The sequence below is a fragment of the Methylorubrum subtropicum genome (assembly GCF_038442325.1).
Classification (GTDB): Bacteria; Pseudomonadota; Alphaproteobacteria; order Rhizobiales; family Beijerinckiaceae; genus Methylobacterium; species Methylobacterium subtropicum.
In genome coordinates this window covers 1-227271 of record NZ_JBBXMW010000003.1, presented here as the reverse complement: position 1 = coordinate 227271, position 227271 = coordinate 1, and the positions used below count along the sequence as shown (strand labels likewise).

Sequence of the window (227271 nt, the reverse complement as noted above, 5' to 3'; positions counted from 1 at the left end):
CGTGAGCAGCCGTTTACCTGAACACGCCTTCAGATTCGGCCGTTAACTTCTTCTGGGAAAGCCCTCCCGTAAGTTCATCTCACACAGGGACGAACACCGGCGACAACTGGCCGGGGAGGCATCGGATCATGACCAACACTGCTCTTCAGCTGTTCTGCGACCGGATCGTCGAGGCGGGCCGGATCGATGCGGCGGACGTCGCCGAACTCTCCCGCGACATCCTCGCCGACGGGATCATGGGCCGCCACGAGGCCGACCTGCTGCTCGCCCTCGACCGCGCCGTGGCCGACCAGCACGAGGGCTTTTCCGCCCTCCTCACCGTCTCGGTCGTCGACTTCGCCGTCTACGGCGAGCGCCCGACCGGCCGCATCACCCCTGAGACCGCCGCGTGGCTCTCCGCGTCGCTCGCCGGCCGCAAGGGCCCGACCCCGACCGGCGCCCGCATCGCCATGGAGATCGTGCGCGAGGCGACCGTCAGCGACGAGGCCCTGATCGCCTTCGCGCTCAAGGCCAAGAGCTGGAACCGCCAGCCCGTCGGCACCCGCACCGGCACCCTGCCGCTCGCTGCATGATGAATACACTGCCGACTTGGCCCTATGGGGTGGACGGCACAGCTTCCGCTCATCGCGCAACTGCTTTATCGGGATAAATTCCGCTCGCCTTCGGGAGGGGTGAGCCGGAACGGGCCCCCAAGAAGAAGCGACAGCGATGTTCGAGAAAATCCTGATTGCCAACCGGGGCGAGATCGCCTGCCGCGTCATCAAGACCGCCCGGCGGATGGGCATCAAGACGGTGGCGGTCTACTCGGACGCCGACCGCGACGCCGTCCACGTGGCGATGGCCGACGAGGCCGTGCATATCGGCCCGGCGCCTGCCGCGCAGTCCTACCTCGTCATCGAGAAGATCATCGAGGCCTGCAAGCAGACCGGCGCCCAGGCCGTGCATCCGGGCTACGGCTTCCTGTCCGAGCGCGAGGCCTTCCCGAAGGCGCTCGCCGAGCACGGCATCGTCTTCATCGGCCCCAATCCGGGCGCCATCGCCGCCATGGGCGACAAGATCGAATCGAAGAAGGCCGCGGCCGAGGCCAAGGTCTCGACGGTGCCGGGCTTCCTCGGCATCATCGAATCGCCCGAACACGCCGTGCAGATCGCCGACGAGATCGGCTATCCGGTGATGATCAAGGCGTCGGCGGGCGGCGGCGGCAAGGGCATGCGCATCGCCGAATCGGCCGGTGAGGTGAAGGAAGGGTTCGAGCGCGCGAAGTCCGAGGCCTCGTCCTCCTTCGGCGACGACCGCGTGTTCGTGGAAAAGTTCATCACCGATCCGCGCCACATCGAAATCCAGGTGATCGGCGACAAGCACGGCAACGTGATCTATCTCGGCGAGCGCGAGTGCTCGATCCAGCGCCGCAACCAGAAGGTCATCGAAGAGGCCCCGTCGCCGCTCCTCGACGAGGAGACCCGCCGCAAGATGGGCGAGCAGGCGGTCGCGCTGGCCAAGGCCGTGAACTACGATTCCGCCGGCACGGTCGAGTTCGTCGCGGGTCAGGACAAGTCGTTCTACTTCCTCGAAATGAACACCCGCCTGCAGGTGGAGCACCCGGTCACCGAGATGATCACCGGGCTCGACCTCGTCGAGCTGATGATCCGGGTCGCCGCCGGCGAGAAGCTGCCGCTGGAGCAGTCGGACGTGAAGCTCAACGGCTGGGCGGTGGAGAGCCGCGTCTACGCCGAGGACCCGACCCGCAACTTCCTGCCCTCGATCGGCCGGCTCACCACCTACCTGCCGCCGGAGGAGGGCCAGTTCGGCGCGGCGATCGTCCGCAACGACACCGGCGTGGAGGAGGGCGGCGAGATCGCGATCCACTACGATCCGATGATCGCCAAGCTCGTCACCTGGGCCCCGACGCGCCTCGCCGCGATCGAATCGCAGGCCCAGGCGCTCGACGCCTTCGCCATCGACGGCATCCGCCACAACATCCCGTTCCTCGCCACCCTGATGGCGCATCCGCGCTGGCGCGAGGGCGCGCTCTCGACCGGCTTCATCAAGGAGGAGTTCCCGGAAGGCTTCTCCGCGCCCGAGCCCGAAGGCCGGGTCGCCCTGCGGATGGCGGCGGTCGCGGCGGCGATCGACCACAAGCTCAACACGCGCAAGCGCGGCATCTCCGGCCAGATGCGCGACCCGAGCCTGCTCGTGTTCCAGCGCGAGCGCGTGGTGGTGCTCTCCGGCCAGCGCTTCGCCGTCACCGTGGACACCGTCGGCAACGACCTGCTCGTGACGGTCGAGGACGGCGCGGTGGTGCCGGTGCGCAGCGAGTGGCGCCCCGGCGAGCCGGTCTGGTCCGGCACGGTCGGCGAGGACAAGGTCGCGATCCAAGTGCGCCCGGTGCTCAACGGCGTGTTCCTGCAGCACCAGGGCGCGGCGGCCGACGCCCGCGTCTACACCCGCCGCGAGGCCGAACTCGCCGACCTGATGCCGGTCAAGGAGGACGCCAACTCGGGCAAGCAGCTGCTCTGCCCGATGCCCGGCCTCGTGAAGCAGATCATGGTCAGCGAGGGCCAGGAGGTGAAGAACGGTGAGGCGCTCGCCATCGTCGAGGCGATGAAGATGGAGAACGTCCTGCGCGCCGAGCGCGACGGCAAGGTCTCCAAGATCGCCGCCAAGGAAGGCGACAGCCTCGCGGTCGATGCCGTGATCATGGAGTTCGAGTGAGCGGGCCCCGCGGCCCGTGAGCAAGGAACCCCTGAATCAGATCCACAACGAGCAGACCAAGCTCCTGGCGACCGGCCTCAACAACGTGGCCGTCGCCTTCGTAGTGATCGGGGGCGTCACGCCGGTCACCGCCATGAGTTTCGGCGTCGCGAGCGCGCCCAGCGTCAGCGTCGGAACCGTCGCGTTCGCAGCGGTTTGGTTGTGTACGGGCCTTGTCGTACATTGGGCGGCACGAAAAGCCCTTCGGAGCTCCAAGCCGTGAGTTCGGGCGAGATCTTCGTCACCTTCGTAATCCCCGCCGTCGTGGTGGCGATGGCGTGGATCGCGGTCTATGCCAACGAGTGGGCGATCAAGCGCGACGAGGCGCGGGAAAAGCGCTCACCGGGCGAGTAACCGCACCGTCCGCATCGCCCTCATACAAAAGCATGCCCCTCTACTTCGCCTACGGCGCCAACATGGACGCCGCCGCCATGGCCCTGCGCTGCCCGGCCTCGCGGCTGATCGGGCGCGGGCGGCTGCCGCGGCATCGGTTCGTCATCATGCGCGAGGGCTGGGCCTCGGTAGTGCGCGCCCCGGCCGCCACCGTCTGGGGCGTGCTGTGGGAGTTGGCGCTCTCCGACGTGCCGGCGCTCGACCGCTACGAGGGCGTGGCGGGCGGGCTCTACGTTAAGGCGCATCAGCCGGTCGTGACCGACAACGGCATCAAGCGCGCCCTGATCTATCTCGGCCGCAGCCCGCCGCCGGGCGTGCCCCGGCCCGGCTATCTGGAGGCCGTGCTGGCGGCGGGGGAGGCGGCGCAACTGCCGGGGCCGTATCTCCAGGAAGTCGGCGGCTGGATGCGCCGCGGCCGGGCCTGACCCGCGGCCGAATCAACCCAGCTGGCACCGAACCTGCCTCGCGGCAAGACGAACCATCCTTCGCGAGGTGACACACGATGGACTTCGTCAAACCCGCCGACATGGCCAAGGCCATGAGCGATTCCGGCGTGATGCGCGCCGAGCTTCCCGTGCGCGACATGATCGTGCGGGGCATGATGGCCGGCGCCCTGCTCGGCATCGCCACCAGCCTCGCGCTGACCGCCGCGACCCAGACCGGCGTGCCGCTCGTCGGCGCGCTCGTCTTCCCCGTCGGCTTCGTGATGATCGTCTGCCTCGGGCTCGAACTCTGCACCGGCAATTTCGGCATCCTCACCCTGTCCTTCATGGAGGGGCGGATCGGCTTCGCGCCGATGATGCGCAACTTCGCCTGGGGCTTCCTCGGCAACCTGATCGGCAGCCTGCTCTACGCGCTGCTGCTCGTCATCGCGCTCACGAACTTCTGGCACACCGGCGCCGACGCCAACCCGGTCGCCCGGAAGATCGTCGAGATCGCGCAGACCAAGACCACCGCCTACGAGGCGCTGGGCACCGCCGGCATGATCACGTGCTTCGTCAAGGCGATGCTGTGCAACTGGATGGTCTGCCTCGGCGTGACCATGTCGATGATGTCGACCTCGACCCTCGGCAAGATCCTCGGGGGCTGGCTGCCGATCCTGCTGTTCTTCGCGCAGGGGTTCGAGCACGCGGTCGTCAACATGTTCATGATCCCGGCCGGCATGATGCTCGGCGCCCCGGTCTCGTTCGAGCAGTGGTGGGCCTGGAACCAGATCCCCGTGACGCTGGGGAATTTCGTCGGCGGCGTGCTCTTCATCTCGCTGGCGTGGTACCTGACCTACCGTCCGCAGGCCGTGCGGCGCCACGCCGAGGCGCCGTCCGCCGCCGTGGCCACCCGCTGAGCCGAAGCCTTCCGAAGGGCTCCCGGCTCGGCTTCGACCGGGAGCCCCTCGACTTGAGTTCAGACACGACGAAGACGATCCGCGCGGTAATCTCCGGCCGCGTGCAGGGCGTGTCCTACCGGGCCTGGACAAGGAAGCGCGCGCTGCATCACGGGGTCGCCGGCTGGGTCCGCAACCGGCCCGACCGTACGGTCGAGGCGCTGTTCTCCGGCCCCGAGGCCGCGGTCGATGCGCTGCTGGCCGAATGCCGCCGCGGTCCGCTCATGGCCCGTGTGGACGGCATCGCCGTCGCCGAGGCCGAGCCGTTCGCAGGGCAGGGTTTCGAGATCCTGTCCTGATCGGGGCTTGCCGCTCGGGCCCGCGGCCTGTAGCGGCGCAGTCATGGCTACGAACCGAACGGGCAGGACCGCGCGCTGAACCATGTGGGACATCCGCGCCTTCTCGCCCCTCGACCTCACCGCGCTCGTGTTCTTCGTCGCGGCCTGGGTCGGCTACAGCCTCGCGGTGCAGCGCCGCCGGGGCGACCGGTTGAGCCTCAGCCAGATCATGAACCGCCAGCGGCGCAACTGGGCGGTCCAGATGATCGCCCGCGACAACCGCGTGGTGGACACCACCATCAACGCCTCGCTCCAGAACGGCACCGCCTTCTTCGCCTCGACCTCGCTGATCGCGCTGGGCTCGGTGCTGACGCTGTCGCGCTCGGGCGACGACGTGCTCAACCTGTTCTCGGCGCTGCCCTTCGGCTCGGCGACGACGCGGGCGACCTGGGAGATCAAGGTCGCCGGGCTCGCGGTCGTGTTCGTCTACGCCTTCTTCAAGTTCGCCTGGGCCTACCGGCTGTTCAATTACGGCGCGATCCTGATCGGCGCGGTGCCGCCCAAGGGCTCGGGCGCCCCCGAGGACGTGATGCGCCGCGCCGCCGAGCGGGCCGGCGCCATGAACGTCGCGGCGGGCTCGCATTTCGCGAAAGGCCAGCGCGCCTTCCTGTTCGCGCTGGCCTATCTCGGCTGGTTCGTGAGCGCGCCGGTGCTGATGCTGGCCACCGGCGGCGTGGTCTGGGTGATGTGGCGGCGCCAGTTCGCCTCGCCCATCCGCGAGGCGCTGCTGGCCGAGGAAGATCACCATGGCCAGTGACGCCGAGATCGAAGAGACGATGCTGCGCCTCGTCGCCGAGCGCGGCGCGGACAAGACCTGCTGCCCGTCCGAGGTCGCCCGCGCGCTCGGCGGCCCGCATCCCGACGGCTGGGGCCCCCTGATGCAGCCGGTGCGGCGCGTGGCCGTGCGGCTGACCAAGGAGGGGCGGGTGCAGATCGTCCGCAAGGGCAAGCCCGTGGCCGACCCGGACGATTTTCGCGGGATCTACCGCCTGAGCGTGCCGCGCGGCTGAGCACCGGCTCGCCCCTTCATCCGACCCACCCCCTCATCCTGAGGTGCGCAGCGAAGCGGAGCCTCGAAGGAGGGCTCCAGGGATCGCGCGACTTCTGGAGCCCTCCTTCGAGGCTGCTTCGCAGCACCTCAGGATGAGGGATTTGGGTTGGATGGGGTCGGCCTGCCGAACGGACTCCGAACGATTACGGCGCCGGCAGCCACGTCTTCGTATAACCCGCGAACTTGTAGGCGATGAGACCGATCCATTCCTTCACGCCGATGTCGAACTCGGACAATCCGTCCGAGGCGAAGGTGGTGAGGCGGTAGGCGTCGCGGGGGCCGCTGGTGCGGTAATCGACCGGATAGGCGGTGACCGGGAACCCGGCCTCGCGGAAGCAGCCGATGGCGCGGGGCATGTGCCATGCGGAGGTGACGAGCAGCCAGCGCTCGCCGGGCTTGGGCAGCACCATGCGGGCGGAGAACACCGCGTTCTCGCGGGTGTTGCGGGATTGCTGCTCCAGGATCAGGCGGTTGCGCGGCACGCCGAGGCTGTCGGCGAAGCGGCTGACGATCTCGGCCTCGGAGATCGGGTGCTCGCGCATGGCGCCGCTGCCGCCGGAGAAGACGAGCCGGGCCTGCGGATAGCGCCGGGCGAGGTCGGCCAGCGCGATCTCCCGCTCGCCCGCATCGTTGACGGTGATCTGGTCGCGGGAAATCGAGGTGTCCGCCTCGACCGCGCCGCCGAGCACGACGATGCCGGTGACCGGCGCGCCGTCGTCGGCAAAGGCCGGAAACCGGTTCTCTAGCGGCATCAGCACCCAGGCCGAGAGCGGCCCGAGGCCGGCGATCAGCAGGCCGAGGAAGCCCGCGAGCGCCATCGCCCGCCCGAGATTGCGGCCGAACTCCGTGAACAGCAGCAGGCAGCCGAGAAGCCCGAGCAGGATCAGAAAGTTCGACGGCGTGATGACGAAGAAGATCAGCTTCGACAGCGGGAAGAACATCTTTGGTCCGGTCGGTCGGGGCGTGTCGGCCGTCATCGTCTGCCCTCCGCCCTATGGCTCAGGTCAGCGGCAGCGACAGAACGGACGAACTGGCCGAACGTTGCGCCAGCCGGTCGCGCCACGCGACGACGTTCGGGCGCTCCGCCTTCTCGAACGGCAGGATCAGCCAGCGATGCGCCGCGCAGCCCACCGCGATGTCGGCGATGGAGAAGGTCTCGCCCGCCACATACGGCGTACCCGCGAGGTGCCGGTCGAGCGTCTCGGCGCAGCGCTCGCCTGCCGCCTGCGAGGCTTCGATGATCGCGGCATTCCGCTTCTCGGGCGCGACCCGCACGAGCTGGAGGAAGGCGTCGCGCATGGCGGGGGTGAAGGCGGTGGCCTGCCAGTCGAGCCACTGGTCGATCAGGGCGCGGGCACGCGGTTCTTCGGGCAGCGCCAGCACGCCGCCATGGGCATGGGCGAGGTAGCGCAGGATCGCGTTCGATTCCCACAGGACGAAGCCGTCCTCCTCCAGCGTCGGCACGAGGCCGTTGGGGTTCATCGCCCGGTAGCGCGCCTCGCCGACGATGCCGTGGGCGCCGCCGGCCTCGATGGGCTCGTAGGGCAGGGCCAGCTCTTCGAGCGCCCAGATCGCCTTCTGGACGTTGGCCGAACTCGCCCGTCCCCACAGCCTGCGCGTCATCGGTCGTCCTTCGGTGGATAGGGATGCACCGTGCCCTGCGGATCGGTGACGCGCCAGCCCTCGGATGCCTCTTCGACATAGCCCGGCCCCACCGGCACCTTGCCGTGGCCGCCGGGGATATCGAGCACGTAGGTCGGCTGGGCGAGGCCTGAGAGCCGCCCACGCAATGTCCGCATCAGCGCCTGCCCCTCGGGGAGGCCGGTGCGCAGATGGCCGGTGCCCGGCGCGAGGTCGCCGTGATGCAGGTAGTAGGGCTTGATCCGGTTCTCGACGAAGCGGCGCATCAGCGCCTCCAGCGTGCCCGCGTCGTCGTTGACGCCGCGCAGCAGCACACTCTGGCTCACCATCGGGATGCCGGCATCGACCAGCCGGGCGCAAGCCGCGCGGGCGGATTCGGAGAACTCGCGCGGATGGTTGGCGTGCAGCGCCACGTAGACCGCGCCGGGAAATCGTTTCAGCGCCGCGACGAGGGCGTCGTCCACGCGGGCCGGCTCCACCACCGGCACGCGGGTGTGGAGCCGCAACACCTTCACGTGCGGGATCGCGCCGAGCGCAGCGGCGATGGCCGCGAGTCGCCGGACCGAGAGGGCGAAGGGATCGCCGCCGGTGAGCACGACCTCCCAGATTTCCTCGCGCGCGGCGATGTAGGCATAGGCGGCTTGAAGCTCCGCCTCGCTCAGCGTGCCGTGACCCTCGGGCCCGACCCGCTCGCGGCGGAAGCAGAAGCGGCAATAGACCGGGCAGATGTGGAGGGGTTTCAGCAGCACGCGATCGGGGTAGCGGTGGACGAGGCCGGGGAGGGGCGCGTGGGCGTCGTCGCCGATCGGGTCGGCGCGCTCGTCCGGGGTGGTCTTAATTTCTTCCGCGCGGGGGACGAACTGGCGGGCGATGGGGTCGGCCGGGTTGGTGGGGTCGATCAGTTCGGCAATGTCGGGGGTGAGCGAGACGGCGTAGCGGGCGGCGACGCGTTCGAGGGCGGGCAGGTTTTCCGCACCAACAAAGCCGGCTTCCGCCAAAGCACCGACAGTCTTGATCGCGCGCGCATCCCTCTCCCCCACGGAAATCGGGCTTGCCCGATTTCCGCATTCCTGAGTGTTCAAGTCGGGCAAGCCCGACTTGAGATGGGAGAGGGTGGCCCCCGAGGGGGGTCGGGTGAGGGGAGCGACGGTGCCGGAGGATTCACCGTCGGCGGCGGCCAAGCGGAGAGGTGGTTCCCCTCTCCCGTCTGCTCCGCAGACACCCTCCCCCGCAGAGGGGGGAGGGTTTTTGGCCGCGCGCTCGTACTTCAACGCGCTCACCGTCCCGTCCCCCGCGCCACCGGCGTCCACACGACATCGTCGATCCGCGGCGCGCCGGTCGCCAGCATCACCAGCCGGTCGAGCCCCAGCGCGATGCCGCTGGCCTCCGGCATGATCGCCAGCGCCTCCAGAAACTCCTCGTCGATGGGATAACGCTCGCCGTAGACCCGTGCCTTCTCGGCCATCTCGATCTCGAAGCGGCGGCGCTGCTCGGCTGGGTCGGTCAGCTCGCCGAAGGCGTTGGCGAGTTCGACGCCGCAGGCATAGAGCTCGAACCGCTCGGCCACCCGCAGATCGTAGGGCACGGGGCGGGCGAGCGCGGCCTCGCTGACGGGGTACTCGCACAGGATCGTCGGCCGGTCCTTGCCGAGATGCGGCTCAATCAGCCCGACGAGGACGCGGGAAAACAGGTCGGCCCAGGTGTCGTCGGGCGCGACCCGCAGGCCGCGGGTGACGACCTGCGCGGCCAGACCCTCGCGGTCGGTGGCGCCGTCGGCTGCGATGGTGGCGAGCAGATCGATCGCGGCATGGCGCTCGAAGGCTTCGGCCAGCGTCAACCGCTCGAACGGGGCGAACGGATCGCAGGTCCGCCCGCGAAAGCTCATGTGCCGCGTTCCCGCGGCCTCGGCGGCGAGCGCCAGCAGGGCGGCGCAATCGGCCATCAGCGTCTGGTAGGTCTCGCCCGCCCGGTACCATTCGAGCATGGTGAATTCGGGGTGATGCAGCACGCCGCGCTCGCGGTTGCGGAACACGCGGGCGAGGCTGAACAGCCGCGTCTCGCCTGCCGCCAGCAGCTTCTTGCAGGCGAATTCCGGCGAGGTGTGGAGGTAGAGCGGCGCGCGCGTCCCGTCCGGCAGCAGCGCCTCGGTGGCAAACGCCGAGAGATGCGCCTCGTTGCCCGGCGAGACCTGCAACGCGGCGGCCTCGACCTCAACGAAGTCGCCCGCCGCGAACCAGTTGCGCAGGCCCGCGACGATGCGGTTGCGGGTCATCAGCAGGGGCCGGCGGTCCGCGTGGACGGCCGGCTGCCACCAGGGCGAGGCCTCGGCGCTCACTGGAGAAAGCTCGCCGGCTGGCAACGGGAGCGCGGATAGGGTAGGGCCTCGCGGATGATTCCGCTCGCACGGCCGTCCGGCGTGTGGGGCAGTGCCGTTCTCGTCAAGCCTTAAGGTCCACGCTCGTGAAAGTGATCGCCAGTACCCTTCGCAAGGGCAACGTCGTCGAGAAGGACGGCAAGCTCTACGTCATCCTGACGGCGGAGAACATCCACCCCGGCAAGGGCACCCCGGTCACCCAGCTCGACATGCGCCGCATCACCGACGGCGTGAAGGTGTCCGAGCGCTACCGCACCACCGAGCAGGTCGAGCGCGCCTTCGTCGAGGACCGCGACCACACCTTCCTGTATCAGGACGGCGAGGGGTTCCACTTCATGAACCCCGAGAACTACGAGCAGATCGCGGTGCCCGAGGACGTGGTCGGCGACGCCGCCCCCTACCTGCAGGAGAGCATGACGGTCACGCTCTCGACCCACAACGGCGTGCCGCTGACGATCGAGCTGCCCCAGCGCGTGACGCTCGAAGTCGCCGAGACCGAGCCGGTGACGAAGGGCCAGACCGCCTCCTCGTCCTACAAGCCGGCGATCCTGTCGAACGGCGTGAAGACCAGCGTCCCGCCCCACATCTCCGCCGGCACCCGCGTCGTCATCATGACGGCCGACGGCTCGTACGTGGAGCGTGCGAAGGATTGATCGGTCGAAGCATCGTCCCGAAAGGTGGTTTCCGGCTCTCGGAAAAAGACGATGCGCCAGCCCGGCTCCGCCGGGCTCCCCTCCGCGCTCGAGGTCGGGCCTGCCCGACTTCGGTTCCGGCTTGGCCGATCCCGGGCAAGCCCGGATTCGGTCGGAAGGGGCCTGCATCGACCTTGTCGTCCGTGCAGGCGGTGAGGGGCGTGGCCGGACGAGGCTACCGCGGTCAGGTATCGGCCGCTTCGGCGAAGATGATCTCGGCGACGCGTCCCGGCGCCTCCTCATGCGCGAGATGGCCCAACCCTCGCACCAGCTCGATCCGGGCGGCGGGCAGCCGGTCGCGGAGCGCGAAGGCGGTGTCGGGGCGGATCGCCTTGTCCTCGCTGCCGACCACGAGGAGCGTGCGGGTGGCGAGCCGCCGCAGGTCGCGGTCGAGGGCGGCGAGGTCCCAGTTCGCCATCATGCCGAGCGCGCCGGAGACGTGGCCGGCGCGGGTGAAGAGGCGGCGGTAGAGATCGAGCCCCTGTTGATCGAGGCGTGAACCGGTGCCGTCGATGAGGCGTCGCACCGCCGCCTTGTCGGCGCTCCAGGCGAAGATCTTGGGCGTGATCGGATTGACGAACAGCATCCGGGCCATGCTGGGGAACAGGATGCTCGCCACCCCCGGAAACGGCGTCAGCGCGCCGTTGAGCGCGACCAGAAGGCTGGGCGCGATGCGCTTGTCGAGGCACATTCGGGCGAGCACCGCGGCCCCCGCCGAGTGGCCGATGGCGAGCTGAGGCGAAACCCCCAAGGAATCGGTCAGGGCGGCGATCGCCTCGGCCATGCCGGGCAGCGACAGGCGGCGGGCGGGCAGCGGATCGGTGAAGCCGTGGCCCGGCAGGTCGGGGGCCAGCACGCGGTAGCGCTCGGCGAGCAGCGGCGCGAGGCCGCGCCAGGAATGGGTCGCCGCCCCGGTGCCGTGCAGGAGCAGCAGGCCGGGTTTGTCCGGCTCGCCGAATTCCTGCACGTGCCAGCGCAAGCCCGCGGCTTCGACGAAGCGGCTGGCGGCGCGGTGGGGCCAGTCGCGGCCGTCGCGCTCCCAAGTGGGGCGGTCCTCGTCGAGAAGCGGCATGAAATACCCTGCGCTCACGCGGTGGCCGCGCGCACGGCGGCGCGCACGCTCCCGGAATCCGCCATCGGCAGCGGGCAGTAGCGCGCCTGCGCGGCCTCGGCGAGGGCCCGCGCCCCGTCCGGCCGCGCGCCGGTGTCGATGACGAGGGTGCGCAGGCCGTGATGGCGCAGCGCCCGGCCCGCGGCCAGCGCCTCTTCCGCTGCGAGCGCGCGTCCGCCCATGCCGGAGCGGGCGACGTTGGCGCGCCCGTCGGTCAGCAGCACCACCACCGGCGTGCCGCCGGCCCGGCGCACCGCGAGCCCGAGCGCCGCCGCGGCGTCGAGCCCGGCCGCCAGCGGCGTGCCGCCCCCGCCGGGCAGGCCGGCCAGCGCCCGCTTGGCCCGCACCAGCGAGCGCGTCGGCGGCAGCAGCACCTCGGCGCCCGCGCCGCGGAAGGCCACCAGCGCCACCCGATCGCGCCGGACGTAGGCCTCGGCCAGCAGCAGCTCGACCGCGCCCTTGGCCTCGGCCAGCCGCTCCAGCGCCGCCGAGCCCGAGGCATCGACGCAGAAGATCGCCGTGGTCTCGCTGCGCTGGCGGAAGCGGCGGATGCGGAAATCCTCGGGGGCGACGATGACGCGGCGCGTCACCCCTTCGCCCCGGCGCAGGCGCTGCCAGGGGGCGGCGGTGCGCAGCGTCGCGATCAGGTCGAGCCGCCCGCGGCGCGGATCGCCCGGCCGGCTCCCCACCGGCCGGCCCTTGTTCAGCGAGGCCGCCGCCGCGCCCTTGCGCCCGGCCTCGGCCCTGCGCAGCGACGGCCCGCCCGCGAGCAGCCGCGCCAGCAGGTCTTTCGGGATGGCCGCCTGGGCGGCTTCGAGGACGACCTCGTCGAGGTTCTTTTGGGGTTGGGCGGATTCCTCCGCCTCGTTATCGGGGGCCGACGACTCTTCCGGTTGAGACTGTGCTTCCGGCGGCGGCTCGGCCTGTTCCTCCGGCGCGCTCGCCTCCCCGTCCTGCGGTTCGGGCGCGGGAAGCCGCGTCGCCCGCGGGGCCAGGACGAGGCGTGCGGCCTCCATCAGCGCGGCGTCGTCCGGCGCGCCGCCCGCGGCGATGCGGGCGGCGCGCAGCGCCAGGAGCGGGGCGCGTAGCGAGGCGATCCCGAGCGCCGCTGCGGTGGTGCAGAGGATCGTGACGGGATCGTCCGCACTTTCCCTTCCCCACGGATCTCGGGCTTGCCCGAGATCCGCTTCTTCCATGCCCAGATCGGGCAAGCCCGATCTGGGTGGAGAGGGGTAGGGGTGGGGGTGGTGCCGGATGAGGCTCGGCGATCCATCCTGAACCACCCCCACCTCCGGCTCCTCCCCGCAAGGGGGAGGAGGGGCCTGCGCCTCCCGCAGGCTCACCCCGGTCAGATCGATCCGGAACGCCAGTCGGTCGGCGAGCGCGTCGGCCACCGCCTCGTCCTCGACGCCTTCGTCCAGCAGCACGAGCCCGATCCGGGCCGGCAGGCGGGCGGCGAGGCCGTCGCGTTCCAGCGCGATCACGCCGGTGTCGAGGGCGGCGCAGAGGCGGGCGACCGTGCCGGGCTCCAGCCGCTCGGCCATCGGCACCACCACGACGCCGCCATCGGCCTCCGCCAAGAGGCCGCTCTGCGCCACCGGGCGGCCGGCGCGGAGCGTCGCGGGCAGGTCGAGGCCGCCGATCAGGCGGTCGTCGCCGATGCCGGGGGGCAGGCGGCGGATGGGACCGGAGACATGCGTGCGCAACAGGTCGAGCCAGCGGTCGCGCACCGGGCCGGCGCCGGCGCGCAGCACGAGGCCGCCGAGGCCGTGCGGGTCGGCGGCAAACAGCGCGAGGGCGCGCACGGCGTCGTCCCAGGCCGGGTTCGGCGCGGGCTCGCCCAAGGCGTCAGCGCCGGAACAGCGGGTGCTCGACCCGGTCGCCGGCCCGGATGCCGAGCTTGGCCGCGGTGCCGGCATTGAGTTCGAGCACCGACAGCACCGGCTCGCCCGAGGGGATGATCTGCGTCGACAGCGGCTCGGTGTCGGCGGCGATGCGGGCGATCGAGCCGTCGGAGCGGATGAACACCATGTCGAGCGGCAGGTAGGTGTTCTTCATCCACATGTTGACCGGCATCGGCCGCTCGAAGTCGAACAGCATGCCGTGGTCGGCCGCCATGGTGCGGCGGTACATCAGGCCCTTGGCGCGCTGCGCGTCGTTGCGCATCACCTCGACCTTGAAGGCGCGGCGCCCGTCCTTGGTGACGATGGCGAGCGGCTCGGTCGGCGCCTGCTCGACGACGACCGAGGGTTCTTCCGCGCGGGCGGAAGAGAGCGGCACGGCGAGCGCCGCGAGGCAGGCGAGGACGATTTTCGAGGGGACGCGCACGAAAAACCTCGTCAGTGGGAGGCCGGAAGCGCCCCGTCGACGAGGCGGACTTCCGCCGCCATAGCACCCTTCGAGCCGTCGCCGTAGCGCACCAGCACCGTCTCGCCCGGTTTCAGCTCGGCGATGCCGTAGCGGCGCAGGGTCTCCATGTGGACGAAGATGTCCGGCGTGCCCTCGCCGCGGCTGACGAAGCCGAAGCCGCGCAGGCGGTTGAACCACTTCACCACCGCGGTCTCCAGCCCGCTCGTCGGTGTGACCGAGACGTGGGTGCGCGGCATCGGCAGTTCGGAGGGGTGGGTCGCGGTCGATTGATCGAGCGAGATCACCCGGAAAGTCTGCCAGCCGCGGGCGCGGCGCACGGCCTCGACCACGATCCGCGCGCCCTCGCTCGCGGCCTGGTGCCCGTCGCGGCGCAGGCAGGTGATGTGCAGCAGCACGTCCGGCGAGCCGTCGTCGGGCACGATGAACCCGAACCCCTTCGACACGTCGAACCACTTGATGCGGCCCGCGATCTCCACGAGGTCGAGTGGCGGCTCGGCCTCCGCCCCGTGGTCGAGGTCCCGTGCGGAGTCCTTCGACTCCGTGGACCGGGCGAGGCCCGGACCGGCTCCGTAATCGTTCGACATGTAAGCAACCCGTGCCGAATCGCGCCGTGCAATTCCGCTGCTACGTTAACAAAGTCCCGATTCCCTGAAAGCCCGTTTGACCGGCATTGAGACACCGGGCGGAAGCAATTTTGCCCGCCATGGCGGCGGTGCCTCACCTGATGTCGCGACCGGTGCCGAAGGATCGGGCAGGCGCGGACACGCCCGTCCTCGCCCCGGCCGGAGCGGGATGGTAGGGCCGCGCCATGTCGGTTCCTTCGCCTTCCGCCGCGCCGCGCGGTCGCCTCGATGCCCTCGACGTCGCCCGCGCCGCCGCGCTCGCCGCGATGGCGGGCTACCACACCCTATGGGACCTCGGTTTCCTTAGGCTGACGCCGGAGAACTACGCCCTGACCCCGCCGGGGCGGCTCGCGGCCCATGGCATCGCCGGATCGTTCCTGTTGCTGGTCGGCATCGGGCTGGTGCTGGCCAACCGAGCCGGGGTGCGGTTCGGACGCTTCGTCGGGCGCATCGCCCGGATCGGCGGGGCCGCCGCGCTCATCACGGTCGCGACGTATTTCGCGTTCCCCGACAGCTACATCTTCTTCGGCATCCTGCACTGCATCGCCGCCTCCAGCCTGCTCGGCCTGCCGTTCGTGTTCGCGCCGGTGTGGCTCACGGCGCTCACCGCCATGGCCGTGCTCTTGGCGCCCACGCTGATCGCGCATCCGTGGCTCGATGCGCCGGAGCTGTACTTCCTCGGCCTCGGACGGGGACGGCCGGACACCAACGATTGGGTGCCGCTGTTTCCCTGGTTCGGGATCGTGCTGGCCGGGATCGCACTCGCCCGGCTCGGCGGGCCGGCCGCGCTGACCGGGGCCCTCGCCCGCTGGCGTGCACACAGCCGACCGGCACGGGCGGCGGCTTTCGCCGGGCGGCACAGCCTCGCTTTCTATCTGGTGCACCAGCCGGTGCTGCTGGCCGTGCTGTACGCTGTGGTCAGCCTCACCGGGCCGCATCCGCGGGCCGGGGCGGCGAGCTTTCGCGCGACCTACGCGCAAAACTGCGTCCGCACCGGCGGCGGGGCGGAATCGTGCCGGGTCGCGGCGCGCTGCACCGAGCAGGCGCTGCGGCGGGAGGGCTTGTGGGGCTTGGGCGCGCCCTATTCGCCGGAGCAACGGCTGACGGCGCAGGGACTGTCGCAGGGCTGCTACGAGGCCGCCGAGGGGACGGCGCCGCCGCTTTGAGCCGCGGCCCCGGCGGTGACCACGCATCCCCGCATGCGGCGAGCGGGTCGCGACCGTGGCTGTCCGGCGGCGACGGCGAGGAGCACGGAAGGGGGCGGAGACCGAACCGTTCCATCGGGAGGCACGCCACACACCCCTTGCGCGCCTCGCGCCCCGGTGGTTAGTGTCAACTCATGTTGACACTCGCCGTCAAGCCGATGGACGTGAGCGACCCGGATCACCGGCCGCACGCGGTCGTGATCGGCTCCGGCTTCGGCGGGTTGGCAGCCGCCGTGCGGCTCGGGGCGCGGGGCTACCGCGTCACCGTGCTGGAGCGGCTGGAGCAGCCGGGGGGCCGCGCCCGCGTCCACCGGCAGGACGGCTTCACCTTTGATGCCGGCCCCACCATCGTCACCGCGCCGTTCCTGTTCGAGGAGCTGTGGCGCCTGTGCGGGCGCGACATGGCGCAGGACGTGGCGCTCGTGCCGATGCGCCCGTTCTACCGCATCCGCTTCGACGACGGATCGAGCTTCGCCTACAGCGACGACCGGGCGGCCATGCGCGCCGAGGTCGCCCGATTCTCGCCCGAGGACGTCGAGGGCTACGAGCGCTTCATGGCCCACAGCGCGGCCGTCTGCCGGGTCGGCTTCGAGGAACTCGGCCACGTGCCGTTCGACAAATTCGGGAGCATGCTGCGCATCGCGCCCGACCTCCTGCGTTTGTCGGGCCATCGCAGCGTCTACGACGTAGTCGCCCGCTTCCTGCGCGACGAGCGCCTGCGCACGATCTTCAGCTTCCACCCGCTGCTGATCGGCGGCAATCCGTTCCGGGCGAGCGGCATCTACTGCCTGATCGCCCATCTCGAACGGCAATGGGGCGTCCACTTCGCCATGGGCGGGACGGGGAGCCTCGTGGACGGCCTCGCCGGGCTGATCCGGGGGCAGGGCGGGACGATCCGCTGCGGCGCCGACGTGGCGCAGATCCGCCTCAACGGCGGGGCGGCGACCGGGGTGCAACTGGTGGGCGGCGAGACGATCCCCGCCGACATCGTCGTCTCGAACGCCGATTCGGCCACCACCTACCGCAAGCTGCTCGGCGGCACGACGCGGCGCTGGAGCAAGCGGAAGCTGGAGCGCGCCGCCTCCTCCATGGGGCTGTTCGTCTGGTACTTCGGCACGAACCGGAAATTCCCCGAGGTCGATCACCACACGATCCTGATGGGCCCGCGCTACCGCGAGCTTCTGGCCGACATCTTCGACCGCAAGCATCTGGCCGAGGATTTCAGCCTCTACCTGCATCGCCCGACCGCGACCGATCCGCTGCTGGCGCCCGAGGGGTGCGACGCCTTCTACGTGCTCTCGCCGGTGCCCAACCTCGCCGGCGGCCAGAACTGGACGGCGCTCGCCGAGCCGTACCGGCAGAAGATCGAACGATACCTCGAAGCGACCGTGATGCCGGGCCTGTCCGCATCGCTCGTCACCTCCAAGGTGACGACGCCCCAGGATTTCGCCGACGACTTCCTCAGCTTCCGCGGCTCCGGCTTCGGCCTGGAGCCGGTGCTGACGCAATCCGCATGGTTCCGGCCGCACAACCGGTCGGAAGACGTGGCCAACCTCTACCTCGTGGGCGCCGGGACGCATCCCGGCGCCGGCCTGCCGGGCGTGCTGTCCTCCGCACGCGTTCTCGATGCCGTGGTGCCGGATGCGCGTGTTTCCGCCTGAGCCGTCCTTCTCCGTCTCGGAGGCCGACCACGCCGCCTGCCGGGCGGCGATCCGTGCCGGCTCGAAGAGTTTTTACGCGGCCTCGATGCTGCTGCCGGGAAGAGTCCGGCGCCCGGCCTACGGGCTCTACGCCTTCTGCCGCCTCTCCGACGACGCGGTGGACGAGGCGGGCGGTGATCGCGCCGCCGCGCTCGCCCGGCTGGAGCGGCGCCTCGCCCTGGCCCAGGCCGGCCGTCCCGAGAACCACCCGGCCGACCGGGCGCTCGCCGACGTGCTGGCCGTCCACGCCATCCCCGAGGCGCTGCCCCGCGCCCTGCTCGAAGGCCTCGCCTGGGACATTGCGGGCCGCCGCTACGCCACGCTCTCCGAGCTGTCCGCCTACGGCGCCCGCGTCGCGGGTGCGGTCGGGGCGATGATGAGCCTCGTCATGGGCGTGCGCGACGCCGCCGCGCTCGCCCGCGCCTGCGACCTCGGCGTCGCCATGCAGTTCACCAACATCGCCCGCGACGTCGGCGAGGATGCCCGGGCCGGCCGTCTCTACCTGCCGCTCGACTGGCTCGACGAGGCCGGCATCGACCCGGCCGCCTTCCTGGCCGACCCGCAGGCGACGCCGGCCCTGCGTGCGATCGTGGCTCGGCTGCTGGCCTCGGCCGAAGCGCTCTACGCCCGCTCCGAGCCCGGCATCGCCATGCTGCCGGCGGGCTGCCGGCCTGCGATCCGCGCCGCACGCCTGATCTACGCCGAGATCGGCCGGGAGGTGGAAGCCAACGGCCTCGATTCGGTCAGCCGCCGCGCCCGCGTGCCGGGCGCCCGAAAGGCCGCGCTGCTCGCCCGCGCCGCGCTTCCCGTCGCCACCGCCGCCGATCCGCTGGCGGCGGCACTGCCCGAAACCGCCTATCTGGTCGAGGCGGTGCAGCGCCATCCTGCACCGCTCGCGGGCCGGCGCCTGCCGCCGTGGTGGGACTTCTCCGGTCAGGCGGTGCGCGTCCTCGATCTGATCGAGGCGCTGGAGGAGCGCGACGCCTTCCGCCGCTCCGCGCCCTCGTGAGCGACCACGGCTTCGCCGCCCTCGATATCGGCCTCGCCTTTGGGGTGATCCTCGGCATCGCCGTCTGGCAGCTCGTGCGGGTCAAGCGCTCGATCCGCCGCGACCGCGAGGAAGCCGCGCGCAAACTGCACGGCCCGTGATCGCCGCGCTCGCCCTCGAACTTTTGCTGATCGGCCTCGCCGTCTGGCAGCTCGTCGTGCTGCGCCGGAGCCAGCGCGCCGACCGTGAGCGGGAGAAGGACGAACCGTAGGTTTCCCGCCCTTTTGCGCCAGCAAGCGCCGGTTTTCGGGAAGAATCCGCCTCCGACCGCGGGCACGCTCGACGCGTCTTCGCGCCGCCCGGCCTTGCCTCGGAGGATCGTCGTGCCCACAGCATCGCTCAAGCGGGAATCCGTCTCCGCCGTCCTTCCCTTCCTCCTCCCGGCCGAGAGGCGCCCCTCCATGCCCCCACCCGATCCCGCGATCGATGCGCCGACCTATCGCGAGGCGATGGCGCGGATCGCGAGCGCGGTGCATCTCGTCACCACCGACGGCCCCGGCGGCCGGGCCGGCTTCACCGCGACCGCCGTGTGCAGCGTCAGCGATTCACCGCCGACCCTGCTGGTCTGCCTCAACCGCACGGCCTCGGCCTACCCGGCCTTCCAGGCCAACGATGCCTTGTGCGTCAACACCCTGTCGAGCGAGTTGCGCCCGGTGGCCGAAGCCTTCGGCGGCGCGCTGCCGCGCTCCGAGCGCTTCGGCGCCGCCCGTTGGGAGGAACTCGCGACCGGAGCGCCGACGCTGCCCGGCGCGCTCGCCGTGTTCGATTGCCGCATCACCGAGCGCTCCACGGTCGGCACGCACGACATCCTGCTCTGCGAGGTCGTGGCCCTGGCGTTGCGCCCGGAAGAAGCCGGCTCCGGCGCGAGTCTGCTCTACGCCGCACGGCGCTACCGCACCCTGCCGATGGACGAGGCCGCGTCCGATTGATCGCACGGGGTCTCACCCCGCGCCGTCATTGCGAGGCGAAACGGATCGAACGAAGCCCGTCGGGGGTTGAGCCCGGCGCCTGCTTTTCCCGTGGACGGCCGCGCCGTTCGGGGTTAATTTTTCGTTCGCTTCATCGCAGGACGCGAAAGGGGCCGGCGCGCCCCTTCCTTCCGCCAGCCCGAGGGCGTGTCCATGTCGAGCGGCCGCTTTTCGTTCTGCTTCGTTCTCGCCGCCTGCCTCGTCTCCGGGGCGGCCTGGGCCGAGGGGGAAGGCGAGGGGACGAGTTGGACCGATCCGCCCGCCCGCACCGCCCCGCAGGAGCCGGCCAAACCCGCCGAGGCGAAGCCGCCGGAGCCCGCCCGGACGGAGCGGGCCCCGGAGCCGGCGCCCCGCGAGCCGACGCAGGCCCGGCAGGAGCCGCCCGCGCCGACGCCATCCGCCCCGACACAGGCCGAGCAACGTCAGGAGCAGATCCGGCGCGCCGTCGCCCGCTCGACGGCGGAGCGCGAGGCCGAGGCCCGCGGCATCCGCACCCCGCGCCGCAGCGTGGTCGAGCGGCCGGCGCCGCGCTCGGTCGAGCGCCCGCGGCGCATGAGCGAACGCCTGCCGCCGTCCTACCTGCGGGAACGGCACGCGTTCCGGCCCCGCAGCCTCCGCCGTCCGGTCTACGGCTATGCCGATCCGATGCCGGCCTACGAGCGCTACGAGGCCGGCCCGCCGGCCTATGACGGGCCGGATTACCGGGCGCGCCGCCTCGCCCAGGCGCGGTCGGCGGGCTACCTCGTCATGCGCTCGCGCAGCTACGCCTATCCGGACGGTACCGTGGTCCGGCGGCTCACGCCGATCAGCGGCGACGATTTCTACGACTGAAACACACGAAAAAGGGCGCCGCACTTGTGGAATGCGGCGCCCTCGAAGGCTCGGTGACGGCTCGGCGTCCTAGCGGATGCGGCCGGGCCGGGTCGGCTCGAACACGATGCGGCGGTGATAGGCGCACCAGCTCTTGCCGTCGGCGACCGGCGCGCCGCAGCAGACCGCCTGATCGCTCGGCTCGCCGATGATGAACTTGCAGACGAAGGCGCCGGACTGCGCGAACGGCACCCGGAACTCGGCGGACGGCTCCGCGATCGGGTTGGCCTCACCGATCTGCGGCAGGCGGAAAAGCTGGTTCATCGGATCGACACTCGGTATTGTGAGACTCGCTGACGTCGGTGCGAGGGCGGGGCGATGCCCGCGGGGAGGGAGGTCACGGCCAACCCGACCTCTCCATCGCGCCGGAGCCCATGGGCGACGAGGCCGGGGCCGCGCGGTCGCGGAGACAAGTCGAATCAGGCAGGCCGTTGATCGGTCGTAAGTAAGCCGCTTTGCGCCACAGGCAAGCCCCGCATGGGTCGCAGGCGCCTTGCGTACAGAGCAAATGTCCGGGAGCCGGGGCGGCCCGCCCCGTCGGCGGCGGCGGCGGGCTTCCTTGCGGCTCCGGGACCGGGGTGGTATCCGGCCGCCCGTCAGGAGAGGTCATCGCCACGACATGCATGCGCTCGTCACCGGCTCGGCTGGCTTCATCGGCCACGCCCTCAGCCGCCGCCTGCTGACCGAAGGCCACAGCGTCACCGGGTTCGACGGCTTCTCCGATTATTACGACGTCGCGCTCAAGCGGGCCCGGCACGACGAGCTGAGCCGGTTCGAGACCTTCACGGCGGTCGAGGCGCGGCTGGAGACGCCCGGCGCCGTGCGCGACGCGATGGCGGCGGCCAAGCCCGACATCGTGTTCCATCTCGCCGCCCAGGCGGGCGTACGCTACAGCCTGATCAACCCGGATTCCTACGTCGCGTCCAACCTCGTCGGCACCGCCAACCTCTTGGAGGCGGTGCGGGCGCATCCGGTGCGCCACCTGATGATGGCCTCGACGAGTTCGGCCTATGGCGGCAACAAGCGGATGCCGTTCCGCGAGACCGACCGCTCGGTCACCCCGCTGACGCTCTACTCCGCCTCCAAGCTCGCCACCGAGGCGATGGCGCATTCCTACGCCCACCTGTTCTCGGTGCCGACGACGGCGTTCCGCTTCTTCACGGTCTACGGCCCCTGGGGCCGGCCCGACATGGCCCTGTTCCTGTTCACCCGAAAGATCCTGGCGGGCGAGCCGATCGAGGTGTTCGGCGAGGGCGCGGCCGAGCGCGACTTCACCTATATCGACGATCTGGTGGATGCGGTGCTGCGGCTGTCGGACCGGCCGCCGCCGCTGCCGTCGCAGGGCGGACCGGTCTGCCCTGCCGACAGCCTGAGCGACGTCGCGCCCTACCGTCTCGTCAACATCGGCGGCGGCCAGCCGGCGCGGCTCGACGCGATGATCGCGGCGCTGGAGGCGGCGCTCGGCCGCACGGCGCAGCGCATCCTCAAGCCACTGCCGCCGGGCGACGTGGTGCGTACCCATGCCAGCACGGAGTTGCTGGACGCGCTGATCGGGCGCGTGCCCGAGACGCCGCTGGAGACCGGCATCGCGGCCTTCGTGGCGTGGTACCGGGAGTATTACCGCGAGGCCTGATCCGCCGGGACGGCCGGCGCGCGACGCCACCGGTCGCGCCGGCCCCGGACACGTGAGCACCGGGCTCGAAGGACACGCCAGAAAGGGTTTTCGATGCGGATAGCGATGATTGGTTCGGGCTATGTCGGCCTGGTGTCGGGGGCGTGCTTCGCCGATTTCGGGCACGAGGTGGTCTGCGTCGATGTCGATCCGAGGAAGATCGAGGCGCTGGAGGCCGGCCGCATGCCGATCTACGAGCCCGGCCTCGAAACGCTGGTCGCCGACAACGTCCGGGCCAAGCGCCTGTCCTTCACCACCGATCTCAAGCCGGCGGTGGCCGGGGCGGATGCCGTGTTCATCGCGGTCGGCACGCCCTCGCGCCGCGGCGACGGCTTCGCCGACCTGTCCTACGTCTACGCCGCCGCCAAAGAGATCGCCCAGGCGGTGACCGGTTACACCGTGGTGGTGACCAAATCGACCGTGCCGGTCGGCACCGGCGACGAGGTCGAGCGCATCATCCGCGAGGCCAACCCGAACGCCGAGGTCGGCGTCGCCTCGAACCCCGAGTTCCTGCGCGAGGGCGCGGCCATCGGCGACTTCAAGCGCCCCGACCGCATCGTCATCGGCGCCGAGGACGAGCGCGCCGCGGACGTCATGCGCGAGGTCTACCGCCCGCTCTATCTCAACGCCGCGCCGATCCTCGTCACCGGGCGCCGCACGGCCGAGCTGACCAAGTACGCCGCCAACGCGTTCCTGGCGACCAAGATCACCTTCATCAACGAGATCGCGGATCTCTGCGAGAAGGTGGGGGCCAACGTGCAGGAGGTCGCCCGCGGCATCGGGCTCGACAACCGCATCGGTTCGAAGTTCCTGCATGCCGGCCCCGGCTACGGCGGCTCGTGCTTCCCCAAGGACACGCTGGCCTTGGTCAAGACGGCGCAGGACTACGCGACCCCGATCCGGATCGTCGAGACGGTGGTGTCGGTCAACGACCAGAGGAAGCGCGCGATGGCCCGCAAGGTGATCGCGGCGGCCGGGGGCTCGGTGCGGGGCAAGACGGTGGCTTTGCTCGGTCTGACGTTCAAGCCGGACACCGACGACATGCGCGACGCGCCCTCGCTGTCGATCATCTCCGGTCTTCAGGACGGCGGGGCGCGGGTGGTGGCGTTCGACCCCGAGGGGATCGAGCAGGCCAAGCCGCTGCTGGAGGGCGTGACTTACGCCGAGGACGCGTACGCCTGCGCCACGGGTGCGGACGTGGTGGTTCTGGTGACGGAATGGAGCGCGTTCCGGGCGCTCGACCTGCCGCGGCTGAAGGGCCTGATGGCGGCCCCGGTGATGGTCGATCTGCGCAACGTCTACTCGCCGCAGGAGGCCGCCAAGCACGGCTTCCGCTACACCGGCGTCGGCGTCGTCTGAGGCGGCGCCCGATCCCCGTTCCGCCCGCTTCAGCGGGCGGTGCGGCGGGCGAGCAGGCTGTAGAGCACCTGCGCGGCGACGACGCCCATCACGGCCGCCGTGCCCTTCACCGAGAAATCGAACAGCCGCCCGTGCCGACTCGCGGTGAGCCCCTGGGCCAGTTCGAGCAGGCCGGCCATGGCGACGCTCGCCACCACCGCCAGCCGCCAGCGGCGGGGATAGGACAGGGCGAGCAGGAAGCCGAACAGGGCGTAGGCCGCCGCCCGCTCCAGATGCGGCGAGGCGACGACCGGCCGTGCCTCGATCGGCGAGAGCGTCACGAAGACGAGGATCGCGGCAACGATCCAGGCCGCGAAGCGAACGAGGGTCAGCATCCCTCCCTCGTGGCGCAGCCGCCTCGGTACGGTCAAGCGACGAATCGGCAGCCCTGCCGCGCGGGTTTTTTGTTTCAGGGCCCGAGCCTTCGCTCCGGCAGCGAGAGTCCGCAGCGCAGCGCCGCACCGGCCTCTCTCGGCAATTCGCCTCGGGTTGCACCTGAAACCTCAGGTCGATTTTTTCCGGATATCCCCAATTTGGAGGATGCGACTCCCCCGAATCTCGATGCCTCCTGTTCCCGTCGATCACGCCGCCGCGGCGCGGGGCCTCTTCGGGCGACGAAGGGCAGACCGGTCCGGGCGGGCCTTCTGAGGGGGAGACAGAGATGATCCGGGAAAGCGAGGACGTGCCGCGCTGGCTTCAGCGCCGCGAGAGCCGCAAGGCCGGCCGCTACGACGGCAACAAGGTCGTGCGCTGGATCGCGCGAGGCAACCTGAAGGAGCGTGACGCCGGGGCCTCGGCGGAGACGCAGGCCGCGCCCGATTGGCCGCGCGTCGGCGGCTTCGGCATGCTGCGGCTGGTGACGGACAATCGGGCGGTGTGAGGTTTTTTGGGTTTTCAGCCGCCCGGCCGGATCGCCTCCGCGCCGGGCGGCGTCCGTTCGACCGGCCCGATCGCGCCCCATCCGGCGATGTCGCGCGCCGGATGGCTTCGGCTCCGCCTCGCCATGACGGAGGGAGACGGAGCCGAAGCGATGATTCCGAAAAGAATCAGCGCGAGAACTTCTTGTACTTCAGCTTCTTCGGGATGATCGAGTCGGTGCCCAGGCGCCGCTTCTTGTCGGCCTCGTAGTCCGAGAAGTTTCCTTCGAACCACTCGACGTGGCTGTCGCCCTCGAAGGCGAGGATGTGGGTCGCGATGCGGTTCAGGAACCAGCGATCGTGGCTGATGATCACGGCGCAGCCCGCGTAATCCTCCAGGCCCTCTTCGAGCGCCCGCAGGGTCTCCATGTCGAGGTCGTTGGTCGGCTCGTCGAGGAGCAGAACGTTGCCGCCCTTGCGCAAGGTCGCTGCGAGGTGGACGCGGTTGCGCTCGCCGCCCGAGAGCACGCCGACCTTCTTCTGCTGGTCGCCGCCCTTGAAGGCGAAGGCCGCGCAATAGGCGCGGGAATTGATCTCGCGCTTGTTGAAGTACAGGATGTCGTTGCCGCCCGAGATTTCCTGCCACACGGTCGAGTTCGGATCGAGCGCGTCGCGCGACTGATCGACGTAGCCGAGATGCACGCTCTCGCCGATGGCGATGGTGCCGGCATCGGGCTGCTCGTTGCCGGTGATCATCTTGAACAGGGTGGTCTTGCCGGCGCCGTTGGGGCCGATGACGCCGACGATGCCGCCCGGCGGCAGCTTGAACGACAGGTCCTCGATCAGCAGGCGGTCGCCGTAGGCCTTGTTGAGGTTCTTGAACTCGATGACGTTCTGGCCGAGCCGCTCGGTGATCGGGATGACGATCTGCGCGGTGGCGTCGACCTTCTGCTGCTGCTTGGCGACCAGCTCCTCGTAGCGGGTGATGCGCGCCTTGGACTTGGACTGGCGGGCCTTCGGCGAGGCCGCGATCCACTCCTGCTCGCGGGCGATGGAGCGCTGGCGGGCCATGTCCTCGCGGCCCTCCTGCGCCAGGCGCTTCTGCTTCTGCACCAGCCAGGACGAGTAGTTGCCCTCGTAGGGGATGCCCTTGCCGCGGTCGAGTTCGAGGATCCAGCTCGTGACGTTGTCGAGGAAGTAGCGGTCGTGGGTCACGATCAGGATCGCGCCGGGATACTGGCGCAGGTGGCCCTCCAGCCAGTTCACGGTCTCGGCGTCGAGGTGGTTGGTCGGCTCGTCCAGCAGCAGGAGTTCAGGCTCCCACAGCAGCAGGCGGCAGAGCGCGATGCGGCGGCGCTCGCCGCCCGACAGCGTGGCGACGGGCTGCTCGTCGCTGGGGCAGCCGAGCGCCTCTATGGCCTGATCGACCTTGGAATCCAGCTCCCAGAGGTTGCCCGCCTCGATCTTGTCCTGGAGCGCGGTCATCTCGTCCGCGGTCTCGTCGGAATAGTTCATGGCGAGTTCGTTGTAGCGGTCGAGCAGGGCCTGCTTCTCGGCCACGCCCTCCATCACGTTCTCGCGCACCGACTTCTCGGGATCGAGCTGCGGCTCCTGCGGCAGGTAGCCGACGCGCGCGCCCTGCGCGACCCAGCCGTCGCCGGTGAAGTCCTTGTCGATGCCGGCCATGATCTTGAGCAGCGTCGACTTGCCCGAGCCGTTGATGCCCAAGACGCCGATCTTGGCGTCGGGGTAGAACGACAGGTTGACGTTATCGAGGACCTTCTTGCCGCCCTGGTAGGTCTTGTTGAGACCCCGCATGTGGTAGATGAAATCGCGGGCCATGTGCGCTCGTCCTTGAGAGAGGAACCGTGCCGGCTCAGACCGGAGATCGGCGGATGCGCGCCGCCCTGCGCGGGGCTGGCCCTGGTTCAGGGCTGCCGCGCGGGCGCCGTCCGCTCACGGGTGAAGAATTTGGGTTTCCGAGTATCAGGGCCGCCCGGCAGGGGCAAGGACGGGGCTCAGGCGAAGGGGTTTCGGACCTCGGCCGCGGCCTCCGGCTCCTCGGCGACCTTTTCGGGCAAGTCCTCGCCTTCGAGCGCCGTCACGATGGCGTCGAGGGTCGCCCTCAGGTCGCGGGCGCGGCGCAGCCCCTCGCGGTCGCGGGTGAGGTCGAGGGAGCCGTGCAGCGCGATGCGCGCCGTGCCGTTCTCGATCGAAAAGTTTTCGAACGTGCGGACGGCCGCATCGTCGGCAAAGGGCTTGAAGGCGGGATCGGCCTTGCGGGTCATGGAGCTTCGACTCTCAAAAAATCGCCCGCATCAGCTCGCGCCACAGGCGCTTGAGCACGTCGTGGGCCAGTTGGCGGAAGAAGTCGCCCCAGGATTCGGCCCTGGCCTCCCCGCGGGAGAATTCCTGAGGTTCGGGCAGGTCCATGGCCCTGGCCTTGGCGGCGTCGGGGAGCGCCGGAAACACGTCGATCCCGGTGGTGTCGCGGAGAGCGGCGAGCGAGACCGCCTTCCACTCGGCCCCGGCCTCGTTGGCCGCGAGATAGGCGCCGGCCTCGCCGGAGCGGGGATCGTAGACCGCCTTGTAGAGCTGCGTCGGCACCAGCACCCGGCCCTTGATCGCGCCGACGTTGCGGCCGGAGAAGATCGGGCCGGTGACGACGAACAGCTCGCCGCGCTCGGAGGCGAGGCGCCGCACGCTTTCCTCGATGCCGGCCCACAGGCTGCGGTTCACGCTGCGGTTCTGCGGCACGATGTTGGCGAGCGTGAAGGACTGCGCCTGCGCCTCGGGGCTCGGCATGTCGCCCGCGGGGGCGAGATGGCCGCGGTCGAACCCGCTATGGACGTAGTCGGCCAGCGTCGCGCGGTCGTCGGCGGGCAGGCGGTCCTCGTCGTGGAAGGCGTCGTCGCGCTCGACCCGCCGGGCGGCGGAGACGCTGGCCCGCGTCAGCCGCTCGGCGGCATAGAGCGGTGTGCGCGAGACGCCGGAATGCAGTACCGCGAAGGCGTCGAAGCAGAGCGGGACCGTGCGCTCTTCGAGTTTCTTGTTGGACAGGACCGGCGCACGGCCGTCCGCAAACAGGGCCGGGCAGGCGGGGGCCGTGTCGGCGAGCGCGGTGCCGGGCGGGACCGCCAGCAGCGCGATTAGGACGACTCGAAAGAGAATCATGCGGCGGCGCTAGAAGCAGACCCGGACCCGGCGGGGTCCGGAGGGGGTGTAGCGCCAGCGGATGCCGCAGGGGCGGCCGAGCGCCCCGCGGGCGGTGCCCTCGAACGGGCGCACGTCGCGGTCCGGCGGCCCCGGCGGGCGGTGGCAGCGGACGGGCCACGCGCAGTCGCTTCGGCGCTCCGTTTTTTCCGCGCGGCCGGCATCCGCGGTCGCGGGCGCGGCGGTCGTGACCAGCGCCGCGAGCGCCAGGATCGGGAGGGTCGAAATCGGAATCATCGTGCCGAGGGCCACCTTCGCGGGGCGGCCCGATGTTGATCGGACCGCCCGAACTCCATACTTAAAGCCCTCACCAGCGCGAAACAGGCGGCTTCCTTAACTGTGAAGGCATGCGGGACACGCGAATCCTGCAAATGCTTGGGCGCTGTTGCACTCGGATCATGGCATCCTGTGACCGGATCGCGGTAAGGTGCATGTTCGAATGTCCGTCGAACGGGTGGGAAAGCCGCCGATTCGGGGGACGCACGGAATCAGCGGAGCGGTCCGCGACCGGGGTGAGACGCCGAAATTGCGCCGCCCCGTCCCGAGCCGCCCGAAGGCGGCCCGGGCCGCCGTCGAGAAATGGGTGAAGACTTTGGCACTTGCGGACACGACGATCCTCGAAGGTCTTGAGACGCCGGACCGGCTGCGGCTGCTGCCGGAGAGCAAGCTGCAGGAAGTGGCCGACGCCGTGCGCGCCGAGATGATCGACGCCGTCTCGATCACCGGCGGCCATCTCGGCTCGGGCCTCGGCGTGGTCGAACTCACCGTCGCGCTGCATCACGTGTTCGACACCCCCGACGACCGCATCGTCTGGGACGTCGGACACCAGTGCTACCCGCACAAGATCCTCACCGGACGCCGGGACCGCATCCGCACCCTGCGCCAGGGCGGCGGGCTGTCGGGCTTCACCAAGCGGTCCGAGAGCGAGTACGACCCGTTCGGCGCAGCCCATTCCTCGACCTCGATCTCGGCGGCGCTCGGCATGGCGGTGGGCCGCGATCTTGCCGAGGCCGACGCCAAGGCGAAGGGCACCGATCCGGGGCGTCGCCGCAACATGATCGCGGTGATCGGCGACGGCTCGATGTCGGCCGGCATGGCCTACGAGGCGATGAACAACGCCGGCGCGCTGCACTCGCGCCTCATCGTCATCCTCAACGACAACGACATGTCGATCGCGCCGCCGGTGGGCGCCATGTCCGCGTATCTGGCGCGGCTCGCGTCCGGCGGCACCTATCGCGGCCTGCGCGAGACGGCCAAGCAACTCGGCAAGCTCCTGCCCAAGGCCCTCTACGAGCGCGCCGTGCGCGCCGAGGAATATGCCCGCTCGCTCGTCGTCGGCGGCGGGACGATGTTCGAGGAGATGGGTTTTTACTACGTCGGCCCGGTCGACGGCCACAACCTCGACCACCTGCTCCCCGTCCTCAAGAACGTGCGCGACTCGGATCAGGGCCCGATCCTGCTCCACGTCGTCACGCAGAAAGGCAAGGGCTACGGCCCGGCCGAGGCCTCCGCCGACCGCTATCACGGCGTGGTCAAGTTCGACGTGCTGTCCGGCGTGCAGGCGAAGGCCAAGGCGAACGCGCCGGCCTATACCCGTGTGTTCGGCGAGAGCCTGATCAAGGCCGCCGACGCCGACCCGAAGGTTGTGGCGATCACCGCCGCCATGCCCGGCGGCACCGGCATCGACCTGTTCGGCAAGGCCCACCCCGACAAGACCTTCGATGTCGGCATCGCCGAGCAGCACGCCGTGACCTTCGCGGGCGGCCTCGCCACCGAGGGCTACAAGCCGTTCGTGGCGATCTACTCGACCTTCCTGCAACGGGCCTACGATCAGGTCGTGCACGACATCGCCCTGCAGAACCTGCCCGTCCGCTTCGCCCTGGACCGCGCCGGTCTGGTCGGTGCCGACGGCGCGACCCACGCGGGCGCGTTCGATCTGGCCTATCTCTGCTGCCTGCCGAACATGACGGTGATGGCGGCCGCCGACGAGGCCGAGCTGGTGCACATGGTGGCGACCGCGCATGCCCACGACACCGGCCCGATCGCGCTGCGCTATCCCCGCGGCGAGGGCGTCGGCGTCGAGCTGCCGGAGCACGGCGAGGTTCTGGCCATCGGCCGCGGTCGCGTGGTGCGCCGGCCCGAGGGGGCGCGGGTGGCGCTGCTGTCGCTCGGCACCCGCCTGTCGGAGGCGCTGAAGGCCGCCGACGCGCTGGAGGCCGAGGGCGTGGCGGTGACGGTCGCGGATGCGCGCTTCGCCAAGCCGCTCGACGCGGAGCTGGTGGTCGATCTGGCGAACAGCCACGAGGTTCTGGTGACGGTCGAGGAGGGCTCGGTCGGCGGGTTCGGGGCGATGGTTCTGCATCTGCTCGCCGAGCGCGGCGTGCTGGATGCGGGCCGGGTTCGGGTGCGGACGCTGACGCTGCCGGACCTGTATCAGGACCACGATAAGCCGGAAAAAATGTACGCCGAGGCCGGCCTCGACGCCGAGGGCATCCTCAAGGCGGTCCGCGCCGCGCTGCCCGAGCAGAAGAAGGGCAGCCGCACGGGGCGCCTGCGGTTGGCGTAAACCCCGCCGTCATTCCGGGGCCGCGCAGCGGAACCCGGAATCCACCCGAGATGCGCGGCTTCACGAGGCGTCGAGGCCAGTCGTGGATTCCGGGTTCGCCTTCGGCGCCCCGGAATGACGGTCGCGATTAACAAGGAGACTTCGAACTCACCTCAGCCGAGTTCGAAGACCCACCACGCGGGCGCGGCGCTTGCCGCGCTGCGTCATGAATGAGAGAAGCGCCGCACCGTTCCGAACCGCCGAATCGGCGGTTGGGGCGGGCGCGGCGTTTCCATTTGCCCGAACCTCCGCCGCTCGGCGGGCGCGGGCCTTCCGGTCGATCACGCGAGCATCATGACAGAGCCGACGACAAGCGGCCCATTCGAGGCAGGCGCGGTGCTGATCACCGGCGCCAGCGGCTTCCTCGGGGCCGCCCTGGTGGACGTGTTCCGCGCCGCCGGCTTTCGCGTGCGCATCTCCGTGCGCGCCTCCTCGCCGCGTACCAACCTGACCTGGCCCGATGTCGAGATCGTCGAGGCCGACATGCGCGACCGCGCGGCGGTGGCCGCCGCCATGCGGGGCCAGCGCTACCTCGTCCACGCCGCGGCGGACTACCGCCTGTGGGCGCCGGACATGGAGGAGATTGTCCGCACCAACCGCGACGGCACCCGCATCCTGATGGAGGAGGCGTTGAAGGCCGGCGTCGAGCGGATCGTCTACACGTCGAGCGTCGCCACCATCAAACCGCACGACGACGGCACCCCCGCCGACGAGACCCGCCCGCTGACGCCCGAGACCGCCATCGGCGCCTACAAGCGCAGCAAGGTCGTGGCCGAGCGCGTGGTCGAGGAGATGGTTTTTCGCGATAAGCTCCCGGCCGTCATCGTGAACCCCTCGACGCCGATCGGCCCGCGCGACGTGAAACCGACGCCGACCGGGCGCATCATCCTCGATGCGGCACAGGGAAAAATCCCGGCCTTCGTCGATACCGGCCTCAACCTCGCCCACGTGGACGACGTGGCCGCGGGCCATCTGCTGGCGCTCCGCAAGGGCCGCATCGGCGAGCGCTACATCCTCGGCGGCGAGGACGTGATGCTGGCGACCATGCTCGCCGACATCGCCGGCATCGTCGGGCGCAAGGCGCCGACGACCCGGCTACCCTACGCGGTGATCTACCCGATCGCGTTCATTTCCGAGCAGATCGCCCGCGTCACCGGCAAGGCGCCGCTCGCCACCATCGACGGCGTGCGCATGTCGAAATACCGGATGTTCTTCTCCGACGCGAAGGCGCGCTCGGAACTCGGCTACACCGCGCGGCCCTACCGCGAGGGGCTGTCGGACGCGATTTCCTGGTTCGGCCGAGCGGGGTACATGAAATGAGCGCCGGCCTTCAGACCGCCACCGACGCCCGCACCGGCAAGGGCCAGCACGACGAGAACTTCCCCGTCGCCTCGCATCTGATCCATCCGAAGAACCGCGGCGCGATCCTGGCCTTCTACAACTATGTCCGCGCGGGCGACGACGTCGCCGACCACACCGGGCTGTCGCCCGAGCGCAAGATCGAGCTCTTGGACGCGCTCGCCGACGCGCTGACCGGCAAGGGCGGCTCCGACCCCTCGGTCGAGCCGCTCAAGCGCGAGTTGGCCGCGCACGGCCTGCCGCCGACCCACGCGCTCGAACTCCTCGACGCCTTCCGCATGGATGCGCGCAAGGACCGCTACGCCGACTGGGACGAGCTGATCCATTATTGCCGCTACTCGGCGATGCCGGTGGGCCGCTTCGTCCTCGACGTGCACGGCGAGAACCCGGCCCGCGTCTACAAGACCTCCGACGCGATCTGCGCGGCGTTGCAGGTGCTCAACCACCTGCAGGATTGCGGCAAGGACTTTCGGAATCTCAACCGCGTCTACATCCCGCTCGACACCATGGCCAAGCACGGCGCCGACGTGTCGATGCTCGGGCGCGATAAGGCGCCCCCGGAACTGCTCGCCGTGATCCGCGAGCTGGCGCAGCGCACCCTCGACCTCTTGGAGGAGGGCAAGCCGCTGCCCGGTCTCATCGACGATCTGCGCCTGAGCCTGGAGATCGCCGCGATCCATCGCCTCGCCGTCGTGCTGACCAAGGGCCTGCTGACCCGCGATCCGCTCTCGGAAAAGGTCCATCACGGCAAGGCCGGCTTCGCGCTGACCGCGCTCGGCGGCATCGCGGCGACGCTGGTGCGCCGTCCCTTCCGGCCCCGCGCCGCCACAACGAGAGCCGGACGATGAGTGCCGCCGCGACCACGATGCAGGCCGAGACCGGCCCGGCGCTCCCGGCGGCGGGCTCGTCGTTCTACACCGCCATGCGGCTGCTCCCGAAGGAGCGGCGCGAGGCGATGTACGCCGTCTACGCCTTCTGCCGCTCGGTCGACGACGTCGCCGACGACGGCGGCCCGCGGGATCTGCGCGCGGCCGAACTCGACAGCTGGCGCGCCGACATCGATGCGCTCTATGCCGGCCATCCCACCCCGCGGGTGCGCCCGCTGGTCGAGCCGGTGCGCCGCTTCGGCCTCAAGCGCGACGACTTCATCGCCGTCATCGACGGCATGGCGATGGACGCGGCCGAGGACATCGTCGCGCCGACCGAGGCGACCCTCGACCTCTACTGCGACCGGGTCGCGAGCGCGGTCGGGCGGCTGTCGGTGCGCATCTTCGGCATGCCAGAGGAGGCGGGGGTCAAGCTCGCGTGGCACCAGGGCCGGGCGCTCCAGCTCACCAACATCCTGCGCGACATCGACGAGGACGCCGAGCGCGGCCGCCTCTACCTGCCGATGGAAAAATTCCACAAGATCGGCCTGATGAACCCGACGCCGGAGACGGCTTTGGCCCATCCGCGCCTCGGCGAGGTCTGCGAAGCCGTCGCGGCGGAAGCGCAGGAGCATTACCGCCAGACCTGGGCGATCATCGACAAAAGTCCGCGGCAGGCGACGAAGGCCGCCCGCCTGATGGCCGCGGCCTACAAGCTCTATCTCGACGCCGTGATCCGCCGCGGCTGGGCGCCCCCGCGCGAGCGGGTAAAACCCAAAAAACTGTCCCTTCTCCTCGTCGCGTTGCGCCACGGGATCGTGTGATGTCGGCCACCGTTCACGTCGTCGGCGCCGGGCTCGCCGGCCTGTCCGCGGCCGTCTCGCTCGCGGAGACCGGCGTCCATGTCGTGCTGCACGAGGCCGCCAAGCAGGCCGGGGGGCGCTGCCGCTCGTACTACGACCCCTCGCTCGGGCTCACCATCGACAACGGCAACCACCTGCTCCTGTCGGGCAACCGCTCGACCCTCGACTTCATGGCGAGGATCGGCGCGCCGGACGACGCGCTGACCGGCCCGGACGAGGCCGCCTTCCCGTTCGCGGATCTCCGCACCGGCGAGCGCTGGACACTCCGCCCCAACCCCGGCCGCCTGCCGTGGTGGGTGCTGCGCGCGGGCCGGCGCGTGCCGGGCACCCGCGCCCGCGACTACCTCGCCCCGCTCTCGCTGATGATGGCGGCCTCCGGCAGCGCGCCGGGGCGGAGTGGCACCATCGGCGAGAAGATGGCCTGCGAGGGCCCGCTCTACGACCGGCTGTGGCATCCGGTGCTGCTCGCCGCCCTCAACACCGATCCCCGCGAGAGCGATGTGGGGCTCGCTGCCACGATCCTGCGCGAGACGCTGGGCGCGGGCGGGCGCGCCTGCCGCCCGCTGGTGGCGGTCGAGGGCCTGTCCACCGCCTTCGTCGATCCGGCGATTCGCTTCCTGACGGAGCGCGGCGCGGAAATCCGCTACGGCCGCCGCCTGCGCGCGGTGCAGGTCGGCGCGGGTCGCGTCGAGCGCCTCGACTTCACCGACGAGCCGACCGTGATCGGCCCCGACGATTCGGTCGTGCTGGCCCTGCCGCCGTGGGTGATCGAGGATCTGCTGCCCGGTACGCCGACCCCGAAGGCGTTCCGATCCATCGTCAACGCGCATTTCGCGATTCGCCCGCCGGAGGGCGCGCCGCTGCTGCTCGGCGTCGTCGGCGGGCTGACCGAGTGGCTGTTCGCCTATCCGGACCGGTTCTCGGTCACCATAAGCGGGGCCGATCGCCTGCTCGATGCACCCCGCGAGGAACTGGCCCGCCAAATCTGGCTTGAGATCGCGGAACTCAATGGGGTAGCACGCGAATTGCCTAGCTGGCAGATCGTCAAGGAGAAGCGGGCGACCTTCGCGGCCACGCCCGCCGAGGCCGCGCGGCGCGCAAGTGCCGCGACGCGTACGCCTAATCTCGCTCTGGCGGGTGATTGGACGGAGACGGGCCTGCCCTCGACCATCGAGGGCGCGATCCGCTCCGGGACGAACGCCGCGCTCGCGCTGTCCCGCAACGGGATGTGCGGGCGGGCACAGGCACAGGGAGTCGCTTGAAGCATGACCACGGCGTCACGACAGTCCGGAGAGGCGACGGCGATGCGCGAGGCGGCAGGCAAGGTCGAGCAGTTGCACCGTCCGAAGACGCGCGACGTGTCCCTCGTCGATGTGGAGCGCGGCGTGCAGGACGCCACCCGCGCCCTCACCGCCATGACGCAGGCCGATGGCCACATCTGCTTCGAGCTGGAGGCAGATGCCACCATCCCCTCCGAATACATCCTGTTCCACCAGTTCCGCGGGACCGTGCCGCGCGACGGCCTGGAAGCCAAGATCGGCAACTACCTGCGGCGCACGCAGTCGAAGGCGCATGGCGGCTGGGCGCTCGTCCATGACGGCCCGTTCGACATCAGCGCGACGGTAAAGGCCTATTTCGCCCTCAAGATGATCGGCGACGACATCGAGGCCGCCCACATGCGCGCGGCCCGCAAGGCGATCCTCCAGCGCGGCGGCGCGGCCAACGCCAACGTCTTCACCCGCATCCTGCTGGCGCTCTACGGCGAGGTGCCGTGGCGCGCCGTGCCGGTGATGCCGGTGGAGGTGATGCACCTGCCGAAGTGGTTCCCGTTCCACCTCGACAAGGTGTCGTACTGGGCCCGCTGCACCATGGTGCCGCTCTTCGTCATCCAGGCGAAGAAGCCGCGGGCCAAGAACCCGCGCGGCATCGGCGTGTCCGAGTTGTTCGTCACCCCGCCCGAATCGGTGCGCACCTGGCCGGGCTCGCCGCACGCCACTTGGCCGTGGACGCCGATCTTCGGCGCGATCGACCGCGTGCTGCAGCGGACGCAGGACAAGTTCCCCAAGGGCATCCGCCAGCGCGCCATCGACAAGGCGGTGGCCTGGACCAGCGAGCGCCTGAACGGCGAGGACGGCCTGGGCGCCATCTTCCCGGCCATGGTCAACTCGGTGCTGATGTACGAGGTGCTGGGCTACCCGCCGGATCATCCGCAGGTGAAGATCGCGCTGGAGGCCATCGAAAAACTCGTCGCCGAGAAGGACGACGAGGCCTACGTCCAGCCCTGCCTCTCGCCGGTCTGGGATACGGCGCTCAACAGCCACGCGATGCTTGAGGCCGGCGGCGCCGAGGCCGAGGGGATGGCGCGCGCGGGCCTCGACTGGCTGAAGCCCCTTCAGGTGCTCGACATCAAGGGCGACTGGGCCGAGACCAAGCCGAACGTGCGCCCCGGCGGCTGGGCGTTCCAATACGCCAACCCGCACTATCCCGATCTCGACGACACCGCCGTCGTCGTGATGGCGATGGACCGCGCCATGCGCCAGCACGGGCTGGTCAGCGACATGCCGGACTATTCGCAGGCCATCGCCCGCGCCCGCGAATGGGTCGAGGGCCTGCAGAGCGCCGACGGCGGCTGGGCGGCCTTCGACGCCGATAACAACCACCACTACCTCAACCACATCCCGTTCTCGGACCACGGCGCGCTGCTCGACCCGCCGACCGCGGACGTCACCGCCCGCGTCGTCTCGATGCTGTCGCAGCTCGGCGAGACCCGCGCGACGAGCCGCGCGCTCGACCGCGGCGTCACCTACCTGCTCAACGATCAGGAGAAGGACGGCAGCTGGTACGGCCGCTGGGGCATGAACTTCATCTACGGCACGTGGTCAGTGCTCTGCGCGCTGAACGCCGCGGGCGTCGATCCGCAATCGCCGGAGATCCGCAAGGCCGTGGCGTGGCTGATCCGCATCCAGAACCCGGATGGCGGCTGGGGCGAGGACGCCTCGTCCTACAAGCTCAACCCCGAATTCGAGCCGGGCTACTCCACCGCCTCGCAGACCGCCTGGGCGCTGCTCGCCCTCATGGCGGCGGGCGAGGTGGACGATCCGGCCGTGGCGCGGGGCGTCAACTACCTGCTGCGCACGCAGGGCGGCGACGGCCTGTGGAAGGAAGAGCGCTACACCGCCACCGGCTTCCCGCGGGTGTTCTACCTCCGCTACCACGGCTACCCGAAGTTCTTCCCGCTCTGGGCGATGGCGCGCTTCCGCAACCTGAAGCGCGGGAATAGCCGGGAAGTTCAGTTTGGGATGTGACGACCTGTAACCCTCCCCCCTCTGCGGGGGATGGTGCCTGCGGAGCAGGCGGGAGAGGGGAGCGACGCTTCCGAAGAATCTCCATCAAGGGCGGCCAAGCGGCGCCGTCGCTCCCCTCTCCCGACCCCTGCTGACGCAGGGGCCACCCTCCCCCGCAGAGGGGGGAGGGTTCAGGTGGTGCGTTTCATGATCCCCTGGGAACACCTCGACACCGCCCCGATCCCCGGCGAGGCCGGCACGCTGCGGCTGATGCGGCGGGGGACCGAGTTCTCGATCCAGCTCGACCGCAACGAACTCATGAACAGCCGCCTCTTCGGCTCGGAGGAGGCGCTGGCCCAGCTCGCCGCCGAGCGTGTCGCGGGCGTGCCCGCGCCGCGGGTGCTGATCGGCGGCTACGGCATGGGTTTTACGTTACGCGCGGCGCTCAGCCATTTCCCGCAAGGCGCCGCGATCACCGTCGCCGAGATCGTGCCGGCGGTGCTGGCCTGGGCCCGCGGGCCGATGGCGGCGCTGACCGGCCCAAGCCTCGCCGATCCCCGCGTGACGATCCGCGAGGCCGACGTGGCGGCGGTGATCCGGGAGCGGGCCAACGCCTACGACGCCATCCTTCTCGACGTGGACAACGGCCCTGACGGCCTCACCCGCGCGGCCAACGACCGCCTCTACGACGCCACCGGCCTCGCATCAGCGCGCGCGGCCCTGCGCCCCCGCGGCGTGCTGGCGGTGTGGTCGGCCCATCCCGACGCGGCGTTCACGCGACGGCTCGGGCAGGCGGGATTTTCGGTCGAGGAAGTGGCCACGCGGGCCCGGGGCAAGCGCGGGGCGCGGCATGTGATCTGGCTGGCTGGGCGGCACTGAAGCTTAACAGACTTCTCGCCTTTCTAATTTCAATCGAAGAGCCGAATCGCTTTCACTCTTCAACAAACACGCGCTCAAGCGTTGTTTCACGATGCCAAATCCATGGATTTACTGCATCTGACTTCCAAAACTGGATAACAGTAACTTCAACGGAACTCATGCTGTTCCCCGGAAAACAGCATATGTTTGGCGGATCTCCAGCACAAATACCGAGTCCGCCCCTTAACGCATACTCGATCGTCTTGTCACCGTTTTTTCCATGGAACTCAAATCGTGTGAAAATCCCAACATGGAAGTTTGTATGGCAATTCTGACAACGAATATGTACGAGAGCGGCCTCTCTTGCGTAAACGTCTAAATCTTCTGGACGAAAGTCGTCATATCGAGGAACACCATTAGCCCACCAGCGAGGTGGTTCTTCGATTCTCCTCAAAATATCGTCGTATCGGATGTGCATGGCGAAGGGCTCACGCCCCCCGGCGCGCCATCAGCTGCTCGATCAGCGTCGCGCCGGTTTCCAGCGCCGCCAGTTCTTCCGCCACCGCCGCGACCGTCTCGGCGATCTGTTCCGGCGTGTGTTCGGAGGTCATGAAGAAGCGCAGGCGCGAGGAGCGCTCCGGCACCGCCGGGTGGATGATCGGCTGGACGTTGATGCCGCGCTTGAACAGGCGGTCGGAGAGCGTCACGGCTTTGAGCGAATCGCCGACGATCACCGGGATCACCGCGAGGCCCAGACTCGTGCCGGTGTTGAGGCCGTGCTTCTTGGCTGCCGTGAGGAAGAGCCCGCCGTTGCGGCGCAGGCGCTCGACGCGCTCGGGCTCGGCGTGCAGCACCGAGAGGGCGGCATCGGCGGCGGCTGCGAGCGGCGGGGACATGCCGACGCTGTAGAGGAAGCCGCCCGCGGTGCATTTCAGGTACTCGATCAGCACCCCCGGCCCGCAGACGTAGCCGCCGCAGGAGGAAAGCGTCTTCGAGAGCGTGCCCATCCAGATGTCGACGTCGGAGGCCGCGACGCCGCAATGCTCGTGCAGGCCGGCACCGGTGCGGCCCAGCACGCCGAGGCCGTGGGCGTCGTCCACCATCAGCCAGCAATCGTAGCGGCGCTTCAGCTCGACGAAGGCGGCCAGATCCGGCGCGTCGCCGTCCATGCTGTAGAGGCCCTCGATCACGATCAGCGCGCGGCGGTGCTCGTGGCGGGTCGCCTCCAGCACCTTCTCCAGGGCGGCCGGATCGTTGTGGGCGAAGGAGCGGCGCTGCGCGCCCGAGAGCTGGGCGCCCGTGACGACGCTGTTGTGGATCAGCGCGTCGTGGAAGATCACGTCCGCCGGCTCCAGCATGGCGCCGATGGCGGTGACGTTGGTGGCATGCCCGCTCACCATGATGACGCAGGCTTCGGTCTCGTAGTGGGAGGCCAGCGCGCGTTCGAGCTTGAGGTGGACCGGCCGCTCGCCCGCCACCAGCCGGCTGGCGGACGCCGAGGTGCCGAACGCCTCGATCGCCTTGCGCGCGGCCCCGCTCACCGCCGGGTGCCCGTTGAGGCCGAGATAGTCGTAGGACGAGTAGTTGGCGAAGGCCTTGCCGTCGATCCGCGTGGTCGCCGCCGCGCGGGTCTCGTGGACGCGGAAGAATGGGTTGTTGAGCCCGATCAGGTCGGCGGCTGAGCGCTGGAGCTTCAGCTCGCGATAGCCCGTCAGCTTCTCGAAGCTCTGGTGCTCGGAGCGCGTCGGCGCCTTGGCTTCCGCAGCAGCCTCGGGCCGGGCCGCGTTGGCGCGGCCGAGCCGGTTGGTGACGAAGCCGGCGAGCGCGGCGCGGCCATCCTGCGGGCGCGACGACTGGGTCATGGCAGGATCTCTTTGATGTCCGCGACGTTCTGTTCGACCAGCTCGTTGAACGGCACCAGCGTCGCCGCGTCCAGGTTGCTGACGTGCTTGGCGGAGAGGCTGAGCGTCACACCCGCCGCCTCATCCACCGGGGCGGCGACCGCCTGGATCAGCGTCTCGGTCAATTCGTTCACGGTCAGCCCGGACGAGATGCCCGCGGGCGGCGCGTCGAGGGCGAAGCGCTCCTGCAGGCTGGCGCCGAGTTCGACGCCCATCAGCGAATCGAGGCCGATCTCCGAGAGCTGGCGCACGCGGCTGATGTCGTCCTTGGGCAGGCGCAGGATGCGGGCGATGTCCTCGACGATGGCGTCGGCCACGGTCTTCCGAACCTCGTCGATGTCCGAGGCCCGCAGCAGCGCGCCGATGTTGATCGCCGTGACCGCGCCCGATTCCGCCTGCTGGTCGGTGCCGAGGCTGCCGTAGCTCGGCGAGCGGAGCGTCGCGAGGCGCTCGCGGGCCTTGCCCCAATGCATGGCGGCGATGGCGATCACGCCCTCGTCGGCGGCCGGACCCTGGCCCTCCAGCGCCTCGGCCATCAGGTCGAGGCAGCGGCGGGCCTCCATCGGCGTGACGCCAACGCGGGAGGCCAGCGTGTCCATCACGCCCTTGTTGCGGGCGAGCACGCCGACATCGCCGATGGCACCCCAGGCGACCGCAAGCGCGGGCAGGCCGAGCTTGCGCCGCTGGCGGGCCAGCCCCTCCATGAAGCCGTTGGCGGCGACATAGGAGCCCTGGCCCGGATTGCCGATGAAGGTCGTGGCCGAGGAGAACAGCACGAAGTAGTCGAGCGCCCGGCCGCGGGTGGCGGCGTCGAGATGGGTCGCGCCGATCACCTTGGGGGCGATCACCGCCTCCAGCGTCTCGGGCTCGATCGCCGCGATCAGGCCGTCCTGCAGCACCATCGCGCCGTGGATCACGCCCGCGAGCTTGTCGCCGCCGGCTTCGATGCCGGCAATCAGCGCATCGATGGCCTTGCGGCTGGTGATGTCGCAGGCCTTGGTCTCGACGCGGACGCCGCGCGCCGTCAGCTCGGCGATGACTTCGCGGCCCTCGTCGCTCGGCTTGCCCGAGCGGCCGACCAGCAGGATGCGGGTGGCGCCGCGGTCGGCGAGCCAGCGGGCCGCCTCGATGCCGAAGCCGCCGAGGCCCCCCGTGACGAGGTGGACGCCGCCCGGGCTCACCGTGAAGGCGTTGCGCTGGATGCGGGCGACGCTGCCGGGTGCCGGCGGCGTCACGACGATCTTACCGACATGCCCGGATTGCTGCATCAGCCGGAACGCGTCCGAGGTCTCCTCGGCGGCGAACGGCTGGTAGGGCAGCGGGCGCAGGCCCCCGTCGGCGAAGAGCGCCATCACCTCGCGGAACATCCGCGCGCCGTCCTCGCCCTGGTGCTGGAGCACCTGATCGAGATCGACGCCGAAATAGGAGAGGTTCCGGCGGAACGGGCGCAGACCGATATGGGTGTTGGCGACGTAGTCGCGCTTGCCCAGCTCCACGAAGCGGCCGAACGGGCGCAGGACGTTGAGGGATCGCTCCATCATCTCGCCGAACAGCGAGTTGAGGACCACGTCGACGCCGTCGCCGGTGATGCGGCGGACATCGTCCACGAAGGCGAGCGAGCGGGAATCGAGCACGTGCTCGGCGCCAAGCGCCTCGACGAGCGCCCGCTTCTCGCGCGAGCCGGCGGTGGCGATGACGCGGGCGCCCTTCCACTTCGCGATCTGGAGCGCGGCGAGCCCGACGCCGCCTGCGCCGCCATGGACCAGCAGCCACTCCCCCTTGCGCAGGCGGGCGCAGGTCACGAGCGCGTAGTAGGCGGTGAGGAAGGCGACCGGCACGGTGGCGGCGGCGGACGGATCGAGCCCTTCGGGCATCGGCGCCACGACCATCTCGGGCACGACCACGTGGGTGGCGAAGCCCGATTGCGCGAAGGCGACGACCGGGTCGCCTACGTGGAAATCGACCACGCCGGGGCCGACGGCGGTGACCTTGCCGGAGACTTCGAGGCCCAGCCGCGGCCCGGCGAAGCCGTCCTCCAGGATTTCCTCCGGGAGCATGGAGAGCGCCCAGAGCACGTCGCGGAAGTTGAGGCCGGTGGCGGCCACCGCGATCTCGACCTCGCCCGCGCCGGGGGCGGCGCGCTCGGCCGGGCCCCAGACCATCTCGTTGAGGCCGCCGGTGTTCGAGCGTTCCAGGCGCGCCGCCGGGGCGGCGTCGCCGCCGGCTTGCACGGAGCGGCCGGGATGGAAGCGGACCACGCGGGTGGCGTCGGCGTCGAGCACGATCTCGGTCTCGGGGGTGCCGGACAGGATCAGGGCGCGCAGGCGCTCGGCGGAGAGCTTCGAGGACAGCGACGGGTCGAGATCGACCCGGCGGATGTCGAGGTTGGCCGCCTCGTTGGCGAGCGTGCGGCTGAAGGCCCACACGCCGGCCTCGACGGCCGCGGTCTCGCCGCCCGCGTCGCGGGTCGCGCCGGGAGCGATCACCCAGAGCCGGGTCTGGCGGTTGCCGAGATGCTCGGCGCAGCGCTTGAGGCTGAGGCAGCGGTCGCGCAGGCGGGCCGAGGCCTCGCCTTCTTGCGCAAAGGCGCCGGCGAGGAAGACCACGGTGTCGGGGGTCTCGCGCTCCAGTTCGAGCAGCGACTGCTCGGAATCGAGGATGATCGAGACGTGGACGCCGCTGGCGATCAGCAGGGTGGCGAGCGAGGAGGCCGTCTCGGCGCCGATGGCGTCGTCGGAGCCGACGACGAAGGCGAAGCTTTGGCCATGGCCGACCATCGGCCGGGCCGGGGCCTCGGCGACGAGGAGTAGGTCGCCGCCGTTGGCGGAGACCGCCCGGTCGGCGGAGACGCGCACGAGGCCGGTGGCGCTCAGGGTCCGCTGCCAGCCGGTCACGTCGGGCAGGCGCGAGAGCGGCTGGTCGGGCACGATCTCGGTGAACCAGTCGGGCGTCAGGCCGAAGACGAGGTCGCGGAACAGCGAGGCGCCGGGCTCGACGGCGATCAGCAGGCCGCCGGTGGCGAGCGCCGCGCCGACGCGGGTCGGCAGGCCGGCTTCCGCCCGGTGCAGCACGTCGCTGGCGAGCACGAGATCGAACGAGTCGGCCGGCAACTCGTCGGCGGATTCGATGACGCCGACGCGGGCGTGGAGCGCAAGACGGGCGCGCTCGGCGAGGCGCCGGTCGGTCTCCAAGACGCTCAGGACGGCGCCGCTCTCACGGGCGAAGGCGGCGGCGAGCGCCGAGAGCGGGCCGAAGCCGACTTGCAGGATGCGCAGAGCCCGGTCGCGCGGCAGGCGCTCGCGGCTGCGCTCGACGATGTCGGCGACGGTGGCGGCGGAGGCGCGGGCGGTGGCGCTGCGCAGGTGGAACGCGTCGAGCGCCGCGGGCGGCAGGCTGGCCGAGGCGACCGGCTCACCGGCCAGTAGGCGGGCGACGAGGGCGGTGGTGTCGGCCAAGAGCACCAGCTCGGCGGACAGCTCCGGCTGGTCCGCCGCGATCCAGCGCATGGTCTCTTCCGGCGAGGGCAGGGTCACGTCCTGCCGGATGCGCCAGCGACCGCCGTCGCGCCCGCGGGGCTCGTGGGTGGCGAGCCCGCTGCTCTCCAGCGCGTAGAGGGCGTTGACGGCCCAGGGACGCAGAGAGGCGGGCAGGCGCGGATCGGCGAGATCGACCGCGCCGTTGCGGCTCAGGCCTTCCGCGAGGCGGTAGGCGAGCGCGGTGGCCCAGCCTTCGAGCAGGAGATGGCCGGGGCCGAGTTCGGCGTCGCTCGGAGCGGTCGCGCCGGCGAGCGACGGGCGCAGGCGCTCGGCCAGCGCCGGGCGGCGCTCCAGCGGCAGGGCGGTGGGTTCGGTGGCGAGTTCGCTGACCTGCGCGATGGCGAAGGCGTCGAGGTCGCTGCCAGACTTGGCGCGAAGCGCCTGGAACCGGCCCTCGCGGATCGTGGCGATGACCTCGCCGTCCGTGTCGAGGAGGGTGAAGTCGGCCAGGATCGAGCGCTCGTTGCAGCGGCGCGTGCGGATTTCCGCCCGCGCGATCACGGCGCCGGGGCGCAGCAGGCGGATCTCGCCGAAGCGGACCGGCACGTAGGCCTTGGTCGAGCCCTCGCCCATGAGTTCGGCGAAGAGCAGGATCAGGCCGTGGAAGCAGGAATCGAGGCGCGACGGCACGAGGCCGTAGCGGGCGTCGGTCTCCGCGGGCTTCAGCTCGGAGACGATGGTGGTCTCGTCGATGCGGGCCGAGGCCGCGACCTGACGGAAGCTCTCGCCGAAGCCGAGGCCGGAGGCGAATGCCCGGCGATACAGGTCCTCACCCGCGACCGCGTGGTCCGCCGGGAGGCCGACGTCGCGGCGGGCGGGGGCCGGGAAGTCGCCCTCGATGATCTTGGCCGAGGCGTGGAGCTGCCACGCGGCCTGGGTCAGGCGGGGACGGCTGAGGATCTGGATCTGGTGGCCGGACAGCCGCACCAGCACTTCGCGCAAGGATTCCTCGGCGAAGACCATGGGGGCCACGATCTCGACGTCGGCCAGAGTCGCCACGTCCGAGCGCAGGGACTCGCGGGCGACGTGCAGCGCCATCTCGACGAAGGCGGCGCCGGGCAGGATCACCTGACCGTCGATGCGGTGGTCTTCGAGATCGGGCACGAGGGCCGGATCGAGATGGCCGTGCCATTCGAGGGCGTCGTGGCCGGCGCGGGCGCCCACCAGCGGATGGTAGGGCCGCGGCACGGCCGCACCCACGACTTCCGCCGTCTCGCCGAGGCGGAAGGAGCGGCGCTGCCAGGGATAGAGCGGCAGGGCGACAGGGCCGGCCGGATCGTCGCCGAACAGCAGCGCCTCATCGACGCGCGCACCGGCCACGAGGGCGGCGGCGACGGCCTTGGCGATGGGGTCGGCGCCCGCCGGCTTGCGGTGGAGCACGCCGACCGAGGCGACCTCGATGCCGAGCGGTTCGACGGCGTCGCCGATATGCGGCAGCAGGGTCGCGCGCGGGCCGACCTCGACGAACACGCGGGCGCCCTGGCGGGTCGCCTCCTGCAGGGCGTCGCAGAAGCGCACGGGCTCGCGGATGTTGCGCCACCAGTAGCCCGCGCCGAAGCGGGCGCCGGGCAGCACCGTGCCGGTCACGGTCGAGACCATGGCGGTGTGGCCGGCCGACGCCTTGAGCCCGTCGAGGTCGCGCAGCAGCGGACGCTCGGTCGGGTCCATCAGCCGGCCGTGGAAGGGGTATTCGAGATCGAGCTTGCGCCCGCGGCGGCGCTTGCGCGTCAGCGCCTTCATCGCCGATTCGATGGCGGCCTCGGGGCCGGCGACCGTGATCGCCTTGGGGCTGTTGTAGGCGGCGACGTCCAGCGTCGGGTAGTCGGCGAGGAACGCCTCCATCTCCTCGACCGGCCCGAGCAGCACCGCCATGGTGCCGTAGCCGCGCGTCGTCTCCTGATGCTTGCTGCGGTAGAAGATGACCCGGACGGCCTGCTCCAGGCTAAGGATGCCGGCGGCTTCCGCCGCCGCGATCTCGCCGACGCTGTGGCCGAGCACGAAGTTCGGGGTCAGGCCCTTGGCGCGGAGCGCCGCGGTGGACGCGGTCTGGATCGCGAAGATGAGGGGCTGCGAGACCCGGGTCAGCGACAGGCGGCTGTCGAGGTCGTCGGCGAACATCGCCTCCTTGAGCGACCAGCCGGAGAGCGGGGCGAACAGCGCGTCGGCGCGGTCGAAGCGCTCGCGGAAGGTCGCGTTGCCGTCATAGGCCTCGCGGCCCATGCCGACCCACTGGCTGCCGTTGCCCGAATAGACGAAGGCGATGTCGGCGTTGCGCTCGACCGCCTGACCGACGACCGCCGCGTCGTCGTCCTCGCCCTCGGAGAGCGTGCGGAGCGCAGCGGCGAGATCGATGCCGGCCCCGAGCGGCGCGGCGAGCCGCACGGGCAGGCGCTCGCGGCGGTGGGCCGCGGCGGCGGCGATACGCGCGGCTTCTTCAGCGGACGCCGAATCGAGGCGGGCGGCGTAGTCGAGGGCGAGATCTTCGAGCGCGGCGCGGCTCTGGGCCGAGAGCAGCAGCATCTCCGGGGCGCGGCCGGACTCGGCCTTGGCCGCGGTCGCGACGGGGGCGGGGTCCGTCAGCACGACGTGGGCGTTGGTGCCGCCGAAGCCGAAGGAGTTGACGCCGGCGAAGCGCTCGGGCCCGCGGGCCAGCGCCAGCGGCGCGCGGTTGACCGCGAGGTTCAGCGCCTCGAACGGGATGTCGGGGTTCAGCTCGGCCGCGTGCAGTGAGGCCGGAAACACGTCGTTCTCGAGCGCAAGGCTCGCCTTGAGCAGGCCGGCGAGGCCGGAGACCGGCTCGGTATGGCCGATATTGGTCTTGATCGAGCCGATCGGCAGCGGGGCGCGGCGCGTCTTGCCGAGCTTGCTCCCGATGGCGCCGGCCTCGATCGGGTCGCCGACCGGGGTGCCGGTGCCGTGCGCCTCGACGAAGGCGATTCGGTTCGGATCAATGCCGGCCTGACGGTAGACCTGCTCCAGCAGGGCGGCCTGCGCGTTGCCGGAGGGCAGGGTGATGCCGGTGGTGCGCCCGTCCGAGTTGACGCCGCTCGCCGCGATCCGGCCCCTCACGGTGCGCCCGGAGTGGGCGGCGGCCTCGGCCGATTGCAGGATCAGGACGACGCCGCCCTCGGCGCGCACGTAGCCGTCGGCGTTCGCCGAGAAGGCTTGGCACAGGCCGGTGCGCGACAGCATCTGCGCGTTGGAGAACGAGATGAAGTTGAACGGGCTGACCAACAGGCTCGCGCCCGCCACCACGGCGGTGTCGACCTGCCCCGCCTCGATCGCCGTGATCGCGGCGTTGAGCGCGACCAGCGAGGACGAGCAGGCGGTGTCGAGGGTGAAGCTCGGGCCCTTCAGATCGAAGATGTAGGAGATGCGGTTCGAGATGATCGAGAGCGTGTTGCCGGTCGCGGCGTAGGCGTCGCTGGAGGCCGGATCGAGGACGCGCAGGTTGCCGTAATCGAGCGAGGAGGCGCCGACGAACACGCCGATGTCCGAGCCCGCCACCGAGGACGGGCGCAGGCCGGCGTCTTCGAGCGCTTCCCAGGTGAGTTCGAGCAGAAGCCGCTGCTGCGGGTCCATCTGCTCGGCCTCGCGGGGCGAGATGCCGAACACGCCGGGATCGAACGACCAGATGTCGTCGAGGATGCCCGCGGCCCAGGTGTAGCTCTTGCCGCGCTCCTGGGCGCGGGGATGGGCGTAGGCCGGCAGCGACCACCGGTCGTCGGGGATGCGCGAGACGGCGCAGCGGCCCTCGGTGAGGAGCTGCCACAGTCCCTCGACGCTGGAGGCGCCGGGCAGGCGGCAGGCGCGGCCGACGATCGCGATGTCTTTGCGGTTTGTCACGTCGATCCGTTACGCTCGTGATTCCGATGCGGGCACCGGCACCGGGCGCAACCGCAGAGTCGAAGCTCTAGTACGGTCCCCCGGCCGCTCCAACCCGCGCGGTCGCCTCATCCCCCCTTAATCCATGAGATGGGGAGAATGTGTGGCGCGTATTCATCAGTCGAGGCTTGGGCGTTTGCCGAAACGGCACGGGCCAGGACTGCCGAATGATAGGTTCGGGGGGCCATAGCCTGAGCGAGTTCGGCCACATTTTCGCCGCGAGCGCGACGAAACCCGATCGAAGACTTCGGACAATGTCGTCCGTCGGACTGCAAGCAGTGCGCGAAGGTGCGGCGGATCGCGGTCGCTTCGATCCCGCCCGAGCAAGATGTCACGGCGCGATCGCGAGAACAACCGCACTGCAACATCATCGCTGAAGCGTCGGCAACCGGCGGCGGGCCGATCCGGCCCGGCGCCGACCGCTCTCAGGATTAGACGACGCCGACGCCGGTGTAGCGGAAGCCGTGCTTGGCGGCCTCCTGCGGCGAGTAGACGTTGCGCAGATCGACCATCACCGGGGCCGCCATCAGGCCCTTCAGCCGCGGCAGGTCGAGCGCCCGGAACGCGCTCCATTCCGTCACCAGAACCACCACGTCCGCACCCGTGGCGCAGGCGTACGCGTCCTCGGCGTAGCTCACGCCCTCCAGCAGGGGCTTGGCCTGCTCGATCCCCTCGGGGTCGAACGCCACCACCCGCGCCCCGCCGTCCTGAAGACCGGAGATGATCGACAGCGAGGGCGCGTCGCGCATGTCGTCGGTGTCCGGCTTGAACGTCAGACCGAGCAAAGCCACCGTCTTGCCCCGCACCGAGCCCCCGGCCGCCGCGATCACCTTGCGGGCCATCGCGCGCTTCCTCTGGTCGTTGACCGAGACCACCGTCTCGACGATCCGGATCGGGGTCGCGTAGTCCTGCGCCGTCTTGACCAGCGCCAGCGTGTCCTTGGGGAAGCACGAGCCGCCGTAGCCGGGGCCGGCATGCAGGAACTTCGAACCGATGCGGTTGTCGAGCCCGATGCCGCGGGCGACCTCCTGCACGTTGGCGCCGACCCGCTCGCACAGGTCGGCGATCTCGTTGATGAAGGTGATCTTGGTCGCCAGGAACGCGTTGGCGGCGTACTTGGTCAGCTCCGCGGTGCGCCGCCCGGTGACGAGGATCGGTGCGGCGTTGAGGTAGAGCGGGCGGTAGACCTCGCGCATGACGTCCGCCGCGCGCTCGTCCTCGGCGCCGATGACGATGCGGTCGGGGCGCTTGAAGTCGCCGATGGCCGCGCCCTCGCGCAGGAACTCGGGGTTCGAGGCGACGCCGACCTCGGCGTTCGGGTTGGCCTCGCGGATGATGCGCTCGACCTCGTCGCCGGTGCCGACCGGGACGGTCGATTTGGTCACCACCACGGTGTAACCGGTCACCGCCTGGGCGATCTCTTTGGCGGCGGCGTAGACGTAGGACAGGTCGGCGAAGCCGTCGCCGCGGCGCGAGGGCGTGCCGACCGCGATGAACACGGCATCCGCCCCGGCGACGGCGGGTTTCAGGTCGGTGGTGAAGGACAGGCGCTTGGCGCGGACGTTGTCGGCGACCAGCGTTTCGAGGCCGGGCTCGTAGATCGGCATGCGGCCGGCCTCCAGCGCCTCGATCTTCCTCGGATCGACATCGACGCAGACCACCTCATGCCCGAAATCGGCGAAGCACGCCCCCGACACCAGGCCGACATAGCCCGAACCAATCATCGCTATCCGCATCGAAGCCTCCGCCGCCCCTTTTGGAGTGCCTCACAAAACTCCCGTTCGCTGCCGGCGGCCCGTGCGGGCTCGACGGCGCAGCGGGAGTTTTGCGAGAGACACTTGGTCACCGCAGGCCTGAGGCTGCGCGGCATCGTCCTAGTGCCGATGCCGCCCGCGTTGCAATCGCCCGGGCAGTCTCGAGGCCGCGCCGATGTGCCGGACGCATGCCTCCCGGTGGAACTACAACCGGAAATGCCCCGAGGCGCGGGAGAGGTTGGGGTTGTAATACGGATCGGAGCGCAGCTCCGCTCCCCAGCGCTCGCGCATCACCCGCGATTCCGCCTCGAACCGGGCGCGCTTCTCCGGCGTGTCCTCGGGCCCGCGGCTCTTCGATTCGTGGTGGATCAGCCGGGCGTAGGGCGTCCAGACGTTGCGGTAGCCGGCCCGGCGCAGGCGCAGGCACAGGTCCACGTCGTTGAAGGCGACCGCCAGCGCTTCGGCGTCGAACCCGCCGACCTCGGAGAAGATGTCCGCGCGGACCGCGAGGCAGGCGCCGGTCACGGCGGCGACCTCCTGCGTCAGTTGCATGCGGGCGAAGTAGCCCGGCGCGTCGCCCGCGATCCCGAGATGGCTGTGGCCGGCGATGCCGCCGACGCCGAGGACGATGCCGCCGTGCTGGAGCGTGCCGTCGGGATAGAGGAGCTTCGCCCCGACCGCGCCGATATCGGGCTCGCAGGCGATCGAGACGAGTTCGGCGAGCCAGCCCGGCTCCAGCACCTCGATGTCGTTGTTGAGGAACAGGAGCACGCCGCCCCGCGCCGCCGCCGCGCCTCGGTTCGACAGGTCGGAAAAGTTGAAGGGGCCCGGCACCGGCAGCACCCGCAGGCGCGGCTCGTCGGCGTGGCGGGCGAACAGGGCGCGCGTGGCTTCCTCGCGGCTGTCGTTGTCGACGACGATGACCTCGAGGTTCGGGTAGTCCGTGCCGCGGAAAAGCCCGTCGAGGGCGACCGCCAAAAGTTCGGCCCGGTCGCGGGTCGGGATCACTACGGAGACCAGGGGAGGGGGTTCGGGCAGAGGCCGCACCAGCCGGTTGAAGCCTTGCGGCCCGCGCTCGGCCCGCGCGCCGCGCCGCTCGGCGACCTCGGCGAGCGCCCGCAGCCGAGCGTCCTCGGCCCGCGCCAGCGCCCGGTCGGAGAAGGTGCCGGAGCCGGCGGCCGCGCGCCAATGGTAGAGCACCTTCGGGATGTGGCGGACGGCCTCGCGCGGCAGCGTCTCGGTCAGCCGCAGCAGCAGATCGTGGTCCTGGCTACCCTCGAAGCCCGGCCGCAGACCGCCGAGCGCCCGCAGGGCGTCGGTGCGGACGGCGCAGAGATGGTTCACGTAGTTCTGACCGGTGAGCAGTTCGCGGTCGAAATCCGACTTGAAATGCGGCTCGAAGCGGCGCCCGCGCGCGTCGATCTTGTCCTCGTCGCTGTAGACCAGCACGAGGCCGGAATCGTCCCGGAGCGCCTTGGCCACCTCGTAGAGGGCGGTATCGGCGAGCCGGTCGTCGTGATCGAGGAAGACGCAAGTTATGCCCGACGCCAGCGCCAGGGCGTCGTTGGTGGCCCGGGCGATGTGGCCGTTCTCGGGCCGCCGCACCGTGCGGATGCGGGCGTCCGCGGCGGCATGGCGGGCGATCAGGCGGGGGATCGCCGGATCGGTCGAGGCGTCGTCGCAGAGGCACAGCTCCCAGGCCGGATAGAGCTGATCCCGCACCGAGCGGATCGCCGCGTCGAACACCTTGGGATCGGGATCGTGCACCGGCATCAGCACGGAGACGAGGGGAGGGGCCTCCCAACCCGCGATCTCGGCGCGGATGCGGGCGCGCTCCTCCGGTCCGCGGCGGTCGAAGCGGGCGATCCAGGCGGCGTAGCCGGTCTCGGAGCGGTGGGCGAGCGCCTGGGCCAGCAACCCGCGGCCGCGCAGCTTGAGGCCGAGCAGGCGCCAGTACACCGCCCGCGCGGTCAGTTCCGGCTGGCGCCGGGCGGCGCGCAGGGTCAGAGCGAGGCGGGCGCGGCGCCGCAGGGTCAGCCCGTCGAGGGAAAAAGGCGCGCTGCGCGAGAGCGCGGTGAACCGCAACGCGACGGCGCCGTCCGGCAGCCGCCCGGTCCAGGCGAAGCCGTCGCCCGAAGTCGGCTCCTCGGCGAGCGCCGTCGTCGTCCCCTCCGCCGTCACGACGCTGACGAGGGCGCGCGGGCGCCCCCCGCTGCCGAGGTCGCGCCAGGCCAGCGTGATCCAGGCACCGCCGAGCCGGCTGTCGAGATCGACCCGGTGATCCAGCCCGTCCGATCCCGCCACCGGCAGCGTCCGGCGGCCGCGCCACGCCATCGCGTCAGTCCCGCCAGTTCTGCGAGACGGAGGCGTGGACCGCGTCGCTCAGCACCGTGTCGAACTCGACCCATTCGCGCACGAAGCGCAGGCCGCGCAGCCGCTCGGCGAGTTCGAGGGTCGTGTTGGCGATCGGCAGCGGCAGCGGCACCGGCGCGTCGATCTTGAGGCGGTCGAACACGGTGGCCATGAACGCCTCGAAGTAGTCGCGATGGCCGACGATGCCGACCCGCGACAGGATCTCGACGGCGATGATCGAGTTGGCCGGGATGATCCGGTCGTCGGGCTGCGTCGTGCTGAGCTGGCGGGTATAGGGGTTGTAGAGCAGGTGGTAGGCCGGCTCCGGCATCATCCGAAACAGCCGCTTGAGGCTCTTGACGTCGGTATAGTCGTAATCGACCGTGAAGGCGGCGGCCTCGGCGAGCTGGCCGAGGCGCCAGCGCTGGTTGGGATCGTTGGCGATGTCGGCCCGCTCGCGCAGCCACACGAGGCGGCTCGCCATCTCCACGTAGGGATCGTGCAGCATCAGCATCGTCAGGGCGTTGCCCTGGACGAAATGCCCCTCGTAGCGCGGCAGGATGATCGAGCCGGCCATGAAGCACGACAGCAGGATATCGGTGTCGAACATCGCCAGCAGGATCTCCTCCGGGAACCGGCCGATCCCGAAATAGCTCTGCTTGAAATGGGGAAAGAGGGCGGTCTGGATCACCGTCTCGGGGCGGATGTGCATGTTGATCAGCACCGCCTTCGGCTTGGCGAGCCCGGCCTTCGGCACGCGCCGATGGATCAGCACGTTGGTGTCGACGTCGTAGATCTCGAGCCGCTCGATCCCGGCGAGGCCGGGGATGTGGTCCTCGCGCACCTCGAAATGGCACTGGCCGGTGGAGTGCCAGCCGTACTCGATGAAGGTCGGGTCCTTGTGGATCGCCGAGACCTCGGCCACGCGCCGCCCCTCGACGGTGACGTAGACCCGGCTGATCGCCGTCGGATCGTCGGGGACGACCCAGCCGCGGATCAGCGCCCCGTCGTCGCCCTCGAGCAGAAACCGCATCCTCGATCGTCGTCCTTATCGGATCAGTCCGCGCCGGGAGACCTTCGTCCCCGGGCGCGCCGCTCTGGCGCATCGGCTTTTCCTGACAAGCCGGCGGCCACCTTTCGGGCCGATGCTCTAGCCGATTTTCCCGCGCCGCGCAGCGCCCCCGCCCGATCCGGCGCGTCCCGCACGAGGAGGCAAGAAAAGCGCGACGAGCCCGCTTGCGGAGCCACGGGGTCCAGGCTATAGCCCCGGCACCGCAGGAGCCAAGCGCTTCTGCCCGGGCGCGTAGCTCAGCGGGAGAGCACTACCTTGACATGGTAGGGGTCACAGGTTCGATCCCTGTCGCGCCCACCATCAGCCTCATGTCACACGGCCGATCGGTCCGTGAGCAGGCTGGTTCTCTCAGGTTCGGGGAACCTGAAAACACATCGAAGTCCGATCCATCCTGAGACCGATGCGTGTCGCACAGTCGATTGCACGCATCCGGGGATTTCCCGTTGCAGGGCCCTCCGCCTGTTCAGGCGTTGCGTAATGCTTACAGGCCCCACCTGACCTTGTGCGCGGACGCAACGGAACCGCGCGCGATCTCGATCACACCCGCCGGGTTTTGTCCGGCCGAGGCTCGAAGCCGCTCGACCACAGCCTGAAGTCGTGATCTGGATAGTTTCGGCGCGTGAGGCGTGTGCCTCGAGGGTCGGGGAAATGGTAACGTCGAAGGACGGGCGATGGACGCTGACCGTCGTGAACACCTTGAGTTATGAATCTGAGTGGGCGGACACTCCGTCCGGGCACGTTGAGATATATTTGTTAGACAATATTTCCAGCGACAAGACAATTTTATATGATTTTACTGGTGTCGATCGGGGCTGGGAATTTAAAACATTTTTTAGTCCCGACAGCAGATTCGCCATATATAGCGCCAAGGACCCGAATGACCCGAATATCACGAGTGCGGCGCCTGCATTGTATGTCATCGATACAATCACCAAAGAAATTACGGAGTTGAAGCCGTTAAACTCTTACTATCGCGACCTAAGATTGTCGGATGACGGCTCCAAGCTTTTGTGGCTCGGAAAGGTTCCCGGCGTCGGCAATGTAACAGAGATTTTTTATTTTCCCAATGTTCCGCAGTTTTCACCCCCCATTATCGAGAGCGAAAAGATCGGCAACAACGGCTCCGGCACGCTGATCGTTGGTGACAGCGCCTATATCACCCTTGAACTAAAGGGGGTTGCCAGGTCGACCGACCAAGAGAAGATCACGCTGACCCTGAACAGCGAGGGGACGGCCGTCTATGATGCGACCAAATCGCGCCCCGGCGAGACCTACGTATTCAAATACACGGTGAAGGCCGATCAAGTCGTGCGCGATCTCAGGATCAGCTCGATCAATTTGAATGGGGCGGAGGTGGTCGGTTCCGACGGCAAGAGCCTCATGATCGACAGCGATTTCTTCTCGTTCAGGGGACGTATCAAGATCGATGGTTTGACCGGCTCGAGCGGTGACGAGAATTTCCTGGGCACGGCTGGCGCCGACTCTTTCGTAGGAGGTGCCGGCAATGACACCTATCGCATCGACCACGTCGCCGATCGCGTCCGGGAACTCGTCGGTCAGGGCTACGATACCGTCGTCTCGACCATCGATTATGCTCTTGCGTCCGGCGTCCGCGTCGAGGTGTTGCGGGTCGCGCGTTCGGCGTGGACATCGAACATCGATCTGACCGGAAACGAGTTCGACCAGACCCTGGAAGGCAATATCGGCAACAACATCCTCGATGGCAGCGGCGGTGCCGACAGCATGCGCGGACTCCTCGGCGACGACACGTTCATCGTCGACAACAGGCGCGACCAAGTCATCGAGGGGATCGGGCGAGGCCACGACACCGTCATCGCTCGCACGAGCTACAAACTCGCGGCGGGCCAGGAAATCGAGGTCATGCGGGCCGACGCACGGACCGCCAACCCGAATATCGGCCTGACTGGGAACGAATTCGCGCAGGCGCTGATCGGCAACGCCGGCGACAACGTCCTCGACGGACGCGGCGGTGCCGACGTGATGACCGGCGGGGCCGGCAACGACACCTACATCGTCGATCAGGCCCGCGACGTGATCCGCGAGAACGCCGGCCAGGGCTACGATCGCATCGTCACCTCGCTGTCTTACACGCTCGGCGCGAACGTCGAGATGCTGACGCTCACCGGCACCGGGGCGGTCAACGCCACCGGCAACGGGCTCGCCAACCATCTCGTCGGCAACGGCGCGGCCAACGTCCTCGACGGCAAGGGCGGTGCCGACGTGATGGAGGGCGGCAGGGGCAACGACACCTACGTCGTCGATCAGGCCGGGGACCGCGTCGTCGAGGCGAAGGGCGGCGGCGCCGACACCGTCGTGGCGTCGGCGAGTTGGTCGCTCGCGGCGGGACAGGAGGTCGAAACGATCCGTCTCGTCTCCGGCTCGGCCAAGCTGAACCTCACCGGAAACGAGTTCGCCCAGACGCTGCGCGGCAATGCCGGCGCCAACGTGCTCGACGGCAAGGGCGGAGCGGATCGAATGGAGGGGGGCGCCGGGAACGACACCTACCTCGTCGAAAACGCCCGCGATCTCGTCGTCGAAGCCAGGGGCCACGGCACGGACACGGTGGTCACGACCGTGTCGTACGGTCTCGCCCTCGGGCAGGAGGTGGAGGCTGTGCGGCTCGCCGGATCGACCGGCCAGCGCAACCTCGATCTCACCGGCAACGAGTTCGGCCAGGCCCTGACCGGCAACGACGGCGCCAACGTGCTCGACGGCCGGGGCGGCGCCGACGTGCTGATCGGCGGGCGCGGCCCGGACGCGTTCGTGTTCTCGACCAAGCTCGGCGCGGGCAACGTCGATCGGATCACCGATTTCGCGCCGGTGGACGACACGATCCGGCTCGCCGAGGACGTGTTCTCCGCCCTCGCGCCCGGCCCGCTGGCGGCCAGCGCGTTCAAGAACATCAGCACCGGCAAGGTCGATGCGAACGACCGCATCCTCTATAAGCAGGCCAGCGGCGAGCTGTTCTACGATGCCGACGGCTCGGGGAAGGGCGCCGCGGTGAAGTTCGCGGTGCTCGACAACTACGCCAAACTCACCCACGACGACTTCTTCGTCGTCTGATCGGCCGAGGCCGCTCCTGCGGAGCAGGTCGCGCTTTCGGCAACGGCATGGCGCGCCCGGTGCGACAGAATGAGGGGGTGCCCCGCATAGGAACCGTCCGTCCGCGGCCCTGTTGGACAGGGGTATCGCAAGCGCGAAAGGATTTTCATGCGTAAGGCTCCTCTCGTTCTCTCCGCCGCCGCCCTGATCGGCCTCGGCTCGATGGCGGCCACGACGACGTCGGCGGAGGCCGGATGGCGCGGCGGCGGGTATGGCTACGGCGGCGGCTATCGCGGCGGGTACGGCGGCTACGGCTACCGCAACGTCGGCTATCGCGGGTACGGCTACCGGGGCGGTTACGGCTATCGCCGCGGCGGCATCGGTGCCGGCGCCGCCATCGGGCTCGGCATCGCCGGCCTCGCGGCGGGCGCCATCGCGGCCAATTCCTACCGCGGCTACGGGTACGGCTATGGCCGTCCGGTGGGCTACTACGGCGGCTACGGCTATGGCCGCCCGATCGGCTATTACGGCGGCTACGCGCCGGCCTACGGTTACGGCTACGGCTGGTAAGCCCTCACTCTCGTGACGTCGGACGGGGCCGCCTTCGGGCGGCCCTTTCCTTATGCGCCGTCCCCCTGGTTCAGGCGGGCCGCGAGCCCGTCGGCGAACTTCGCGGCTGCGACCGGCAGCAGGCGTCCGCGCAGTTGGGCCAGCACCACGCGCACCGGCTCGACGTCGCGGGGATCGATCGGGCGGTGGCACAGGCGCGGGTCGTCGGGAATGCCGCTCGGCACCTGGAAGCTCACGGCGTCCTCCCGCAGGACGGCGTTGCGCAGGAATTCGAGCGAGCCGGATTCGACCGCCGCCCGCAGCTCCACCCCGCGCCGGGCCACGGCCCGCTCGATGTGGTGGCGGATGGCGAGCGAACGGTCGGGCAGCGCCAGCGGATGAGCGAGGCAGTCGCGCAGGCGCAATGGCCCGTCCGATCCGGCCAGGGGATGGCCCGCCCGCACCAAGGCGCAGAGCGGCTGGCGGCCGTCATGGAGCGGGTGCAGCTCGGCCGCGGGCGGCGGCTCGATCACCAGGGCGAGGTCGGCTTCGAACGTCGTGAGCGCGGCGACCGCCTGGGCGTGGTCGCGCACCTGCACCGAGAAGGCGACCTGCGGGAACTGCGCCCGGTAGGCCTCGACCGCCTCCGGGATCACCCGCGTGACGAAAGCCTGGGCGCAGGCCAGCGCGACGTGGCCGCGGCGCACGCCCGAGAGGTCGGCGATCTGCGAGCGCACCCGGTCGAGGTCCGCCGCCCGGTCGCGGATGTGACGCACCAGCAATTCCCCGGCGGCGTTGAGGCGCATGCCCTGCGTCAGCCGCTCGAAGAGCGGCGTGCCGAGTTCGGTCTCGATGTCCTGGATCTGGCGGGTCAGCGCCGAGGGCGTGAGGGCGAGGCGTTCGGCCGCCCGCCGGATCGAGCCGCAGCGGGCGACCTCGGCGACGGCGTTGAGGCTGCGCAGATGCTTCATGATTCCGCTCCGGCGAGGGGCAACCGTTGCCTGATCCGCAACGGCATGGTCACGAAAAAGCACTCGCCGGCAACGGCACCGATTTCTAAGGTCGGGGGGCAACCCTGCGAGACCGGACCGTGCCGCCTTTCCCCACGATCGCTGCCCTGCATGCCGCCTATGCCGAGGGCGTCGCCCCGCGAAAAATCCTGGCCGAGACCTATCGGCGGCTGGCCGAGATCGACGATCCGGGCATCTTCCTCGCCCTCGTGCCGGAAGCCGAGGCTCTTGAGGCCGCGGACGCGCTCGGAGCCTTCGATCCGGCGGAAAAACCGCTGTGGGGCGTGCCCTTCGCCGTGAAGGACAACCTCGACGTCGCCGGCCTGCCGACCACCGCGTCCTGCCCGGACTTTTCCTATGTCCCGAGCGAGACCGCGCCCGCGGTGGCGCGCCTGCTCGCGGCGGGGGCGATCCTGATCGGCAAGACCAATCTCGACCAGTTCGCCACCGGCTTGGTGGGGATGCGCACGCCCTATCCGGCCCCGCGCAACGCCCTGAACCCGGCCTGGGTGCCCGGCGGGTCGAGCAGCGGCTCGGGCGTCGCCGTCGCGCACGGCCTCGTCGCCTTCGCGCTCGGCACCGACACCGCCGGCTCCGGCCGGGTGCCGGCGGGGCTCAACAACGTGGTGGGGCTCAAACCCTCGCTCGGCGCGGTGTCCAGCCGGGGCCTGCTGCCGGCCTGCCGGACGCTCGACACGATCTCGGTCTTCGCCGGCACCGTGGCGGATGCCGACCGCGTGTTCCGCATCATGGCTGGGTTCGACGCCGCCGATCCCTATTCCCGCGACCTGCCGCTCCCCGCCCAGCCCGCCGGCCTGCCGCCGGGCCTGCGGATCGGCGTGCCGGCGGGCGAAAGCCGCCGGTTCGGCGGCGATCCGCTGTCGGAAGCCGCGTTCGACGCAGGACTCGCCGACCTCGCCGGGCTGACCGGCCAAGCGGAGGCGATCGATCTCGCGCCGATGTTCGCGACCGCGGCGCTGCTCTACGACGGCCCCTGGGTCGCCGAGCGCTATCAGGCGATCCGCCCGCTGATCGAATCGAACCCGGACGCCCTCCACCCGACCACCCGCGCGGTGATCGGCCGGGCCGCGGGCTTCGACGCGGCGGACGCCTTCGCCGGCCTCTACCGGCTGGCCGAGCTACGCCGGACGGCCGACGCCTTGTGGACCCGCATCGACGTGCTGGCGGTGCCGACCTATCCGCGGCCCGTCACCCGCGCCGAGTTGGAGGCCGACCCGATCGGGCCGAACAGCCTGCTCGGCACCTACACCAACTTCGTCAACCTGCTCGATCTCTGCGCGCTCGCCGTACCCAGCCGGTTCCGCTCGGACGGAACGCCGTCCGGCCTCACCCTGATCGCGCCCCGCGGTCGCGACGGGCTGCTCGCCGCACTCGGCGCCCGCCTGCACGCGGCGGCCGGTGTTCCGATCGGCGCGAGCCGCGCGGCCGTGCCGGCCCCGGAGCCCGGCCCGGATTCGGCAGGACCGGGCGAGATCGAACTCGCGGTGATCGGCGCGCATCTCTCCGGGTTGCCGCTCAACGGCGAGCTGACCGGGCTCGGCGCGCGCTTCCTGCGGGCAGGGACAACGCAGGCCGATTACCGGCTCTACGCGCTCCCCGGCGGCCCGCCCCGACGGCCGGGCCTGCTGCGCGTCGCGGACGGCACGGGTGCAGCCATCGCCACCGAGGTCTGGGCGCTGGAGCCCGCCGCCTTCGGCCGGTTCGTCGCCGCGATTCCCGCACCCCTCGGCATCGGCACCCTGCGGCTTGCCGACGGCACCACGCCGAAGGGGTTTCTGGTGGAAGCCGAGGGCATCGGCGGCGGCACCGACATCACCGGATACGGTGGCTGGCGGCGCTACCTCGCGGAAGGGGCGGGGACGTAGACCCGGTTTCTCCCACCCAACCCCCTCATCCTGAGCTGCCCGCGCAAGCGGGCCTCGAAGGAGGGCTCCAGCGTATCGCTAAGACTTCTGGAGCCCTCCTTCGAGGCTACGCTTCGCTCCGCACCTCAGGATGAGGGGGGTGAGTTGGAAGAAGACTCGGCCCACCGCCGCCCGGCACTTCTCGATCCGGGTCACTGGCATCGGATATCCGCGACGCGACGCCCGCGCCGGCCGAGAGGCGACCGCCGCCCGCCGTGCCTCTCGATCGAACAGGCCCTGTGCAGACCAAACGGGAGAGAGGTAGGAAGCGAACGGATCCGAGGACATCCGCGGCCGGTCGGCGGCGCGTCCCTCGGACGGTTTCGGGTGGAGTGCATCGTTCCGGCGATGCCGCTTGCGGCGAAACGGCCTCGGACGCGGGATTTCATGTTGTGAACGACCATTGCGACGGCATGAATTTCAAAGAAACAGCCGAGGAAGCCGACATCGCCGTCACGCTCGGCCTCGGCGGCACGGTGCGGATCGGCGGCGACGCGCTCGCCGTGTCCGACCTGACGGTGATGTTCGAGGCGATCGGCCGGACCGGCTCGGTCCAGGGTTTCGCCGATGCGCTCGGCCTGTCCTACCGGGCGGCCTGGGCGCGGCTTCAGGCCTACGAGGCGGCGCTCGGCCGGCCGCTGGTGCGCAAGACCCGCGGCCACGGCACCGCGCTCACCGAATTCGGCGCGGCGCTCGCCGAGGCGTTCTCGGCCGCAGCCTTCGGCCTGGAAGCCGGCTTCGTGCGCGAGACCCGCGCCGTCGAGCAGCGCCTGCGCCGTCTCCTGACCGGGCGGGCCGGGGCGCTGACGCTCGCCGCGAGCCACGACCCGCTGGTGGTCGAGGTGCTGAGCGAGGGCGGCGGCATCGACCTGTCGGTGATGGGCAGCAGCGCCGCGGTCGAGCGCCTGCTCGACGGCAGCGCCGACGCGGCGGGCTTCCATTGCGGCGCGCGGGCGCCCGCGGAGGCCGGCCCGCCGTTCTCGGCGATCGGGGCGGGGGCGGGGCTCGCCCTGCATCCGCTGTTCGAGCGCGAGCAGGGGCTGCTGCTCGCCCCCGGCAACCCGCGCGGCATCCGGGGCATCGCCGATCTGACCCGGGACGGCGTGCGCTACGTCAACCGCCAGAGGGGGTCGGGCACGCGCGACTGGTTCGACCGGATGCTGGCGCAGGCCGGGTTGGAGCCCGGCGCGATCCGGGGCTACGCGGTCGAGGAATTCACCCATCAGGCGGTGGCGGCGGTGATCGCCTGCGGCGCGGCCGATGCGGGCCTGGGCGTGCGGGCGGCGGCCGAGCGGCTCGGCCTCGATTTCGTGACGCTCGGCTGGGAGACCTACTACCTCGCCGCCAGCCGCGCGCTGGACGCGCCGGTCCTCGACGGGTTGATCGCCGCGATCCGCGAGCGCGCCGGGCGCAGTTCGGGCTACCGCGCCGCGGCGCAGGCTTGAGGCCGCCCCGCGGCCCGCTCCGGGTGCAAGCCAGGGCGTGGAAGGATCGATGAGACCGACGATCACCGTCTTGCAGGCCGGACGCGCCGTCGCCGCGATGGCCGTTCTGCTGCACCATTCCGCGGTCGCGACGCAGGATTTCGTCGGACCCGTGCCGCTCTGGCTGGCGGCCGTGCTCGAGAACGGCTTTCGCGGCGTGGATTTCTTCTTCGTCCTCAGCGGCTTCATCATCCTGCACGCCCATGGCGGCGATGCGCGCGACGGGGCCGCCGCCCGCCTCTACGCCGGAAAGCGCGTGCGGCGCATCTACGTCCCGTACCTTCCGATCTCGGTGGGGCTGGTCGTCCTCTACACGCTGCTGCCGGGGCTGTCGGCCAGCACCCGCGAGTGGAGCCTGATCACGTCCCTGACCCTGTTTCCGACGACGGCGCCGCCGGCCTTGTCCGTGGCCTGGACGCTGATGCACGAGATGCTGTTCTACACGGTCTTTCTGGCCTTCTATTTCACCCGATTCTTCGCGGCCCTCATCGTCGTCTGGGCGGTGCTGATCGTGCTGGTCGGATGGATCATGGGCGCGGGGGGAATCGTCTTCGCGCCGATCAATCTAGAATTCATCGCCGGGATGCTGGCCGCCCTCGCGGCCCGGTCGCTGCCGTCGAGGGGGGTCTTGGCGCTCCTGGCCGTCGGCACGCTGGGCGGCGTCGCCTCCCTGGTCTGGCTGGGGAGCGAGGGCAACGCGCGCGTCTGGTTCGGCCTGTCCCTCGCGCTCGTGGTGCCGGGCCTCGTCCGGCTGGAGGCACGCGGGCGCGTCACGGTCCCCGGATGGCTGATGCTGCTCGGAAACAGCTCCTACGCCATTTATCTCGTCCACAACCCCCTGGCCTCGCTCGGCGCGCGGATCGCCGCCCGGATCGAGCCGCTGAACGCGTGGCCCGTCAGCCTCGCCCTGTGCGCCGCGCTCGGAACGGGGATCGGCGTGCTCTATCACCTGGCCTTCGAGAAGCCGGCGCTGCGATGGTTCGGGAAACGGGAGGCCCCGCCGACGCCCCATCGCCCGTGAGCGTTCGATCGACGCCGCGACCGGCTCAGCCCTCGTCCGGATCGGGCACGCCCTCGCGCGTCAGCAGGGCGCGCTTGCGGGCGACGCCCCAGCGATAGCCCGACAGCGCGCCGTCCGAGCGCACCACCCGGTGGCAGGGGATCGCCACCGCGAGCCGGTTGGCGCCGCAGGCCATGGCGACGGCGCGCATCGCCGTGGGAGCGCCGATGGCGCGGGCGATGTCGGCATAGGTCGCGGTCGTGCCGAGCGGAATCGCCCTGAGCGCCGCCCAGACCCGCTGCTGGAAGGCGGTGCCGCCGATGTCGAGGGGCAGGTCGAGGCCGCGGCCCGGCGCCTCGATCAGGCCGACCACCTGCGCGACCCATCCGGCAAAAGCCTCGTCGCCCGGCGAGAGGTCGGCGCCGGGGAAGCGCTGGCGGAGTTCCCGCGTCAGCCCCTCGGAATCGTCGCCGAGCAGGATCGCGCAGACGCCCCGCTCGCTCGCCGCCACCAGCACCCGGCCCAGCGCACAGGGCGCCACCGCGAAGCGGATGCGGGCGCCGAGCCCGCCCTTGCGATAGGCCGTGGGTGTCATGCCGAGCCGTTCCGTCGCGCCGGCATAGAACCGGCTGGGAGCGTTGTAGCCGGCCTCGTAGACCGCCTGCGTCACCGAATCCGCCGCGCGCAGGCCCACCGCGACGCGCTCGGCCCGGCGCGCGGCGGCGTAGGCCTTGGGCGTGATGCCGGTGACGTCGCGAAACACCCGGTGGAAATGGAACGGGCTCAGCCCGACCGCCCCGGCGAGAGCGTCGAGGGACGGCGTCGTCTCGCTCTCCTCGATCAGGCGGCAGGCGCGGGCCACGGCTTCCGCCTGCTGCTCGGCCCGCGACGGCCCGTTCGGGCGGCAGCGCAGGCACGGGCGAAACCCGGCCGCCTCGGCCTCGGTGCAGGAGGCGTGGAAGCTGACGTTCGCGCGGTTGGGCCTCCGCGCCGAACAGCTCGGGCGGCAATACACTCCGGTGGTCCGCACCGCGTAGACGAACCGCCCATCGGCGCGTGGGTCGCGCACGGTGAGGGCGGTCCAGCGGGCGTCCTCGTCCAACGCGGTCTCGGCGGTCTGCATGGCGGTCCCCCTAGGCCTGGGCATCGTCCGGTTCTCGCACCGCCTCGGCCTTCGCCGAAACCCGGCCGTACCGTTCGGGCCGAGACTGTCGCCCGCGGCAGCATTTCCGTCGCCCTCTTGTGCGCTTCGGAAAGCGGGTCCGCATCCCGCTTCTTGCTCGACAATCGCCGATCTATTCGTCCGCCCCCAAAAGCGCTCGCTCGGCTACTCCGGCAGAAAGGTGCAGGGTTCACGGCCGGACGGGGCGGTCACCCTGCAAAACCAGAGCTGACATGCATGAAAGTGCCGTCTCATAGCTTAATGGCCGCTTGCTATGCATCACAAGCATATGACGAATGTGGCGTGTGGCATACCAGATACAGCCGCTCAGTGGCATTGACGCTGCAACGCAGCACATCAACCCAACGGATGCCCCCAATGATCGCTCTCCTCGTCGTCACCGCCGCCGCCGCCAACATCGCGCTCGTCATCGCCATGGCCGACCGCCTGACCCCGGCGAACGACGCGACCCTCGCCGGCGGTCGCTTCGACCCGGCCGAAAGCGGCGCCTCCTTCGCCGCCAAGCTCGCCGCCTAAAACCAACGAAAAAGGCCCCGCCGTCTACGGCGGGGCCTTCTTTTCAGCGGTGGGCCGGTTTTCAGGCCGTGGCGAGCGCCGGGGCGCGGGCCAGCTTGGCCTCGTTGGCGGCGTGGTGCTGCTTCAGCATCGGCCGCAGGACGGCGATGGCGAGGAAGGCCGCGATCAGGTCCATGATCGCCACGGTGTAGAGCACGGTCGCCCAGGTGCCGGTGGCCTGCATCAGGATGTTGCCGACCGGGACGAAGAGCGCAGCGAGGCCCTTGGCGCAGTAGAGCACACCGTAGATCTTGCCGATGTGCTTCGAGCCGAAGGTGTCCGCGGCGGTGGCCGAGAAGAGCGAGTACACCTCACCCCAGGCCAGGAACACGATGCCCGACAGGATCACGAACGCCCAGGGGTTCGAGCCGAAGTAGCCGAGCGCCACGATGCCGATGCCTTCCATCGAGAAGGCGATGAACATCGTCTTCTCACGGCCGATCCGGTCGGAGATGAAGCCGAACAGCGGACGCGAGATGCCGTTCATGACGCGGTCGAGCATCAGGGCGAAGGGCAGGGCGGCCATGGCGAAGAAGTACAGGTTCACCTGGAAGTTCTTCACGCCCAGATCCTGCGCGATCACGCCGAGCTGCGCCACCGCCATCAGGCCGCCGGTCACCGTGCAGGTGAACATGACGAGCATGACCCAGAACACCGGCGTCGAGAGGGCCTCGCCGAGGGTGTAGTCGCGGCGGCTCTGCAGCACCTTGCTGGAGAACTTGACCTCTTCCTTCTGCGGGCCGCGCATGAAGATCGAGGCGGCCATGATGATCGCGCCCTGGATCAGGCCGAACATGAAGAACGCCTGGGCGTAGTTGCCCGCGTCGATCATCTTGGCGATCGGCAGGATGGTCAGGGCCGAGCCGGCGCCGTAGCCGCCCGCCGTGAGGCCGACCGCCAGACCGCGCTTGTCCGGGAACCACTTGAGGGCGTTGTTGATGCAGGTGGCGTAGACGCAGCCAACGCCGATGCCGCCGAGGATCGAGCCGACATAGAAGCCGGTGAGCGAGGTGGCGTAGGAGTTCACGACCCAGGCGAGACCGGTCATGAAGCCGCCGAACATGACGACGCGGCTCGGGCCGTACTTGTCGATGAAATATCCTTCGATCGGCGTCAGCCAGGTCTGGACGACGACGAAGATGGTGAACGCGACCTGGATCGCGGCGCGATCCCAGCCGAAGGTCTTCTGGATCTCGGGGACGAACAGCGTCCAGGCGTATTGGATGTTGGCCGCAGCCACCATGCAGGCGACGCCGAGGACGATCTGCAACCAGCGATTCGATGATGTGACGGGTCTATCTGGGGCGATAGAGGACGTTGCCATGGGCGCTCTCCCTCGATCAGGCTTCGACAGTTTCGGCCTGACTCGTTTGACGTGATGAACTTTCGCCGCACTTGGTTCGGCTGCCAAGGTCCAGGTCCCGCGAGGGATGCCCCCATGACCGCCGTGGCATGCATTATTTGGTATACCAGAAGGGCGGGCAAGCGAAATAATTCTGACCGCCACGTGAATTTGTGCGGATTAAAGAGCAGGCGTCGTTCGTATGAAGCAGCCTCGGAGGCTGCCCGATCCCTTGCTTCCCTAGGGAAACGCGGTGATTGGCCATATGGGCCGTCTGGATGGATGATGCAAAATAATCTGCCCTCGCCGCTGAGGCGGCAAATTTAATTAGGCGCCGTATCAAGAATTTTCCTGCTCATTTCCTCGTGGGCTGCGCGACTTCCCTGCGAGGCAATGCGGCGGATGCATCCTTTGCGAGCAGGCTTACGGGCTGGATGCGTCCCTGGGCCCGGTGTCAATCGGTTGCGAATCGAGCCGAATGCGTGCTGACGCGGCATACATCGGCCGGCCGTGGAAACGGGCGGTCGCGCGGCGGCACGATAATGCCGCAGGGGCGCGCGTACGGTCGGACGGAATCGTCGGGATTAGATCGCCCGGTGGCGCGTTTGTCTGATTGTTCCGTTTCGGACGGGACGAATCTCCAAACTCCAGCCCGCTCCGGTGCAAGCCGCGGCGGGCTTTTCTCGTTCCGGCCGCCGCGCATGAGGTCCGTTGCAATATCGCCGTGATGGGCGGAGCGATGGATCGGCCGCCTGTTCCGGTTTTCGGATGATGTCTGTGGGCACCACTCCACCCCGTCATTGCGAGGCGAAGCCGAAGCAATCCAGTGCTCCGTAAGGTCCGAAGGGTCGGGCGGGGGCCGTTTCGTCGGCTCAGTCGCGCCCTCTTCCGGAGAACGCGCGCCCTGGATCGCTTCGGCTCCGCCTCGCGATGACGGAGCGGCACGGTATCGACGCGATCAATCAGTAACGGACCGGCGTACGGTATCATGATACCTTTATACGCAAACAACTCGATTTGCTGCGCTTTTCGGTGATCTGCCCCTCGCAACGCATCTTGACGCAGCGAAAAAACCTCCGTATCCACCCTCCCGCACGCCGCTGCGTCGTTCCCGACGCGGCGGCGCCTCGTTTTCAACGTCACCGGCACGGGAATCGGCCATGAAGACCACTTCGCTGAAGCCCGCCGACGTCGACAAGAAGTGGGTCGTGATCGACGCGGAGGGCCTCGTGGTGGGCCGTCTTGCTTCGATCGTGGCGATGCGCCTGCGCGGCAAGCACAAGGCCGCCTACACGCCCCACGTCGATTGCGGCGACAACGTCATCGTCATCAACGCGGACAAGGTGAAGTTCACCGGCCGCAAGTACGACCAGAAGGTCTACTACCACCACACCGGCTACCCGGGCGGCATCAAGGAGCGCTCGGCGAAGTTCATCCTCGAAGGCCGCTTCCCCGAGCGCGTCGTCGAGAAGGCCGTGGAGCGCATGCTCCCGCGCGGCCCGCTCTTCCGCCAGATCCTCGGCAACCTGCGCGTCTACAAGGGCGACGCGCACCCGCACGAGGCCCAGCAGCCGCAGGCGCTCGACGTCGGCTCCCTCAACCGCAAGAACGTGAGCGCTTGATCATGGCGACCCTTCAGTCCCTCGCCGATCTCAATCGGGCGAACACCCAGACGAGCAACCCGGAGAACGAGGCGCCCGTCCACGTCCAGAAGCTGGACGCGCAAGGGCGCGCCTACGCCACCGGCAAGCGCAAGGACGCGGTCGCCCGCGTCTGGATCAAGCCCGGCAATGGCACCGTCGTGGTCAACGGCCGCGCGGTCGAGACCTACTTCGCCCGTCCGGTGCTGCGCATGATCCTGCGCCAGCCGCTGGAGATCGCTGGCCGCGTCGATCAGTACGACATCACCGTCACGGTGAAGGGCGGCGGCCTCTCCGGTCAGGCCGGCGCCGTGCGCCACGGCCTGTCCAAGGCCCTGACCTACTACGAGCCGGAGCTGCGCTCGCCGCTCAAGCGCGAGGGCTTCCTCACCCGCGACCCGCGCGTGGTCGAGCGCAAGAAGTACGGCCGCAAGAAGGCCCGCCGCAGCTTCCAGTTCTCGAAGCGCTAAGCGTTACGAGTTGCTACCACAGAGGGGCGGGGCCGAAAGGCTCCGCCCTTTTCGTTTCGGGGGCAGGAGTTCCGCATGAGCCAGCGCATCCCCCTCGGCGACCGCCGTGCCGCCGTGGCTGCGGCCCTGGAACGGCTCGTCCCGCGCCTTCCCGAGTTCGAGGCCGAGAGCGTGCTCGACCGGGCGATGCGCAGTCCCGGCCTGCGCGGGGCCGCGCCGGAGACCGCGGCGTGGCTGGCGCTCACGGCGTTTACCCGCCACGCCTTCACCGATTACGACGACCTGCTCGCCGAGGGCTACGACCGCGACAGCGCCCGCCACTTCGTCCTCGACGACATGAACGCGACGCTCACCGAATGGGGCAGCCGCCGTCTCGTCTCCGAAGAGGAGGACGAGGCCTCCGCCGACCTGTGAGAACGGCTGCGCATCGGCTTGCCCCGCCGGGCCGGCTCGGGCAGGGAGGCCGCATCCCAACCCCCGAGACAACGGAACTCCGATGAAGCTCAGCGCGCGCAACGTCCTCAAGGGCAAGGTCGTGTCGGTCGAGAAGGGCACGACCACCGCCCATGTGAAGATCCAGATCGCCGACGGCCAGACCGTCACCTCGTCGATCACCAACGAATCGGTCGATGCCCTCGGCCTGACGGTCGGGGCCGAAGCCTACGCCGTCATCAAGAGCTCCGACGTCATCATCGCCGTCGATTGAGGCGTATAGACTTAGCTTCTCCCACCCTCGCCCTCATCCTGAGGTGGCGGCGCGAGAGCGTCGCCCTCGAAGGAGGGCTCCGGAAGTCGCGTGATCCCTGGAGCCCTCCTTCGAGGCCGCTGCGCGGCACCTCAGGATGAGGGGGTTGGATGGGGGAGGCCGGTGGAAGGGTCTTCCTCAGCCTTCCAGGCTCAGGACGATCCCGTGCCCGGCGCTGGCGCCGGGTGCGAGCAGGCGCTGCGAATCGCGCTCCGCCAGCTCTCCGTCGAAGCCGGCCCAGTCGGCATGGCCGGTCCAGGCTTCGAGTGAGACGAACGGCGCCGTGGGCCGCGTCCACACGGCGAGATGCGGGAAATCCTCCACCCGCATCGTGATCGCTTCGCCGCCCGGCGCGACGAAGCGGAGTACGCGGCTCCTGGCGTTCAGGAACACCAGCGCCTCGGTGAAGAGTGCCGGATCGAGATCGAGCCGCGCGCCGTCGAGCGGCAGTTCGCGCTCCGAGCGCACCAGCAGCCCACCCGCGCCGACCTCCGGCACGAACGGCCGCTCCGCCGCCTCGAACTCCACGGCATAGCCGCCGCCGGCCCGCCGCTCGCCCCCGGTGAAGGGCCAGGGAAAGGCCGGATGGAAGCCGAGCCCATAGGGCAGGGGCGTGTCGCCGGGATTGGTCACGGTGAGATCGAAGGCGAGGCTGCGGGCCGAGACCCGCGCCGTCACGTCGAGACGGAACGCGAAGGGGTAATGTGCCCGCGTGCCGGCATCGTCCTCGAGCCGCAGCGTCACGGAATCGTCCGCGCGCGCCACCACGGTAAACGGCAGGTCGCGGGCGAAACCGTGCTGGGCCATCGGATAGGCCTCGCCATCGACCCGCACGTGGCCGCCGGCCGAGGCGCCGACGACGGGAAAGAGCCAGGGGGCGTGCCGGTTCCAGTGCTCGGGATCGCCGCTCCAGAGGTAGTCGCGGCCCCCGACCCGCCAGGAGACCGGCTCGGCGCCGACAAGCGCGATGCGCGCCGTGGTGCCGTCTCCGGCCCGGATCTCGATGGTCTCGCTCATAGCCGCTCCCCGCTTCGCTCGCCTGATCGATAGCGGGGCCGTAGCCGCTCGGCCAGCCGCCTCAGCCGCTCGGTGCGGCGCCGGCTTCCTCCAGGCTCGGGATCACCTGTGCGGGCGGGCCCGCGGCGGTGATGCGGCCGGCTTCCAGCACGTAGACCGTGTCGGCCCGGCGGAGCGACGACAGGCGGTGGGCGATCATGATGATGGTGCGGGTGCCCGACAGCGCGCCGAGCGCGCCCATCACCGCGGCTTCCGTCTCGCCGTCCAGCGCGCTGGTGGCCTCGTCGAACACGATCACGTCGGGGTCGTGGTAGAGCGCGCGGGCGATGCCGATGCGCTGGCGCTGACCGCCGCTGAGCCGCGCGCCCCGCTCGCCGACGCCAGTGTCGTAGCCCTCGGGCAGGCCCGCGACCGTCTCGTGGATGCCGGCGAGCCGGGCCGCGCGCTCGACCGCCGCCCGGTCGATCCGCTCAGGGTTCAGGCCGAGCGCGATGTTCTCGGCGACGGTCCCGTCGATCAGGAAGACGTCCTGCGGCACGTAGCCGATGCGGTTCTGCCACGCCGGCAGGGTGTCGGGGGTCAGCGCCGCGCCGTCGATCAGGATGCGCCCGCGCGTCGGCGTCAGGATGCCGAGGATCAGGCCGACGAGGGTCGACTTGCCCGAGCCGGTGCGGCCGACGAGGCCGATGGTGCTGTGGGCGGGAATCGTCAGGTCGATGCCGTGCAGCGTCGGGCGGCCGGGCTCGTAATCGAAGGCGACGCCCTCCACCCGGATGTCTCGTCCGAAGGGCAGGCGCTCCGCGGTGCGGGGGACCGGCGGGCGCTCGCCGTCGAGGGCTTCGACGATGAGGCGCACCCCGGCGAGGTGGAAGCGCAGCTGCGAGACCGAGGTGAAGATGTTCTGGAAGGCCGGCAGCATGCGGTAGCCCGCGAACGCGAACAGGCCGAGCAGCGGCAGCATGCCGGCGGTGTCGAGCCCTTGCGTCAGCGCGAACAGCACCACGGCGATGACTCCGCCGAAGGCCAGGGCCTCGATGACGAAGCGGGGAAGCTGGCCGGTGAGCAGGGCCTCGGCCAGCGCGCGGGCATAGCCGCGGGCCGGGGCGTCGAAGCCGGCGGAGAAGGTCTCGGCCCGGCCGTAGAGCTTGAGTTCGGTCAGCGCCCCGAACGTCTCCTGCACCACGCGGTAGCGGCCCTCGTTGCCGGCCACCGCCCGCGCGCCGATCCGGGCGAGGCGGGCCCGGACCACGAGGTAGATGCCGACGTAGAGGCTGCCGAAGCCGCCGCCGAGGATCAGCGCCAGCCGCGGCTGGTAGGCGATCAGGAAGACGATGACGGCGAGCGCCGAGGTCGCCCGCGAGGCGATCACCAGGGCCGGGGTCAGCACGCCGACGACGAGGCGGTCGGTCTCGGACAGGACGTTCTTGGCCAGTTCCGCGCTGTTGGCGCGGGCGAAGAACAGCCGCTCGCGATCGACGTAGCGGGCGAGCAGCCGCCTCGCGAAATCGTAGCCGACGAGGTGGGCGAACAGCAGCTGCCCGAAGGCGAGCCCGGCATTGACCGCGCTGGTGATCAGGATGGCACCGAGCGCCGCGAAGCCCGTGACGAGGAGGAACGCGCGCTCCTCGGTGAGCCCCAGCGCCTCCCGGACGGCGGCCAAGGCCGGCACCCGCGCGGCGGCGGAGGGATCGCCGACCAGCGTCAGGAACGGGATGACCGAGGCGATGCCGACGACTTCGAGGAGCGCCGCGATCCCGAGGCCGAGGCCGAGCCACGCGAGGCGGCGGCGGTCGCGCGGACGCATCACCCGCAGGAGATCGAGGAGGGTCCGCAAGGAGGCACCGGGCTGGGGGAGGGCCGCCAGCCCGCCCCGGACAAAATTTTTTTGTTACAGGCGCTTAGGCTCGAACCGGCCGGCTTCTACCATCGCCCTGCAACGGAGTCGACCGAAGGGGCCGCGACGACGCGCGGTGCGGGCTTGCGTGAACCCGCGGCGCCTGCGCCTGTTCGCCTTCAGAGAGACCCCGCATCGAAGACCCGGCCATGATCCCTTTCGACAACAGCTACGCCCGGCTGCCCGACCGCTTCCATGCCCGCCTCGCGCCGACGCCGGTCGGGGCCCCGCGGCTGATCCGGGTCAACCGGGCGCTGGCCGAGGAGCTGCGGATCGATCCCGACTGGCTCGCCGGGCCCGACGGGATGGCGATGCTGGCCGGCAACGCCGTAGCCGAGGGCGCGCAGCCGCTGGCGGCGGCCTATGCCGGGCACCAGTTCGGCAACTTCGTGCCCCAGCTCGGCGACGGGCGGGCGATCCTGCTCGGCGAGGTGATCGACCGGCACGGGCGCCGCCGCGACATCCAGCTGAAAGGCTCGGGGCCCACCCCATTCTCGCGCATGGGCGACGGCCGGGCCGCGATGGGGCCGGTGCTGCGCGAATACCTCATCAGCGAGGCGATGGCCGCGCTCGGCATCCCGACCACGCGGGCGCTCGCCGCGGTCGCCACCGGCGAGGCGGTGATCCGCGAAACGGTGCTGCCTGGCGCCATCGTCACTCGGGTCGCCGCGAGCCATATCCGCGTCGGCACGTTCCAGTTCTTCGCCACCCGCGGCGACACCGACGCCCTGATCACGCTGGCCGACCACGTGATCGCCCGCCACTATCCCGAGTTGGAGGGGCGGGAGGACCGCGCCCGCGCCCTGATCGAGGCGGTGGCGGCACGCCAGGCCGAGCTGGTGGCGCGCTGGCTCCATGTCGGCTTCGTCCACGGGGTGATGAACACCGACAATATGTCGGTGGCGGGCGAGACCATCGATTATGGCCCCTGCGCCTTCCTCGACGCCTACGACCCCCGCACGGTGTTCAGCTCGATCGACCGCAACGGCCGCTACGCCTACGGCCAGCAGCCGCGCATTGCGCTATGGAACCTCACCCGCTTCGCCGAGACCCTGCTGCCGCTCCTCGATTCCGACGAGGACGCCGCCGTGAAGCAGGCGGAAGCCGCGCTCGCCACCTTCGGCCCCCGCTTCGATGACGCCTATCGCGGCGGGCTCGCGCGCAAGCTCGGGTTGTCGGAGTTGCGCGAGGGGGACGCCGAACTCGCCGGCGACCTGCTGCGCGGGATGGCCGAGAACCAGGCCGATTTCACGCTCACCTTCCGCCGCCTCTGCGATGCCGCCGAATCACCGGACGGCGACGGCCCGGTGCGCGACGGCTTCGTCGATCCGGTCGCATACGACGCCTGGGCCGCGCGCTGGCGCCAGCGTCTCGCCGAAGACCCGCAGAGCGGGCCTGAGCGCGCGGCGGCGATGCGGGCGGTCAACCCGGCCTTCATCCCGCGCAACCACCGGGTCGAGGAGATGATCGCGGCGGCGATCGAGCGGGACGATTTTTCGCCGTTCGAGACGATGTTGTGCGTGCTGGCGCGCCCCTACGACGACCAAATAGAGCACGCCCGCCTCGCCGAGGCGCCGGAGAACGGGGGCGTGGGGTACCGGACGTTCTGTGGGACGTGAACGGCGACGCCTGCTCGAATGCGCATCCCACCCATCCCCCTCATCCTGAGGTGCGGAGCCGAAGGCGGAGCCTCGAAGGAGGGCTCCAGCGTAGCGCGCGGCTGGCTGGAGCCCTCCTTCGAGGCCGCTTCGCGGCACCTCAGGATGAGGTGGTTTGGGGGAGCGGTCGGCTCACCCCTGCATCAACCCCCGCGCCTCGGCGAGGCGGGCGGCGTAGCGGGCGATGAGGTCGACTTCGAGGTTGACCCGGTCGCCGGCCCGGCGGTCCTCCCAGGTCGTCACCGAGAGGCTGTGCGGGATCAGCAGCACGGAGAAATCGGTGCCGTCCACCGTGTTGACGGTGAGGGAGGTGCCGTCGAGGCAGACCGAGCCCTTCTCGGCGATGAAGCCGGCGAGCGCCGCCGGCGCCCGCAGGGTGAAGCGTTCGCTGGCGCCCCACGGGTTGTCCTCGCCGGTCACGGTCTCGCGGGTGACGATCTCGGCGACGCCGTCGACATGGCCGGTGACGAGGTGGCCGCCCATCTCGTCGCCGAGCTTGAGCGAGCGCTCGAGGTTGACCCGCGTGCCCTCGCGCCATGCGCCGACGGTGGTGCGCGCCAGCGTCTCGGCGGCGGCGTCCACCGCGAAGCGGCAGCCGGTGCCGTGCGGCGTGATCTCGACCGCGGTGAGGCAGGGGCCCGAGCAGGCGATGGAGGCGCCGAGCGCGATTGTCCCGGGATCGTAGGCGCTCTCGATGACGATGCGGACGAGGCGGTCGCCGCCCTGGATCGAGACGACGCGGCCGACATCGGTGACGAGCCCGGTGAACATCTCAAACCCTCTCGTAGGTGATCGCCGCGTCCGGTCCGAGATCGTGCGCCTCGACCGCGCGGAGCGTGCCGTCGGACAAGCGGCGGGCGAGGTTTTTGCCGACCGCCGGCAGACCGCCCGCGGGCCCGAGTTCGACCGGGCCGGTGATCAGCGTGCAAGCATCGATCAGATCGTGGCGGGCGAGCGCGTCCGCAAGCGCCGGCCCGCCCTCGCTACAGATGCGGGTCAGGCCGCGCTCGGCGAGTGCGCTCATCGCCGCGGGGAGGTCGATGCGCCCGGACGCATCGGTGGCGACGGGCAGAAGCTCGACGCCGAAGGAGGTCAGCATCCGCCGGGCATGGGCCGGGGTGTGGTTTCCGGTGACGACGAGCGTCGGGATGTCGCGCGCGCCCCGCACCAGATGGGTCGAAGGCGTGAGCCGCAAGGTCGAGTCGAGGACGATCCGCAGCGGCGAGCGGTCGGAGAGGCCCGGCAGGCGCACGGTGAGCGAGGGATCGTCGGCCCGCGCGGTGCCGATGCCGACCATGATGGCGTCGGCATGCGCCCGCCACAGATGCACCACGCCGTCGGCGACCGCGCCGGTGATCTTCAGCCGCTCACCGCCGGACGGCGCGGCGAAGCCGTCGCGGGTGCGGGCGAGCTTGAGATGCAGGCTCGGGCGCCCGAGGGTGACGCGGGAGACGTGGCCGCGATGGTCGCGCCGGGCCTCCTCGCGCATCAGCCCGGTCTCGACCGCGATGCCGGCCTCCCGCAGCAGCGCATGGCCGCGGCCCGCGACGCGGGGGTCGGGGTCCTCCATCGCGGTGACGACGCGGGTGACGCCGGACGCGATGGTGGCGTCGGTGCAGGGCGGGGTGCGGCCGTGATGCGAGCACGGCTCCAGGCTGACGTAGAGCGTGGCGCCGCGCGCCGCCGCACCGGCCATGGCCAGCGCCAGCGGCTCCGCATGGGGGCGCCCGCCGGGCGCGGTCGCGGCCTGACCGACGATGCGGCCGTCGGCGACGACCACGGCGCCGACGCTCGGGTTCGGCCATGTGCGGCCGAGATTGCGCCGCCCGAGCGCGAGGGCGAAGCGCATGGCGCGATGGTCGAGGGCGGTCCACGCGGTCACGGGCGGCTCCCTCAGCTTCGCGAGCGCGCCGGACGGCGGCGCGGCGGGGCAGGGGGCTCGGTCTCCTCGACGGGCTCGGACGCCGTTTCCCCGTCCTCGGCGAGCCGCCCACCGAGCGTGCCGAGCAAATCCTGAAAATCCTGGGCTTCCCGAAAATTCTTGTAGACGGAGGCGAAGCGGACATAGGCGACGTCGTCGAGGCCCTTGAGGCCTTCCATCACCGCCTCGCCGATCGCCTCGCTGGTGACCTCGCCGTCACCCGTGCTTTCCAGGCGGCGGACCACGCCGGAGACGAGGCGTTCGATCCGCTCGGGGTCCACCGGGCGCTTGCGGAGCGCCACGTCGATCGAGCGCTGGAGCTTGTCGCGATCGAACGGCATGCGCTTGCCGGAGCGCTTGAGCACGGTGAGTTCGCGCAGCTGCACCCGCTCGAAGGTGGTGAAGCGCCCGCCGCAATCCGGGCAGACGCGGCGGCGCCGGATCGCCGCGGAATCCTCGCTCGGCCGCGAATCCTTCACCTGCGTGTCGGGACCCCCGCAGAACGGACACCGCATCGCGCGCTTCGATACCCTTGCTCTCCCGGTCGGGCCGGGACGCCTCTGTGCCCCAGCGGGCACCGGAATGCCAGGATAAGCGCGCAGACCTGAACGGCGCACCACAAACGGCCGCGGCCGCGGATCTCTCGATCCGCGGCCGGGCCCCGCCCCCCCCCCCCCCCCCCCCCCGCGCCGGCACCCGTGAGGGTGATCTTACTGGTAGATCGGGAAGCGGTCGGTCAGGGCGTGGACCTTCCGCTTGGCCTCGGCCTCGACCGCGGCATCGCCGCCCTCGCCCTTGGCGGCCAGCCCGTCGAGCACTTCGACGATCAGCGAGCCGACCTGCTTGAACTCGGCGACGCCGAAGCCGCGGGTGGTGCTGGCCGGGGTGCCCAGGCGGATGCCCGAGGTGACGGTCGGCTTCTGCGGGTCGAACGGCACGCCGTTCTTGTTGCAGGTGATGTCGGCCCGCGACAGGGCGGCCTCGGCGGCCTTGCCGGTCAGGCCCTTCCGCTGGAGATCGACCAGCATCAGGTGGTTGTCGGTGCCGCCCGAGGTGATGTCGTAGCCCCCCGACATGATGGTGTCGGCCAGCGCCTTGGCGTTGTCGATGACCTGCTTAGCGTAGAGCTTGAACTCGGGCTTGAGCGCCTCGCCGAAGGCGACCGCCTTGCCGGCGATGACGTGCATCAGCGGGCCGCCCTGGAGGCCGGGGAAGATCGCCGAGTTGAACTTCTTGGCCAGCGCCTCGTCGTTCGTCAGGATCATGCCGCCGCGGGGGCCGCGGAGCGTCTTGTGCGTCGTCGTGGTGGCGACGTGCGCGTGCGGGAACGGCGACGGGTGCAGGCCCGCGGCGACGAGGCCGGCGAAGTGGGCCATGTCGACCATGAAGTAGGCGCCGACCGAATCGGCGATCTCACGGAACTTGGCGAAGTCCCACTGGCGCGGATAGCCCGAGCCACCGGCGATGATCACCTTCGGCTTGTGCTCGGCGGCGAGCGCGGCGACCTGCTCCATGTCGATGCGCTGGTCGTCGCGGCGCACGGTGTAGGAGACCGGCTTGAACCACTTGCCCGACACGTTCGGCGGGGCGCCGTGGGTCAGGTGGCCGCCGGCCGCGAGGTCGAGGCCGAGGAAGGTGTCGCCCGGCTGCATGAGGGCGAGGAAGACGCCCTGATTGGCCTGCGAGCCCGAGTTCGGCTGCACGTTGGCGAAGCCGCAATCGAACAGGCGCTTGGCGCGGTCGATCGCCAGCTCCTCGGCGATGTCCACGAACTGGCAGCCGCCGTAGTAGCGCCGGCCCGGATAGCCCTCGGCGTACTTGTTCGTCAGCACCGAGCCCTGCGCTTCCAGCACGGCGCGCGAGACGATGTTCTCGGAGGCGATCAGCTCGATCTCGTGCTGCTGGCGGCCGAGTTCCTGGGCGACCGCCTTGGCGATCTCGGGATCGGTCTGCTCGAGGTGCGCGGAAAAGAACGTGTCGAGGGTGGTGTTGTCGGTGGCGGTACCGGCGCTCATGAGCGAAGCCTCTTCTGATGTTTCCTGATTAAAACCCGCCCGTTTGTCATTGGCATGCACGGGGGTGCTTTTCGCATTCATTTCTACACGCCGGAGCACGACAGGCCAAGCGCAGCTGATTTTGCCCCCGCCGTCAAAAATTTTAACGGGAGCGTCATCGGTTGCAGCACTGCACAGCTTCTTGCGCATAGCAAAGCGCCCGGCACGGGGCCGGGCGTTTGCCGAAAAACGGGTCTCTGGAAGGTGGATCAGGCCGAGAGGCGCGTCTTTACGTCGCCGAGGCTGGAGCGGAGCAGGTCCTGGGCGGCGGCGCCCTGAAGGCGCTCCTTCAGGATCGTCTCCGAGACCTTCACCGCAGCGTCGGCGGCGGCGGCGCGGACCTGGGCGGCGGCCTGGGCCTCGGCCTGGGCGATCTTGGTCTCAGCCGCCTTGGTGCGGCGGGCGACGAACTCGTTGAGGCGGGCATGGCCCTCTTCATTGAGGCGCTCGGCCTCCTCGCGGGCGCTCGCCACGATCGCCTCGGCATCCTTCTCGGCCTGGGCGCGGCGGCGCTTGTAGTCGTCGAGGACGGCGGCGGCCTCCTCGCGCAGGCGGCGGGCCTCGTCGAGTTCGTGGCGCACGCGCTTGGCGCGGCTGTCGAGACCGCCGGTCATCATGTCGAAGCCGCCGACCTTCCACACGATGGCCAGGAACGCCACGAAGGCGACGAGGACCCAGAATTCCGCGGTCAACAGCATGTCGGTCTCAAACCCTTGGTCGGCCTGTCCCGGCGCGGCGGCGCGGGTCCGGTTCGAAGAGCGGGGCCGGCTTAGGCGCCGACCCGCGGGATCAGTTCAGCGCCGGGGTGGCGGAGAGCGCGCGGTCCAGGGTGGCCTGGTCGGGGGCCTTGCCGGTCAGGCGCTCGACGATCGCGGACGCGGTCTCGCCGGCGATGGAGCGGACGTTGCCCATGGCCTCGGCGGTCCGGGCGCGGATCGTCGCCTCGGAGGCGGCGAGGCGCTGGTTCAGCTCGGCCTCAAGGGTCTTGCGCTTGGCGTCGGCTTCCGCCGAGAGGGCGTTGCGGGTGTCCTGGGCGATGGCCTGGGCCTTGGCCTGGGCCTGACGCAGGGAGGTCTCGTAGGCGGCGCCCGCGGCGTCGGCCTCGGACTTCATCCGCTGGGCCTCGTCGAGATCGGCCGACAGGCGCCGGGCGCGATCACCGAGGATGCCCTCGATGCGGGGCAGCGCGATCTTGGACATCAGGTAGTAGAGCAGGCCGAAGGCCAGCGCGAGCCAGATCAGCTGCGAGAGGAAGGTGTGGCTCTCGAAGGGCGGGAAGGCGGCATGATGCCCGCCGGACGCCTGCTCGGTATGGGCCTGAGGGCTTCCAGGCGGAACGATCTTCGTGTCCGCGTTCGGGGAGGGAGTCGTGAGGGGATTCTTCTCGGCCATGGCCCTGTCCGGTGACGTCGGAAGGCCGGCTCCGCGGGCGGAGCGGCCGGATCGTTAAGCGGGGGAGGGGAGAGCGGCCGCGCGGACCGCCTCCCGCTCCCCCGAGGGTCGAAGCGTCAGACGGCGAACAGGAGCAGCAGGGCGACGAGCAGCGAGAAGATGCCGAGCGCCTCGGTGAGCGCGAAGCCCAGGAGGAGGTTGGTGCGCTGGCTATCGGCGGCCGACGGGTTGCGCAGGGCGCCCGCGTAGAACTGACCGAACAGGTTGCCGAGGCCGATGCTGGCGCCCGCCATGCCGAGGCAGGCGAGGCCGGCGCCGATGTACTTCGCAGCGACGGGATCCATGAAACACTCCTGAGGTTCGAACGATGGTCTCGAGGGGAAGGTCCGGCCGATGAGGATCAGTGGCCGGGGTGAAGGGCGTCGGCGAGGTAGACCGCCGTCAGCGTCGCGAAGACGTAGGCCTGGAGGGCCGCGACGAGGAATTCGAGGGCCGTCAGCGCCACGGTGAGCGCGAGCGGCAGGGGCGAGAGCACGCCCCAGGCGCCGGCCACCAAGAGCTGCACCACGAAGAAGGCGAAGATCTTCAGCGCGATGTGGCCGGCCAGGATGTTGGCGAAGAGACGGACCGAGAGGCTGATCGGACGCGACAGGAACGACACGATCTCGATCGGCACCATGATGAGCAGCAGGGGCTTGGGCACGCCCGAGGGCACGAACACGCCGAGGAAGTGGGTGCCGTGCTTGGCGACGCCGTAGATCACCACGGTGAGGATCACGACCAGCGCGAGGCCGAAGGTGACGATGAGATGGCTCGTCACCGCGAAGGCGTAGGGGATCATCCCGAACAGGTTCAGGACGAGCACGAACATGAACAGCGAGAACACGAGCGGCAGGAAGCGCTTGCCGTCGGCGCCGGTGGCTTGGTGCACCGTGTCGGCGATGAACTCGTAGAGCGTCTCGGCCAGCGCCTGGAGCCGGCCCGGCACGACGGCGCGGCCGGAGGTGGCCGCGATGGTCAGGAGCGCGATGACGCCCACCGCCGCGAACATGTAGAGAGCCGATTGCGTGAACGCGATCTGCTGGTTGCCGATATGCCCCAGCGAGACGAGCGGCTGCAGCTCGAACTGGTGGATCGGGTCGACACTGACCGCCATTGGCTCGCTTCCGCCCTTCTTCGTGTCGCGCCGGGTGCCTGGCGGCTCCCATGTCGCGCGTCGCCCTTACACGATGCCGGGCGAGTCTCAAGACCCATCCCGACGTTCTTTCTCAGCTTTCTGGCCGCTGAAGCCGCTGACCCGCATGACGTTGTAGATGCCGGTCACGAAGCCCAGCATCAGCAACACCATCATCCCCCACGGCTTGGTGCCGAGGAGATGGTCGAACAGGTATCCGAGGATTCCCCCGGCGATCACGCCCGCGATGAACTCGGTCGAGAGGCGCATGGCCTGCCCGAGCTGGGCCGACCCGCCGGGCGTGCCGGCGCGCGCAGGCCCGGTGGGGGCGGCTTTGGGCCGCTTGCCCTCGAGCTGCGTCTCGAGACGTCTGAGCCTCGCGGAGAGATCGCTTTCGTCGGGAGGCCCGCCCGGCCCACTCCCGCTACCTGAAGGGCTGCCGCTCACGGGCGACCCCACACGTCGTCGGGAGCGGAAGGGTAGGGCCTGCCCCCTCGGCGCGGCGCACCATAGTTTCGCCATCCTGGCGAGTCAAGGCGCGCAACGTCGAGCTTAAGCCGTTGACGCTGCTTCATAATCCACTTCTTTCAACGGCTCGTTCGCGGGATCGGCTCACGCGCCCAGGATCGGCTTGATGATCTTCTCCATCTCCTCGATCGACAGCGCGCCGCTGTACTTGGTGCCGTTGATGAAGAAGGTCGGGGTCGATTCGACCTTGAAGGTCTCCAGGCCGCGGGTCTTGACCGCGTTGATGGCGGCGTAGGTCTTCTGGTCCTTGAGGCAGGTCTCGAACTTCTCCTTCGAGAAGCCCGCCTGCCGCACGATCTGCTCCAGGGCATCGACCGGCGATTGCGGCTTGCGCACGAAGGCCCAGTTCTGCTGCTGGTCGAACAGCAGGTCGGAGATCGGGTAGTACTTGTCGTTGCCGTCGCAGCGCGACAGCATGAAGGCTGCCGTCGAGAGCGGGTCGAGCGGGAACTCGCGCAGGGTGAAGCGCACCTTGCCGGTGTCGATGTAGCGCTCCTTCAGGACCGGATAGGTGTCCTTATGGAAGTGGGCGCAGTGCGAGCAGGTCAGCGAGGCGTACTCGATGATCGTCACCTTGGCGTCCGCCGGGCCGAGCCAGACGTCGCCGAGCGGGCCGGGCTGAAGCAGCGCCGCCGTGTCGGCCGACTGCGCGAGCGCGTCGGCGACGAGGCGGGGCATCAGGAGGGCCGCGCCGAGGGCGAGGCCGGTGGTCTTGAGGGCGTCGCGCCGGGTGATCATGGCTTAAGACGGGCTCCGTTGAGGCCGCGAGGGGCCAGAGGCGTCGAGGTATAGGCGGATCGGGCTCGCGCGGACCGCGCACACGTCGCCGCACGGGTTCGGCGCCCCTTATCACGGGTGGCCGCGCGAGGCAGCCCTATCGATGGGGCTCGCCAGCCACCACGGCGATGCCGAGCCGGTCGAGGGCGTCGCGTAAGGGATCGTCCTCGATGCGCGAGACCGCCAGCGCCACCTCGCCGCGCCGCACCGGATCGAGCGGCGGGGCGGGTTTGCGCCGGGGCGCCCGGTGCAGCCGGTCCTGGCGCAGCACCAGCTTGCCGACGCAGGCCCAACCGTAATGCGCGTTAACCCGCTCGATCACGACGGGGGCGAGATGCTGGAGTTCGAGCGCGAAGGCGCCTTCGACCCGCACCACCAGGGTGCCGGGCTCGGGCCGCCCCTCGGCGTCGCGTCGGGCGCGGCGGGGCCATTCGAGCTTCACCGGCTGGCAGGCGTTCGCCAGCCGCGCCCCGACGATGCCGGGCCAGACCGCGATGATGTCGGCGGACGCAAAACCCTGCGCCGCGAAGGCCGGGCCGACGCAGGCACCGATCAGGTCGGCCAGAGGTTTCGCGCGCGCCATGGGCTGTCCGAGGAAGGGCTGTCGCGGTCATCATCCACGACTGAGCCGACTAGGACGCTCTCCTCCCCCTTGCGGGGAGGAGGGAGGAGGTGGGGGTGGTTCAGGAGGAACCGCCTCGGTGCCTTCTGCACGACCCCCACCCCTACCCCTCCCCGCAAGGGGGAGGGGACACGCGCCCGACCCAGTAGCCGTTGAGACGATGAACCCGATAGCCCGCAGATGAAGGATCCGAGTGTAGCGGAGGACCGCTCACGCCGGGAGTCGTGACGCTACCGGCGTTTCCTTTCCCGATCACATCGCGAAAGCGCGGCTCTGTGGTCTCGGGGCGGCTTTTGCCGTCCGCCCGGCCCCGCTATGGACTGGCTCATGCCCGCCGCCACGGCCGCCGACCTTCTGACATGGTACGACCGGCACCGCCGGGCGCTGCCCTGGCGCGCGCTGCCCGGCGTGCGGCCCGATCCCTACCGGGTCTGGCTCTCCGAGGTGATGCTGCAGCAGACCACCGTCACGGCGGTGAAGCCGTATTTCGAAAAATTCCTGACACTGTTTCCGAACGTCCAGGCACTGGCAAACGCGCCGGAAGAGGCGGTGATGTCGGCCTGGGCCGGGCTCGGCTACTATTCCCGCGCGCGCAACCTCCATGCCTGCGCCAAGGCGGTCGCCGCCGCCGGGCGCTTCCCCGACACGGAAGAGGGATTACGAAAACTCCCCGGCATCGGCGCCTACACCGCGGGCGCCATCGCGGCCATCGCCTTCGACCGGCCCGCGGCGGCGGTGGACGGCAATGTCGAGCGGGTGATGACCCGCCTCCACGCCATCGAGACCCCGCTGCCCGCCGCCCGCGCTCAGATCCGCCTGCTGACGCAAGCGCTGGTGCCGCACGACCGGCCCGGCGACTTCGCGCAAGCCGTGATGGACCTCGGCGCCACGCTCTGCACCCCGAAGCGCCCGGCCTGCGCCCTTTGCCCCTGGATGCACCCCTGCCGCGCCCGCTCCGAGGGCTTGCAGGACACGTTTCCGCGCAAGGTGAAGAAGGAGAAGGGGACGCTGCGCAAGGGCGCGGCCTTCGTGGCTCTGCGCGCCGGCGACGAGGCGATTCTTCTGCGCACCCGTCCGCCGGAGGGGCTGCTCGGCTCCATGGCCGAGCCGCCGGGAAGCCCGTGGCTGCCCGATTACGATCCGGCCAAGGGCCTGCTCGACGCGCCGCTCGACGCCCGCTGGAAGCGCCTGCCCGGCGTGGTGAAGCACGGCTTCACCCATTTTCCGCTGGAGCTGACGGTGTTCTTCGCCCGCGTCGCTTCAGGGACGGCCGCGCCCGAGGGCATGCGCTTCACCCCGCGCGAAAAACTCGACGAGGAACCGATTCCCGGCGCGATGAAGAAGGTGCTGGCCCACGCACTCGCCGGCCCAGTGCCGGTCGCCGTTGCAGCGCCGCCGCCCGTGCGGGAGCCCGATCTGGCCACCCCGCCGGAGCCCGAGCCGGTCAAGCGGCGCGGGCCGATTCCGAAGCCGCCTTCGCTGCGGCCGTCAGACTTGGCGCGGGTCGTGAAGAGGCCGCCGAAGGCCCGGTGAAACCAAGCGCAGGGCTCTGCCCTGCACCCGCGAAAGGACTTGTCCTTTCGAAACCTAGTCTTTCGACTGCGCCCGCATCTGACTACGAAAATCGTCGATGCAGACGAGTTTGCCGCCGCGCTCGGCGTGCCAGAAGGTCCAGCCGTTGCAGGCGGGCAGGCCCTGGACCAGGGCGCCGACCTTGTGGATGGAGCCCATCGCCGGGCCGATGCCGAGCTGACCGTCGGGGCGCACCGTCGCCTTGAAGCGGCGGCGCTCGTCGGTCAGCGTCTCGCCGGGGCGCACCAGCCCCGCCTCGACCACGCTGAGGAACGGCACCCGCGGCTCGGCGCGCTTCGGTGTCGCAAGAGCGAGCGAGGCTGAGGACAGAGTCTCGACCGCGTCGATCCTGGCCTGCGCCGCCGCGGCGTAGGTCTGGTCGCGCTCGCAGCCGATGAAGTGACGGCCGAGCCGCTTGGCGACCGCCCCGGTCGTGCCGGAGCCGAAGAAGGGATCGAGCACCACGTCGCCGGGATTGGTGGCGGCCAAGAGCGTGCGGGCGACGAGCGCCTCGGGCTTCTGGGTCGGATGGACCTTGCGGCCGGCTCCGTCCTTCAGCCGTTCCTCGCCGGTGCAGAGCGGCAGGAACCAGTCCGAGCGCATCTGAAGGTCTTCGTTGCCGGCCTTCAGGGCATCGTAGTGGAAGGTGTATTTCGCTTGGGGCGAGCGCGAGGCCCAGATCAATGTCTCGTGGGCGTTGGTGAAGCGCTTACCCCGAAAATTCGGCATCGGGTTGGCCTTGCGCCACACGATGTCGTTCAGGATCCAGTAACCGAGATCCTGCAACGCGCTCCCGACCCGGAAGATGTTGTGGTACGAACCGATCACCCAGAGGGTCGCGTTCGGCTTCATCACCCGGCGTGCGGCCTTCAGCCAGGCACGGGTGAAGTCGTCGTAGGCCTCGAAGCTGGAGAACTTGTCCCAGTCGTCATCGACCGCATCGACCACGCTGTGGTCGGGGCGCGTGAGACCGGCTTCTCCGAGCTGGAGATTGTAGGGCGGGTCGGCGAAGACGCAGTCGACGCTTTCCGCCGACAGACGCTCCATGGCGGCGATGCAGTCGCCGATCAGGATTTCGTCGAGGGGTAGCTTGGGGAGACGCTGGACGGAGGGTGCGAGACCCATCCGCGGCGCCGACGCGATCCGCCCGGTATGCGAGACCTGTTTCCGGGCGGTGGCGCCGGCAACCGCGGTACGCGGGGAAGCCATGGCAAACACCGGTTACGCGACTGACAACCGGACCATGCCGCGGTCACGGTAAAGGCCGCGTTTGCCGTTTCCGGAAAGTCGCGTCTCACTATGGGGCGGCAGTTTTTGCCGGGTTTCGCCATGCGGCGAACGCGGGGCTGATCCGCCGCGAGCGGCCGGCCGCCTGAGCGCTCACCCAGGCTCTCGCCGCGTCTCCGCACCGCCCGCCGAATGCTTTCGCGGCAAGCAACGATGATTTGGCGCGCTCGCTCGCCCATGCATCGGCAAATAATCAATTCTTACCCCGAGATCCCGCCCGGAAAACCCCTGGCTGTAGTCACATTCGGGGCGTTTGTGCGACGCAACATCCCTGTCTTATTTTGGCCGGGTTCGGGCTCATTTTCCGCACCGCTCGCAACGAACGGCAACAACAAGGGAATGCGATCGAAGATGAAGGTCACCAGCTGGACCGCCGCCGCCTGCCTCGCCACCGTCCTCGGCACCGCTGCGGCGCTGCCCGCCCAGGCCCAGGGGGGCCGGGCCTCGTGGTACGGAAGCGGGCACCGCACGGCGAACGGCGAGCGGTTCAACCCCAACGGACTCACCGCCGCCCATCGCAGCCTGCCCTTCGGCACCCGCGTCCGCGTCACCAACCGCTCCAACGGACGCTCGGTCGTCGTGCGCATCAACGACCGCGGGCCCTTCGTCGGCGGTCGCGTGATCGATCTGGCCCGCGGCTCGGCCCGCGCCATCGGCCTCGGCGGCGTCAGCTACGTCTCGCTCGCCGTGGTGCCCTGAGGCGCCGACGGGTTCAGCTCCCCGAGTGGAGCCCCCTCGGCAACCCCGTTTGCGGCCGCAAGGCCCGGTCGGCGTTGCCGAGGGGACGGCCTCTTCCCATAATCCGGCGACACGTATCCGGCGTTGAGGAGGAGAAGTCGCGATGGCCAAGCCGATGGTGGTCGAGATTCCGCACGAACTCGGCCGCGAGGAAGCCCGCCGCCGCATCGCGGAGGGCACCGCCAAGGCGCGCGACGCGCTGGGCAAGAGCGGCGTCGCCATCAATACCCTCGACTGGACCGGGGACCGCCTCGATTATTCCGTCACGGCCATGCATCAGACGGTGACCGGCCAGATCGATGTCGGACAGGACAGCGTTCGGGTCGAGGTGCGCCTGCCGCTGCTGCTCTCGGTCTTCGCGTCCAAGCTCCAGAAGATCGTCGGCCGCGAGGGCAACAACCTCCTCATCACGAAGAAGTAGCGGAACTCGCGCGGAGCCGGGGCTGTTGGCCCCGGTCGCGGTCCGATCCGGGCCGCCGAACCTTAAAGCGTGCCGCTCATGTCGAATCCCGGACCGATCCCGGAAGCCCCGCAGCCGACGACGCCCGACCCCGCCCCGCCGGTCGAGCCGCCCCAGGCGCCTCCGCCCGGCCCGGGGCCGGAGATTCCCGGCAACGCGCCGGCCGAGGCGCCGGGCGGCACCCCCACCGAAATTCCCGTCGAGGCGCCGGGCGTGCCGGATTCGACGCCCACCGGCCCGGCCAACCCGGTCGCCTGACCGGCGCGCGGGCGGCATCCCCGAATCGGGTTTGTTCCGCGCTGCGGCTGCTGCCATAAGCCCGGCATGGCCGCCCCCCCGCTCCTCACCCTGCAAGACGTCGCGCTCACCTTCGGCGGCACCCCGCTGATCGAGCGCGCCGAGCTGACTATCGCGCCGGGCGAACGCGCCTGCCTCGTCGGCCGCAACGGCTCGGGCAAGTCGACCCTGATGCGCATCGCCGCCGGGCTCGCCGAGCCGGATCGGGGCGAGCGCTTCCTCCAGCCGGGCACGACGGTCCGCTACCTCGCGCAGGAGCCGGACTTTTCCGGGTTCGCTTCGACCCTCGACTTCGTCGGGGCCGGCCTCGCGCCGGGCGACGACCCCTATCGCGGCCGCTACCTGCTGGAGAGCCTGGGACTGACCGGCGAGGAGGACCCGTCCCGGCTGTCGGGCGGCGAAGCGCGCCGCGCCGCGCTCGCCCAGGCGCTGGCGCCCGAGCCCGACATCCTGCTCCTCGACGAGCCCACCAACCATCTCGACCTGCCCGCGATCGAGTGGCTGGAGACCGAGCTGAAGCGCGCGCGCTCGGCCCTCATCCTCATCAGCCACGACCGGCGCTTCCTCACGGCGCTGTCGCGCGCCACGATCTGGCTCGACCGCGGCGTGACCCGCCGGATCGAGCAGGGGTTCGGCAGCTTCGAGGCGTGGCGCGACGCCTTCTTCGAGGAGGAGGAGCGCGACAAGCACAAGCTCGACCGCAAGATCGCCGCGGAGGAGGACTGGCTGCGCTACGGCGTCACCGCCCGGCGCAAGCGCAACGTCCGCCGCCTGTCCGACCTGCACTCCCTGCGCAAGCAGAGCCGCGACCACCGCCGCCCCGTGGGCCAGGCGGTGATGACGGCGACCGAGGGCGAATCCTCCGGCACGCTCATCGCCGAGGCCAAGCGCGTGTCGAAATCCTACGGCGACCGCAGAATCGTCGACGACCTCAGCTTGCGCGTCGTGCGCGGCGACCGCCTCGGCATCGTCGGCCCCAACGGCGCGGGCAAGACCACACTGATCAACCTGCTGACCGGCGCGCTCGCGCCCGATTCGGGCGAAATCCGCCTCGGCACCGGCCTCAACATGGTCCATCTCGACCAGCGCCGGGCCTCGCTCGATCCGAACGCCACGGTGGCCGAGGTGCTGACGGGCGGGCGCGGCGACACCGTCGATGTCGGCGGCAAGAGCCGCCACGTCGTCGGCTACCTCAAGGACTTCCTGTTCGCCCCCGAGCAGGCCCGCACGCCGGTGAGCGTGCTGTCCGGCGGCGAGCGCAACCGCCTGCTGATCGCCCGCACGCTGGCCCAGGCCTCGAACCTCCTCGTCCTCGACGAGCCGACCAACGACCTCGATCTCGAGACCCTCGACCTCTTGCAGGAGATGCTCGGCGACTATGCCGGCACGCTGATCCTGGTGAGCCACGACCGCGACTTCCTCGACCGCGTCGCCGGCAGCGTGCTGGTGAGCGAGGGCGAGGGGCGCTGGGTCGAGTATGCCGGTGGCTACACCGACATGCTGGCCCAGCGCGGACGCGGCGTGGAGGCGCGCGAGGTCAAGGAGAAGGCGCGCGAGCGGGCGCCGAAGGCCGATTCACTGAAAGAGACGCCGAAGGAGTCGAAGACCAAGCTCGGCTTCAAAGAGCAGCACGAACTCAAGACCCTGCCGAAGCGCATCGCCGAGCTGGAAGCGGGCATCGCCAAGCTGCGCGAGGTGCTGTCGGATGCCGGCCTCTACGCCCGCGATCCCGAGCGGTTCCGCAAGGCGACCGCGATGCTCGGCGCCGCCGAGACCGAGCTGGCCGCCGCCGAGGACCGCTGGCTCACCCTGGAGATGCTGCGCGATTCGTGACGGCGCCGGGGGGATTCGCTGTGTCCGGTGATGCCCGGATGCAACGTCAAGCCGGTCGGTTAGACAGCAAACTTCTCCTGTAACTTCCGTGTTTTGGGGAAAAGCCGGTCGTTGAGCCGGCCAATACGTTGCGAGTCTGCAACAGCCCCCGACGAAGCCGGTCGAGGAGGCCTTTAGGGCGCTCGACGCGGTTGCCCGTACGGCCCCGCTCGCTCATGGTGCCTCGGCGCACGGGAGAACCCCGGCGCGAGCTTGGTCGATGTCCCGGCGGGGAGGGCCAAGCACCAAGGGAAATAAGGACGGGACGGGTGTGGTTCGCCATCGGGCGGGCGCCCCGAAATAAGTCCGATCCCGTGGGTCTCGAAACTTCTGGAGGTTTCACTATGAAGCTCGTCAAGAGCCTTCTCCTGGGGACGGCGGCGGGGCTGACCGTCGTGGGCGGGGCTCAGGCCGCCGACCTGCCGGTGAAGAAGGCGGTTCCGATCGAGTACGTCCGCGTCTGCACCGCCTACGGTGCCGGCTTCTTCTACATCCCGGGCACCGACACCTGCCTTCGCGTCTCGGGCCGCGCCCGCGCCGAGTACGGCTACATCGGCTCCGACAGCCGCAACGTTCCGGGCGGCGGCGACCTCTCGGGCTTCACCGGCCTCGCGCGCTTCAACATCGACGCCCGCACCCAGACCGGCTACGGCACGCTCCGCGCCTTCCTGCGCCTCGACGCCGCCAGCCGCACCGGCCACACCAAGTTCTCCTCGGGCACCAACGAGCGCATCGGCTACGCCTTCTCCGGCACCGGCCAGGACCAGCGCGGCCGCGTGCAGAACTTCATCAACGTCGACAAGGCGTTCGTGCAGTTCGCCGGCCTGACCGCCGGTCGCGCCTCCTCGTTCTTCGACTTCTACGCCGCCGACTACGAGATCATCGGCTCGTCGCTCGGTTCCAACCTCGCCTCCACGAACCTGCTCGCCTGGACGCAGAAGTTCGAGGGCGGCTGGTCGGCCACGATCTCGATGGAAGACCCGAACTACCGCAAGAACCCGCTCTTCTCCGACGCCTTCGCGGCGACGGCGCAGCCGGGCGCGGGCGGCATCTCCGGCGTGAACAACGTGTTCACCACGGCGCCGACCCCGATCATCCTCGCCACCAACGCCGCCGGCAACGCCACCGCGGTCTACTTCGTCGACGCCGTGCAGCGCTCGCGCATGCCCGACTTCGTCGGTAGCCTGCGCTACGACGCTCCGTGGGGCTCGGCTCAGCTCTCGGCCGCCGTCAAGGACGTGAACATCGGCGGCCCGATCGCCAACTCTGGAATCACGAACTCGGCCGCCCTCGGCGCGCCGGTGAGCGCGGACACGGGTCTGGTGACGGGCAATGCCGGCCTCACCGCCGGTCAGGTCGCCGCCCTCCGCGCCGCCCGCGGCATCAACGCCGGCTCGCAGACCGAGTACGGCTGGGCCGTGCAGGCAGGTGCGAAGTTCAACCTGCCCTTCATCGCCCCGGGCGACGGCCTGTACCTCCAGGGCGCCTACGGCGAGGGCGCTTCGCTCTACACCGGCATCAACCGCTTCACCGCCGGCTACCTGAGCAACGCCGCCGTCTACACCGGCAACCCGTTCAACCAGTTCTTCTCGGACGCGATCGTCAACCCGCTCTCGGGCCGGATCGAACTGTCGAACAGCTTCACCGCGGTGGCCTCGTTCCTGCACTACTGGTCGCCGACCTGGCGCTCGGCCTTCTACGCCAGCTACGGCGAGATCTGGTTCTCGCGCGGCGCCCGTCAGGCCGTCAGCCTGACCAGCACCCTCGTCAACCAGAGCGCGGCGAACTCGCCTCCGTCCTACCTGACCAACCCGTTCGGCTACGCCAACAGCGCCGCCCTCCGCGACACCTACCAGATCGTCACCGGCGCGAGCCTGATCTGGTCGCCGGTCAAGGATCTCGATATCGGCGTGGAAGGTCAGTACATCAAGACGGGCGTCAAGAACGGCCGCGTCTTCGACACGAACCGCGGCGGCAACCCGTTCACGGTCTCCTCCGAGGACGTCTACCAAGCCCGCTTCCGCGTCCAGCGCGACTTCTAAGCGGAACTTCGGACAACTCTCCCGTCCGCGCGGACGGGAGAGCCTTCGATGGCAAACCTCCGAACCCCGGCCTCGCGGCCGGGTTTTTTGCGTTTTCCACCCTCGGAGGCCAATCAGCGGCTTTCCCATGAGGATAGCGACGGGAAGCGGGACGCGCGGCCTTTAAGTCGCCCCGATGGCCCGTATCCTCCGCGCATCCGTGCAGTTCCAGGCGTTCGCGCCGGCACGCGAGGTCGGCTCCCTTGTCCCTGCCTTCTCCGCTCACGCTTCTCCGCACCCGCCTCGGCTGGCTCGCCGGGTTGCCCGCGCTTGCTCTGATCGGGGTCGGCACGGCCTATCTCGCGGTGCCGAGCATCGAGGATCAGATCGCCCGCGCGGCGGCCGAGGTCGCCCGCACCACGGGGGAGGGGCAGCCCGAGCCGTGGCTGCGGGTCCGGGTCGAGGGCCGCGACCTCGTCGCCGCGGGCGAGGCGCCGCAGGCCCCCGAGCGCGAGGCCGTGATCGGCCGGCTCGCGGGCATCGAGGGCGCGCGCCGCCTGATCGACCGCACCGGGATCATCGAGGAGGCCTCGCCCTTTGTCTGGACGGTGGAGCGCCCCGCGGCCGACCGGCTCGAATCGGCCGGCAGCCGCCCGGCGGAGATCGGCGCCTTCGAACTGGCGCAGCGCCTCAAACCCGTCCTGCCCCGAGAGGCGACCCTGGAGGACCGGACACGGGCCGCCCGCGGCGCCCCGCCGGACTTCCCCGACGCGGCGGCCTACGCGGTCGAGCGCATGGGCGACCTCACCACCGGCTCGGTCGCCACCGTCAACGACACCGTGATCTCGATTCGCGGCGCCGCCGCGAGTCTGGCCGGCTACGATGCGCTGCGCGCGGCGCTGACCCGCCCGCCCGAGGGTTTCAGCCTTGGCGCCATCGAGATCCTGCCGCCGGTCGTGGCCGACATCCGCCTGACCGTGGAGCGCCGGCCCGACGGCAGCCTCGAACTCGGTGGCCACGTCGCCTCGCCCGAGGCCCGCGAGGCGATTCGCGCGGCCGCTGAGGAGGCCGCCGAGGGGGCGGCCATCGACGACCGGATGCAGGACGCCCGCGGCCTCGGGCTCGACGCCCCGACGCTCGCGACCGCGCTCCTCAAGCTCGCCGCCCTGCTGCACGAGGGCCGCGTCGCCTACGAGGGCGGCCTCGTCTCGGTCTCCGGCAACGCGCTGGATGCCGGCGCGGTCGGTGAGATCGAGGCGCTGATGCGCGACGGGCTCCCCGCCGGCGTCAAAGCCGGATCGGTCGCGCTCACGTCGAAGCCGATCAGCCCTTACGTCCTGCGCGTCCGCCGCGGCGCGGAGCGGGTCAGCGTCAGCGGCCACCTGCCCGACGAGGCCGCCCGCGAGACCCTGCTGGCCCGCCTTCGCGCCCGCCTGTTCCGCGAGCCGGTGCAGGACAAGTCGCGCCTCGCCCCAGGTGCGCCGGACGGCTTCGCGACCGCGACCGGAGCCGGGCTCGACGCGCTGACGACCCTGTCGGGCGGCGAACTCACCATCTCCGGCACGCGGCTCACCCTGTCCGGCACCAGCCTCTACCCGGAGGCTGCCGCGCGCCTGTCGCGCACGCTGCCCGCCGCGATGCCCGCGGGCTGGAGCGCCACCGTCTCGGTCTCAGGGAGCGAGCCGACGACGCGGCTCGATGCCGGGGAATGCGGGCGCCGCCTCTCCGAGCGCGTGGCCGCCCACCCCTTGCGCTTCGCCCCCGGAAGCACGGCGCTCGCCGCCGACTTCTACCCCGTCCTCGACGCGGTGGCGGCGCTCGCCCGCGACTGCCCGTCCGAGCGCATCGAGATCGTCGGCCATCTCGACCCGCCGAACGCCAAGCCGGCCGAGTCCGATCCGGTCGCCGCCGACGCCGCCCGCGAATCGGCCCCCAAACCCAAGCCCGCGCCGCCCAAGAAGACCGACAACAAGGCGGGCAAGGACGACAAGAAGGGGCCCAAGACCGAGAAGGCCGAGGCAAAGCCGCCCGCATCGGAAAAACCCGAGCCGAGCCCGGCCGAGACCGGCGCCGACCTCGCCCGCGCGCGGGCGCTCGCCGTGGTCGATTACCTGCAGAAGGCCGGCGTGCCGCTCGACCGCGCCACCGCCGCGGACGGCGCCCCGCCGCTGAGCGAGCGCCAGGGCATCGGTCTCGCCCTCCGCTCGTGAGCCAGCTCCTCCCGCTCTGGCCCGGCCTCGCGGCCGCCCTCGCGCTCGGCCTCACGGTCGGCGCGCTCGCCGGGTTTCCGCGCAGCCGCGCGACATGGCTCGCCGCCGGCCTGCCGCTGCTGGCGCTCGCCGGGTTGATCGGGCTTGCGGCTTTTGGCACGGCACCGGGCCGCGCCGGCCTGCGGATCGAGATCGCGGCGCTGGTGCTCGCAGGCTACCTCGCGGGCTGCGGGCTCGGCGCCCTCGGGCGGATGCTGTCCGGCCGCGCCTGATACCGCTCCACCCCGTCATCGCGAGGCGAAGTCGAAGCGATCCAGGGCGCGACCTTTTCGGAAATGGCGCGACTGCGCCGACGAATCGGTGACTTATGCGCCTAGTTCTGGAGGTGCGGAGCGCTGGATTGCTTCGGCTCCGCCTCGCAATGACGGCGTGGAGCGGCGGCTGACGCAATCAGCCGGAAGCCGTTCAACGCAGCGCCCACACGCGCTGCGCCCGCTCGATCCCCCGCAACTCGAACGCGCCGACCTCCGTCAGCGGGACGGCGCAGCGGCGGGCGAAGGCGTCGGAGATCAGCAGCGGCCGGTCGAGGGCGTCGCACAGCCGCTCGATCCGGCTCGCCTCGTTGACGGCGCGGCCGATCACCGTGAAGTCGAGGCGCCGGTCGGTGCCGACATTGCCGTACACCACCGGCCCGAAATGCAGCACGATGTCGGCCTCCAGGGTCGGCAGACCCTGTTCTCGGCGCGCCGCGTTGAGTTCGTCGTTGCGGACCAGCGCTTCTTTCGCCGCCGCGAGCGCCCCGGCGCAGGCCGGGCAGGCGGGCGCGTCCGAATCGGCCACGGAAAACACCGCTAGGAAGCCGTCGCCGAGGAACTTGAGGATCTCTCCGCCGTGGCGCCGCACCGGCTTGCCCAGCGCGTCGAAGTGCTCGTCCAGCCAGCCCACCACCTTGAGCGGGTCGTCGCGGTCGGCGAGCGCAGTGAAGCCGCGCAGGTCCACGAGCAGGATCGCCGCCGGCACCACCGCGCTCTGCCCGCGCCGCGTCTCGCCCGACAGCACCCGCTCCGCGGCGGCCGGCCCGAGATAGGTGGAGGCGACCTCCCGCAGGGTGTGGCTGACGGTGAGCTTGGCGGTGACCAGCGCGATGGTCGGCACCAGCCCGGACAGCGCGTCGCGTTCCTCCGGCGTGAAACCGCCGGCCCGGTCGGTGGAAAACGAGAGCCCGGCCCCCTCGATTGCGTTGCCCGGCGCGAAGCCGACGAGATGGAGCAGGTAATCCGTGGCCCCGGCCGCCCGAAGCTCGGAGAGCAGCGGCAGGTCCGGCGCCTCGGTGCCGTCGAGGCGCCAGCGCACCACCTCCCGGTCGTTGTCCTTGAGCCACGCGATCGGAGAGCCGGTGTAGCTCTTCTCGCCCTCCGGCCCGTGCATCGCCGGAAACAGCGCCAGCCCCTCGCCGCGCCGCCACGCGAGGCTCATGCCGCGCAGGAGCGGATCGATCGCCGGCACCGACAGGCTGAACCGCCACAGCGGAATCCCGGCCGCGATCAGCCCCTCGCAAAGTTCGGTGACGATGGCCTCGCCCGCATTCGAGGCGACGGCCTGGGCGATCAGCCGGGTCTGGACGGCGTGGAGGGCGGACGGAGAGATCGACGGGGGCGCCATGGTGGCGGACTGTAGTCTTACGAACGTTTCGTCGTCATGTCGGGGCGCTGCCCCGACGCCCCGCCGAAGGGCTTGCCCTTCGGAATCCCCTGACTTCAGGGCTGTGCTTCGGCGCTGACGGCGGCTCGGGCGCCGCGGGTAAGGTCGCGCTCGATGGCGAGCGTGCTCTTGCCGTCGAGGCGGTTGCGGTAGACCTGCAGGTTCTCCATCACCCGCTGCACGTAGTTGCGCGTCTCGGTGAAGGGGATGCGCTCGACCCAGTCGATGGCGTCGACCTCCGGCCGGCGCGGATCGCCGTAGGCGTCGATCCACTTCTTCACGTTGCCGCCGCCCGCGTTGTACGAGGCGAAGGCGAGGATGTAGGAGCCCTTCCAGTCCTCCATCAGCTCGCCGAGATGGGCCTGCCCCAGGCGGGCGTTGTAGGCCGGATCGCTCGTCAGCCGGTCGGTGTCGTAGGATGTCGAAACGCGACGCGCGGTACGCTGGGCGGTGGCCGGCATCATCTGCATCAGCCCGCGGGCGCCGACGCCCGACTGGGCGCGGGGGTCGAACTGGCTTTCCTGGCGCGCGATGGCGAACACCATCGCCCGCTCCACCTGCGGCACCGCCGTGAAGGTCTCGTAATCGGGAATCCCGATGGTCGGGTAGGCGTGGGTGTCGAGCGCCAAGCCCCGCTGCGTCGCGAGCTTGCCGATGGCCACCAACGCGCGGGCGTCCTTGGCTTCGACCGCCGTTTCGCCGAGCGCGTTCACCTGCGCCTCGTCGGTCAGAGACTTGGCCGCGTCGATGTAGAGCGGCAGCGCCAGCTCCTTCAGGCTCGCTGCCGCGAGTAGCTTGAGGCCGCGCACGAACAGGCGGTCGTCGAAGGCGGCCCGCGCCGTCGGCGAGAGCGTCGCGGCCGTGCGCAGCGGCAGGCTGTTCTGGCCGAGCCGGGCCCGCGCGAGCTGGCCGTAATAGGCGATCGGTTGGAGCGCGGCGCGCTCGTAGAATCCCTTGGCCTCCGCCGATTTGCCGGCCGCTTCCGCGGCACGCCCCTGCCAGTACCCGACCCGCGCCAGCGAGATCGGCGTCTCGGCGACCGCGGCGGCCTGGGCGAAGTGGCGCTCGGCCGCGGCCGGATCGTTGAGGTAGCGCAGGGCGATCCAGCCCGCGTGGAACTCGGCCTCGATCCGCTTCTCGGTGGTGCGGGCGGAGTGGCCCGCTGCGACGGCCTGAGCGGTCTTGGCGTCGCCCGCATCCATCAGCTTGCGGGCGACGATGCGCCGCTCGACCCACCACTCGTCGCCGTCGATCAGGATTTCGGGGTTGGAGGGCGCCGCGAGCAGGACTTTTGCCGCCTCCTCGGTCTTGTCGGCGCGGCGGAAATACTGCGCCCGCGACAGCAGGTAGGAGGCGTCGTTGCGTAAGCTGGGCGGCACGGCGTTGAGGGCGGAGGCCCCGCCGGACTTGTTCTCGACGGCGCGGCGCGCCCGCACGAGGCTGGCATAGGAGCCGCCTGCATAATCGGCGGCGCGGCTCGCCGCGGTGTAGTCCTCCTTCAGGAGGGCGCGCTCCATCCGGGCGCGGTGGTCGATCACGGTGAGCACGCCGGGGAAGGCATCGGTCACCCGGGTCTCGAGGCTCTTGCCGAAGCTGTCCTCGCGCCAGAGGTCGCGCACCAGCACGGCGGCATCCGCATCGAGGCCCTCGGAGCGCAGCGCGAGCGCCAGGGCGAACTTGCCCGGCGCGCTGGCCGGCTTCGAGGTGGCGAAGAAGGCGCGCACGATGGCCGGATTCTTCTTCTCGGAGAGCAGCATTTCCTCGGCGCGCCGCCGCAGCAGCGGGCCGGCGGGCCAGTCCGGGTTGGCGCGGGTGAAGGCCACGACGCGCTCGAAGCCGATGCCGGCGCCCGCGCGGATCGCCACCCATTCGAGCAGGGCGCGCGCTGCCGCATCGGTGAACGTCGCCGCGAGCCGGTCGCCGTCCGAGACCTTGCCCTTGCGGTAGAGATCGATCGCTTGGCGCAACTGGCTCAGATCGGTGTCGCCGGACATCACCGGGCGGTTCGGGTCCGGCACCTCCGGCGCGGGCGCGGCGGGCGAGACCGATGCGTCGGGCAGCGGGAAGGCGACGGGCGCGTCCGAATCGGTCGAGGCGTAGCCGGAGACGGAGGCCGGCAACGCCTTGTCGGGGGCGGCCTCGCCGGTCCCCTTCGGATCGAGGCGCAGCGCATCGGCCGCGACCGGGTCGGCGGCGGGCTTGGCCTCGTCCTTCATCGCCGCGGCGGGCGCGGTGGCGTCGCTCACCGGCACCGCCGGGGCGGAGGCCGGGTTCGGGTTGCGGATCTCACCCTGCTGGGCGGCCAGCACGGCGCTGCCGGTCAGGGCGAGGCCGAAGAGCAGGGGCAGGGAGCGGGCGGGGAACACCATGGAAGAAGACACCCCGACTCGTAAGGCCAAGCCTTAAGCTCGCCCAACGGTCGTTAAGAAGGGATAAACCACGCCAGCGAAGCGTTTGCTTACGGCCAAGCGAGCGCCTATGTCTGCGCGTCCCGTCGCCGCCCGGCCCTGCGCCGCACCCTGCGCGACGGCACGAGACCTACGGCCGGGAACGCCAGGATGACCGAGACCCACGCCCGCCTCCGCGGTTCGATGACCGCGCTCGCGACCCCCTTCCGCGACGGCGCGTTCGACGAGGCGGCCTTCCGAAAGTTCGTGAACTGGCAGATCGAGCAGGGCACCCACGCCCTGGTGCCCACCGGCACCACCGGCGAGAGCCCGACGCTGAGCCATTCCGAACACGATCGCGTGGTCGAGACCTGCATCCGCGAGGCGAACGGCCGGGTGCCGGTGATCGCGGGCGCCGGCTCGAACTCGACCGCCGAGGCCGTGGAGCGGGCCCGTCATGCGGAAGCCGCGGGCGCGGACGCGGTGCTCACGGTCACGCCCTACTACAACAAGCCGACCCAGGAGGGGCTGTACGCCCACTTCAAGGCCGTCAACGACGCCGTCGGCATCCCAATCATCATCTACAACATCCCCGGCCGCTCCGTGGTCGACATGAGCGTCGACACGATGAAGCGGCTGTTCGAGCTGAAGAACATCGCCGGCGTGAAGGACGCCACGGCCAAGATCGACCGCGTCAGCCTCCAGCGGCAGGCTTTGGGAGAAGACTTCATCCAGCTTTCTGGCGAAGATGCGACGGCGCTGGGCTTCAACGCCCATGGCGGCCACGGCTGCATCTCGGTGGTCTCGAACGTCGCGCCCCGGCTCTGCGCCGACCTGCAGGAGGCGACGCTGAAGGGCGACTACGCCAAGGCGCTGGCGATCCAGGACCGGCTGATGCCGCTTCACGTCAATATGTTCTACGAGTCGAACCCCGTGCCGGCGAAGTACGCCCTGTCGCGCCTCGGCCTGATGTCCGAGGAGGTGCGCCTGCCGCTGGTGCCGGCCACCGAAGGCTGCCGCCGGGCGGTCGATGCCGCGCTGGCGCATGCCGGCCTGATCTGAAGCCTCGCCGCGAGGCTCGGCGGTCCCCATATCGGAGGACCGCCGCCTTCAGGCTTCGAACGACAAGAAAATGGCACCCAAACCCGAACCCGGCCGGCGCGTCGTCGCCGACAACCGCTCCGCGCGCTACCACTACGCCATCGAGGACGTGATCGAGGCCGGCATCGCCTTGACCGGCACCGAGGTGAAGTCCCTGCGCGGCGGCAAGGCGACGATCGGCGAATCCTATGCCGGCCCCTCGGGCAACGACCTGATGCTGTTCAACGCCTACATCCCGGAATACCTGGAGGCGAACCGCTTCAACCACGACACCAAGCGGCCCCGCCGACTGCTGCTGCATCGCCGCCAGATCAACAAGCTGATCGGCGCGACCCAGCGGCAGGGCTACACGGTGATTCCGCTGAAGATCTACTTCAACGACAAGGGCCGGGCGAAGGTCGAGCTGGGCCTCGGCAAGGGCAAGCAGCTCCACGACAAGCGCGAGAGCGTGAAGGAGCGCGACTGGCAACGCGACAAGGCGCGGCTGATGCGGGACAAGGGCTGAGCCTCAATCGAGAGTACTCGATGACCGCACCCGATTTTACCCGATTGCCGGACGACCTTCCGGTGCCTTTCGACGACGGCGGCGCCGATCATCTGCCCGGTGTGAGGCTTCCGGACGTGGCCCTGAGGGCGACCGACGGCAGCCTCGTCTCGCTGGCCCGGCTTCCCGGTCGCACGGTCGTGTTCGCCTATCCGCGCACCGGCGTACCGGGCCAGCCGAACCTCGCGGCGGACTGGGACGCGATCCCCGGCGCGCGCGGCTGCACGCCGCAGGCCTGTGCCTTCCGCGACGCCCATGCCGACCTCATCGGGCGCGGGGTCGCGCGGGTATTCGGGCTCTCGACCCAGGACGGACCGCATCAGCGCGAGGCGGTAGAGCGGCTGCACCTGCTCTACGCGATCCTCTCGGACCGCTCCCGGGCGCTGGCGATGGCGTTGCGCCTGCCGACCTTCGAGGCCGGCGGCGAGGTTCTGCTCAAGCGGCTGACGCTGGTGATCGACGACGGCGTCGTCGCAAAAGTGTTCTACCCGGTGTTCCCGCCGGACCGCAGCGCCGAGGCCGTCATCGACTGGCTCGACGCCGCGGTCTGACCGAGCCTGACCCCCATCGACGATGATCATTCATCGTCGATGGCCCGTGCGACGGCACGGCGGCGGGCGTCCGCCGGACGCGTGCCCAGGACCATCGGTCCTGGGTCACGCACTCAGCATCAGACGTCAGAGTCGTCGGACGGCGGGGCCGGCGGGCGGATGCCGTAGCGGCTTTCCAGGCCCGGATTGGCGCGGGGGCCGCGGTCGGCGAAATCGCCGCGGGGCGCGCGGTCGGCGAAGTCGCGGCGCGGGCCGTCGCCGGGGGCGCGGATCGTGCGCTCGCTCGGGTCGCGGCCGATGCGGCCGGCGAGATGGGCGAGTTCGACGAACTCGTCGGCCTGACGGCGCAGGTCGTCGGCGATCATCGGCGGCTGGGTCTGGATGGTGGAGACCACCGAGACGCGCACGCCCTTGCGCTGCACCGCCTCGACCAGCGAGCGGAAATCGCCGTCGCCGGAGAACAGCACCATGTGGTCGAGATGGGCCGAGAGTTCGAGGGCGTCGATCGCCAGCTCGATGTCCATGTTGCCCTTGATCTTGCGGCGGCCCGAGGAATCGGTGAATTCCTTGACCGGCTTGGTCACGACCCGGTAGCCGTTGTAGTCGAGCCAGTCGATCAGCGGCCGGATCGAGGAATATTCCTGATCCTCGATCATCGCGGTGTAGTAGAACGCCCGGATCAGGTTGTCGCGGGCCTGGAAGTCCTTCAGGAGCCGCTTGTAATCGATGTCGAAGCCCAGAGCCTTGGTGGTGGCGTAGAGGTTGGCGCCGTCGATGAAAATCGCGGTCCGTTGTCGTTCACTCATTGGATTGTCCATGTGTTGGAGCTGAAAGAAGTATTACGACCGCAATCGCGGCAAAGAATGTCCGAGATCAAATCGTATAACTCAGAAGACGCTTACGCCTCCGTAACACCGCCGCGCCCACGACACCGTTCGCGACAGCGGACGGAGGCGGCGATGCGCCGGCCCGGAGCAGCCTACTCCAAGACCGGACGATCCGCGACGGAATTGACGTAATTCGTCTGGCGGAGCTTCGACAAAGTGTCAAGAACAACAAAAGGTAAGCAATTCGTGTATGCGGCGTTTTCGCAAAATGCCTGCGACAATGCCCCACTCATGGTTGCGGCTTTTTAGTTCATCGTACCGTCGCGGACCGCGCGCAGTGCCGAACTTGACTTCAGGTTGTCGCGCGCGATCCGATCCGATCAGGGCTTGATCGTCGCACGGCTGCCCGGCTTGGTCGCCGGGATGGCGGCCAGCTCCGGCGGCAGGGCGTCGGCCGGGTAGGTCGGAATGTCGAGGGCGGCGAGCGACACCAGCGGCAGGCCGATATCGCCGCGTCCGCCGGAGCGGTCGATCAGGCAGGCGGCGCCCACCACCTCGCCGGCCTCGCCTTGAAGCGAGGCGAGGCATTCGCGCGCCGAGAGCCCCGTCGTCACGATGTCCTCGACGATCACCGCGCGGGTGCCCGCGGGAATCGAGAAGCCGCGCCGCAGGGTGAAGGGCCCGCCGGGATCGCGCTCGACGAAGATCGCCCTGGCGCCGAGATGCCGCGCGGTCTCGTAGCCCGGCACGATGCCGCCGATGGCGGGTGAGACCACGATATCGATCGTGCCGAACTTCGCGGTAATCGCCTCGGCCAGCGCCCGGCACAGCCGCTCGGTCCGCACCGGATCGGAAAAAATCGTCATCTTCTGCAGGAAGGTCGGCGAGCGCAGGCCAGAACTCAGGATGAAGTGCCCCTGGAGCAGCGCGCCCGCCGAGCGGAATTCTTCCAAGACGTCGTCCGCGGTCATCTTTGCCTGCCTGCAAACCCTCGTGCCGTGGCTTGTCGCAGCGGGGCGGGCGGGGCGCAAGCCGGGCCCCGGCAGTCGCCGGAGCCCGATCACTGGGATCAGGGCATGAGCACGGTGTTGATGACGTGGATCACGCCGTTCGACTGCATCACGTTGGCAATCGTGACGGTGGCGGTGTTGCCCTTGGCGTCGGTCACGAACACCTTCTTGCCCTCGGTCTCGACCGAGAGCGGGGCGCCGTTGACGGTCTTGATGACGGCGCGGCCGCCGCCCTGCTTCACCAGCGCCGCCAGATCCTTGGCGGTGAGGGCGCCCGGAACCACGTGGTAAGTCAGGATGCCGGTGAGCTGCGCCTTGTTCTGCGGCTGGACCAGCGTCTCGACCGTGCCCGGCGGGAGCTTGGCGAAGGCGGCGTTGGTCGGCGCGAACACGGTGAAGGGGCCGGGGCCCGACAGCGTCTCGACGAGGCCCGCGGCCTTCACGGCGGCGACCAGGGTGGTGTGGTCCTTCGAGTTGACCGCGTTCTCGACGATCGTCTTGGAGGCGTACATCGGCGCACCGCCGACCATCGGGTTCTTGGCGAGCGCCGGGACGGCGGCGGTGGCGATGGCAAGGCCGAGCGCGAGGCGAAGAAGGGGCTTGGACATGATGTCTCCCGTGAATGCGCCCCTCCGGCGGGGGCGTCGCGGGCCTTTACGGGGACCGAGGGAGGAAAAGTTTCAGTCTTTTGCTGGAGACGTCCGCAATTCTTCGACGCCGCACCGGGAGTCTTCGCCGACGCGCCCGGCGAGGAGAACCGCGCGTGAGAAAGAAACCCTACCCGTTGATCCGCTCCACCCGGCTCACCGAGCGCTTCCCCCGCAGGTCCGCCACGATGGCGGTGAGGTGCTTCAAATCCGGCACCGACAGATCGATGGCGATGTCGGTAAAATCCTGGGTGCGGCGCTTCATCGAGACGTTGTCGATGTTGCCGTCGTGCTCGGCGATGACCTGGGCGATCTGGGCGAGCGTGCCGGGCTCGTTCATCGATTCGAGCGCGATGCGGGCGGGGAAGCGCTCGTTCGAATCCTCCACGTCCCAGCGCACGTCGAGCCAGCGCTCGGGCTCGTTGTCGAAGGCGGCGAGCGCGGCCGACTGGATCGGGTAGATCGTCACGCCGACGCCCGGCGTCAGGATGCCGACGATACGGTCGCCGGGCAGCGCGCCGCCGTTGGGGGCGAAGCTCACGGGGAGATCGCCCGCGAGCCCCCGGATCGGGATCGCGCCCTGCGCCGAGCCGTCGCCGGAGAAGCTGAGGCGCATGGTCTGGTCGCCGGACTTGGTCAGGCGCCCGGCGGCGCCGTTGGCGGCGGGGCCGCTGCCGCGGCGCTCGTCCTTGAAGTCGGGATAGACCGCCTTGACCACGTCGCCGGAAAACATCTCGCCGCGACCGACGGCGGCGAACACGTCGTCGGCGGAGGCGCGGGCGAGGCGGGGGAGGGCGCCGCGCAGCTTGTCCTCGGAAAAGCTTTTGCCCGCCCGCTCGAAGGCGCGGTCGAGGATCTGGCGGCCCAAGCCGGCATATTGGCGGCGCACGGCGGCCCGCGTCGCCCGGCGGATGGCGGCCCGCGCCTTGCCGGTGACGACGAGCGATTCCCAGGCCGCGGGCGGGGCGGCGCCGTCCGAGCAGGCGATCTCGACCTCGTCGCCGTTGGCGAGTTCGTGCAGCAGCGGCGAGAGCCGGCCGTTGATCTTGGCGCCGACCGCCGAATTGCCGATGTCGGTGTGGACCGCGTAGGCGAAATCGATCGGCGTCGCGCCCCGCGGCAGCGCGATGAGGCGGCCCTTCGGGGTGAAGCAAAAGACCTGATCCTGGAACAGCTCGAGCCTCGTGTGCTCGAGAAACTCCTCCGGTGAATCGCCCTCGGCCAGGAGTTCGATGGTGCGGCGCAGCCACTGGAAGGCGCCGCTCTCGGTGGAGAGCCGCGGATGCACCTCGCCGCTTCCGGCGCCCTCCTTGTAGAGGGCATGCGCCGCGATGCCGTATTCGGCGATCTCGTCCATCGCCGCGGTGCGGATCTGCAACTCGACGCGGCGTTGCTTGGGGCCGATCACGGTGGTGTGGATCGAGCGGTAATCGTTCTGCTTCGGCGTCGAGATGTAGTCCTTGTAGCGGCCCGGCACCATCGGCCAACTCGTGTGGACGACGCCGAGCGCCGCGTAGCACTCGGCCAGCGTGCCGACGATGACGCGAAACCCCACGATGTCGGAGAGTTGCTCGAAGGCGACCGACTTGCGCTCCATCTTCGACCAGATCGAGTAGGGGCGCTTCAGCCGGCCCTTCACCTGCGCGGTCAGCCCCTGCGCGGCGAGCCGCGCGGTCAGATCGTGCTCGATGCTCTCGATGACGTTGCTGGATTTCGCCGAAAGGTCTTCGAGCCGCTTGGTGATGGTGGCGTAGACCTCGGGCTTGAGCACGCGGAAGGACAGGTCCTCCAACTCGTCGCGCATCTCCTGGATGCCCATGCGGCCGGCGAGCGGCGCGTAGATGTCCAGCGTCTCCTGGGCGATCCGGGTGCGCTTCTCCGGCGGCATGAAGTGGAGGGTGCGCATGTTGTGGGTGCGGTCGGCGAGCTTGACGAGCAGCACCCGCACGTCTTCGGCCACCGCCAGCAAGAGCTTGCGGAAGTTCTCGCCCTGCACCGCGCGCTTCGAGACGAGATCGAGCCGCTTGAGCTTGGTCAGCCCATCGACCAGCGCGCCGATCTCGTCGCCGAAGATCCCGCGGATTTCGTCCAGCGTCGCGGCGGTGTCCTCCACCGTGTCGTGCAGCACGGCGGCGACGATGGTGGCGTCGTCGAGATGCAGGTCGGTGAGGAGGGCGGCGACTTCGAGCGGATGGGCGAAGAACGGATCGCCCGAGGCGCGCTTCTGCGTACCGTGCGCGCGCATGGCGTAGACGTAGGCGCGGTTGAGCAACGCCTCGTTCGTGGCCGGGTTGTAGCGCTTGACCCGCTCCACGAGCTCGTATTGGCGCATCATCCGCCGGGGGTTCCTAGCAACGCTGATCACAGGTTCGGCCGGGATGGCCGCGACGTCCGGGCGTCACTGTCCCGCATCGGGGCCGCGCGCGCCAGATGCAAGGCGTCGCAGAACGCACACGGCAGTGTTCCGAAACCCGCATGCGACGCATGCACGGCGGGCCGAGCCGGCCTCCCGACGACCGGGCGAGTCCAACGAAAAACGCCCGCCGCTCGGAGGCCGAGGGCGGGCGCGAATCGCAAAAAACCCCGAAGAAGATTACTCGGCGTCGTCGTCCGTCTCGGTCGGCGGGGCGAGGTTTTCGAGGCCGCGCAGGAGGTCGTCCTCGCTCATGCGGTCGAACTGTACGTCCTTGTCGTCCGAGGAGGACTGAGGCGCCACCGCGGCGGCGGCCGGGGAGGAGGAGAGCAGCGGCACGGTCTCGGCCTCGGGCTCGTCCACTTCGACGTATTTCTGCATCGAGTGGATGAGCTGTTCCTTGAGATCCTCGGCGGTGATGGTCTCGTCGCCGATCTCGCGCAGCGCCACGACCGGGTTCTTGTCGCGGTCGCGGTCGATCGTCAGCGGGGCGCCGGCGGCGAGCAGGCGGGCGCGGTGGCTGGCGAGCAGAACCAGCTCGAACCGGTTCTCGACCTTCTCGATGCAGTCTTCGACGGTGACGCGAGCCATGCGAGGCGGCTCCTTCCTCGGGCAGAACGGACGATATGCGTGATGAACGCGCGTCTTACACCGGATGCCGCTACGCAACAAGCGGTCCGAACTCGCCTGTCCGGTACCCCCTGAGTGCGGTTCCACGCCCCTGTGGACAGCCGAGCTTGCCCGGAACATTGCCAGAATCGTGCGGTTCCCCAGGCACTCCGACCCGCGCCGGCCCGGGGCCGGACGCGCCCCGCGCGGTGCCGTCGGAGGACTTCCCCCCGCCTTCCATCGGGGCCGGCCCGCCCGGCCCGACGACGACGTTTGCCCGCTCGCCCGAGGTACCATGCTGCTGCCCACCGACGACGCCGGCCATCCCCTGTCCGAGCGCTTCCGGCACTTCATCCGTCAACAGCCGTTTCCCTGCGTCGGCGCCAAATCCGCCCTGTCGCGCGGGCGACTGCGGGTCATGGTCGCCCGCGACATCGCTTCGGATCGCGACGACGGGCGCATCTATCCGGCTCTGCTCGCCTTCATCGCCCGCTACCGCGGCCGGCCCGAGCTGTTCCAGAGCTTCGCCGTCGTGTTCGAGAACGCCGCGCCCCTGTCCGAGGAGGCGTTCGAGGCCGCGCTCTGGGCCCGGATGCAGTCGCTGTCGGATCGCGACAGCGGGCTCGGCCACACGCACGACCCGCGGGTCGCGGCCGATCCGGACGATCCGCATTTCTCGATGAGTCTGGGGGGCGAGGGCTTCTTCATCGTCGGGCTGCACCCGAATGCCAGCCGCAAGGCGCGCCGCTTCGAGGCGCCGGTGCTGGTGTTCAACCTGCACGACCAGTTCGAGCGCCTGCGCGGGGAGGGCCGCTACGAGCGGCTGCGCGATTCGATCGTCGAGCGCGACGTCGCCTGGGCGGGTTCACCCAACCCGATGCTGGCGCAGCACGGCGAGCTGTCCGCCGCGCGCCAGTTCAGCGGCCGGGCCGTGCCCGAGGACTGGGTCTGCCCCTACCAGCGCCGGGCGGGCGCGCCGGATTACGACGCGCAGCAGATCGCCGCCGACCTGCGCACGGGCGCCTTCCTCGCCGGCCAGATGGAGGGCTGAGGATGGCGCTCCACGCCGACGCGCTCCTCGCGCTCGCCGAGGCCGTGCGCGCCACCGGCTACCGCTTCACCACGGTGACGCCGGTCTCCCACGCCCACGTCAACGCGCGGGCCGAGAACGCCCGCGCGCGCTCCTTGCGCGACGTGCTCGGCTGGAGCCGCCCGTTCGAGGCCGGGCTGCTGCCCGCGGAGATCACCGACCTGATGGACCGGGCCGGCATTCTTCTCCGCGATCCCGAGACCGGGCTGCTGCGGGCGACCTTGCGGCTGTCGAGCCTCGACGACGAACTGTTCTTCCACGCCGCCTATCCGCCGCTCGCCGCCGACGCGGTGTTCTTCGGGCCCGACACCGTGCGCTACGTCCGCGCGGTGCAGGCGCATCTCGATACGCTGGCGCGAGACGACCCGCCGATGCCGCGCCGCGCGGTCGACATCGGCTGCGGCTCGGGCGCCGCCGGCATCGTCGTCGCCGAGCGCGTCCCCGAGGCCGAGGTGGTGCTGGTGGACATCAACCCCGCCGCCCTCGAACTCGCCGCGGTGAACGCGCGGGTGGCGGGCGTGGCGAACGTCCGCCCGGCGCTCAGCGACATGCTGGCCGGCGTGGAGGGCGGGTTCGATCTCATCACCTCCAACCCGCCCTTCATGGTCGATGCCGGGGGCCGCGCCTACCGCGACGGCGGCGGCACGCTCGGGGCCGGCCTGCCGCTGCGGGTGGTCGAGGCCGCGACCGAGCGGCTGAACCCGAACGGCGCCCTCGTGCTGTTCACGGGCTCGGCCATCGTCGAGGGCCGCGACGGGTTTTTCGAAGCCGCGACCGCGCTGTGCGACCGCGCCGGGCTCGCCTGGAGCTACCAAGAATACGACCCGGACGCCTACGGCGAGGAGCTGGCGGGCTCCGTCTACGCCGGGGTCGAGCGCCTCGCGCTCTGCGTCCTCACCGCGACCCGGAGGGCGTGAGATGGCCGACGCGACCGAGACGTTTCTACGCGATGCGCTCGCCGGCCTCACCGCTCCCACCAAGACGCTGCCGGGAAAGTATCTCTGGGACGATACCGGCTCGGACCTGTTCGACCGCATCTGCGCCCATCCCGACTACTACCCGACCGGGCACGAGATGGCGCTGCTCCCCGAGGTCGCCGCCGACGTGGCGGGCATCGTCGGACGGGATGTCGGCGTGGTCGAGTTCGGCGCGGGCGCGAGCCGCAAGATCCACGTGCTGCTCGACGCGCTGGAGGCGCCCAAGGCCTACGTCGCCCTCGACATCTCCGGCGACTTCTTGACTGCCGCGATCGCGCGGCTGGCGCCCGACTACCCGGACGTGACGATGACGCCGTTCGCGGCCGATTATTCGCGGCCGATCCGCCTGCCCGAGGGCGTGGCGGGCGACAACCGGCTCGGCTTCTTTGCCGGCACCAGCATCGGCAATTTCTCGCCGGACGAGGCGGCGGGCTTCCTTGCCCGCGCCCGCGACACGCTGGGGCCGAGCCGCTTCCTCGTCGGCGCCGACCCGACCCGCGACCCCGACCGCTTGAGGCGGGCCTACGGCGCCTGCGACGGGATGATGCCCGCGCTTCATCTCAACCTGCTGACCCGGATGAACCGCGAACTCGGCGCCGACTTCGCCCCCGACAACTTCCGGCACGAGGCGCGGGTGGTGGAGGAGCCGTTCCGGGTCGAGGCGCATCTCGTCGCGCTCCGCCCCGCGATCTACCGGCTGGGCGGCCAGGAGATAAGGTTCGAGCCTGGCGAGAGCATCCGCACCGACACCTCGCACAAATACACCCCCGCGGCGTTCTGGGCGCTGGCCGAGCGCAGCGGCTGGACGCCGGAGAAGATGTGGCTCGATCAGCAAGGCGCGTTCAGCCTGCACCTGCTGCGGGGGTGAGGCGGCGAACAGTGGGCATCAACGGCTGGGTAAGGTTGATGGGCTAACCCCGGACGATCCGGCGCGCCGGCCCGTGTGGGGTCGGCCCGCCTGCCGCACGAAGGAGCGCCGCCATGGCCGCATCGCCTGCCCCCGCCGTCGACCCGTCCTCGGTCGCCGCCGACCAGCTCAAGAGCATCATCGAGCGCATCGAGCGCCTGGAAGAGGAAAAGGCCGGCATCGCGGGCGACATCAAGGACGTCTACGCCGAGGCCAAGGCCAACGGCTTCGACGTGAAGGTGCTGCGCAAGATCATCTCCCTGCGCAAGCGCGACCACGACGAGCGCCAGGAGGAGGAGGCGATCCTCGAGCTGTACCTTCAGGCGCTCGGGATGGCGTAGAACCTAGTTACGAACGGGGCCGTCCGTCTCAAGGCGGCGGCCTCGAACGCCCGCGTCCGACGTTAATGTGCACACCGCACATCGGACGAGGAATTTTCATGCACCACTCGGGTCGTTTCGCCGCCCTCCTCGCGCTCGCGGCCTGCGCCGCGCCGGGCCTCGCGCGGGCGGAAGCCGATCCGCGGCTGACCGGGCTGTGGAAGCTCGTCTCCTACGAGGTCGAGGTTCGGGCCGACGGCAGCAAGGCGCCGGTGATGGGCGAGAAGCCCACCGGCTACGCCTACTTCACCCCCGAGAACCGCCTGTTCTTCGTGCTCACCGGCGAGGGCCGCAAGGCGGCCGAGACCGAGGCGCAGCGCGCCGCCCTGCTGGGGACGCTGGTGTCCTACTCCGGCACCTTCCGCACCGAGGGCGACAGCTGGACCGCCAAGGTCGACACGGCCTGGGACCCGAAATGGGTCGGCACCGAGCAGACCCGCATGTTCACGCTCGACGGCGAGCGCCTGCGGGTGCTGACGCCCTGGCGCGTCATGCCCAACTGGGCCGACAAGGGCGAGACCCGCAGCATCGTCACCTTCGTGCGCGGGAAGGATTGAGCGCGCCGCCCTCTTCGAGGCCCCGCTCGTACCAGCCCTTCGAGCGGTTCACGATCCACACCACCGAGAGCATCACCGGCACCTCGACGAGGACGCCGACCACCGTCGCGAGCGCCGCGCCCGAGTGGAAGCCGAACAGGCTGATCGCGGCGGCGACCGCCAACTCGAAAAAGTTCGAGGCGCCGATCAGCGCGGACGGGCCGGCCACGCAGTGCCGCTCGCCCGCGATCCGGTTCAGCCCGTAGGCGAGCCCGGAATTCAGATAGACCTGGATCAGGATCGGCACCGCCAGCAGCGCGATCACCCCCGGCTGCGCCAGGATCTGCTCGCCCTGGAAGCCGAACAGCAGCACCAGGGTGGCGAGCAGCGCGACGAGCGAGGCGGGCTGCAGCCGCGCGAGCAGCCGGTCGAGGGCGGCGGGACCGCCCGCGGCGAGCAGGCGGCGACGCAGAGCTTGCGCGACGATCACCGGCACGACGATGTAGAGCGCGACCGACAGCACCAGCGTGCCCCAGGGCACGGTGATGGCCGAGAGGCCGAGCAGCAGGCCGACGATGGGGGCGAAGGCCACCACCATGATGGCGTCGTTGAGCGCCACTTGGCTCAGCGTGAAGTGCGGCTCGCCCTTCGTCAGGTTCGACCACACGAACACCATGGCGGTGCAGGGCGCGGCCGCCAGGATGATGAGCCCGGCGATGTAGCTGTCGATCTGGTCGGCGGGCAGGTAGGGCCGAAAAAAGTGGCCGATGAAGAGCCAGCCGAGCAGGGCCATCGAGAACGGCTTGACCGCCCAGTTGACGAACAGCGTCACGCCGATGCCGCGCCAGTGCCGCCCGACATGGGCGAGCGCGGCGAAGTCGATCCGGAGCAGCATGGGGATGACCATGAGCCAGATCAGCCCCGCCACCGGCAGGTTCACCCGCGCGACCTCGGCCGCGCCGACGGCCTGGAAGACGCCCGGCACGAGATGGCCGAGCGCGATGCCGACGACGATGCAGAGCGCGACCCAGAGGGTCAGGTAGCGTTCGAAGGTGCTCATCGAAAACGTCTCAGGCGGTGGCGACGCGGCGGCCGTGCTCGTCGACGACGCGCTCGCCGTCCTCTTTCACGAATTCGCCCTGCTGCGCCGGGAGCAGGTCGAGGACGCGTTCGGAGGGTCGGCACAGGCGCACGCCCTTCGGACTCACCACCAGCGGGCGCTCGAGCAGGATCGGATGGGCCTCAATGGCGTCGAGAAGCTGCGCGTCGGTGAGCGCCGGGTCGCCGAGCCCGAGTTCGGCGTAGGGCGTGCCCTTCTGGCGCAGGGCCTCGCGCAGGTTCAGGCCGGCGCGGGCGAGCATCTGCGCGATCAGCGCCCGACTGGGCGGCATCTTGAGATACTCGACCACGTGCGGCTCGATGCCGGCGTTGCGGATCATCGCCAGCGTGTTGCGCGAGGTGCCGCAGGCGGGGTTGTGGTAGATCACGACGTCGAACGGATCAGGCACGGGCGGTGTCCTCGGCGGGCGGGCAGCAGGGCGACAGGGCGGCGATGGCCGGGGCGCAAACCTCCGGCCGCCCCTGGCAGCAATCGCGCATCAGGAAGCGGATCAGCTCCGACAGCCCCGAGAAATCGGCGCGGTAGCGGATCGAGCGGCCCTCGCGCCGGGACAGGACGAGCCCGGCCCGCGCCAGTTCCTTCAGGTGGAACGACAGGTTGGTCGCCCCGACGCCGACGGCTTCGGCCAGCGCCCCCGCGGGGAGCCCGTCCGGCCCGGCGGTGACGAGGGCGCGCACGACCCGGAGCCGATGCTCCTGGCCGAGGGCCGCGAAGGCCGCGAGGGCTTGCCGTTCGTCCACGGACCGTCCTACATTTCAATGATCGTTGAAGTGTAGAAGAGTCGGACCGAATGGACAAGCCCCGCCAGCCCTTCGCCGACGGGTTGCCGAACCTTTCCGAGGCGCATTTCGCCGTGCCGGATGCCGGGAGCCTGGGGGTCGCGGCGCCGTTCGGGCACGCGCCGCGCTTCCTCCTGCTCTACGGCTCGCTGCGGGAGCGCTCGTTCAGCCGCTTCCTCGCCTACGAGGCGGCCCGGCTGCTGGAGCGGATGGGCGGGGAGGTCCGCCTGTTCCACGCCCACGGCCTGCCGCTGCCCGACGACGCCACCGCCGACCATCCGAAGGTGCGGGAATTGCGCGAACTCTCGATCTGGTCGGAGGGGCAGGTCTGGGTCTCGCCGGAGCGGCACGGCACCCTCACCGGCGTGATGAAGAGCCAGATCGACTGGTTGCCGCTCAGCGAAGGCTCGGTGCGGCCGACGCAGGGGCGCACGCTCGCGGTGATGCAGGTCTCGGGCGGCTCGCAGAGCTTCAACGCCGTCAACGCGCTGCGCGTGCTCGGCCGCTGGATGCGGATGATCACGATCCCGAACCAGTCCTCGGTGCCGATGGCGTACCGGGAGTTCGACGAGGCGGGCCGGATGCGGCCGGGGCCGCTCTACGACCGGGTCGTCGATGTGTGCGAGGAACTGATGAAGTTCACGCTGCTGACCCGCGAGCGAGCCGACTTCCTCGTGGACCGCTACAGCGAGCGCAAGGAGCGGGCGCCGGAGCGGCTGCGGGACATCGATTCCGATATCCGCTCAGGGTCGAGATAGCTCAGCGCTTGGCGCCGAACCGGGCGTTCCAGAGCGGCGCCGTGGTGAAGCGGCCCGCGGTTCCCTCGCTCGCCGGCTGCGCGAAATCGCCGGGGGGCGTCGCGTCGGGCAGCGGGCGGACCTGAGCGACGCGCACCGGCGCGCTCGGGGCAGCGGCGGGCTGGACCATGCCGACGAACAGGCTGCGGACCTGCTCGCGCGGGTCGGCATCGGCCGGGACGAGCGGGGCGGGGGCCTCGGTCGCAGGCGACGCCTCGGGCGAAGCGAAGGTGGCGAGGCCGGTGAGCCCCGCGCCGTCGAGGGCGGCGAGCTGGACCGGGCGGCGCGGCGGCAGCGGCACGCTGTGGAGGGCCGCCACCGCAGCGAAGTCGGCGGGGCGGCGGGGCGGCAGCGGCGCCACGACCGAGCCGGACGGGACGGCCATCCCGGTCAGCAGCTCCTTGGCCGAGGGCGTGCCCGACTTGAGCGCGGCGTCGCGCAGGGCCTCCGAGGCGTTCGGCGCGGCGTAGGCCAGGGCCTGCGCGGGCGGCTGCGCCGAGGCCTGCGGCGCGCCGATGGGGGCCGCCGGGTCGGCACTCGCCACCACGACGCTCGCCTTGCCTCGCCCTTTGGCCGGGGCGGGGGCCGGGGCGCTGGCGACGGTCGCCGCCGGGGCTTGGCTCGCGCCGCCGCCGAACAGCGAGGCGAAGAAGCCCTTCAGGCCGGGGCCGTCGTCGATCTCGTCGGCGCTCGCCACCATGGTCTGGCCGGAGACGGTGCCGCCGCGGGCCAGGATCTCGGCGCGGGCCTCCTCGTAGCGGGCGAGCGGCTTGCCGTCGGCGGGCAGGTGCACGGTCTTGCCGTCCGGGAACAGGCGGGCGAGTTGGTCGCCGGTCATCCGCGGCCACGCGCGCACCGAGCCGACATCGAGATGGACGAAGGGCGAGCCGGAGCGCGGATACCAGCCGACGCCGCCCCGCTGGAGCCGCATGCCCGCGGCGCGGAGCTGATCGATGCTGGCGTCGGGCAGGAAGAAGTCGATGGCCTTGCCGGCCATGTGCTGGCTGGTCTCGGCCACGCCCGAGGAGGCGCGGCGCAGCATGCCGTTGGTCTTGGGGCTGCGATAGGCGGAGACGATGTACATCGGCCCCGTCGAGCCGATGGAGCGCTTGGCCTCCCACACCACGTCGAACAGGCGCGGGTCCATCTTGGTGGGCTCGTTCTCGCGCCAGTCGCGCAGGAACCAGTTGAGCCGGTCGAGGGCGGAGCGGTCGAAGCGCCCGTCGCGCTTGAACGTGACCGTGATGGTCTCGCCCGTGTGCTGGTGGACCATCGAGAGTTCGCGGGTGTCGCCGTTGGCGACCGCGTCCTGGGTGTCGGCGGTGCCGGCCACCAGCGCGGCGGCGACCGAGGCGAGGATCGCGGCGAGGCGCGCCCGACGAAGGCCGGGGAGGGCAGGCACGCGGTTCCGCAAGCGACCCTGCAGCATAGTCCTCACCTCCGCCGGGACGGGTCGAAGCCCACCCTGTTCGGGTCGCACGCCGACCGTCCGGAGGAGGGCTAAGAGGCAACCGTGGCGATGCTGGGGGCCAACCGTGGCGGAAAAGTGCCGCGCAAGAGCGTCGGCGCACGCAGATGCGGACAAGGCTGTGAATTGCCGAGCTGTGTGGCGTCTCCCACCCACCCCCTCATCCTGACTTCCAGTTCATCCCCCTCATCCTGAGGTGGCGGCGCGAAGCGACGCCCTCGAAGGAGGGCTCCAGAAGTCTCAGCGATCCACTGGAGCCCTCCTTCGAGGCTGCTCCGCAGCACCTCAGGATGAGGGGGATGGATGGGATGAGGGGAAGGAGCCACCGCTACCAGAAGCTGCGCGTCTCGCGGCGCACCGGCTCGGACGGCCAGGGCTCACCGAACATATCCACGTTGCGCCGCGGCTCGGCCCGCACGGCCTCGCGCGGCGCCGGGCGCGGGGCGGGGCGGTGGATGTCGCGCGGGGTCGGAGCGGCGGCGCGGGCTTCCGTCGCCGGCTTCGCCTTGGCCGCGGGGGCGCGGGCCACCGCGTCCGAGCGGGCGGCGAGGCCGAGCGCCACCTTCATCGGGCCGTCGTAGCCGTAGAGGTCGTTGAGCGTGCGGTACGTGCCGAAATCGTCCACGTACGCCGTGAAGTAGGCGAGGTGGACCGGGAGCTTCGCCGGCAGGCGCAAGGTGCGCTCGCCCTTGCCGATCAGCTTCTTCAGCCGCTCCTCGGTCCAGTCCGGCAGCACCGCGTCGGCGAAGCGGAAGGGGTCGTCCACGCGCACGCAGCCGTGGCTGAAGGCACGGGTCGTCGCCGAGAACAGCGAGCGGTTCGGGGTGTCGTGCAGGTACACCGCGTGCTGGTTGGGGAACATGAACTTGATGAAGCCGAGCGCGTTGCGCTCCCCCGGCGGCTGGCGCAGCGAGATCTGGCCGCCGCGGCGCACCACCTCGAACCCGGCGGTGCGGCCCGAGGCCAGCATCTGCTTGAGGATCGAGGGCGGCACGTACCAGGACGGGTTGACGACGGCGTATTCCATCATCCCGGAGAAGGTCGGGGTCGGGCTCTCGGGCTTGCCGACGATGACGCGGGTCTCGTCCTTCATCGCGCCGTTGCGGTACACCCGCAGCTTGAATTCCGGCACGTTGACGAAGACGTAGTCCGATCCGAGTTCGGACGGCAGCCAGCGCCAGCGCTCCATATTGACGAGGATCTCGGCCTCGCCGCCGGCCACCTTCGGGCGCTTGCCCGATTTCGACGACGGGGCTTCCGTCGTATGGCCGGCGCGCAGGGAAGCCAGCCGGCTCTTGAGGGCGAGGTAGCCGGGCTGGCGCGGGTTGTAGGCCTGCAGCGTCTCACCGGCCCCTGCGCCCGCGCTCGCCACGCGGGCCAGCGTCGCGTCCGCCGTCGGCAGGTCGAGGGTCGGGGTGACGAGCTTCGAGATCGAGGCCGGGTTCATCCGTCCACCGCGGGCGTCGCGGGCGTAGAGGGCGATGGCTGCCGAGAGCTTCAGCTCGGCGTCGGCCAGTTCCGCGTCGGTCTCGGGGCGACCGAGCTTGCCCAGCGCCGGCACCGGATAGGCATTCGGATCGAGCCCGTCCTCGGCGGCCGCGCGCAAGCGCGCAATCGCCGCGGTGGCGGCGGGGTTGAAGGCGCCGTTCTCGATCCAGGCCGGCTTGAAGTTGCCGAGCGCGTAGAACGCCTGCATCGCCTCCCGGTCCTTGCCCGTGAGGCGGGCGAGCAGGGGCGCGGAATCGTTGAGGCGGGCGAACACCGCCGCCGGCAGCGGCTCGCTCGGCGCCACCGGCGCGAGCGGGGCTTCCGCCGCAGGAGCGGGGGTTTCAGCACCGGGGGCCGGGGTCTCGGCGGCCGGGGCGGGGGTCTCCGCCGGGTTCGAACTCTGGGCCGGGGCTTGATCAGGGGCTTGGGCCGGCGCCTCGGCGGGCGGCGCCTCGACGGCGGGGGCGGGCGCGTCCGGCACCGCCGGGGCCTCGACCGCCGCCTTGCGGATGGGGGCGACCGCCTCCTCGCCGCGCACCGCCGGGGCGAAGGCGAGGAGGGCCGCGAACGCGACGGACAGGGTCCGCAGGACGCTCGATCCGGCTCCGGTTTCAGCGTGCATGGCGGCAACTCCCTGGAAACGGCCGAGTTTGCCGCAACCGTCGTTAAAGATCATCGTTCCAAGCGGAGCCGTGCGCAACCGCACGGTTCTTGTGTGGGCCTCAGGCGCCGGCGCCCGCGTTCGCGGGCTCAGGCTATCGCTCCGCTAGACGCCTCGGCGTAGCCGAGGCCGCTGCGCGGGGCGCTCTTCGCGCCCGGTGACACGGCGCTGCCGCACGATCCGGGCGGGAACGTGGTCGGTGCCGGCCGCCCGTTGCGGTCGTTGGACCGCGCCGGCTGTTTTGGCCTTACGCCGCGTCTTCGGAGCGCTCCTCCTCGTCGAGGCCCAGCTCCTTGAGCTTGCGGTAGAGGGTGGATCGGCCGATTCCGAGGCGGCGGGAGACTTCGGACATGCGACCGCGGTAGAATTGCAGGGCGAAGCGGATGGTCTCCGCCTCGATCGCCTCCATCGTCTTCATCTCGCCGGTGTCCTCGACCACCAGCGACATCGCGTGCGGGTCGCGCACTTCGACGCGGACGATCTCGCGAACCGGCTCCAGCCCGCCCGCGGGCATCATCGGCTGGCTCGGGGCCGGCGGGATGCGCACGTCGAAGCCCTCGACCTGCGCGGCGATCTGCGGGAACTCCGCCACCGTCAGCTCGTCGCCGTCGGCCAGCACCACCGCGCGGAACAGCGCGTTCTCCAACTGCCGCACGTTGCCGGGCCAGGGGTAGCGCGACAGCAGCGCCATCGCCTCCGGGCTGATGCCCCGCAGCCGCTTGCCCTCTTCCGCCGCGAAGCGGGCGCAGAACGAGCGCACGAGGTCCGGGATGTCCTCGCGGCGCGCCCGCAGCGGCGGCAGCGTCATCGGGAACACGTTGAGGCGGTAATACAGGTCCTCGCGGAACTTGCCCTGCTTGACGAGGTCGAGCAGCGAGCGGTTCGTCGCCGAGATCAGGCGGATATCGACCCGCACCGCCCGCTTGCCGCCGACGGGATCGACCTCACCTTCCTGGAGCGCGCGCAGCAGCTTCACCTGCGCGTCGAGGGGCAGTTCGCCGATCTCGTCGAGGAACAGCGTGCCGCCCGACGCCTCGACGAACTTGCCGACATGGCGCTCGGTGGCACCCGTGAACGCGCCCTTCTCGTGGCCGAACAGGGTGGATTCGACGAGGTTGTCGGGGATCGCGCCGCAATTGACCGTCACGAACGCCTTGCCGCGCCGCTCGCCCGAGCCCTGGATCGCGCGGGCCAGCACCTCCTTGCCGACGCCGGATTCGCCCTCGATCAGCACCGGGATGTTGGATTTCGCCGAGCGCTCGGCGAGGCGAATGACCCGGTCCATGTCCGGGCTCTTCGAGGCCAGATCCTTGAAGCCCAGCGAGCCGGAGGCGCGGCGGCGCATGCGGCGCACCTCCTCCTCCAGCTGATCGACCCGCAGCGCGTTCTTGATCGAGACCTGCAGCCGCTCGGCGCCCGCGGGCTTGACCACGAAGTCGACCGCGCCGGCCCGCATCGCGTTGACGACGGCGTCGATCGAGCCGTTCGAGGTCTGGACGATGACCGGCGTGTCGAGGCCGCCTTTCCGCATCTCGGCGAGCACGCCGAGCCCGTCGAGGCCGCCCGGCATGACGAGGTCGAGCAGCACCACGTCGATGCCCTCGCCCGCGCGCAGCAGGTTGAGACCGTCGAGACCGTTCTCGGCGACCTTCGCCTCGAAGCCGAGGCGGCGCACCATCGCCTCGGCGAGGCGGCGCTGCACGGGATCGTCGTCGATGATCAGGACGGTGGTGGACATGCGGGGCGCCTCGCTTTCCGCTTCTGCCGGCCAACCGCGCGCGGCGCTCCGCGTGAGCGGGGCCGATCGGGCGCGGACGGGCTGTTTCGTTTCGGCGCACAAGGTCGCTCAGATGCGTAAAGCGGCGCTTAACGACGACCTCACATTTCGGTCAAAAGACCTTTGAGGGCCTTGCACGGCCCGTTTCCCGCGACGTTCCGGGCCCTTGCGCGTTCGCGCGGCGCCCGAGTTGATCGGCGGAGCAAGGCGCTCGATATCAGTCGGCAGGAACGCGGGCGGGCGTCGTCGCCTTACCCGTCTCTACGCGAGGAAAGCCCCATCGATGTCGAGCCGAGTCGTCACCGCCGCCCTGTCTCCCGAACGCGCGCGGATTCCGGACGGTCTCGCGGCGCTGCGCAGCGCGGCGCAGGCGGCCGAGCTCGGCGCGCTGCCCGAATGGGACCTCTCCGACCTCTATGCCGGCATCGACGACCCGGCCTTCCGCGACGACCTCGAACGGGCCGAGACCGAGGCCCGCGCCTTCACCGAGCGTTACGCTGGACGGATCGGTGAGATCGCCGCAGGGCCCGACGCCTCCGCCGAACTCGGGCGGGCGGTCGCGGCGTTCGAGGCGATCGAGGACCTGATGGGCCGGCTGATGTCGTTCGCCGGCCTCGTCTATTCCGGCGACACCACCGACGAGACCCGCGCCAAGTTCTACGGCGACACCCGCGAGCGCCTGACCGCGGCCTCCGCCGACCTGCTGTTCTTCGGCCTCGAACTCAACCGCGTCGAGGATGCCGTGATGGACCGGGCGATGGCGGACGGCCCGCTCGCCCAGTACCGCCCCTGGATCGAGGACCTGCGGGCGGAAAAGCCCTACCAGCTCGACGACCGCACCGAAAAGCTGTTCCTCGAAAAGTCCGTCACCTCGAACGCCGCCTGGGACCGACTGTTCAACGAGACCATCGCGTCCTTGCGCTTCTCGGTGCAGGGCGAGCAGCTGACGCTGGAGCCGACCCTCAACAAGCTCCAGGACCGCGACGGCGCGGTGCGCCAGGAGGCGGCGCTCGCCATCGGCGACACGCTCCGGGCGAACCTGCGGGTCTTCGCGCTCATCACCAACACGCTGGCCAAGGACAAGGAGATCTCCGACCGCTGGCGCGGCTTCAAGGACGTGGCCGACGCCCGCCATCTCTCCAACCGCGTCGAGCCCGAGGTGGTCGCCGCCATGGTCGAGGCGGTGCGCGCCGCCTATCCGCGCCTGTCGCACCGTTATTACCGGCTCAAGGCCAAGTGGTTCGGCGTGGAGGCTCTGCCTTACTGGGATCGCAACGCCCCGCTGCCGAAGGTCGAGCAGCGCACGATCCCCTGGGCGGAGGCCCGCGACACGGTGCTCGACGCCTACAACGCCTTCTCGCCGGACATGGCGGGGATCGCGAAAAAGTTCTTCGACGGCGGCTGGATCGACGCGCCGACCCGGCCCGGCAAGGCGCCGGGCGCCTTCGCCCATCCGACGGTGCCGTCCGCCCACCCCTACGTGCTGGTGAACTACCAGGGCAAGCCGCGGGACGTGATGACGCTGGCGCACGAACTCGGCCACGGCGTGCATCAGGTGCTCGCCGCCCCCAACGGCGCCCTGATGGCCCCGACCCCGCTGACGCTGGCCGAGACCGCGAGCGTGTTCGGCGAGATGCTGACCTTCCGCAAGCTCTTGGCCGAGACCACCGACCCGACCCAGCGCCGGGCGATGCTGGCGGCCAAGGTCGAGGACATGATCAACACGGTGGTGCGCCAGATCGCGTTCTACTCGTTCGAGCGGAAGGTGCATCTGGCCCGCGCCAAGGGCGAGCTGACGGCCGACGAGATCAACGCCCTGTGGATGTCGGTGCAGGCCGAGAGCCTCGGCCCGGCCATCACCCTCGACAAGGGCTACGAGCCGTTCTGGGCCTACATCCCGCACTTCATCCACTCGCCGTTCTACGTCTACGCCTACGCCTTCGGCGACTGCCTCGTGAACTCGCTCTATGGCGTCTACGCGCGGGCCGAGCCCGGCTTCGTGGAGCGCTACTTCGCGCTCCTCTCGGCGGGCGGCTCGAAGCCCTACGGCGAACTCCTGAAGCCGTTCGGGCTGGATGCGAGCGATCCGGGCTTCTGGCAGATCGGCCTCGGGATGATCGAGGGGATGATCGCCGAGTTGGAGGCGATGGAGGCGGCCTAACCACCGCGGCGCGCCGTCCCAGCGCCCTCGCCGCGGGGCGGCTCCGCGCCTATCTCGGATCACATCCCCATCAGGACCGACCCCGAGGCCATGGCCGAGACCGATCGCGAAGCCAACCGCTTCACCGCCCGCGCGAGCCGCTACGCCAGCGTCGGCGCCAATGTCGGGGGCGTGGCCGCCCGCATGGCCGCCGCGCGCCTGTTCGGGGCTAAGGACGGCGCGGCCCCCAGCAACGCCGCCGCGCTCGCCCAGGCGCTGGGGGGCTTGAAGGGCCCGATCATGAAGGTGGCGCAGCTGCTCGCCACCGTGCCGGACCTGCTGCCCCCCGAATACGCGGCGGAACTCCAGAAGCTCCAGGCCGACGCGCCGCCGATGGGCGCGGCCTTCGTCAAGCGCCGGATGATGGCCGAACTCGGCGCCGACTGGCAGGGCCGCTTCAAAAGCTTCGAGCTGAAGCCCGCGGCCGCCGCCTCGCTGGGGCAGGTCCATCGCGCGACCTCGCTCGACGGGGCGCCGCTCGCCTGCAAGCTCCAGTACCCGGACATGCAGTCGGCGGTGGAGGCCGACCTCAAGCAGCTTCAGGTCGCCTTCGCCTTCCACCGCCGCATGAATTCCTGGCTCGACACCACCGAGATCGCCAAGGAGATCGGCGCGCGGGTGCGCGAGGAACTCGATTACGAGCGCGAGGCCAAGCACGCCGCGCTCTACGGCAGCGTCCTCAAGGACATCGATTCGGTGCGCGTGCCGCGGGTTCACACCGATCTCTCGACCAAGCGGCTGCTGACGCTCGGCTGGCTCGACGGCGAGAAGATCCTGAACTTTGCGCAGTCGCCGATCGAGACCCGCAACCGGCTGGCGCAGGCGATGTTCAAGGCGTGGTGGCACCCGTTCAGCCGCGCCGCCGTCATCCACGGCGACCCGCATCTCGGCAACTACACCGTCTTCTCCGAAGGGGGTGAGCCGCAGGGCATCAACCTGCTCGATTACGGCTGCGTCCGCATCTTCCACCCGCGCTTCGTCGGCGGCGTGGTCGATCTCTATCGCGGCCTGCTGGAGGACGACCGCGACCGGATCGTCCACGCCTACGAGGTCTGGGGCTTCAAGAAGCTCGACCGCGAGACCGTGGACATCCTCAACATCTGGGCCCGCTTCATCTACGGCCCGCTGCTCGAGGACCGCACCCGCACCGTCGCCGACGGGATCGAGCCCGGCGCCTACGGCCGGCGCGAGGCGTTCTCGGTGCATCAGGCCTTGAAGGAGCGCGGCCCCGTCACGATCCCTCAAGAATTCGTGTTCATGGACCGTGCGGCAGTCGGTCTCGGGGCGGTGTTCCTGCACCTGCGCTCGGAGCTGAACTACCACCGCCTGTTCGAGGCGGAGATCGAGCGCTTCTCCCTCGACGCCCTGGCGGAACGCCAGACGAGCGCGCTCAAACTGGCGGGGTTGCCGCAACCGGCGTGAGCCCCGTTGCGGCAGCCGGCTCGAGGCCCGGTGCCGCGCCGCCGCCCTGACGATCTTGGCAAAAACCCGTCATCCGCATGTCACCCTGGCGGTCAAGCTGATTGCTCCCCGCTTGGCCTTGCGCTAAATCCGCGCGACACAAGCAAAACGAAGTCAGGGAACGGGCGCGCAAATGGCGGACACCAAGACCCTCACGGGCCTGCATTACAGCCCGGCGATGGACGAGAAGACCCACGAGCAGACCTATCGCGGCTTCGTCCGCTTCGTCGAGATCGGCACCGTCACGGTGCTGTGCTGGGTGCTGGCGCTGGCCATCGGCGGCGTGCACGAGGCCTGGATCACCGCGATCATCGGCGTGCTCATCTCCTGGGGCCTCGCCGCGCTGGGCGCCCTCGTCCCGGCCATCGGCTGGAAGGCGCAGGCCGGCCTCTTCCTGGTCCTTCTCGCCATCCTCTTCCTGAGCTGAATTTCCGCCGCTGCAGGCCGGTCCGGACACGGACCGGTCTTTGCATGACAATTGAGCCGTCCACATAGCTCGGATACCGGCACGCCGAATGGGCGGCTGTAAGAACGGGAGCAAACCGAATGCGCATCGCCGTCTTGACGGAGGCGGATCCCGCGGAACCGCGGGTCGCCTCCGTCCCGGAAACGGTCAAGAAATTCGTCGGTCTGGGCGGCGAAGTCGTGGTGCAATCGGGGGCCGGCGCGACCGCCGGCGTACCCGATTCCGAGTATGAGGCGGCGGGCGCCAAGATCGCCCCGTCGGCCGAGGAGGCCCTGTCGGGCGCCGACCTCGTCCTCAAGGTGCGCCGCCCGTCGGCCGAGGAACTCGGCAAGATCGGCAAAGGCGCCACCGTCGTCGCCATCATGGACCCCTATGGCCATGAGGACGAGCTGAAGGCGATGGCGGAAGCCGGCGTGAACGCCTTCTCCATGGAGCTGATGCCCCGCATCACCCGCGCCCAGGTCATGGACGTGCTGTCCTCCCAGGCCAACCTCGCGGGCTACCGCGCCGTGATCGACGGCGCCGCCGAGTACGGCCGCTCCCTGCCGATGATGATGACCGCAGCCGGCACCGTGCCGGCCGCGCGCATCTTCATCATGGGCGTCGGCGTCGCCGGCCTCCAGGCCATCGCCACCGCCCGCCGCCTCGGCGCGGTCGTCACCGCCACCGACGTCCGCCCGGCCACCAAGGAGCAGGTCGAGTCGCTCGGCGCGAAGTTCGTCGCGGTCGAGGACGAGGAGTTCAAGTCGGCCGAGACCTCCGGCGGCTACGCCAAGGAGATGTCGGCGGAGTACCAGAAGAAGCAGGCGGAGCTGGTCAAGGGCCACATCGCCAAGCAGGACATCGTCATCACCACGGCCCTGATCCCGGGGCGCCCCGCGCCGAAGCTCGTCTCCGAGGAGATGGTCGCTTCGATGAAGCCCGGCTCGGTGCTCGTCGACCTCGCGGTCGAGCGCGGCGGCAACGTCGCAGGCGCCAAGGCGGGCGAGATCGTCACCACCGACAAGGGCGTGAAGATCGTCGGCCACACCAACGTGCCGGGCCGCCTCGCGGCCACCGCCTCCGCCCTCTACGCCCGCAACCTCTACGCCTTCGTCGAGACCCTGATCGACAAGGAATCCAAGGCGCTGGCGATCAAGTGGGACGACGAGCTCGTCAAGGCGACCAACCTCACCCGCGACGGTCAGGTGGTTCACCCGAACTTCCAGCCCAAAGCCTGACGATCGCGGAGGATCCGAGACATGGCTAACGTACCTCTTCCTGCCGCGGAGCAGGCCCAGGCGGCCGCCGCCGCCGCCAAGACGGCGGCCGAAATCGCCCGCCAGAACGCCGTCCAGGCGCAATCCATCGCCGATTCCCTCGCCCACGGCGTGTCGGCGGCCACCCACGGCGCGGTCGATCCGACCGTGTTCCAGCTCGCGATCTTCGTGCTCGCGATCTTCGTCGGCTACTACGTGGTCTGGTCGGTGACCCCGGCGCTCCACACCCCGCTGATGTCGGTCACCAACGCGATCTCGTCGGTCATCATCGTCGGCGCGCTGCTCGCCGCCGGCGTGCCGCTCATCGAGAAGGGCACCGGCTGGGCCCGGTTCTTCGGCTTCATCGGTATCGTGCTCGCCTCCGTGAACATCTTCGGCGGCTTCCTCGTCACGCAGCGCATGCTCGGCATGTACAAGAAGAAGGCCTGAGGCGATGTCGGAAAACGTCTCTTCCCTTCTCTACATCGTCGCCGGCGTCCTGTTCATCATGGCGCTGCGGGGGCTCTCGCACCCCACCACGTCGCGACAGGGCAACCTGTACGGCATGATCGGCATGGCGCTCGCCGTGCTCACCACGCTCATCGGCCATCCGCCGGCGGGCTTCGGCGCCTGGATCATCGTGCTGCTCGGCCTCGGCATCGGCGGCGGCGCCGGCGCGGTGATCGCCAAGCGCGTCCCCATGACGGCGATGCCGCAGCTCGTCGCGGCCTTCCACTCCCTCGTCGGCCTCGCGGCTGTGGCGGGTGCGGCGGCGACCCTCTACGCCCCCCAGGCGGTCGGCATCCTCGAGAACGGCCACATCCACAAGGAGTCGCTGTTCGAGATGGCGCTGGGCGCGGCGATCGGCGCGATCACCTTCACCGGGTCGGTCATCGCCTTCGCCAAGCTCGACGGGCGCATGTCGGGCAAGCCGATCATGCTGCCGCAGCGGCACGCCATCAACATCGGCCTCGGCATCGCCCTGGTGGTGCTGATCGCGATCTTCATCGGCAACGAGAGCAAGCTGGTCTTCTGGCTGATCGTGCTGCTGTCGTTCGCGCTCGGCGGCCTGCTCATCATCCCGATCGGCGGCGCCGACATGCCCGTCGTCGTGTCGATGCTCAACTCCTACTCGGGTTGGGCCGCGGCCGGCATCGGCTTCACGCTGGGCAACCTCGCGCTCATCATCACCGGCTCGCTGGTCGGCTCGTCGGGCGCGATCCTGTCCTACATCATGTGCAAGGCGATGAACCGCTCGTTCATCTCGGTCATCCTCGGCGGCTTCGGCGGTGATTCCGCGGCGGCCGCGGGCGGCGGCCAGGTCGAGACCCGGCCCGTGAAGCAGGGCTCGCCGGACGACGCGGCTTACATCATGAAGAACGCCGAGCGCGTGATCATCGTCCCCGGCTACGGCATGGCGGTCGCCCAGGCGCAGCACTCCCTGCGCGAGATGGCCGACATGCTCAAGAAGGAGGGCGTGGACGTGAAGTACGCGATCCACCCGGTCGCGGGCCGCATGCCGGGCCACATGAACGTGCTCCTGGCCGAAGCCAACGTCCCCTACGACGAGGTGTTCGAGCTGGAGGACATCAACGGCGAGTTCCCGCAGGCCGACGTCGCCTTCGTGATCGGCGCCAACGACGTCACCAACCCGGCCGCCAAGACCGACAAGGCCTCGCCGATCTACGGCATGCCGATCCTCGACGTGGAGAAGGCCAAGACCGTGCTGTTCATCAAGCGCGGCATGGGCTCGGGCTACGCGGGCGTGGAGAACGAGGTGTTCTTCCGCGACAACACCATGATGCTGTTCGGCGACGCCAAGAAGGTCGTGGACTCGGTCCTCAAGAACCTCTGAGCGACGGCCAAGGCACGAGCGGCGGGGCGGGTGAGCGATCGCCCGCCCCGTTTTTTTGCGCCCCGTCATTCCGGGACTCGCCAGAGGCGAGAACCCGGACCCGGAGGGGCGCGCCGGAGGCGTGCAATCCACGACTGGCCGCAACGGTTCGTCTGCAATCGGCACCGCGCATCACGGGTGGATTCCGGGTTCCGCTGCGCGGCCCCGGAATGACGGCGGTGGGGCTTGGGCCTGTCCGGCCAAATCCGTGAGATGCGTCTGAGATGCAGCTGTCATCTTGAAGGCGCAGCCAGGAGCCGGCGAAGCGGGTATGTTGTCGCCCGTGTCCGCCTCAGCTCTTCTCCAAAGCGACAAAAGCATTCTCGGCGTGGACGCCTCCGTGCTGGGGCGGCCCTGGCGGGAGCGTTGTGCCGATGCGGGCCTGCAAGCCTTCGCCACGGCGATGACGCAAGGCTACGGCCTGCCGGACCTCCTCGCCCGCGTGCTCGCCGGGCGCGGCGTGCGGCCGGCGGAAGCGGAGGCCTATCTCGCGCCGCGCCTGCGCGACCTGATGCCGGACCCGTCCGTGCTGGTGGCGATGGAGGCGGCGGTGGAGCGCCTCGCCCACACTGTCCGGACCCGCGAGCCGGTGGCGATCTTCGGCGATTACGACGTGGACGGCGCGGCGAGCGCGGCGCTGCTCGCTGAGTACCTGCGGGCGCTCGACGTGCCGGTGCGCATCCACATCCCGGACCGGATCACCGAAGGCTACGGCCCGAACGTCACGGCCGTCACCGCGCTGGCGGAGGAAGGCGCGAAGCTCCTCGTCTGCGTCGATTGCGGCACCGCCGGCCACGAGCCGCTGGCCGCTGCCGCCGGTCTCGGCCTCGACGTGATCGTGCTCGACCATCACGGCGCCCCGGAGGAGCTGCCGCCGGCGCGGGCCGTGGTGAACCCCAACCGCCTCGACGACCTGTCGGGGCTGGGCCATCTCTGCGCGGCGGGCGTGGTGTTCATGACGCTGGTGGCGCTCGCCCGGCGGCTGCGGGGGGAGGGCGCCTTCGGCTCGGGCGAGGGGCCGCGACTCACCGATTCCCTCGATCTCGTCGCGCTCGCCACCATTGCCGACGTGGTGCCGCTGAAGGGGCTCAACCGCGCCTTCGTGGTCCAGGGGCTCGCGGTGATGCGGGGCCGCGGGCGCCCCGGCCTCGCCGCGCTGCTCGATGCGGCGGGGCTCGCTGAGCCGCCGGAGGCGTGGCATCTCGGCTTCCTGCTCGGCCCCCGCATCAATGCGGGCGGGCGCATCGGCGATGCAGGGCTCGGGGCGCGGCTCCTGACCACCACCGACGCGATCGAGGCACGGGGCATCGCCGCCGAGCTCGACCGGCTCAACCGCGAGCGGCAGGCGATCGAGGCCGTCGCCGTGGCGGAGGCCGAGGCCGACATGGACCGCCGGCTCGCCCTCGATCCCGACCGGCCGGTGCTGGTGGCCGCCTCGCCCGAATGGCATCCGGGCATCGTCGGGCTGATCGCCGCCCGGCTCAAGGAGCGGTTCGGCCGCCCGGCCTTCGCCTTCGCGGTCAAGCCCGACGGCACCGCGGTCGGCTCCGGCCGCTCGGTGGCGGGCGCCGACCTCGGCGCGGCGGTGCGCGCGGCGGTCGAGGAGGGGCTGGCGATCAAGGGCGGCGGCCACGCCATGGCGGCGGGCGTGACGCTGGCAGCAAACCGGCTCGATGCGCTCAGCGCGGGCCTCGACCGGGTGCTCGCCGACTCGGTCGCGCAGGCCCGCGCGGCGGAGGCGCTGCTGATCGACGGCACGGTCAGCGCGGGCGGGGCGACCGCCGAACTGGTGCGGCTGATCCAGCGCGCCGGGCCGTTCGGGCAGGGGGCGCCCGAGCCGGTGATGGCGCTGCCGCGCCACCGCCTCGTCGATGCGGCGATCGTCGGCAACGGCCATGTGCGCGCGCGCTTCGCCAGCGGCGACGGCCAGACGCTCGGCGCCATCGCCTTCCGGGCTGCGCAGGGGCCGGTCGGCACGGCGCTGCTCGGCGGCATCGGCCGCACCTTCCACGCCGCCGGCACCCTCTCCTGCGACCGCTGGCGCGGCGCCGAGCGGGCGCAGCTGCGGATCTGCGATCTGGCGCCGCGCGGGTGAGATAGGTTTCGGACGGTCGGGTCGGTGGCCGGGTCGCTTCTCCTCCCCCTTGCGGGGAGGAGGTAGGAGGTGGGGGTGGTGCCGGATGCGGCTCGGCGGTGCCTTCTGAACCACCCCCACCCCTACCCCTTCCCGCAAGGGGGAGGGGACAGGCGCCTTCAGGCTCGGCAACACCCCGAACTCTCTGTTGACACCCGCCTGCGGCGTCACCATAAGGACGACGCCCGCTGCGGAGCGCCAGTCTCTGGCCCGCGGTGACAGCGGTTTGGGGGAATGTCCCGAGCGGCAAAGGGGGCGGACTGTAAATCCGCTGCGTAAGCTTCGTAGGTTCGAGTCCTACTTCCCCCACCAAACCCACCTGCCCGACTAGTACGAACGGACTGCGCCCCGCCGCCGCGGGACGAATCTCCGCGTCCGAACGTTGTTGCCCGAGATCGCTGTTCATGGCGGCCGGCAAGATATAACTTTGTTGAATTTCCACGGCCGCGATGACGGCTAGGTTGCCGCGAATTCGTAAGGAAGAGTCGTGGTCAACCCTCTCGTCCGCAAGTTGGAGAACTTCGTCCGCCTCTCCCCGGAGGAGCGGAATGCCCTCGACCGCGTCATCCAGAACACCCGCAGGCTCGGGCCGCGGGAGGACGTGGTCCGCGACGGCGACCGGCCGCGCCACGTCAACCTGATCCTCGAAGGCTGGGCCTGCCGCTACAAGCAGCTGGAGGACGGGCGCCGGCAGGTGATCTCGATCTTCCTGCCCGGCGATATGTGCGATCCGCACGTCTTCGTCCTGAAGAACATGGACCACTCGCTCGGCACGCTGACTTCGTGCCTCGTCGCCGAGGTGTCGGAGGCCTCGATCCGCGAGATCACGGCGGAGCATCGCAGGCTGGAAGAGGCTCTGTGGTGGGAGATGCTGGTTCAGGCGGCGATCCAGCGGGAATGGACCGTCAGCCTCGGCCAGCGCCTCGCGACGGAGCGGCTGGGGCATCTCTTCTGCGAGCTGTTCAAGCGCTTGGAGGCGGTCGGCCTCACCAACGGCACGAGCTGCGAATTCCCGATCACCCAGGCCGATCTCGGCGACGCGATGGGGCTCTCGACGGTGCACATCAACCGCACCCTGAAGGAGCTGCGTGCCGCCGGGCTGATCCGCCTGCGCGGGCGCCAGCTGACGATTCCCGATTTCGCCGCCCTGCAATCCGCCTCGCTGTTCGATCCGTCCTATTTGCATCACGAACGCGAAATCGCCGTCTCGGCAGTCGGCGACACTTGAGCCAGAACGGGAGGGCCAGCCACATGCGTGCGAGGTGGATGGCGAGGCGATGACCCAGGACGATCAGGATCCGCGCATTGCGGAACTCGAGGCGGAGAACAGGCGCCTGCGCCGCTTCCTCGACGAGAAGGGCCTGCCCGCCGAGCAGCGCCATCAGGTCCGCAACACGCTGGCGATGCTGCGCGCGATCATCCGGCGCTCGTCGGAGACCGCCGACAACGTCGAGACCTACGCCGCCCATCTCGACGGGCGCCTCGATGCCATCGCCCGCGTGCTGAGCGCGCTGATGCGCAGCGTGCCCGACGGCGTGGCGCTCCACGCCCTCATCGCCGACGAGTTGCTGGCCCACCTCGCCCGCGAGGGCGATCAGGTCGCGATCTCCGGGCCGAACCTGCGCCTGCGCCCCGGCGCCGCCGAGATCGTCGCGCTGGCGATCCACGAACTCACCGTCAACGCCCTCGAACACGGTGCCCTGATGGTGCCGCACGGTCGCATCGCCGTGACGTGGGCGGTGGAGCCGCCCGCAGCCGGGGGGAGGCTCACCTTCGTCTGGACCGAGACCGGCCTGGAGAATCTCCCGGCCGCGCCGCCGCGCCGCGGCTTCGGCAGCGAGGTGCTGGAGCGCAGCCTACGCTACGAATTGAAGGCCGAGACCGAGCTTGCCTACGAGCCGGGGGGCCTGCGCTGCACCATCACGATGCCGCTGCCGCCGCAGATCCGGCTGGTGGAGGACGAGGAGTAGGCTCGAGCATCGGCCCGAGAGGTGGGAACCGGCTCTCGGAAAAAAGCCGATGCGGCACAGCAACTTAGACAATCGTCCTGAATTTCGTATTCAGGACGATTGTCTAATCACCAGCTCTTGAGGCGTCCCAAGCGTGGCCGGGTAGCCGCGGCCGTCATCGACGGGTAGTTTACCAAACGATGCTTTGCTCGTGAGGCATCGGACCCGCCGGAAGAGACGGACCCGCCTCATCGTATGACCGACCGGAAGAATCGCCCCCTGCGTTCGCCCGTGATCGGTGGCGTGTTCCTCTCGGCCGTCCTCGCCGCGGGCTTGCCGCAGCCGGCGGTCGCCTTCGATTTGTTCGGCCTGTTCGGCTCGGAAGAGGAGCCGCCCGCCCCGAGCGCCGCCGCGCTGCCCTACAGCGTGCGCATCACCGGCACCGACGATTCCGACGTCCTGACCGCCCTGCAGGACACCTCGACCCTCTACCGCCTGCGCCAGGAGGCCCCGCCGGACGGCGAGGGGCTGGTGCGCCGGGCCGAGGCCGATCTGCGCCGCCTCACCGACGTGCTCTCCGGCTACGGCTATTATCAAGGCACGGTCTCGATCCGCGTGGACGGCGTGCCGGTCACCGGCGAGGCCTCGCTTCTCGCCGCAGCCCGCGCCGCGGAAGGCTCGCGCGCCCGCGCCCTGGTGCCGGTGAAGATCGCCGTCGATCTCGGCCCCGCCTACACCGTGCGCTCCGTGCGCGCGCTCGACCCCCGCGGAAACCCCTTCCCCTCCGAGTTGCTGCCCGAGCGATTCGTGCGCCCCGGCGACGACGTGCCGGCCCGCTCGGCGACCGTGCTCGCCCGCGAAGCCAGAATCGTCGATCGCTTCCGTGCGCTCGGCCATCCCTTCGCCAAGGCGGTGTCGCGCGATCCGGTGGTGGACGACGCCGCCCACGTCATGGACGTGACCTTCACCATCGATCCGGGGCCCAAGGCGGGTCTCGGCGAGGTCGCCGTGACGGCCTCCGAGGGGATCGACCCGGCCGTCATCCGCTCGTTCATCTACACCGAGCCGGGCGATCCGTATTCGCCCAAGGCGGTGGCCGACATCCGCCGCTCGGTCGCCCGCCTCGAGGGCTTGGGCGCCGTGCGCGTGCGCGAGGGCGAGAGCCTGGACGCGTCGGGCAACCTGCCGATCTTCGTCGAGGTGAGCGAGCGCGAACGCAACCTCATCGGCGTCTCGGCCCGCTACTCCACCGTCGACGGCCCCGGCATCCGCGCCTACTACGCCAACCGCAACCTGTTCGGCGGCCTGGAGACGCTGCGGCTCGACGCCGACATCTACTACCTCGGCCTCGGCTACGATCCGTTCGCGCAGCAGCGCAAGGCGGCGGGCATCGACACCACGGGCTTAGGCGGGCGCGTCTCGGCGACCTTCGTCAAGCCGGCGCTCTGGGGCAGCCGCAACGACCTGCTCGCCAACCTGTTCGTCACCCGCGAGGTGCAGCAGAGCTACTTCGTCGATGCCGCGGGGGCCTCGGTGGCGGTGCGCCACCGCTTCTCCGACACGTTCTCGGCGCAGGTCGGCCTCGACGGGCAGGTCGGCCGCTCGCAGGACGCGCTCGGCACGGTGAAGTACCGCCTCGTCGGCGTGCCGGTCTCGGTCACCTACGATTCGACCGACAACCTGCTCGATCCGACGCAAGGGTTCCGCTTCCAGGCGTCGGCCGCGCCCTATCCGGGCTTCCTCGGCTCGGACCCCGGCATCTTCGTCGCGAAAGCGCAGGGCTCGACCTATTACGCGCTCGACGAGGACGCGAACTATGTGCTCGCCGGCCGCGTCGGCTTCGGCTCGGTCTCCGGCGCGCGGCTCGACGAGATCCCGGACAATTTCCGCTTCTTTGCGGGCGGCGGCGGCTCGGTGCGCGGCTTCGCCTATCGCACGCTGGGGCCCCGCGGCCCGTTCAACCTGCCGATCGGCGGACGCAGCCTGTTGGAGGCCTCCATCGAGGCCCGCATCAAGGTCACCGACACCATCGGCATCGTGCCGTTCTTCGACGCGGGCACCGCCTTCGCCTCGACCCTGCCGGATTTCGATGAGCGTATCCGCAAGGCGGTGGGTCTGGGCCTGCGCTACTACACCGGCATCGGCCCGATCCGCGTGGACGTCGCCTTCCCGCTCGACCGGATCAAGGGATACCACGAGCGCCCGGTCGCCCTGTACATCAGTCTCGGACAGGCCTTCTGAATGGGGTTTTTTCGCATCTCGCGCAGCGCCAACCCTCCCCCCTCTGCGGGGGAGGGTGCCTCGCGGATGCGAGGCGGGAGAGGGGCAGCGCGACGGTCCCGCTCGGCCGCCGTCGTCCAGTCATCTCCGGAAGCGGCGCTCCCCTCACCCGCCCCCCTTCGGGGGCCACCCTCTCCCGCGGAGGGGAGAGGGGGATTCCGCGGACAGGGGAGAGGGTTTCCTGCGGCGCTCGCCGTGCTTGTCCTGCTCCTGGCCGCTGCCCTCGTCCCGACCGACTTCCTCCGCGCCGCCGACGGCGAAAAGACCGTCCTCGGCGGCATCCTCTCCAAAGCCCTCTCCAGCGATTCCTCCCAGGTCTCCATCGGCGCGGTCGACGGCGCGCTCTCGTCCGACGCCACCATCCGCGACGTCGTCATCAGCGACGCGGACGGCCCCTGGCTGAAGCTCGACCGCGCCCGGCTCGCGTGGCGGCGCCTCGCGCTGCTGTCGGGGCGGCTCGAAGTCGACAGCCTCGAACTCGGCCGCCTCGAAATCCTGCGCAGGCCCGTCCCCGGGATCGCCCCGGTCGAGGCCGAACCGCCGGACGGCTCGCTGCTGCCCGACCTCCCCGTCAAGGTCGAGATCAAGGCGTTCCGACTCGCGGAACTGATTCTCGGCGAGACCATCGCCGGCCAGCCGGCGCGGCTCTCGGCGGACGGCAAGGCGAAGCTCGGCAGCCCCTCGGAAGGGCTTGACCTCGCCGTGACGGCCCGGCGCCTCGACGCCGCCGGCCTGTTCGACGCGAAGCTCCTGTTCGTGCCGAAGGGCGAGAAACTGGAACTGAAGGCGGCGCTGACCGAGCCCGAGGGCGGGCTCTTGTCGAAGGCGGCGAACCTCCCCGGCATGCCGCCGATCCGGTTCGACCTCGAAGGCCGCGGCACGCTGGATAGCTTCAACGCCAGGCTCGATTTCGATGCCGGCCCCGAGATCGGTGCCAAGGGCGGCGCCCGGCTGTCGCGCATCGGCAGCGACCGGCGCCTGTCCCTCGACCTCGCCTCGCGCATCGAGGGCCTCGTGCCGGGGCCACTCGCCGCGATCTTCTCCGGCACGACCAAGCTCGACGGCGGGCTGGCGTTTGCCGATTCCGGCGCCTTCCGCATCGACCGGCTCGACCTGACCTCGCGCACCGCCCGGCTCGGGATCGGCGGCACGCTGAGCGCGGACCGCAAGGCCGATTTCCGCATCGAGGCCCGCGCGGTCCCGACCGAGGGCGGCAAGACCAAGGCCGCCGAGAGCGAGATCGAGACGCTGGTCTTCGACGGGAGCCTGAAAGGTCCGCTCACCGCCCCGCAGGTGAAGGGCGCCCTCAAGGCCGCGGGCCTGCGCACCAGGGAATCGACCCTGGAGCGCGTCGAGGCGCTGCTCTCGGTCGAGCCGACCGGCACCGACAAGGCCCGCCGCTTCGCGATCAGCGCCGACGGCACGGTGGAAGGCCTGTCGCTCGCCGACCCGGCGCTCCACCGCGCCATCGGCGAGGGCGCCAAGCTGACGCTCCGGGCCAATGCCGGCGCGGACGGCGTGATCGACGTCGCCGACCTGACGCTGGAGGCCGAGACCGCGCGCGTCTCCTATGTCGGCAAGGTCGGCCAGAACACGCTGGCCGGCACGCTCCAGGCGGCGCTCACCGATCTCGGCGCCTTCTCCGGCGTGGCGGGCCGCGACCTCGCCGGCCATCTCGACGCCAAGGCCGTGTTGAGCGGCGACCCCGCCCGCAAGGCGCTCGCCGCCGACCTCGACCTGCACGGCGGCGGGCTCGTGCTGGGCCAGGACGTGGCCGACCGCCTCATCGGCCGCACGCCCTCGCTGAAGGGCCGGGTGTTCCAGACCTATGACGGCTACGGCTTCGACCGCCTGCTGTTCGAGGGCGCCGAACTCGTCGCCACGCTCCAGGGGCAGGCCACCGCCCGCAGCGCCGACGTGGCGGCCCGCCTCGACCTCAAGGACCTTTCCGCCCTCGACGCGCGCCTCGCAGGCGCCGCGAGCGCCGACGCCAAGCTCACCGGGTCGCTCCGCAAACCCGACCTCACCGCCGCGCTCCGCGCGCCCGCGGTGAAGGCCGACGGCAAGCCGCTCACCGATCTGCGTCTCGACGCCACGCTCACCGACCTGATCGGCGCGCTCGACGGCACCGTGCGGCTGACCGGCGACGTCGCCGGCAAGCCGCTCAAGGCCGACGCCCACGTCGCCCGGCCGAACAAGGCGGATTACGCCCTCGACCGCCTCGCCTTCGCCCTCGGCTCGGTCGCCATCGACGGCCGCGCCGTAGTCGATGCCGGGACGCTGCTGGGGGAGGGCGCCCTGAACGTCCGGGCCGGCGACCTCGCCGACCTCTCGGCGCTGGCGCTCGGCCGCCTGGGCGGCAACCTCGACGCGACGGTGACGCTGTCCCGCGAGGGCGGACGCCAGGACGCCGCGATCCGCGCGACCGGCGCCAACCTGCGCTACGATTCCTTCGGCCTGAACAAGCTCGACGCCGACCTCACCGGCCGCGACCTGCGCGCCCGTCCGGTCCTCGACGGGCGGGCGAGCCTCGACCGGATCGTCGCCGCGGGCCAGACCATCGACACCGTGCGCCTCACCGTCGCCGGCACCGCGCAGGCGAGCGACCTCGTGCTGACCACGCAGGCCCGCGGGTTCAGTCTCGACGGCGCCGCCCGGCTGATCCCGGCCGAGCGCATCCGCGTCGAGATCGCCCGCTTCGCGGCCCAGCGCGGCGGGGATCGCCTCGCACTCGCCGGCCCCGCCGCCATCACCCTCGACGACGGCTCGGCGCTGATCGAGAATCTCGTCATCGCCGCCGGCTCCGGCCGGATCAGCGTGCAGGGGAGGGCAGGTGAGGTCCTGGACCTCAAGGTCAGCATCCGTGCCCTGCCGCTGGCGCTCGCCCGCATCGCGAGCCCCAGCCTCGCGCTCTCCGGCACGGTCGAGGGCGAGGCGGATGTCCGCGGCACCGCCGCGCGACCGGAAGGGCGCTACGCGCTCTCCGTCGCGAAGCTGGTGACGCCCGAGACCCGCAAGGCCGGCCTGCCGCCGATCGATGCGCGGGCGAGCGGCACGCTCAGCGACGGCGCCGCCACCCTCGACGGCCGCGTCTCCGCCGGCCGCGGCGCCGAGATGACGGTCGTCGGCGCGATCCCCGTCGCGCCCGGCGGCGCGCTCAACGTCAAGGCCCGCGGCAATCTCGATGCGGCGCTCGCCAACTCGCTGCTGAGCACCGGCGGCCAGCGCGTGGCCGGCCGCGTCGCGCTGGATGCCGGCGTCACCGGCACGCTGGCGGCGCCGCGGGTCGAGGGCGCGGCGACGCTGTCCGGCGGCAGCCTCGTCGATCCGCTCAACGGCATCCGCCTCACCGACATCCAGGGCCGCGTGACGGGCCGCGGCGACGCGATCCAGATCGAGCGCCTCACCGCCGCGACCCGCAACGGCGGGCGCATCGCCATCGACGGCCGCGTCGCGGTCGAGCCGGCCTCGGGCTTCCCCGGCTCGCTGAAGATCACGGCGGACCGGGCCGAACTCGTGTCGAGCCCGCTGATGACGGCGGTGACGAGCCTCAACCTGGCGCTGTCCGGCCCGCTCGCCCGCACCCCGAAGGTCTCGGGCCGGGTCGATGTGGTCTCGATCGACGTGTCGGTGCCCGACCGGCTGCCCGCCACCGTCCAGCCGCTGCCCGGCATCCGCCACGTCAACACCACGCCCGAGATCCGCGAGCGGCTGGCCAAGCGCGGCGAGCGCAAGGCACAGATCGCCGCCGCGAGCCGCAAGAAGGCCGCCGCGCCGTTCGACGCCAGCCTCGACGTGCTGGTGAGCGCCCCGAACCGCATCTTCGTGCGCGGGCGCGGCATCGATGCCGAACTCGGCGGCGAATTACGCGTCACCGGCTCCTCGCGCGATCCCCGCGCCAACGGCGATTTCGAGATGCGGCGCGGGCGCCTCAGCCTCGTCGGCCAGCGGCTCGACTTCACCCGAGGCCGCATCGCTTTTGCCGGCGACCTTGCCCAGCCCGATCTCGACTTCATCGCCGAGACCAAGGCCGGCGACGTGACCGCCCGCGTCGCCGTCACCGGCCCGGCCTCGCAGCCGGTCTTCGCGCTGTCCTCCGATCCGAGCCTGCCGCAGGACGAGGTGCTGTCGCGCATCCTGTTCAAGAAGGCGGCGGGCGGGCTCTCGCCGTTCCAGGCGCTGCAACTCGCGCAAGCCGTGGCGCAACTCTCCGGCGGGGCCGGGGGGCCGGACGTGTTCGAGGCCGCCCGCAAGGGCCTCGGGCTCGACAGCCTCGACGTGTCCACCGGCGCCAGCGGCGGCCCGGCGGTGGGCGCCTCGCGCTACATCAACGACCGCATCAGCGTCGGCGTGAAGGCCGGCGCGAAGCCCGCCGACACGGCCGCCACGATCAACTACGACGTGACCCGCCGGATCAAGCTCAACGGCGAAGCCGGCAGCGACGGCCGCACCGCGGTCGGCGTGGGTGCCGAGTGGGAGTGGTAGGGGCGGGGTCGGGCGCTACGCGGTTGGGATGAAGAGCGGCACCGATGCGGTCGCGATGAGAGCACGCCGTCATTCCGGGGCGCCGAAGGCGAACCCGGAATCCACGACTGGCCGCGACGCTCCTCGCAGCCGCGCATCACGGGTGGATTCCGGGTTCCGCTGCGCGGCCCCGGAATGACGGTGAGGGATTTGGCGTGTCGGCGATGACGGAAGCCGTTGCGCCTCGGAGGGACGATCTGCTCAAAATTAAACGTCAGCCCGCCGCCTCCCGCGGCCGGGCCAGCGGGCGGGCCTCTGGGTTGGGCAGTTCCGCCGCCCGTTCGAGGGTCGCCACCGACAGGCGCCGGCCGCGCCCGCGAAGCGCATGGCTGCCGAGGCCGCGGGCCGTGATGCCCTTGGGCAGGCGCGGCAGGCGGGCCAGCAGGTCTTCGGAGATCAGGGTATCGACGCCGAGCGGGCGGCACAGTGACTCGACCCGGGCGACGACGTTCACCGCGTCGCCGAAATAGGCGATCTTGTGCCGGTCCACGCCGACTTCCGCCGTCACCACCGGGCCGCCGTGCAGGCCCGCGCGCAGGCGCGGCACGGTGCCGAAGCGGGCCTCCCAGGCGGCGGCGTCGGCCTCGATGCGGTCGCGCACGGCGAACAGGCAGGCGACGCAGCGGGCGTCCTTCAGGCCGCGCTCCATCGGCCACGTGATCATGGCGAGGTCACCGATGTAGTCGTCGACCGAGCCGTGGAAGCGGCGCACCGGCTCGGCCAAAGTGGCGAAGACCGCGCTGAGATATTCCTGCGCCCGCAGGTCGCCGTGGGTCTCGGCGAAGGCGGTCGAGCCGACCACGTCGAGGAACAGGAACACGCGCTCCTCCTCGACCGGGCGGTGATAGCGCCCGACGAGGAAGTTGATGAAGACCTCGCCGCCGATGAGGTCGCGCATGCGGATGACGAAGACGAGCAGCGCCGAGACCGCGAGCGCGTAGGCCAGCACGCGGGGCGTGGTCCGCACCGCCTCCAGCAGCGGATCGGTGGTGAGGCCGAGCAGCCAGACGACGAGGCCGCCGAGCGCGTTGCCGGCCACGATCATCGCCACGTAGGAGAGTTCGGCCGCCACCACGTAGAAGCCCGCGGGCAGTTGCCGGATGCGCGCCTGGAGCCCGGCGAGCAGCACGCCGCGGTCGAAGGCCAGCGCGGCGATGCCGACGCACAGGCCGTAGGTGAAGCCCGCCGCCGGGCTCGTGCCGCCCGCGAAGATGACGTTGTAGAGCATGCCCGCGCCGCCCGTGGCGAGCAGGATCAGGAACCAGAACCAGCGATGGTGCGGCAGCATCAGGCGCGGCTCCGGCGTCCGGCAGGGGGCACGCCCGGCCGGCACGCGCGGGCCTGAAGGCCGCGGCGGCTGCGGTCGGGCAGGGGGGAGGACACGGAGGCTCCTTCTCGACGACGGGCGGCGCGACCGCCCGTGCCATCCAAGGCTCATGCCCGCAACATGGCGCGAATGTGGCGGAGAAAAATTTCGGCCCGACTGATGTATTCAGGATCTATTTATTTTATATTACGTCAACCCATGACTTTTGGCACCATTTAGCCACCCTGCTTCTCATGATTATAATCGCGATAAATTAAATCATAAAATCAAAACGCAAGCGCATCAGTTAGCGAATTTGCAAGCCAAACCGCCATCTTGTTCAAAAAAATCAAACCATGAAGCTATAAAATCAGATATCCGAGAAATTTTCATCTGGATAATAAATCAACCAGTGCCTGTATTGGCCCTTTGATTTGCACCTTGCCCAGATGCTGAATTGTTTGCTTGATTATTTGACCTATCAAATCCAACAGTAGAGCCCGCAACCGTTGCACGGGCACCGAAGTAGAAACTGATTGCAGATGTCATCAGCGTCCCAATCAGAACGATCAACTGTTTTCCTATATCGTTTCGACTTTCTGCCGCAGAATCCCTGACGTAAATGGTAAATTTACCCTCAGAGTCCGGTTGCCATCCTGCAAAACTAGAACCAAGTTTCTGAATTTGGCTATCGCGCTCTTCTGCGGTCAAACGCGAAAGACTCCTTAAGTCGTTACTTCCTACAGAAGTCAAAACAAATACAGACAAGATAGAAAATATCACGATCAACGACAAAGCGATTACAGCCTGAATTGACCCTGGAGGGAGTCCTAGGGCTTGAGTTTTATCCTCAAGCTTGGCCTGAACAAACACATAAGAGATACCCGATAGACATAAAAGAAGAGACACAATTCCCAATATTGTGATAACTGGCAGTGAAGTCGATGGAGCAAGCCCTTGAAAGAGATATATGACACCACAAAATAGACCTGTAACAGAAAAAATTCCAATCAACAGAAGAACTACGCTTCTGTATCTTCCAGCCAGCTCAACAAAGCTGCCCACCTTCGATGTATGCTCTTGATCTTTGTTTTTATCTTCATCTTGAGACATGATTTTTTGCCAAAATAAGATTTTCTATGGATTGACGCCCTTAGCGGGCACGTTTGACTCTATTCGACCACAACCTTTAGCCAATTGCAAGCACGCCAGCAATCTAAAGACAACCCATCACATAGACGAGGTGCTTATTGACGAAATTTCCGCATTCACCAACATTGACAATAATATACTAAACTAGTTAATTGAATTGTTCACATAGAAATAAGTACTAAAGTTTTAAATTATTAGGTGCAATACACTCAAATTCCTATTCGCCAAGCCCGAACAGCTTCTCCAGGAAATTCCGATCGTCCTGGCTCGGCCCTTGATTTGCCCCTTGGCCGCGCCCGGTCGGCCGCGGCGGGGGCGGCACGGAGGCGGTGCGGTCGGGCTCGCCGATGAGCGCGCCGATCAGGCCGCCGGGCCCGTCGCGCTCGCCCGCATTCGCCACCTGGGGCCGGGGGCGCCAGCGGTTGATGCCGGGCAGGCCGACCGGCTTGTCGGCCTTGAGCGCCACGCTCATGTATGTCTTCCAGATCTCGGCGGGCAGGCTGCCGCCGGACGCCTTCTTGGTCGGCTCGCCGTCGTCGTTGCCGAGCCACACGCCGGTCACCAGCGTGCCCGAATAGCCGATGAACCACGCATCGCGGAAATCCTGGCTGGTGCCGGTTTTCCCTGCGAGTTCCCAGCCGGGGATGTCGGCCTTCTTCGCCGTGCCCATGGTGAAGACGTCGTGCATCATGGCGTTCATCATGCCGACGGCGTTCGGATCGATGACGCGGCCGAGCCCGCCCTCGCCGCGCTTGTACAGCACCTTGCCGCTCGCCGACTTGATGCCGGCGATGACGTAGGGGATGACCCCGGTGCCGCCGTTGGCGAAGGCGCAATAGGCGCCGACCATCTCCAGCGGCGTCACCTCGGAGGTGCCGAGCGCGATCGAGCCGTTGGCCTGGAGCGGCGACGAGATGCCGAGCCGCTGCGCCGTCTGCACCACCGCCTTCGGGCCGACCTCCTGGCCGAGCCGGACGGCGACCGTGTTGAGCGACTGCGCCAGCGCCTCGCGCAGGGTCACCGCGCCGCTGTAGCTGTGCGAGTAGTTCTCGGGCGCCCAGTTGCCGATGCGGATCGGCGCGTCGTCGCGCACCGTGTCGGGGGTCAGGCCCTTCTCGATGGCGGCGAGGTAGACGAACGGCTTGAACGAGGAGCCGGGCTGGCGCTTGGCGGTGGTGGCGCGGTTGAACTGGCTCTGCGCGTAGTCGCGCCCGCCGATCAGCGCGCGGATCGCCCCGTCCGGCCGCATCGAGACGAGCGCACCCTGGGCGACGTTGTAGCGGGCGCCCTTGGCGTTGAGTTCGTCGGTGAGCGCGCGCTCGCCCACGCTCTGGAGCCCGGCATCGACGGTGGTGGAGACGACGATGTCGTCCTCGAACTTCGGCAGGAAGTCGTCGAGCACGTCCATCACGAGGTCGGCGACGTAGTTCGGCGAGCCGCCGCCGCGGGTCGAGGCCGGGCGCGCCGGCTGCGCCAGCGCCACCTTCACGTCGGGCGCTTTCGCGAAGCCCAGCTCCTCCATGGCGGCGAGCACGTGGGCGGCGCGGGCCTGCGCGGCCTTGAGGTTGCGGTTGGGCGCGAGCCGCGAGGGCGCCTGGACGAGGCCGCCGAGCATGGCGGCTTCGGCCAGCGTCACGTTCTTGGCGGGCTTGCCGAAATAGCGCTGCGCGGCGGCCTCGACGCCGTAGGCGCCGGCGCCGAAATAGACCCGGTTGAGGTAGAGTTCGAGAATCTCGTCCTTGGTGTATTTGTGCTCCAGCCACAGCGCCAGGATCGCTTCCTGAATCTTGCGCGAGGCGGAGCGCTCGGGCGTCAGAAACAGGTTTTTCGCGAGCTGCTGCGTCAGCGTCGAGCCGCCCTGCGCCAGTCCGCGCCGGGTCAGGTTCTGGGTGATCGCGCGGGCGATGCCGACCGGATCGACGCCGAAATGGTCGTAGAAGCGCCGATCCTCGATCGCCACGAAGGACCGCGGCAGATAGGGCGGCAGCTCCTTGATCGAGACGACGCGCCCGCCGGTCTCGCCGCGGTTGGCGAGCAGCGAACCGTCGCTTGCCAGGATCGCGATGTTGGGCGGGCGCTTCGGCACGGCGAGCTGATCGATCGGCGGCAGTTGCGAGGCGTGGTAGGCGATGAGGCCGGCGAGCGCGATCACGCCCCAGATGCCGAGCACGACGACGCCGTGGACGATCCGCCCGAGCCAGGAGCGCCGCCGCCGCGGCGGCTTGCCCCCGCCGCCCGAAGACTTCCGCCGCGTGGTCGGGCGCGGGGCCGCCTTGGCTGAACCTTGACGCGTGCCGCCGCCGGTGCGGTCGCCGCGCGACAGGCGCACGTCGAGGCGCGCCGGATCGCTCCCTTCCGGGATGTCGAAGCTCGGTTCGCTGCGGGGTTTGCGTCCGCCTGTCTTCGCCATGCGATCCATGCGTGGGGCCGAGCGATCTTCACGAGATCGCGTCCCCGCTTCCGTTCCGGGTGGGCGGACCTCCGCCTTGCGGCGGAGCGATGCCGTCGTCGTTTCCGCAGCCTAAATGCGGCGGGTTTAAGGGTTGTTAACCGAGCCGGACCGGACGCCTCAGCGCCCGGTCGCCGGCAGGAGCCGGCGGCCGACCTCGCGCGGGGGCTCGAGATCGGCGAGCGCGTCGTGGTGCAGGAGGCGCACGCCGGTGGTGCCGGCGAGCTTGCGCGCGGCCGGCGTGAAGCCGGCATTCGAGACGACCGCGGCCATGTCGGCCGACCAGTGCAGGGCGGCGGCCGCCGCCTCCTGCACCGCGGCGTTGCCGACGGGCCGGCCGTAGCGCTTGCACTGGAGCACGAGGCGAAACCCGTCGCGCTCGGCGATCACGTCGCAGCCCTGGTCGCCGCTGGCCTGCGTCGGCCGCGCCCGCCAGCCGGCCTGTTGCAGCAGGTCGGCGCAGTACCGCTCGTAGGCGATGCCGTCCTCCGGGCTGTCGTCGGTCTCGGGCAGGGCGTGGCGGTGGGCGACCCGCTCGACGATGGCGGTCATCTCGTCGAACCGCGTCTCGGCGTAGTCGGAAAAGCCGCGCGCCTCGATCCGCGGCATCAGGGTGCGCTCGACGAAGTAGTCGCGCTCGCGCAGCCAGCCGTCCTCGATGGTGTTGCCGTAGGCGTCGATGAAGCGCTCCTGGCGCCGCCGCAGCGCCAGCGTCTCGGCATGCCGCCGGCTGACCCGGCGCACGAAGGCCCGGAACCGCCGCGGCCGGTCGAGGCGGTGAAGCAGGATCGCGAGGCCGACCGCCCCCGTGGCGGCAAAGGCGGGCGCGCCGTACCAGAAGCCGGCGGTGCCGCCGACGACGAGCGTCCAGAACAGGCGGACGGCAGTGGGCGACCGGCCGGACATCGGGGCTCCTGACGGGAGCCGGGCGCGGCCCGGCGGAAGCCGCGACTGTTCGAGGGCAAGGGTTGCCCGACCTCTAACGGATTGGGCCGGTGGGGGAGGGCGCTCCGGGATAGGCTGTGGACAAGCCGTCGACCGGGCCACGCCTCTCACGGACGCGGTCGGCTCCGATTGTACGCGCCGTCATTGCGAGGCGGAGCCGAAGCAATCGCGAGCGCGACGTCGCAAGACGAAGCCCGGCGGTTTCGGCCGTCCCGTCACAGGCCGCGCGCTCTATTCGGAGAATGCGGAGCACTGGATTGCTTCGGCTCCGCCTCGCAATGACGGCGTGGGCGGAAAACCGCGGCGTTCCACGGGTGGGCGGCTCAACCCTCGCTGGCGGCCGCCTTGGTCTTGCCCGGCCATTTGCGGCGCTGCTGGCCGAGGCCCATCGTCCGGGCGAGTTCGGAGCGGGTCTGGGCGTAGCTCGGCGCGACCATGGGATAGTCGTCGGGCAGGTTCCAGCGGGCGCGGTACTCGTCGGGGGAGAGGTTGTAGCGCGTGCGCAGGTGGCGCTTGAGCGACTTAAACCTCTTCCCGTCCTCCAGGCAGATCAGGTAATCCGGCTGGATCGAGCGCTTGACCGGCACCGCGGGCGTCAGCGCCGGGGTTTCCGGCTCGGCGGCGCGGCTCGCGAGCCCGGCGAGCGCCCCGTGGACCGCCACGATCAGGCCGGGAAGCTCTCCGGCCGCCAGGGAATTGTGCCCGACGAAGGCCGACACGATGTCGACGCTGAGCGAGACGTAGTCGTCGCCGGGGCCGTCTTCGAGAGACATTCGCAACAATTCCCCTGTTGAATACGCGAACGCCGCCAGCAGCCGACGTCATCAGGACGACGCGACCATGGGCGGAGACGAAGCCACTGTATGGTTGTTTGAAGATTAAACCTCAACTGAGCCATTCGCAAGCTTGATTCTACGCGCCCAACTGAATTCATCGATATCGGCCATTCGGCATAGTCCACTCGCGCAAAGACGGGCCCTTACGGGTCAACGGCTTAGGCTTTTCCCGTGGTTCGCGAAGGTTGTCCTGCGACCCTCGCGCGCAGCAACCGCGCCGCCTGTATTTTGGATAATTGCGGCCGTGCATGTCGCTATTTTGGGCAATTGGAACAGTGACGCATCAATGAGCCGACTTGTCGCGCGGCCCGTACGACTTGAACCGCTCCGCCGTCTCGGCGACCTCGGCGTCCGACAGGACGACCGGCGTGCCGATCTGCAACGCCAGGGCGTATTGGCGGCACAGGGCCTCGACCTCGACGGCGAGCCACAAAGCCTTGGCGAGGTTCGACCCCGTGGCGATCATGCCGTGGTTGGCGAGCAGACAGGCGCTGCGCCGGTCGAGGGCGCGGAGCGCGTGCTCGGAGAGGGCCTGCGTGCCGTAGGGCGCGTAGGGGGCGCAGCGGATGTTCGGCCCGCCCGCCATGGCGATCATGTAGTGCACCGCCGGGATCTCGCGCCCGCAGATCGCGAAGGCGGTGGCGTAGGGCGGATGCGCGTGCACCACGGCGCCGATCTCGGGCCGCGCGGCCAGGATGTCGCGGTGGAAGCGCCATTCGGAGGAGGGCGCGAGCGGGTGGTCGTAGCCCCCGTCCATGTCCATCTCCACGAGATCGTCCGGACTAAGCTGCTCGGCCGGGATGCCGGAGGGCGTGACGAGGAGCCCGTCCCCCCAGCGCACCGAGACGTTGCCCGAGGTGCCCTGGCTCAAGCCCGTGGTGAGCAGGCTGCGCATGGCCTCGACGATGGCCTGACGGGTCGCGAAGGGGGCCAAACGCGTCTCCTTTTGCACGCGATTAACGGTGGCGGGAACGGCCCGAGGTGGGAACCACGCCGTTCAGGTCCCGTTAGGTCAGCGATGGATAGCTTTGCCCCATAACAAATATTCAGGGGAGCGTATCGATGCAAAACGCATGGATGAGCCTGGCCGATCTGGCCGATGCCCGTGGGATTTCCGTGGCGGAAGCCCGTGCGCTGGCCGATCGTGAGCATTGGCCGAAAGTGTTCCGGCTCCACGAAACCTTCGTGCTGGCCCCGAGCTGCGGCGCCTGATCCTGCGGCCTTGCCGGTGCCAAGGCGCCGCCGGATGGTGTAACCCCACGCCGACCGTCCCGAGGGCTGGCGCGCGATGAGCACCTACCGATTCGATGCCCTGCTCTGCCCCCGCCGGATCGCCGTGGTGGGGGCGGGCGACCGCCCCGGCTCGGTCGGGCGCGCCATCATCGACGGCCTCAGGGCCGGCGGCTTCACCGGCGAGGTGGTGCCGGTCCATCCCCGCGAGGCCAGCGTCGACGGCCTGCCCTGCGTCCCCCGCATCGCCGACCTGTCGGCGCCCCCCGACCTCGTGATGATCGCGACGCCGCCTTTCGCGGTGCCGGACATCGTCGAGGAGGCGGGCCGCGTCGGCGCCGCGGCGGCGGTGGTGCTGTCGGCCCATCTCGGCCACGGCGAGGCCGCGCCGCTCGGTGCCGCCCGCGCCTCGGCCCGGCGCCACGGCCTGCGCCTGATCGGGCCCGACAGCGTCGGCCTGAGCGTGCCCGCGCACGGCCTCAACGCCACCCTGCTGGCCCGGCCCCCGGCGCCGGGCGACCTCGCGCTGGTCTCGCAATCCGGCACCGTCGCCTCGGCCATCGCCGAATGGGCGGGGCGGCGCGGCGTCGGCTTCTCGGCGGTGATGACGCTCGGCCGCTCGGCCGACGTGGACGTCGCCGACTGCCTCGACCACTTCGCCGAGGATTTTCGGACGCGCGCGATCATCCTGTCGCTTCATCACGTGGCGGATGCCCGTAAATTTCTGAGCGCCGCGCGCGCCGCCGCCCGCGCCAAACCGGTCGTGGTCCTGCGCACCGGCCGCCACGACGGCCTCGACCAAGCGCCCAAGACCCATACGGGGGCGCTGGCCAAGCCCGGCGCCGTCTACGAGGCCGCGTTCCGGCGGGCCGGCATCCTCACCGTGGACGGCCTCGACGCGATGTTCTCGGCCGTCGAGACGCTGGGGCGCCAGCGCCCGTTTCCCGGCAAGCGGCTGATGATCGTCTCGAACGGCCGCGGCATCGGCGCGCTCGCCGCCGACACCCTGGCGGATCGCGGCGGGGCGCTCTGCGCGCCCTCCGACGAGACCCTATCGAAGCTCGATCCGGTGCGGCACGGCTCGCACGCCAACCCGATGGATCTCGGCATCGACGCGGTGCCGCGCGACTTCGCCCGCGCCCTCGAACCGCTGCTGGCCGACCGCGGCAGCGACGCGCTGCTGGCGATCCACGTCCCCACCGCGCGGGCCGGGGCGCAGGAGGTCGCCAAGACCGTCACCGACACGGTGGCGATGGGCCGGGCCGCCGGGCGGCGCAAGCCGGTCTTCGCCGTCTCGATCGGCGAGGACGAGGCGATCCGCGTGATCTACGGGCGGGCCAAGATCCCGCTCTTCGCCACCGACGCCGACGCGGTCGAGGGCTTCCTGCATCTCGTGCGCTACCGCGAGGCGCAGGACGATTTGATGCGCACGCCCGATTCGCTGCCGCGCGAGTTCTCCCCCGACGTCGCCGCCGCCCGCGCCATCGTCGAGTCGGCGCTCGCCGACGGCAAGAGCTGGCTCGATCCGGCCTCGGTCGCCGCCCTGCTCGCCGCCTACCGCATCGATTCGGTGCCAAGCACGCTCGCCCCCGACCCGGACGGCGCGGCCGCCGCCGCGTGGCCGCTGATCGCCGCGGGCGACACGGTGGCGCTCAAGCTCGTCTCGCCGGACGTGGTGCACAAGTCCGAGGTCGGCGGCGTGCGCCTCGGCCTCACCTCCGAGGCCGACGTGCGCGAGGCTGCGACCGCGATGATCGCGCGGGTGCGGACGATGCAGCCGGAGGCCCGCATCGCGGGCTTTGCCGTCCAGCCGACGGTGCGTCGCGCCCGCGCCCGCGAGCTGATCGCGGGGCTCGCCGAGGACCCGGTCTTCGGCCCCGTGGTGGTGTTCGGCCGCGGCGGCACCGCGGTCGAGGTCATCGACGACCGGGCCCTGTCCCTGCCGCCGCTCGACCTCGCGCTGGCGCAAGAATTGATCGGCCGCACCCGCGTCTCCCGGCGGTTGGCTGCCTACCGCGACGTGCCCGCCGCCGACATCGACGCCATCGCCCTGACCCTGGTGAAGCTGGCGCAGCTCGCCGCCGACCTGCCCGCCGTGCGCGAACTCGACATCAACCCGCTGCTCGCCGACGCGGACGGCGTCGTCGCCCTCGATGCGCGGGTGCGGGTCGAGGCCGAGACCGGCGCCGGGAACCGCCGCGGCAACTGGCATCCGCGCTTCGCGATCCGGCCCTACCCGTCCGACTGGGAGCGGCGGATGGTGGCGGGCGACCGGCGCGTGCTGGTCCGCCCGGTGCGGCCCGAGGACGAGGGGATGTTCCACGCGTTCTTCGAGCAGGTGGACGCGGAGGACGTGCGCCTGCGCTTCTTTGCCCCCGTGCGCGAGTTCAGCCACGCCTTCCTGGCCCGGCTGACCCAGCTCGACTATTCCCGCGCCATCGCCTTCGTGGCGACGGAGGAGGGCGCCGACGAGTCCCGCCGCATGCTCGGCGCGGTGCGCCTGCACGCGAACGCCAACCACGACCGGGGCGAGTTCGCGATCCTCGTGCGCTCCGACATCAAGGGCACGGGCCTCGGCATCGCGCTGATGCGGATGATGATCGACTGGGCGCGGGCCGAAGGCATCGCCTGCGTCGAGGGCGACGTGCTGTCCGAGAATCAGGCCATGCGCGCGGTCTGCCGCCACCTCGACTTCGAGGAGCGCCCCGCCCCGGACGAGCCGGGCCTGATCAAGGTGAAGCTCCGCGTGGCCTGATCGTCAGTCCAGGTTTCGAAAGGACAAGTCCTTTCGCGGGTCCAGGGCAGAGCCCTGGCCTTGGAGGGAAGCCGGGGCTCTGCCCCGGCGCCTCGCCAAAGGACTCGTCCTTTGGGAACCTCGGATTGTCCGCAAGATCGGGCCGGGCCAAACGACGAGAGGCCGCCGACCCTCTCGGATCGGCGGCCCCTGTTTCACACTGAACTCAGACGCTCAGTGACCGGACTCGGTCGCGTCGCGGGTCGACTCGTAGAGGAACCACGTGCGCTCCTCGGACTGGTCGATCCACTCCTCCAAGAGGCTCGTGGTCGAGACGTCGTTGGCCTCGTCGGTGATGGCGTGCAGCTCGCGCATGTTGGCGGTCAGCGCCTTGTTGTCGTCCCGCAGCTCCTTGAGCATCTCGAGCGGGCCGACGTAGTCGGCGTTGTTGTCCTGAATGCGCTTCAGGCCCTCGGCCTGGCCGAGGGAGCGCAGCGTGGTGCCGCCGATCTTGCGGGCGCGCTCGCCCACCGCGTCGATGATCCCGAAGATCTGCTCCGACTGCTCGTCGAGCAGCAGGTGGTAGTCGCGGAAGTTCGGGCCGCTGACGTGCCAGTGGAAATTCTTGGTCTTGATGTAGAGCGCGAAGAGGTCCGACAGCAGCACCGTGAGGCCGTGCGAGATCTTCGTCACGTCCTCGGGGTTCAGATCGGTCGGGGTGTTGAGCCGGTCGCTGGCGACGCGCAGCTTAGCCTTGGCCATCGCAAAAGTCCTCGAAACTGTTCATGACAGGCGGCCGGCGAACCAGCGCCGGCGCTCATGGGGCAGTAAGAGAATTTCGCCGCGATTGTTCCGGCACGCATGGCTGCCCCCCTGTGGACAGGACGCCGCGCCGCAGGGATTTTCGGTGGTCCGTCAGGTCCGCCCGCCGACGAGGCCCGGCGGCATCAGGCCCGGCTCGGCGGCCGGGGCACGCTCCGCCGGCGGCGCGACCTTTCGGACCTGCGGCTTCGGCGCGACGACGACCGGGGCCGGCGGGGGGACGGGGGCCGGCTTGGCGGCTTCGGGTTTGGCCGGGACCGGGCGCGGGGCGGGCGCCGCGTCGGGCTTGCGCGGGGCCGGGTTCGCCCGCGGCGTGATGGCCCCCGTGGTCGCCACGTCCGGCACCGCGGCGGCGGGCGCCGGGATGTCGAGCCCGTAGATGTCGTCGCGGAAATGCACGCGCCCGTCCGAGGTCGCGTAGCCGGTGAGATACACGAAGGCGACCGGGGTCGGCTTCACCAGCTTGATGTCGCGGCGCTCGCCCTGGGCGATGCCGGTCTCGATCTCGATCGGCCCCCAGACCGAGCCCGGCCCGTTCGGCCCCTCGGTGCCCTGGAGCAGCCACGCGGCGAACTCCTTCACCTGCCCCACCCGCACGCAGCCATGCGAGTGGAACCGCACCGAGCCCGCGAACAGCGATTTCGACGGCGTGTCGTGCATGTAGATCGCGTGGCGGTTCGGCATGTCGATCCGAACTTGACCGAGCGAATTGTCGAGGCCGGAATCCTGGCGGAGGGTGTAGTTCGCCGCCTTCTCGGTCGACCAGTCGATGGCGGTCGGATCGACCTCGACCCCGCCGGGGCCGAGGATGCGGATGCGGTTCTTAGCGAGATACCCCGGATTCTTGCGCATCGTCGGGATGATCTCGTTCTTGATCACCGAGATCGGCAGGGTCCAGGTCGGGTTGAGGTTCACGTCGGTGATGCGGGTCTCGACGGTGGGGGTCTGCTTGTCGGTCTTGCCCACCACCGCGACGTAGCGGCGCGTCACCGCCCCGTTCTCCACCGCCTCGACGGTCGCCGAGGGGATGTTGACCGCGACGTAACGCTCGCCGAAGGCGAAGTTCGAACCCATCAGCCGCTGCGCCGAGGCGCGCAGCTGGCGCTGGCGCACGTCGGCCGGCACGTTAAGCGCATTCAGCGTCAGCCGCCCGAACACGCCGGCATCCGGCAGGCCGTGGCGGGCCTGGAACGCCCGCACGGCGGCGACCAGCGGCGGGTCGTAGCGGTCGGAAGGGGGGGCGTCCGGCGGCAGGTCGCCGGTCAGGGTCAGATGATGGCGCAGCGAGGGGATCGCCGGATGGCTGTCGCCGGGCTTCGGCGCGAAGTCGGCGGGCAGCGCCTTCCAGCCGCCGGCCTCGGCGTAGATCTGGTAGCGCTCGGCGGCGCGCATCGTGTCCATGAAGGTCTGCGCCGTGTAGGTCGGCAGCGGATCCTCCGAGACGCGGGCGTAGACGGTCGGCGGCAGCTCGCGCGACACCTTTTTCACGGGCGCGGCCTCGGCGGGGGCGGCCTCCGGCTTCTCGGCTGCGGGCTTCGGCTCCGGCTTCACCTCGGATTTGGGCTCGGCCTTCGGTTCGGGCTTGGCCTCCGCCTTGCCCTCGGCCCGCGGCTCGATCCGCAGGTTGATCTTCGAATCCACCGGCTCGGCCCGCAGCGGGGCGGCGAGCAGGAGGGCGAGCGCGGCTGCGGTGCCGCCGAGCAGCCGGGCGCGGGCCGAGCCGCGCGGGGCGCGAGAAACGCCGCGCGGAGCAAAAGGAACGTGCGGCATCGCGGATCTCGTCGGGGTCACGGCGCGATTGTCGGCCGCGTTGGTTACCATCTCCCTGCGGGCGCCCCTCCGCGACTGTGCCGCGACGCTCCGTCCCCCGTGGTGGTGCCGGCCTTCGGGATGTGCAAAACCGGGGTCGCCGGCCGCCCCGCGAGAGCCCCGTGAGCAAAGCCAGACCCTCGGAAAAGACCCTGCTGACGCCGGAGCGTCGGCCGGACGACGTCGATCAGTCGATCCGCCCCTTGAGCCTGTCCGAGTTCATCGGCCAGCGGGCGGCGCGCGCCAACATGCAGATCTTCATCGAGGCCGCCAAGAAGACGGGTCAGGCCCTCGACCACGTGCTGTTCGTCGGGCCGCCGGGCCTGGGCAAGACCACGCTCGCCCAGATCGTCGCGCGCGAACTCGGCGTGAACTTCCGCTCGACCTCGGGACCCGTCATCGCCAAGGCGGGCGATCTCGCCGCGCAGCTGACGAACTTGGAAGAGCGTGACGTGCTCTTCATCGACGAGATTCACCGCCTCAACCCGGCGGTGGAGGAAATCCTCTATCCGGCGATGGAGGATTACCAGCTCGACCTCATCATCGGCGAGGGTCCGGCCGCCCGCTCGGTCAAGATCGAGCTGCCGAAGTTCACGCTGGTGGGCGCCACCACCCGCGCCGGCCTGCTGACGACGCCGTTGCGCGACCGCTTCGGCATCCCGATCCGGCTCGAATTCTACGAGATCGACGAACTCGAACTGATCGTGCGCCGCGGCGCCCGCGTGCTCGGCCTCGGCATGTCGGAGGAGGGCGCCAACGAGATCGCCAAGCGGGCCCGCGGCACCCCGCGCATCGCCGGGCGGCTGCTGCGCCGGGTGCGCGACTTCGCCATCGTGGCGGACGCCCCCACCGTGACCCGCGAGATCGCCGACCGGGCGCTGCAACTGCTCGATGTCGATCCGGTCGGCCTCGACGTGATGGACCGCAAGTATCTCACGCTGATCGCCGCCTCGTTCGGCGGCGGGCCGGTCGGCATCGAGACCATCGCGGCCGCACTCTCCGAGCCGCGCGACGCCATCGAGGACATCATCGAGCCCTACCTGATCCAGAAGGGCTTCGTGCAGCGCACCCCGCGCGGCCGCGTGCTGACCCCGCACGCCTTCCGCCACATGGGTTTTGCGGAGCCGCGGCGCGATCCGGCGACGCAGTTCGGGTTGTTCGGCGGCTCCGACGACCCGGAGGCGTGAGGGCGACGCCGCTCCACCTCCATGCACGAAAAGCATGGCTCATTGGAAGCCAGGGCAAGGCAGAGAACGCCCTCGGCCCGAGGTCCCTCGCCGGAGCATCGCCTATCCTCGACGTAAGCACCTGAAGAAGAACGCGTTCGCTCCGCGAGCCCATGGCGCCGCACGAACGGCCACGCTCCCTTGATCCTGTGATCACAGGTTTGTGTGCATGCGGAACGCGCGGGTTTCGCACCGGTTGGGGGCCCGACTGCGCTCTTCGCGAGCGCCGGCAAACCAACAGCTGACAAGAATCTTCGAAGGAAGAATCCGCCATGAAGTCGACCGTTCTGGCTGCGCTGAGCCTGTCCGTCGCCGCCCTCGCCACGCCCGCTCTGGCGCAGGACGCCCTGCCGCTGCGCATCGGCGCCGACGCGCCTATCGGGACTGCGGCCACCTCGACCCCGGAATTCCGCGCCGAGGCCCTGCGCTCGGACGCCGCCAGCATCGAGGCGAGCCGCATCGCGCTGGAGCGCTCCCGCAACCCGCGCGTGCGCAACTACGCCAACCGGGTGCTGACCGAGCGTGAGGCCACCACCAAGGCGCTGCTGCCGCAGGGCACCTCGCTCTCGGCCACCGGCCGCGTCGTGCCGGACAACCAGGGCATCCAGACCCGCCTCGACAACCCGGTCGGCCTCGTGCTCGCCCCGGTGACGATTGCCGCCAACATCGGCACCGGCATCGTCGGCGGCGTGCTCGGCGGCGTCGGCCTCGTGGACAACAGCCCGGCCGAGCCCGGCCGCCGCGTGGCGCTGGGCCCGAACGGTCAGAACCGCCTGGAGCGCCTGCGCGCCGCCCGCACCGCCCGCGAGTTCGACCGGACGTACGTCGATCAGCAGGCCCGCTCGGACGCCCGGACGCTCGCCCTCTACCAGACCTACGCCCGCAACGGCGACAGCGCCGCCGGCCGCACCTTCGCCAACGAAGCGCTGCCCTACATCGCCGACGAGCACGCCCAGTCGGCCAGCCTCGCCGGCCGCATCGGCGGCTGATTTTTTTAGACACCTACAACAGCAAGGCCGCCCCTTGGGGCGGCCTTCGCATTTTGTGGACCCCAAGGAGACCGTGTCACCATGTATGCAGGATGCGATCGCTCCGAACGGCGTTGACGGGCAGTGCCTGTCCGCTCCGGACAGTGCTAGTCTCCTGCGGCAATCAGCGGATCGAGCCGGGTGATGCCCTCAGCCAACGCCTTTACCGTCACGGTGCCGGATGATCTCGCGGAGATGATCCGCGAGAAGGTCTCCGCCGGAGAATATGCCAGCGAGAGCGAGATCGTGAGCGAAGGCCTCGCCGCCCTCAAGGAGCGTGAAATCGCCGTCGAAGGCTGGCTGCGGACCCGCGTCGCGGCAGCCTATGATCGTGCCGCCTCGGACCCCGGCAGCTTGCTGACATCGGCGGAACTCCGCGCCCGCCTTCGGGCCTCGGCCGACCGCATCGCCGACGACACCTGATGCCTGCAACCGTTCGCTTCAGCATCGAGGCTGAAGAGGATTTGCAGGCATTGCTAACATACGTCTCTGCTCATGCTGGCGTGACGATCGCCAAATCCTTCATCGAGGACATCGTCGCCTATTGCGAAAGCTTCTCGACCTTTCCGCAGCGCGGTCGCATCCGCAACGACATCCGGCTAGGTCTCCGCATCGTCGGTTTCCGACGGCGGGTCAGCGTCGCCTTCGTTGCGGGACCGGATGAGGTCATCGTACTCGGCATCCTGTACGCGGGCCGCGATCCTGCCCGGGAACTGAAGATCGATGCCCCCGAACCGCCGAAGCCCTTAGCGTGAGCCCATGACTCTGACCGGCACCCTCGCCGACGGCACCCACCGCCTGCCCTTACGCGTCTACTACGAAGACACCGACTTCTCCGGCTTCGTCTATCACGCGAGCTACCTGCGCTTCATGGAGCGCGGCCGCACCGAACTCCTGCGCGGCCTCGCCGGCGACCAGTCGGAGATGCATCGAGACGGCGCCGGCATCGTCTTCGTCGTGCGCAGGATGGGGCTCGACTTCCTCAAGCCCGCCCGGATGGACGACCTCATCGACGTGGTGACGTGGTCGAGCGAGCTGCGCGGGGCCTCCATGCATCTCGCGCAGGAAGTGCGGCGCGGGGACGAGACCCTGGTGCGGGCCGAGGTCGTGGTCGCCTGCGTGCGCGAGGGCCGGGCGATCCGCCTGCCGGAAGGATTGCGGGCCGCGCTGTCGCGCACGCGACCCACCATCGCAACCGATCCTTAACCCTAAGGGGTGTTGAAACGTCCCTCGTGAGGGCGGCGGCGTGCCCCGAAAGGGCGCGATCCGACCCTTACTTTCGACAGATTCGCGAGTGATCTCAAAGCATCACTCCACGGATCGGTCGGGCAGTCCGGCGCGCACCTGCGCGGCCCCGACGACGCGAGGGATCGTTCGATGACGCCAGCCGACGCCATGCAGGCCGCCCCCGTCGTGGACATGAGCCTGTTCGGCCTGTTCTGGCAGGCCCACTTCGTCGTCAAGATCGTGATGGTCGGCCTGCTCGGCGCCTCGATCTGGTGCTGGTCGATCATCGTCGACAAGACGCTGCTGTTCCGCCGCGTCGAGGCCGAGATGGACGCCTTCGAGGAGGCGTTCTGGTCCGGCCGCTCGTTGGAGGAACTCTACCGCTCGTTCAACGACCGCCAGCCGACCGGCCTCGGCGCGCTGTTCGTCGCCGCCATGCGCGAGTGGAAGCGCTCGTTCGAGGGCTCGGGCCGGCAGATCCACTCGCTGTCGCAGCGCATCGACAAGGTGCTCGACGTCACCATCCAGCGCGAGGTCGAGCGGCTCGATTCCAAGCTCCTGTTCCTGGCCTCAATCGGCTCGGCCGGCCCCTATATCGGCCTGTTCGGCACGGTGTGGGGCATCATGACCGCCTTCACCTCGATCGCGGCCTCGAAGAACACCTCGCTCGCCGTCGTGGCGCCGGGCATCGCCGAGGCCCTGTTCGCCACCGCCATCGGCCTGTTCGCGGCGATCCCCGCGGTGCTCGCCTACAACAAGCTCCAGGCGTCGGTCGCCAAGTCGCAGTCGCGGCTGGAGGGTTTTGCCGACGAGTTCTCGGCGATCCTGTCCCGCCAGATCGACGAGCGCATGTCGCTCGCCGCCTGATCCCGCAAGCCGGAGCCGAAGCCAAGGAACCGATCTATGGCCATGACGCACGGCGCGAAGGGCGGCGGCAAGCGCCGCCGCCGCGGTCGCCGCGGGACGGGGGCGATCAACGAGATCAACATGACGCCGTTCATCGACGTCGTGCTGGTGCTGCTCATCGTGTTCATGGTGGCCGCGCCCATGATGACGGTCGGCGTACCGCTCGACCTGCCGCAATCGAAGGCGAGCCCGCTCAATTCCGACGTGAAGCCGATCACCCTGTCGATCCGCCGCTCCGGCGAGGTCTATCTCGGCGAGTCGGAGTTGCGTGACGACGACATCATCCCCCAGCTCATGCAGAACGCGAAGGCCGGCACCGAGGACCGCGTGTTCGTGCGCGGCGACAAGCGGGTCGATTACGGCCGCGTGGCGCAGGTGATGGCGATCGTGACCGGCGGCGGCTTCAAGAAGGTCGCCCTCGTCACCGAGCCGGACAATTAAGGGAGTTCGCGGACCCGTGGCTCTGCGCTGGCCGTTCAAGGATTACGATCGCCGGGAACCGGGCGTCTGGATCTCGGGCGCCGCGCATGTCGCGGTACTGGGCGCGGCCCTCTACACCGTCGCGGCGCCGCCCCTGCCCAACGCGCAGGAGGGCGTGCCGGTCGAGGTGCTGACCGAGGAGCAATTCTCGCAGATGACGCGCGGCCAGCGCGATGCCGAGAAGCCCGAAGATACGCCGAACCGCGCCGAGCGCGTGGCGGAAAAGATCGAGGAGCGCGAGCCCGAGAACGCGAAGACCGATGCGCCGACCGCCCCCACCCGCACCGCGGACATGAAGGTCGCCTCCGCCGACGCGATGCCGCTGCGCTCCGACACCGCCGACCCGGTGAAGGAAGAGGCCGAAGCCGCCGCCGCGAAGGCCGCCGCCGCCAAGGCAGAGGCCGCGAAAGCCGAAGCCGCGAAAGCGGCGGAGTCGAAGGCCAAGGCGGAGGCGAAAGCCAAGGCCGACGCCGCCGCCAAGGCGGAAGCGGCTAAGGCCGCCGCGAAGGCCGAGGCCGAGAAGCGCGAGGAATTGCAGAAGCTGATCGAGCGCGAGCAGGCGGAAGCCGAGGCTGCGGAGAAAGCGGAAGCGAAGGCCAAGGCCGAAGCCAAGGCGAAGGCCGACGCGCGGGCCAAAGCGGAAGCGAAGGCCAAGGCGGAGGCGGAAGCCAAGGCTGAAGCCGAGGCGAAGGCCCGCGAGGCCGAGCACCAGAAGCAGCTCGCGGACGCCAAGGCGAAGGCGGAGGCCGCGGCCAAAGCGGAGGCCGACGCGAAGGCGAAGGCGGAAGCGGCGGCGAAAGCCCGGGCCAAGGCGATGGCCGACGCGAAGGCGAAAGCCGATGCCGAGGCCAAGGCGCGCCAGCAGGCGGCGCTCGCGGAAAAATTCAACGCGGGCGACATCCGCCAGACCCTGGCCTCGCACGCCGCCTCGCAATCGACCGGCTCGACAGGCCGCGAGGTACAGCGCACGGCTTCGCTCGGGTCGGCGAGCGGCAACGCGCAAAAGCTGTCGCCGTCGCTGCGCGACGCGCTGGTCGGCATGCTGCAGCAGCAGATCGAGCGGTGCTACTCGGCGCCGCCCGGCGCGGCGCAAGGGGTGGTTCTGCCGATGCTCGACATCCGCCTGAACCCCGACGGCTCGCTCACCAACGAGCCGCGGATCATGCGCGGCGGCGCCAACGCCGTCGATCAGTCGATCGCACAGGCCGCGCTCCGCGCGGTGCGGCGCTGCGCGCCCTACAAGATCCCGGCCCAGTACGCGCCGTATTACAACGACTGGAAAGCCATCAACGCCGAGTTCGAGTTCTCGCCCGTCTGAGCCAGAACGCCCGGCGCCTCCCGTTTCCCAGCGAACCTCTTCGGACGACCTTTCATGCCTGGAAAAGCCTTCACCCGGCGCGCCCTCCTGCCGGCGCTCTCGGCCGCGCTCGGTGTCCTCGCCCTGGCGCTGCCCGCCGCCACGCCCGCGCATGCCCAGCTTCAGCTGCGCATCGGCAGCGGCGCGTTCCAGCCGATGCCGATCGCGGTGGCGGACTTCTCGGGGGACGCCAGCCTCGGCACGCTGGTGGGCAGCGTCATCACCAACAACCTGCGCCGCTCCGGCTACTTCACGCCGCTGGACAAGGCCCGCTTCCCCGAGACGCCGAGCTTCGACGCCGCGCCGAACTTCGAGGCCTGGAAGGGCACCGGCGTGCAGGCGCTCGTCACCGGCCGGGTCGGACGCGACGCGTCGGGCCGCCTCACCGTGGCGTTCCGGCTGTGGGACGTGGGTTCCGGCCAGCAGCTGACCGGCCAGCAATACGGCACCGACGTCGCCAACGCGCGCCGCACCGGGCACCTCGTATCGGATGCGGTCTACACCAAGATCACCGGGCTCGGGCCCTGGTTCGACAGCCGCGTGGCCTTCGTCGACGAATCCGGCCCGAAGGAGCACCGCCGCAAGCGGCTGATGGTGATGGATCAGGACGGCGCCAACGTCCGCGCGCTCACCGGCGGCGGGGATGTGGCCGTGGTGGCGCCGCGCTACTCGCCCGCCGGCCAGGACATCGCCTTCATGACTCAGGCGACCGGCCAGCAGCCCAAGGTGCAGATGATCGACCTCGAGACCGGCCAGCGCCAGACGGTGGGCAACTTCGCCTCCATGAGCGCGAGCCCGCGCTTCTCGCCGGACGGGCGCCGCCTCGTGATGAGCGTGCAGCAGGGCGGCAACGCCGACATCGTCACGGTCGATCTCGCCTCCAAGGCCCAGACCCCGGTCACGCAGGGGCTGGCCATCGACACCTCGCCGTCCTACTCGCCGGACGGCAGCCAGATCGTGTTCGAATCCGACCGCGGCGGCTCGCAGCAGATCTACGTGATGGGCGCCGACGGCTCGAACCCGCGCCGCGTCTCCTTCGGCGAGGGCTCGGCCTCGCAGCCGGCGTGGTCGCCGAAGGGCGACCTCATCGCCTTCACCCGCCAGCGAAAAGGGGGCTTCGCCATCTGCGTGATGCGCCCCGACGGCTCGGGCGAGCGGGTGCTGACCGAGGGCTTCCACAACGAGAGCCCGACCTTTGCCCCCAACGGCCAGTACGTGATGTTCTTCCGCGATCCCGGCGGCCAGGGCGGCGGCAAGCTCTACATGGTCGACATCACCGGCAAGGTGGAACAGCCGGTCCCGACCCCGAGCTTCGCCTCCGACCCGACGTGGTCGCCGCTGCTGGCGGGGCGCTGATTCGGCGCGCAGGAAGCGCATCGAAAGTCGAGGCGACACGGCACATCGAAGCATGGCCCCGAATGACTTTCTCGGGACCATGCACCGGGCCGGAACCGCGGCCGGACCGACTCAAGCGTATTATGCGGTAGTACCATTTCTTTTGCGACGATTGCACAAGACTAGGCAGTGTTCTTACTGCTTATACGTTGCCATTGTGCAACAATGACTGACGATCGCCCTGCGCGTTGCAGCAGCACGATTGCCGGCCTGGTCCGCACCATTTACAACTTGGGGTGCAACAATCCGAGACCCGGTCATGTCCACAACTCTCGTCAACGTCGGCGATACCCTCGATGCCAGGGCTTTCGGAGCCAACCTCCATGTCGACGCGGTCGTGCCCCTGCCGGGCGGCGGGTACATCATGGTCGTTCAGGAGCCTGCCGTCGGCTTCTCGTCCTGGCCCTTCAACAACGGCCCGAAGAATTATCTCGTCACGGTCGATGCGAACGGCGCTCCGGTCGGCCGGCCCGTCAAGATCGGCGAGATCAACAACAACGGGTCCGTCGTCAGCGATATCGAAATCAAGGCGGCGAAGGCCTTGGCGGACGGCTCGCTGCTGGTTTCGATCACCTCGGATTACGGCAGGACGGCCTCGCTCGGAACGGTCAGCAAGACCGGAGAGATCAAGACCTTCCACTCGGCGCCGCTGCTGAACGAGGATGGGGGCACGGCCTACCCGTCCTCGGACAACGTTGCCTTCGGCAAGGACAACACGATCGCGCTGGCCCGGATCGCCTCGGACACGGCCGGTCTCTATCGGACCGTCGATATCCTGAGCCCGAAGCAGAAGCTCGTCGCATCCATCGTCGTCGATCGGAACGTCAAGACGGATGAGAACGGCTCGACGGAGGTGACGGCGCTGGCCGACGGCCGTTTCCTCGTGACCTGGGTCGAGGAGGCGGCGAAGACGACCGTCGTCAAGGCGCAGGTCGTCACGAAGCTGGGCAAGCTCGACGGCTCGACCTTCGTGGCCGCGCGCGTCAACGACCTGGGCACGCCCGGCGTCACCGAGATCGAGTACGAGGTGGCGGCACTCGCCGGCGGCGGCTTCGCGGTCACGCTCGAGAGCAGCGAGTCGTACTACGATCAGGCCAATCCGAGCGCGAGCACGGCGGTTCGGGGCAACATCGAGGGCAAGGTCTGGATCCGGACCGAGAGCGGAGTCCTCAAGGCCGGGCCCAGTCACATCACCGTCGCGACGGCGGACGCGAAGGAGGACGGCACCTTCCTCAAGGGCTTGGCGGGTTTGTCGGACGGTCGCTACATCGAGATCATCAAGGAGCAGTTCACGACCGCGGCCGGGGGCGCGGAGAGCACTCTGAAGGGATACGTCTACGACAGTGCCGGGGACGCCACCGGCGAAGTCGTCGACTTCCTGTACAACTCGAGTGCGGCGGCGCGATTCACGGCCTTCGACTCCATCACGGCCCTGGCCGACGGCCGCTTCGTGCTGACGTTCCGGAACTCGCTCGCATTCCAGGGACCGGAACAGAACAAGCTTCAGATCTACGGCCTGTCCAGCACCGGGCTCGTCACGGTGAAGGGCGCCACCGCCAAGGACGACATCCTGAAGGGAAGCACCACGCAGAACCGCGCCGAATCGATCGGCGGCCTCGACGGGAACGACCAGGTCTTCGGCTACGGCGGCAACGATCGCCTGTTCGGCAACAGGGGCAACGACTTCCTCGACGGCGGCAAGGGCTCCGACCGGATGGAGGGCGGCTTCGGCAACGACGTCTACATCGTCGACCATTTCGGCGACATCGTCGTCGAGGCGCGCAATGCCGGGATCGACACCGTCCGGTCCTCGGTCAGCTACGGCCTCACCGCCAACGTCGAGAATCTCACCCTGACCGGCAAGGCGGCGATCGACGGCCACGGCAACGCCCTGAACAATGTGCTCACGGGCAACGAGGCGGCCAACGAGTTCATGGGGTTCGGCGGCGAAGACGTGATGCAGGGCGGGGCCGGAAACGACACCTATCACGTCAACAGCGCCGGCGACCGGGTGATCGAGAAGCACGGTGCCGGCAAGGACACGATCCTCACGACCGTCAGCTACAGCTTGAAGAACGATCAATCGATCGAGGTGCTGAAGTCGGATTACAACCAATACGATGGCGCCAAGACGATCACGCTGACCGGAAACGATCTCGCCAACACCATCGTGGGCCACAGCGGCGCGAACGTCCTCAACGGCAAGGGCGGCGCGGACATCCTGACGGGTGGCGACGATGGGGCCGTCGATGTCTTCGTGTTCGACACCGCGCTCGGCCGCGGCAACGTCGATCGGATCACCGACTTCCAGGGGGGATACTTCGCCTCCGACAAGATCCACCTCGACGATGCGATCTTCAAGGGTCTCGCGAAGGGTGGGCTGTCCGATTCGGCGTTCAAGAACACGACCCGCGGCACCGTCGATCGGGACGATCGGATTCTCTACAACGAGGACACCGGCGCGCTGTCCTACGACGCGGACGGCAGCGGCAAGATCAAGGCGGTGCAGTTCGCGGTCATCGGCGAGGTCGGGGCGACGACCCACCCGGAGCTGATGTCGTACAGCTTCTTCGTGATCTGACGGAGAGGGCCGCCGGGCCCACGAACGAAACCGCCGCGGCGAGAACCGCGGCGGAAGCGCTCCACAGGTGGGGCTGGTGCGTGTTCGAAGACGTGCCGTGTCGGCCGCTTCTGCGCCCCTAGGGAGCCGCTTCCGTCCGGTGCTCGTAAGGGGCCGCTCAGTCCGGGACCGAACTCAATCCCGGGCCTTCGTTGCGGCGTCCTGCTGCGGTGGAGTCATCCCTGTCTCCTCCAAGCTTTCGCCAAGCAACCGCGTGCCGACAGCGCCGTTTCCTGGCCGATGTGCTTCACGTCGCGAAGCACTTGATGAGGTTGCGACCGTATTGGCCCGGCGTCAAGACGGAATTCCGCGGTCAAGCTCTTAAGAATTCACCCTGCGCCGCTCGTTCTGGCGAAAACCGTGAGCCGGCAACGACTTGGGGGACGCGATTTTTTGCGGGCCGCTCGACGCCCGTCGGGCGCGCAGTTCTTCACGGGGGCCGATGCCGCGGGCGCCGGATTCGCCCGTTCACGCGGCTTTGCACAGGGGCCGGGAGCAGCGAAACAATCCAGCATCAATGGCGGCGCAGGCTCTCCGCCTGACCCCGCTCCTCATCCCCCGAAGGCGGGGCAGGCCGCGGGCCGGCGCGCTGCGAAATCCCCCCTCACAGCAGAGGCGCCGGCCCGTCGGCTTCTTCCTCATCCCATCCAATCCCCCTCATCCTGAGGTGCGCAGCCGAAGGCGGAGCCTCGAAGGAGGGCTCCTGTTCGCTCAGCGACTTCTGGAGCCCTCCTTCGAGGCCGCTTCGCGGCACCTCAGGATGAGGGGGAGGGTGGGATGGGCGGAGCGGAACGACGCTCAGATCGCCGAAAACCCCCGCTGCACCGCGGGCCGCGCCAGCAGCGCGTCGCGCCAGCGGCGGACGTTGGGGAGCGCGTCGAGCGCCACGCCCTGCTTCTCGTGGAACTTCACCCAGGTCAGGCAGGCGATGTCGGCGATGGAGTAGGCGTCCGCCACGTGGTCGCGCCCTTCGAGCCGCCGGTCGAGCACGCCGTAGAGGCGCCGGGATTCCTCGGTGTAGCGATCGACCGCGTAGGGAATCTTCTCCTGCGCGTAGATGCGGAAATGATGGGCCTGCCCCAGCATCGGCCCGAGGCCCCCGACCTGCCAGAACAGCCATTCATCGACCGCGACGCGGGCGCGCTCGTCGGCGGGGTAGAGACAGCCGGTCTTGCGCCCGAGATATTGCAGGATCGCGCCCGATTCGAACACCGAGATCGGCTGCCCGCCGGGCCCGTCGGGATCGACGATGGCCGGGATCTTGTTGTTGGGCGAGATCGCCAGGAAGTCGGGCGCCATCTGCTCGCCCTTGCCGATGTTGACCGGCACGATGCGGTAGGGGAGGCCGCACTCCTCCAGCATGATCGGGATCTTCCACCCGTTCGGGGTGCTCCAGGTGTGGACCTCGATCGGCTGGCCCGTCGTCACCGCCATGCTGGCATCCCGGATTGATCGCGCCCGCCCACGATCGCGGGCGCAGCGCAGGACGTAGCGCGGTTCGGGCAAGGGGCTCAAGAGTGCTGCCGCCCGCCGGCCACGCTTCACGCGAAAGGGATCGTCGTGCGCAAGCCTTGCGGGCGCTTGCGCTTTCGACCCGGATACGGCTGAGATGGATTCACGGGCGGCGCAGCGTGCCGGCCCGGCCTGGAGTTGCCCGATGCTCTCTCGCCTTCTCGCCGCCCTCGCGCTCGCGGCTCCGCTCCTGCTGACGCCGGCCCTGACCCAGGCCGCGCCGACGACGGCGCCGGCCGCCAAGGACGCGCCCAAGGAGGCAGCGAAGGAGACGAGCGTCGCCCAGTCGGCGGCGCGCGAGCGGCAGAAGAAGTGCGGCGCCGAGTGGCGCGCGCTGACCGCCGCCGAGAAGACCGCGCAGGGCCCCAAGTGGCCGCAATATTACAGCAAATGCGTCAAGCGCCTGAAGGAGAAGAAGGCCTGACGGGCACGCGCGGCGCCCCCGCGTGAACCGGGCGCGACCCGCGCGGGTTGGGAGCCGGTTCGATCCGACCGGAGAGCCCCTTCGATATGCAGCGTGAGCGCCGCATCCTCCAGCGCACGGTGGCGCTCGTCGCGCTCATGCCGGTGGCGGCCGGGCTCTACGGCGTGCTGACCGGCATCGACGGCATCGGGACGAACCCGACGGTCAACGTCTCGGCGGACAGCCATTTTCGCTACCTCTCCGGGCTCCAGACCGGGATCGGCCTCCTGTTCCTCACCTGCGTGCCGGGGATCGAGGGCAAGACCACCTTGTTCCGGTTCCTCACCCTCGTCGTCGTGCTCGGCGGGCTCGCCCGCCTGCTCGGCCTCGCGCTGACCGAGGTGCCCTCGCTCACGATGCTGGCCGCTCTGGTGCTCGAACTCGGCCTCGCGCCGCTGCTGTGCCTGTGGCAGGCGCGGGTGGCGAATCATGCCCGCGGCGCCGCGCTGATCCCCGAGCCGATCCCATGAGCCGGGCGGAGGCGAGCGCCCCAAGAAACCCCGGCGCGCGCCTCCTCGACGCCCTCGACCGCTGGGTTCCGAAGCCCGGGGCTTTCGCCTTCGCCCTCCGCATCTGGCTCGCCATGGTGCTGGCGCTCTACGCCGCGTTCTGGCTCCAGCTCGACAGCGCCTCCTCGGCCGCGGTCGGTGTGGCGATCCTGGCCCAGCCCAAGCGCGGGCAGGCGCTGTCGAAGGCGCTCTACCGCTTCCTCGGGACGCTGGTCGGCGGCAGCGTCGCCATCGTCCTGATGGCCCTGTTCGCGCAGGACCGGGTGCTGCTGCTCGTCGGCTTCACGGTCTGGCTGGGGCTCTGCGTGTTCGTCGCGCAGTTTCTGCAGGACACGCGGGCGTACGGGGCGATGCTGTCGGGCTACACGGTGGCGATCATCGCGGTCGCCCATATCGACGCGCCGCAGACCACCTTCGACGCCGCGGTCGGGCGCATCGCGGCCATCGCGGTGGCGATCGTGACGATCACCTTCATCAACGACGCGCTCGCCTCGCCGAGCACGTGGCAGAGCTTGCGACCGCGCCTCGCCGACGCCTTCGCATCGGCCAAGGGCTTTGCCCGCGAGGCGCTGACGCGGGGCGATCCCGGCCCGGAGCGGACGGCGGCACTCATCCAAAAGATCGCGCCGATGCGGGCGGATGCCGGCGCCATCGCGGGCGAGCTCGACGACGGCGTCAACCGCGCTGCGGGCGCCCGCAGCGCCATCGCGGCGCTCTACGTGCTGGCGGCGGCGAGCCGCGCGCTCGCCGCCGCCATGGAACGGCTGCCCGAGCCCGACCCGTTGGTGCGCGAGGCCCACGCGCTCGCCCTGCGCTCGGTCGCGGAGGATGGATCGGCCGAAGCGTTGGAGCGCGACGGCGCCCGCCTGCGCGACCTCGTGGACGAGGGCCTTCGGGACGGGACGCGCCCGGTCGACGAGGTGATGGCGCTGCAGCGCGCGCTCGATGTCGCCAACGCCGCGACCTTCGCCGAGGACGGCCTGCGCGCGCTCGGCGACGGGCACGCGCCGTTGCGCGACGCGGCCCTGCCGACGCATCGCGACTTCCAGGTGGCGCTCCGCGCGGCCCTGCGCGTCGCCATCGCCTTCGCGCTGACCGCGGGCTTCTTCATCCTGGCCGGCCTGCCGCAGACCTCGTTCGCCCTGGTGCAGGTGGCCTCGACCTGCGCGCTGTCCTCGGTGACGCCGGACCCGAAAAAGTTCGCGCGCGGGGTGCTGATCGGCATGCCGCTCGCCGCGCTCTCGGCCGGCATCATCCTGTTCGTGGTGCTGAACGGCAACCAGGGCTTTCCGCTGCTCGCCATCGCCATGGCGCCGGTGGTGTTCTTCGCCTGCTTCCTGTCGCTCAACCCGCCGACCTTCACGGTCGGCTTCATCACCCTGGTCTTCACCCCCGTGCTGCTCGCGCCGGAGAACCCGCAGAGCTACGACCCGCAGACTTTTTTGATGAACGCGCTGCTGGTGGTGATCGCCGCGATCATCCTGTTCCTGACGGTGCGGCTCGTCCTGCCGATCTCGGCCTCGCAGCACCGGGCCTTCGCCCTCGAAGAGGCCCGGCGCGACCTCGTCGAGGCGCTGGCCGGGGAGGGGGGCGACGCCACCACCCGCACCAGCCTGAACGCCGACCGGCTGTTTCAGTTCTCGGCCTGGAATTCCGGCAGCGGCGCGGTGCGGCGCGCGAGCCTGCATCACGCCTTCGCCGTCGCGCAGTTGGAGGCGGCGGCCGCCCGCGCCCACGCGCAGCTCCGGCAACTGCGCCATCGCGACGGCCTCACGACGCGGATCGGCCAGGCCCGCGAGGCCCTCGCCGCCGGCAGATCCGACGGCCTCGACCGGGCCGCCGCCGAGTTGGTCCGCGCCGCCGCGGGCGAAGGGCGCGAAGTGCGCCTGATGCTGGCGCGCGCGATCACCGATCTCGCGACCGCCTCGCGCGTTGTCCGGCGCCACGGCCGCTTCTTCCGGCGCCTCTCACTCCCAAGCTCCTGATGCGCCACGACATCACCCTCGGCGGGGTCCTGATCTCGCCCTTCGTCCTCGACGCCTTGGTCGCCTTCGCGATCCTCGTCGCGTTGCGTGTCTTGTTCCGCTGGATCCGCCTCGGCCGTTTCGTCGCCAATCCGCCGCTGGCGGAGGCCGGGATCTATGTCTGCGTCCTCGCTCTCGTCGTGGTGCTGCTGTGAAGACCGATGACGCCACCCGCCGCGACGCCGAGGACGAGGTCGCCGAGGACGAACCGCGCCATCCCCGCGAGGCCGCCCGCTCGGCCGAGACACCGCGGGCCGGGCGGCGCCTGCGGTTCGGCAAGGCGCTGAGGCTGGCCGCCACCGCCGCGATCCTGATCCTCGCCGCGCTCGCCGCCGGAATCGTCTGGCAGTTCTACGTCACCGCGCCCTGGACCCGCGACGGGCGGGTGCGGGTGCAGGTCGCCAACATCGCCCCCCAGGTCTCGGGCTCGATCGTCGCGCTGAAAGTGGAGGACAACCAGGAGGTCAAGGTCGGCGACGTGCTCTACGTCATCGATCCGTTCGACTTCGAGGTCGCGGTGACCTCGGCCGAGGCCGAGATGAAGAACCGCGAGGCCGACCTTCAGGTGAAGCAGGCGCAAGCGGCCCGCCGCGCGGCGCTTTCCACCGTCTCGACCTCGGTCGAGGAGAAGCAGCAATACGCCGGCACCGCCAAGATCGCGGAAGCCGCCCTCGACACCGCCAAGGCGCAGCTCGCCCAGGCGAAGAAGAATCTGGAGCGCACCGAGGTCCGCTCGACGGTGAACGGGCGCGTCACCAACCTGCTCCTGCGGGTGGGCGACTTCGCCTCCGCCGGCACCGCCAACATGCGGGTGATCGACACCGATTCCTTCTGGGTGGACGGCTACTTCGAGGAGACGAAGATGGCCCATATCCGGATCGGCGCCCCCGCCGAGATGGCGCTGATGGGTTATGCCGCCCCGCTCCACGGCACGGTCGAGAGCCTGACGCTCGGCATCTCCACCGCCAACGCCGCGCCGAGCACGCAGGGGCTGCCGAACGTCGATCCGGTCTATACCTGGGTGCGGCTGGCCCAGCGCGTGCCGGTGCGCATCAGGATCGGGCAGGTGCCGCCGGAGGTGACGCTGGTCGCCGGCATGACCGCCACCGTGGTGATCGAGGACGGCGCCGGCCACCGCCCGGCCTGGGCCGAGGCGCTGCGCCGCTGGGTGCTGGGCATGACCCACGGCAGCGACGGGGCGGCCCTGGCGCCGCGGTGATCCCGGCGCGCCGTCATTGCAAGGCGAAGCCGAAGCAATCCAGGGCTCCGCATGGCCCGAAGAGGCCGCTCAGCGTTTGTTCGGCGGACTCATCCCACCCGTTCCCCTCATCCTGAGGTGCCGCGCAGCGGCCTCGAAGGAGGGCTCCAGGGATCGCGCGGCTGGCTGGAGCCCTCCTTCGAGGCCTCCGCTTCGCTCCGGCACCTCAGGATGAGGGGGAGGGTGGGATGATCCGGCTATGAACCGGCTGGGCCGAAGCTTTCGCAAGGCCGCTTCGGCGCGGTATTACCCTCTCTGGATAAGGGCACGCTCTGGATTGCGTCAGTTCCGCCTCGCGATGACGGGGAGAGGGGGTATCCGGCCTGATCGTCCGGAAACGATGTGATCGTGCATCTTTTTCAGGCGAATTGCCTCGTTCGACTGCATTGACCGTCCGCATACGCGGAAATACGCATCCGCACCCCACCGAACGACTGATCTTATCCGAACCTTAACGCCGATCACGCTTCATCGACGGCCGGGGCGGTCGTCGCCCCGGCGAGGTCGGGCGGATGCGGGGCGAGGACACCGGGGCGGGTGCGGCGTTCGACGGCGTTGGCACGCTTTTGCGCCACGCGCTTCGCGCGAGCGGGCAGGCCGGGGACTTCACCCGTGAGATTCGCCGCCAGACGCTGGGGGTCGATGCCTCGCTCGCCGCCACCCGCGGCAGCGTCGGGCGCGACACCGCGACCGTCACCGCCGAGCGCCTGCGCGGCGAGCTGACCGGGGCGGTGGCCGAGGCCATGAACACGGTGACCGCCGAGATCGGCCGCATCGGCGCGCGCATCGACGCCAAGGCGAACGAGGCCGCCCGCGTCGCCACCGCCATCGACCGGATCGGCGCGACGATCCGCATGCTCTCGCTCAACGCCACCATCGAGGCCGCCCGCGCGGGCGAGCACGGGCGCGGCTTCGCCGTGGTCGCGGCGGAAGTGCGCGAACTCGCCGACCAGACCCGCGAGAGCGCTCGACAGGTGGCCGCGGCCATCGACTTCTCCGACGTGCGCGCCGAATTGCAGGCGCTGCGCACCTCCACCGACCGGGCGCTCGACGATCTCGGCCAAGCCGTGCGCGCCACCGCCGACCGGATCGAGGCGCTGCTCGGCGGCGTCGGAGGCGAACTCGCCGCGATCAGCGCCAGCAACGCCTCGATCGGCGAGGCGCTCGGCGCGATGCAGAGTTCGATCGAGCGCACCGAGACCAAGGCACGCCGGGCGCTGGACCTCTCACTGGAGGGCCTGGAGGCCGCCCGCGGCGGCCCGGCCCCGGACGTGGCCCGCCACGGCCTCGCCCACCACGCGCCCGGCTTCGACCGGCTCGACGCGGTGCGCGCCCGCGGGCGCCTGCGGGTCGCGATAGAACCAGCCTTCAAGGGCCTGTCGTTCCGCCAGCGCCAGGGCGGGCCGCTGGCCGGCCTCGACGTCGAGTACGTTCAGGCCTTCGCCCGCCATCTCGGCGTCGAGGCCGAGTTCGTCGAATGCCCCTGGGACCTCTGCACCGAACTCCTGGAAGCCGGTGCGGGCCCGACACAGGCGCCCGCCGACATCGTCTGGTCGGCGCTGCCCCCGAGCGAAGCGTTTTCCGGCGTCGCCTATTCGCGCGCCTACACCTACCTGCACTACGTGCTGGCGCGCCGGGCCGGCGACACCCGCATCCGGGGCCTGCCCGATCTCGAAGGCCGAACGCTCGGCGTCATCAACGATCCGAGCGCCTACGCCACCCTGACGAACGCCGGCATCCGCTGGGGCGACAATCTTTCTGCCAAGGGCCGCAAGGTCGCGACGCTGGGGAGCCTCGTGCCGATGACCGACCAGAGCCGCATCCACGACGCGCTGGCCGACGGCATCGTCGATGCCTTCGCGGTCGATGCTCCGATCATGCACTGGGCCTGCACCAGCCCGGACAGCCCCTGGCGCGGGCGCATCGAGATCCTGCCCGGCAACATCGCCCCGGCGCCATGGTTCTACGCCGCGGCGGTCGCCGACCACCCGTCCTCCTGCCGTCTGCTGATGGCGGTGGACGCCTTCCTCGACCGCTTCCTGGCAAGCCCGGAACGCGCCGCGATCGAGCGCCGCTGGCAGGGCGCGCCGGTCTCGGGGACGGGCAGCTACCGCGACGAGCCGGGCGGGCTGCGGGGCGCCGCCGAACTCGCCGCCGCCCACCGCGCCGAGACCGGCCGCGACCCGGCGCCGCTCGCGGGGGAGGGGACGCGGCACGCGGCGTAGCGGCGGTGCACGGCATCCGGTCGGTCGCCACGCCATGACGGGGAGAGGCGGGGCGTCGCCTGTCGACCGCGCTCTCAGCTCTTCAGCCGGTACCCGGTCCGAAAAATCCACGTCACCAGCCCGAGGCACAGCGCCAGGAACCCGAAGGTCACCGCGATGCTGACGCCGACCGCGACGTCGCCCTTGCCGAAGAAGGCCCAGCGGAAGCCGCTGACGAGGTAGACCACCGGGTTGGCGTGGCTCACCGCGTACCAGAACGGCGGCAGCATCTCGATGGAGTAGAAGCTGCCCCCGAGGAAGGTCAGCGGCGTGACGACGAGGAGGGGCACGAGTTGCAGCTTCTCGAACCCGTCCGCCCACAGGCCGATGACGAAGCCGAACAGGCTGAAGGTGATCGCCGTCAGCAACAGGAACGCCACCATCCAGAACGGATGCTCGATGTGCAGCGGCACGAACAGCGCCGCGGTGGCCAGGATCACGAGGCCGATGAAGATCGACTTGGTGGCCGCGGCGCCGACATAGCCGAGCACCACCTCGAACGGCGAGATCGGCGCCGAGAGCAGCTCGTAGACCGTGCCGGAGAAGCGCGGGAAGTAGATGCCGAAGGCGGCGTTCGACACGCTCTGCGTCAGCAGCGAGAGCATGATCAGCCCCGGCACGATGAAGGCGCCGTAGGGGATGCCGTCCACCGTCTGCATCCGCGCGCCGATCGCGGCGCCGAACACGACGAAGTAGAGCGAGGTCGCGATGACCGGGGCGACGATGCTCTGGAGCGCCGTGCGCCAGAAGCGGGCCATCTCGAAACGGTAGATCGCCAGGACCGCGGGCAGGTTCATGGCGTCGCTCCCGCGCTTCCGCGGACGAGATCGACAAAAATCTCCTCCAGCGAACTCTGCTTGGTGTCGAGGTCGGTGAAGCCGATGCCGGCGCCCGCCAGCGCGGTGAGCAGGCCGGTGATGCCGGTGCGCTCGCGCTTCGTGTCGTAGGTGTAGACGACCTCGCGGCCGTCCGGCCCGAGTTGCAGGTCGTAGCCCGCGAGGCTGTCGGGGAGCGCCGAGACCGGCTCGGCGAGGTGCAGGGTGAGCCGCTTCTTGCCGAGCTTGCGCATCAGCTCGACCTTGTCCTCCACGAGGATGATCTCGCCTTTGCGGATCACGCCGACCCGGTCGGCCATCTCCTCGGCTTCCTCGATGTAGTGCGTGGTCAGGATCACGGTGACGCCCTGGTCGCGCAGGCGGCGCACGAGGCGCCACATATCCTGGCGCAGCTCGACATCGACGCCCGCGGTCGGCTCGTCGAGGAACAGCACCTGCGGCTCGTGGGCGAGCGCCTTGGCGATCAGCACCCGCCGCTTCATGCCGCCGGAGAGCTGCATGATGCGGTTGTCGCGCTTCTCGTAGAGCGAGAGGTCCTTCAGGACACGCTCGATATGGGCGGGGTCCTTGCGCAACCCGAACAGGCCGCGGCTGAAGCTCACCGTGTCCCACACCTTCTCGAAGGCGTCGGTGGTGAGTTCCTGCGGCACCAGCCCGATCATCCGGCGCGCCGCGCGGTAATCGCTGCGATTGTCGTGGCCGCCGACCCGGATCGTGCCCGAACTCGGGGTGACGATGCCGCAGACCGTGTTGATCAGCGTCGACTTGCCGGCCCCGTTGGGGCCGAGCAGGGCGAAGATTTCGCCCTTGCTGATGGCGAGGTTCACGTCCTTGAGGGCGTGGAGGCCGGAGGCGTAGACCTTCGACAGGTTCTCGATCGAGACGATCGGCATCGCGGCCTGAAAATGCAGGAGGGGCGCGCCCTATAGCACGCCCCGCGCCGCCGTGAAGCGCCGTGTCCGAGCCGCCACACTGTGGCATTTGCGTGTGGAAAGACGCTTTGCCGGGGAACCCTTTTCCCCTCCGACCGCTTTTCCCAGCACTCTCCTGCGAAAACCTCCCCTGACCCGGCCTGCCCTCTCGCGAAGGCGGGCCGTTTTCTTGTCCGGGGGTTACGCCGCCATCGGCAGGTCGTCCTCGTCCTGCGCCGCCATGAACTGCGCCTTGGCGAGGTCGGCGAAGCGGTGGCCCTGCGCGACCAACTCGTCGAAGGTGCCGGACTCCACGATCTTGCCCTGCTCGAACACGAGGATGCGGTCGGCGTTGCGGATCGTGGCGAGGCGGTGGGCGATCACGAAGGTCGTGCGGCCCTCCATCACGGTCTCCAGCGCCTGCTGCAGCTTGCGCTCGGTGGCGGCGTCGAGCGCGCTCGTCGCCTCGTCGAGGATGAGCACCGGCGGGTTCTTCAAGAGAGCGCGGGCGATCGAGAGGCGCTGGCGCTCGCCGCCCGACAGCGAGCGACCGCGCTCGCCGATCACGGTGTCGAGGCCGTTGGACTGGCGGGCCATGAACTCGCCGGCCTGGGCGCGTTCCAGCGCGTCGAGCATCTCGGCATCCGTGGCGTCGGGGCGACCGACTTGAAGGTTCTCGCGGATCGAGCGGTTGAACAGCATCGGCTCCTGGAACACCACGCCGATGTTGTGGCGAAGCGACGAGAGCCCGATGTCGCGGATGTCGGTGCCGTCGATGCGGATGGCGCCCTGGTCCGGGTCGAAGGTTCGGTGCAGCAGGCCGAGCGTCGTCGACTTGCCCGAACCCGTGGTGCCGACGAGCGCCACGGTCTCGCCCGGCTTGGCCGAGAACGACACGCCGTCGAGCGCGCGGCGGCGACCGTCATAGGAGAAGCCGACATTCTCGAACTCGACCGCGCCCTCGGGGCGGGCCAGCGGCTTGGCATGCGCCCGGTCGCGCACGGTCGGCACGGTGTCGAGCACCTCGAAGAACTCGCGCATCTTCGGCGCCTGCATGAACACCCCGTTCACGAAGGTGACGACGTGGTCGAGCTTGGTCACCAGCATGGTGGCAAGGCTCATGAAGGCGACGATCTCGCCGACGGTGGCGGCACCCTTCTGGTGCAGGGCGATGCCGGTGATGAAGATCGCCGTCATGGTCAGCGTGCCGGACGCGCGGGTCGCGACGTTGGCGAGCGCCCACCACGACAGGACGGGGATCTGCACCTTGAGCAGGTCGTGAATGATGGTGCGCATCGCCTCCTTCTCGGCCCGCGCGCGGGTGAAGGACTGGATGACGGCGACGTTGCCGAGCGCGTCGGAAGCGTGCGCCGCGAGGCCCGACTGGTACTCCTCGACCTCGCCCTGGAGCGTCTCGGTGCGGCGCAGGACGTAGCTCGCCAGCGCGGTGAAGATCAGCACCAGCACGACGAGGATCGCACCGAGCCGCCAGTTCACGAACAGGGTCAACGGCAGCAGCACGCCGACGGAGAGCAGCGCGGCGAAGTGCTCGCGGAAGAAGTTGAGCCAGATCCAGGCCATGCCGTTGGTGCCTTCCAGCATCGCCTTCAGCACCCGCCCCGAATGGTTCGAGGAGTGGAAGGCGATCGGCAGCTCCAGCACGTGCTCGAAGAAATTCGCCATGGTGGCGAGCCGGTTGCGGTGGGCCAGCCGGTCGGAATGGAGGGCGATGGCCACGCCCGCGCCGATGGTGAACAGGCCGAACACCACCCAGGCCACGATCCACGGGGCGAGCGACGTGGCGGGCGCGTCCTTCGACAGGTGGGTGAGCCCGTCGATGATGCGGCCCATGATCAGCGGTTCGGCGAAGGCCGCCACCGCCAGCGCGACGTTGGCCGCGATCAGCCCGAGGGCCAGCCGCTTCTCCGCCCCGAGCAGGCCGAGCACCCGCGCGTAGAGACGAATCATCGACATCTGCGTTCCGCTCCCCGTCCCGTCCGGCCCCATCGTGGAGCACGGCTTTTGAGACCCGCCGGACGATTCTCCGGCCCCGACGCTCCGGCTCCGCTCAGGCGGTTTTCGTTCCGTCGGTGCGGGACTTATGCCCCGCCTCCCCTGAACGGCACATGACGCGGCAGGGGCGGGTTCGGCAACGGCCTTTACGGTTCCTTCAGCCTGATTTTTTAGACCTGTGACGAGTGCCCGCAGGCGGGCCAGGATCGGACCACGCGTCTCATGGATCTCGCAACCGGTGTCGGGCTGCTCGGCGGCGTCGGCGTAGTGTTCACGCTGATCATGATCGATGGCGGCAACTTCGCCGCCTATTTCGACAAGCACGCCGTGATCGTCATCTTCGGCGGCTCGGTCATGGCGACCATCATCCGCTTTCCCTTCTCGGTGATCGCCCACGGCGTGCCGATGGGCCTGCGCTACGCCTTCACCATGCGGGCGGTGAAGCCGCACGACCTCATCGAGGAGATCACCAAGATCGCCGAGGTGGTGCGCAAGTCCGGCCCCATCGCGCTCGAGAACATGGAGATCACCGATCCCTTCCTGGCGCAGGGCGCGCGCTACATCGCCGACGGCTACGACCGCGACTTCATCCGCGACACGATGGAGCGCGATCGCGACAACTTCCTCATGCATCTCGACGAGGGCTCGAAGATCTACCGCGCCTTCGGCGACTGCGCGCCGGCCTGGGGCATGATCGGCACCATCCTCGGCATGGTGACGATGTTCGCCAATATGTCCGACCCGTCGAAGCTCGGCCCCGCCATGGCGACCGCGCTGCTGGCCACCCTCTACGGCGCGCTGATCGCCAACCTCGTGGCGCTGCCGATCGCCGACAAGCTGCACGTGAAGGTCGAGGAGGAGGACGTGTCGCGCTCGCTCATCATCGACGGCATCCTGCTGATCCGCGACCAGAAGAGCGCCTCGCTCGTGCGCGAGATGCTGATCGCCTACCTGCCGGCCAACCACCGCGCCGACCTCGTCGCCGAAGCGGCGTGATTCATTGTGGCCCCGCTTGCGCGGGGCGCCCGGCGGACGGCCGCAGTCGCGCGGGCGAACCGCGATGATCCGGGACCATCGCCGTCCGATTGAGGAGGAAGGCCCGTGGCCAAGAAGAAGCGCGGCGGCGCGCATGGCGGTCACGGCTGGTTCGTGACCTTCGCCGACCTGATGGCGCTCCTGATGAGCTTCTTCGTCATGATCGCCGCCTACTCGACCCAGGACCAGAAGAAGCTGCAGGTGGTAGCGGGCTCGATGCGCGACGCCTTCGGCACCAACAAGGAATCGCGCTTCGCCGGCATCATCGAGCAGAACGGCCTGCCCACGGCGGACAAGGTGAAGAACCTGCGCGACGTGCCCCCCGAACGGGCGACCGACCGCACCACGCCGCCCCAGCTCGACAGCGGCCTCGACGACGGCATCCCCGACCGCGGCTACCCGGAGGCCTTCGGCCAGGCCGCCGCCTCCCTGCGGCAGGCGATGCAGGACATGCCGGAGGTGGCCGAACTCTCGAAGAACATCATCATCTCGCCGACCCGCCGCGGGCTCGACGTGGCGATCGTCGATCAGGACGGGCGCTCGATGTTCCCGGAAGGCTCGAGCCGGCCCTACGACCGCACCCGGCGCCTCTTGGAAAAGCTCGTGCCGACGATTGCGCGCCTGCCCAACCGCATCGTGGTGACGGGCTTCACCGCGACCCCCCGCCCGGGCCAGCGCGACACCGCCCCGCCCTGGGAGCTGTCGGCCAACCGCGCGCTGAGCGTCCGCGAAATCCTGGCCGCCGCCGGCCTGCCGGAAGAACGCTTCGCCTCGGTCAGCGGCAAGGCCGACACCGAGCCGATGTTTCCCGACAACCCGTATCTCGCCGCCAACCGCCGGGTGACGGTGACGCTGCTGTCCGAGCCGCCGCCCACGCCGAACGGCAAGGGCCTGCCGTAATTTTCTTGTGTTTTTATAGGAGCTTATCCACCCATTCCCTCATCCTGAGGTGCCCGCGCAGCGGGCCTCGAAGGAGGGTTCCAGGGATCGCGCGGCAGGCTAGAGCCCTCCTTCGAGGCTGCGCTTCGCGCAGCACCTCAGGATGAGGGGGATGGGTGGGAGAGAAGAACTCTACTTCGCCACCAGCAGCGCCCAGTACACCTTGTACTTCGAGCCCGGCGCATAAGCCGTGGCGATGCCCATGCGGGTCGCGTCGCGGTTCAGCATCACGGCGCGGTGCGGGGGGCTGTCGCGCCAGCCGGAAAAGGCTTCCGCGAGGTTGTGGTAGCCCGCCGAGAGGTTGGCGTCGGCGCCCTCGTAGCCGAGCCGCGTCACGGCGCTGCGCACGGTGCGGCTGCTGCTCGGGCGGTCGGCGGCGGCCATGGAAGCGGCCTCGGCCTCGGCCAGCCGCTGCAATTCGGGATCGAGCCGCAGCGGGGCCTCGCCGTTGTTGCCGCGATAGGCCGAGATCATGTCCCGCGCAGCATTCGCGTCGAGCGCGGTCGAGGCGGTGGTCAGCGGCAAGTACAGGCTGCCGAAGCCGGACTCGGGCGTCGTTTTCCCCGCGCAGCCCTGAAGCAGAGCGGCGAGGGCGAGGGCCGTGGCGGCGGCGGCGACGTGAGGCAGGCGTGCAGGCACGAATCCATTTCCCATGGGCAATGGACTCAGGTGGGCACGGCCGGGCTTATGCTCAAGAGGCCGGGCTCAATGGGTTACGGGTCAGGTGGTCTGCCCGAGCTTGCGCCGCCCCGCCTCCCGCTGGCCCTCGCCGCGCCGCGCGTCGTCGCGCGATCCGGCGGGCTCGGCGAGCGCCACGGTCTGCGACGCGCCGACCGCGTGGGCGATCTGGCCGAGCGCGTCGCGCACCGGCTCCAGCCCCTGCACGGTGATGAAGCTCGACGCCGGGCCCATGGCCGGGATGAACTCGGCCTCCGAGAGCGCCTTGAACACGGAGAAGTTCAGGTCGCTCTGGACCTTCTGGGTGAGGTTCACGTCGACCACCATGGCGATCAGCTCGAATTCGAGGAAGGGATCGCCGATCTTCTTGAACACCACCCGCGGCGGCGGCTGCTTGAGCACGTCCCCGTGGTTCGCCGCGCATTCCACCATCATCTCGGCGGCGCGCACCGGGTCCTGGTTGCGCAGGACGTTGACCCCGATGATGACCCGGCCGGTGCGGTCGCCGCGCACCCGGTTCTTGACGATGCCGGAGATCAGGTTCGAGTTCGGCACGATCACGGCCGAGCGGTCGAAGGTCTGGATCTCGGTCGAGCGCACCGAGATGCGCTTCACGATGCCCTCGGAATCGCCGATCAGCACCTGATCGCCGACGCGGATCGGGCGCTCCCACAGCAACAGCAGGCCCGAGACGAAGTTGTTGACGATCGATTGCAGGCCGAAACCGATACCGACCGAGAGCGCGCCGGCCACGATCGTCAGCTTCTCGAGGCTCAAGCCCAGATACGAGAAGGCGAGCGCCAGCGCGAGCAGGAAGCCGACATAGCCGGCCACCGTCGAGATCGAGTTGCGCAGGCCGGCATCGAGGTCGGTCGCGGGCAGGTAGGTGTTCTCCAGCCAGCGCTGGATGCCGCGGGTGATGAAGATGCCCACGCCCAGGATCGTGATGCCGAGCGCGATGGCCGACAGCGAGATCGTCACGTCGCCGATCTTGAAGCCGAAGAACGCCGTGCGGATCGAGGAGACCACGTCGGTGGAATCGAGCCCCCACGGGGCCAGGATCAGCAGCGCGACGATGGCGATCAGCAGCACGCGGGCCGCACCCGTGGCGAGCACGGCGATCTGGTCGAGGGAGCGGCGGCGCAAGCCGGTGTTGGCCTGGAGCGTCGTGGCGATGCGGGTCTCGCCGCTCAAGGTGCCGCCGATCAGCGTGTCGGCGCTCGTCATCATCAGCCACAACAGGACGATGAGCCCGCCCGCCCAGATCAGCTGATCGACAAGGAAGGACGAGAGCGCGACGTAGCCGACGAGCGGCGCCACCGCGATCACCGCCGCCGCGACCCAGCCGAGCAGGCGCAGGGGGCCGCCGATGTTGCTCGACGTTTCCGTCGCGACGTAGGGGCCGAAGCAATCCTCCTCCTTCCCCGCCGTGTCGGCGAAGCGGTGGAGGCCGATGGCGAGCAACGCCGCGGCAGCGACCGCGCCGAGGCCGCGGGTGGCGATCGAGATCGGGAGAGCCGCGTAAATCGCGGTGTTCAGCGCCTCCAGCGATTTCGAGACCGTGATGACGACGGCGATGGAGACCGCGAGCGCCGAGATGCGCCACGCGGCGGCATCCGACACCGGGGCCGGGCGCCATGCGGGCTTGCCGACGGCGAGCAGCGCGTCGGCGGTGGCCTGGACGAAGGCCACGAAGGCGAAGCCCCCGACGATGGCGCTCGCCACCGGCAGGAACCGCACCGGCAGGAGTTCGGTGGCGTCGAGCGCGTAGTAGATCGCGTAGCTGCCGGCGACTGCCGGCAGCGTGCCGAGCAGCAGCACCCGCCACGCCGCGAGCAGCTTGCGGCGGCGGGAAGGGTCGGTGACCGCGGTGTCGCGCCGCCCGAGCCGCGGGGCGATGTTGCGGCGGCCGAAATAGAGCGCGAAGGACAGGCCGAAGGCGAGCCCGAGCACCAGCAGGTTCCACAGCGTGCCGTTGCGCCGGAACAGCGTGACGGTGTCGTCGAAGCCGGAATCGAGCGAGTTGATGTCGCGCGGGATGTCGGCGGCGACCCGCATCCACAGGTCCGGGCTCAGCAGCGAGGACGAGCGCTCGAACAGGCCGCGGGTGAAGGCGGCGCGGCGGCGGTTGGCGATCTGATCGACGATCTGGTCGCTCTGGACCAGCAGCGACCGGGCGAGCCGCTGGGTGCCGTCGACGTCGTTGACCGCCGCCTCGCGCTCGGCCCGCTCGCGGGCCACGTCCTCGCCCTCCTCGCCCTCCTTGGGCTTCGGGCCGATCTGCTCCAGCCGCTCGCGGGCGGCGTCGAGGCGGGGGCTCAGCGCGTCGATGATGGTGCGCAGCCGGTCGGCGACGCCGTCGAGCCCGTCGCGGGCGCGGCTGAGATCGCCGGGGCCGACATTCGGGCCGGTGATCGCCTTCTCGCGGGTCTCGAGGTCGGTCTTGATCTCCTCCAGCCGGTCGCGGACCGTCTGCAACGCCTCCGACACCGGCGTTTTCGGCGCCGCCGGCTTCGCGGCGGGGGCCGGCGCGGGGGCCTGCGCGCCGGGAGCCGGGGCCGCCTGCGGCGCGGGCGCGGCCTTCTGCGCCGGCGCGGGCGCCTGCGCCGGGGACGCCGCCGGTTGTCCCTGGCCGATGGCCGCGTTCGGCAACAGGGCGCTGGCGCCGAGGGCGGCGATCAGCGTGGCGCTGCGGGCGAGGCGGCGGAGGCCGGGGAGGTATCGAGGCATCGTCGTCCTGTGCCGGAGGAATCGGGCTCTTCGGGAGGTTGCGGAGCGCGCCCGCGCGGGCCAGCCGGACAGCTAGGGCTCGCATGCTAGCCTGCCGAGGGGCCATGATCCGGACGCGGGGGGCCCTCCCGCAACGCGACGGACTGACGGGGAAGGCCGGCCCCTCCTGCGCCCGCAATGGGGCGAAACCGTGCGGAAGAGCAATTTCGGGCGTGCGACGGGGATAATCGCCGGCCGCGACCACACGGCCGGACCCATCGCCTTCACAAGGCTGTCACGCTGATATTAGACTAAGCCGCGATGGACTTGGCCATATCCTCACGCAGCGAGGAGGCGGCGCTGATCGTCCGCCCCGCCACGCTTGGGACCGCGCCGGCACGTTCCGCCGGACGGGAGAAGCGTCGCCGTCAGGATACCCCCTATCAGGATGCCGCTTGCCCGGTTCCGATCCGTTCGGAATCCGGGCTTCCGCCATGGCGGGTGCGGCATGGGCCTTCCGGACTTCCTCCGGCCGAGGCCGCGGCGCCACCGGGCGCCGCCGCGAGCAGCGAGTGGCGTCGATGATCGATCTGCAAACCCTGGTCCTCAACGCGGATTACCGGCCGCTCTCCTACAATCCGCTGTCCCTATGGTCCTGGAAGGACGCCTTCACGGCCCTGTTCCTCGACCGGGTCACGCTGGTGGCCAACTACGATATCGAGGCGCACAGCCCGAGCCGGTCCCTCAAGGTGCCGAGCGTGGTGGCCCTCAAGAGCTACGTGGCCTTGGCCCGCAGCCCCGCCTTCACCCGCTACAACATCTATCTGCGCGACACCTTCAGCTGCCAGTATTGCGGCCTGCGGCTGCCCTCCGGCGGGCTCACCTTCGACCACGTGGTGCCGCGCTCGCGCGGCGGCCTCTCGACCTGGGAGAACGTCGTCGCCGCCTGCTCGCCGTGCAACCTGCGCAAGGCGAACCGCACACCCGCGGAAGCCGAGATGCCGCTCCTCAACGAGCCGCACCGCCCGACCCGCCACGAACTCCACCGCCGCCAGCCGGAATTCGACCACCGGCAATACCACCACACCTGGCTCGACTATCTTTATTGGGACAGCGAGCTGGAGAATTGATTTTTTTTCCCAGACCCGCCCCTCCCACCCTCTTCCCTCATCCTGAGGTGCTGCGCGAAGCGCAGCCTCGAAGGAGGGCTCCAGCGTATCGCGCGATTCCTGGAGCCCTCCTTCGAGGCCGCTTCGCGGCACCTCAGGATGAGGGATTTGATGGGATGAGCGGCTTCCGAGCGCTCAGCGCAGCGGCTGCGGCGGCTCGTTGTAGATCGGCTGGTTCGTCGCCCGCGGCTGGTAGCCTTGGCTGGTGAAGCCGACGACCGGCGGCGGCGCCCGGAACACCGGGCCGGGCGGCGGCAGGCGGAAGCGGGGCCGCGGATCGCGATAGGGCACATCCGGCGGCAGCGGCTGCGCCACCGCGGTCTCAGCGAACAGGCCGGCCAAAGCGGCGAGGATCGGGAGCGTGTGCCGCATGGGATGGCCCTGCCGGTTCGCGCGCATCAGAACTTCACGGCGGCACCGCCGCGGACGGTGTTGACGTTGACCTTGTGCCCGTCGAAGTCGTCGAACAGGACGTACTGATACTCGCCGCGCAGGATGATGTTGGAGGTCAGCGCAAATTCCAGGCCGGCGCCGAGAGCTACGCCAGCCATAGCCTTACTCTTAGACTTGAATGGAAGTATTTTATAGTCCTCTGGAGTCGAGGCGTTCGGATTTCGAGGATTGAATCCGTTTTTTACATATCCGTGATTCGCAGGGATTCCGGCACTTGGATCGTTCTGATAAGCAGCTACTCCAGCTATATCGTAACCGTAGTTTTGTATATTTGCTTCATTTGAAATAGTTGCGCGACCGATCGCTACACCTCCAGTCACGAATGGTAAAAAGCTGCCCAACGCGTATCCCAGTCGCCCTCTGATAGTTCCATAATCCTCAAGCTCAGTCTTGGAGGTACCAAAAAGGCTAATCGTTTCAAACATACCGCCCTTTGTCGTCATGGATCGACTGATGGCGTTCTCCCTCAGCATGCTGGAGGATCCGATCCTCCCAAAATTTGTGTAGTCTGCCTCGATGCCTACAACAATATCGTCAAATTGCACGTTGTAGCCTGCCAAGGCGCCATAACTCGCACCATTGACGCGTCGTGAGGGCAGAGCTAGGTAATTCGAGGCATTGTATTCAGCCTCGATATCCCTGGCTCGAAGGTAGCTCGCATATTGGTTATTTAAGGTGTTTGTGAATCCCATCGCCGCCGACGAGTAGCCGCCGTGCCCGCCGATGTAGAACCCGCTCCAGTCGATCACCGGGGCCGGGGCATAGCCGTCGTCGGCGCCGCGCAGGTAGCCGTAATCGAGGTCGGCGGCGGTGACGGTCGTGGCCGATGCAAGAACAGCCAGGAGACCCAGGGTCGCGATACGCATCGTCATCGTCCTCAAGGCACCGGAGCCGAACGCTGCGCCGGGCTGACCGTATCGTCTTACTTCGGTAACCTTAATTTTCTGTTCCGGAGATTTTGGGGAGTGTGTGCCGGAGCGCGTCGAGACGCGCGGGACAGCGCGGACGAAACGGCGCCGTCAGGGCGCGACGATACCGGACGGCGCGGGACCACGGGCCGACGAAGCCGCCGCATCCGGCGGCACGCTCGTTTCCGGCTATGCGGCAGCCCCGGATCGCAAAAACCCTACTTGCACTCCTCCCGCGCCCGCTTCAGCGCCTCCGCGAACCCGCCCATGGCGTACTCGTCCTGGGTCGGGTTGCCGCGCTGCGAGGTGGTGCGGACGGTGGCGGTCTGGGTGCGGCTCATCTCGGCGACGATGCGCGGCTCGTCGGCCTGGTTCTGGATCCAGGCGTTCTCGTCCTTGACGACGAGGCCGTAGCGGGTCGCGCCGACGGTCAGGTAGGGGTCGCTCGGGGCGGCGGTCGCGCCGGCCTTGGCTTGCGCCGCCGCGGGCTTGGGCTTGAAGCCGAGCATCACCGCGATCTCGCTCGAGGGGCTGCCCTTGGCCAGCGAGACGAACAGGTAGCCGGTGTCGCGCGCGAGCGATTTCGGGCTGCGGCTCGTCGGCTGGGCGATGGCGTAGCAGAGCTTGTCCCGCCCCTGCCCGCCGTTGGTGAAGACGTTCCAGTCGCCGAACACCGCGAGCGGCACCGCCTGCTGCATCCCCGGCGGCAGGGCGCTCGGTTTTGGTGTGCTAGCCTTCGAGCGCCGGCCGCGGCGCCCGCGTCGCCCTTCCTCCGGCGCCGCCTCGGCCGCGGGGGCTTCCGCCTGCGCGTAGGCGCGCTCGGCCAGCGTCGGCAGGGCCGTCGCACCGGCGGCGATCAGCCAGGGCGCGAGCAGGGCGGGGAGGGCGGTCGGGAGGATCGGGAGGCGGGTCCGCTGCATCTCACGCTTTTTCCGGATCGAACGAACGGCTCCGCTCGCCTTCTCTCGCGGCAGCATGATGGCCGCGGGCGGGATGGGAAAGTCCCGCCGTGCCCGGATCAACGCAAAAACGGAGGCTTCGCGGCGTTCAGGCCGCCCGAATCTCGGCGGTGAGCGCCACGGAGGCGATGGCGGCGGGCGGCAGCTCGATCTCGGGCAGGACCAGTTCGACCACCGGAGCCGGCTCGACGGGCTTGGGCGCGGCGGGCTTCTTCACCGGGTCGTTGTAGGGGGTGTTGTAGGCCTTCACGATGGAGGCCCAGAACGCGTCGCGCTGGGCGTCCGAGAACCGGGCCAGACGGGCCTCGATCGCCTCGCGTGCCGCCTGCGCCAGGGCAGGGGTTTCCTCGACCGTGATCCAGCTCTCTACGTTCATCGACGGGACTCCGCGGGTTCGAGCGTCCGGATAGCCAGGTTCCCCTAGCCAAGCTCAGCTGGCCGTTCCATGAACGCCGCACTTTCCGTGCCCGTTCCCGCGGGGCCGTCCTACTTCTCCACAGGCGTCAGTTTCGCGAGCCAGCCCTGCGCCTGAGCCCGGACGTTGTCCGGCGCGGTGCCGCCGTAGCTGGTGCGGCTCGCCACCGAGTTCTCGACGCCGAGCACGGCGAAGACCGCATCCGTGATCTGCGGCTCGATCTCGCGCATCACGTCGAGCGGCAGTTCCTCCAGCCCGACGCCGCGCTCGGCGGCTGCGGCCACGACCCGGCCGGTGACGTGGTGGGCCTGACGGAACGGCATGCCGAGTTCGCGCACCAGCCAGTCGGCGAGATCGGTGGCGGTGGCGTAGCCGGAGCCCGCCGCGCGCTTCAGCGTCTCGGTGACGGGTTCGAGGTCGCGCACCATGCCGGTCATGGCGGCGAGACACAGGGAGAGCGATTGCAGGGCGTCGAAGGTGCCCTCCTTGTCCTCCTGCATGTCCTTGGAATAGGCGAGCGGCAGGCCCTTCATCACGATCAGCAGGCCCGTCAGCGCGCCGACGATGCGCCCGGCCTTGGCGCGGACCAGTTCCGCCGCGTCGGGGTTGCGCTTCTGCGGCATGATCGACGAGCCGGTGGTGAAGCGGTCGGACAGCTTCACGAAGCCGAACTGCGCCGAGGTCCAAACCACCAGCTCCTCGGCGAAGCGCGAGAGATGGACGGCGCAGATCGAGGCGGCGGCAAGCGATTCGAGCGCGAAGTCGCGGTCGGCGACCGAATCCAGCGAATTCGCCGTCGGCCGGTCGAAGCCGAGCGCGGCGGCGGTCGCGTGCCGGTCGATCGGGAAGGATGTGCCGGCGAGCGCGGCGGCGCCGAGCGGGCATTCGTTGAGCCGCGCGCGGGCATCGCGGAACCGGCCGCGGTCGCGCGCCAGCATCTCGACATAGGCGAGGCAGTGGTGGCCGAAGGTGACGGGCTGGGCCGATTGCAGGTGGGTGAAGCCCGGCATCACGGTCGCGGCGTACTTTTCCGCGCTCTCGGCCAGCACCCGCTGCAATTCGGCCACCTGCGCGTCGAGCGCGTCGAGGGTGTCGCGCACCCACAGCCGCATGTCGGTGGCGACCTGATCGTTGCGCGAGCGGGCGGTGTGCAGCCGTCCCGCGGCCGGGCCGACGATCTCGGTCAGGCGGCTCTCCACCGCCATGTGGATGTCTTCGAGTTCGCGCCGATACGCGAATTCGCCGCGCGCGATCTCGGCCTCGACGGACTTGAGCCCGTCGGAAATCGCGGCCACATCGTCGGCCGGCAGGATGCCTTGCTTGCCCAGCATCGCGACATGCGCCAGCGAGCCGCGGATGTCCTGGGGCGCGAGGCGCCGGTCGAACCCGATGGAGGCGTTGATCTCCTCCATGATCTCGGCGGGGCCGCTCGCGAAGCGCCCGCCCCACATCCGGTTGCTCATGGCCCGTTCCACCTTCTCGACTGCGCGCACGGGAGCCTGCCGGTGAAGGCGGCCCCGAAAATCCTGGTCGGCGGCGCGCTCGCCGCCGCGCTGCTCGGCGGCTTCGCCCTATACGGGACCGGCCGGAACCTCGGCAACCTCGTGGGGCTCGGGCCCAGCGGCCCCTGCGCGGAAGCCGCCCCCACCGCCGCCCGGCTCGCTCCGCTCGCCCGCGGCGCGGTCGCGGCCTTCGAGGCGTGGCCGACGCCGAAACCCGCCCCGGCGCTCGCCTTCCAGGGCCCGGACGGCGCCGCGACCGGTCTCTCGGCGCTCGACGGGAAGCTGCGGCTGGTGAACCTGTGGGCGACGTGGTGCGCCCCCTGCAAGGCCGAGATGCCGGCCCTCGACCGGCTGCAAGCCGAACTCGGCGGCGACCGGTTCCAGGTGGTGGCGATCAACGTCGAGACGCGCAACCTCGACAAGCCGCCCGCTTGGTTCAAGGCCAACGGCATCACCGGGCTGACCTATTACGGCGATCCCGAAGGCAAGGTGCTGCCCGCGCTCCAATCGGCCGCCGGCTCGACCGGTTTGCCGACGACGGCGCTCATCGACGCCAAGGGCTGCATGCTCGGCGTGATGAAGGGCCCGGCCGAGTGGTCGGGGGAGGAGGGGAAGCGCCTGATCCGGTCGGCGTTGGGCGAGGGGGCCTGATCCCACTTGCCTCCCCGAGCAAAGCCGGGCACCGAACCCCCATGAGCCCACCCGTCCGCACCCTGCCGCGCCCGCTCTCGGCGATCCGCACCGTCATGGCCAACGAGGCGGCGGGCGGCGTCGTGCTGATGGGGGCCGCCGCGGCGGCGCTGGTGGTGGCGAACTCGCCGCTGGCGGAGGGCTATCACCACGCCCTCCATGTGTATCTCGGACCCTTAAGCCTGCTGCACTGGATCAACGACGGCCTGATGGTCGTGTTCTTCCTGCTGGTCGGCCTGGAGATCAAGCGCGAGGCCCTCGACGGGCGGCTGCGCACCTGGCCCGACCGGGTGCTGCCGGGGCTCGCCGCCGCCGCCGGCATGGTCGCGCCCGCGCTGGTCTACCTCGCCTTCAATGCCGGCTCCGGCACCGCGCGGGGCTGGGCGATCCCGGCGGCCACCGACATCGCCTTCGCGCTCGGCGTCCTCGCCCTGCTCGGGCCCCGCGTGCCGATCTCGCTCAAGGTCTTCCTGTCGGCGGTCGCCATCGTCGACGATCTCGGCGCCGTCGTCGTCATCGCGCTGTTCTATACGGGGCAGCTCGACGCCGCGATGCTCGGCGCCGCGGCCGGCGTGCTGGCGCTGCTCCTGGCCCTCAACCGCCTCGGCGTGCGGGCGCTCGCCCCCTATCTGCTGGCCGGGCTGGCGCTTTGGTTCTTCGTGCTGCGCTCCGGCGTCCACGCCACCGTGGCGGGCGTGCTGCTCGCCCTGTTCGTGCCGATCCGCCCGAGCCCCGGCCGCCCCGAGGACGTGGAGTCGCCGCTGCACCGGCTGGAGCACGCTCTGAGCCCCTGGGTGTCGTTCGGGATCGTGCCGATCTTCGGCTTCGCCAATGCCGGCGTGACGCTTCTCGGCCTGCCGGCCCGGGCGCTGCTCGATCCGGTGACGCTCGGCGTCGGCCTCGGCCTGTTCCTCGGCAAGCAGGCCGGCATCTTCGCCGCCGTGCGCCTCGCGGTCGCCACCGGCCTCGCGGCGCGGCCCGCGGGCGCGAGTTGGGGGCAGGTCTACGGCGTGGCACTCCTGTGCGGCATCGGCTTCACCATGAGCCTGTTCATCGGTGGCCTCGCCTTCACCGACGGCCTGCACGAGACCGAGACCAAGCTCGGCGTGCTCGGCGGCTCGGTGCTTTCGGGGATTTTTGGCGCGGTGGCGCTTCTCGTGGCCGGGAAGAGGGCGCGGGTCGCCTGATTTTCTCGACAGCGGCGACCCCCATGCCCTACGCAGGTTGCAGCTGAAGGGAGGGCTTCGGGCATGGCCGAACCGAAACGGCACGACGATCCGCCGCCGCGCCATCTCGATCTGCACGAATTTCAATCGAACATGACGGCCATTCTGCAAGAGGCGCGCAACGGTCGCTCTTTCGTACTGGCATCGCAAGGTGAGGTCTTGGCGGAACTCCGCCCGCCGTCGCCAGCCTCGCGTCCGCTTCGGCGACCAGGCGCCCTGCGCGGGCGGATACGGATGGCGGACGATTTCGACACCCTTCCCCCGGAGGTGCTTGCGGCCATGGAGGGAAAGGAGGAGTGAGGCTCCTGCTCGACACCCATATGCTGTTGTGGTGGCTCGCCGACGACAGCCGTCTGAAGCCGAAGGCCCGGGCGCTGATCGAGAATCCGGAGAACACCGTCTTTGTCAGCGTCGTCTCCCTATGGGAGATCGCCGTTAAGGTCCGCATCGGCAAGCTCGAAGCGGACATCGTCGAGGTTGTCGATACCTTGGGCAACGGGGGCTTCACCGTTCTCAATATCGGCTCCCTGCACCTCGCAGCGCTCGTTACGTTGCAGCGATCGGCGGATCACAACGATCCCTTCGATCATCTGCTCGTCGCACAAGCGATCGTCGAGGGGGCCAGCCTTGTCACGAACGACGAGAAGCTTCGCCGCTATCCGATCACTCTCGTAGAGGCCTCGGGAAGAACGAGAGTGCGTTGAGGCGTTCACCGCCCTGCGTTGCGGCCTTATCCAGCGAGGCGTAGCCCCATTCCATGCCCTTCTACCTCGGCCTCGCCACGACCTTCCACGATCCGGCACTCGCCCTGGTCGGGCCGGATGGCACGGTGCTGTTTGCCGAAGCGGCCGAGCGGCATCTCCAATACAAGCGCGCGCCGAACTGCGAGCCCGATCCCGGCACCCGCATGGCCGGGCTGCTCAAGCGATACGTTCCGGAAGGGTCCGAGCTCGTCGTCGCCTCCTCCTGGGGCGAGGCGTTTTCGGAGTTTCTGAAGGGTCAGGCGGCCTCGGGCGCCTTCGACCTGACGGCGCTGGCGGCGCACCCCTCCAGCCTCAACCGCTCCTTCGTGCCGGAGCGGGCCGAGCGCGTGTTCATCGCCGACCTCCACGCCATGCAGGCCCGCGCCGGCTACGGCACGCTCTTGGCGCTCGACAACGAGACCCGCGGGCTCGGCGGGCGGCCGCGGGCGAGGATCACCGGGCAGCGGCGCTTCGCGCACCACCTGTCGCACGCGGCCTACGCCCTGTGGGGCAGCCCGTTCGCGGAGGCCACCGCGCTCGTCGTCGACGGCATGGGCGAGACCGGGGCGGCGGCGATCTATCGGCTGAGGAACGGGCGCATCGAGGAGGTGCGGCGCCACCGTGGGCGCGGCTCGGTCGGCTTCCTCTACGGGCTCGTCACGGATCTCGCCGGCTTCGACCAGATCAAGGGCGAGGAATGGAAGATCATGGGGCTAGCCCCCTACGGCCAATCCGATCCGGCGCTGATGGACCTGCTGCGCCGCCTCTACGCGGTTCAGGACGGGCGCCTGCGCTTCGCCGACGCCGAGACGGTGCAGGCGGTCGCCGCCGAGGTGCTGGCGCGGCGCCCCAAGGATATCGGCGAGCAGGGCTGGGCCGACCTCGCCCGCTGCGGCCAGGACATCTTCTGCGAGTTGATGGACGTGCTCGTCGCCGAGGCCTGGGCGCTGGCGCCTTGCGAAAACCTCGTGATCGCGGGCGGCTGCGGGCTCAACTCGTCGTACAACGGCCGCGTCCTCGGCCGCTCGGGCTTCAAGCGCCTCCACGTCCCGTCCGCGCCCGCCGACGACGGCAACGCCATCGGCGCCGCGTGGCTGGCCTTGGCGCAGGACAATCCCGACTGGACCGGCCCGGCGGCCGAGACCCGCCCGCTCACACCCTATCTCGGCTCGACCGTCTCGACCGAGCCGCTGGAGCGGATGGCGGCGTGGGAGCCCCGCGCCCGGCGCCTCGGCATCGAGGGCGTAACGCGGGAAGCGGCCAAAATCCTCGCCGAGGGCGGGCTCGTCGGCTGGGTGCAGGGGCGGGCGGAGTTCGGGCCCCGCGCGCTCGGCAACCGCTCGATCCTGGCCGATCCGCGGCCGGCGCAGGCCAAGGAGTGGCTCAACGCCAAGGTGAAGTACCGCGAGGCGTTCCGCCCGTTCGCGCCCTCGATCCTGGCCGAGGCCGGACCGGACTGGTTCGAGGATTATTCGGATAGCCCCTACATGGAGCGCACGCTGGTCTGGCGCGAAGAGGTGCGGGACCGCGTCCCCGCGGTGGTCCACGCCGACGGCACCGGCCGGCTCCAGAGCGTCACGCCTCAGCGCAACCCGCGTTACGCGGCGCTGATCGCGGCGTTCGCGGAACTGTCCGGTGTGCCGATCCTGCTCAACACCAGCTTCAACGTGATGGGCAAGCCGATCCTCCACACGGCGGAGGACGCGATTCTGATGTTCACCACGACGGGCCTCGACGCCATCGTGGTCGAGGACTGGATCCTGACGAAAAAGGCGCCCGCCTGACGCGGACGCCTCTCGACGCGAATGCGCAAAAAATTACTCGCAGACTTCGACGTTCTTGTAGGTGAACTCGATGTCGTTGAGCCACTGCTTGCGGCGCTCGTAGTGGCAGATCGGGCCGCGGCGCGGCGGCGGGGCGACGTAGACCGGGGCTTCCTCGACATAGACCGGGCGCGGGGCCGGGCCGGGGGGCGGGCCGCCGCCGCCGTTGAGGAGGGCGCCGAGCGCGAGACCGCCGACGACGCCCGCGGCGGCGCCGCCGATCAGGGCGCCGTTGCGGCCGTCGCGGGCCGAGGCCGGCGCGGTGGAGACGAGGGCGGCGGCAAGCATCGCCGCGCAAAAGCCCTTCCGGGCGAGGACGGAGACGGACACGGGGACAAGAACCTCCAGGAGACGCTCCCGTGAAATATCACCCGCGTGCTTAAGGATTGGCGAACGACGCTGGGGACCGCCGTTCACGCGAGCGTGTCGAGCGCCTTCACCACGGTCCGGGGCGGCAGGTCCGGGTACTCGTCGGGCTGCTCCGTGCGGTTGACCCACACGGCGTCGAACCCAAAGGCGGTCGCGCCCGCGATGTCCCAGCGGTTGGAGGAGAAGAACAGCACGCCCTCCCGCGTCGCGCCGAGCCGGTCGAGGACGAGTTGATACGCAGCGGGCGCCGTCTTGAAGGTGCGGACGGGATCGACCGAGAGCACCGCGTCGAGCCGCTCACCGAGTTCGGCGGAGGCGACCGCCCGCTCCAGCATCGCCGCGTCGCCGTTGGAGAACACGGCCGTTGTCACGCCCGCCGCGCGCAGGCGCGCCAGCACGCCGGGGACTTCCGGGTAGGCATCGAGATCGCGATAGGCGTCGAGCAGTTTTTCGCGCAACGCCCGGTCCACCTCGGGGTGCTTGGCGAGCGCGAAATCGAGGGCGCGCTCGGTCAGCGTCCAGAATTTCTGGTAGCGGCCCATCAGCCCGATGACCCAGCTGTATTCGAGCTGCTTCACCCGCCACAACTCCGAAAACGCCTGCGCCTTCGGGCCGATGGCCTCGGCGTGGCGGGCAACCGCCGAATGCACGTCGAACAGCGTGCCGTAGGCGTCGAACACGGCGTGGGTCTTGCCGGCGAGGAGATCGGAGCGTGTCATGCCCGCCATCTGTGGCGGACGGGCGATTCGGCCAGCTATCGGCGGCGCAGGCGCACGCCGAACAGGCGCAGGCCCAGCAGCAACGCGCCGCCATAGGCGAGTGCGCCGACGGTCCCGACGAGAGCCAGCACCGCGATCTCCCGGAAATGGGGGAAGGCGGGCACGATCCGCTCGGCCAGCGGCTGGCCGGTGACCGCGAGCACCGCGAGCCCGACGCTCGCGGCGGCCACCGCCGCCACAGTGACGAGGAGCGGGCGCCCCGGCGCGGTCCAGCCGCGCTTGAGCGCCAGCGCGTAGAGCAGACCGAGATTGATCCAGGCGCCGATGGCGGTGGCGAGCGCCAGCCCCGCGACGCCGTAGGGGCCGGTCAACACGAGCTTCAGCGCGACGTTGACCGCGATGGCCGTGAGCGAGGCGACAAGCGGCGTCTTCGTATCCTGCCGGGCGTAGAAGCTCGCGACCGCCGAGCGCACCAGCACGACGGCGGGCAGCGCCAGCCCGTAGGCGGCGAGGACGCCGGCTGCGCGGGCCGCGTCGTCCGCCGTGAAGGCGCCGCGCTGGAACAGGGCGGCCATGATCGGCCCCGGCAGCGTCAGGAAGGCGACCGCGAAGGGTGCCGAGAGCGCGAGCGAGAACCCGGCGGCCCGGTTCTGCGCCGCATGCGCGCCGGCGACGTCCCCGGAGGCGAGCCGCCGGCTCATCTCGGGCAGCAGCACCGTGCCGGCCGCGATGGCGATGACGCCGAAGGGCAGCTGGTAGAGCCGGTCCGCGTAGTACAGCGCCGAGACCGCGCCGACCGGCAGGAAGCTCGCGATGATGGTGTCGGCGAACGACGCGATCTGGAACCCCGCCGAGCCGATCACCGCCGGCCCCAGCACCTTGAAGAAGCGGGTCATGTCGGGGTCGCGCAGTGTCGGCTTGACCAGCCGCGGCGCGTAAGCCGCGCGGCGCGCGTCCCACCAGACGAGGGCGAATTGCAGCACGCCCGAGACCGACACGCCCCAAGCCGCGGAATAGGCCGCATTGGGGAACAGGAAGGCGAGCGCGAGGGCCGCCAGCATCGCGAGGTTCAGCAGCACCGGCGCGCCCGCGGCCGCCGCGAAGCGGCGATGCGCGTTGAGGATGCCGGAGAACAGCGTCACCAGCGTCATGAACAGCAGGTAGGGGAAGGTGATCCGAGTGAGATCGACAGCGAGCCCGAACCGCTCGGCATCCTCGGAGAAGCCCGGCGCCAGGGCGCGCACCACCCACGGCATCGCCGGGAGCGCGAGGGCCAGCAGCCCCACCTGCACCAGCAGCATCAGGGTGAAGACGCGGTCCGCGAATCTTCGGGCCGCGCCGGCCTCGCCCGCTTCTTCCAGCCGCGCATAGGCCGGCACGAAGGCGGTGTTGAACGCTCCCTCGCCGAAGATCGCACGGAAATGGTTCGGCAACCGGAAGGCGACGACGAAGGCGTCGGCGATGGGGCCGGCGCCCATCACGGCCGCCGTCACCACGTCGCGGGCGAACCCGGTGACCCGCGAGACCAGCGTCCAGCCGCCGACGGAGAGGATCGAGCGGATCATTTTTTTCTCTTTTCGGACCGATCCGTACGACCGCGGAAAACGAGGCCCCACCACCTGAACCCGGCTCTCCCATCCATCCCCCTCATCCTGAGGTGCCGCGCAGCGGCCTCGAAGGAGGGCTCCCGCCAGCCGCGCGATCCCTGGAGCCCTCCTTCGAGGGCGTCGCTTCGCGCCGCCACCTCAGGATGAGGGGGTGGGTGGGATGAAAGCCTGACCGACGAGTAAGGCCCCCCACCACCGCCGGGCAATGACCGCCGCGCCACGCCGCGCACGAAAAAGGCCGCCCCATCGGCGATGGGGCGGCCCGAAAACGCGTCTCAGGAAAAGCCGATCAGGCCTTCGCCTCGCCGTACAGCTTCTCGACGTATTCCCAGTTCACGAGGTTCTCGACGAACGCCTTGAGGTAGTCGGGCCGGCGGTTGCGGTAGTCGATGTAGTAGGAGTGCTCCCACACGTCGACGCCGAGGATCGGGGTGGCGCCGTGGACCAGCGGGTTCTCGCCGTTGGGGGTCTTCATGATGGCGAGCTTGCCGTCCTTGACCGCGAGCCACGCCCAGCCCGAGCCGAACTGGCCGACACCGGCCTGGATGAAGTCGGCCTTGAACTTCTCGTAGCCGCCGAGATCCTCGTCGATCTTGGAGGCCAGCGCCTGCGGGGGCTGGCCGCCGCCGTTGGGCTTCATCCAGTTCCAGAAATGGAGGTGGTTGAAGTGCTGGCCGGCGTTGTTGAACAGCGCCTGATTGGTGTTGTAGCTCGCCTTGACGATCTCCTCGACGCTCTTGCCGGCGAGATCGGTGCCTTCGAGCAGCTTGTTGCCGGTGTCGACGTAGGCCTTGTGGTGCTTGTCGTGGTGGAACTCGAGGGTCTCCTTCGACATATAGGGCCCCAGCGCGTCGTAGGCGTAGGGCAGCTCCGGCAGGGTGAACGTCATGCGGGTCTCCTTAAGTCATCCGGGCCTCGCGGGCACGGGTGGCGGTGGGGCGCCGAAGGGCGGGGTCGGCGCGCGGCCGGCGAGGCGACGGGCGGGTAGGTAAGTCGCTCTCCCGGCCGCGGCAACGGCCGCGGCGTGTGGGTGAATAGCGGCGAAGCCGCGGAAACGCCCGATTTCCCCGTGCAACGTCCGGCCGGACTTTGTCACCGATTTTGCAATGTGGGTTCCGGGGGTTATCCTGCCCTCTCGAAAGCCCGCGACAGTCAGTCGAGAGTACCATGGTCGTCGCGCTGCTCGCGCTCAGTCTCGTCATGATCCTCGGCGGCGTCGCCGCCGTGGTCCAGGGCTTCCCCTACGTGCGGCTGGAGAGCGGGCTCGCCATGGTGATCGGCGGCTCGACCGCGGCCTCCGCCGGGGTGATCCTGCTCGGCCTGTCCGCGGTGGTCGATCGCCTGCGCCGGGTGCAGCGTGCCATCATCCGCCTGCGGGTGGAGGGTTTCCAGCAGCAGGGTGCCGTGCCGGTGCCGCCACCGGTCGAGGCCGCGCCGTGGCTGTCCGCCCCGAGCGATCCGGTGATGCCGGCCCCGGCCGTGGAGCCCCCCTCGGCGGGGACGCTCGCGGGTGCGGCGGGGCTCGCCGGACTCAGCCTCGGCGCGGTCCGTCCGGGCGGGCGCGGCACCGAGCCGGTGTTCGAGGATTCCGATCTCGTCGCCGAGCGCCGGACCGAGGCCGAGCCGCTGCTGCCCGACCTCCTGCCGGAAGCGCCGCCCCGCCGCGAGCCGGACGATCACCTGTTCGCCGCCGAACCCGCCCCGCCGGAGCCGACGCTACCCGTCGCCAAGGGCATCGGCCTGCGCCCCGCCCTCGATGGGCCCGCCGAGCCGCCGCCCGCTCCCGCGCCGGAGCCTGCCCCCGAGCCGGCGCCTGCCGTCGCCGAAGCCGAGACCAAGGACGCTCCCGAGCCTGCACCGGAGCGCCACGCGGTCGGCAGCTACGCCTCGGGCGCCAACACCTACGTGATGTTCTCCGACGGCTCGATCGAAGCCGACACGCCGCGGGGCCGCTTCACCTTCGGCTCCCTCGACGAGTTGAAGAGCTTCGTGAATGCGGGCGGCGAGGAGACGCGGGGGGCGGCGTGAGTCCTGGCACGGTCCTGTCAATCCAATGAACCGCCGTCATTCCGGGGCCGCGCAGCGGAACCCGGAATCCACCCGTGATGCGGGATACCCGGCTGAAGCTGCACCATCGCGGCCAGTCGTGGATTCCGGGTTCGCCTACGGCGCCCCGGAATGACGGCGTGGGGTGTCGGCGGTCCTCACGCCAGCGGGTTCAGCGCCGGGTTCCGCTTCGGCATCGGCGCCGCGAGCGTGAGATGAAACCCCTCCGGCGCGTAATCCGTCGTGATCGTCGCCTGGACCTGGGTCGTCAGCACCCGCTGCAGCAGGCGCGAGCCGAAGCCCTGGCGGGTCGGGGGGGCGACCGTCGGGCCGCCGCTCTCGCGCCAGTCGAGATGCAGCGTCCCGTCCCGGACGTCCCAGGTGATCGCCACGCGTCCGCGGCCCGTCGAGAGGGCGCCGTACTTCGCCGCGTTGGTGGTCAGCTCGTGGATCGCCATTCCGATCGGCACCGCGATGTCGGAGGGCAGATCGACCGGCGGGCCGTCGAGCACGATGCGCAGGTCCGGCGAGGTCTCGGTCTCGCTCTCGGCGTAGGGCATCAGCTCGGAGGCGAGCAGGTCGCGCAGGCGCGCGGTCTGCCACGTCGCCTCGGTCAAGACGCTGTGGGTGTGGGCGAGCGACTTGATGCGGCCGACGAAGGCCTCGTGGAAGCTGTCGATGCTGGTGGCGGTGCGCGCCGTCGAGCCGACGATGGCCTGCACGGTGGCCAGCGTGTTCTTCACCCGGTGGTGCAGTTCGCGGATGAGCAGGCTGCGGCGCTCCTCCGATTGATGCCGGTCGGTCACGTCGGCGACCACACCGATCAGGCGGCGCGGCCACTCGCCGGGTTTGCGACGCTCGAACTTGCCCGCCATGTCGATGGTGCGCCACGTGCCGTCGTCGTGGCGGCGGATGCGGCCGGTGGCGTGCAGGATCGTGTCCTCGCGCAGCGCCCGCACGATGGCTTGGCGGAAGGCCGGGCGGTCCTCGGGGTGCAGGATCTCCTTGAGGAAGGTGGACTTGCCGATGCTGCCCTCCTCCGGCCGGCGGCCGAACAGGGCGAACATCCGCTCGTTCTCCCAGGTCGCCCGGTCGTCGAGGACGTGCCACTCGAAGATGCCGAGATTGGCCACCGTGGTCGCCACCCGCAGCCGCTCCTCGCGCTCGGCGAGCGCCGCGCGGGCCTCGACCCGCGTGGTGATGTCCTGCACCACCCCGACGATGCCGACCGGGGTGCCGTCGGCGGACAGAACCGCCTCGCCGCGGGCGCCGACCCAGATCTCGGCATCGTCCGCGGCGCGGCGGAAGCGGGTCTGGAATTCGTAAGGCCGGCCCTGAAGGATCGCCTCGGAGACCGTGGCGCCGATGCGCTCGGCGTCTTCGGGATCGATCCGCCCGCGCATCGCCGCCCAGGTGACGGAGCGGCCGGGCGCGTAGCCGAGAATCTGTGCCGCGCGGCGCGAAAACGCCATCTCGCCGCTGGTGAGGTCCCAGCGCCATTCGCCGAGGCCCGCGGCGGTCAGCGCGTCGCGGTTCTGCTCGGCCCGGACGAGTTCGTCGGCATCGACGGTCTCGGCCACCGCCACCGTCTCGCCGCCGGCCTCTTCCGAGAGGGACAGGCGCAGATCGATGCCGGTGCCGTCGGCCCGGCGCCAGCGGCGGATGCCGGGCTCGACGGTCTCGCCGCTCGCCAGCACGGAGGCCGCGGCCTGCCCGTCGAGGGCGCCGGGCGCGTGCCCGAGCCAGCCGCAGAGACGCGGGTTGGCAGCGCGCAGGGTGCGTCCGTCGGGCGAGAGGATGGCGAGGCCGACCGGCGCAGCGTCAAAGGCAGCCCGGTAGAGGCCGGGCGCGACATCCGGCGATCGAGAACCCTGGTCCGCCCGTTCGAGCAATCCATTCCCCGTTCAGCAGCCCGGGCTGCGCCCTTCAGCATGGCCGAGGGCGCGGCGACCGGCAAGGCCACGGCGGAGGCAAGCCCTAACTCGGCCGCCGGGTCAACAGCTTGGGCGCAGCCACCGCGAGCCAGCGGCCCGCCCGCAGCACCGCGCCGGCCTCACCCGGGCCGCCCCGCAGCAGCGCCCGCAGCAGCCGCACCGGCAGGTTGACGGCGAACGCCGCGGCCAGAACGCCGAGGAGGACGGCCGTTCCATGGTGCTTTTGCCCGTAGAGCGCCTGGGCGCGCAGGAAGTAGAACAGCCGCCGGTCCTTCACGCCCTCGGTCGTCCCCTGGCCGCGATGGCGGATGACGGCCCGTGCGGCATGGCACACGGCAAAGCCGGCCCGACCCGTCCGGGTGCAGAGGTCGGCATCCTCCCAGTAGACGAAGAAGCGCTCGTCGAAGCCGCCGAGTCGGGTGAAGAGCGGGCGGCGGATCATCAGGAAGGCGCCCATCACGGCGTCCACGGGGCGCGTGTCGGCGTGGTCCCAGTCGAGCCGGAAATGCGGGGGGATGCGACCCGGCAGGAGCCGGTCGAGGAACAGGGTGTGGGCGACGAGACTGAACGCGGTCGGCGTGCGCGCGCAGGTGCGGTGGGTGTGGCCCGCCTCGTCCACGAGACGCGCGCCGACGATGCCGGTGCGGCCTTGTGCCTCCAGCACCGCGCGGGCCTCGCCGATGCCGTCGCGGCTCACCTCGGTGTCGGGGTTGAGGAACAGGATCGCATCCGCCGAGCCCACGGCCGCGCCCTGGTTGCAGGCGCGGGCGAAGCCGAGGTTTTCGGCATTGCGCAGCACGGTGACGGAGAGGCCCGGCCGCTCCAGCCCCTCGGCCGAGCCGTCGGTGGAGGCGTTGTCCACCACGACGACGCGCAACGCCGCGGCGGCGTCGCAGGCGGCGAGGCTCGACAGGCAGGCGGCGAGTTGCGGGCCGGCGTTCCAGTTGACGATGACGACGTCGAGCGGGGTCACGGGGGAGCGTCCTCGGGACGCCCGAGACGCCCGCGCAGCCCATCGGCGACGGCCCTGACGAGGCGCGCGAGGAGGGCGGGGCGGTAGCCGTGATGGGCCCAGTAGAGCCCGATCTGCGCCGGCAGATAGGCCATCTGCTTGAGCTTCCACCGCCCCGGCACGTGCGGCAGGCGCCAGCCATAGGCGGTGTTGCGCAGGTAGACCGCCATGCGGAAGGGCGGCTGGTCCGGCATCGCGATCGGCAGGAACCGCGCGCGGATCGTGCCGCGGCCGACGCTGTGGGGAATCGCGGTGGCGGGGTCCATCCAGCAGGCGAACCCGCGGCCCCAGGCGCGAAAACACCATTCGAGATCGACCGCGTCGATGAAGAAGTCCTCGCGGAACGGGCCGATTCTTTTGAAGGCCGCGAGGTCGATGAGCGAGCCCGAGGTCGCCAGGAACTCCACCGGCAGCAGGGCGCCGTGGGGCGTCACGCCGGGGCGGAGCGGATAGCGCGGCGCCTTGTGGCCGGGGTTCGGCGCGGGCGCCGGGCCGACGAGCGCCGGCGGCGGAGTCGCGGCAGCGAGGCGGTCGAGGGCGAGGCCGAGTGCGTGGGCCGTCTCGGGGGTGGTGTCGGCGTCCTGATCGAGCAGGAACACGCGGGCGTATCCCGCGGCGGTGGCCGCCTCGCACAGCCGGTTGAGGGCGGCGCCGATGCCGTCGTTGCGACCTTCACCCAGACGCGTCACCCCCGCCGCATCGAGCCGCGCCGCGGCGCCGAGCGGAAGGCCGCCGTTGTCGTAGATGAAGACGGGCAGGCGCCCGGAAAAACGCTCGACGATCCGCGCCACCTGCGCGGGGGAGGGGCGGAAGAACACGACCGCGACGGCGGTGTCGTTGGTGGGGGCAGGGGGCGTCACGTCGGACCCGGAGCGGTGCGCGGACGGCCTAGGACAGGAGGCGGGGACGGAGCAAGCCGGAAGCATTTCGCCTCCCGTCATTCCGAGGCTCGCCAGAGGCGAGAACCCAGAATCCACGACTGGCCTCGACGGTTCGTTCAACCGCGGATCACGGGTGGATTGCACGCCTCCGGCGCGCCCCTCCGGGTCCAGGTTCCGCTGCGCGGCCCTGGAATGACGGTGGGGGGTGAGGAACTCCCCGCCTACTCCACCACCACCTTATAACTCTGCCCCGGCTTCAAGCTCGCCCCCCGCTCCAAGCCGTTCAGCACGAGGAAACGCTCGGCCGCCCGGTCAGGCACGATCATGCGTCGCGAAAAACTCTCCACCGTGTCGCCCGGCGCGGCGGTGGCGAGGCGGATGTGGGCGGGCTTGAGGCTGGCCGCCTCGTCCGGCTCGATCGGGCGCAGGCTCTCGATCCAGCGGCGGAAGGCCGGGTCGGGGTCGGTGGTGCCCTTGGCCGCCATGATCATGCGGTAGGTGGTCTCGCCGACGCGCAAGGCCGCGAGGCGGAAGGTCCAGTCCTTGCCCTTCGACAGGGCGGTGACCGCCGGGTGCCCGTTGACGATGCGGTTCTCGACGGACGCCGCGTCGATCGCGTCGTTCCATGTGGCGCGCAGCACGTCCTCCAGGCCGCGGTCGGCGCTGGCCTCGACCTGATCGAACAGCAGGCGGCGGCTGCCTTCCGGCGTGGTGCCGAGCACGGCGTTGCGGGTGTTCTCGATGGCGAAGGCGTCGGGCACCTCGAAGGCGATGCGCAGGCCCGGATGCAGGAAGCGGCGGGCGCGCACCAGCCCCTCGCCGGGGTTGTCGCCGTAGGCGAGCCCGTCGATGGCGGCGAGGTAGCGAGCGCGCTCGTCCACGCCGAGGCCGGGGGCGCCGATGCGCCGGGCCGCGCGGGTGACGAGCGCGATGCGCTCGGTGGTGGCCGGATGGGTCGCCAGCATGTCGGGCTCGCTCGCCGTGCCGGTGCCGGACTTGAGCGCCATGGTGCGGTTGAGCGCCTCGAGGAAGCGGCTCGCGCCGAACGGATCGTAGCCGGCCTGGGCCAGCACCCGCACGCCGCTGGTGTCGGCCTCGAATTCCTGCTCGCGGGAGAAGCGGGCGAGCGTGAACTTCGACTGGTTCTCCAGTTGCGCCCCCGTCACCGGATCGTTCAGCACGTCGGCCACGACCCGGCTGACGAGCTGCGAGCGGAGCGCCATCTCGCTGCGGGCGGTGGCGTGGCGGAGCGTCACGTGGGCGATCTCATGGGCCAGCACCGCCGCGACCTCGGAGGTGTCGGTGGCGAGCGCGAGCAGGCCGCGGGTGACGTAGAGCCGGCCGCTCGGCAGGGCGAAGGCGTTGACGACGGGCGAATCGAGCAGCGTGACCGCGTAGGCCTCGTCCGGCCGCTCGCTCGCCTTCACCAGCCGCTCGGTCACCTCGGTCAAGAGCTTGTGGGCGGCGGGCGCGCGGTACTCGCCGCCGAAGGAAGCGACGAGCTTGGCGTGGTCCGCCTCGTCGCCGCTGCGAGCGCGGCCGGTGGTCTTGGGCGCCTGCTCCGGCACCTTGATGACGGCCGGGGTGATGACGCTGCCGGTCTGGTCGCCGGCACAGGCCGAGAGCAGGGCCGCGAGCGCGAGCCCTCCGAGCAGGCGCGCACGCGACGCGAAAGCGCCCCGCCGCACCGATCCGATGTGCCGATCCCCCGTCATGCCGTTCAGCGCCGCAGCGCCCGCTCCCCCTCGACCACCTCGATCGCGTCCCGGCTGCCCAGGTCGATCACCGGGCCCCGCCCCATCTCGACCGTACCGCGGACGCGCACGAGGCGCCCCCTTAGCGTGGCCGCAGACAAACCATGTTCGGTGAGCCCCCGCCAAGTGCGTTTCTGCACGGTCACCGTGAGGCCCTGCATCCCGCGCGGGGCGAAGTCCAGATACGTGCGCGCACTGCGCTCGCCGACATGCAGGATGCGCCCCTCGGCGATCACGTAGCGCCCGGCCCGCGCGGTGAGCGCGGCGGCGTCCGTCGCCTGGATCGCGCCGTCCTTCCACAGGCCGAGCCCGGCCGCGCGCGGTGCCGCCTCCAGGGCCCGGAGCGAGGGCCGGCACAGGGCGTCGGCCTCGCCCGGATCGGCCTGGGCGAGACCCGCCGCGATCAGGCCGCCGGCGAGGTCCGCGGGCTCGGCGCTCTCAGTCACGGCATCGACCCGGCGGCGGCCCCAGCGGTCCTCAGCCCCGCGCTCGATCAGGGTGAGCGGCGCATCGCGGAACGGCAGCAGCCACGCACGGGCCGCGGCGTCGCCTTCCGGTTCCTCGGGCCAGCGCAAATCCGAAAAAACCGCCCGGCGCCCGGAGGCGAGGATGAGTTCGCCGCGCAATCCCAGTCCGGCGAGCCGATCCGCCCGCGCCGCGCCCGTGCGGCAGGATTCGTCCGCCTGGGCGGAGAGCGGCAGCGCCCCGCAGGCGGCGAGCAGCCACAGGGCGCCGCCGCGGCGGGGGGATCGGGACGCGATGGCGGGCGGCGGGGTCACGCGCGTCTCGCTCGGGCCTTGAGGGAATCGGTCGGGTGCCAGGATCGGGGCGGATCGTGCCGGGATCTGGGCCGAGACAGCGACTTCGGCGTTTTCGCCGACCATGCGGCAGGGGCGCCACACCCGGCGCGCACCGGCCCGGCCTCCCGAGTGCGGCCCTCCCGCCACACCCCTGCGAAATCCCGCCACGGTCCCGCTTTTCCCGCCCCGCTTGTCCCGCGCGCCTTGCCGCCATCGCATTTGGCCGCGACGGGAGCCGCAGGTTTGCCCGAGGACATAAGGGGTCTCGATGCCGCGCGGGTTGCTCTCGACCACAGCCTGTCTCGTGCTCGCCGCGAGCCTGGGCGCCTGCGGCACGTCGCGCTTCGACAGCCCGCGGCCGCGCCCGCAGGCCGCCCTGGAGCCCGCCACGCCGGCCCTGCCCGCGGGCCGGGTGACGAGCGAGCCGCTCGCCCCCCCGCCCGGCGCCAGCGCCGCCCCGGTCGATGGGCCGCCAAGCGTCGCCGCCGCGCCGTCCCCGGTCATCGAGCCCGAGCCGCTGCCGCCCGCGCCCGCGCCGGCCCCCGTGATCGCCACCGGCCGCTCCTCGGTGGTGGGTTCGTGGAACGCCACCGACGCGTCGGGCAGCTGCAAGGTCTCGCTGTCGAGCGCGCCCGCGCTCGACCTCTACAAGGCCTCGACCTCGGGCTGCGCCAACAAGGACCTCGCCAAGGTCTCGGCCTGGGACTTTCGCGATGGCGAGGTCTATCTCTACCAGCCCGGCGGCACCGTCACGGCCCGCCTGCGGCAGTCCGGCGGCAACCTCGACGGGGCGCTGTCGAAGTCGGGCGCGCAGCTCGCGCTGGCGCGGTAGGGTTTTCGGCCCCTTTTCGACCGGTCGATCCCACCCACACCCCTCATCCAGAGGTGCCGCGAAGCGGCCTCGAAGGAGGGCTCCGGAAGTCGCTGAGCGAACTGGAGCCCTCCTTCGAGGCTCCGCTGCGCTCCGCACCTCAGGATGAGGGTAGGGGTGGGAGGACCGCCGGGGAGAACCGGCGCTCAGGGGTTCACCCGCACGCCGAGCAGCACGGCGTGGCCCTCGTAGCTGGAATTCGGGCTGGAACTCGTCAGCGTCGACCAGAGGTAGCTGCCGCGGAAGGTCAGCCAGCGGTTGAAGCGGTAGTCGAGCCGGGCGAAGGCCGAGTAGCCGCGCTCGCGGATGCGCACGCCCTCGTAGTTGTTCGAGAGGTAGGTGGCGCCGACATTGATCGAGAGGTTGCGGAACAGGTCGTGCTGCACCTCCAGCGTCGCCACGTCGGTGAAGGCGCCGCTGGAGCCCGGCACCGCGGTCTCGATCACGCCGGTCTGCTGGTTGAAGCGCACGGTGGTCAGCGGCGAGACCGTCCAGATCAGCGCGGCGCTCACCAGCGGCGCGTCGATGGGGCGAAGCGAGCGATCGACGTAGGAGCGGTGCTGCATGCCGGCCGAGAGTTCGGCGGTGAGCGCGCGGTTCATCTCGATGGAGGCACCCGCCGAGAAGGCGATGCCGTCGGAATCGCGGCGCAGTCCGTACTGATCGACCGGCGTGTCGTAGATGCGGGTGTCGATCAGCGTCTCGACGAAAGGCGTGAACATCGGCGAGACTTCGTAGCCGGCCCGCAGCCGCACGCCGTACTGGTTGGCGTCGCGGTCGCTCTGGCGGATCACCGTGCCGTTCGACAGGCGCGCATCCTCGAACACCTGCCGGTCGAGCGAGCCGCGCAGCGACACCTGCAGCCGGTTGAAGTTCTCCTGCACCCCCACCGAGGCGCCGTAGCTGGCGAATAGCGGGCGGCTGGCGGTGGCGGCGTTGAGGTCGGGGCTGCCGGCGCGCTGGCTGTCGAGCAGGAAGCGCGTCTCGACATCGATCCGGGTGTCGCGGTTGGCGTCGATCCGCAGCCGCGAGACGCCGATGGCGTTCGGCCGGCTCGCCCCCGGATTGTCGGGATATTCAAGATAGCTGCCGCGCATCTCGCTCGTGAACTCGGCCTGGGACCAGTCGGAGCGGACCGCGAGTTCGCCCTCGCTGCGCAACACCAGCGAGGGCTGGGCCGAGCGGGCGATGGTCTGGTTGGGGTTGGTGTCGTAGCCGATGCTCTGGGTGAAGGCCGGCAGCAGCGTGAGCGCCCCGATCCGGATTCCCAGCGGCGCGTAGGCCGGATCGATCGGCTTCAGGCTCCCCTGCGCGATGGTGTTGAGCCCGAGGCCGAGCCCCAGCACGTTGGCCGGGTTGACGAGGCCGAGCCGCACGAAGGTGGCCGGCAGCGGCACGCCGGAGACCGGGTTCTGGATCACCGGCGACAGGCGCAGATCCGTGGTGGTCTGCTGCGTGCGCGCCTGGGTGATCTGCTTCGTCGCCGAGCCGAGCCGGCGCGGCGGCGCCGCCCGCTGGCGCAGCAGCGAGGGGCGGGCGCCGTTGACCGTGGCGCCGCCGGTGAGGCCGGGGGCGGTGCGGAAGCGCGGCAGGCGCGAGACGCCGTCGTCACCGGTCGAATCGGACGCGGCGGGGGCGTCCCCGGGAGAGACCGGGGCGCGGGGGCCGAACAGGTTGGTGCTCGCGCTGCCGGCACTCGACGAACCGGCGGTCGAGGAACCGAGGAGCGGGGAGGTCGGGCTGCCGGCGCGCAGCGGCGAGACGGTCTCGATGCCGGGGCGTCGGGGCGGGGTGCGGGTGGGCGCCTCGGCGCCGTTCGACGCGGCGGACGGATCGGTCGCGGACGGGTTGGCCGCCGGGTCGGCGTCCTGCGCGAAGGCCGAGCCGGCCAGCACCAGGGCGAGGGCGAGCGCCGGTGCGAGGGCGCCGGCCCCGGCGCGGTGCGCGCGCTCTCCCGTGATCGGCCGCTCGCGTGTCACCGGCTGCGCTCTTCCCTCGATGCCGCCGGCAAGCCCGCTCGTCCGGGCCCGCCATGGTTAACCGAGCTATACCGGACAGGGTTAACGGCCGGTTTCGGCAAGCCTCGCGGTGCCGTTGGCCGCAGCCCCCTTGCGACCACATTCGCGGCTAAGAACGCACGCGAACGATGCGAACACGGACCGGACCCCACATGGCCCTTGCCCAGCGGATCGAGGCGACGGACGACACCGATGCGGGCCTTGCTCCCGCCGTGGCCTCGGCCCTGCGCACCATCGAGACCGAGCGCGAGGGTCTCGCCTGCCTGATGGCGGCGATCGGCAACGGCATGGGTGCCGCGTTCGCAAAAGCGGTCGCGCGGATCGGCGCCGGGCGCGGCCGGGTGATCTGCACCGGCATGGGCAAGTCCGGCCACGTCGCCCGCAAGATCGCCGCGACCATGGCCTCCACCGGCACGCCGGCCCTCTACGTCCATCCGGCGGAGGCGAGCCACGGCGATCTCGGCATGGTGCAGCCCGAGGACGTGGTGCTGGCCCTGTCGTGGTCGGGCGAGACCACGGAACTCGCCGACATCATCGGCTACACCCGCCGCTACGGCGTCGCACTGGTGGCGATCACCTGCAACGCCGCCTCGACGCTCGGCCGCGAGGCCGACATCTGCCTGACTCTCCCCAAAGCGAAGGAAGCCTGCCCCAACGGGCTCGCCCCGACGACCTCGACGGCGATGCAGCTCGCCCTCGGCGACGCGCTGGCCGTGGCGCTCTTGGAGGCGCGCGGCTTCTCGGCCCGCGACTTCTCCGTGTTCCATCCCGGCGGCAAGCTCGGCGCCTCCCTGCGGCAGGTGCGCGAGGTGATGCACGGCGGCGAGCGCCTGCCGATCGTGGCGCTCGGCACCTTGATGCGGGCGGCGGTGGCAGAGATCGACGCCAAGGGGTTCGGCTCGGTGCTGGTGACGGACGCGGACGGGCGCCTTGCCGGCATCGTCACCGACGGCGACGTGCGCCGCGCGATCTTCACCAAGGACGGCCTTGATGGGCTGGCGGTCGATGCGGTGATGACCCGCAACCCCCGCACCATCACGCCCGAGACCCTGCTGGCCAAGGCGCTGCAGATTCAGGAGGCGATGAAGATCACCGCCCTCGTCGTGGTCGAGGACGGGCGCCCGGTCGGCCTCGTGCATTATCACGATCTGTTGCGCACCGGCGTCGCGTAACGCGTTCGCGCGTTCAGGTGAGCGTACTGCCGCTCATCCCATCATCCCACCCACCCCCTCATCCTGAGGTGCCGGAGCGCAGCGGAGGCCTCGAAGGAGGGCTCCAGGGATCGCGCGGCTGGCGGGAGCCCTCCTTCGAGGCTGCTTCGCAGCACCTCAGGATGAGGGGGAGGGGTGGGATAGGCGGCATAGCCCACTGGGTCGCGCTCAAGCCAAGTCCACCCCCGAATCCTCCCTCGAAGGTGCGCCGAAATGGCGCCGGCCAAGCTTGGGAACATTCGTTGGCTTGAGCGTTTGAGGCCAGCCGTTCGAGCATCAGAGTCAGTCCCGACGGCAGCACAGGACGCTCCGGCTACCGGCCCGATGCCGCAGGCCGGTCGCGTCCATCCGTGCGGGACGTGAGGCCGGACCACAGCCTTCCCCGCCGCGTGCGCGCAACGTGAGATAAAGGGGAAGGACCATGGAAACCTACACCGATGTCCTTTCGGGCAAATGCCCCTTCGGCGGGGACCGCATCGGCGGCACGTTCGCCTCACCCCCGACGCTGGAGCAGTGGTATCCCGACCGCCTGCGGGTCGAGACGCTGCACCAGAACGGACCGCAGGCCGACCCGCTCGGGCCCGACTTCGACTACAAGGCCGCGTTCGAGGCAATCGATTACGAAGCGCTCAAGGCCGACATCCGCTCGTTCCTGACGAGCTCGGTGTCGTGGTGGCCGTCCGATTACGGCAATTACGGCCCGCAGATGATCCGCATGGCCTGGCACTCCGCCGGCACCTACCGCATCGCCGACGGGCGCGGCGGCGCCGGTGAGGGCCTTCAGCGCTTCGCCCCGATCAGCAGCTGGTGGGACAACGGCAACACCGACAAGTCGCGCCGCCTGATCTGGCCGATCAAGCAGAAATACGGCAACGCCCTGTCCTGGGCCGACCTGATGGTGCTGACCGGCACCGTGGCCCTCGAGATCATGAACTTCCCGACCTACGGCTTCGCCGGCGGTCGGCGCGACGCCTGGGAGGCCGACAACGCCACCTATTGGGGCTCGGAGCTGTGGGACCCGCACAACGTCAAGTCTCCCGACGAGATGGTGAACCGCGACAAGCGCTGGCGCGGCAAGAACGGCGACCCGGACTACGACCTGGAGCAGCCGCTCGCCGCCTCGCATCAGGCGCTGATCTACGTGAACCCGGAAGGCCCCTACCAGAGCGGCGACCCGCAGGCCTCGGCGCACGACATCCGCGTCACCTTCACCCGCATGGCGATGAACGACGTCGAGACCGTGGCGCTGATCGCGGGCGGCCACGCCTTCGGCAAGAGCCACGGCATGGTCAAGGCCGACCGGATCGGCCCGCCGCCGGAGATCGCCCCGATGGAGGCGATGGGCCTCGGCTGGCACAACCCGGAAGGCAAGGGTTCCGCCGAGCAGACGATGACGAACGGCATCGAGGGCTCGTGGGTGCCGAACCCGACGACCTGGGACAACGACTACCTCACCAACCTGTTCAAGTACGACTGGAAGCAGACCAAGAGCCCGGCCGGCGCCCTGCAATGGGAGCCGACCGACCCGGACGCGCCGCGCACCCCCGACGCGCACGTGCCCGGCCAGACCCATCCGCTGATGATGATGACCAGCGACATCGCCCTCAAGGTCGATCCGGTCTATCGCGAGATCTGCCAGAAGTTCCTGGACGACTTCGACTACTTCACGCTGGAGTTCTCGAAGGCGTGGTACAAGCTCACCCACCGCGACATGGGTCCGAAGGAGCGCTATCTTGGCCCGGAGAAGAAGCTCGAGAACGAGCTGATCTGGCAGGACCCGATCCCGGCGCTCGACCATCCGGTGATCGACGCCTCCGACATCTCGGCCCTCAAAGCGGAGATTCTGGGCAGCGGCCACTCCGTGTCGGATCTGGCCTTCACGGCGTTCTCGTCCGCCTCGACCTACCGCAAGAGCGACAAGCGCGGCGGCGCCAACGGGGCCCGCATCGCGCTCGCCCCGCAGATCGGCTGGTCGGTCAATGGGCGCGCCGTGCCGGTGATCGAGAGCTTGCGCGGCATTATGTCGAGCTTCAACGGCAAGGCCGCGGGCGGCAAGCGGGTGTCGCTCGCCGACCTGATCGTGCTCGGCGGCTGCGCCGCGGTGGAGAAGGCGGCCCAAGATGCCGGCGTCGATGTCACCGTGCCGTTCGCCCCGGGGCGGATGGACACCACCGCGGAACTCACCGACGAGGCGAGCTTCGAGTGGCTGAAGCCCGTGGTCGACGGCTTCCGCAACTACATCGACGACAGCTTCGCCGAGATCACCGGCGGCAAGGTCGCGCCCGAGCAAGTCTTCCTCGACCGGGCGAACCTGCTCGCGCTCACCGCCCCGGAATGGGTGGCGCTGGCCGGCGGCACCCGTGCGCTCAACCTCAACCACGACGGCTCGAACCACGGCATCTTCACCGACCGCGTCGGCGTGCTCACCAACGACTTCTTCACCGTGCTCACCAGCATGGACTACGAGTGGAAGAAGGCGGACGCTTCGGCCATGACCTTCACCCTCGACGACCGCGAGAGCGGGCAGACGAAGTACACGGCCACTCGCTGCGACCTCGTTTTCGGCTCGAACTCGCAGCTGCGCGCGGTGACGGAAGTCTATGCCGGCACGGACGGCCACGAGCGCTTCGTGCGCGACTTCGTGAAGGTCTGGGACAAGGTGATGAACCTCGACCGGTTCGACCTGCGAGTCTGATCAAAAGCTGTGGTGCATGGAGCGGGCGGCCGGTTGGCCGCCCGTTTTCCGTTTGGGCCACCCGCCCCTCGACAATCCCCGTCATCCGTCCGAAGGAGGAGCGGGGCAGGGCGCGGGGAGTTTTTCGCGCATGAGCGAGCACGTCATCGTCGAGGACCGTGCGGACGGCGTGCGGCTGATCCGGATGAACCGTCCGGAGAAGAAGAACGCGCTGACCGGCGCCATGTACGACGCCCTGCGCGAAGCGCTCGCCGAGGCGGACAACTCGGAAAAAATCGGCGCGGTGGTGCTGGCCGGGCTGCCGGGCGCCTTCACCGCGGGCAACGATCTGGCCGATTTCGTCGCGGCGGCGAAGGGCGGCTCGTTCTTCGACATGCCGGCCCTGCACTTCATCCGGCAGCTCGCCCGCACCCGCACGCCGCTGGTCGCAGTGATCGACGGGCCCGCGGTCGGCGTCGGCACGACGCTGTGCCTGCATTGCGACCTCGTTTTCGTCGGGCCGCAGAGCCGCTTCCGCATGCCCTTCGTCGAACTCGGCCTCGTGCCGGAGGCCGCCGCGAGCTATCTGCTGCCGCGCCGGATCGGCACCGCGCGGGCCTCCGCCCTGCTGCTCCTGTCCGAGACTTTTGAGGCCGAGACCGCCGTGTCGCTCGGCCTCGCCAACGCGCTCCTGCCCTCCGATGAGGTCGAGGCCCATGCGCTGGCCCAAGCCGCCCGGCTCGCCGCCCTGCCGCGGGAGGCGGTGGCGGCGACGCGGGCGCTGATCCGCGGGGATCAGGCGGCGGTGGAGGCCGCCGTTGAGGCGGAGGCGAAAGCCTTCTCCGAGCGGCTGGCCTCGGACGAGGCGCAAGCCGCCTTCGCCCGCTTCCTGTCCGGTGCGCGCAAACCGTGACGCGTCCGCTTCAGGGAAAAGTCTGCCTCGTCGCCGGGGCCTCGCGCGGGGTCGGGCGCGGCATCGCCCGGGGCTTGGGCGAGGCGGGCGCCACGGTGATCGTCACCGCGCGCTCCTCCGAGACCGGGCGACGCACCGAGACGCGGCCCGAGACCATCGAGGACACCGCCCGCGCCGTCGATGCGGCGGGCGGCGAGGGGCACCATTACCTGTGCGACCACACCAGCGAGCGGCAGGTGGACGAACTCGTCCACTGGGCGCTGCGCCGGTTCGGCCGGATCGATGTGGCCGTGTCGAGCGTCTGGGGCGGCAACGAGGGCTATGACGGCGAGCGCTATCCCGACGGCGCGACCTGGGGCACGCCGTTCTGGCGCCGCTCGGCCGAGCCTTTCGCCGGCTTCCTGGGCACCGGCCCGTATCCCGCCCTGCTGCTCGCCCGCGCGGTCGCGCCCGCCATGGTCTCGGCCAGGAGCGGGCTGTTCGCCTTCGTCTCGTTCGGCACCGAGGACTATCTCGGCGACCTCTATTACGACCTCGCCAAGTCGGTGACGAACCGGCTGGCCTTCGCCTGCGCGGCGGAACTGAAGCCGCACGGCGTCTGCGCGCTCGGCCTCTCGCCGGGCTTCGTCGCGACCGAGCGGGTGCGCGACGCAGGCCAGACCGAGATGGCGACCGAAAGCCCGCTCTATGCCGGTCGGGCGCTCGCGGCGCTCGCCGCCGACCCGGACGTGCTGGCGCGGGCCGGCGCCATCCTCCATGCCGGGGATCTGGCGGAAGCCTACGGCTTCACCGACGAAGACGGGCGCCGGCCGGAGCGCTTCCGCATCGCGAGGGACGCATGAGCCTCCAGGGAAAGACGCTGTTCATCACCGGCGCCTCGCGCGGCATCGGCCTCGCCATCGGCCTGCGCGCGGCGCGCGACGGCGCCAACGTCGCGATCGCGGCGAAAACCGATACGCCGCATCCGAAGCTCGAAGGCACGATCCACACCGCGGCCGAGGCCATCGAGCGGGCCGGCGGCAAGGCCCTGCCGATGGTAGTCGATGTGAGGGACGAAGACGCGGTTCGGGATGCCCTCGACCAGACGGCCAAAAAATTCGGCGGGATCGACATCGTCGTGAATAACGCCAGCGCGATCTCGCTGACGAACACGGCCAACACCGAGATGAAGCGCTACGACCTGATGCATCAGATCAACGCGCGCGGCACCTTCATGGTCAGCAAGCACGCGATCCCGCATCTATCGAGGGCTCCCAACCCGCACATCCTGATGCTGTCGCCGCCGCTCGACATGGCGCAGAAGTGGTTCGCCCCGCATCTCGCCTACACCATGGCGAAGTTCGGCATGTCGCTGTGCGTGCTCGGGCTCTCGGGCGAACTCAGGGGGAAGGGCATCGCGGTCAACGCACTGTGGCCGCGCACCACCATCGCGACGGCGGCGATCCAGAACCTCCTCGGCGGCGACGCGCTGATGCAGGCGAGCCGCACGCCCGAGATCATGGCGGACGCCGCCCACGCGCTGTTCCTGAAGCCCTCCCGCGAGACGACCGGCCGCTTCCTCATCGACGACAGCTTCCTGGCCGAGCAGGGCGTCACGGACTTTTCAAAATACCGCGTCACAGCGGGCGTACCCCTTGCGCCCGACTTCTTCGTGCCGGATGCGAGCGAGCCGCCGCCCGGCGCCCTCGACTAGTCCCCGTCGACCAGCCCCTCGCCCGAGTTCGCCCTTGATCTTCATTCACCAGCCGGTCCCCGGCGGCGCGCAGACCCTGCTGGAGCGCCGCCCCCTCGAATTGCAGGACGCGATCCCCGAGGACACGGTCTGGCTCGACATGATCCGGCCGACCCGCGAGGAGGACGTGAAGGTCGAATCCTTCATGGGCATTCAGGTGCCGACGCGCGAGGAGATGAAGGACATCGAGCCGTCCGAACTCCTCTACGTCGAGGAGGGCGCCCGCTACATGACCGGCCGCGTGCTCTCGAAGGTGAGCGATTCCGAGGAGCCGGGCTTGGCCGGCATCACCTTCATCCTGCGCGACGCCCGCCTCGTGACGGTGCGCTACGAGGAGCCGCAGGCGTTCCGGATGTACGCCCAGCGCGCGGGCCGCACCACCGGCAACGGCCCCTCGCGCTCGACCACCGGGGAGACCATCCTGGCCGGCCTGATCGAGGCGGTGATCGACCGCGCAGCGGACGTGCTTCAGCTCCAAGGCGAGCGCATCGATCGATTGTCGCGAAAGATCTTCGAGGAGCGGGACGATCCCTCCGCCCGCAACACCGCCCTTCAGGACACGCTACGCGCGCTCGGGCGGCACGGCGACCTGATCTCGAAGCAGCGCGAGAGCCTCGTCTCGATGGAGCGCATCCTGCTCTCGCTCTCGGCCACCTACCGCACCGCCAAGGCCCCGCGCGAACTGCGCGAGGACGTGCGCTCGACGCTGCGCGACCTCCAGTCGCTGGAGGAGCACGCGACGTTCCTCTCGTCCAAGATCCAGTTCCTGCTCGACGCGACGCTGGGGCTGGTGAACCTCGAACAGAACAACATCATAAAACTGTTCTCGGTCATGGCGGTGGTGTTCATGCCGCCCACCCTGATCGCCTCGATCTACGGTATGAACTTCGAGATCATGCCGGAGCTGAAATGGCACTTCGGCTACCCGGTCGCGGTGTGCATGATGGTGGTGGCCGCGGTGCTGCCGTATGTGTTCTTCCGCTGGAAGAAGTGGTTGTAGGGTCAGGGTTTTTCAGCCGCGCGGTACCTGCTTCATTCCCTCTCCCCGCACGCGGGGAGAGGGCTTCGGCGACCCCGTCGTCGCCGAAGCGAGGCGGCAGCCGAAGGTGAGGGGCTTCGACGGAAGAGTCTCCTCCGGAACCGCCCCCTCACCGCCGCTCCGCTTCCTGTAGAGACGACAAGGTCCCTACAGGCCTCTCCCCGCGTGCGGGAAGAGGGGGGAGCAGAGGCAGCCGATCGACACATCGGAAGCCGCCGAGAACCCACCGCCGTGGCCCCCGCGCAATTGCCTCTCCTGTGGAAAACCGGCAGGGATGTTGCCTGCACCCGGCTCCCTTCTCCTCGACAGCTTCGATCCGAATCGAACCATGACGCTTCCGACGCGCCGTCCCGTCCTCACGCGGGCGCTGCTCGCCCCGGCCTGCGCCGCGGTCCTGCTGACCGCCCCGGGCCCGTCTCCCTTCGCAGCGCCTGCAACGGCGCAGGAGGCGGCCTCCGCCGTTCAGGACCTCGTCCTCGAGAACGTCACGCTCTCCTTCGGCGAGACCAGCGTCAGCGCGCCGCGGGTGGCGGTGAGCGGCACGCGGCTGTCGAAGGAGGAGCTGCTGGCGATCTTCCAGGGCGACGCCAAGGAGAACTGGGGCACCCGCCTCCAGCGGCTCGACGCGGGCAGCCTGACGATGCCGGAACTGCGGGTCGAGCGCCGCGGCGACAAGCGGCAGATCGTGACCTATCGCGACGTGACCGCCCGCAACGTCCATGGCGGCCGCATCAGCGAGCTGACGGCGGCGGGCGCGACGCTCTCGGTCGAGGGCGCGGCCGGTCAGCCGGCCAAGGCCAGCGGCAGATACGGCAAGATCCGGGCGGAGGAGGTCGATCTGACCGCGCTCGCCCGCCTCTACGCCGAGGCCGGCACCGCCCGCAGCGGATTCCAGCGGCTCTACGCCTCGCTCGCGGTCGAGGACATCGCCTTCATCGACGAGCGCGGCACCACCGTCTCGATCGCGCGGCTCACCGGCCGCGACCTCGCCGGACGCCAGACGCCGGCGACGTGGTCCGGCGCCGTCGAGTCGCTGGCCGGCGCCGACCTGTCGCAGCCCGATCCCGCCAAGCGCGCCCGCGCCGCCGGGCTCATCGCCGATCTCGCCGAATCGGTCTCGGTCGGCAGTTTGGAGGCGAGCGACATCGCCGTGAAGGAGATGAAGGGGCAGGACCCGCTCAACTTCGCCATCGGCAAGTTCGCTTACACCGGCAACGGCGCCGAGGCCGGCGTGAGCCTTGCCGACGTTTCGTTCGGCTCGGCCGAGGCCCGCGGCAGGATCGCGAAGCTCGGCCTCACCGGCTTCTCGCTAGAGCCGACCATCGCCACCCTGCGCCGGCTCGCCAAAAGCGTGCCGGACAAGCCCGCCGAGCCCAAGCCAGGCGAGAAGGCCGCGCCGGTGCCGCCGCCCGCCGACCCGGCGGCTCAGGAGGCGGAGCTGCGCCGCCTCACCCCGGTGATCGGCACCCTGACCCTGTCCGATCTCACCCTCGATGTCGCCGCCCAAGGCCAGGACCCGGCCGCGAAGGCCGCCCCAATGCATGTGGGCGTGCGCGGCGGCAGCATCACCTTCGCCCCCCCGAAGGACGGCGTGCCCACCGCGAGCCGCCTGTCGCTCTCGGGGCTGACGCTCCCGGCCTCCGCGGTCGAGAGCGTGCCGGGCCTCGGCTCGCTCGGCCTCTACGGCTACCGCAACCTCGACCTCGACGTGATCGCCGACACCGCCTGGAACGAGGGCACGAAGGAGCTGTCCTTCAACGAGCTGTCGCTGACCGGCAAGGACATGGGGAAGCTCCGCCTCAACGCGACGCTCGGCGGCATCGGCCCCGACGTGTTCGATCCCGATGCCGCGGTCTCAGGCTTCGCCATGCTCTCGGCCACCGCCAAGGCGCTGGACCTGACACTGGAGAACGGCGGCCTGTTCGACCGCTTCATCACCGCCCAGGCCAAGACCCTGAGCCTCAAGCCCGACGAGCTGCGCAAGGAATACGTCACCGCGAGCGTCATCGGCGTGCCGGTGATCCTCGGCAACTCGGCGGCCGCCAAGGCCATCGGCGCGGCGATGGGCAAGTTCGTCTCGAAGCCCGGCACGCTCTCGATCAGCGCCAAGGCCAAGAACGGCGACGGCCTCGGCATGGTCGATGTCAGCACCGCTCCGACCCCGGCGGCCGTGCTGGACAAGCTCGAGGTGAACGCCAAGGCGGAGTGAGCCGGAACGCACGGAGACGTGGGGCGGAAGAGGCGTCAATACGCGCTTTGTCCCGCCCGCGGCCTCCTGTGCTGCTTGTGTTCGCGCCATGCGATCCCTAGGTTCGCCCCAATTCGCAGGTTCAGGAGAGGCGCCGCCGCCATGGGGCCGCGGTGCGGGAGAGGTTGCCATGGGCAGCATGAGTGTCTGGCACTGGGTCATCGTGGCGGTCGTCGTCATGCTGCTGTTCGGCCGCGGCAAGGTGTCCGAGCTGATGGGCGACGTCGCCAAGGGCATCAAGGCGTTCAAGAAGGGCATGGCCGAGGACGAGACCGCGCCGGGCGCCAACAACGCCGTGCCGCCGCCGTCGGCCGGCGAGCCGGTGCGCACGCTGCCGCCGCAGCCGACCACCCATGCCGGGCCGCAGCAGACCCACGTGCCGGCCGGCGACCACAAGGCGCTCTGACGGTAACGCGCCGCGACGCCGCGCGATCGGCGTCGCACGGGATGGCGCGGACGGCACGACCGTCCTAATCAGGCGCGGACCCGCGGGACGGACGCTGCAATGCTGGATATGAGCTGGGGCGAGGTGATGCTGATCGGCGGCGTCGCCCTGATCGTCATCGGACCCAAGGACCTGCCGAAGGCGCTGCGCACGCTGGGGCAGGTGACCACCAAGGTCCGCCGCATGGCGGGCGAGTTCCAGCATCAGTTCAGCGAGGCGATCCGCGAGGCCGAGCTCGACGAGGTGCGCCGCGACGTCGAGGGCGTGAAGCGCACCGTCGATGCCGCCAAGCCGGGCTTCAACCCGGTCGATACCATCCGCAACGAGATCCGCAGCGCCGTCGAGGGCCGCACGCCCACGTCTGCGGCTCCCACGCCTGCCACCTCTGCCGCTCCGCCCAAGGAGACCGGCAGCTTCGACGTGCCGCGCCCGAGTGCCGAGCAGCAAACCGCTGCGGCTTCCTCCACGGCCAGCAAGACCGAGACGGGCCCGACTCCATGACCGCAGAGCGTGACGAGGCCGAGATCGAGGCCTCGCGGGCGCCCCTCCTGGAGCACCTGATCGAGCTGCGCTCGCGACTGATCAAGTCGCTGATCGCCTTCATCGTGATGTTCTTCGGGTGCTTCTTCTTTTCGAAGAACATCTACAACATCCTCGTCCACCCCTACGTGTCGGTGGTCGGCGCCCCGAACGCCGAGCTGATCGCGACGCACTTCCTCGAACAGGTCTTCACCAACATCAAGCTCAGCGTGTTCGGCGCAGGCTTCCTGGCGTTTCCGGTGATCGCCACGCAGGTCTACGCCTTCGTGGCGCCGGGGCTGTACCGCAACGAGCGGCAGGCGTTCCTGCCCTATCTCGTCGCCACGCCGATCTTCTTCATCCTCGGCGCGCTGGTCGTCTACTTCCTGGCGATGCCGCTGCTGATCCAGTTCTCGGTCTCGCTGCAGCAGATCGGGCAACCGGGCGAGGCGACGATCAAGCTGCTGCCGAAGGTCGACGAGTACCTCTCGCTGATCATGACGCTGATCTTCGCCTTCGGGCTGGCGTTCCAGATGCCGGTGATCCTGACGCTGCTCGGCCAAATCGGCGTCATCGACGCCGCCTTCCTGCGGGAGAAGCGGCGCTACGCCATCGTGCTGGTCTTCGTCGCCGCCGCGATCCTGACGCCGCCCGACGTGATCTCGCAGCTCTCGCTCGCGATCCCGATGCTGCTCCTCTACGAGGCCTCCGTGTTCTCGGTCGCCCGCATGGACAAGCTGCGCGCTGCGCGTCGCCGGGCGGACGGGATCGAAGACTGAGCGCAAAATAAGATCGCTTGCGCGTCACACTATCGTGCGCAAACTGGATGCCATGTCAGCTCGCCCCATAACCTCCTCCGAGGCCAACCCGGAGGAGACGACATGAGACGGACGATGTGGACGGCGCTCGCGGTCGCGGCGATGACGACGCTGGCCGGTAGCGCCTATGCGGCACCCGAGTTGCAGCGGGTGCGCGGCACGGTCGAGAAGAGCGACGGCGGCACGCTCACGATCAAGACCAACGAGGGCGGCACCGAGAGGGTCCAGATCGAGGGCGCGACCTTCGCCTGGGTAGTGAAGTCGAGCCTCGACCAGATCAAGGACGGCGTCTTCATCGGCACCGCCACCAAGGGCGACAACCCGCCGACCGCGCTGGAAGTCGTGCTGTTCCCCGAAGAGATGCGCGGCACGGCGGAGGGCCACTACGCCTGGGACGCGATCCCCGACCACACCGGCGGCGGCTCGGTGGTGAAGAGCTCGATGACCAACGGCACCGTCAAGGCCGGCGGGACCGGCGTGTCGGGCGGCGCCCCGAAGGTGAAGAGTTCGATGACCAACGCCACCGTCACCGGCAACACCGCCGGCGGCGCCCCGGGCGAGCGCACGCTCACGGTCACCTACGACAAGGACGGCTCGAAGACGATCGTGGTGCCGCCCAAGGCCCCGATCGTCGCCTTCGAGAAGTCCGACAAGGCGGTGCTGACGCCCGGCGGCAAGGTGTTCGTGGTCGCGGCCAAGGACGGCGACACGCTGAAGGCCAAGCTCGTGGCGGTCGGCAAGGACGGCCTCACCCCGCCGATGTGATTCTGTTCAATGTCTGCCCGCCCGATCTGCGCATCGGGCGGGCACCCTTGCCTCATACGGCCGGCTTCTCCGCCACCAAGAGCAGGGAGGCGCCCTCGTCGCCGACCGGCGGCACGGGCCTGATCTTCCACATCACCCAGCCGGCGAGGAAGCCGGCGAGCGCCGAGGCGTGCCAGGTCCAGGCATGCCGGTAGTGCCGGTCGCGGCACTTCACCGGCGAGCAGAGTGCCATCCAGTAGACCAAGCCGTCGACATCGGCCCAGGGCGCCGTCTCGACCCGCGCGTTGACGAGCCCGACCCGGTCTGCCGCCGCCAGCAGCGCCTCCTTGGTCCACCATGTCAGGTGGTGGGGCACGGCGTTGATGAGGTAGTTCGGGATGCGGGTATGCGCCGCCGGCACGTGCGGCACGCCGACGATGATCTTTGCGCCCGGCCTGACCGCGCGGACCATGTCGGTCAGCAGGCCGACCGGGTCCTCGACATGCTCCAGTACCTGGAACGCGCTCGCCACGTCGTAGGCGCCCGCATGCGCCTTAAGATGGTCCGTCAGCGTCTCGATCCGGGCCCAGTCCGAGCCGGGCTCGCCGGAGAAGTGCGGGTCGAGCCCGGTATAGCGGGCGTGGCGCACCTCGTGGCGGAAGGCGCCGAAGCCGCAGCCGACATCGAGCACCCGCGCGTCGTCCGCCACGTGCCGGGCGGCCAGCCGGAACTCGGCCCGCGGATGGCCCTCGCGGGGATAGTGGCGGGGGCTCAGCCGGCCGTAGAGGCTCGTATAGAAGCCGGCATCGCCCGCCAGCATCGGATCGAAGAAATAGAGCCCGGTCGGCGACTCCCACAGCCCGAACCGGCGCGTGCCCTTGAAGCTCGGACGCACATCGACCCGGAAGGTGTAGCGCCACAAGTCGGTCAGCAGCCGGGCACCGACCCACTGCACGAGACGGGTCGCGGGCTCACCGGTGACCGGGCAGGGCGGATGCGGGGTCGAAGGGGTGACGGGGGCCATGGCGCCCGGTTCTGCGGTGGAAGCGGGCGCGGCACAAGCTTCGGGCGGCGACGATGGCTCGACCGGTGATCCCTCGAAACACACCCCGTCATTCCGGGGCTCGCCGCAGGCGAGAACCCGGACCCGAAGGGGCGCGACGGAGGCGTGCCATCCACCCGTGATGCGCGGCTGTACGAGGCGTCGCGGCCAGTCTTGGATTCCGGGTTCCGCTGCGCGGCCCCGGAATGACGGTCGGCTCTAGCGAACGCCCCGCTTCAGCACCCGCCGCGCGCCGTACCCGGCCGCCGCCCACAGGAAGGCCGAGACCGTGCGGACGGGGAAGAAGGTCGGCATGTCGGCGGCGACCGGGGCGGGCCAGGGCAGGCCGATCCGGGTCACGATCCAGGCGAACAGCACCGAGATCGCCAGCGCGGCGATGGCCGCGATGAACACCTTGCCGAACTGGTCGGCCTTCCAGCCGAGGATGAAGGCGACCGCGATCAGCACCGGATCGAAGCCGGCCATGATCCAGACCGAAACGGGATAGACCGGGACGACGGGGGGAGCGGCGTTCATACCGGGCTCAAGCCCACCACGCGGCGGGGAGTTTCATCCGCCCGGCCGCGTCCTCGATGGTCTGCGCCGCGGCAAACAGCGTCTCCTCATCGAAGGGCCGGCCGATCAGCTGGAGGCCGAGGGGCAACCCTTGCGCGTCGAGCCCCGCCGGCACCGCGATGCCGGGCAGCCCGGCCATGTTCACCGTCACGGTGAACACATCGTTGAGGTACATCTGCACCGGGTCCGCGCTCGCCATCTCGCCGAGGCCGAAGGCGGCCGACGGGGTGGCCGGCGTGAGGATCGCATCGACGCCGGACGCGTAGGCCTGCTCGAAGTCGCGCTTGATCAGCGTGCGAATCTTCTGCGCCCGCACGTAGTAGGCGTCGTAATAGCCCGCCGAGAGCACGTAGGTGCCGATCATGATGCGGCGCTTCACCTCGCGGCCGAAGCCCGCCGCGCGGGTGTTCTCGTACATCCCGGCGATGTCCTTGCCGGGAACCCGCAGGCCGTAGCGCACGCCGTCGTAGCGGGCGAGGTTCGAGGAGGCCTCGGCCGGGGCCACGATGTAGTAGGCCGGCAGCGCGTATTGCGTGTGCGGCAGCGAGATTTCCTTAATGGTCGCGCCCGCGGCCCGCAGCCATTCCGCGCCCTGGTCCCACAGCCGCAGGATCTCGTCAGACATGCCCTCGACCCGGTATTCCTTCGGGATGCCGATGGTGAGGCCCTTCACGCCGCGGGAGATCGCGGCCTCGAAGTCCGGGACGGGCAGATCGACCGAAGTCGTGTCGCGCGGGTCGTGGCCGGCCATGGAGCCGAGCAGGATCGCGCAATCCTGCACCGTGCGGGCGATCGGGCCGGCCTGATCGAGCGAGGAAGCGTAGGCGATGATGCCCCAGCGCGAGCAGCGCCCGTAGGTCGGCTTGATGCCGACCGTGCCGGTGAAGGCGGCGGGCTGGCGGATCGAGCCGCCGGTGTCGGTGGCGGTCGCCCCCAGGCAGAGATGCGCCGCGACCGCCGCCGCCGAGCCGCCCGACGAGCCGCCGGGCACCAGCGCCGCGTCCGAACCGTTCCGGCGCCAGGGCGAGATCGTCTTGCCGTAGGCGCTGGTCTCGTTCGAGGAGCCCATGGCGAACTCGTCGAGGTTGAGCTTGCCCAGCATCACCGCGCCGTCGCGCCAGAGCTGGGTCGAGACGTTCGATTCGTAATGCGGCTCGAACCCTTCGAGGATCTTGGAGCCCGCGGTGGTGTGCACCCCTTGCGTCGCGAACAGGTCCTTGATGCCGAGCGGCAGCCCTTCGAGCGGCCGGGCCTCGCCCTTGGCGATTTTTTCGTCGGAGACGTCCGCCATCTTCAGGGCGCGGTCGGGCGTTCCCACGATGTAAGCGTTGAGCGCGCCCGCCTTCTCGATGGCGTCGAGATGCGCCTGCGCGATCTCGCGGGCGGAGAAATCTTTTTGCTTCAGCCCGTCGCGGGCCTCGGCCAGGGTGAGTTCGTTGAGTGCCGTCATGAGCGTTCCATCGAGTCGCCTCGCTCACCGAGACGGGCGCTCTCCTCCCCCTTGCGGGGAGGAGGGAGGAGGTGGGGGTGGCTCCGCCTGCCGCGGCGGAGTCCGGCGGAACCACCCCCACCCTCGGTCCCTCCCCGCAAGGGGGAGGGAAGAGGCGTGAGCGATTCCCATGCCGAATCGTCTACTCGACGACCTTCGGCACCAGAAAGTAATTGTCTTCGGTGTCGGGGGCGTTGGCGACGATGTCGCCCGCCCGGCCGCCGTCGTTGACGACGTCCTCGCGCTTCTTCATGCGCATCGGCGTTACCGAGGTCATCGGCTCGACGCCGGTGACATCGACCGCGCCGAGCTGCTCGACGAAGGCCAGGATGGCGTTGAGCTCGCCCTGGAGCGGGCCGACCTCCTCGTCCGTGACCGCGATGCGCGCCAGATGCGCGATGCGCCGTACCGTCTTCTCGTCGACCGACATGCCGCCCGTGAAACGTTCGAAAAGCCCCGGCGGAGGCCGCCCGGCATCGGTCGGGCTATAGCATCGGGTTTTACGGGCCGGCAACGGCGGGGGCGTGGGGGATGGACTTGCGAGCCGCGCACCGGGGATCGGGTTATCCTCCACCGTCATTCCGGGGCCGCGCAGCGGAACCCGGAATCCACGACTGGCCGCGACGCTTCGTGAGGCCGCGCATCACGGGTGGATTGCACGCCTCCGGCGCGCCCCTGCGGGTCCGGGTTCGCTGCGCGCCCCGGAATGACGATGGTGGGGGCGTCAGCCGCGTTCGTCACCACGCGCCTCTGGTTCTGGCCGCGACACTGGTTTACCGACAAGCCCGGCGCCCGGCGAAGGCTCGGGCGGACGCACGGGAATTCGTCGAACTCGGCCGATGACAGTCGCTCCGCTCCTCCTCTCGAACGCCCACCTGCTCGATCCGGCCACCGGCCGCGAGGGCCCCGGCGCCGTGCTGGTGCAGGGCGGGCGCATCCAGGATGTCGCCTGGGGCGCCGCCCCCGGCACGCCGGAAGGCTCACAAAAAATCGATTGCGGCGGGCACGTGCTGGCGCCCGGCCTGATCGACCTGCGCGCCTTCGTCGGCGAGCCCGGCGCGGAGCATCGCGAGACCCTGGCCTCGGCGAGCGCGGCGGCCGCCGCGGGCGGCGTGACCACGCTGGTCTGCATGCCGGACACCAACCCGGTGATCGACGGGCCGCCCATCGTGGATTTCGTGCTGCGCCGCGCCCGCGACACGGCGAGCGTCAACGTCCTGCCGGCCGCTGCCATCACCAAGGGTCTGGCGGGGCGCGAGATGACCGAGTTCGGCTTGCTGCAGGAGGCGGGCGCGGTCGCCTTCACCGACGGGCTCAAGGCGGTGACGAACGCCCAGGTGATGCGCCGCGCGCTCACCTACGCCCGCGATTTCGGCGCGCTCCTCATGCAGCATGTCGAGGAGCCCGATCTCGCCGCCGAAGGCGTGATGAACGAGGGCGAGATGGCCTCCCGCCTCGGGCTGATGGGCGTGCCCCGCGAGGCCGAGACGATCATGCTGGAGCGCGACATCCGCCTCGTGCGCCTCACCGGCGGGCGCTACCACGCGGCGATGATCTCCTGCGCCGACAGCGTCGAGATCGTGCGGCGGGCCAAAGACGCGGGCCTGCCCGTCACCTGCGGCGTCTCGGTCAACAACCTCGTGCTGAACGAGGGCGACATCGGCCACTACCGCACCTTCTGCAAGCTCTCGCCGCCGCTGCGCCGCGAGGACGACCGGCACGCGGTGATCGCCGCGCTCAACGAGGGGGTGATCGACGTGATCGTCTCCGACCACAACCCGCAGGACGTCGAGACCAAGCGCCTGCCCTTCGCCGAGGCCGCCGACGGTGCGCTCGGCATCGAAACCCTGCTCGGCGCGAGCCTGCGCCTGCTCCACACCGGCGACGTGTCGCTGCCCCGGCTGCTCGCCGCGCTCTCGTCCAACCCCGCCAACCTTTTGGGCCGCGAGGCCGGACGCCTCGCGCCAAGCGCGCCCGCCGACCTCGTGCTGATCGACCCCGACCTGCCCTACGTGCTGGACAAGCGGCAGCTGAAGTCGCGCTCGAAGAACTCGCCGTTCGACGAGGCGCGGCTCCAGGGCGCGGCGGTGCTAACGCTGGTCGGCGGCCGGATCGTCCACCGCTCCGAGCTTTTCGCGGTGGCGGCATGACCCCGCTCTTTGAGGCCGGCTGGCCGCTGCTCCTCGGCGCCCTCGCGTTCGGCTACGCGCTGGGCTCGATCCCGTTCGGGCTGATCCTCACCAAGGTCGCCGGCCTCGGCGACGTGCGCGCCATCGGATCGGGCAATATCGGGGCGACCAACGTGCTCCGCACCGGCCGCAAGGGGCTCGCCGCCGCGACCTTGCTCGGCGACGCGCTGAAAGGCACCGCCGCCGTGCTGATCGCCGGCTATTGGGGGGAGGGGCCCGCGCTCGCTGCCGGACTCGGGGCCTTTTTGGGCCACCTCTTCCCGGTCTGGCTCGGCTTCAAGGGCGGCAAGGGGGTCGCGACCTTCATCGGCATCCTCATTGCGCTTAGCCCGCTTACGCTTCTCGCCTTCGCGGCGATCTGGCTCGGGCTCGCCTTCGCGCTCAAATACTCGTCGCTGGCCGCGCTCGCGGCCTCGGCCGCCACCCCGCTCGTGCTGTGGGCGCTGGGACACGGACACGTTGCGGCGCTCTTCCTCGTGCTCGCGGCCCTGCTATGGTGGAAGCACGCCCCCAACATCCGCCGGCTCGCCGCCGGCACCGAGGGGCGGATCGGGCAGAAGGGCTGACGCCGACTCCCCGACGAGCGGGGGTGTTTCGATGCAGCTCACCGACGCGCAGCGCTTCGACTGGCTGCGCCTGATCCGCACCGAGCGCGTCGGTCCGCGCACCTTCCGCGGCCTGATCAACCGCTTCGGCAGCGCGGCCGCAGCGCTTGACGCCCTGCCGGACCTGACCAAGCGCACCGGCAAGCCCATCGTCCCAGCCACCAAGGCGCAGATCGAGCGCGAGCTGGCCGCAGCCGCCCGGCTCGGCGTGCGCTACCTCGCCATGGGCGAGGCGGAGTACCCCAAAAGCCTGCACGCCACCGACACCGCGCCGCCGCTGATCGCGCTCCGCGGCGCGGCGGGGGCGATCCTGAAACCCTCCGTCGCCATCGTCGGCTCGCGCAACGCCTCGACGGCCGGCCTCGCCTTCACCGAGCGGCTCGCGATGGGCCTTGGCGAGGCCGGGCTCGTCGTCGTCTCGGGCCTCGCCCGCGGCATCGACGCCCGCGCCCACCGCGCCGCGCTCAAAGGGGGCACCGTGGCGGTGATCGCGGGCGGACACGACAAGATCTATCCCGACAGCCACAAGGGCCTCGTCGATGAGATCCTGGAGGCGGGCGGCGCCATCGTCGCCGAGATGCCGATGGGCTGGGTGCCGCGCGGGCGCGACTTCCCCCGCCGCAACCGCATCATCTCGGGGCTGTCGCTGGGCACCGTCGTGGTCGAGGCCGCGCGCCGCTCCGGCTCGCTCATCACCGCGCGCTTCGCGCTGGAGCAGGGCCGCGAGGTTTTCGCCGTGCCGGGCTCGCCCCTCGATCCCCGCGCCGAGGGCACCAACGACCTGATCCGCCAGGGTGCGACGTTGGTGGCCGAGGTGGAGCACGTGCTCACCGTCATCGAGCCGCTGATCTCCGGCGGCGAGGGCAAGGCCGGCGGCGTCGCCGACCGCCCGGAGCCGGAGGACGCCGATTACTGGGACGAGATCGACCTCGACGGCACCGGCCCGCGCCCGGCGGTCGCCGTCCTGCACGAGGCGCCGGCCCCGTTCCACACCGCGCCGTCCGACGACGACGAGGCCGGCGAGCGCCTGCTCGCGGCGCTGAGCCCCGCCCCCGTCGGCACCGACGCGCTCGCCCGCGCCACCGGCCTGCCGGTGCGGGTGGTGCATTCGCTGCTGCTCGAACTCGAACTCGACGGCCGGATCGAGCGCCACGGCAGCGGCACGGTCTCGCTGCTGTCGCGGGCCTGAACCCACCCCCGTCATTCCGGGGCGCGAAGCGAACCCGGAATCCACGACTGGCCGCGACGGTGTGGGTAGCCGCGCATCACGGGTGGATTCCGGGTTCGCCTTCGGCGCCCCGGAATGACGGTGGAGCGCAGAAACCCGCGGCGTGCGAACGTATCGGCCTATGCCGTCCGGCCGAGTCTTACCCCCAATCCACATTGAGCCCAGTTAACCTTTGCGCAATTTATTTCATTTGCCCGCCCTCACGCCCCACCGTTAAATCGCCTCCGGAACAGGGGAACCGGCAGCCCTCCGGACGCGCCGGCCTCGATCCCCAAAACCGGGCGAACCCGCCCCGGACCGATCTCCCGCAGGCGGAAGGTCGGTCGCCGTAGCCCTCCGCCTGCCGGCCATCGGGTGCGAACCCGGATGTCCGCGGGGTGCAGGACGTCGCGAACGTGATGCGGATCTTCTTACGCCACCGCCCCTCCACCGGCCGGCGGCTGACCCGTGCGGCGGCCGTCGCGCTCGCGCTCAGCCTGTCCTCCACCGCCGTCCTGGCCTATGCCGGCCTCATGTCGGACCGGATCGATCTCGGCCTGTTCGACGAAACGCCCGAGCCGGTGCCGGGCAGCCTGCCGCGGGTCGCCCAGCGCATCGCCGCGGGCGAACCGCTGCGGATCGTCGCTTTCGGCTCGTCCTCGACGGAGGGCATCGGCGCCAGCACCCGCGCCGCCTCCTATCCGGCCCGGCTGGAGGCGCTGCTGCGCCGCGCCCTGCCGCAGCTCGCGGGCGACATCCTGGTCGAGAACCGCGGCATCGGCGGCGAGGCCGTGGACGAGATGCTGGCCCGCCTCGACCGCGACGTGATCAAGCCCGCGCCCGATCTCGTGATCTGGCAGACCGGCAGCAATGATCCCCTGCGCGGCATCTCGCTCACCCATTTCCGCACGGCGACGCAGGCCGCGGTCGCCCGCATCCGTGAGGCCGGCATCGACGTGGTGCTGATGGAGCCGCAATGGTGCCCGGCCCTCGACGCCACGCCCGGCGCGGACCGCTTCCGCGATGCAGTGCGCGACATCGGCGCCGAACTCGGCGTGCCGGTGATCCGCCGCTCCGACCTCATGCGCGGCTGGATCGCCCAGAGCCGGCTCACCCGCTCCGAACTGTTCGCCAAGGACGGCCTGCACATGGCCGACGGCGGCTACGCGCTGCTGGCCGAGGCCGCCGCCGCGGAAGTGGTCCGCGGCGCCGACGCGGCGGCGGCGGAGGACGCGGAGCCGGGCCCGACGGTGGCCGAGTGAGGCAGGCCGCGGGCCGGCTTCTCATCGGGCTGCTGTCGATCCTCGCAGCCGATCCCGCGAGCGCCCTCGACACGCGCCTCCTGCCGGAGCGACCGAGTTATTCCCGCAGCCGCGGCTGCACCGAGGCGGCGGTGGCGCTGCCCGCACGGCGGGCCACGCATCCCCTCGACGGGCGCATCAGCCCCGATCCAGCGCGCTCGCCGATGAGCCAGGGCGACAGCGCGATCTGCTTCGCCTACGCCACCGCCGACATGATCTCGCAGCGGGTCGGCGTCACGGTCTCGGCGCTGGATGTGGCCACCCGCTACTACTTCGCCGACCCCGCCGGCCTTTTTCACAGCCGCGACCGGGCCCTGCGGAAGTACCTGAACACCCACCCCGATCTCACAAAGGACATCGCCGAGAGCCGCAACGACACCGAGGCCTCGAAGGAGCGCAACCCGCTGCGAAAACCGTTCTTCGACAAGCTGGAGGACGGGCAGGAGGAAGCCGCGGCCCTCCTCTACAATCTCGGCGGCCTGTGCCCGGACCGCGACCTGCCCTCGTTCGACGGCTACGGCCAGCATCTGCGTACGCTCAGCGCGTTGCGCTGGCGCAGCCGGCTCGCGCCGAAGATGAGCTGGCGCAGCCTCGGTGGCACGGTGGAGCGGCTGCGCGACCCCGCCACCGACGCCTTCAACGCCGGCTGGATCGCCCATGTCGAGCGGCGCTGCCGCCGCCAGCCTCTGCCGGTGCCGCTGCTGCCGGTCTCGGAATCGATCGCCGACAACCAGCTCGACTTCATGGAGCGGGCGAAGGCCGGCGACCCGGACCTCGCAGCCGGCTCCGAGCGGCTGATGGCGATGATCGACTACGCGCTGGATCACGGCCGCCTGCCGGTGGTCGGCTATTCCTGGTACGTGCTGGAGGAGCGCGACCCCAAGGACCCCGACCTCGCCGCCGACCATTCGAGCCCGATCCTCGCCCGGCGCAAAGTCGGCGGGCGCTGCCGGTACCATCTGCAGGACAACACGGGCGAGTACTGCGCCCGGATGCGGCCGGGCATCCGCGAGCGGTGCGAGTTCGGCCGGGTCTGGCTCGACGAGGCGGAGCTGCGCGCCTCGCTCTACAGCGTGATCTATCTGCGATAAGCTGAGCCGGTGAGGGGAGGGACCATGGCGCTCGAGATCGGCCTTCTGGTGTTCCCGCGGGTGCAGCAGCTCGACCTGACCGGGCCCTACGAGGTGTTCGCCACGCTGCCCGACGCCCGCGTGCATCTCGTCGCGAGAGACCGCGCGCCGGTCACCAGCGCCACCGGCCTCGTGCTCACCCCGACGACGACGTTTTCGGACTGCCCCGCCCTCGACGTGCTGTGCGTGCCGGGCGGCGCGGGCGTGAACACCCTGATGGAGGACGACGAGACCCTCGACTTCGTCCGGCGTCAGGCCGCGGGCGCCCGCTACCTCACCTCGGTCTGCACCGGCGCGCTGGTGCTCGGCGCCGCGGGTCTGCTCGTGGGGCGGCGCGCCACGACGCATTGGGCCGCGCACGACCTGCTCGCCGCCTTCGGCGCGGTGCCGGTGGAGGCGCGCGTGGTGCGCGACGGCAACCTCGTCACCGGCGGCGGCGTGACCGCGGGCATCGACTTCGCCCTGACCCTGGCGGCCGAACTCACCGACCCGGCCACCGCCCAGGCGATCCAGCTCCAGCACGAATACGCCCCGGCCCCGCCCTTCGACGCCGGCCGGCCAGAGACCGCGGGCCCAGCCGTCACCGCCGCCGCGCGAAAAAGGCTCGCGGCGAGCCGGGCCGAGCGGGAGGCGATCGTGGCGCGGATCGTTGCGCGGCAGGCTCGATCGGATTGATCGCCGCATAGGCGGCGGCTCCCCCCTCTCCCCGCACGCGGGGAGAGGCCTTCATGGACCTTGTCGTCCATGAAGGAAGCGAAGCGGCGGTGAGGGGGCCTCGCCGGAAGTGACCCGTCCTGAAGAGCCCCCTCACCTTCGGCTGCCGCCTCGCCGCGCCGACAACGAGGTCGTCGCGGCCCTCTCCCCGCACAGCGGGGCGAGGGGATGCGCGTCTCATCGAATTGATCGAACGGAGCCGGGTGTGCAAACGGAAAACCCCGCCGCGGGAAGCCGCGGCGGGGCGATAAGGTCGTGGAAAGAGGCCCGAGCTTACTTCGGCGCGGCGCTGGCGGCCGGGGCGGCGGGAGCCGGGGTGCCGCCCTGCTGCTCCAGCTTCTTGCGCATGTCGTCGCTGCGCTTCTCCATCTCGGCCTGGAGCTTCTTCTGCTGGTCTTCCAGCACCTTCGGGTCGATGGCCGGGCCGTCGAAGGCCTTGCCGAAGCCGGCGAGCGGCACGGCGAACACGACCTCGCGCTGGGTCTGGTTCTGCACCGAGACGTTGAGCGTGCCGCCCTTCTTGAAGGCCGCGAGCAGCTCGTTGGAGACGGCCGGGGCCTCGGCGAAGCAGCCGTTGGGGAAGCAGACCGCGAACTTGCCGGCCGTGGTCTCCTTGCCGTCGACGCTGAAGCGGATGCCGGGCGCCAGCATCAGGCCGAGCGGCAGGAGGAAGCGGATGACCTTCACCTCCTGCTTGGCCGTCGTGTTCTTCATGTCGTAGAGCGCGACCGCCATCACCGGCTGGCCCGAATCCGACACGAAGTCGCGGGTGGTGTAGCAGACGTCGGTGCCCGACGCGTTGTCCTTGCCGCAGACCTTGGTCCAGTCGGCCTGGCTCGGCTCCGACTTCACGTTGATGATCTGCGGGCCGGTCTGCTGGGCCTGCTGCCCGGCGGGCGCCGCCGGCTGGGACTGGGCCGGAGCGGGCGTCGGCGCGGGCGCCGCCGGCTTCTTGGCGGGCGCCTGGGCGTAAGCGGTCGCGCCGAGGCCGGCCCCGAGGCCCGCCATGGCGAGGAAGGCGGCCACGCGCAGCGGGCGCGCGGAATGCTTGGCCATGGAAGACTTGGCAAGGAACATCGGCGTAGTGACCCCTTTGGCGGATGTCGCGTGGGACGCGGCGCCTCCTTTCAGGATGGGCACCGGTCTGACGAAAAATGCGGCCCGACCCGTCGTCCGAGGATGGGCCCCCGGCGCGCCAAGCGCGCCCGGACGAGCGGGCGGCCTGCTTTCCCCTCGAATGAGGCGAAGGCATGACGCCTGCGCCGTACACGCCCCCGCCGAATGGCTCAAGCGGGGGGCAGCTGCCCGCCTTCAGAACCGCGCCGCGACGCCGCCCATGATCGCGCGTGGCAGGCCCGGCGTGGCGTAGCGGTTCTGGAAGGCGCGGTCGTAGTAGGTCGCGTCGAGCAGGTTCTCGACGTTGAGATAGACCTTCACCTCGGGCGTGATCCAGTAATACGAGATCAGGTTGAGGGTCGTGTATTCGGGCAGCCGGAAGGTCGGGAACGCCGTCCCGGCGTTGCGGGCGCCGACATAGGTGAGCCCGCCGCCGAGCCCGAGCCCGCGCAGGTCGCCGCCCTGGAACTCGTAGACGCTCTGCACGGCGAGGCTGTTCGTCGGCACGTTGGCGAGCCGGGTACCGACCGGGATCGTTTGGTCCCGCGTCACTTCGGCATCGGCGTGGGTATAGGTGCCGAACACCCGCCAGCCCGGTGCGAGGTAGCCCGCGACGCTGAGGTCGAAGCCGCGGCTGCGGATTTCGCCGGCCGCGACAAAGGCGTTCACGTTGAGCGGGTCGGTGGTCGCCACGTTGGTGCGCCGAATGTCGAACACGGCCGCGTCCAGGCTCAGACGTCCATCGAGCAGGGCGATCTTGGCACCGGCCTCGAGGCCTTCACCGCCCTGGAAGGGAAGCGGCAGCCCCGTCGTGGTCGTACCGGTGTTGGGCCGGAACGACTGCGCGTAGTTGCCGTAGATCGAGACGGTGTCGGTAAGATCGTAGACGAGGCCGAAGCGGGGCGTGGCGACCGTCGCCTCCCGGTTCGCCGGATTGACGGTCCCGGGGCGGACCGGGAGGTAATTGGTCGAGACGAGGCCGAGATTCTCGACCCGTACGCCGGCCAGCGCGTGGAGGCGCGGCGTGAGGTCGATCTGGTCCTGGACGTAGCCGGCGATGCTCTGGGTGTCCTGGAGGAAATTGGTGACCGGGCTCGTGATCGCGGGCAGGGACTGGCCGTAGGCCGGCGCCAGCGGATCAAGGGGGAACCGGCTCGTCCTCTCATCGGCCAACAGACGGGGCGACCGGCTGAAGACCTCCCGGTAGCGGTAGCTGTCGTATTCGAGCCCCATCAGCAGCGTGTGGCGGAAGGGGCCGGTCTCGAACTTGCCGGCGAGGTTGAGTTGGAGGTCGAGGTCCGACCACGTCAGGTCGCGGTATTCGAGGGTGCGGTCCAGCAGGCGCGGATTGACCTGATTGACGCCGAAGACGCCGACGCCGAGACCGCGGATGTTGCCGCCGAGCACCTGCGCGCCGGCGGTGACGACCCAGTCCGGATCGATCCGGTGCTCGATGCGCAATTGGCCGAGCGCGTTGTCGTTGCGGACCGGCGCGAGGCCGGGTTCGCCGAGGAAGCGGCTGCGCGGCAGGGTCCGAATGCTGCCGTTGAAGGGCACGATACCCCGGTCGAGCGGCTGGGCGGTGCCGAGGAACTCGCCTTCCAGGGTGATCGTGGTGTCGGGCGTGGCCTTCCAGGCGATCACCGGCGCCAAGTAATAGCGGTCGCTGTAGACGAAATCGCGAAAGCTGCCGTTGTCCTCGAACGCGCCGGTGAGGCGGGCGAGCACCTGTCCGTCAGCGTCGAGGGGGCCGGTGGCGTCGAAGGTGGTGCGCTTGGCGTTGAAGCTGCCGAGCTGCTGGCCCACCCACAGGGCGCGCTCCGCTAGCGGCTGCTTGGTGACGATGTTGAAGGTGCCGCCGGGGTCGCCCCGTCCGTAGAGGAAGGCGGAGGGACCTTTGAGCACCTCGATGCGCTCGATCGAGGCGACGTCCGGCGAGTTCGGGAAGCCGCGGTTGATCGGGAAGCCGTTGCGGTAATACTCGCCGGTGGCGAGGCCGCGGATCGTGAATTCCGACAGGCCGAGCCCGCCGAAATTGTTGGCCCGGCCGACGCCCGCGAGGTCCAGCGCGGTGTCCACCCGCGTCGCCGCCGCGTCGGTCAGAACCTGGGCCGGCACCACGACAACGGTCTGGGGCACCTCGCGCAAGGGGGTCTGGGTGCGCGTGGCGCTGACGCCGTCCCGCGCGAGGTAGCCGTCGGCCTTGAGCCGAGGCACGCCGAACCCGGCGGCGGCGTTGCCCGCGCCGCGCCCTTCGCCCGCGACCGACAGCTCTTCCAGCACGACCTCCTGCGTCCCGGCCGCGGCCTGCTGCGCCATAGCGGCCCCGGGCGAGAGGCTCGATCCGGCGCCGGCCGCAACCGCAAGCAGAACGTTCGCCTTGAAGCCGAACCGTGTTTTCTTGTTTTTGTTGAACGTCATAGCTGCGGGGGGACTCGTACCGGCACGTTGATCGGCGGCGGTTACGATGCAGCAACATTTACGGTCAAGCTTACGTGAGCCATGGCGCGGACGGCTTCCTTCGAACCGTTCCAGACATGACCTGTGTAAGTTTCGAGGGATTCCAAAAGATCGTTTCGCGGCGCGGGATTGTGGCCGATGGGGCACAGGCACGCGCGCGCCGTCGCAACATCCGGCTGTAGCCGGCCCCTCCGAAGCCCATCGCCATGGCCCGGTCGTTCGGGGCCGATCCTCGCGGAGGCGGCGCCCGCGAGCCGCGGGCGCCGGGGGTGCTCATGTGCAATTACGGGAAGTTTGTCGGCACTTTCCAGCCGAACCCATTGAAATCATGGTGGTTGATTCGCAAAGCGCGCAACGGGTTTGTCGGCTGGAGAGTGCGATGTTTGTCGGCAGGAAAATCTGAAGCCGGATGATCGTATCTGCCGGCAAAGGACCTCGCGCGCTGGGACCTTCCCAGCGCTTCGAATCACAGAAGATGGTTTGACGGCATTTGCCGCGGGTATCCGTCGGACAGCCGGGATCGATCATGCGGATCGACCCTTTAATTCGGCGGCCGGCGTCATGTTGCCGTACCAGTCTGGATGGCATCGGGGAGACGGCCTCTGGACTGGGGCGGCCATTCAAGGATGATGAAGATCGACAGCTTGATAACACCAATATAGTTTTCTTTATATATTTTCCGCTCGTAAAACGGGTCCGTTTCGGTTGCCAGGGATGATCCGCCCCCTCCGACAGGAAGGTCATGTCGTAAAAGTCCCGGCCGAGTTCCAGGTTGGCCAACTCGAAGGCCGTCAGCGGGGGCGAGGTTCATCACCTGAAACCCGCGGAACGGGACGACACCGATGGATGGGCCGCAAGCGGAGAGCCGGCTCCTGGCGCGAAACGTTCGCGCGCCTGTGAGCTTGAATGGGAAAGAGGCGCGACGCTTCCCATCGATCCGACTGATATTGCGGTCGAGCGAGCGCGGCCCGAAGGCCTGGGCGACGCGACCGGTCACGTCTGCTTTCACAGGGCGGGTTTTCAATTCGATCAGGCTTCGAGGTCGCGGTCAGTGCCGCGTCGGATCGCGTCGCGGCCGATCGCGGCTCGCTCCGCGAGAGGGTGAGACCGCATCGGGATGCCGCCCCCTTTCCTGCTGGACGACGGTGCGGACGCTCTCGGGACTATTCAATTGGATAGTGGACAGTCCGACCACGGCAGTGATACGATTTGCAATCTTGGACGCGGGCCGCGATTTATCAAGAAAATAGATAATTCAGCATCAGCTGAACTAGATCTCGACCATCGATGAAAAAACAAACTTAGACATGGCCTCTTCCCAGAGATGCGTCCTATAGCACATAGAAGAGTCGATGCAATTCAGCGCAAATCATTGCGTGCTGTGACGATCCTGTCAGCCTTCGCCTGCGCGGGAAGTTCCTGGTACGACGATGACAGGGCATCGGGGGAAGACCATGGCCGGCAAATTTATCGGCACCTACTATTACGGTGACGACGACGACGAGACGGTCGCGGGCACGAGTCTGGCCGAGTTCATCTTCGGCCGGGGCGGCAGCGACACGCTCGACGGCGGCGGCGGGAGCGATCAGATCGGGGGCGGCACCGGGACCGACACGATCCACGGCGGCGACGGCAACGACACGATCCACGGCGGCGACGGCGCCTCAGCACGTGATGCGGAGGGCGACCGCCTCTACGGCGATGCCGGCGACGATTTCATCCGTACGGTCGCCGCCCGCACCGGGCCGGCGGGCGGCGTCGTCGACGGCGGGACCGATCGCGACACCGCGGAAATCTACGTCCCGTTTTCCGCCACGACCGACACGATCGCCGTCACCCTGACCGCCGCCGGCAGCAGCGTTCGGATCGGCGGCGTCGACGCTCTGCTCGTGAAGAACGTCGAGCGGCTGATCTTCGACGGCGCCGACGTCACCGGCGCGACCACCGTTACCGGCGGCGCGCTGGACGACGCGCTCTACGGCGGCAGCGGCGACGACGTCCTGACCGGCGGCGGCGGAGACGACACGCTCGACGGCGGCTCGGGCAAGGTCACGCTGATCGGCGGCGCCGGGTTCGACACCGGCGGCTTCGATCTCTGGAACGCGACGGAGAACCTCACGCTCATCGCCGGCGTCACCACCTCACTCGGCGCCTACGGCAGCCTGTCGAGCATCGAGGCGTTCGGCCGCGTCGGCGGGGGCAGCGGCAACGACACGATCTCGGTCGGCGATGCCCGCGCCGTCGTCCTCGCCACCGGCCTTGAGTCCAACCCCATCGACGGCGGCGACGGCAACGACACCCTCACGGGCGGCAAGAGCGACGACAATCTCTTCGGTGGGCGCGGTGCCGACACGATCGCGGGCGGCGACGGCAACGACGAGATCAACGCGGACCAGACCTCGTACGGCTACTCGTTCCACTTCGACCGCCGCCGCGACCTCCACGATGAGAGCGCAACCAATTCCTCGAACGACGTCGTGCACGGCGGCGGGGGCGACGACGCCCTCCGCGGCGGCTACGGCCGGGACGCCCTCTACGGCGATGCCGGAAACGACACCCTCGACGCCACGCAGGCCGGCCTCGACGACATCCTCGACGGCGGCGAGGGCATCGATACACTCCGTTTCCTCTATCGGAAGAACTTCGACGGAACCGTCGAGGCGAAGGTCGGTGCCACGACCACGATCGCGATCGACGGCACGATTCAGGTCAAGGCCGTCGCGATCGAGGCGTTGTCCCTGTCGACCTATTCGACCGTCAAGGCCACCGGGGGCGTCGGCGACGACTTCGTCGAGGCCAGCGGGGGCAACGACACCGTCGCCACGCTGGGCGGGCAAGACTACGTCGACATCGCCTCGGGCAGCGACACCGTCGACACGGGCGCGGGGAACGACACCGCCGATGCGGTCGTGGACGGGGCGGACAGCATCCGCACCGGGGACGGCGACGATGTCCTGCTGATCAGGGAGGCCTATTCGGGCTATCGGACCGATGGCGGCGTGTCGCTCTACGATGCCGGGGCCGGCGACGACACGATCCTGTACTTCGAGCAGTATTACGATGTCGGCGTCGGCTTCGACGGCAGCGCGATCCGCAAGGGCGGCGCCGTGATCGGCAAGATCGCCGGCTTCGAGCATTTCGAATATCGCGGTGAGAATCGCGGCTCGACCTTCGGCGGCACCGCGGTGGACGACGTGATCGTGATGGCCGGCGGCAACGACACCGCGAGCGGTGGGACCGGCAACGACACCATCCAGGGCGGCCAAGGCAGCGACACGCTCGACGGCGGCGCGGGTACCGGCGACACGCTCGACTATTCCGACTTTCACATGACCGGAGCCGGCTTCACCCTCGTCCTCAAAGGCGCGGCGGTTTCGACCACTGCCTTCACCTACGAGGACCTCTGGGGCAACGACGTCACCGATACGGACACGTTCAGGAACTTCGAGAACGTGACCGGCAGCGACGGCGACGACACCATCACCGGGGATGAACAGGCCAACGTCATCAAGGGCGGCCTCGGCAACGACATCCTCGACGGCGCCGGCGGCATGGACACGCTCGACTATTCCGACCCCTACGAGGACGGACCGGGCCGCACGATCGTGCTCAAGGGCGCGACGGCATCGACGGTCGTCACGAGCAACGGTCCGGTCACCGAAACGGACACGTTCAAGAATTTCGAGAACGTGATCGGCGGCTCGGGTCGCGACAGCATCACCGGCGACGCCGGAGCCAACGTCATCGACGGTGGCCTGGGTGCGGACACGCTGAGCGGCGGGGCCGGCGCCGACACTTACGTCGTCGACAATGCCGGCGATCTCGTCATCGAGGCCAAGGGTGCCGGCACCGACACCGTGCTGTCCGCAATCAGCTACGCGCTGGCGGCGGGTCAGGAGATCGAGGCGCTCCAACTGCTCGCATCCACCGATTCGGCGGCGCTGAACCTCACCGGCAACGCGTTCGGCCAGACGCTGACGGGCAACGACGGCAACAACGTCCTCAACGGCGGCGGCGGTGCCGACACGATGATCGGCGGGGCGGGCTCGGACACCTACGTCGTCGACAATGCGGGTGACCGCGTCGTCGAGGCGAAGGGCGGCGGCGCCGACCGCGTCGTCGCGGGCATCTCCTACGCGCTCGCGGCCGGCCAGGAAATC

At 70.1% G+C, this 227271-nt stretch carries 196 protein-coding genes and 2 tRNA genes; 113 read left to right on the top strand and 85 right to left on the bottom strand.

What is annotated here, in order from left to right:
* Positions 1-128 precede the first annotated feature (128 nt).
* From AAHG03_RS05975 to AAHG03_RS05935, 9 genes are all read left to right on the top strand, one after another.
* Positions 129-572, top strand: a complete 444-nt coding sequence (locus AAHG03_RS05975) for a hypothetical protein (RefSeq protein WP_342149465.1) — start codon at positions 129-131, stop codon at positions 570-572.
* 136 nt (positions 573-708) lie between these two features.
* Positions 709-2712, top strand: a complete 2004-nt coding sequence (locus AAHG03_RS05970) for an acetyl/propionyl/methylcrotonyl-CoA carboxylase subunit alpha (protein WP_342149464.1) — start codon at positions 709-711, stop codon at positions 2710-2712.
* A 16-nt stretch (positions 2713-2728) separates the two neighbouring features.
* Entirely contained in the window at positions 2729-2974 is a 246-nt protein-coding gene (locus AAHG03_RS05965) for a hypothetical protein (RefSeq protein ID WP_342149462.1), read from the top strand.
* Positions 2971-3105, top strand: a complete 135-nt coding sequence (locus AAHG03_RS05960; RefSeq protein ID WP_342149460.1) for a hypothetical protein — start codon at positions 2971-2973, stop codon at positions 3103-3105. The genes AAHG03_RS05965 and AAHG03_RS05960 overlap by 4 nt, the downstream gene beginning before the upstream one ends.
* Before the next feature lie 32 nt (positions 3106-3137).
* Positions 3138-3569 carry a gamma-glutamylcyclotransferase family protein gene (locus AAHG03_RS05955; RefSeq protein ID WP_342149458.1) on the top strand — a complete coding sequence of 144 codons (432 nt, stop codon included), beginning with the start codon at positions 3138-3140 and terminating at the stop codon, positions 3567-3569.
* 77 nt (positions 3570-3646) lie between these two features.
* The gene (locus tag AAHG03_RS05950; protein WP_342149456.1) at positions 3647-4486 is read left to right on the top strand and encodes a formate/nitrite transporter family protein; all 840 of its coding nucleotides are present in this window, start codon (positions 3647-3649) and stop codon (positions 4484-4486) included.
* A gap of 53 nt (positions 4487-4539) precedes the next feature.
* Positions 4540-4824: an acylphosphatase gene (locus AAHG03_RS05945; protein WP_342149454.1), complete on the top strand. Its 285-nt coding sequence runs from the start codon at positions 4540-4542 to the stop codon at positions 4822-4824.
* A gap of 82 nt (positions 4825-4906) precedes the next feature.
* Positions 4907-5620 carry a DUF599 domain-containing protein gene (locus AAHG03_RS05940; protein ID WP_342149453.1) on the top strand — a complete coding sequence of 238 codons (714 nt, stop codon included), beginning with the start codon at positions 4907-4909 and terminating at the stop codon, positions 5618-5620.
* Complete coding sequence (locus tag AAHG03_RS05935; RefSeq protein WP_342149452.1) at positions 5610-5873, top strand: DUF3253 domain-containing protein; 264 nt, start codon at positions 5610-5612, stop codon at positions 5871-5873. Before AAHG03_RS05940 ends, AAHG03_RS05935 begins: the two co-directional genes overlap by 11 nt.
* 184 nt (positions 5874-6057) lie before the next feature.
* Here the strand turns inward: AAHG03_RS05935 and AAHG03_RS05930 are convergent, their stop codons facing one another.
* From AAHG03_RS05930 to epmA, 4 genes are all read right to left on the bottom strand, one after another.
* Complete coding sequence (locus AAHG03_RS05930; RefSeq protein ID WP_342149760.1) at positions 6058-6855, bottom strand: YdcF family protein; 798 nt, start codon at positions 6853-6855, stop codon at positions 6058-6060.
* A gap of 58 nt (positions 6856-6913) precedes the next feature.
* Positions 6914-7537 (bottom strand): glutathione S-transferase family protein, encoded by a 624-nt coding sequence (locus AAHG03_RS05925; protein WP_342149451.1) that lies wholly within the window; start codon positions 7535-7537, stop codon positions 6914-6916.
* Positions 7534-8595, bottom strand: coding sequence for a lysine-2,3-aminomutase-like protein (locus AAHG03_RS05920; protein WP_412759720.1), 1062 nt, complete (start codon positions 8593-8595; stop codon positions 7534-7536). Before AAHG03_RS05920 ends, AAHG03_RS05925 begins: the two co-directional genes overlap by 4 nt.
* Before the next feature lie 236 nt (positions 8596-8831).
* Positions 8832-9890, bottom strand: coding sequence for an EF-P lysine aminoacylase EpmA (gene epmA / locus AAHG03_RS05915; RefSeq protein ID WP_342149450.1), 1059 nt, complete (start codon positions 9888-9890; stop codon positions 8832-8834).
* 125 nt (positions 9891-10015) lie between these two features.
* Between epmA and efp the strand changes: the two genes are divergently transcribed.
* On the top strand, positions 10016-10582 hold the full coding sequence (gene efp / locus AAHG03_RS05910; RefSeq protein WP_342149449.1) for an elongation factor P: 567 nt from the start codon (positions 10016-10018) through the stop codon (positions 10580-10582).
* 223 nt (positions 10583-10805) lie between these two features.
* Here the strand turns inward: efp and bchO are convergent, their stop codons facing one another.
* The 4 genes from bchO to AAHG03_RS05890 are packed head-to-tail and all read right to left on the bottom strand — an operon-like array spanning position 10806 to position 14686.
* The gene (gene bchO, locus AAHG03_RS05905; protein ID WP_342149447.1) at positions 10806-11693 is read right to left on the bottom strand and encodes an alpha/beta fold hydrolase BchO; all 888 of its coding nucleotides are present in this window, start codon (positions 11691-11693) and stop codon (positions 10806-10808) included.
* A gap of 14 nt (positions 11694-11707) precedes the next feature.
* Positions 11708-13576, bottom strand: coding sequence for a magnesium chelatase subunit D (locus AAHG03_RS05900; RefSeq protein ID WP_342149446.1), 1869 nt, complete (start codon positions 13574-13576; stop codon positions 11708-11710).
* A 4-nt stretch (positions 13577-13580) separates the two neighbouring features.
* Positions 13581-14060, bottom strand: a complete 480-nt coding sequence (locus AAHG03_RS05895; RefSeq protein ID WP_342149444.1) for a DUF192 domain-containing protein — start codon at positions 14058-14060, stop codon at positions 13581-13583.
* An 11-nt stretch (positions 14061-14071) separates the two neighbouring features.
* Complete coding sequence (locus AAHG03_RS05890; protein ID WP_342149443.1) at positions 14072-14686, bottom strand: cold-shock protein; 615 nt, start codon at positions 14684-14686, stop codon at positions 14072-14074.
* Between the two features lie 224 nt (positions 14687-14910).
* Between AAHG03_RS05890 and AAHG03_RS05885 the strand changes: the two genes are divergently transcribed.
* From AAHG03_RS05885 to AAHG03_RS05860, 6 genes are all read left to right on the top strand, one after another.
* The gene (locus AAHG03_RS05885) at positions 14911-15891 is read left to right on the top strand and encodes a DUF1624 domain-containing protein (RefSeq protein WP_342149442.1); all 981 of its coding nucleotides are present in this window, start codon (positions 14911-14913) and stop codon (positions 15889-15891) included.
* A 173-nt stretch (positions 15892-16064) separates the two neighbouring features.
* Positions 16065-17591 (top strand): phytoene desaturase, encoded by a 1527-nt coding sequence (locus tag AAHG03_RS05880; protein WP_342149441.1) that lies wholly within the window; start codon positions 16065-16067, stop codon positions 17589-17591.
* Entirely contained in the window at positions 17572-18639 is a 1068-nt protein-coding gene (locus tag AAHG03_RS05875) for a phytoene/squalene synthase family protein (RefSeq protein ID WP_342149439.1), read from the top strand. The genes AAHG03_RS05880 and AAHG03_RS05875 overlap by 20 nt, the downstream gene beginning before the upstream one ends.
* Entirely contained in the window at positions 18636-18779 is a 144-nt protein-coding gene (locus tag AAHG03_RS05870) for a hypothetical protein (RefSeq protein ID WP_342149437.1), read from the top strand. The genes AAHG03_RS05875 and AAHG03_RS05870 overlap by 4 nt, the downstream gene beginning before the upstream one ends.
* Before the next feature lie 300 nt (positions 18780-19079).
* On the top strand, positions 19080-19607 hold the full coding sequence (locus tag AAHG03_RS05865; RefSeq protein ID WP_342149435.1) for a flavin reductase: 528 nt from the start codon (positions 19080-19082) through the stop codon (positions 19605-19607).
* A gap of 192 nt (positions 19608-19799) precedes the next feature.
* Positions 19800-20477: a hypothetical protein gene (locus AAHG03_RS05860; protein WP_342149433.1), complete on the top strand. Its 678-nt coding sequence runs from the start codon at positions 19800-19802 to the stop codon at positions 20475-20477.
* Positions 20478-20546: 69 nt separating this feature from the next.
* Here the strand turns inward: AAHG03_RS05860 and AAHG03_RS05855 are convergent, their stop codons facing one another.
* Positions 20547-20780, bottom strand: coding sequence for a GcrA family cell cycle regulator (locus AAHG03_RS05855; protein ID WP_056243178.1), 234 nt, complete (start codon positions 20778-20780; stop codon positions 20547-20549).
* A 355-nt stretch (positions 20781-21135) separates the two neighbouring features.
* Between AAHG03_RS05855 and AAHG03_RS05850 the strand changes: the two genes are divergently transcribed.
* Positions 21136-22149 carry an NAD-dependent epimerase/dehydratase family protein gene (locus AAHG03_RS05850; RefSeq protein WP_342149432.1) on the top strand — a complete coding sequence of 338 codons (1014 nt, stop codon included), beginning with the start codon at positions 21136-21138 and terminating at the stop codon, positions 22147-22149.
* Positions 22150-22242: 93 nt separating this feature from the next.
* The gene (locus AAHG03_RS05845; protein WP_342149430.1) at positions 22243-23547 is read left to right on the top strand and encodes a UDP-glucose dehydrogenase family protein; all 1305 of its coding nucleotides are present in this window, start codon (positions 22243-22245) and stop codon (positions 23545-23547) included.
* A 29-nt stretch (positions 23548-23576) separates the two neighbouring features.
* Here AAHG03_RS05845 and AAHG03_RS05840 read toward each other — a convergent pair whose 3' ends face one another.
* On the bottom strand, positions 23577-23921 hold the full coding sequence (locus AAHG03_RS05840) for a VanZ family protein (RefSeq protein ID WP_342149429.1): 345 nt from the start codon (positions 23919-23921) through the stop codon (positions 23577-23579).
* Positions 23922-24247: 326 nt separating this feature from the next.
* Here AAHG03_RS05840 and AAHG03_RS05835 point away from each other — a divergent pair, with 326 nt between their 5' ends.
* Entirely contained in the window at positions 24248-24466 is a 219-nt protein-coding gene (locus AAHG03_RS05835) for a hypothetical protein (protein ID WP_342149428.1), read from the top strand.
* Positions 24467-24632: 166 nt separating this feature from the next.
* On the opposite strand, the gene ettA is transcribed toward AAHG03_RS05835, so the two are convergent.
* The 4 genes from ettA to AAHG03_RS05815 form a co-directional block, all read right to left on the bottom strand.
* Entirely contained in the window at positions 24633-26285 is a 1653-nt protein-coding gene (gene ettA / locus AAHG03_RS05830) for an energy-dependent translational throttle protein EttA (RefSeq protein WP_342149427.1), read from the bottom strand.
* 176 nt (positions 26286-26461) lie between these two features.
* Entirely contained in the window at positions 26462-26731 is a 270-nt protein-coding gene (locus AAHG03_RS05825) for a hypothetical protein (RefSeq protein WP_342149425.1), read from the bottom strand.
* A gap of 13 nt (positions 26732-26744) precedes the next feature.
* Positions 26745-27617, bottom strand: coding sequence for a DNA/RNA non-specific endonuclease (locus AAHG03_RS05820; RefSeq protein WP_342149424.1), 873 nt, complete (start codon positions 27615-27617; stop codon positions 26745-26747).
* Positions 27618-27626: 9 nt separating this feature from the next.
* On the bottom strand, positions 27627-27893 hold the full coding sequence (locus tag AAHG03_RS05815) for a hypothetical protein (protein WP_412759719.1): 267 nt from the start codon (positions 27891-27893) through the stop codon (positions 27627-27629).
* Between the two features lie 355 nt (positions 27894-28248).
* On the opposite strand from AAHG03_RS05815, the gene dxs reads away from it, so the two are divergent.
* From dxs to AAHG03_RS05780, 7 genes are all read left to right on the top strand, one after another.
* Positions 28249-30222, top strand: coding sequence for a 1-deoxy-D-xylulose-5-phosphate synthase (gene dxs / locus AAHG03_RS05810; RefSeq protein WP_342149755.1), 1974 nt, complete (start codon positions 28249-28251; stop codon positions 30220-30222).
* A gap of 333 nt (positions 30223-30555) precedes the next feature.
* The gene (gene hpnA, locus AAHG03_RS05805; protein WP_342149423.1) at positions 30556-31581 is read left to right on the top strand and encodes a hopanoid-associated sugar epimerase; all 1026 of its coding nucleotides are present in this window, start codon (positions 30556-30558) and stop codon (positions 31579-31581) included.
* On the top strand, positions 31578-32468 hold the full coding sequence (gene hpnC / locus AAHG03_RS05800) for a squalene synthase HpnC (RefSeq protein ID WP_342149421.1): 891 nt from the start codon (positions 31578-31580) through the stop codon (positions 32466-32468). The genes hpnA and hpnC overlap by 4 nt, the downstream gene beginning before the upstream one ends.
* Positions 32465-33310 carry a presqualene diphosphate synthase HpnD gene (hpnD, locus tag AAHG03_RS05795; RefSeq protein ID WP_342149419.1) on the top strand — a complete coding sequence of 282 codons (846 nt, stop codon included), beginning with the start codon at positions 32465-32467 and terminating at the stop codon, positions 33308-33310. Before hpnC ends, hpnD begins: the two co-directional genes overlap by 4 nt.
* Positions 33310-34611 (top strand): hydroxysqualene dehydroxylase HpnE, encoded by a 1302-nt coding sequence (gene hpnE, locus AAHG03_RS05790; protein ID WP_342149418.1) that lies wholly within the window; start codon positions 33310-33312, stop codon positions 34609-34611. Before hpnD ends, hpnE begins: the two co-directional genes overlap by 1 nt.
* Positions 34612-34653: 42 nt before the next feature.
* On the top strand, positions 34654-36654 hold the full coding sequence (gene shc / locus AAHG03_RS05785) for a squalene--hopene cyclase (RefSeq protein WP_342149417.1): 2001 nt from the start codon (positions 34654-34656) through the stop codon (positions 36652-36654).
* A 186-nt stretch (positions 36655-36840) separates the two neighbouring features.
* The gene (locus AAHG03_RS05780; protein WP_342149754.1) at positions 36841-37512 is read left to right on the top strand and encodes a spermidine synthase; all 672 of its coding nucleotides are present in this window, start codon (positions 36841-36843) and stop codon (positions 37510-37512) included.
* A 52-nt stretch (positions 37513-37564) separates the two neighbouring features.
* Here the strand turns inward: AAHG03_RS05780 and AAHG03_RS05775 are convergent, their stop codons facing one another.
* From AAHG03_RS05775 to AAHG03_RS05750, 6 genes are all read right to left on the bottom strand, one after another.
* Positions 37565-37969, bottom strand: coding sequence for a hypothetical protein (locus tag AAHG03_RS05775; RefSeq protein WP_342149416.1), 405 nt, complete (start codon positions 37967-37969; stop codon positions 37565-37567).
* Positions 37970-37979: 10 nt separating this feature from the next.
* Positions 37980-39353 carry an aminotransferase class I/II-fold pyridoxal phosphate-dependent enzyme gene (locus AAHG03_RS05770; protein ID WP_342149415.1) on the bottom strand — a complete coding sequence of 458 codons (1374 nt, stop codon included), beginning with the start codon at positions 39351-39353 and terminating at the stop codon, positions 37980-37982.
* Complete coding sequence (locus AAHG03_RS05765) at positions 39350-46774, bottom strand: SDR family NAD(P)-dependent oxidoreductase (protein ID WP_342149414.1); 7425 nt, start codon at positions 46772-46774, stop codon at positions 39350-39352. Before AAHG03_RS05765 ends, AAHG03_RS05770 begins: the two co-directional genes overlap by 4 nt.
* A 470-nt stretch (positions 46775-47244) precedes the next feature.
* Complete coding sequence (locus AAHG03_RS05760; RefSeq protein WP_342149413.1) at positions 47245-48549, bottom strand: UDP-glucose dehydrogenase family protein; 1305 nt, start codon at positions 48547-48549, stop codon at positions 47245-47247.
* Between the two features lie 222 nt (positions 48550-48771).
* On the bottom strand, positions 48772-50901 hold the full coding sequence (locus AAHG03_RS05755; RefSeq protein ID WP_342149412.1) for a glycosyltransferase family 2 protein: 2130 nt from the start codon (positions 50899-50901) through the stop codon (positions 48772-48774).
* A 4-nt stretch (positions 50902-50905) separates the two neighbouring features.
* A complete protein-coding gene (locus AAHG03_RS05750) occupies positions 50906-51952 on the bottom strand; it encodes a hypothetical protein (protein WP_342149411.1) in 1047 nt (348 codons plus the stop codon).
* 264 nt (positions 51953-52216) lie between these two features.
* Here AAHG03_RS05750 and AAHG03_RS05745 point away from each other — a divergent pair.
* The 3 genes from AAHG03_RS05745 to AAHG03_RS05735 all read left to right on the top strand — a co-directional run bounded on the left by AAHG03_RS05745 (position 52217) and on the right by AAHG03_RS05735 (position 55624).
* Positions 52217-52291: transfer RNA gene (locus AAHG03_RS05745), tRNA-Val, on the top strand.
* A 348-nt stretch (positions 52292-52639) separates the two neighbouring features.
* Entirely contained in the window at positions 52640-55075 is a 2436-nt protein-coding gene (locus AAHG03_RS05740) for a calcium-binding protein (protein WP_342149409.1), read from the top strand.
* Between the two features lie 147 nt (positions 55076-55222).
* The gene (locus AAHG03_RS05735; protein ID WP_342149407.1) at positions 55223-55624 is read left to right on the top strand and encodes a hypothetical protein; all 402 of its coding nucleotides are present in this window, start codon (positions 55223-55225) and stop codon (positions 55622-55624) included.
* Between the two features lie 50 nt (positions 55625-55674).
* Here AAHG03_RS05735 and AAHG03_RS05730 read toward each other — a convergent pair whose 3' ends face one another.
* Positions 55675-56574, bottom strand: a complete 900-nt coding sequence (locus AAHG03_RS05730) for a LysR family transcriptional regulator (protein WP_342149406.1) — start codon at positions 56572-56574, stop codon at positions 55675-55677.
* 119 nt (positions 56575-56693) lie between these two features.
* Between AAHG03_RS05730 and atzF the strand changes: the two genes are divergently transcribed.
* From atzF to AAHG03_RS05715, 3 genes are all read left to right on the top strand, one after another.
* Positions 56694-58499, top strand: coding sequence for an allophanate hydrolase (gene atzF, locus AAHG03_RS05725; protein ID WP_342149404.1), 1806 nt, complete (start codon positions 56694-56696; stop codon positions 58497-58499).
* 452 nt (positions 58500-58951) lie between these two features.
* A complete protein-coding gene (locus AAHG03_RS05720) occupies positions 58952-59983 on the top strand; it encodes a substrate-binding domain-containing protein (RefSeq protein WP_342149402.1) in 1032 nt (343 codons plus the stop codon).
* A gap of 49 nt (positions 59984-60032) precedes the next feature.
* The gene (locus tag AAHG03_RS05715; RefSeq protein ID WP_342149400.1) at positions 60033-61043 is read left to right on the top strand and encodes an acyltransferase family protein; all 1011 of its coding nucleotides are present in this window, start codon (positions 60033-60035) and stop codon (positions 61041-61043) included.
* A 25-nt stretch (positions 61044-61068) separates the two neighbouring features.
* Here AAHG03_RS05715 and ada read toward each other — a convergent pair whose 3' ends face one another.
* Positions 61069-62145 carry a bifunctional DNA-binding transcriptional regulator/O6-methylguanine-DNA methyltransferase Ada gene (gene ada, locus AAHG03_RS05710; RefSeq protein ID WP_342149398.1) on the bottom strand — a complete coding sequence of 359 codons (1077 nt, stop codon included), beginning with the start codon at positions 62143-62145 and terminating at the stop codon, positions 61069-61071.
* Positions 62146-62562: 417 nt separating this feature from the next.
* Here ada and AAHG03_RS05705 point away from each other — a divergent pair, with 417 nt between their 5' ends.
* On the top strand, positions 62563-62721 hold the full coding sequence (locus tag AAHG03_RS05705) for a hypothetical protein (protein ID WP_342149396.1): 159 nt from the start codon (positions 62563-62565) through the stop codon (positions 62719-62721).
* 61 nt (positions 62722-62782) lie between these two features.
* On the opposite strand, the gene oxlT is transcribed toward AAHG03_RS05705, so the two are convergent.
* Positions 62783-64084, bottom strand: a complete 1302-nt coding sequence (gene oxlT, locus AAHG03_RS05700) for an oxalate/formate MFS antiporter (protein ID WP_342149394.1) — start codon at positions 64082-64084, stop codon at positions 62783-62785.
* 1178 nt (positions 64085-65262) lie between these two features.
* On the opposite strand from oxlT, the gene rplM reads away from it, so the two are divergent.
* The 4 genes from rplM to AAHG03_RS05680 all read left to right on the top strand — a co-directional run bounded on the left by rplM (position 65263) and on the right by AAHG03_RS05680 (position 66918).
* The gene (gene rplM, locus AAHG03_RS05695; RefSeq protein ID WP_342149393.1) at positions 65263-65724 is read left to right on the top strand and encodes a 50S ribosomal protein L13; all 462 of its coding nucleotides are present in this window, start codon (positions 65263-65265) and stop codon (positions 65722-65724) included.
* 2 nt (positions 65725-65726) lie between these two features.
* A complete protein-coding gene (rpsI, locus tag AAHG03_RS05690; RefSeq protein ID WP_056245912.1) occupies positions 65727-66212 on the top strand; it encodes a 30S ribosomal protein S9 in 486 nt (161 codons plus the stop codon).
* Positions 66213-66287: 75 nt separating this feature from the next.
* Entirely contained in the window at positions 66288-66626 is a 339-nt protein-coding gene (locus tag AAHG03_RS05685; protein WP_342149391.1) for a DUF2293 domain-containing protein, read from the top strand.
* Positions 66627-66708: 82 nt separating this feature from the next.
* Positions 66709-66918, top strand: a complete 210-nt coding sequence (locus AAHG03_RS05680; protein WP_342149389.1) for a TOBE domain-containing protein — start codon at positions 66709-66711, stop codon at positions 66916-66918.
* 177 nt (positions 66919-67095) lie between these two features.
* On the opposite strand, the gene AAHG03_RS05675 is transcribed toward AAHG03_RS05680, so the two are convergent.
* The gene (locus tag AAHG03_RS05675; RefSeq protein ID WP_342149388.1) at positions 67096-67974 is read right to left on the bottom strand and encodes an aldose 1-epimerase family protein; all 879 of its coding nucleotides are present in this window, start codon (positions 67972-67974) and stop codon (positions 67096-67098) included.
* A gap of 61 nt (positions 67975-68035) precedes the next feature.
* On the bottom strand, positions 68036-69808 hold the full coding sequence (locus tag AAHG03_RS05670; RefSeq protein ID WP_342149386.1) for an ABC transporter ATP-binding protein: 1773 nt from the start codon (positions 69806-69808) through the stop codon (positions 68036-68038).
* A gap of 209 nt (positions 69809-70017) precedes the next feature.
* Here AAHG03_RS05670 and AAHG03_RS05665 point away from each other — a divergent pair, with 209 nt between their 5' ends.
* The gene (locus tag AAHG03_RS05665) at positions 70018-71487 is read left to right on the top strand and encodes a protein adenylyltransferase SelO (protein WP_342149384.1); all 1470 of its coding nucleotides are present in this window, start codon (positions 70018-70020) and stop codon (positions 71485-71487) included.
* Between the two features lie 171 nt (positions 71488-71658).
* Here AAHG03_RS05665 and AAHG03_RS05660 read toward each other — a convergent pair whose 3' ends face one another.
* The 11 genes from AAHG03_RS05660 to AAHG03_RS05610 form a co-directional block, all read right to left on the bottom strand.
* A complete protein-coding gene (locus tag AAHG03_RS05660) occupies positions 71659-72297 on the bottom strand; it encodes a riboflavin synthase (RefSeq protein ID WP_342149383.1) in 639 nt (212 codons plus the stop codon).
* 1 nt (position 72298) lies between these two features.
* Positions 72299-73375 carry a bifunctional diaminohydroxyphosphoribosylaminopyrimidine deaminase/5-amino-6-(5-phosphoribosylamino)uracil reductase RibD gene (gene ribD, locus AAHG03_RS05655; RefSeq protein ID WP_342149752.1) on the bottom strand — a complete coding sequence of 359 codons (1077 nt, stop codon included), beginning with the start codon at positions 73373-73375 and terminating at the stop codon, positions 72299-72301.
* 44 nt (positions 73376-73419) lie between these two features.
* The gene (gene nrdR, locus AAHG03_RS05650) at positions 73420-73962 is read right to left on the bottom strand and encodes a transcriptional regulator NrdR (RefSeq protein ID WP_342149381.1); all 543 of its coding nucleotides are present in this window, start codon (positions 73960-73962) and stop codon (positions 73420-73422) included.
* A gap of 195 nt (positions 73963-74157) precedes the next feature.
* Positions 74158-75462: a serine hydroxymethyltransferase gene (gene glyA / locus AAHG03_RS05645; protein ID WP_342149380.1), complete on the bottom strand. Its 1305-nt coding sequence runs from the start codon at positions 75460-75462 to the stop codon at positions 74158-74160.
* A gap of 248 nt (positions 75463-75710) precedes the next feature.
* Positions 75711-76196, bottom strand: coding sequence for a F0F1 ATP synthase subunit B family protein (locus AAHG03_RS05640; RefSeq protein ID WP_342149750.1), 486 nt, complete (start codon positions 76194-76196; stop codon positions 75711-75713).
* Positions 76197-76290: 94 nt separating this feature from the next.
* Positions 76291-76893: a F0F1 ATP synthase subunit B family protein gene (locus AAHG03_RS05635; RefSeq protein WP_342149379.1), complete on the bottom strand. Its 603-nt coding sequence runs from the start codon at positions 76891-76893 to the stop codon at positions 76291-76293.
* Between the two features lie 116 nt (positions 76894-77009).
* Positions 77010-77237: a F0F1 ATP synthase subunit C gene (locus AAHG03_RS05630; RefSeq protein WP_003601125.1), complete on the bottom strand. Its 228-nt coding sequence runs from the start codon at positions 77235-77237 to the stop codon at positions 77010-77012.
* A gap of 56 nt (positions 77238-77293) precedes the next feature.
* Positions 77294-78049, bottom strand: a complete 756-nt coding sequence (locus AAHG03_RS05625) for a F0F1 ATP synthase subunit A (protein ID WP_342149377.1) — start codon at positions 78047-78049, stop codon at positions 77294-77296.
* A gap of 87 nt (positions 78050-78136) precedes the next feature.
* Positions 78137-78514: an AtpZ/AtpI family protein gene (locus tag AAHG03_RS05620; protein ID WP_342149375.1), complete on the bottom strand. Its 378-nt coding sequence runs from the start codon at positions 78512-78514 to the stop codon at positions 78137-78139.
* A 165-nt stretch (positions 78515-78679) separates the two neighbouring features.
* On the bottom strand, positions 78680-79333 hold the full coding sequence (locus AAHG03_RS05615; protein WP_342149374.1) for a DsbA family protein: 654 nt from the start codon (positions 79331-79333) through the stop codon (positions 78680-78682).
* 136 nt (positions 79334-79469) lie between these two features.
* Positions 79470-79955 carry a DUF721 domain-containing protein gene (locus tag AAHG03_RS05610; protein WP_342149373.1) on the bottom strand — a complete coding sequence of 162 codons (486 nt, stop codon included), beginning with the start codon at positions 79953-79955 and terminating at the stop codon, positions 79470-79472.
* Between the two features lie 366 nt (positions 79956-80321).
* Between AAHG03_RS05610 and mutY the strand changes: the two genes are divergently transcribed.
* The gene (gene mutY / locus AAHG03_RS05605; RefSeq protein ID WP_342149372.1) at positions 80322-81527 is read left to right on the top strand and encodes an A/G-specific adenine glycosylase; all 1206 of its coding nucleotides are present in this window, start codon (positions 80322-80324) and stop codon (positions 81525-81527) included.
* 54 nt (positions 81528-81581) lie between these two features.
* On the opposite strand, the gene AAHG03_RS05600 is transcribed toward mutY, so the two are convergent.
* Positions 81582-82775, bottom strand: a complete 1194-nt coding sequence (locus AAHG03_RS05600; protein WP_342149371.1) for a site-specific DNA-methyltransferase — start codon at positions 82773-82775, stop codon at positions 81582-81584.
* Between the two features lie 429 nt (positions 82776-83204).
* On the opposite strand from AAHG03_RS05600, the gene AAHG03_RS05595 reads away from it, so the two are divergent.
* The 7 genes from AAHG03_RS05595 (at position 83205) to AAHG03_RS05565 (ending at position 90723) form a co-directional block, all read left to right on the top strand.
* Positions 83205-83552: a septal ring lytic transglycosylase RlpA family protein gene (locus AAHG03_RS05595; protein ID WP_342149370.1), complete on the top strand. Its 348-nt coding sequence runs from the start codon at positions 83205-83207 to the stop codon at positions 83550-83552.
* Positions 83553-83694: 142 nt separating this feature from the next.
* Positions 83695-84012, top strand: a complete 318-nt coding sequence (locus tag AAHG03_RS05590; RefSeq protein WP_342149368.1) for a polyhydroxyalkanoic acid system family protein — start codon at positions 83695-83697, stop codon at positions 84010-84012.
* A gap of 78 nt (positions 84013-84090) precedes the next feature.
* Complete coding sequence (locus AAHG03_RS05585; RefSeq protein WP_342149367.1) at positions 84091-84309, top strand: hypothetical protein; 219 nt, start codon at positions 84091-84093, stop codon at positions 84307-84309.
* Positions 84310-84375: 66 nt separating this feature from the next.
* Positions 84376-86181: an ABC-F family ATP-binding cassette domain-containing protein gene (locus AAHG03_RS05580; protein WP_342149365.1), complete on the top strand. Its 1806-nt coding sequence runs from the start codon at positions 84376-84378 to the stop codon at positions 86179-86181.
* A gap of 383 nt (positions 86182-86564) precedes the next feature.
* On the top strand, positions 86565-88262 hold the full coding sequence (locus AAHG03_RS05575) for a porin (protein ID WP_342149364.1): 1698 nt from the start codon (positions 86565-86567) through the stop codon (positions 88260-88262).
* Between the two features lie 242 nt (positions 88263-88504).
* A complete protein-coding gene (locus tag AAHG03_RS05570; protein WP_342149363.1) occupies positions 88505-90451 on the top strand; it encodes an OmpA family protein in 1947 nt (648 codons plus the stop codon).
* Positions 90448-90723 (top strand): hypothetical protein, encoded by a 276-nt coding sequence (locus AAHG03_RS05565; protein WP_342149362.1) that lies wholly within the window; start codon positions 90448-90450, stop codon positions 90721-90723. The genes AAHG03_RS05570 and AAHG03_RS05565 overlap by 4 nt, the downstream gene beginning before the upstream one ends.
* A 193-nt stretch (positions 90724-90916) precedes the next feature.
* Here the strand turns inward: AAHG03_RS05565 and AAHG03_RS05560 are convergent, their stop codons facing one another.
* Positions 90917-92113, bottom strand: a complete 1197-nt coding sequence (locus AAHG03_RS05560; RefSeq protein ID WP_342149360.1) for an adenylate/guanylate cyclase domain-containing protein — start codon at positions 92111-92113, stop codon at positions 90917-90919.
* Positions 92114-92208: 95 nt separating this feature from the next.
* Complete coding sequence (locus AAHG03_RS05555; RefSeq protein ID WP_342149359.1) at positions 92209-94521, bottom strand: lytic transglycosylase domain-containing protein; 2313 nt, start codon at positions 94519-94521, stop codon at positions 92209-92211.
* 189 nt (positions 94522-94710) lie between these two features.
* Here AAHG03_RS05555 and dapA point away from each other — a divergent pair, with 189 nt between their 5' ends.
* From dapA to AAHG03_RS05540, 3 genes are all read left to right on the top strand, one after another.
* Positions 94711-95601, top strand: coding sequence for a 4-hydroxy-tetrahydrodipicolinate synthase (dapA, locus tag AAHG03_RS05550; protein ID WP_342149357.1), 891 nt, complete (start codon positions 94711-94713; stop codon positions 95599-95601).
* Between the two features lie 70 nt (positions 95602-95671).
* Positions 95672-96145 carry an SsrA-binding protein SmpB gene (gene smpB / locus AAHG03_RS05545; protein WP_091946509.1) on the top strand — a complete coding sequence of 158 codons (474 nt, stop codon included), beginning with the start codon at positions 95672-95674 and terminating at the stop codon, positions 96143-96145.
* A gap of 20 nt (positions 96146-96165) precedes the next feature.
* Complete coding sequence (locus tag AAHG03_RS05540; RefSeq protein ID WP_342149356.1) at positions 96166-96735, top strand: peroxiredoxin; 570 nt, start codon at positions 96166-96168, stop codon at positions 96733-96735.
* Between the two features lie 119 nt (positions 96736-96854).
* Here the strand turns inward: AAHG03_RS05540 and AAHG03_RS05535 are convergent, their stop codons facing one another.
* The 5 genes from AAHG03_RS05535 to rpoZ form a co-directional block, all read right to left on the bottom strand.
* Complete coding sequence (locus AAHG03_RS05535; protein WP_342149355.1) at positions 96855-97541, bottom strand: LabA-like NYN domain-containing protein; 687 nt, start codon at positions 97539-97541, stop codon at positions 96855-96857.
* Between the two features lie 401 nt (positions 97542-97942).
* Entirely contained in the window at positions 97943-98533 is a 591-nt protein-coding gene (pyrE, locus tag AAHG03_RS05530; RefSeq protein WP_342149354.1) for an orotate phosphoribosyltransferase, read from the bottom strand.
* A 98-nt stretch (positions 98534-98631) separates the two neighbouring features.
* On the bottom strand, positions 98632-99180 hold the full coding sequence (locus tag AAHG03_RS05525) for a fasciclin domain-containing protein (protein ID WP_342149351.1): 549 nt from the start codon (positions 99178-99180) through the stop codon (positions 98632-98634).
* Between the two features lie 169 nt (positions 99181-99349).
* Complete coding sequence (locus AAHG03_RS05520; protein ID WP_342149349.1) at positions 99350-101554, bottom strand: RelA/SpoT family protein; 2205 nt, start codon at positions 101552-101554, stop codon at positions 99350-99352.
* Between the two features lie 258 nt (positions 101555-101812).
* Positions 101813-102223 (bottom strand): DNA-directed RNA polymerase subunit omega, encoded by a 411-nt coding sequence (gene rpoZ, locus AAHG03_RS05515; RefSeq protein WP_056245999.1) that lies wholly within the window; start codon positions 102221-102223, stop codon positions 101813-101815.
* Positions 102224-102536: 313 nt separating this feature from the next.
* Between rpoZ and gntA the strand changes: the two genes are divergently transcribed.
* From gntA to AAHG03_RS05490, 5 genes are all read left to right on the top strand, one after another.
* Positions 102537-103292 carry a guanitoxin biosynthesis heme-dependent pre-guanitoxin N-hydroxylase GntA gene (gene gntA / locus AAHG03_RS05510; RefSeq protein ID WP_342149346.1) on the top strand — a complete coding sequence of 252 codons (756 nt, stop codon included), beginning with the start codon at positions 102537-102539 and terminating at the stop codon, positions 103290-103292.
* A 2-nt stretch (positions 103293-103294) separates the two neighbouring features.
* Positions 103295-104248 carry a class I SAM-dependent methyltransferase gene (locus AAHG03_RS05505; RefSeq protein WP_342149345.1) on the top strand — a complete coding sequence of 318 codons (954 nt, stop codon included), beginning with the start codon at positions 103295-103297 and terminating at the stop codon, positions 104246-104248.
* Between the two features lies 1 nt (position 104249).
* Positions 104250-105176: an L-histidine N(alpha)-methyltransferase gene (gene egtD, locus AAHG03_RS05500; RefSeq protein ID WP_342149343.1), complete on the top strand. Its 927-nt coding sequence runs from the start codon at positions 104250-104252 to the stop codon at positions 105174-105176.
* Between the two features lie 113 nt (positions 105177-105289).
* A complete protein-coding gene (locus AAHG03_RS05495; RefSeq protein WP_003601858.1) occupies positions 105290-105556 on the top strand; it encodes a DUF2312 domain-containing protein in 267 nt (88 codons plus the stop codon).
* Positions 105557-105654: 98 nt separating this feature from the next.
* Positions 105655-106152, top strand: a complete 498-nt coding sequence (locus tag AAHG03_RS05490; RefSeq protein ID WP_342149342.1) for a lipocalin-like domain-containing protein — start codon at positions 105655-105657, stop codon at positions 106150-106152.
* Here AAHG03_RS05490 and arsB read toward each other — a convergent pair.
* From arsB to AAHG03_RS05475, 3 genes are read right to left on the bottom strand one after another with little or no spacing between them, the layout of a single operon-like run.
* Positions 106127-107191 carry an ACR3 family arsenite efflux transporter gene (gene arsB / locus AAHG03_RS05485; RefSeq protein ID WP_342149341.1) on the bottom strand — a complete coding sequence of 355 codons (1065 nt, stop codon included), beginning with the start codon at positions 107189-107191 and terminating at the stop codon, positions 106127-106129. The two genes, AAHG03_RS05490 and arsB, sit on opposite strands and share 26 nt — an antisense overlap.
* Before the next feature lie 10 nt (positions 107192-107201).
* Positions 107202-107639, bottom strand: a complete 438-nt coding sequence (gene arsC / locus AAHG03_RS05480) for an arsenate reductase (glutaredoxin) (RefSeq protein ID WP_342149339.1) — start codon at positions 107637-107639, stop codon at positions 107202-107204.
* Complete coding sequence (locus AAHG03_RS05475) at positions 107632-107991, bottom strand: ArsR/SmtB family transcription factor (protein WP_342149337.1); 360 nt, start codon at positions 107989-107991, stop codon at positions 107632-107634. Before AAHG03_RS05475 ends, arsC begins: the two co-directional genes overlap by 8 nt.
* A 50-nt stretch (positions 107992-108041) precedes the next feature.
* Between AAHG03_RS05475 and arsH the strand changes: the two genes are divergently transcribed.
* Positions 108042-108788 carry an arsenical resistance protein ArsH gene (gene arsH, locus AAHG03_RS05470; protein WP_342149336.1) on the top strand — a complete coding sequence of 249 codons (747 nt, stop codon included), beginning with the start codon at positions 108042-108044 and terminating at the stop codon, positions 108786-108788.
* 1 nt (position 108789) lies between these two features.
* Here arsH and AAHG03_RS05465 read toward each other — a convergent pair whose 3' ends face one another.
* The 3 genes from AAHG03_RS05465 to AAHG03_RS05455 form a co-directional block, all read right to left on the bottom strand.
* Positions 108790-110256: a DUF882 domain-containing protein gene (locus AAHG03_RS05465; RefSeq protein WP_342149334.1), complete on the bottom strand. Its 1467-nt coding sequence runs from the start codon at positions 110254-110256 to the stop codon at positions 108790-108792.
* A 367-nt stretch (positions 110257-110623) separates the two neighbouring features.
* On the bottom strand, positions 110624-112405 hold the full coding sequence (locus AAHG03_RS05460; protein WP_342149333.1) for a L,D-transpeptidase scaffold domain-containing protein: 1782 nt from the start codon (positions 112403-112405) through the stop codon (positions 110624-110626).
* 286 nt (positions 112406-112691) lie between these two features.
* Complete coding sequence (locus tag AAHG03_RS05455) at positions 112692-114182, bottom strand: sigma-54-dependent transcriptional regulator (RefSeq protein WP_342149330.1); 1491 nt, start codon at positions 114180-114182, stop codon at positions 112692-112694.
* 322 nt (positions 114183-114504) lie between these two features.
* Between AAHG03_RS05455 and AAHG03_RS05450 the strand changes: the two genes are divergently transcribed.
* From AAHG03_RS05450 to AAHG03_RS05395, 12 genes are all read left to right on the top strand, one after another.
* Positions 114505-116382 (top strand): M3 family oligoendopeptidase, encoded by a 1878-nt coding sequence (locus AAHG03_RS05450; protein ID WP_342149329.1) that lies wholly within the window; start codon positions 114505-114507, stop codon positions 116380-116382.
* Between the two features lie 90 nt (positions 116383-116472).
* Entirely contained in the window at positions 116473-117843 is a 1371-nt protein-coding gene (locus AAHG03_RS05445) for an ABC1 kinase family protein (protein WP_342149328.1), read from the top strand.
* A gap of 172 nt (positions 117844-118015) precedes the next feature.
* Positions 118016-118309, top strand: coding sequence for an aa3-type cytochrome c oxidase subunit IV (locus AAHG03_RS05440; protein WP_342149327.1), 294 nt, complete (start codon positions 118016-118018; stop codon positions 118307-118309).
* A gap of 119 nt (positions 118310-118428) precedes the next feature.
* Positions 118429-119568, top strand: coding sequence for a Re/Si-specific NAD(P)(+) transhydrogenase subunit alpha (locus tag AAHG03_RS05435; RefSeq protein ID WP_342149325.1), 1140 nt, complete (start codon positions 118429-118431; stop codon positions 119566-119568).
* A gap of 21 nt (positions 119569-119589) precedes the next feature.
* The gene (locus tag AAHG03_RS05430; RefSeq protein ID WP_342149324.1) at positions 119590-120036 is read left to right on the top strand and encodes a proton-translocating transhydrogenase family protein; all 447 of its coding nucleotides are present in this window, start codon (positions 119590-119592) and stop codon (positions 120034-120036) included.
* A 4-nt stretch (positions 120037-120040) separates the two neighbouring features.
* Positions 120041-121441: an NAD(P)(+) transhydrogenase (Re/Si-specific) subunit beta gene (locus AAHG03_RS05425; protein WP_342149323.1), complete on the top strand. Its 1401-nt coding sequence runs from the start codon at positions 120041-120043 to the stop codon at positions 121439-121441.
* Positions 121442-121751: 310 nt separating this feature from the next.
* Entirely contained in the window at positions 121752-123575 is a 1824-nt protein-coding gene (recJ, locus tag AAHG03_RS05420; RefSeq protein WP_342149322.1) for a single-stranded-DNA-specific exonuclease RecJ, read from the top strand.
* Between the two features lie 267 nt (positions 123576-123842).
* Positions 123843-123926, top strand: a tRNA-Tyr gene (locus tag AAHG03_RS05415).
* 175 nt (positions 123927-124101) lie between these two features.
* Positions 124102-124842 (top strand): Crp/Fnr family transcriptional regulator, encoded by a 741-nt coding sequence (locus tag AAHG03_RS05410; protein ID WP_342149321.1) that lies wholly within the window; start codon positions 124102-124104, stop codon positions 124840-124842.
* A 49-nt stretch (positions 124843-124891) separates the two neighbouring features.
* Positions 124892-125584 (top strand): sensor histidine kinase, encoded by a 693-nt coding sequence (locus AAHG03_RS05405; RefSeq protein WP_342149320.1) that lies wholly within the window; start codon positions 124892-124894, stop codon positions 125582-125584.
* A gap of 234 nt (positions 125585-125818) precedes the next feature.
* Positions 125819-127804, top strand: a complete 1986-nt coding sequence (locus AAHG03_RS05400) for an autotransporter assembly complex protein TamA (RefSeq protein WP_342149319.1) — start codon at positions 125819-125821, stop codon at positions 127802-127804.
* A gap of 234 nt (positions 127805-128038) precedes the next feature.
* Positions 128039-132328, top strand: a complete 4290-nt coding sequence (locus tag AAHG03_RS05395; RefSeq protein WP_342149317.1) for a translocation/assembly module TamB domain-containing protein — start codon at positions 128039-128041, stop codon at positions 132326-132328.
* Positions 132329-132581: 253 nt separating this feature from the next.
* Here the strand turns inward: AAHG03_RS05395 and AAHG03_RS05390 are convergent, their stop codons facing one another.
* The 6 genes from AAHG03_RS05390 to AAHG03_RS05365 form a co-directional block, all read right to left on the bottom strand.
* On the bottom strand, positions 132582-133655 hold the full coding sequence (locus AAHG03_RS05390) for an adenylate/guanylate cyclase domain-containing protein (RefSeq protein ID WP_342149315.1): 1074 nt from the start codon (positions 133653-133655) through the stop codon (positions 132582-132584).
* Positions 133656-134078: 423 nt separating this feature from the next.
* On the bottom strand, positions 134079-134786 hold the full coding sequence (locus AAHG03_RS05385; RefSeq protein WP_342149314.1) for a hypothetical protein: 708 nt from the start codon (positions 134784-134786) through the stop codon (positions 134079-134081).
* Between the two features lie 256 nt (positions 134787-135042).
* Complete coding sequence (locus tag AAHG03_RS05380) at positions 135043-137235, bottom strand: transglycosylase domain-containing protein (RefSeq protein WP_342149312.1); 2193 nt, start codon at positions 137233-137235, stop codon at positions 135043-135045.
* Positions 137236-137394: 159 nt separating this feature from the next.
* Positions 137395-138180 carry a restriction endonuclease gene (locus AAHG03_RS05375; RefSeq protein ID WP_342149310.1) on the bottom strand — a complete coding sequence of 262 codons (786 nt, stop codon included), beginning with the start codon at positions 138178-138180 and terminating at the stop codon, positions 137395-137397.
* A 362-nt stretch (positions 138181-138542) separates the two neighbouring features.
* Complete coding sequence (locus AAHG03_RS05370) at positions 138543-138992, bottom strand: Ros/MucR family transcriptional regulator (RefSeq protein ID WP_342149308.1); 450 nt, start codon at positions 138990-138992, stop codon at positions 138543-138545.
* Between the two features lie 346 nt (positions 138993-139338).
* On the bottom strand, positions 139339-139989 hold the full coding sequence (locus tag AAHG03_RS05365; protein ID WP_342149307.1) for a class II aldolase/adducin family protein: 651 nt from the start codon (positions 139987-139989) through the stop codon (positions 139339-139341).
* 128 nt (positions 139990-140117) lie between these two features.
* Here AAHG03_RS05365 and AAHG03_RS05360 point away from each other — a divergent pair, with 128 nt between their 5' ends.
* Entirely contained in the window at positions 140118-140267 is a 150-nt protein-coding gene (locus tag AAHG03_RS05360; protein WP_342149306.1) for a hypothetical protein, read from the top strand.
* 76 nt (positions 140268-140343) lie between these two features.
* A complete protein-coding gene (locus AAHG03_RS05355) occupies positions 140344-143040 on the top strand; it encodes a bifunctional acetate--CoA ligase family protein/GNAT family N-acetyltransferase (protein ID WP_342149305.1) in 2697 nt (898 codons plus the stop codon).
* A 213-nt stretch (positions 143041-143253) separates the two neighbouring features.
* Here the strand turns inward: AAHG03_RS05355 and AAHG03_RS05350 are convergent, their stop codons facing one another.
* Positions 143254-143781, bottom strand: a complete 528-nt coding sequence (locus AAHG03_RS05350) for a Dps family protein (RefSeq protein WP_342149304.1) — start codon at positions 143779-143781, stop codon at positions 143254-143256.
* A gap of 153 nt (positions 143782-143934) precedes the next feature.
* The gene (locus AAHG03_RS05345; RefSeq protein WP_342149303.1) at positions 143935-145611 is read right to left on the bottom strand and encodes a L,D-transpeptidase family protein; all 1677 of its coding nucleotides are present in this window, start codon (positions 145609-145611) and stop codon (positions 143935-143937) included.
* A gap of 161 nt (positions 145612-145772) precedes the next feature.
* Between AAHG03_RS05345 and ruvB the strand changes: the two genes are divergently transcribed.
* The 10 genes from ruvB (at position 145773) to AAHG03_RS05295 (ending at position 155850) form a co-directional block, all read left to right on the top strand.
* A complete protein-coding gene (gene ruvB / locus AAHG03_RS05340) occupies positions 145773-146837 on the top strand; it encodes a Holliday junction branch migration DNA helicase RuvB (RefSeq protein WP_342149302.1) in 1065 nt (354 codons plus the stop codon).
* 311 nt (positions 146838-147148) lie between these two features.
* A complete protein-coding gene (locus AAHG03_RS05335; RefSeq protein WP_342149300.1) occupies positions 147149-147865 on the top strand; it encodes a DUF4142 domain-containing protein in 717 nt (238 codons plus the stop codon).
* Between the two features lie 234 nt (positions 147866-148099).
* Positions 148100-148327, top strand: a complete 228-nt coding sequence (locus AAHG03_RS05330; protein ID WP_342149299.1) for a ribbon-helix-helix domain-containing protein — start codon at positions 148100-148102, stop codon at positions 148325-148327.
* Positions 148327-148659, top strand: coding sequence for a type II toxin-antitoxin system RelE/ParE family toxin (locus AAHG03_RS05325; protein ID WP_342149298.1), 333 nt, complete (start codon positions 148327-148329; stop codon positions 148657-148659). The genes AAHG03_RS05330 and AAHG03_RS05325 overlap by 1 nt, the downstream gene beginning before the upstream one ends.
* Before the next feature lie 4 nt (positions 148660-148663).
* Entirely contained in the window at positions 148664-149110 is a 447-nt protein-coding gene (gene ybgC / locus AAHG03_RS05320) for a tol-pal system-associated acyl-CoA thioesterase (protein ID WP_342149297.1), read from the top strand.
* 171 nt (positions 149111-149281) lie between these two features.
* Entirely contained in the window at positions 149282-149998 is a 717-nt protein-coding gene (tolQ, locus tag AAHG03_RS05315; protein ID WP_342149295.1) for a protein TolQ, read from the top strand.
* Between the two features lie 36 nt (positions 149999-150034).
* Positions 150035-150478 carry an ExbD/TolR family protein gene (locus tag AAHG03_RS05310; RefSeq protein WP_342149294.1) on the top strand — a complete coding sequence of 148 codons (444 nt, stop codon included), beginning with the start codon at positions 150035-150037 and terminating at the stop codon, positions 150476-150478.
* A gap of 16 nt (positions 150479-150494) precedes the next feature.
* Positions 150495-151835 (top strand): cell envelope integrity protein TolA, encoded by a 1341-nt coding sequence (gene tolA, locus AAHG03_RS05305; protein ID WP_342149293.1) that lies wholly within the window; start codon positions 150495-150497, stop codon positions 151833-151835.
* A 54-nt stretch (positions 151836-151889) separates the two neighbouring features.
* Positions 151890-153230, top strand: a complete 1341-nt coding sequence (gene tolB / locus AAHG03_RS05300; protein ID WP_342149291.1) for a Tol-Pal system beta propeller repeat protein TolB — start codon at positions 151890-151892, stop codon at positions 153228-153230.
* 298 nt (positions 153231-153528) lie between these two features.
* Positions 153529-155850, top strand: a complete 2322-nt coding sequence (locus AAHG03_RS05295; RefSeq protein WP_342149290.1) for a calcium-binding protein — start codon at positions 153529-153531, stop codon at positions 155848-155850.
* Positions 155851-156687: 837 nt separating this feature from the next.
* On the opposite strand, the gene AAHG03_RS05290 is transcribed toward AAHG03_RS05295, so the two are convergent.
* Positions 156688-157323, bottom strand: a complete 636-nt coding sequence (locus AAHG03_RS05290; RefSeq protein WP_342149289.1) for a glutathione S-transferase N-terminal domain-containing protein — start codon at positions 157321-157323, stop codon at positions 156688-156690.
* 223 nt (positions 157324-157546) lie between these two features.
* On the opposite strand from AAHG03_RS05290, the gene AAHG03_RS05285 reads away from it, so the two are divergent.
* From AAHG03_RS05285 to AAHG03_RS05260, 6 genes are all read left to right on the top strand, one after another.
* Complete coding sequence (locus tag AAHG03_RS05285; protein WP_342149287.1) at positions 157547-157825, top strand: hypothetical protein; 279 nt, start codon at positions 157547-157549, stop codon at positions 157823-157825.
* 86 nt (positions 157826-157911) lie between these two features.
* Complete coding sequence (locus AAHG03_RS05280; RefSeq protein WP_342149286.1) at positions 157912-158334, top strand: DUF4345 domain-containing protein; 423 nt, start codon at positions 157912-157914, stop codon at positions 158332-158334.
* Positions 158331-160358: an FUSC family protein gene (locus AAHG03_RS05275; protein ID WP_342149285.1), complete on the top strand. Its 2028-nt coding sequence runs from the start codon at positions 158331-158333 to the stop codon at positions 160356-160358. Before AAHG03_RS05280 ends, AAHG03_RS05275 begins: the two co-directional genes overlap by 4 nt.
* Complete coding sequence (locus tag AAHG03_RS05270) at positions 160358-160552, top strand: DUF1656 domain-containing protein (protein ID WP_342149283.1); 195 nt, start codon at positions 160358-160360, stop codon at positions 160550-160552. Before AAHG03_RS05275 ends, AAHG03_RS05270 begins: the two co-directional genes overlap by 1 nt.
* Complete coding sequence (locus tag AAHG03_RS05265; RefSeq protein WP_342149282.1) at positions 160549-161616, top strand: HlyD family secretion protein; 1068 nt, start codon at positions 160549-160551, stop codon at positions 161614-161616. The genes AAHG03_RS05270 and AAHG03_RS05265 overlap by 4 nt, the downstream gene beginning before the upstream one ends.
* Before the next feature lie 551 nt (positions 161617-162167).
* Positions 162168-163880: a methyl-accepting chemotaxis protein gene (locus AAHG03_RS05260; protein WP_342149281.1), complete on the top strand. Its 1713-nt coding sequence runs from the start codon at positions 162168-162170 to the stop codon at positions 163878-163880.
* Between the two features lie 74 nt (positions 163881-163954).
* Here AAHG03_RS05260 and AAHG03_RS05255 read toward each other — a convergent pair whose 3' ends face one another.
* The 3 genes from AAHG03_RS05255 to AAHG03_RS05245 all read right to left on the bottom strand — a co-directional run bounded on the left by AAHG03_RS05255 (position 163955) and on the right by AAHG03_RS05245 (position 167640).
* On the bottom strand, positions 163955-164716 hold the full coding sequence (locus AAHG03_RS05255; RefSeq protein WP_342149279.1) for an ABC transporter permease: 762 nt from the start codon (positions 164714-164716) through the stop codon (positions 163955-163957).
* Entirely contained in the window at positions 164713-165648 is a 936-nt protein-coding gene (locus AAHG03_RS05250; RefSeq protein WP_342149277.1) for an ABC transporter ATP-binding protein, read from the bottom strand. The genes AAHG03_RS05255 and AAHG03_RS05250 overlap by 4 nt, the downstream gene beginning before the upstream one ends.
* 219 nt (positions 165649-165867) lie before the next feature.
* The gene (locus AAHG03_RS05245) at positions 165868-167640 is read right to left on the bottom strand and encodes a glucan ABC transporter ATP-binding protein/ permease (RefSeq protein WP_342149276.1); all 1773 of its coding nucleotides are present in this window, start codon (positions 167638-167640) and stop codon (positions 165868-165870) included.
* A gap of 261 nt (positions 167641-167901) precedes the next feature.
* Here AAHG03_RS05245 and AAHG03_RS05240 point away from each other — a divergent pair, with 261 nt between their 5' ends.
* Both AAHG03_RS05240 and AAHG03_RS05235 read left to right on the top strand, forming a co-directional pair.
* On the top strand, positions 167902-168675 hold the full coding sequence (locus AAHG03_RS05240; protein ID WP_342149275.1) for a motility protein A: 774 nt from the start codon (positions 167902-167904) through the stop codon (positions 168673-168675).
* 105 nt (positions 168676-168780) lie between these two features.
* Positions 168781-169614 (top strand): OmpA/MotB family protein, encoded by an 834-nt coding sequence (locus AAHG03_RS05235; RefSeq protein WP_342149274.1) that lies wholly within the window; start codon positions 168781-168783, stop codon positions 169612-169614.
* Between the two features lie 171 nt (positions 169615-169785).
* Here the strand turns inward: AAHG03_RS05235 and AAHG03_RS05230 are convergent, their stop codons facing one another.
* The gene (locus tag AAHG03_RS05230; RefSeq protein WP_412759718.1) at positions 169786-170307 is read right to left on the bottom strand and encodes a CAP domain-containing protein; all 522 of its coding nucleotides are present in this window, start codon (positions 170305-170307) and stop codon (positions 169786-169788) included.
* A 66-nt stretch (positions 170308-170373) separates the two neighbouring features.
* The gene (locus AAHG03_RS05225) at positions 170374-173061 is read right to left on the bottom strand and encodes a DUF3772 domain-containing protein (RefSeq protein ID WP_342149272.1); all 2688 of its coding nucleotides are present in this window, start codon (positions 173059-173061) and stop codon (positions 170374-170376) included.
* Positions 173062-173621: 560 nt separating this feature from the next.
* On the opposite strand from AAHG03_RS05225, the gene AAHG03_RS05220 reads away from it, so the two are divergent.
* Positions 173622-174170, top strand: coding sequence for an HNH endonuclease (locus AAHG03_RS05220; RefSeq protein ID WP_342149271.1), 549 nt, complete (start codon positions 173622-173624; stop codon positions 174168-174170).
* Positions 174171-174344: 174 nt separating this feature from the next.
* Here the strand turns inward: AAHG03_RS05220 and AAHG03_RS05215 are convergent, their stop codons facing one another.
* From AAHG03_RS05215 to argH, 5 genes are all read right to left on the bottom strand, one after another.
* Positions 174345-174581, bottom strand: a complete 237-nt coding sequence (locus AAHG03_RS05215) for a hypothetical protein (protein WP_342149270.1) — start codon at positions 174579-174581, stop codon at positions 174345-174347.
* Positions 174582-174607: 26 nt separating this feature from the next.
* The gene (locus tag AAHG03_RS05210; RefSeq protein WP_342149269.1) at positions 174608-175528 is read right to left on the bottom strand and encodes an outer membrane protein; all 921 of its coding nucleotides are present in this window, start codon (positions 175526-175528) and stop codon (positions 174608-174610) included.
* Between the two features lie 260 nt (positions 175529-175788).
* Positions 175789-176490, bottom strand: coding sequence for an invasion associated locus B family protein (locus tag AAHG03_RS05205; protein ID WP_342149268.1), 702 nt, complete (start codon positions 176488-176490; stop codon positions 175789-175791).
* Positions 176491-176617: 127 nt separating this feature from the next.
* On the bottom strand, positions 176618-176905 hold the full coding sequence (locus AAHG03_RS05200; RefSeq protein WP_342149267.1) for a hypothetical protein: 288 nt from the start codon (positions 176903-176905) through the stop codon (positions 176618-176620).
* 110 nt (positions 176906-177015) lie between these two features.
* Positions 177016-178407: an argininosuccinate lyase gene (gene argH, locus AAHG03_RS05195; RefSeq protein ID WP_342149266.1), complete on the bottom strand. Its 1392-nt coding sequence runs from the start codon at positions 178405-178407 to the stop codon at positions 177016-177018.
* A 42-nt stretch (positions 178408-178449) separates the two neighbouring features.
* On the opposite strand from argH, the gene tlpA reads away from it, so the two are divergent.
* From tlpA to AAHG03_RS05170, 5 genes are all read left to right on the top strand, one after another.
* A complete protein-coding gene (tlpA, locus tag AAHG03_RS05190; RefSeq protein WP_342149265.1) occupies positions 178450-179097 on the top strand; it encodes a thiol:disulfide interchange protein TlpA in 648 nt (215 codons plus the stop codon).
* Between the two features lie 41 nt (positions 179098-179138).
* On the top strand, positions 179139-180323 hold the full coding sequence (nhaA, locus tag AAHG03_RS05185) for a Na+/H+ antiporter NhaA (protein ID WP_342149263.1): 1185 nt from the start codon (positions 179139-179141) through the stop codon (positions 180321-180323).
* A 63-nt stretch (positions 180324-180386) separates the two neighbouring features.
* Positions 180387-180662 carry a prevent-host-death protein gene (locus tag AAHG03_RS05180; RefSeq protein WP_342149261.1) on the top strand — a complete coding sequence of 92 codons (276 nt, stop codon included), beginning with the start codon at positions 180387-180389 and terminating at the stop codon, positions 180660-180662.
* Positions 180659-181066, top strand: coding sequence for a type II toxin-antitoxin system VapC family toxin (locus AAHG03_RS05175; RefSeq protein WP_342149260.1), 408 nt, complete (start codon positions 180659-180661; stop codon positions 181064-181066). The genes AAHG03_RS05180 and AAHG03_RS05175 overlap by 4 nt, the downstream gene beginning before the upstream one ends.
* Before the next feature lie 53 nt (positions 181067-181119).
* Positions 181120-182889, top strand: a complete 1770-nt coding sequence (locus tag AAHG03_RS05170; RefSeq protein WP_342149258.1) for a carbamoyltransferase family protein — start codon at positions 181120-181122, stop codon at positions 182887-182889.
* A 33-nt stretch (positions 182890-182922) separates the two neighbouring features.
* Here the strand turns inward: AAHG03_RS05170 and AAHG03_RS05165 are convergent, their stop codons facing one another.
* From AAHG03_RS05165 to AAHG03_RS05150, 4 genes are all read right to left on the bottom strand, one after another.
* Positions 182923-183216 carry a hypothetical protein gene (locus tag AAHG03_RS05165; protein ID WP_342149746.1) on the bottom strand — a complete coding sequence of 98 codons (294 nt, stop codon included), beginning with the start codon at positions 183214-183216 and terminating at the stop codon, positions 182923-182925.
* A gap of 125 nt (positions 183217-183341) precedes the next feature.
* Entirely contained in the window at positions 183342-184016 is a 675-nt protein-coding gene (locus AAHG03_RS05160; protein WP_342149256.1) for a haloacid dehalogenase type II, read from the bottom strand.
* Positions 184017-184051: 35 nt separating this feature from the next.
* The gene (gene murJ, locus AAHG03_RS05155; protein WP_342149254.1) at positions 184052-185581 is read right to left on the bottom strand and encodes a murein biosynthesis integral membrane protein MurJ; all 1530 of its coding nucleotides are present in this window, start codon (positions 185579-185581) and stop codon (positions 184052-184054) included.
* Between the two features lie 331 nt (positions 185582-185912).
* Positions 185913-186512, bottom strand: a complete 600-nt coding sequence (locus tag AAHG03_RS05150; RefSeq protein ID WP_342149253.1) for a superoxide dismutase — start codon at positions 186510-186512, stop codon at positions 185913-185915.
* Between the two features lie 278 nt (positions 186513-186790).
* Between AAHG03_RS05150 and AAHG03_RS05145 the strand changes: the two genes are divergently transcribed.
* A complete protein-coding gene (locus tag AAHG03_RS05145; RefSeq protein ID WP_342149252.1) occupies positions 186791-187651 on the top strand; it encodes a hypothetical protein in 861 nt (286 codons plus the stop codon).
* 176 nt (positions 187652-187827) lie between these two features.
* Here AAHG03_RS05145 and AAHG03_RS05140 read toward each other — a convergent pair whose 3' ends face one another.
* The 5 genes from AAHG03_RS05140 to AAHG03_RS05120 form a co-directional block, all read right to left on the bottom strand.
* Positions 187828-189561 (bottom strand): sensor histidine kinase, encoded by a 1734-nt coding sequence (locus AAHG03_RS05140; protein WP_342149250.1) that lies wholly within the window; start codon positions 189559-189561, stop codon positions 187828-187830.
* 85 nt (positions 189562-189646) lie between these two features.
* Positions 189647-190576, bottom strand: a complete 930-nt coding sequence (locus AAHG03_RS05135; RefSeq protein WP_342149248.1) for a glycosyltransferase family 2 protein — start codon at positions 190574-190576, stop codon at positions 189647-189649.
* Positions 190573-191475 carry a glycosyltransferase family protein gene (locus tag AAHG03_RS05130; RefSeq protein ID WP_342149246.1) on the bottom strand — a complete coding sequence of 301 codons (903 nt, stop codon included), beginning with the start codon at positions 191473-191475 and terminating at the stop codon, positions 190573-190575. Before AAHG03_RS05130 ends, AAHG03_RS05135 begins: the two co-directional genes overlap by 4 nt.
* A gap of 242 nt (positions 191476-191717) precedes the next feature.
* Positions 191718-193211 carry a M48 family metalloprotease gene (locus tag AAHG03_RS05125; RefSeq protein ID WP_342149244.1) on the bottom strand — a complete coding sequence of 498 codons (1494 nt, stop codon included), beginning with the start codon at positions 193209-193211 and terminating at the stop codon, positions 191718-191720.
* 5 nt (positions 193212-193216) lie between these two features.
* Entirely contained in the window at positions 193217-194029 is an 813-nt protein-coding gene (locus AAHG03_RS05120; protein WP_342149242.1) for a DNA-binding protein, read from the bottom strand.
* A gap of 289 nt (positions 194030-194318) precedes the next feature.
* Between AAHG03_RS05120 and AAHG03_RS05115 the strand changes: the two genes are divergently transcribed.
* On the top strand, positions 194319-194882 hold the full coding sequence (locus tag AAHG03_RS05115; protein WP_342149241.1) for an AprI/Inh family metalloprotease inhibitor: 564 nt from the start codon (positions 194319-194321) through the stop codon (positions 194880-194882).
* 185 nt (positions 194883-195067) lie between these two features.
* Here the strand turns inward: AAHG03_RS05115 and AAHG03_RS05110 are convergent, their stop codons facing one another.
* Positions 195068-196900, bottom strand: a complete 1833-nt coding sequence (locus AAHG03_RS05110) for an outer membrane beta-barrel protein (RefSeq protein WP_342149240.1) — start codon at positions 196898-196900, stop codon at positions 195068-195070.
* A gap of 191 nt (positions 196901-197091) precedes the next feature.
* Here AAHG03_RS05110 and AAHG03_RS05105 point away from each other — a divergent pair, with 191 nt between their 5' ends.
* The 11 genes from AAHG03_RS05105 to AAHG03_RS05055 all read left to right on the top strand — a co-directional run bounded on the left by AAHG03_RS05105 (position 197092) and on the right by AAHG03_RS05055 (position 209303).
* Positions 197092-198111, top strand: coding sequence for a KpsF/GutQ family sugar-phosphate isomerase (locus tag AAHG03_RS05105; RefSeq protein WP_342149239.1), 1020 nt, complete (start codon positions 197092-197094; stop codon positions 198109-198111).
* A gap of 460 nt (positions 198112-198571) precedes the next feature.
* The gene (gene katG / locus AAHG03_RS05100; protein ID WP_342149237.1) at positions 198572-200845 is read left to right on the top strand and encodes a catalase/peroxidase HPI; all 2274 of its coding nucleotides are present in this window, start codon (positions 198572-198574) and stop codon (positions 200843-200845) included.
* A 130-nt stretch (positions 200846-200975) separates the two neighbouring features.
* Positions 200976-201737 carry an enoyl-CoA hydratase-related protein gene (locus tag AAHG03_RS05095; RefSeq protein WP_342149236.1) on the top strand — a complete coding sequence of 254 codons (762 nt, stop codon included), beginning with the start codon at positions 200976-200978 and terminating at the stop codon, positions 201735-201737.
* Complete coding sequence (locus AAHG03_RS05090) at positions 201734-202579, top strand: SDR family NAD(P)-dependent oxidoreductase (protein ID WP_342149235.1); 846 nt, start codon at positions 201734-201736, stop codon at positions 202577-202579. Before AAHG03_RS05095 ends, AAHG03_RS05090 begins: the two co-directional genes overlap by 4 nt.
* Positions 202576-203430 carry an SDR family oxidoreductase gene (locus tag AAHG03_RS05085; RefSeq protein ID WP_342149234.1) on the top strand — a complete coding sequence of 285 codons (855 nt, stop codon included), beginning with the start codon at positions 202576-202578 and terminating at the stop codon, positions 203428-203430. The genes AAHG03_RS05090 and AAHG03_RS05085 overlap by 4 nt, the downstream gene beginning before the upstream one ends.
* 34 nt (positions 203431-203464) lie before the next feature.
* Positions 203465-204469, top strand: a complete 1005-nt coding sequence (locus tag AAHG03_RS05080; protein WP_342149233.1) for a magnesium transporter CorA family protein — start codon at positions 203465-203467, stop codon at positions 204467-204469.
* Positions 204470-204836: 367 nt separating this feature from the next.
* Complete coding sequence (locus AAHG03_RS05075) at positions 204837-206717, top strand: hypothetical protein (RefSeq protein WP_342149232.1); 1881 nt, start codon at positions 204837-204839, stop codon at positions 206715-206717.
* 169 nt (positions 206718-206886) lie between these two features.
* Positions 206887-207162, top strand: coding sequence for a twin-arginine translocase TatA/TatE family subunit (locus AAHG03_RS05070; protein ID WP_056246206.1), 276 nt, complete (start codon positions 206887-206889; stop codon positions 207160-207162).
* A gap of 99 nt (positions 207163-207261) precedes the next feature.
* Complete coding sequence (gene tatB, locus AAHG03_RS05065; protein ID WP_342149231.1) at positions 207262-207702, top strand: Sec-independent protein translocase protein TatB; 441 nt, start codon at positions 207262-207264, stop codon at positions 207700-207702.
* Positions 207699-208499: a twin-arginine translocase subunit TatC gene (gene tatC, locus AAHG03_RS05060; protein ID WP_342149230.1), complete on the top strand. Its 801-nt coding sequence runs from the start codon at positions 207699-207701 to the stop codon at positions 208497-208499. The genes tatB and tatC overlap by 4 nt, the downstream gene beginning before the upstream one ends.
* A 102-nt stretch (positions 208500-208601) precedes the next feature.
* A complete protein-coding gene (locus AAHG03_RS05055) occupies positions 208602-209303 on the top strand; it encodes a metal ABC transporter permease (RefSeq protein ID WP_342149229.1) in 702 nt (233 codons plus the stop codon).
* Between the two features lie 52 nt (positions 209304-209355).
* On the opposite strand, the gene AAHG03_RS05050 is transcribed toward AAHG03_RS05055, so the two are convergent.
* The 4 genes from AAHG03_RS05050 to gatC form a co-directional block, all read right to left on the bottom strand.
* The gene (locus AAHG03_RS05050) at positions 209356-210306 is read right to left on the bottom strand and encodes a class I SAM-dependent methyltransferase (protein ID WP_342149227.1); all 951 of its coding nucleotides are present in this window, start codon (positions 210304-210306) and stop codon (positions 209356-209358) included.
* Positions 210307-210543: 237 nt separating this feature from the next.
* Complete coding sequence (locus AAHG03_RS05045; RefSeq protein WP_342149226.1) at positions 210544-210861, bottom strand: hypothetical protein; 318 nt, start codon at positions 210859-210861, stop codon at positions 210544-210546.
* 7 nt (positions 210862-210868) lie between these two features.
* Complete coding sequence (gene gatA / locus AAHG03_RS05040; protein WP_342149224.1) at positions 210869-212350, bottom strand: Asp-tRNA(Asn)/Glu-tRNA(Gln) amidotransferase subunit GatA; 1482 nt, start codon at positions 212348-212350, stop codon at positions 210869-210871.
* 181 nt (positions 212351-212531) lie between these two features.
* Positions 212532-212819, bottom strand: coding sequence for an Asp-tRNA(Asn)/Glu-tRNA(Gln) amidotransferase subunit GatC (gene gatC, locus AAHG03_RS05035; protein ID WP_342149222.1), 288 nt, complete (start codon positions 212817-212819; stop codon positions 212532-212534).
* A 409-nt stretch (positions 212820-213228) separates the two neighbouring features.
* Here gatC and AAHG03_RS05030 point away from each other — a divergent pair, with 409 nt between their 5' ends.
* The 6 genes from AAHG03_RS05030 to AAHG03_RS05005 all read left to right on the top strand — a co-directional run bounded on the left by AAHG03_RS05030 (position 213229) and on the right by AAHG03_RS05005 (position 219496).
* Positions 213229-214539 carry a dihydroorotase gene (locus tag AAHG03_RS05030; RefSeq protein ID WP_342149220.1) on the top strand — a complete coding sequence of 437 codons (1311 nt, stop codon included), beginning with the start codon at positions 213229-213231 and terminating at the stop codon, positions 214537-214539.
* Entirely contained in the window at positions 214536-215144 is a 609-nt protein-coding gene (gene plsY, locus AAHG03_RS05025) for a glycerol-3-phosphate 1-O-acyltransferase PlsY (RefSeq protein ID WP_342149218.1), read from the top strand. The genes AAHG03_RS05030 and plsY overlap by 4 nt, the downstream gene beginning before the upstream one ends.
* 31 nt (positions 215145-215175) lie before the next feature.
* Positions 215176-216372, top strand: a complete 1197-nt coding sequence (gene dprA, locus AAHG03_RS05020; protein WP_342149216.1) for a DNA-processing protein DprA — start codon at positions 215176-215178, stop codon at positions 216370-216372.
* Between the two features lie 437 nt (positions 216373-216809).
* Complete coding sequence (locus tag AAHG03_RS05015) at positions 216810-217652, top strand: SGNH/GDSL hydrolase family protein (protein WP_342149744.1); 843 nt, start codon at positions 216810-216812, stop codon at positions 217650-217652.
* Positions 217649-218782: a hypothetical protein gene (locus AAHG03_RS05010; RefSeq protein ID WP_342149215.1), complete on the top strand. Its 1134-nt coding sequence runs from the start codon at positions 217649-217651 to the stop codon at positions 218780-218782. The genes AAHG03_RS05015 and AAHG03_RS05010 overlap by 4 nt, the downstream gene beginning before the upstream one ends.
* Positions 218783-218806: 24 nt before the next feature.
* Positions 218807-219496: a DJ-1/PfpI family protein gene (locus AAHG03_RS05005; protein WP_342149213.1), complete on the top strand. Its 690-nt coding sequence runs from the start codon at positions 218807-218809 to the stop codon at positions 219494-219496.
* A gap of 312 nt (positions 219497-219808) precedes the next feature.
* On the opposite strand, the gene AAHG03_RS05000 is transcribed toward AAHG03_RS05005, so the two are convergent.
* Positions 219809-220612 carry an invasion associated locus B family protein gene (locus AAHG03_RS05000; RefSeq protein WP_342149211.1) on the bottom strand — a complete coding sequence of 268 codons (804 nt, stop codon included), beginning with the start codon at positions 220610-220612 and terminating at the stop codon, positions 219809-219811.
* A 234-nt stretch (positions 220613-220846) separates the two neighbouring features.
* Positions 220847-222970, bottom strand: a complete 2124-nt coding sequence (locus AAHG03_RS04995) for a TonB-dependent siderophore receptor (RefSeq protein WP_342149209.1) — start codon at positions 222968-222970, stop codon at positions 220847-220849.
* 1595 nt (positions 222971-224565) lie between these two features.
* On the opposite strand from AAHG03_RS04995, the gene AAHG03_RS04990 reads away from it, so the two are divergent.
* Positions 224566-227271 (top strand): beta strand repeat-containing protein (locus tag AAHG03_RS04990; protein ID WP_342149207.1); only part of this gene is annotated, 2706 nt, incomplete at its 3' end.

Excerpts from the sequence above, each read along its gene's own strand:
- AAHG03_RS05660 (WP_342149383.1), bottom strand. The coding sequence starts at position 72,297 with ATGTTCACCGGGCTCGTCACCGATGTCGGCCGCGTCGTCTCGATCCAG.
- AAHG03_RS05055 (WP_342149229.1), top strand. The coding sequence starts at position 208,602 with ATGAGACGGACGATGTGGACGGCGCTCGCGGTCGCGGCGATGACGACG.
- AAHG03_RS05820 (WP_342149424.1), bottom strand. The coding sequence starts at position 27,617 with ATGATTCTCTTTCGAGTCGTCCTAATCGCGCTGCTGGCGGTCCCGCCC.
- AAHG03_RS05360 (WP_342149306.1), top strand. The coding sequence starts at position 140,118 with ATGCAAAACGCATGGATGAGCCTGGCCGATCTGGCCGATGCCCGTGGG.
- AAHG03_RS05335 (WP_342149300.1), top strand. The coding sequence starts at position 147,149 with ATGAAGTCGACCGTTCTGGCTGCGCTGAGCCTGTCCGTCGCCGCCCTC.
- ribD (WP_342149752.1), bottom strand. The coding sequence starts at position 73,375 with ATGCGCTTCGCCCTCGCGCTCGGGCGGCGCAATCTCGGCCGCACATGG.
- dapA (WP_342149357.1), top strand. The coding sequence starts at position 94,711 with ATGACCGAGACCCACGCCCGCCTCCGCGGTTCGATGACCGCGCTCGCG.
- dprA (WP_342149216.1), top strand. The coding sequence starts at position 215,176 with ATGCAGCTCACCGACGCGCAGCGCTTCGACTGGCTGCGCCTGATCCGC.
- AAHG03_RS05560 (WP_342149360.1), bottom strand. The coding sequence starts at position 92,113 with ATGGCGCCCCCGTCGATCTCTCCGTCCGCCCTCCACGCCGTCCAGACC.
- AAHG03_RS05855 (WP_056243178.1), bottom strand. The coding sequence starts at position 20,780 with ATGAACCAGCTTTTCCGCCTGCCGCAGATCGGTGAGGCCAACCCGATC.
- AAHG03_RS05455 (WP_342149330.1), bottom strand. The coding sequence starts at position 114,182 with ATGTCCACCACCGTCCTGATCATCGACGACGATCCCGTGCAGCGCCGC.
- rplM (WP_342149393.1), top strand. The coding sequence starts at position 65,263 with ATGAAGACCACTTCGCTGAAGCCCGCCGACGTCGACAAGAAGTGGGTC.
- AAHG03_RS05310 (WP_342149294.1), top strand. The coding sequence starts at position 150,035 with ATGGCCATGACGCACGGCGCGAAGGGCGGCGGCAAGCGCCGCCGCCGC.
- AAHG03_RS05770 (WP_342149415.1), bottom strand. The coding sequence starts at position 39,353 with ATGACCCAGTCGTCGCGCCCGCAGGATGGCCGCGCCGCGCTCGCCGGC.
- katG (WP_342149237.1), top strand. The coding sequence starts at position 198,572 with ATGGAAACCTACACCGATGTCCTTTCGGGCAAATGCCCCTTCGGCGGG.
- hpnA (WP_342149423.1), top strand. The coding sequence starts at position 30,556 with ATGACAGAGCCGACGACAAGCGGCCCATTCGAGGCAGGCGCGGTGCTG.
- AAHG03_RS05030 (WP_342149220.1), top strand. The coding sequence starts at position 213,229 with ATGACAGTCGCTCCGCTCCTCCTCTCGAACGCCCACCTGCTCGATCCG.
- rpsI (WP_056245912.1), top strand. The coding sequence starts at position 65,727 with ATGGCGACCCTTCAGTCCCTCGCCGATCTCAATCGGGCGAACACCCAG.
- AAHG03_RS05970 (WP_342149464.1), top strand. The coding sequence starts at position 709 with ATGTTCGAGAAAATCCTGATTGCCAACCGGGGCGAGATCGCCTGCCGC.
- AAHG03_RS05740 (WP_342149409.1), top strand. The coding sequence starts at position 52,640 with ATGGTAACGTCGAAGGACGGGCGATGGACGCTGACCGTCGTGAACACC.
- AAHG03_RS05150 (WP_342149253.1), bottom strand. The coding sequence starts at position 186,512 with ATGACGTTCACCCTGCCGGAGCTGCCCTACGCCTACGACGCGCTGGGG.
- AAHG03_RS05450 (WP_342149329.1), top strand. The coding sequence starts at position 114,505 with ATGTCGAGCCGAGTCGTCACCGCCGCCCTGTCTCCCGAACGCGCGCGG.
- AAHG03_RS05085 (WP_342149234.1), top strand. The coding sequence starts at position 202,576 with ATGAGCCTCCAGGGAAAGACGCTGTTCATCACCGGCGCCTCGCGCGGC.
- AAHG03_RS05860 (WP_342149433.1), top strand. The coding sequence starts at position 19,800 with ATGTCGAGCGGCCGCTTTTCGTTCTGCTTCGTTCTCGCCGCCTGCCTC.
- AAHG03_RS05880 (WP_342149441.1), top strand. The coding sequence starts at position 16,065 with ATGTTGACACTCGCCGTCAAGCCGATGGACGTGAGCGACCCGGATCAC.
- AAHG03_RS05525 (WP_342149351.1), bottom strand. The coding sequence starts at position 99,180 with ATGTCCAAGCCCCTTCTTCGCCTCGCGCTCGGCCTTGCCATCGCCACC.
- gntA (WP_342149346.1), top strand. The coding sequence starts at position 102,537 with ATGCTGCTGCCCACCGACGACGCCGGCCATCCCCTGTCCGAGCGCTTC.
- AAHG03_RS05050 (WP_342149227.1), bottom strand. The coding sequence starts at position 210,306 with ATGGCCCCCGTCACCCCTTCGACCCCGCATCCGCCCTGCCCGGTCACC.
- AAHG03_RS05780 (WP_342149754.1), top strand. The coding sequence starts at position 36,841 with ATGATCCCCTGGGAACACCTCGACACCGCCCCGATCCCCGGCGAGGCC.
- AAHG03_RS05425 (WP_342149323.1), top strand. The coding sequence starts at position 120,041 with ATGTCGGAAAACGTCTCTTCCCTTCTCTACATCGTCGCCGGCGTCCTG.
- AAHG03_RS05600 (WP_342149371.1), bottom strand. The coding sequence starts at position 82,775 with ATGGCTTCCCCGCGTACCGCGGTTGCCGGCGCCACCGCCCGGAAACAG.
- AAHG03_RS05750 (WP_342149411.1), bottom strand. The coding sequence starts at position 51,952 with ATGCGGTTTCTGCTCGAGGGCGACGACGGGGCGCTGATCCGCGGCTGG.
- ettA (WP_342149427.1), bottom strand. The coding sequence starts at position 26,285 with ATGGCCCGCGATTTCATCTACCACATGCGGGGTCTCAACAAGACCTAC.
- AAHG03_RS05405 (WP_342149320.1), top strand. The coding sequence starts at position 124,892 with ATGACCCAGGACGATCAGGATCCGCGCATTGCGGAACTCGAGGCGGAG.
- AAHG03_RS05115 (WP_342149241.1), top strand. The coding sequence starts at position 194,319 with ATGCCGCGCGGGTTGCTCTCGACCACAGCCTGTCTCGTGCTCGCCGCG.
- AAHG03_RS05680 (WP_342149389.1), top strand. The coding sequence starts at position 66,709 with ATGAAGCTCAGCGCGCGCAACGTCCTCAAGGGCAAGGTCGTGTCGGTC.
- shc (WP_342149417.1), top strand. The coding sequence starts at position 34,654 with ATGCGCGAGGCGGCAGGCAAGGTCGAGCAGTTGCACCGTCCGAAGACG.
- glyA (WP_342149380.1), bottom strand. The coding sequence starts at position 75,462 with ATGAGCGCCGGTACCGCCACCGACAACACCACCCTCGACACGTTCTTT.
- AAHG03_RS05210 (WP_342149269.1), bottom strand. The coding sequence starts at position 175,528 with ATGCGTATCGCGACCCTGGGTCTCCTGGCTGTTCTTGCATCGGCCACG.
- AAHG03_RS05460 (WP_342149333.1), bottom strand. The coding sequence starts at position 112,405 with ATGCACGCTGAAACCGGAGCCGGATCGAGCGTCCTGCGGACCCTGTCC.
- AAHG03_RS05400 (WP_342149319.1), top strand. The coding sequence starts at position 125,819 with ATGACCGACCGGAAGAATCGCCCCCTGCGTTCGCCCGTGATCGGTGGC.
- pyrE (WP_342149354.1), bottom strand. The coding sequence starts at position 98,533 with ATGACCGCGGACGACGTCTTGGAAGAATTCCGCTCGGCGGGCGCGCTG.
- gatC (WP_342149222.1), bottom strand. The coding sequence starts at position 212,819 with ATGTCGGTCGACGAGAAGACGGTACGGCGCATCGCGCATCTGGCGCGC.
- AAHG03_RS05505 (WP_342149345.1), top strand. The coding sequence starts at position 103,295 with ATGGCGCTCCACGCCGACGCGCTCCTCGCGCTCGCCGAGGCCGTGCGC.
- AAHG03_RS05160 (WP_342149256.1), bottom strand. The coding sequence starts at position 184,016 with ATGACACGCTCCGATCTCCTCGCCGGCAAGACCCACGCCGTGTTCGAC.
- AAHG03_RS05490 (WP_342149342.1), top strand. The coding sequence starts at position 105,655 with ATGCACCACTCGGGTCGTTTCGCCGCCCTCCTCGCGCTCGCGGCCTGC.
- smpB (WP_091946509.1), top strand. The coding sequence starts at position 95,672 with ATGGCACCCAAACCCGAACCCGGCCGGCGCGTCGTCGCCGACAACCGC.
- AAHG03_RS05495 (WP_003601858.1), top strand. The coding sequence starts at position 105,290 with ATGGCCGCATCGCCTGCCCCCGCCGTCGACCCGTCCTCGGTCGCCGCC.
- AAHG03_RS05685 (WP_342149391.1), top strand. The coding sequence starts at position 66,288 with ATGAGCCAGCGCATCCCCCTCGGCGACCGCCGTGCCGCCGTGGCTGCG.
- AAHG03_RS05245 (WP_342149276.1), bottom strand. The coding sequence starts at position 167,640 with ATGTCGATGATTCGTCTCTACGCGCGGGTGCTCGGCCTGCTCGGGGCG.
- AAHG03_RS05000 (WP_342149211.1), bottom strand. The coding sequence starts at position 220,612 with ATGTTCCTTGCCAAGTCTTCCATGGCCAAGCATTCCGCGCGCCCGCTG.
- AAHG03_RS05540 (WP_342149356.1), top strand. The coding sequence starts at position 96,166 with ATGACCGCACCCGATTTTACCCGATTGCCGGACGACCTTCCGGTGCCT.
- AAHG03_RS05835 (WP_342149428.1), top strand. The coding sequence starts at position 24,248 with ATGATCCGGGAAAGCGAGGACGTGCCGCGCTGGCTTCAGCGCCGCGAG.
- AAHG03_RS05430 (WP_342149324.1), top strand. The coding sequence starts at position 119,590 with ATGGCTAACGTACCTCTTCCTGCCGCGGAGCAGGCCCAGGCGGCCGCC.
- AAHG03_RS05925 (WP_342149451.1), bottom strand. The coding sequence starts at position 7,537 with ATGACGCGCAGGCTGTGGGGACGGGCGAGTTCGGCCAACGTCCAGAAG.
- AAHG03_RS05125 (WP_342149244.1), bottom strand. The coding sequence starts at position 193,211 with ATGACGGGGGATCGGCACATCGGATCGGTGCGGCGGGGCGCTTTCGCG.
- AAHG03_RS05255 (WP_342149279.1), bottom strand. The coding sequence starts at position 164,716 with ATGAACCTGCCCGCGGTCCTGGCGATCTACCGTTTCGAGATGGCCCGC.
- arsH (WP_342149336.1), top strand. The coding sequence starts at position 108,042 with ATGGACAAGCCCCGCCAGCCCTTCGCCGACGGGTTGCCGAACCTTTCC.
- bchO (WP_342149447.1), bottom strand. The coding sequence starts at position 11,693 with ATGCCGCTTCTCGACGAGGACCGCCCCACTTGGGAGCGCGACGGCCGC.
- ada (WP_342149398.1), bottom strand. The coding sequence starts at position 62,145 with ATGCAGACCGCCGAGACCGCGTTGGACGAGGACGCCCGCTGGACCGCC.
- AAHG03_RS05350 (WP_342149304.1), bottom strand. The coding sequence starts at position 143,781 with ATGGCCAAGGCTAAGCTGCGCGTCGCCAGCGACCGGCTCAACACCCCG.
- AAHG03_RS05580 (WP_342149365.1), top strand. The coding sequence starts at position 84,376 with ATGGCCGCCCCCCCGCTCCTCACCCTGCAAGACGTCGCGCTCACCTTC.
- AAHG03_RS05075 (WP_342149232.1), top strand. The coding sequence starts at position 204,837 with ATGACGCTTCCGACGCGCCGTCCCGTCCTCACGCGGGCGCTGCTCGCC.
- AAHG03_RS05165 (WP_342149746.1), bottom strand. The coding sequence starts at position 183,216 with ATGCTTGCCGCCGCCCTCGTCTCCACCGCGCCGGCCTCGGCCCGCGAC.
- nrdR (WP_342149381.1), bottom strand. The coding sequence starts at position 73,962 with ATGCGGTGTCCGTTCTGCGGGGGTCCCGACACGCAGGTGAAGGATTCG.
- AAHG03_RS05850 (WP_342149432.1), top strand. The coding sequence starts at position 21,136 with ATGCATGCGCTCGTCACCGGCTCGGCTGGCTTCATCGGCCACGCCCTC.
- AAHG03_RS05635 (WP_342149379.1), bottom strand. The coding sequence starts at position 76,893 with ATGGCCGAGAAGAATCCCCTCACGACTCCCTCCCCGAACGCGGACACG.
- AAHG03_RS05735 (WP_342149407.1), top strand. The coding sequence starts at position 55,223 with ATGCGTAAGGCTCCTCTCGTTCTCTCCGCCGCCGCCCTGATCGGCCTC.
- AAHG03_RS05005 (WP_342149213.1), top strand. The coding sequence starts at position 218,807 with ATGGCGCTCGAGATCGGCCTTCTGGTGTTCCCGCGGGTGCAGCAGCTC.
- AAHG03_RS05200 (WP_342149267.1), bottom strand. The coding sequence starts at position 176,905 with ATGAACGTAGAGAGCTGGATCACGGTCGAGGAAACCCCTGCCCTGGCG.
- AAHG03_RS05330 (WP_342149299.1), top strand. The coding sequence starts at position 148,100 with ATGATCCGCGAGAAGGTCTCCGCCGGAGAATATGCCAGCGAGAGCGAG.
- AAHG03_RS05280 (WP_342149286.1), top strand. The coding sequence starts at position 157,912 with ATGCAGCGTGAGCGCCGCATCCTCCAGCGCACGGTGGCGCTCGTCGCG.
- AAHG03_RS05230 (WP_412759718.1), bottom strand. The coding sequence starts at position 170,307 with ATGGGAAATGGATTCGTGCCTGCACGCCTGCCTCACGTCGCCGCCGCC.
- mutY (WP_342149372.1), top strand. The coding sequence starts at position 80,322 with ATGCCCGCCGCCACGGCCGCCGACCTTCTGACATGGTACGACCGGCAC.
- AAHG03_RS05275 (WP_342149285.1), top strand. The coding sequence starts at position 158,331 with ATGAGCCGGGCGGAGGCGAGCGCCCCAAGAAACCCCGGCGCGCGCCTC.
- ybgC (WP_342149297.1), top strand. The coding sequence starts at position 148,664 with ATGACTCTGACCGGCACCCTCGCCGACGGCACCCACCGCCTGCCCTTA.
- tolQ (WP_342149295.1), top strand. The coding sequence starts at position 149,282 with ATGACGCCAGCCGACGCCATGCAGGCCGCCCCCGTCGTGGACATGAGC.
- AAHG03_RS05370 (WP_342149308.1), bottom strand. The coding sequence starts at position 138,992 with ATGTCTCTCGAAGACGGCCCCGGCGACGACTACGTCTCGCTCAGCGTC.
- AAHG03_RS05715 (WP_342149400.1), top strand. The coding sequence starts at position 60,033 with ATGAGACCGACGATCACCGTCTTGCAGGCCGGACGCGCCGTCGCCGCG.
- AAHG03_RS05595 (WP_342149370.1), top strand. The coding sequence starts at position 83,205 with ATGAAGGTCACCAGCTGGACCGCCGCCGCCTGCCTCGCCACCGTCCTC.
- arsB (WP_342149341.1), bottom strand. The coding sequence starts at position 107,191 with ATGAGCACCTTCGAACGCTACCTGACCCTCTGGGTCGCGCTCTGCATC.
- murJ (WP_342149254.1), bottom strand. The coding sequence starts at position 185,581 with ATGATCCGCTCGATCCTCTCCGTCGGCGGCTGGACGCTGGTCTCGCGG.
- AAHG03_RS05585 (WP_342149367.1), top strand. The coding sequence starts at position 84,091 with ATGTCGAATCCCGGACCGATCCCGGAAGCCCCGCAGCCGACGACGCCC.
- AAHG03_RS05625 (WP_342149377.1), bottom strand. The coding sequence starts at position 78,049 with ATGGCGGTCAGTGTCGACCCGATCCACCAGTTCGAGCTGCAGCCGCTC.
- AAHG03_RS05345 (WP_342149303.1), bottom strand. The coding sequence starts at position 145,611 with ATGCCGCACGTTCCTTTTGCTCCGCGCGGCGTTTCTCGCGCCCCGCGC.
- AAHG03_RS05240 (WP_342149275.1), top strand. The coding sequence starts at position 167,902 with ATGGATCTCGCAACCGGTGTCGGGCTGCTCGGCGGCGTCGGCGTAGTG.
- tolB (WP_342149291.1), top strand. The coding sequence starts at position 151,890 with ATGCCTGGAAAAGCCTTCACCCGGCGCGCCCTCCTGCCGGCGCTCTCG.
- AAHG03_RS05295 (WP_342149290.1), top strand. The coding sequence starts at position 153,529 with ATGTCCACAACTCTCGTCAACGTCGGCGATACCCTCGATGCCAGGGCT.
- AAHG03_RS05865 (WP_342149435.1), top strand. The coding sequence starts at position 19,080 with ATGCCCCCACCCGATCCCGCGATCGATGCGCCGACCTATCGCGAGGCG.
- AAHG03_RS05950 (WP_342149456.1), top strand. The coding sequence starts at position 3,647 with ATGGACTTCGTCAAACCCGCCGACATGGCCAAGGCCATGAGCGATTCC.
- AAHG03_RS05170 (WP_342149258.1), top strand. The coding sequence starts at position 181,120 with ATGCCCTTCTACCTCGGCCTCGCCACGACCTTCCACGATCCGGCACTC.
- AAHG03_RS05520 (WP_342149349.1), bottom strand. The coding sequence starts at position 101,554 with ATGATGCGCCAATACGAGCTCGTGGAGCGGGTCAAGCGCTACAACCCG.
- AAHG03_RS05045 (WP_342149226.1), bottom strand. The coding sequence starts at position 210,861 with ATGAACGCCGCTCCCCCCGTCGTCCCGGTCTATCCCGTTTCGGTCTGG.
- AAHG03_RS05380 (WP_342149312.1), bottom strand. The coding sequence starts at position 137,235 with ATGGCGAAGACAGGCGGACGCAAACCCCGCAGCGAACCGAGCTTCGAC.
- AAHG03_RS05290 (WP_342149289.1), bottom strand. The coding sequence starts at position 157,323 with ATGGCGGTGACGACGGGCCAGCCGATCGAGGTCCACACCTGGAGCACC.
- hpnD (WP_342149419.1), top strand. The coding sequence starts at position 32,465 with ATGAGTGCCGCCGCGACCACGATGCAGGCCGAGACCGGCCCGGCGCTC.
- AAHG03_RS05465 (WP_342149334.1), bottom strand. The coding sequence starts at position 110,256 with ATGCTGCAGGGTCGCTTGCGGAACCGCGTGCCTGCCCTCCCCGGCCTT.
- AAHG03_RS05615 (WP_342149374.1), bottom strand. The coding sequence starts at position 79,333 with ATGATCACCCGGCGCGACGCCCTCAAGACCACCGGCCTCGCCCTCGGC.
- AAHG03_RS05555 (WP_342149359.1), bottom strand. The coding sequence starts at position 94,521 with ATGGTGTTCCCCGCCCGCTCCCTGCCCCTGCTCTTCGGCCTCGCCCTG.
- tatC (WP_342149230.1), top strand. The coding sequence starts at position 207,699 with ATGACCGCAGAGCGTGACGAGGCCGAGATCGAGGCCTCGCGGGCGCCC.
- AAHG03_RS05105 (WP_342149239.1), top strand. The coding sequence starts at position 197,092 with ATGGCCCTTGCCCAGCGGATCGAGGCGACGGACGACACCGATGCGGGC.
- AAHG03_RS05720 (WP_342149402.1), top strand. The coding sequence starts at position 58,952 with ATGAATTTCAAAGAAACAGCCGAGGAAGCCGACATCGCCGTCACGCTC.
- AAHG03_RS05630 (WP_003601125.1), bottom strand. The coding sequence starts at position 77,237 with ATGGATCCCGTCGCTGCGAAGTACATCGGCGCCGGCCTCGCCTGCCTC.
- AAHG03_RS05590 (WP_342149368.1), top strand. The coding sequence starts at position 83,695 with ATGGCCAAGCCGATGGTGGTCGAGATTCCGCACGAACTCGGCCGCGAG.
- AAHG03_RS05445 (WP_342149328.1), top strand. The coding sequence starts at position 116,473 with ATGGCCGAGACCGATCGCGAAGCCAACCGCTTCACCGCCCGCGCGAGC.
- AAHG03_RS05935 (WP_342149452.1), top strand. The coding sequence starts at position 5,610 with ATGGCCAGTGACGCCGAGATCGAAGAGACGATGCTGCGCCTCGTCGCC.
- rpoZ (WP_056245999.1), bottom strand. The coding sequence starts at position 102,223 with ATGGCTCGCGTCACCGTCGAAGACTGCATCGAGAAGGTCGAGAACCGG.
- AAHG03_RS05440 (WP_342149327.1), top strand. The coding sequence starts at position 118,016 with ATGGCGGACACCAAGACCCTCACGGGCCTGCATTACAGCCCGGCGATG.
- AAHG03_RS05775 (WP_342149416.1), bottom strand. The coding sequence starts at position 37,969 with ATGCACATCCGATACGACGATATTTTGAGGAGAATCGAAGAACCACCT.
- AAHG03_RS05270 (WP_342149283.1), top strand. The coding sequence starts at position 160,358 with ATGCGCCACGACATCACCCTCGGCGGGGTCCTGATCTCGCCCTTCGTC.
- AAHG03_RS05675 (WP_342149388.1), bottom strand. The coding sequence starts at position 67,974 with ATGAGCGAGACCATCGAGATCCGGGCCGGAGACGGCACCACGGCGCGC.
- gatA (WP_342149224.1), bottom strand. The coding sequence starts at position 212,350 with ATGACGGCACTCAACGAACTCACCCTGGCCGAGGCCCGCGACGGGCTG.
- AAHG03_RS05575 (WP_342149364.1), top strand. The coding sequence starts at position 86,565 with ATGAAGCTCGTCAAGAGCCTTCTCCTGGGGACGGCGGCGGGGCTGACC.
- AAHG03_RS05825 (WP_342149425.1), bottom strand. The coding sequence starts at position 26,731 with ATGACCCGCAAGGCCGATCCCGCCTTCAAGCCCTTTGCCGACGATGCG.
- AAHG03_RS05390 (WP_342149315.1), bottom strand. The coding sequence starts at position 133,655 with ATGCTGCCGCACCATCGCTGGTTCTGGTTCCTGATCCTGCTCGCCACG.
- AAHG03_RS05730 (WP_342149406.1), bottom strand. The coding sequence starts at position 56,574 with ATGAAGCATCTGCGCAGCCTCAACGCCGTCGCCGAGGTCGCCCGCTGC.
- AAHG03_RS05375 (WP_342149310.1), bottom strand. The coding sequence starts at position 138,180 with ATGTCCGGCCGGTCGCCCACTGCCGTCCGCCTGTTCTGGACGCTCGTC.
- AAHG03_RS05250 (WP_342149277.1), bottom strand. The coding sequence starts at position 165,648 with ATGCCGATCGTCTCGATCGAGAACCTGTCGAAGGTCTACGCCTCCGGC.
- AAHG03_RS05875 (WP_342149439.1), top strand. The coding sequence starts at position 17,572 with ATGCGCGTGTTTCCGCCTGAGCCGTCCTTCTCCGTCTCGGAGGCCGAC.
- oxlT (WP_342149394.1), bottom strand. The coding sequence starts at position 64,084 with ATGGCAACGTCCTCTATCGCCCCAGATAGACCCGTCACATCATCGAAT.
- AAHG03_RS05325 (WP_342149298.1), top strand. The coding sequence starts at position 148,327 with ATGCCTGCAACCGTTCGCTTCAGCATCGAGGCTGAAGAGGATTTGCAG.
- AAHG03_RS05435 (WP_342149325.1), top strand. The coding sequence starts at position 118,429 with ATGCGCATCGCCGTCTTGACGGAGGCGGATCCCGCGGAACCGCGGGTC.
- nhaA (WP_342149263.1), top strand. The coding sequence starts at position 179,139 with ATGAGCCCACCCGTCCGCACCCTGCCGCGCCCGCTCTCGGCGATCCGC.
- plsY (WP_342149218.1), top strand. The coding sequence starts at position 214,536 with ATGACCCCGCTCTTTGAGGCCGGCTGGCCGCTGCTCCTCGGCGCCCTC.
- AAHG03_RS05015 (WP_342149744.1), top strand. The coding sequence starts at position 216,810 with ATGCGGATCTTCTTACGCCACCGCCCCTCCACCGGCCGGCGGCTGACC.
- AAHG03_RS05845 (WP_342149430.1), top strand. The coding sequence starts at position 22,243 with ATGCGGATAGCGATGATTGGTTCGGGCTATGTCGGCCTGGTGTCGGGG.
- AAHG03_RS05205 (WP_342149268.1), bottom strand. The coding sequence starts at position 176,490 with ATGCAGCGGACCCGCCTCCCGATCCTCCCGACCGCCCTCCCCGCCCTG.
- AAHG03_RS05755 (WP_342149412.1), bottom strand. The coding sequence starts at position 50,901 with ATGGCGTGGCGCGGCCGCCGGACGCTGCCGGTGGCGGGATCGGACGGG.
- AAHG03_RS05705 (WP_342149396.1), top strand. The coding sequence starts at position 62,563 with ATGATCGCTCTCCTCGTCGTCACCGCCGCCGCCGCCAACATCGCGCTC.
- AAHG03_RS05145 (WP_342149252.1), top strand. The coding sequence starts at position 186,791 with ATGGTCGTCGCGCTGCTCGCGCTCAGTCTCGTCATGATCCTCGGCGGC.
- AAHG03_RS05215 (WP_342149270.1), bottom strand. The coding sequence starts at position 174,581 with ATGCGGCACACGCTCCCGATCCTCGCCGCTTTGGCCGGCCTGTTCGCT.
- AAHG03_RS05890 (WP_342149443.1), bottom strand. The coding sequence starts at position 14,686 with ATGTCGAACGATTACGGAGCCGGTCCGGGCCTCGCCCGGTCCACGGAG.
- AAHG03_RS05535 (WP_342149355.1), bottom strand. The coding sequence starts at position 97,541 with ATGAGTGAACGACAACGGACCGCGATTTTCATCGACGGCGCCAACCTC.
- AAHG03_RS05285 (WP_342149287.1), top strand. The coding sequence starts at position 157,547 with ATGCTCTCTCGCCTTCTCGCCGCCCTCGCGCTCGCGGCTCCGCTCCTG.
- AAHG03_RS05955 (WP_342149458.1), top strand. The coding sequence starts at position 3,138 with ATGCCCCTCTACTTCGCCTACGGCGCCAACATGGACGCCGCCGCCATG.
- AAHG03_RS05760 (WP_342149413.1), bottom strand. The coding sequence starts at position 48,549 with ATGCGGATAGCGATGATTGGTTCGGGCTATGTCGGCCTGGTGTCGGGG.
- AAHG03_RS05070 (WP_056246206.1), top strand. The coding sequence starts at position 206,887 with ATGGGCAGCATGAGTGTCTGGCACTGGGTCATCGTGGCGGTCGTCGTC.
- AAHG03_RS05930 (WP_342149760.1), bottom strand. The coding sequence starts at position 6,855 with ATGTTCTTCCCGCTGTCGAAGCTGATCTTCTTCGTCATCACGCCGTCG.
- AAHG03_RS05260 (WP_342149281.1), top strand. The coding sequence starts at position 162,168 with ATGCGGGGCGAGGACACCGGGGCGGGTGCGGCGTTCGACGGCGTTGGC.
- recJ (WP_342149322.1), top strand. The coding sequence starts at position 121,752 with ATGTTGTCGCCCGTGTCCGCCTCAGCTCTTCTCCAAAGCGACAAAAGC.
- AAHG03_RS05220 (WP_342149271.1), top strand. The coding sequence starts at position 173,622 with ATGATCGATCTGCAAACCCTGGTCCTCAACGCGGATTACCGGCCGCTC.
- egtD (WP_342149343.1), top strand. The coding sequence starts at position 104,250 with ATGGCCGACGCGACCGAGACGTTTCTACGCGATGCGCTCGCCGGCCTC.
- AAHG03_RS05665 (WP_342149384.1), top strand. The coding sequence starts at position 70,018 with ATGATCCCTTTCGACAACAGCTACGCCCGGCTGCCCGACCGCTTCCAT.
- AAHG03_RS05885 (WP_342149442.1), top strand. The coding sequence starts at position 14,911 with ATGTCGGTTCCTTCGCCTTCCGCCGCGCCGCGCGGTCGCCTCGATGCC.
- AAHG03_RS05095 (WP_342149236.1), top strand. The coding sequence starts at position 200,976 with ATGAGCGAGCACGTCATCGTCGAGGACCGTGCGGACGGCGTGCGGCTG.
- argH (WP_342149266.1), bottom strand. The coding sequence starts at position 178,407 with ATGAGCAACCGGATGTGGGGCGGGCGCTTCGCGAGCGGCCCCGCCGAG.
- AAHG03_RS05225 (WP_342149272.1), bottom strand. The coding sequence starts at position 173,061 with ATGCCTCGATACCTCCCCGGCCTCCGCCGCCTCGCCCGCAGCGCCACG.
- AAHG03_RS05840 (WP_342149429.1), bottom strand. The coding sequence starts at position 23,921 with ATGCTGACCCTCGTTCGCTTCGCGGCCTGGATCGTTGCCGCGATCCTC.
- hpnC (WP_342149421.1), top strand. The coding sequence starts at position 31,578 with ATGAGCGCCGGCCTTCAGACCGCCACCGACGCCCGCACCGGCAAGGGC.
- AAHG03_RS05940 (WP_342149453.1), top strand. The coding sequence starts at position 4,907 with ATGTGGGACATCCGCGCCTTCTCGCCCCTCGACCTCACCGCGCTCGTG.
- AAHG03_RS04995 (WP_342149209.1), bottom strand. The coding sequence starts at position 222,970 with ATGGCGCAGCAGGCCGCGGCCGGGACGCAGGAGGTCGTGCTGGAAGAG.
- AAHG03_RS05385 (WP_342149314.1), bottom strand. The coding sequence starts at position 134,786 with ATGTCTCAAGATGAAGATAAAAACAAAGATCAAGAGCATACATCGAAG.
- AAHG03_RS05610 (WP_342149373.1), bottom strand. The coding sequence starts at position 79,955 with ATGGCGCGCGCGAAACCTCTGGCCGACCTGATCGGTGCCTGCGTCGGC.
- AAHG03_RS05815 (WP_412759719.1), bottom strand. The coding sequence starts at position 27,893 with ATGATTCCGATTTCGACCCTCCCGATCCTGGCGCTCGCGGCGCTGGTC.
- AAHG03_RS05355 (WP_342149305.1), top strand. The coding sequence starts at position 140,344 with ATGAGCACCTACCGATTCGATGCCCTGCTCTGCCCCCGCCGGATCGCC.
- hpnE (WP_342149418.1), top strand. The coding sequence starts at position 33,310 with ATGTCGGCCACCGTTCACGTCGTCGGCGCCGGGCTCGCCGGCCTGTCC.
- AAHG03_RS05975 (WP_342149465.1), top strand. The coding sequence starts at position 129 with ATGACCAACACTGCTCTTCAGCTGTTCTGCGACCGGATCGTCGAGGCG.
- tatB (WP_342149231.1), top strand. The coding sequence starts at position 207,262 with ATGCTGGATATGAGCTGGGGCGAGGTGATGCTGATCGGCGGCGTCGCC.
- AAHG03_RS05180 (WP_342149261.1), top strand. The coding sequence starts at position 180,387 with ATGGCCGAACCGAAACGGCACGACGATCCGCCGCCGCGCCATCTCGAT.